The organism is Falsiruegeria mediterranea M17 (assembly GCF_900302455.1).
Classification (GTDB): Bacteria; Pseudomonadota; Alphaproteobacteria; order Rhodobacterales; family Rhodobacteraceae; genus Falsiruegeria; species Falsiruegeria mediterranea.
In genome coordinates this window covers 279836-504878 of sequence record NZ_ONZG01000003.1, presented here as the reverse complement: position 1 = coordinate 504878, position 225043 = coordinate 279836, and the positions used below count along the sequence as shown (strand labels likewise).

At 60.5% G+C, this 225043-nt stretch carries 205 protein-coding genes and 1 tRNA gene; 89 read left to right on the top strand and 117 right to left on the bottom strand.

Features of this window, described 5'->3' with window-relative positions; all coding sequences use genetic code 11:
- The 16 genes from TRM7615_RS08500 to ruvC form a co-directional block, all read right to left on the bottom strand.
- On the bottom strand, positions 1–127 hold a 127-nt coding region (locus tag TRM7615_RS08500; RefSeq protein ID WP_125133658.1), incomplete at its 3' end, for a formate--tetrahydrofolate ligase.
- A 178-nt stretch (positions 128–305) separates the two neighbouring features.
- Positions 306–881: an MOSC domain-containing protein gene (locus tag TRM7615_RS08495; protein WP_108786464.1), complete on the bottom strand. Its 576-nt coding sequence runs from the start codon at positions 879–881 to the stop codon at positions 306–308.
- 336 nt (positions 882–1217) lie between these two features.
- Positions 1218–3134 carry an ATP-dependent zinc metalloprotease FtsH gene (gene ftsH / locus TRM7615_RS08490; protein ID WP_108786463.1) on the bottom strand — a complete coding sequence of 639 codons (1917 nt, stop codon included), beginning with the start codon at positions 3132–3134 and terminating at the stop codon, positions 1218–1220.
- A gap of 75 nt (positions 3135–3209) precedes the next feature.
- A complete protein-coding gene (gene tilS / locus TRM7615_RS08485; RefSeq protein ID WP_235824046.1) occupies positions 3210–4463 on the bottom strand; it encodes a tRNA lysidine(34) synthetase TilS in 1254 nt (417 codons plus the stop codon).
- Positions 4460–5278, bottom strand: coding sequence for a tol-pal system protein YbgF (gene ybgF / locus TRM7615_RS08480; protein WP_108786462.1), 819 nt, complete (start codon positions 5276–5278; stop codon positions 4460–4462). Before ybgF ends, tilS begins: the two co-directional genes overlap by 4 nt.
- A gap of 4 nt (positions 5279–5282) precedes the next feature.
- On the bottom strand, positions 5283–5786 hold the full coding sequence (gene pal, locus TRM7615_RS08475) for a peptidoglycan-associated lipoprotein Pal (RefSeq protein WP_108786461.1): 504 nt from the start codon (positions 5784–5786) through the stop codon (positions 5283–5285).
- A gap of 108 nt (positions 5787–5894) precedes the next feature.
- Positions 5895–7214, bottom strand: a complete 1320-nt coding sequence (tolB, locus tag TRM7615_RS08470; protein ID WP_108786460.1) for a Tol-Pal system beta propeller repeat protein TolB — start codon at positions 7212–7214, stop codon at positions 5895–5897.
- Positions 7211–8299 (bottom strand): cell envelope integrity protein TolA, encoded by a 1089-nt coding sequence (gene tolA / locus TRM7615_RS08465; protein ID WP_108786459.1) that lies wholly within the window; start codon positions 8297–8299, stop codon positions 7211–7213. The genes tolB and tolA overlap by 4 nt, the downstream gene beginning before the upstream one ends.
- Before the next feature lie 9 nt (positions 8300–8308).
- Entirely contained in the window at positions 8309–8785 is a 477-nt protein-coding gene (gene tolR, locus TRM7615_RS08460) for a protein TolR (RefSeq protein ID WP_108786458.1), read from the bottom strand.
- A 3-nt stretch (positions 8786–8788) separates the two neighbouring features.
- A complete protein-coding gene (gene tolQ, locus TRM7615_RS08455; protein WP_108786457.1) occupies positions 8789–9484 on the bottom strand; it encodes a protein TolQ in 696 nt (231 codons plus the stop codon).
- A 106-nt stretch (positions 9485–9590) separates the two neighbouring features.
- Entirely contained in the window at positions 9591–9977 is a 387-nt protein-coding gene (gene ybgC, locus TRM7615_RS08450; RefSeq protein ID WP_108786456.1) for a tol-pal system-associated acyl-CoA thioesterase, read from the bottom strand.
- Complete coding sequence (locus tag TRM7615_RS08445) at positions 9974–10597, bottom strand: hypothetical protein (protein ID WP_108786455.1); 624 nt, start codon at positions 10595–10597, stop codon at positions 9974–9976. Before TRM7615_RS08445 ends, ybgC begins: the two co-directional genes overlap by 4 nt.
- Positions 10594–10902 (bottom strand): nucleoside triphosphate pyrophosphohydrolase family protein, encoded by a 309-nt coding sequence (locus tag TRM7615_RS08440; RefSeq protein ID WP_108786454.1) that lies wholly within the window; start codon positions 10900–10902, stop codon positions 10594–10596. Before TRM7615_RS08440 ends, TRM7615_RS08445 begins: the two co-directional genes overlap by 4 nt.
- A gap of 39 nt (positions 10903–10941) precedes the next feature.
- Positions 10942–11961: a Holliday junction branch migration DNA helicase RuvB gene (gene ruvB / locus TRM7615_RS08435; protein ID WP_108786453.1), complete on the bottom strand. Its 1020-nt coding sequence runs from the start codon at positions 11959–11961 to the stop codon at positions 10942–10944.
- Between the two features lie 5 nt (positions 11962–11966).
- Positions 11967–12650, bottom strand: a complete 684-nt coding sequence (gene ruvA / locus TRM7615_RS08430) for a Holliday junction branch migration protein RuvA (protein WP_108786452.1) — start codon at positions 12648–12650, stop codon at positions 11967–11969.
- Positions 12647–13144: a crossover junction endodeoxyribonuclease RuvC gene (ruvC, locus tag TRM7615_RS08425; protein WP_108786451.1), complete on the bottom strand. Its 498-nt coding sequence runs from the start codon at positions 13142–13144 to the stop codon at positions 12647–12649. Before ruvC ends, ruvA begins: the two co-directional genes overlap by 4 nt.
- A gap of 335 nt (positions 13145–13479) precedes the next feature.
- Between ruvC and TRM7615_RS08420 the strand changes: the two genes are divergently transcribed.
- Positions 13480–13695 (top strand): DUF1127 domain-containing protein, encoded by a 216-nt coding sequence (locus TRM7615_RS08420; RefSeq protein WP_108786450.1) that lies wholly within the window; start codon positions 13480–13482, stop codon positions 13693–13695.
- A 115-nt stretch (positions 13696–13810) separates the two neighbouring features.
- Here TRM7615_RS08420 and TRM7615_RS08415 read toward each other — a convergent pair whose 3' ends face one another.
- The 5 genes from TRM7615_RS08415 to TRM7615_RS08395 form a co-directional block, all read right to left on the bottom strand.
- On the bottom strand, positions 13811–14155 hold the full coding sequence (locus TRM7615_RS08415; RefSeq protein ID WP_108786449.1) for a hypothetical protein: 345 nt from the start codon (positions 14153–14155) through the stop codon (positions 13811–13813).
- A 100-nt stretch (positions 14156–14255) separates the two neighbouring features.
- The gene (locus tag TRM7615_RS08410; RefSeq protein WP_108786448.1) at positions 14256–15134 is read right to left on the bottom strand and encodes a 50S ribosomal protein L11 methyltransferase; all 879 of its coding nucleotides are present in this window, start codon (positions 15132–15134) and stop codon (positions 14256–14258) included.
- Complete coding sequence (locus TRM7615_RS08405) at positions 15134–16528, bottom strand: MATE family efflux transporter (RefSeq protein WP_235824045.1); 1395 nt, start codon at positions 16526–16528, stop codon at positions 15134–15136. The genes TRM7615_RS08410 and TRM7615_RS08405 overlap by 1 nt, the downstream gene beginning before the upstream one ends.
- Positions 16529–16534: 6 nt before the next feature.
- On the bottom strand, positions 16535–17767 hold the full coding sequence (locus TRM7615_RS08400; protein ID WP_108786447.1) for an MFS transporter: 1233 nt from the start codon (positions 17765–17767) through the stop codon (positions 16535–16537).
- A gap of 127 nt (positions 17768–17894) precedes the next feature.
- Entirely contained in the window at positions 17895–20090 is a 2196-nt protein-coding gene (locus TRM7615_RS08395) for a primosomal protein N' (RefSeq protein WP_108786446.1), read from the bottom strand.
- A gap of 92 nt (positions 20091–20182) precedes the next feature.
- On the opposite strand from TRM7615_RS08395, the gene fsa reads away from it, so the two are divergent.
- From fsa to TRM7615_RS08375, 4 genes are all read left to right on the top strand, one after another.
- Entirely contained in the window at positions 20183–20836 is a 654-nt protein-coding gene (gene fsa / locus TRM7615_RS08390) for a fructose-6-phosphate aldolase (protein WP_108786445.1), read from the top strand.
- Between the two features lie 330 nt (positions 20837–21166).
- Positions 21167–21874: a DUF484 family protein gene (locus TRM7615_RS08385; protein WP_108786444.1), complete on the top strand. Its 708-nt coding sequence runs from the start codon at positions 21167–21169 to the stop codon at positions 21872–21874.
- Positions 21871–22791 (top strand): tyrosine recombinase XerC, encoded by a 921-nt coding sequence (locus tag TRM7615_RS08380; RefSeq protein WP_108786443.1) that lies wholly within the window; start codon positions 21871–21873, stop codon positions 22789–22791. Before TRM7615_RS08385 ends, TRM7615_RS08380 begins: the two co-directional genes overlap by 4 nt.
- 94 nt (positions 22792–22885) lie before the next feature.
- Positions 22886–23581 carry a CDP-alcohol phosphatidyltransferase family protein gene (locus tag TRM7615_RS08375; RefSeq protein WP_108786442.1) on the top strand — a complete coding sequence of 232 codons (696 nt, stop codon included), beginning with the start codon at positions 22886–22888 and terminating at the stop codon, positions 23579–23581.
- A gap of 3 nt (positions 23582–23584) precedes the next feature.
- Here TRM7615_RS08375 and TRM7615_RS08370 read toward each other — a convergent pair whose 3' ends face one another.
- The 4 genes from TRM7615_RS08370 to ileS form a co-directional block, all read right to left on the bottom strand.
- Positions 23585–24046, bottom strand: a complete 462-nt coding sequence (locus tag TRM7615_RS08370) for a hypothetical protein (RefSeq protein ID WP_108786441.1) — start codon at positions 24044–24046, stop codon at positions 23585–23587.
- Positions 24047–24114: 68 nt separating this feature from the next.
- Complete coding sequence (locus TRM7615_RS08365; protein ID WP_108786499.1) at positions 24115–24570, bottom strand: methylated-DNA--[protein]-cysteine S-methyltransferase; 456 nt, start codon at positions 24568–24570, stop codon at positions 24115–24117.
- Between the two features lie 36 nt (positions 24571–24606).
- Positions 24607–25578, bottom strand: a complete 972-nt coding sequence (locus TRM7615_RS08360) for a P1 family peptidase (RefSeq protein WP_108786440.1) — start codon at positions 25576–25578, stop codon at positions 24607–24609.
- A 1-nt stretch (position 25579) separates the two neighbouring features.
- Positions 25580–28501: an isoleucine--tRNA ligase gene (gene ileS, locus TRM7615_RS08355; protein WP_108786439.1), complete on the bottom strand. Its 2922-nt coding sequence runs from the start codon at positions 28499–28501 to the stop codon at positions 25580–25582.
- A 226-nt stretch (positions 28502–28727) separates the two neighbouring features.
- Between ileS and TRM7615_RS08345 the strand changes: the two genes are divergently transcribed.
- A complete protein-coding gene (locus TRM7615_RS08345) occupies positions 28728–29294 on the top strand; it encodes a hypothetical protein (protein WP_165821391.1) in 567 nt (188 codons plus the stop codon).
- Positions 29295–29342: 48 nt separating this feature from the next.
- Here the strand turns inward: TRM7615_RS08345 and TRM7615_RS08340 are convergent, their stop codons facing one another.
- The 3 genes from TRM7615_RS08340 to TRM7615_RS08330 are packed head-to-tail and all read right to left on the bottom strand — an operon-like array spanning position 29343 to position 32205.
- Complete coding sequence (locus tag TRM7615_RS08340) at positions 29343–30335, bottom strand: YcjF family protein (RefSeq protein ID WP_108786436.1); 993 nt, start codon at positions 30333–30335, stop codon at positions 29343–29345.
- The gene (locus TRM7615_RS08335) at positions 30332–30790 is read right to left on the bottom strand and encodes a GNAT family N-acetyltransferase (RefSeq protein ID WP_306417722.1); all 459 of its coding nucleotides are present in this window, start codon (positions 30788–30790) and stop codon (positions 30332–30334) included. Before TRM7615_RS08335 ends, TRM7615_RS08340 begins: the two co-directional genes overlap by 4 nt.
- Positions 30790–32205 (bottom strand): YcjX family GTP-binding protein, encoded by a 1416-nt coding sequence (locus TRM7615_RS08330; RefSeq protein ID WP_108786434.1) that lies wholly within the window; start codon positions 32203–32205, stop codon positions 30790–30792. The genes TRM7615_RS08335 and TRM7615_RS08330 overlap by 1 nt, the downstream gene beginning before the upstream one ends.
- Positions 32206–32299: 94 nt before the next feature.
- Here TRM7615_RS08330 and truA point away from each other — a divergent pair, with 94 nt between their 5' ends.
- The gene (gene truA / locus TRM7615_RS08325; RefSeq protein WP_108786433.1) at positions 32300–33070 is read left to right on the top strand and encodes a tRNA pseudouridine(38-40) synthase TruA; all 771 of its coding nucleotides are present in this window, start codon (positions 32300–32302) and stop codon (positions 33068–33070) included.
- Here truA and TRM7615_RS08320 read toward each other — a convergent pair.
- Both TRM7615_RS08320 and TRM7615_RS08315 read right to left on the bottom strand, forming a co-directional pair.
- Complete coding sequence (locus TRM7615_RS08320) at positions 33060–33851, bottom strand: thioesterase family protein (protein WP_108786432.1); 792 nt, start codon at positions 33849–33851, stop codon at positions 33060–33062. The genes truA and TRM7615_RS08320 overlap by 11 nt on opposite strands.
- A gap of 6 nt (positions 33852–33857) precedes the next feature.
- Entirely contained in the window at positions 33858–35093 is a 1236-nt protein-coding gene (locus TRM7615_RS08315; protein ID WP_108786431.1) for an acyl-CoA dehydrogenase family protein, read from the bottom strand.
- Between the two features lie 154 nt (positions 35094–35247).
- Here TRM7615_RS08315 and TRM7615_RS08310 point away from each other — a divergent pair, with 154 nt between their 5' ends.
- A complete protein-coding gene (locus TRM7615_RS08310; protein ID WP_108786430.1) occupies positions 35248–36183 on the top strand; it encodes a 2-hydroxyacid dehydrogenase in 936 nt (311 codons plus the stop codon).
- Positions 36184–36207: 24 nt separating this feature from the next.
- Here the strand turns inward: TRM7615_RS08310 and TRM7615_RS08305 are convergent, their stop codons facing one another.
- The 3 genes from TRM7615_RS08305 to TRM7615_RS08295 form a co-directional block, all read right to left on the bottom strand.
- Positions 36208–36831, bottom strand: coding sequence for an MliC family protein (locus tag TRM7615_RS08305; protein WP_108786429.1), 624 nt, complete (start codon positions 36829–36831; stop codon positions 36208–36210).
- A 215-nt stretch (positions 36832–37046) separates the two neighbouring features.
- Entirely contained in the window at positions 37047–37406 is a 360-nt protein-coding gene (gene gcvH, locus TRM7615_RS08300; protein ID WP_108786428.1) for a glycine cleavage system protein GcvH, read from the bottom strand.
- A gap of 305 nt (positions 37407–37711) precedes the next feature.
- Complete coding sequence (locus TRM7615_RS08295) at positions 37712–38059, bottom strand: hypothetical protein (protein ID WP_108786427.1); 348 nt, start codon at positions 38057–38059, stop codon at positions 37712–37714.
- A gap of 212 nt (positions 38060–38271) precedes the next feature.
- Between TRM7615_RS08295 and TRM7615_RS08290 the strand changes: the two genes are divergently transcribed.
- Positions 38272–39102 carry a bifunctional allantoicase/(S)-ureidoglycine aminohydrolase gene (locus TRM7615_RS08290; RefSeq protein ID WP_108786426.1) on the top strand — a complete coding sequence of 277 codons (831 nt, stop codon included), beginning with the start codon at positions 38272–38274 and terminating at the stop codon, positions 39100–39102.
- 79 nt (positions 39103–39181) lie between these two features.
- Positions 39182–39529, top strand: coding sequence for a hypothetical protein (locus tag TRM7615_RS08285; RefSeq protein ID WP_108786425.1), 348 nt, complete (start codon positions 39182–39184; stop codon positions 39527–39529).
- Here the strand turns inward: TRM7615_RS08285 and bhcR are convergent.
- A complete protein-coding gene (bhcR, locus tag TRM7615_RS08280) occupies positions 39526–40353 on the bottom strand; it encodes an HTH-type transcriptional regulator BhcR (protein ID WP_108786424.1) in 828 nt (275 codons plus the stop codon). The two genes, TRM7615_RS08285 and bhcR, sit on opposite strands and share 4 nt — an antisense overlap.
- A 164-nt stretch (positions 40354–40517) precedes the next feature.
- Here bhcR and bhcA point away from each other — a divergent pair, with 164 nt between their 5' ends.
- From bhcA to TRM7615_RS08255, 5 genes are all read left to right on the top strand, one after another.
- Positions 40518–41705: an L-aspartate--glyoxylate aminotransferase BhcA gene (gene bhcA, locus TRM7615_RS08275; protein WP_108786423.1), complete on the top strand. Its 1188-nt coding sequence runs from the start codon at positions 40518–40520 to the stop codon at positions 41703–41705.
- On the top strand, positions 41705–42667 hold the full coding sequence (bhcB, locus tag TRM7615_RS08270) for a beta-hydroxyaspartate dehydratase BhcB (protein WP_108786422.1): 963 nt from the start codon (positions 41705–41707) through the stop codon (positions 42665–42667). Before bhcA ends, bhcB begins: the two co-directional genes overlap by 1 nt.
- 14 nt (positions 42668–42681) lie before the next feature.
- Positions 42682–43845, top strand: coding sequence for a 3-hydroxy-D-aspartate aldolase BhcC (gene bhcC / locus TRM7615_RS08265; protein ID WP_108786421.1), 1164 nt, complete (start codon positions 42682–42684; stop codon positions 43843–43845).
- A gap of 69 nt (positions 43846–43914) precedes the next feature.
- On the top strand, positions 43915–44880 hold the full coding sequence (bhcD, locus tag TRM7615_RS08260; RefSeq protein WP_108786420.1) for an iminosuccinate reductase BhcD: 966 nt from the start codon (positions 43915–43917) through the stop codon (positions 44878–44880).
- Positions 44881–44899: 19 nt separating this feature from the next.
- The gene (locus TRM7615_RS08255) at positions 44900–45883 is read left to right on the top strand and encodes a type I glyceraldehyde-3-phosphate dehydrogenase (protein WP_108786419.1); all 984 of its coding nucleotides are present in this window, start codon (positions 44900–44902) and stop codon (positions 45881–45883) included.
- Positions 45884–46004: 121 nt separating this feature from the next.
- Here the strand turns inward: TRM7615_RS08255 and TRM7615_RS08250 are convergent, their stop codons facing one another.
- The 3 genes from TRM7615_RS08250 to puuE form a co-directional block, all read right to left on the bottom strand.
- Positions 46005–47468, bottom strand: coding sequence for a uracil-xanthine permease family protein (locus TRM7615_RS08250; protein WP_108786418.1), 1464 nt, complete (start codon positions 47466–47468; stop codon positions 46005–46007).
- Positions 47469–47548: 80 nt separating this feature from the next.
- Positions 47549–48040: an ureidoglycolate lyase gene (locus TRM7615_RS08245; RefSeq protein ID WP_108786417.1), complete on the bottom strand. Its 492-nt coding sequence runs from the start codon at positions 48038–48040 to the stop codon at positions 47549–47551.
- Positions 48037–49452, bottom strand: coding sequence for an allantoinase PuuE (gene puuE, locus TRM7615_RS08240; protein ID WP_108786416.1), 1416 nt, complete (start codon positions 49450–49452; stop codon positions 48037–48039). The genes TRM7615_RS08245 and puuE overlap by 4 nt, the downstream gene beginning before the upstream one ends.
- Positions 49453–49676: 224 nt before the next feature.
- Here puuE and uraH point away from each other — a divergent pair, with 224 nt between their 5' ends.
- A complete protein-coding gene (gene uraH / locus TRM7615_RS08235; protein ID WP_108786415.1) occupies positions 49677–50033 on the top strand; it encodes a hydroxyisourate hydrolase in 357 nt (118 codons plus the stop codon).
- A gap of 213 nt (positions 50034–50246) precedes the next feature.
- Here the strand turns inward: uraH and TRM7615_RS08230 are convergent, their stop codons facing one another.
- Entirely contained in the window at positions 50247–51170 is a 924-nt protein-coding gene (locus TRM7615_RS08230; protein WP_108786414.1) for a LysR family transcriptional regulator, read from the bottom strand.
- 96 nt (positions 51171–51266) lie between these two features.
- Here TRM7615_RS08230 and TRM7615_RS08225 point away from each other — a divergent pair, with 96 nt between their 5' ends.
- The 4 genes from TRM7615_RS08225 to TRM7615_RS08210 all read left to right on the top strand — a co-directional run bounded on the left by TRM7615_RS08225 (position 51267) and on the right by TRM7615_RS08210 (position 60428).
- Positions 51267–52493 (top strand): urate hydroxylase PuuD, encoded by a 1227-nt coding sequence (locus TRM7615_RS08225; RefSeq protein ID WP_108786413.1) that lies wholly within the window; start codon positions 51267–51269, stop codon positions 52491–52493.
- 255 nt (positions 52494–52748) lie between these two features.
- Positions 52749–54470, top strand: coding sequence for an autotransporter assembly complex protein TamA (locus TRM7615_RS08220; protein ID WP_235824044.1), 1722 nt, complete (start codon positions 52749–52751; stop codon positions 54468–54470).
- A complete protein-coding gene (locus TRM7615_RS08215) occupies positions 54470–58564 on the top strand; it encodes a translocation/assembly module TamB domain-containing protein (RefSeq protein WP_108786411.1) in 4095 nt (1364 codons plus the stop codon). Before TRM7615_RS08220 ends, TRM7615_RS08215 begins: the two co-directional genes overlap by 1 nt.
- Before the next feature lie 73 nt (positions 58565–58637).
- Positions 58638–60428, top strand: a complete 1791-nt coding sequence (locus TRM7615_RS08210) for a gamma-glutamyltransferase family protein (RefSeq protein WP_108786410.1) — start codon at positions 58638–58640, stop codon at positions 60426–60428.
- A gap of 149 nt (positions 60429–60577) precedes the next feature.
- Here the strand turns inward: TRM7615_RS08210 and TRM7615_RS08205 are convergent, their stop codons facing one another.
- From TRM7615_RS08205 to xylF, 5 genes are all read right to left on the bottom strand, one after another.
- Positions 60578–61576, bottom strand: coding sequence for a Gfo/Idh/MocA family protein (locus tag TRM7615_RS08205; RefSeq protein WP_108786409.1), 999 nt, complete (start codon positions 61574–61576; stop codon positions 60578–60580).
- 3 nt (positions 61577–61579) lie between these two features.
- Entirely contained in the window at positions 61580–62494 is a 915-nt protein-coding gene (locus TRM7615_RS08200) for a glucokinase (protein WP_108786408.1), read from the bottom strand.
- 10 nt (positions 62495–62504) lie between these two features.
- Positions 62505–63284, bottom strand: a complete 780-nt coding sequence (locus TRM7615_RS08195; protein ID WP_108786407.1) for an ATP-binding cassette domain-containing protein — start codon at positions 63282–63284, stop codon at positions 62505–62507.
- Positions 63284–64582 (bottom strand): sugar ABC transporter permease, encoded by a 1299-nt coding sequence (locus TRM7615_RS08190; protein WP_108786406.1) that lies wholly within the window; start codon positions 64580–64582, stop codon positions 63284–63286. The genes TRM7615_RS08195 and TRM7615_RS08190 overlap by 1 nt, the downstream gene beginning before the upstream one ends.
- Before the next feature lie 72 nt (positions 64583–64654).
- Positions 64655–65683 carry a D-xylose ABC transporter substrate-binding protein gene (gene xylF / locus TRM7615_RS08185; RefSeq protein WP_108786405.1) on the bottom strand — a complete coding sequence of 343 codons (1029 nt, stop codon included), beginning with the start codon at positions 65681–65683 and terminating at the stop codon, positions 64655–64657.
- Positions 65684–65890: 207 nt separating this feature from the next.
- Here xylF and TRM7615_RS08180 point away from each other — a divergent pair, with 207 nt between their 5' ends.
- Both TRM7615_RS08180 and TRM7615_RS08175 read left to right on the top strand, forming a co-directional pair.
- Entirely contained in the window at positions 65891–67096 is a 1206-nt protein-coding gene (locus TRM7615_RS08180) for an ROK family transcriptional regulator (protein ID WP_235824043.1), read from the top strand.
- Positions 67086–68624 (top strand): CRTAC1 family protein, encoded by a 1539-nt coding sequence (locus TRM7615_RS08175; RefSeq protein WP_108786404.1) that lies wholly within the window; start codon positions 67086–67088, stop codon positions 68622–68624. Before TRM7615_RS08180 ends, TRM7615_RS08175 begins: the two co-directional genes overlap by 11 nt.
- A gap of 2 nt (positions 68625–68626) precedes the next feature.
- On the opposite strand, the gene TRM7615_RS08170 is transcribed toward TRM7615_RS08175, so the two are convergent.
- Genes TRM7615_RS08170 through xylB form a run of 4 tightly spaced genes read right to left on the bottom strand, consistent with a single transcriptional unit; the run spans position 68627 to position 73607 of the window.
- Entirely contained in the window at positions 68627–69919 is a 1293-nt protein-coding gene (locus tag TRM7615_RS08170; protein ID WP_370739789.1) for a cytochrome-c peroxidase, read from the bottom strand.
- Positions 69919–70857, bottom strand: coding sequence for an aldose epimerase family protein (locus TRM7615_RS08165; protein WP_108786402.1), 939 nt, complete (start codon positions 70855–70857; stop codon positions 69919–69921). Before TRM7615_RS08165 ends, TRM7615_RS08170 begins: the two co-directional genes overlap by 1 nt.
- Positions 70858–72162: a xylose isomerase gene (gene xylA / locus TRM7615_RS08160; protein WP_108786401.1), complete on the bottom strand. Its 1305-nt coding sequence runs from the start codon at positions 72160–72162 to the stop codon at positions 70858–70860.
- Complete coding sequence (gene xylB / locus TRM7615_RS08155) at positions 72159–73607, bottom strand: xylulokinase (RefSeq protein WP_108786400.1); 1449 nt, start codon at positions 73605–73607, stop codon at positions 72159–72161. Before xylB ends, xylA begins: the two co-directional genes overlap by 4 nt.
- 238 nt (positions 73608–73845) lie before the next feature.
- Here xylB and TRM7615_RS08150 point away from each other — a divergent pair, with 238 nt between their 5' ends.
- Genes TRM7615_RS08150 through TRM7615_RS08140 form a run of 3 tightly spaced genes read left to right on the top strand, consistent with a single transcriptional unit; the run spans position 73846 to position 78018 of the window.
- A complete protein-coding gene (locus TRM7615_RS08150; RefSeq protein WP_108786399.1) occupies positions 73846–74937 on the top strand; it encodes a glycosyltransferase family 4 protein in 1092 nt (363 codons plus the stop codon).
- Entirely contained in the window at positions 74934–75899 is a 966-nt protein-coding gene (locus tag TRM7615_RS08145) for a glycosyltransferase family 2 protein (protein ID WP_108786398.1), read from the top strand. The genes TRM7615_RS08150 and TRM7615_RS08145 overlap by 4 nt, the downstream gene beginning before the upstream one ends.
- Positions 75900–75909: 10 nt before the next feature.
- Positions 75910–78018 carry an NAD-dependent epimerase/dehydratase family protein gene (locus TRM7615_RS08140; RefSeq protein ID WP_108786397.1) on the top strand — a complete coding sequence of 703 codons (2109 nt, stop codon included), beginning with the start codon at positions 75910–75912 and terminating at the stop codon, positions 78016–78018.
- Here TRM7615_RS08140 and TRM7615_RS08135 read toward each other — a convergent pair.
- Positions 78015–78770 carry a WecB/TagA/CpsF family glycosyltransferase gene (locus TRM7615_RS08135; protein ID WP_108786396.1) on the bottom strand — a complete coding sequence of 252 codons (756 nt, stop codon included), beginning with the start codon at positions 78768–78770 and terminating at the stop codon, positions 78015–78017. The two genes, TRM7615_RS08140 and TRM7615_RS08135, sit on opposite strands and share 4 nt — an antisense overlap.
- 198 nt (positions 78771–78968) lie before the next feature.
- Here TRM7615_RS08135 and TRM7615_RS08130 point away from each other — a divergent pair, with 198 nt between their 5' ends.
- The 8 genes from TRM7615_RS08130 to TRM7615_RS08095 all read left to right on the top strand — a co-directional run bounded on the left by TRM7615_RS08130 (position 78969) and on the right by TRM7615_RS08095 (position 97843).
- Entirely contained in the window at positions 78969–80432 is a 1464-nt protein-coding gene (locus TRM7615_RS08130; RefSeq protein ID WP_108786395.1) for an O-antigen ligase family protein, read from the top strand.
- A 264-nt stretch (positions 80433–80696) separates the two neighbouring features.
- Positions 80697–87140: a type I polyketide synthase gene (locus TRM7615_RS08125; RefSeq protein ID WP_108786394.1), complete on the top strand. Its 6444-nt coding sequence runs from the start codon at positions 80697–80699 to the stop codon at positions 87138–87140.
- Between the two features lie 5 nt (positions 87141–87145).
- Positions 87146–88156: a glycosyltransferase family 2 protein gene (locus TRM7615_RS08120; protein ID WP_108786497.1), complete on the top strand. Its 1011-nt coding sequence runs from the start codon at positions 87146–87148 to the stop codon at positions 88154–88156.
- Complete coding sequence (locus TRM7615_RS08115) at positions 88153–92769, top strand: MupA/Atu3671 family FMN-dependent luciferase-like monooxygenase (RefSeq protein WP_108786393.1); 4617 nt, start codon at positions 88153–88155, stop codon at positions 92767–92769. The genes TRM7615_RS08120 and TRM7615_RS08115 overlap by 4 nt, the downstream gene beginning before the upstream one ends.
- Positions 92766–93437, top strand: coding sequence for a 4'-phosphopantetheinyl transferase family protein (locus TRM7615_RS08110; protein WP_108786392.1), 672 nt, complete (start codon positions 92766–92768; stop codon positions 93435–93437). Before TRM7615_RS08115 ends, TRM7615_RS08110 begins: the two co-directional genes overlap by 4 nt.
- Positions 93438–93498: 61 nt before the next feature.
- Positions 93499–94446, top strand: a complete 948-nt coding sequence (locus TRM7615_RS08105) for a hypothetical protein (RefSeq protein ID WP_108786391.1) — start codon at positions 93499–93501, stop codon at positions 94444–94446.
- Positions 94443–97001 (top strand): hypothetical protein, encoded by a 2559-nt coding sequence (locus TRM7615_RS08100; protein ID WP_108786390.1) that lies wholly within the window; start codon positions 94443–94445, stop codon positions 96999–97001. The genes TRM7615_RS08105 and TRM7615_RS08100 overlap by 4 nt, the downstream gene beginning before the upstream one ends.
- Positions 96974–97843, top strand: a complete 870-nt coding sequence (locus TRM7615_RS08095) for a glycosyltransferase family 2 protein (RefSeq protein ID WP_306417721.1) — start codon at positions 96974–96976, stop codon at positions 97841–97843. Before TRM7615_RS08100 ends, TRM7615_RS08095 begins: the two co-directional genes overlap by 28 nt.
- Here TRM7615_RS08095 and TRM7615_RS08090 read toward each other — a convergent pair whose 3' ends face one another.
- Positions 97844–99049 (bottom strand): glycosyltransferase, encoded by a 1206-nt coding sequence (locus tag TRM7615_RS08090; protein ID WP_108786388.1) that lies wholly within the window; start codon positions 99047–99049, stop codon positions 97844–97846. It abuts the gene before it with no gap.
- 149 nt (positions 99050–99198) lie between these two features.
- On the opposite strand from TRM7615_RS08090, the gene TRM7615_RS08085 reads away from it, so the two are divergent.
- Complete coding sequence (locus tag TRM7615_RS08085; RefSeq protein ID WP_108786387.1) at positions 99199–100557, top strand: oligosaccharide flippase family protein; 1359 nt, start codon at positions 99199–99201, stop codon at positions 100555–100557.
- A 3-nt stretch (positions 100558–100560) separates the two neighbouring features.
- Here TRM7615_RS08085 and TRM7615_RS08080 read toward each other — a convergent pair whose 3' ends face one another.
- From TRM7615_RS08080 to TRM7615_RS08060, 4 genes are all read right to left on the bottom strand, one after another.
- Complete coding sequence (locus TRM7615_RS08080; protein ID WP_108786386.1) at positions 100561–101841, bottom strand: Wzz/FepE/Etk N-terminal domain-containing protein; 1281 nt, start codon at positions 101839–101841, stop codon at positions 100561–100563.
- Positions 101842–101965: 124 nt separating this feature from the next.
- Complete coding sequence (locus tag TRM7615_RS08075; RefSeq protein WP_108786385.1) at positions 101966–102868, bottom strand: CpsD/CapB family tyrosine-protein kinase; 903 nt, start codon at positions 102866–102868, stop codon at positions 101966–101968.
- 57 nt (positions 102869–102925) lie between these two features.
- Positions 102926–103684, bottom strand: a complete 759-nt coding sequence (locus TRM7615_RS08070) for a sugar transferase (protein WP_235824042.1) — start codon at positions 103682–103684, stop codon at positions 102926–102928.
- 498 nt (positions 103685–104182) lie between these two features.
- Positions 104183–105193, bottom strand: coding sequence for an AraC family transcriptional regulator (locus tag TRM7615_RS08060; protein ID WP_165821390.1), 1011 nt, complete (start codon positions 105191–105193; stop codon positions 104183–104185).
- Positions 105194–105475: 282 nt separating this feature from the next.
- Here TRM7615_RS08060 and TRM7615_RS08055 point away from each other — a divergent pair, with 282 nt between their 5' ends.
- Both TRM7615_RS08055 and TRM7615_RS08050 read left to right on the top strand, forming a co-directional pair.
- Positions 105476–106381: a LysR family transcriptional regulator gene (locus TRM7615_RS08055; RefSeq protein ID WP_108786382.1), complete on the top strand. Its 906-nt coding sequence runs from the start codon at positions 105476–105478 to the stop codon at positions 106379–106381.
- A 62-nt stretch (positions 106382–106443) separates the two neighbouring features.
- Positions 106444–106752: an EthD family reductase gene (locus TRM7615_RS08050; protein ID WP_108786381.1), complete on the top strand. Its 309-nt coding sequence runs from the start codon at positions 106444–106446 to the stop codon at positions 106750–106752.
- Here TRM7615_RS08050 and TRM7615_RS08045 read toward each other — a convergent pair.
- Complete coding sequence (locus tag TRM7615_RS08045) at positions 106749–107984, bottom strand: GNAT family N-acetyltransferase (RefSeq protein ID WP_108786380.1); 1236 nt, start codon at positions 107982–107984, stop codon at positions 106749–106751. The two genes, TRM7615_RS08050 and TRM7615_RS08045, sit on opposite strands and share 4 nt — an antisense overlap.
- On the bottom strand, positions 107984–108991 hold the full coding sequence (locus TRM7615_RS08040) for a hypothetical protein (RefSeq protein WP_108786379.1): 1008 nt from the start codon (positions 108989–108991) through the stop codon (positions 107984–107986). Before TRM7615_RS08040 ends, TRM7615_RS08045 begins: the two co-directional genes overlap by 1 nt.
- A 421-nt stretch (positions 108992–109412) precedes the next feature.
- On the opposite strand from TRM7615_RS08040, the gene TRM7615_RS25915 reads away from it, so the two are divergent.
- Positions 109413–111464, top strand: coding sequence for a hypothetical protein (locus TRM7615_RS25915; protein WP_235824041.1), 2052 nt, complete (start codon positions 109413–109415; stop codon positions 111462–111464).
- Positions 111465–111511: 47 nt separating this feature from the next.
- Here TRM7615_RS25915 and TRM7615_RS08025 read toward each other — a convergent pair whose 3' ends face one another.
- The 4 genes from TRM7615_RS08025 to TRM7615_RS08010 form a co-directional block, all read right to left on the bottom strand.
- Complete coding sequence (locus TRM7615_RS08025) at positions 111512–112024, bottom strand: thioesterase family protein (protein ID WP_108786377.1); 513 nt, start codon at positions 112022–112024, stop codon at positions 111512–111514.
- A 74-nt stretch (positions 112025–112098) separates the two neighbouring features.
- Positions 112099–115332 carry an acetyl-CoA carboxylase family protein gene (locus tag TRM7615_RS08020; protein ID WP_108786376.1) on the bottom strand — a complete coding sequence of 1078 codons (3234 nt, stop codon included), beginning with the start codon at positions 115330–115332 and terminating at the stop codon, positions 112099–112101.
- Between the two features lie 105 nt (positions 115333–115437).
- Positions 115438–116193: an NAD(P)-binding domain-containing protein gene (locus TRM7615_RS08015; RefSeq protein ID WP_108786375.1), complete on the bottom strand. Its 756-nt coding sequence runs from the start codon at positions 116191–116193 to the stop codon at positions 115438–115440.
- Positions 116193–118238, bottom strand: coding sequence for an oxidoreductase (locus TRM7615_RS08010; RefSeq protein ID WP_108786374.1), 2046 nt, complete (start codon positions 118236–118238; stop codon positions 116193–116195). Before TRM7615_RS08010 ends, TRM7615_RS08015 begins: the two co-directional genes overlap by 1 nt.
- 102 nt (positions 118239–118340) lie before the next feature.
- On the opposite strand from TRM7615_RS08010, the gene TRM7615_RS08005 reads away from it, so the two are divergent.
- On the top strand, positions 118341–118967 hold the full coding sequence (locus tag TRM7615_RS08005; protein ID WP_108786373.1) for a TetR/AcrR family transcriptional regulator: 627 nt from the start codon (positions 118341–118343) through the stop codon (positions 118965–118967).
- A gap of 244 nt (positions 118968–119211) precedes the next feature.
- Here TRM7615_RS08005 and TRM7615_RS08000 read toward each other — a convergent pair whose 3' ends face one another.
- The 10 genes from TRM7615_RS08000 to TRM7615_RS25525 all read right to left on the bottom strand — a co-directional run bounded on the left by TRM7615_RS08000 (position 119212) and on the right by TRM7615_RS25525 (position 125706).
- Positions 119212–119805 carry a GNAT family N-acetyltransferase gene (locus tag TRM7615_RS08000; protein WP_108786372.1) on the bottom strand — a complete coding sequence of 198 codons (594 nt, stop codon included), beginning with the start codon at positions 119803–119805 and terminating at the stop codon, positions 119212–119214.
- Positions 119798–120196, bottom strand: coding sequence for a ketosteroid isomerase-related protein (locus TRM7615_RS07995; protein ID WP_108786371.1), 399 nt, complete (start codon positions 120194–120196; stop codon positions 119798–119800). Before TRM7615_RS07995 ends, TRM7615_RS08000 begins: the two co-directional genes overlap by 8 nt.
- Positions 120193–120654, bottom strand: coding sequence for an arsenate-mycothiol transferase ArsC (locus TRM7615_RS07990; protein WP_108786370.1), 462 nt, complete (start codon positions 120652–120654; stop codon positions 120193–120195). Before TRM7615_RS07990 ends, TRM7615_RS07995 begins: the two co-directional genes overlap by 4 nt.
- Before the next feature lie 2 nt (positions 120655–120656).
- Complete coding sequence (locus tag TRM7615_RS07985; protein ID WP_085794611.1) at positions 120657–121136, bottom strand: UPF0262 family protein; 480 nt, start codon at positions 121134–121136, stop codon at positions 120657–120659.
- 210 nt (positions 121137–121346) lie between these two features.
- The gene (gene hisD, locus TRM7615_RS07980) at positions 121347–122648 is read right to left on the bottom strand and encodes a histidinol dehydrogenase (RefSeq protein WP_108786369.1); all 1302 of its coding nucleotides are present in this window, start codon (positions 122646–122648) and stop codon (positions 121347–121349) included.
- 51 nt (positions 122649–122699) lie between these two features.
- A complete protein-coding gene (locus tag TRM7615_RS07975) occupies positions 122700–123206 on the bottom strand; it encodes an anthrone oxygenase family protein (protein WP_108786368.1) in 507 nt (168 codons plus the stop codon).
- Positions 123207–123293: 87 nt separating this feature from the next.
- Complete coding sequence (locus TRM7615_RS07970) at positions 123294–123803, bottom strand: GNAT family N-acetyltransferase (protein WP_108786367.1); 510 nt, start codon at positions 123801–123803, stop codon at positions 123294–123296.
- The gene (locus tag TRM7615_RS07965; RefSeq protein WP_108786366.1) at positions 123803–124279 is read right to left on the bottom strand and encodes a DUF2948 family protein; all 477 of its coding nucleotides are present in this window, start codon (positions 124277–124279) and stop codon (positions 123803–123805) included. Before TRM7615_RS07965 ends, TRM7615_RS07970 begins: the two co-directional genes overlap by 1 nt.
- Positions 124279–125544 (bottom strand): UDP-N-acetylglucosamine 1-carboxyvinyltransferase, encoded by a 1266-nt coding sequence (gene murA / locus TRM7615_RS07960; protein ID WP_108786365.1) that lies wholly within the window; start codon positions 125542–125544, stop codon positions 124279–124281. Before murA ends, TRM7615_RS07965 begins: the two co-directional genes overlap by 1 nt.
- Before the next feature lie 6 nt (positions 125545–125550).
- Entirely contained in the window at positions 125551–125706 is a 156-nt protein-coding gene (locus TRM7615_RS25525; protein ID WP_165821388.1) for a hypothetical protein, read from the bottom strand.
- An 83-nt stretch (positions 125707–125789) separates the two neighbouring features.
- Between TRM7615_RS25525 and TRM7615_RS07955 the strand changes: the two genes are divergently transcribed.
- Positions 125790–125864, top strand: a tRNA-Thr gene (locus TRM7615_RS07955).
- A 535-nt stretch (positions 125865–126399) separates the two neighbouring features.
- Here the strand turns inward: TRM7615_RS07955 and TRM7615_RS07945 are convergent.
- From TRM7615_RS07945 to TRM7615_RS07925, 5 genes are all read right to left on the bottom strand, one after another.
- On the bottom strand, positions 126400–128055 hold the full coding sequence (locus tag TRM7615_RS07945) for an amidohydrolase (RefSeq protein ID WP_108786363.1): 1656 nt from the start codon (positions 128053–128055) through the stop codon (positions 126400–126402).
- Between the two features lie 51 nt (positions 128056–128106).
- Entirely contained in the window at positions 128107–129669 is a 1563-nt protein-coding gene (locus TRM7615_RS07940) for a sulfatase family protein (protein WP_108786362.1), read from the bottom strand.
- A 17-nt stretch (positions 129670–129686) separates the two neighbouring features.
- On the bottom strand, positions 129687–132023 hold the full coding sequence (locus TRM7615_RS07935; RefSeq protein ID WP_306417720.1) for a TRAP transporter permease: 2337 nt from the start codon (positions 132021–132023) through the stop codon (positions 129687–129689).
- A 77-nt stretch (positions 132024–132100) separates the two neighbouring features.
- Complete coding sequence (locus TRM7615_RS07930; RefSeq protein WP_108786361.1) at positions 132101–133147, bottom strand: TAXI family TRAP transporter solute-binding subunit; 1047 nt, start codon at positions 133145–133147, stop codon at positions 132101–132103.
- A gap of 64 nt (positions 133148–133211) precedes the next feature.
- On the bottom strand, positions 133212–133730 hold the full coding sequence (locus TRM7615_RS07925) for a MarR family winged helix-turn-helix transcriptional regulator (RefSeq protein ID WP_108786360.1): 519 nt from the start codon (positions 133728–133730) through the stop codon (positions 133212–133214).
- A 234-nt stretch (positions 133731–133964) separates the two neighbouring features.
- On the opposite strand from TRM7615_RS07925, the gene TRM7615_RS07920 reads away from it, so the two are divergent.
- On the top strand, positions 133965–135434 hold the full coding sequence (locus TRM7615_RS07920) for a sulfatase family protein (protein ID WP_108786359.1): 1470 nt from the start codon (positions 133965–133967) through the stop codon (positions 135432–135434).
- 64 nt (positions 135435–135498) lie between these two features.
- Here the strand turns inward: TRM7615_RS07920 and TRM7615_RS07915 are convergent, their stop codons facing one another.
- Positions 135499–136404: a LysR family transcriptional regulator gene (locus TRM7615_RS07915; RefSeq protein ID WP_108786358.1), complete on the bottom strand. Its 906-nt coding sequence runs from the start codon at positions 136402–136404 to the stop codon at positions 135499–135501.
- Between the two features lie 388 nt (positions 136405–136792).
- Here TRM7615_RS07915 and TRM7615_RS07910 point away from each other — a divergent pair, with 388 nt between their 5' ends.
- Together TRM7615_RS07910 and TRM7615_RS07900 are read left to right on the top strand one after the other, a co-directional pair.
- Positions 136793–137656, top strand: coding sequence for an MBL fold metallo-hydrolase (locus TRM7615_RS07910; protein ID WP_108786357.1), 864 nt, complete (start codon positions 136793–136795; stop codon positions 137654–137656).
- Positions 137657–138064: 408 nt separating this feature from the next.
- On the top strand, positions 138065–138688 hold the full coding sequence (locus TRM7615_RS07900; RefSeq protein WP_108786355.1) for a dioxygenase family protein: 624 nt from the start codon (positions 138065–138067) through the stop codon (positions 138686–138688).
- A gap of 258 nt (positions 138689–138946) precedes the next feature.
- On the opposite strand, the gene urtE is transcribed toward TRM7615_RS07900, so the two are convergent.
- The 5 genes from urtE to urtA form a co-directional block, all read right to left on the bottom strand.
- Complete coding sequence (gene urtE / locus TRM7615_RS07895) at positions 138947–139642, bottom strand: urea ABC transporter ATP-binding subunit UrtE (RefSeq protein ID WP_108786354.1); 696 nt, start codon at positions 139640–139642, stop codon at positions 138947–138949.
- A 3-nt stretch (positions 139643–139645) separates the two neighbouring features.
- Positions 139646–140386: an urea ABC transporter ATP-binding protein UrtD gene (gene urtD, locus TRM7615_RS07890; RefSeq protein WP_108786353.1), complete on the bottom strand. Its 741-nt coding sequence runs from the start codon at positions 140384–140386 to the stop codon at positions 139646–139648.
- On the bottom strand, positions 140383–141612 hold the full coding sequence (urtC, locus tag TRM7615_RS07885) for an urea ABC transporter permease subunit UrtC (RefSeq protein ID WP_108786352.1): 1230 nt from the start codon (positions 141610–141612) through the stop codon (positions 140383–140385). Before urtC ends, urtD begins: the two co-directional genes overlap by 4 nt.
- A 3-nt stretch (positions 141613–141615) precedes the next feature.
- Positions 141616–143571, bottom strand: coding sequence for an urea ABC transporter permease subunit UrtB (gene urtB, locus TRM7615_RS07880; protein ID WP_108786351.1), 1956 nt, complete (start codon positions 143569–143571; stop codon positions 141616–141618).
- 63 nt (positions 143572–143634) lie between these two features.
- Positions 143635–144915, bottom strand: a complete 1281-nt coding sequence (gene urtA, locus TRM7615_RS07875) for an urea ABC transporter substrate-binding protein (RefSeq protein ID WP_108786350.1) — start codon at positions 144913–144915, stop codon at positions 143635–143637.
- 324 nt (positions 144916–145239) lie between these two features.
- On the opposite strand from urtA, the gene TRM7615_RS07870 reads away from it, so the two are divergent.
- The 13 genes from TRM7615_RS07870 (at position 145240) to TRM7615_RS07810 (ending at position 155479) form a co-directional block, all read left to right on the top strand.
- Positions 145240–146139: an urease accessory protein UreD gene (locus TRM7615_RS07870; RefSeq protein WP_108786493.1), complete on the top strand. Its 900-nt coding sequence runs from the start codon at positions 145240–145242 to the stop codon at positions 146137–146139.
- A 1-nt stretch (position 146140) separates the two neighbouring features.
- Positions 146141–146443 (top strand): urease subunit gamma, encoded by a 303-nt coding sequence (locus TRM7615_RS07865; RefSeq protein ID WP_108786349.1) that lies wholly within the window; start codon positions 146141–146143, stop codon positions 146441–146443.
- A 12-nt stretch (positions 146444–146455) separates the two neighbouring features.
- Entirely contained in the window at positions 146456–146635 is a 180-nt protein-coding gene (locus TRM7615_RS07860; RefSeq protein ID WP_108786348.1) for a hypothetical protein, read from the top strand.
- A complete protein-coding gene (locus TRM7615_RS07855; RefSeq protein ID WP_108786347.1) occupies positions 146632–146964 on the top strand; it encodes an urease subunit beta in 333 nt (110 codons plus the stop codon). Before TRM7615_RS07860 ends, TRM7615_RS07855 begins: the two co-directional genes overlap by 4 nt.
- Entirely contained in the window at positions 146939–148699 is a 1761-nt protein-coding gene (gene ureC, locus TRM7615_RS07850) for an urease subunit alpha (RefSeq protein WP_108786346.1), read from the top strand. The genes TRM7615_RS07855 and ureC overlap by 26 nt, the downstream gene beginning before the upstream one ends.
- A 10-nt stretch (positions 148700–148709) precedes the next feature.
- On the top strand, positions 148710–149156 hold the full coding sequence (gene ureE / locus TRM7615_RS07845; protein ID WP_108786345.1) for an urease accessory protein UreE: 447 nt from the start codon (positions 148710–148712) through the stop codon (positions 149154–149156).
- Positions 149140–149784, top strand: coding sequence for an urease accessory protein UreF (locus tag TRM7615_RS07840; RefSeq protein WP_108786344.1), 645 nt, complete (start codon positions 149140–149142; stop codon positions 149782–149784). The genes ureE and TRM7615_RS07840 overlap by 17 nt, the downstream gene beginning before the upstream one ends.
- Positions 149781–150428: an urease accessory protein UreG gene (ureG, locus tag TRM7615_RS07835; protein ID WP_108786343.1), complete on the top strand. Its 648-nt coding sequence runs from the start codon at positions 149781–149783 to the stop codon at positions 150426–150428. Before TRM7615_RS07840 ends, ureG begins: the two co-directional genes overlap by 4 nt.
- 327 nt (positions 150429–150755) lie before the next feature.
- Positions 150756–150971, top strand: a complete 216-nt coding sequence (locus TRM7615_RS07830) for a hypothetical protein (RefSeq protein ID WP_108786342.1) — start codon at positions 150756–150758, stop codon at positions 150969–150971.
- Positions 150950–151390 carry a hypothetical protein gene (locus TRM7615_RS07825; RefSeq protein ID WP_108786341.1) on the top strand — a complete coding sequence of 147 codons (441 nt, stop codon included), beginning with the start codon at positions 150950–150952 and terminating at the stop codon, positions 151388–151390. Before TRM7615_RS07830 ends, TRM7615_RS07825 begins: the two co-directional genes overlap by 22 nt.
- Positions 151391–151507: 117 nt before the next feature.
- On the top strand, positions 151508–151795 hold the full coding sequence (locus TRM7615_RS07820; RefSeq protein ID WP_108786340.1) for a hypothetical protein: 288 nt from the start codon (positions 151508–151510) through the stop codon (positions 151793–151795).
- 8 nt (positions 151796–151803) lie between these two features.
- Positions 151804–152064, top strand: coding sequence for a hypothetical protein (locus TRM7615_RS07815; RefSeq protein WP_108786339.1), 261 nt, complete (start codon positions 151804–151806; stop codon positions 152062–152064).
- Between the two features lie 82 nt (positions 152065–152146).
- Complete coding sequence (locus TRM7615_RS07810) at positions 152147–155479, top strand: calcium-binding protein (protein ID WP_108786338.1); 3333 nt, start codon at positions 152147–152149, stop codon at positions 155477–155479.
- Between the two features lie 201 nt (positions 155480–155680).
- Here the strand turns inward: TRM7615_RS07810 and TRM7615_RS07805 are convergent, their stop codons facing one another.
- The 4 genes from TRM7615_RS07805 to TRM7615_RS07790 form a co-directional block, all read right to left on the bottom strand.
- Positions 155681–156319, bottom strand: a complete 639-nt coding sequence (locus TRM7615_RS07805; protein WP_108786337.1) for an imm11 family protein — start codon at positions 156317–156319, stop codon at positions 155681–155683.
- A 270-nt stretch (positions 156320–156589) separates the two neighbouring features.
- The gene (locus tag TRM7615_RS07800) at positions 156590–157345 is read right to left on the bottom strand and encodes a formylglycine-generating enzyme family protein (protein ID WP_165821387.1); all 756 of its coding nucleotides are present in this window, start codon (positions 157343–157345) and stop codon (positions 156590–156592) included.
- Between the two features lie 16 nt (positions 157346–157361).
- The gene (gene nirK / locus TRM7615_RS07795) at positions 157362–158579 is read right to left on the bottom strand and encodes a copper-containing nitrite reductase (protein WP_108786336.1); all 1218 of its coding nucleotides are present in this window, start codon (positions 158577–158579) and stop codon (positions 157362–157364) included.
- A gap of 60 nt (positions 158580–158639) precedes the next feature.
- A complete protein-coding gene (locus tag TRM7615_RS07790; protein WP_108786335.1) occupies positions 158640–159071 on the bottom strand; it encodes a pseudoazurin in 432 nt (143 codons plus the stop codon).
- Positions 159072–159248: 177 nt separating this feature from the next.
- Here TRM7615_RS07790 and TRM7615_RS07785 point away from each other — a divergent pair, with 177 nt between their 5' ends.
- Positions 159249–159938 (top strand): Crp/Fnr family transcriptional regulator, encoded by a 690-nt coding sequence (locus TRM7615_RS07785; protein ID WP_165821393.1) that lies wholly within the window; start codon positions 159249–159251, stop codon positions 159936–159938.
- On the opposite strand, the gene TRM7615_RS07780 is transcribed toward TRM7615_RS07785, so the two are convergent.
- Entirely contained in the window at positions 159929–160138 is a 210-nt protein-coding gene (locus tag TRM7615_RS07780; protein ID WP_108786333.1) for a DUF1858 domain-containing protein, read from the bottom strand. The two genes, TRM7615_RS07785 and TRM7615_RS07780, sit on opposite strands and share 10 nt — an antisense overlap.
- A 120-nt stretch (positions 160139–160258) precedes the next feature.
- On the opposite strand from TRM7615_RS07780, the gene TRM7615_RS07775 reads away from it, so the two are divergent.
- The 6 genes from TRM7615_RS07775 to TRM7615_RS07750 are packed head-to-tail and all read left to right on the top strand — an operon-like array spanning position 160259 to position 165181.
- Positions 160259–160711, top strand: coding sequence for a c-type cytochrome (locus tag TRM7615_RS07775; RefSeq protein ID WP_108786332.1), 453 nt, complete (start codon positions 160259–160261; stop codon positions 160709–160711).
- A 20-nt stretch (positions 160712–160731) separates the two neighbouring features.
- Positions 160732–162081: a cbb3-type cytochrome c oxidase subunit I gene (locus TRM7615_RS07770; RefSeq protein WP_108786331.1), complete on the top strand. Its 1350-nt coding sequence runs from the start codon at positions 160732–160734 to the stop codon at positions 162079–162081.
- Between the two features lie 3 nt (positions 162082–162084).
- Positions 162085–162879, top strand: a complete 795-nt coding sequence (locus tag TRM7615_RS07765; RefSeq protein WP_108786330.1) for a CbbQ/NirQ/NorQ/GpvN family protein — start codon at positions 162085–162087, stop codon at positions 162877–162879.
- Between the two features lie 4 nt (positions 162880–162883).
- Positions 162884–164770: a nitric oxide reductase activation protein NorD gene (locus tag TRM7615_RS07760; protein ID WP_108786329.1), complete on the top strand. Its 1887-nt coding sequence runs from the start codon at positions 162884–162886 to the stop codon at positions 164768–164770.
- Position 164771: 1 nt separating this feature from the next.
- Positions 164772–164945: a protein NnrT gene (locus TRM7615_RS07755; protein ID WP_108786328.1), complete on the top strand. Its 174-nt coding sequence runs from the start codon at positions 164772–164774 to the stop codon at positions 164943–164945.
- Complete coding sequence (locus TRM7615_RS07750; protein WP_108786327.1) at positions 164942–165181, top strand: NnrT protein; 240 nt, start codon at positions 164942–164944, stop codon at positions 165179–165181. Before TRM7615_RS07755 ends, TRM7615_RS07750 begins: the two co-directional genes overlap by 4 nt.
- A gap of 147 nt (positions 165182–165328) precedes the next feature.
- On the opposite strand, the gene TRM7615_RS07745 is transcribed toward TRM7615_RS07750, so the two are convergent.
- The 7 genes from TRM7615_RS07745 to TRM7615_RS07715 all read right to left on the bottom strand — a co-directional run bounded on the left by TRM7615_RS07745 (position 165329) and on the right by TRM7615_RS07715 (position 171607).
- Positions 165329–165889, bottom strand: a complete 561-nt coding sequence (locus tag TRM7615_RS07745) for a hypothetical protein (RefSeq protein ID WP_108786326.1) — start codon at positions 165887–165889, stop codon at positions 165329–165331.
- Positions 165890–165973: 84 nt separating this feature from the next.
- A complete protein-coding gene (locus TRM7615_RS07740; RefSeq protein WP_108786325.1) occupies positions 165974–166219 on the bottom strand; it encodes a MoaD/ThiS family protein in 246 nt (81 codons plus the stop codon).
- Positions 166212–168452: a xanthine dehydrogenase family protein molybdopterin-binding subunit gene (locus tag TRM7615_RS07735; RefSeq protein ID WP_108786324.1), complete on the bottom strand. Its 2241-nt coding sequence runs from the start codon at positions 168450–168452 to the stop codon at positions 166212–166214. Before TRM7615_RS07735 ends, TRM7615_RS07740 begins: the two co-directional genes overlap by 8 nt.
- A complete protein-coding gene (locus tag TRM7615_RS07730) occupies positions 168452–168931 on the bottom strand; it encodes a (2Fe-2S)-binding protein (RefSeq protein WP_108786323.1) in 480 nt (159 codons plus the stop codon). Before TRM7615_RS07730 ends, TRM7615_RS07735 begins: the two co-directional genes overlap by 1 nt.
- Positions 168928–169809 (bottom strand): FAD binding domain-containing protein, encoded by an 882-nt coding sequence (locus TRM7615_RS07725; RefSeq protein WP_108786322.1) that lies wholly within the window; start codon positions 169807–169809, stop codon positions 168928–168930. Before TRM7615_RS07725 ends, TRM7615_RS07730 begins: the two co-directional genes overlap by 4 nt.
- A gap of 186 nt (positions 169810–169995) precedes the next feature.
- Positions 169996–170829 carry a tryptophan 2,3-dioxygenase gene (locus TRM7615_RS07720; protein WP_108786321.1) on the bottom strand — a complete coding sequence of 278 codons (834 nt, stop codon included), beginning with the start codon at positions 170827–170829 and terminating at the stop codon, positions 169996–169998.
- A gap of 4 nt (positions 170830–170833) precedes the next feature.
- Positions 170834–171607, bottom strand: coding sequence for a hormone-sensitive lipase (locus tag TRM7615_RS07715; protein ID WP_108786320.1), 774 nt, complete (start codon positions 171605–171607; stop codon positions 170834–170836).
- 130 nt (positions 171608–171737) lie between these two features.
- Between TRM7615_RS07715 and TRM7615_RS07710 the strand changes: the two genes are divergently transcribed.
- The 7 genes from TRM7615_RS07710 (at position 171738) to TRM7615_RS07680 (ending at position 179315) form a co-directional block, all read left to right on the top strand.
- Complete coding sequence (locus TRM7615_RS07710) at positions 171738–174032, top strand: bifunctional salicylyl-CoA 5-hydroxylase/oxidoreductase (RefSeq protein WP_108786319.1); 2295 nt, start codon at positions 171738–171740, stop codon at positions 174030–174032.
- On the top strand, positions 174029–174787 hold the full coding sequence (locus tag TRM7615_RS07705) for an SDR family NAD(P)-dependent oxidoreductase (RefSeq protein ID WP_108786318.1): 759 nt from the start codon (positions 174029–174031) through the stop codon (positions 174785–174787). Before TRM7615_RS07710 ends, TRM7615_RS07705 begins: the two co-directional genes overlap by 4 nt.
- The gene (locus TRM7615_RS07700) at positions 174784–175251 is read left to right on the top strand and encodes a MarR family winged helix-turn-helix transcriptional regulator (RefSeq protein ID WP_108786317.1); all 468 of its coding nucleotides are present in this window, start codon (positions 174784–174786) and stop codon (positions 175249–175251) included. Before TRM7615_RS07705 ends, TRM7615_RS07700 begins: the two co-directional genes overlap by 4 nt.
- On the top strand, positions 175248–176048 hold the full coding sequence (locus TRM7615_RS07695; RefSeq protein WP_108786316.1) for an enoyl-CoA hydratase family protein: 801 nt from the start codon (positions 175248–175250) through the stop codon (positions 176046–176048). Before TRM7615_RS07700 ends, TRM7615_RS07695 begins: the two co-directional genes overlap by 4 nt.
- An 83-nt stretch (positions 176049–176131) precedes the next feature.
- On the top strand, positions 176132–177280 hold the full coding sequence (locus TRM7615_RS07690; protein WP_108786315.1) for an acyl-CoA dehydrogenase family protein: 1149 nt from the start codon (positions 176132–176134) through the stop codon (positions 177278–177280).
- Between the two features lie 2 nt (positions 177281–177282).
- The gene (locus tag TRM7615_RS07685; protein ID WP_108786314.1) at positions 177283–178905 is read left to right on the top strand and encodes an AMP-binding protein; all 1623 of its coding nucleotides are present in this window, start codon (positions 177283–177285) and stop codon (positions 178903–178905) included.
- Between the two features lie 14 nt (positions 178906–178919).
- On the top strand, positions 178920–179315 hold the full coding sequence (locus TRM7615_RS07680; protein WP_108786313.1) for a RidA family protein: 396 nt from the start codon (positions 178920–178922) through the stop codon (positions 179313–179315).
- A gap of 36 nt (positions 179316–179351) precedes the next feature.
- Here the strand turns inward: TRM7615_RS07680 and queF are convergent, their stop codons facing one another.
- From queF to queC, 4 genes are read right to left on the bottom strand one after another with little or no spacing between them, the layout of a single operon-like run.
- The gene (gene queF / locus TRM7615_RS07675; protein ID WP_108786312.1) at positions 179352–179816 is read right to left on the bottom strand and encodes a preQ(1) synthase; all 465 of its coding nucleotides are present in this window, start codon (positions 179814–179816) and stop codon (positions 179352–179354) included.
- Positions 179817–179838: 22 nt separating this feature from the next.
- On the bottom strand, positions 179839–180546 hold the full coding sequence (gene queE, locus TRM7615_RS07670; RefSeq protein ID WP_108786311.1) for a 7-carboxy-7-deazaguanine synthase QueE: 708 nt from the start codon (positions 180544–180546) through the stop codon (positions 179839–179841).
- The gene (gene queD, locus TRM7615_RS07665) at positions 180543–180896 is read right to left on the bottom strand and encodes a 6-carboxytetrahydropterin synthase QueD (protein WP_108786491.1); all 354 of its coding nucleotides are present in this window, start codon (positions 180894–180896) and stop codon (positions 180543–180545) included. The genes queE and queD overlap by 4 nt, the downstream gene beginning before the upstream one ends.
- Positions 180896–181597, bottom strand: coding sequence for a 7-cyano-7-deazaguanine synthase QueC (queC, locus tag TRM7615_RS07660; RefSeq protein ID WP_108786310.1), 702 nt, complete (start codon positions 181595–181597; stop codon positions 180896–180898). The genes queD and queC overlap by 1 nt, the downstream gene beginning before the upstream one ends.
- A gap of 177 nt (positions 181598–181774) precedes the next feature.
- On the opposite strand from queC, the gene TRM7615_RS07655 reads away from it, so the two are divergent.
- Genes TRM7615_RS07655 through TRM7615_RS07635 form a run of 5 tightly spaced genes read left to right on the top strand, consistent with a single transcriptional unit; the run spans position 181775 to position 185165 of the window.
- On the top strand, positions 181775–182599 hold the full coding sequence (locus TRM7615_RS07655; RefSeq protein ID WP_108786309.1) for a TauD/TfdA dioxygenase family protein: 825 nt from the start codon (positions 181775–181777) through the stop codon (positions 182597–182599).
- Entirely contained in the window at positions 182596–182973 is a 378-nt protein-coding gene (gene pcaC, locus TRM7615_RS07650; RefSeq protein ID WP_108786308.1) for a 4-carboxymuconolactone decarboxylase, read from the top strand. Before TRM7615_RS07655 ends, pcaC begins: the two co-directional genes overlap by 4 nt.
- Complete coding sequence (gene pcaH / locus TRM7615_RS07645) at positions 182970–183698, top strand: protocatechuate 3,4-dioxygenase subunit beta (protein WP_108786307.1); 729 nt, start codon at positions 182970–182972, stop codon at positions 183696–183698. The genes pcaC and pcaH overlap by 4 nt, the downstream gene beginning before the upstream one ends.
- Positions 183698–184318: a protocatechuate 3,4-dioxygenase subunit alpha gene (gene pcaG, locus TRM7615_RS07640; RefSeq protein WP_108786306.1), complete on the top strand. Its 621-nt coding sequence runs from the start codon at positions 183698–183700 to the stop codon at positions 184316–184318. The genes pcaH and pcaG overlap by 1 nt, the downstream gene beginning before the upstream one ends.
- A gap of 16 nt (positions 184319–184334) precedes the next feature.
- Entirely contained in the window at positions 184335–185165 is an 831-nt protein-coding gene (locus tag TRM7615_RS07635; RefSeq protein WP_108786305.1) for a 3-oxoadipate:acetyl-CoA acetyltransferase, read from the top strand.
- A gap of 252 nt (positions 185166–185417) precedes the next feature.
- Here the strand turns inward: TRM7615_RS07635 and TRM7615_RS07630 are convergent, their stop codons facing one another.
- Positions 185418–186278, bottom strand: coding sequence for a LysR substrate-binding domain-containing protein (locus TRM7615_RS07630; RefSeq protein ID WP_108786304.1), 861 nt, complete (start codon positions 186276–186278; stop codon positions 185418–185420).
- A gap of 98 nt (positions 186279–186376) precedes the next feature.
- On the opposite strand from TRM7615_RS07630, the gene TRM7615_RS07625 reads away from it, so the two are divergent.
- A complete protein-coding gene (locus tag TRM7615_RS07625; protein WP_108786303.1) occupies positions 186377–187081 on the top strand; it encodes an SDR family oxidoreductase in 705 nt (234 codons plus the stop codon).
- Here TRM7615_RS07625 and TRM7615_RS07620 read toward each other — a convergent pair.
- Genes TRM7615_RS07620 through TRM7615_RS07605 form a run of 4 tightly spaced genes read right to left on the bottom strand, consistent with a single transcriptional unit; the run spans position 187078 to position 193095 of the window.
- Positions 187078–188352, bottom strand: a complete 1275-nt coding sequence (locus TRM7615_RS07620) for an NAD(P)/FAD-dependent oxidoreductase (RefSeq protein ID WP_108786302.1) — start codon at positions 188350–188352, stop codon at positions 187078–187080. The two genes, TRM7615_RS07625 and TRM7615_RS07620, sit on opposite strands and share 4 nt — an antisense overlap.
- Positions 188342–189844 carry an L-piperidine-6-carboxylate dehydrogenase gene (gene amaB, locus TRM7615_RS07615; protein WP_108786301.1) on the bottom strand — a complete coding sequence of 501 codons (1503 nt, stop codon included), beginning with the start codon at positions 189842–189844 and terminating at the stop codon, positions 188342–188344. Before amaB ends, TRM7615_RS07620 begins: the two co-directional genes overlap by 11 nt.
- A gap of 30 nt (positions 189845–189874) precedes the next feature.
- On the bottom strand, positions 189875–190909 hold the full coding sequence (locus tag TRM7615_RS07610; RefSeq protein WP_108786300.1) for an ACP S-malonyltransferase: 1035 nt from the start codon (positions 190907–190909) through the stop codon (positions 189875–189877).
- On the bottom strand, positions 190906–193095 hold the full coding sequence (locus TRM7615_RS07605; protein WP_108786299.1) for a dehydrogenase E1 component subunit alpha/beta: 2190 nt from the start codon (positions 193093–193095) through the stop codon (positions 190906–190908). Before TRM7615_RS07605 ends, TRM7615_RS07610 begins: the two co-directional genes overlap by 4 nt.
- Before the next feature lie 178 nt (positions 193096–193273).
- On the opposite strand from TRM7615_RS07605, the gene TRM7615_RS07600 reads away from it, so the two are divergent.
- Entirely contained in the window at positions 193274–194170 is an 897-nt protein-coding gene (locus TRM7615_RS07600; RefSeq protein ID WP_108786298.1) for a LysR family transcriptional regulator, read from the top strand.
- A gap of 6 nt (positions 194171–194176) precedes the next feature.
- Here the strand turns inward: TRM7615_RS07600 and TRM7615_RS07595 are convergent, their stop codons facing one another.
- From TRM7615_RS07595 to TRM7615_RS07555, 9 genes are all read right to left on the bottom strand, one after another.
- The gene (locus tag TRM7615_RS07595; protein WP_108786490.1) at positions 194177–194923 is read right to left on the bottom strand and encodes a nuclear transport factor 2 family protein; all 747 of its coding nucleotides are present in this window, start codon (positions 194921–194923) and stop codon (positions 194177–194179) included.
- Between the two features lie 19 nt (positions 194924–194942).
- Positions 194943–195551: a DJ-1/PfpI family protein gene (locus TRM7615_RS07590; RefSeq protein WP_108786489.1), complete on the bottom strand. Its 609-nt coding sequence runs from the start codon at positions 195549–195551 to the stop codon at positions 194943–194945.
- Between the two features lie 198 nt (positions 195552–195749).
- Entirely contained in the window at positions 195750–196907 is a 1158-nt protein-coding gene (locus TRM7615_RS07585) for an acyl-CoA dehydrogenase family protein (protein ID WP_108786297.1), read from the bottom strand.
- A gap of 305 nt (positions 196908–197212) precedes the next feature.
- Positions 197213–198001 carry a TIGR03084 family metal-binding protein gene (locus TRM7615_RS07580; RefSeq protein WP_108786296.1) on the bottom strand — a complete coding sequence of 263 codons (789 nt, stop codon included), beginning with the start codon at positions 197999–198001 and terminating at the stop codon, positions 197213–197215.
- Positions 198002–198013: 12 nt separating this feature from the next.
- Positions 198014–199141: an NAD(P)H-dependent flavin oxidoreductase gene (locus tag TRM7615_RS07575; RefSeq protein ID WP_108786295.1), complete on the bottom strand. Its 1128-nt coding sequence runs from the start codon at positions 199139–199141 to the stop codon at positions 198014–198016.
- Positions 199142–201118: an acetyl/propionyl/methylcrotonyl-CoA carboxylase subunit alpha gene (locus tag TRM7615_RS07570; protein ID WP_108786294.1), complete on the bottom strand. Its 1977-nt coding sequence runs from the start codon at positions 201116–201118 to the stop codon at positions 199142–199144.
- A gap of 3 nt (positions 201119–201121) precedes the next feature.
- Positions 201122–201910, bottom strand: coding sequence for an enoyl-CoA hydratase/isomerase family protein (locus tag TRM7615_RS07565; protein ID WP_108786293.1), 789 nt, complete (start codon positions 201908–201910; stop codon positions 201122–201124).
- A 2-nt stretch (positions 201911–201912) separates the two neighbouring features.
- Positions 201913–203532 (bottom strand): acyl-CoA carboxylase subunit beta, encoded by a 1620-nt coding sequence (locus tag TRM7615_RS07560; RefSeq protein ID WP_108786292.1) that lies wholly within the window; start codon positions 203530–203532, stop codon positions 201913–201915.
- A complete protein-coding gene (locus tag TRM7615_RS07555) occupies positions 203532–205313 on the bottom strand; it encodes an acyclic terpene utilization AtuA family protein (protein WP_108786291.1) in 1782 nt (593 codons plus the stop codon). The genes TRM7615_RS07560 and TRM7615_RS07555 overlap by 1 nt, the downstream gene beginning before the upstream one ends.
- Positions 205314–205428: 115 nt before the next feature.
- Between TRM7615_RS07555 and TRM7615_RS07550 the strand changes: the two genes are divergently transcribed.
- Together TRM7615_RS07550 and TRM7615_RS07545 are read left to right on the top strand one after the other, a co-directional pair.
- Positions 205429–206067, top strand: a complete 639-nt coding sequence (locus tag TRM7615_RS07550) for a TetR/AcrR family transcriptional regulator (protein ID WP_108786290.1) — start codon at positions 205429–205431, stop codon at positions 206065–206067.
- A complete protein-coding gene (locus TRM7615_RS07545; RefSeq protein ID WP_108786289.1) occupies positions 206064–207221 on the top strand; it encodes an acyl-CoA dehydrogenase family protein in 1158 nt (385 codons plus the stop codon). The genes TRM7615_RS07550 and TRM7615_RS07545 overlap by 4 nt, the downstream gene beginning before the upstream one ends.
- A gap of 22 nt (positions 207222–207243) precedes the next feature.
- Here the strand turns inward: TRM7615_RS07545 and TRM7615_RS07540 are convergent, their stop codons facing one another.
- The 5 genes from TRM7615_RS07540 to TRM7615_RS07520 form a co-directional block, all read right to left on the bottom strand.
- Complete coding sequence (locus TRM7615_RS07540; protein ID WP_108786288.1) at positions 207244–207984, bottom strand: anti-sigma factor; 741 nt, start codon at positions 207982–207984, stop codon at positions 207244–207246.
- Complete coding sequence (locus TRM7615_RS07535; protein ID WP_108786287.1) at positions 207974–208507, bottom strand: RNA polymerase sigma factor; 534 nt, start codon at positions 208505–208507, stop codon at positions 207974–207976. Before TRM7615_RS07535 ends, TRM7615_RS07540 begins: the two co-directional genes overlap by 11 nt.
- A gap of 16 nt (positions 208508–208523) precedes the next feature.
- Complete coding sequence (locus TRM7615_RS07530; RefSeq protein WP_108786286.1) at positions 208524–208898, bottom strand: c-type cytochrome; 375 nt, start codon at positions 208896–208898, stop codon at positions 208524–208526.
- A 106-nt stretch (positions 208899–209004) separates the two neighbouring features.
- On the bottom strand, positions 209005–209598 hold the full coding sequence (locus TRM7615_RS07525; RefSeq protein ID WP_108786285.1) for a polyisoprenoid-binding protein: 594 nt from the start codon (positions 209596–209598) through the stop codon (positions 209005–209007).
- Positions 209599–209717: 119 nt separating this feature from the next.
- A complete protein-coding gene (locus TRM7615_RS07520; protein WP_108786284.1) occupies positions 209718–210719 on the bottom strand; it encodes an AraC family transcriptional regulator in 1002 nt (333 codons plus the stop codon).
- A gap of 99 nt (positions 210720–210818) precedes the next feature.
- On the opposite strand from TRM7615_RS07520, the gene TRM7615_RS07515 reads away from it, so the two are divergent.
- Both TRM7615_RS07515 and TRM7615_RS07510 read left to right on the top strand, forming a co-directional pair.
- Positions 210819–212027 carry an acetyl-CoA C-acetyltransferase gene (locus tag TRM7615_RS07515; RefSeq protein WP_108786283.1) on the top strand — a complete coding sequence of 403 codons (1209 nt, stop codon included), beginning with the start codon at positions 210819–210821 and terminating at the stop codon, positions 212025–212027.
- A 15-nt stretch (positions 212028–212042) separates the two neighbouring features.
- Positions 212043–214184: a 3-hydroxyacyl-CoA dehydrogenase NAD-binding domain-containing protein gene (locus tag TRM7615_RS07510; RefSeq protein WP_108786282.1), complete on the top strand. Its 2142-nt coding sequence runs from the start codon at positions 212043–212045 to the stop codon at positions 214182–214184.
- Positions 214185–214205: 21 nt separating this feature from the next.
- On the opposite strand, the gene TRM7615_RS07505 is transcribed toward TRM7615_RS07510, so the two are convergent.
- The gene (locus TRM7615_RS07505; protein WP_108786281.1) at positions 214206–214781 is read right to left on the bottom strand and encodes a TetR/AcrR family transcriptional regulator; all 576 of its coding nucleotides are present in this window, start codon (positions 214779–214781) and stop codon (positions 214206–214208) included.
- A 302-nt stretch (positions 214782–215083) separates the two neighbouring features.
- On the opposite strand from TRM7615_RS07505, the gene TRM7615_RS07500 reads away from it, so the two are divergent.
- Positions 215084–215548: a nuclear transport factor 2 family protein gene (locus TRM7615_RS07500; RefSeq protein ID WP_108786280.1), complete on the top strand. Its 465-nt coding sequence runs from the start codon at positions 215084–215086 to the stop codon at positions 215546–215548.
- Between the two features lie 10 nt (positions 215549–215558).
- Complete coding sequence (locus tag TRM7615_RS07495; RefSeq protein WP_108786279.1) at positions 215559–216176, top strand: pyridoxamine 5'-phosphate oxidase family protein; 618 nt, start codon at positions 215559–215561, stop codon at positions 216174–216176.
- 1 nt (position 216177) lies between these two features.
- On the opposite strand, the gene TRM7615_RS07490 is transcribed toward TRM7615_RS07495, so the two are convergent.
- Entirely contained in the window at positions 216178–216819 is a 642-nt protein-coding gene (locus tag TRM7615_RS07490; protein ID WP_108786278.1) for a TetR/AcrR family transcriptional regulator, read from the bottom strand.
- Between the two features lie 80 nt (positions 216820–216899).
- On the opposite strand from TRM7615_RS07490, the gene TRM7615_RS07485 reads away from it, so the two are divergent.
- From TRM7615_RS07485 to TRM7615_RS07455, 7 genes are all read left to right on the top strand, one after another.
- Entirely contained in the window at positions 216900–218219 is a 1320-nt protein-coding gene (locus TRM7615_RS07485) for a flavin-containing monooxygenase (RefSeq protein ID WP_108786277.1), read from the top strand.
- The gene (locus TRM7615_RS07480) at positions 218216–219118 is read left to right on the top strand and encodes a bile acid:sodium symporter family protein (protein ID WP_108786276.1); all 903 of its coding nucleotides are present in this window, start codon (positions 218216–218218) and stop codon (positions 219116–219118) included. Before TRM7615_RS07485 ends, TRM7615_RS07480 begins: the two co-directional genes overlap by 4 nt.
- Complete coding sequence (locus TRM7615_RS07475) at positions 219115–220047, top strand: SDR family oxidoreductase (RefSeq protein ID WP_108786275.1); 933 nt, start codon at positions 219115–219117, stop codon at positions 220045–220047. The genes TRM7615_RS07480 and TRM7615_RS07475 overlap by 4 nt, the downstream gene beginning before the upstream one ends.
- Positions 220044–220805, top strand: a complete 762-nt coding sequence (locus tag TRM7615_RS07470) for an SDR family NAD(P)-dependent oxidoreductase (protein WP_108786274.1) — start codon at positions 220044–220046, stop codon at positions 220803–220805. The genes TRM7615_RS07475 and TRM7615_RS07470 overlap by 4 nt, the downstream gene beginning before the upstream one ends.
- Before the next feature lie 313 nt (positions 220806–221118).
- Positions 221119–223596, top strand: coding sequence for a heavy metal translocating P-type ATPase (locus tag TRM7615_RS07465; RefSeq protein WP_108786273.1), 2478 nt, complete (start codon positions 221119–221121; stop codon positions 223594–223596).
- A gap of 10 nt (positions 223597–223606) precedes the next feature.
- Complete coding sequence (gene cueR / locus TRM7615_RS07460; protein ID WP_108786272.1) at positions 223607–223996, top strand: Cu(I)-responsive transcriptional regulator; 390 nt, start codon at positions 223607–223609, stop codon at positions 223994–223996.
- Between the two features lie 96 nt (positions 223997–224092).
- Positions 224093–224965: an NAD(P)-dependent oxidoreductase gene (locus TRM7615_RS07455; protein ID WP_108786271.1), complete on the top strand. Its 873-nt coding sequence runs from the start codon at positions 224093–224095 to the stop codon at positions 224963–224965.
- Positions 224966–225043: the final 78 nt, after the last annotated feature.

Here is a 225043-nt window from a genome sequence, read left to right as displayed (position 1 = left end):
TCACCTTGGCCTTGTCGTGGCCGTAGGGCAGCAGATCATCCGAGGAAATGCCGATCTTGGCACCAATCTCCTGAATGGGTTTCTTGTTCGCCTCACGGGCGATTTCAATGTCGGATTTGTAGCTCATCAGCAAGATCCTTGAAGCATGTCGGCCAATGCCGAAGGGTCGCCCCCTCGGCGCTGTTCAACCCATACCCGCCACCATTTCGAAACAGGGTATAGATTCCGACATTTTCATGCTTCGAAACGGCGTTGGGGGCCGTTAGACGTTTCAAATCGGAAACGCGGTATCCCTTGGGATACTTTCAAGGTGCCCAAGCGCGCTGATCGGGGATGAAAAGCTGCAACCGATCCCCCAGCGCCAGCCCGCCCGGGCGTTCGACCCAGGCTGTAATGCCCCGGCGATTCTTGGCGGCCGGTTTGAACGAGGCGCCATAGCCTGGCGATGTGGCCTCGATCTCGCGCCCAGGCAGCACGCAGGGGCGGTTTTCCATGTCCACGGTCAGCGTGACACCAGACGGCCCCTGAAGGCGGCTGGATGGCGGGACAAAGGTGAAGTCGGGGATGCCCTTGATCACGACTGTTGCCCCCAACAGGCCGGGATCAAGGGCGTCTAGGCCCATATCACCCGCAATGGCGTCCAGCTCCTCCCGCGACAGGATGGTCAACTGCCGCACATTGCGGATTTCCGTGCCTTCAGCGTAGAGATTGCGCACCCTTACACAAGACGCACGGTTGACGCCTTCGTGACGTTCTGCGGGCACGCCTGCAAAGCCACAGGTCAAATGATCGATCGTCTGCGCCTTGAGCGTACGCCCGGACGGTACGTGCCCCAGCCAGACGATTTCCCCTGCATATTGCGTTTCCTTCAACACCGGCATCTCGCGCCTCCTCAGCCTGTATCGGACGTCTTGAGTGATTGGGCACACCATACGGCAATTCGGAAAGTGTGCCAGAGAAACGAGGTGCTCCCGCCCGTCGATCAGGCATCAAAGATGCCCTCCTCCCGTTGGGCCGGGCCGCGCTGCGCGCGGCGGATGGAGACTGTGGCGAACCAGATGTCCCAAACGAAACCGCGCCGAGCCTTAGGCGAGGCGCCCGGCCCAAGGCCGTTAGCGGGGCTGACGCAGTCAGGTCTGCTCGGGCGCGGGAGCACACCTGCTTCGACAAAAAAAGCCCCGGAGGCATCCTCCGGGGCTTGTCTTGGTCTCACCAGCTTATGCCGTTGGTTCCGGCTCCATCCCACCGTCGGCCGACGGTTTCTTGGGCTTGGTCTTGGGAATGGCCGTGACGCTGGGTGCGCTCCCCTCATCCGGGCTGTCACCATCGTCGTCACCAGCGCTCGGAGGCTCGCCGTTCATGACGCGCCGGATCTCTTCGCCCGTCAGGGTTTCATACTCCAACAGGCCTTGCGCCAGACGTTCCCATTCGGTGTTCTTCTCGGTCAGGATCTGATGCGCGCGCTCATAGCCTTCCTGGATGAAGCGCTTCACCTCTTCCTCGATCATCTCCTTGGTGTTGGCCGATACCGAGAAGCCTGCAGTATTGCCACTGTAACCTTCATGCGCCTCGGCATAGTCGATGTTGCCGACCTTGTCGGACATGCCCCACCGCAGCACCATCGCGCGGGCCAATTGGCTGGCTTGCTGGATGTCACCGGCTGGGCCGTTGGACACATGGTCTTCGCCATATTTGATGATCTCGGCCGCTTTACCCGCCATGGTCATCGCCAGCTTCTGCTCACACTCCGACTTGTGCCAGTTCAGGCGGTCGATTTCGGGCAGAGACACCACCATCCCCAAGGCACCACCACGTGGAATGATCGTCGCCTTGTAGACCGGATCGCATTCCGGCAGTGCCAGGCCAACCACGGCGTGGCCGGCCTCGTGATACGCGGTTTTTTCCTTTTGGTCCTGGGTCAGAACCATCGAGCGCCGTTCGGCCCCCATCATCACCTTGTCCTTGGCGTTCTCGAAATCCTCCATCGTGACGAATCGACGGCCCACACGTGCAGCCATCAGCGCCGCCTCGTTCACGAGGTTTGCCAGATCCGCACCGGAGAAGCCCGGCGTACCGCGCGCGATGATGCGCAGGTCGACATCCGGCCCCAGCGGGGTCTTGCGGGCATGCACGCCCAGGATCTTTTCGCGCCCCTTGATGTCGGGGTTGCCTACGGTGACCTGACGGTCAAAGCGGCCCGGACGCAGCAGCGCGGGGTCCAGAACGTCTTTGCGGTTTGTCGCCGCCAGAATGATCACGCCTTCGTTGGCTTCGAACCCGTCCATCTCGACCAGCAACTGGTTGAGTGTCTGTTCGCGTTCGTCGTTGCCGCCGCCATAGCCTGCGCCACGATGGCGGCCCACAGCGTCGATTTCGTCGATGAATACGATACAGGGCGCGTTCTTTTTGGCCTGTTCGAACATGTCGCGCACACGGCTTGCACCCACACCCACGAACATCTCGACAAAGTCTGAGCCCGAAATGGTGAAGAACGGCACACCCGCCTCGCCCGCAATCGCACGGGCCAGCAGCGTTTTACCAGTGCCCGGAGGGCCCACCAGCAGCGCGCCTTTGGGGATCTTGCCGCCCAGACGCGAGAATTTCTGCGGGTTGCGCAGGAACTCGACGATTTCTTCCAGCTCTTCCTTGGCCTCGTCGATGCCAGCGACATCGTCAAAGGTCACCCGGCCATGCTTTTCGGTCAGCATCTTAGCCTTTGATTTGCCAAAGCCCATGGCACCACCTTTGCCACCGCCCTGCATCCGGTTCATGAAGTAAACCCAGACACCAATGAGCAGCAGGAAGGGCAGCAGCGTGATAATGAAGGACTGAAAGCCCGACTGCTGCTGTTTCTCGGCGCGAACCGGAACGTCGTTGTCGATCAACAGCGTCGTGACCTCGGCGTCACCCGGTTTGATGGTGACATAATCCTTTCCGTCCGCCGTTCGATACCGAACCTGTTCGCCATCCAGGGTCACCTGGCTGACTCCGCCGGTTTCAACCGCGCTGACAAAATCGGAATATGTTCGCTCCTGGCTTTGCAGGGTGCCCCCGGATCCGCTGAACAAATTGAACAGTGCAAGAATCAACAGGAACAGTACAACCCAGAAGGCGATATTGCGTGCGTTGCCCAAGGCAAATCTCCCAAATCTTCGGCTTTTGGAGGGTTAGCCGATCAGACCACTAAAATAGAGAGGATTGAGGCAGGTTCAATGCGATAAAAGCGAAGCAATGAACTCTTCTGTCGATGTTGCCCCCTGAATGGACCATCCATTGGCGGCTGCAGCAAAGGGTGCGGCCAGCACTTCATCCCCGCGCCAGGCGGCAGGTGAGGCCACAAGGGCGGCGTGTGGGCGCCCGGTTTCGCGCCAATTCGGGCACTGCAATAGGCCTTTATCACCAAGGGCTGCAATGGTGATGGCGTCCTCTTTCGGGCTAGTCAAACGCCACCTGTTGTCCCACAGCTCTCCGGGGTTGACCCGCAGATCCTTGACGGCGTTGTACTCGCGACAGACCCGCATCCATTGGCGTTGTTTGACAATCCGGCACCCAGCCAGTTGCGCCGGTGTCCCCTGCCCGATCGCAGACAGCGCCATTATCGTGGGCTGCCTCCGGGGCCTGTCTGTTCCACCATTGACCCATGCCACCGCTCCCAGCAACAGGCGCCGCGCGGTTTCCTGCGGCAGGGTCACGAACCGCTCCATGTCCAGCACCACATCGCCTGCGTCTACCTGACAGGTCAAACGCGCCTCGGCCTGCGTGTGATGATCCAGCGCCGCTTGCACATGCGCCATATTTTGCGCAACCTGGGCCAAAGCAGGTGTCGACAGCCCCAAATCGGACAGAGCCTCGCTGGCCTGGCGCATTCGAATGCGCTCAAACCGGGGGCTGTGATTCGATGGATCTTCGATCCAGTCCAGCCCCTGAAGTTGCAGGTAATCTCGTAGCTCTTGCCGACTGTACCCCAACAAGGGCCGCAACAGGGCGATGCCCCCAAGCATCCGCTGCTCCGGCATCGCTGCCAGGCCATCGACACCCGAGGCGCGGCTGAGCCCCATCAGAACAGTTTCGGCCTGATCATCTGCGGTGTGTCCCAACAACAGGGCCTGAACGCCCTGCTCCGTTGCCCAGTCGACCATGAGTTCGTAGCGCGCTTTGCGAGCCTCGGCCTGCAAATTGCCATCCCCTGCCCATCCGGACCACTTCAGTGTGGTGTGCGGAATCCCCCATGCTGCTGCCCATCGGTTGACTTGTCGGGCCTCTTCCGCAGCCTCGTTACGTAAACCATGATCAACCGTCACGGCCTGAACACGGATGTCGGTTGTTGCCGCCAATTGGCTCATCACATGCAGCAAGGCGGTGGAATCCCCACCACCCGAGACGGCAACAGCCACGTGATCCAAATGACGCGCATCAAGAAAAGCTTGCAGAGTGGTCAGCAGCGCTGCGTCGTCCGGGTTCAAGAGCACCCCAGTGAGGTCATTTCCTGTTGCGCATTGCTGACGGCCGCGGCGCTTGGGAAGCGCACGCTGACCTCGGCCAACGTCACACAGGCCTGATCCACCTGCCCCAGACGCCCCAGAGCCGCACCCAGTTCATAAAGTGCATCGGAGGCAACAGGGCCGGTGGAGTTGTTGGTAAAGCTGGCCAGATAGGCGCGGGCCGCTTCGCGGGTGTCGCCCAACCCATCAAGCGCTTTGCCCCGGTTCAGATGTGCGGCAGGGGCCAGCGGGCTGCCCGGGTAAGAGGCGTCGAAATTGTTCAAGAGATCAGCAGCCTTGCGATACTCACCCGCATCCAATGCAGCCTTGGCGGCGTCAAACTCGGCCTTTTCGCCCACAGCCAGCTCAGTGTCGTCTGGCTGGCTCGGCGTCACTGGAACGACAGGTGTGCTGTCGGTATCCCCACCCAATGTGGATGTTTCACCTAGCGTGGACACATCACCGCCCTCCAGTTCGACCAGCCGGAATTCCAGATCGCCGATGCGGTTGGTGCCATCGGCCACAATACGATCGATGCGCTGGTTCATCTGCTCGGTCTGGCGCGTCAGGCGCTGCAAGCTGGCCTCGATTGTGTCGACCCGATCCAGCACAGATCCGCTGGCTTGACTAGACGTCGGCGCGCCGGTTGTCGACAACTCGCGCTTGAGGCGTTGTATCTCCACGTTCAGAACCGTCAGCTCTTGCCGGATGTCGGCCAGGGTCTGCGCGTCCTGCGCGTTGGCCATGCCCGCCGTCAGCCCGATCACGGCTGCGAAAATCAAGCCTCGAACATGCATGCGCTTACCCCGTCAATCCACCGGCCAGCACGGTCACCGCGCGCCGGTTGTTGGCGTAGCACGCCTCTTCGCTGCAAATCTCGATCGGGCGTTCCTTGCCGTAGCTGACCACCTTCAGGCGGCTGCCCGCCACGCCGCGCGAGATCAGGAACTCGCGCGCCGCGTTGGCGCGACGTGCACCAAGGGCCAGGTTGTACTCGCGCGTCCCCTGTTCGTCGGCGTGCCCTTCGATCGTGGCCGCAAAGTCGGTGTTTTCCAGCAGCCAGTTGGCCTGCGCCAAAAGCGTTGCACGGGCTGCGTCGTTCAGGGTGGACTGATCAACCTCGAACAACACGCGATCGCCGACCGCCTGCTGGAAATACGCAGGTGAACTGGGATCCGCCGCTGATCCGGTGCCAGCAGAGCCGCCCAGGTTGACAGCGTTGGTGTCGTCGAGTGCCGAATTGTTTGTACAGGCTGCCATGGCCACAAGCGCCACCGCCATCGAAATCTTGCTCAAAAGGTTCATGTCAATTGTCCCGCGTGTGTCGCTTGTTGTTGATCTTCTCGTATCACAGCCCCCACGCCAAGTGAACGCAAGGGGAACTGTGATAAAGTGCTTGTCATTTCTGCCCCGTTATTTCTGTAAAGGCGACCATGCCGGATCGCTGCCTCCGTCAGGTGTGCGCACCGGGCGCAAGTTCCGGCCCGAGATATCCACCGTATAAAGAGACGAGCGCCCGTTTTCGCCCCGTGTTTCGCGCGTGAACATGATCACCCGACCATTGGGCGACCAGCTTGGCCCCTCGTCCAGGAAAGATGCGGTCAGCAGGCGTTCCTCACTGCCATCAGTGCGCATGACGCCTATGTGGAAGCGGCCCTTGTTCTGCTTGGTGAAGGCGATCAGATCGCCGCGCGGAGACCAGACCGGGGTGCCATAGCGGCCCTGGCCAAAGCTGATGCGCTTCGCCTCTCCGCCGCTGGCTGACATCACATAAAGCTGCGGCGTGCCTGAGCGGTCGCTTTCAAAGACGATCTGTTGACCGTCGGGCGAATAGCTGGGTGCCGTCTCGATCGATGGGGTGCTAGTCAGTCGTTGTGCCTGACCCGAGGCGATATTCATGGTGTAAAGGTCAGTGTTGCCGCCTTGGCTGAGCGAATAAACCACCGTCTGGCCATCAGGTGAAAAGCGCGGCGCAAAGCTCATTGTGCCTTCGGCGCTTTCCAGAACGCGACGTTGCACCTGGCCCACGTCCAGCACATGGATGCGGGGAAAGCCGCTTTCATAACTGGTGTACAGCACCCGGTCGCCGGTGGGCGAGAACCGTGGCGCGAGCACGATAGCCGAACTGTCGGTCAGGTACTGAACGTTGTGGCCATCATAATCCATGATGGCCAGACGCTTGCGGCGCTGATTCTTGGGGCCGCTTTCGGACACATAGACGACGCGGCTGTCGAAATATCCGCCTTCACCCGTGATCCGGCTGTAAACCGCATCGGCCACCTTGTGTGCCATACGACGCCAGCCATCACGCGTGCCGGAAAACTGCATGCCCGGCTCCATTTCCTTGTCCGAAAACACGTCCCAAACGCGAAACCGCACCGTCACGCGGTTGCCCGAGACGTTGACCGCGCCGGTGACCAGGGCCTGAGCATTGATCGCTTTCCAATCCGCAAATTTGATCGGATCGTCAAAGCCCGTGACCTGGCTGATGTAAGCGCTGGCGGGGATTTCGCGGAACAGGCCAGTACCAGAAAGGTCGGCGGCCACCACTCGGGCCAGATCGTCGGCCAATTCCGAGGCCGCCCCGCTGTCGGGAACAAAGTTTGGTACTGCAAAGGGCAGCGGCTCGATCACACCCTCGGTGATTTCGATCCGCAGCGGCTGATTCTGAGCATGGGCCACTGTCACCATCAGTGAAAGGCCCAGAAAAAGGCTTACCAAAAACTTCATCATTTGATCCGCATCCTCTCGGGATTGAATGTCACTTCGATGTCACGCCACTGGCCGTACTTCTCGGCCGGCAGATCATAGCCTTTTGCGCCACATCGGATAATAGCACGTCTTGCCGCCTGATACGCCTGTTGCGCCGAGGACGCAGAGCCGCCCGAACTGTCCAACATGCGGATCGAGCCCGCATCGGGTTTGCCATCCCTTTGCATCGAAAAGGCGACAATGACCGTGGTTTGCAGCGCCTCAGACGACAACGCACCGACGTTCCAGCACCGGGACATCGCCAAGCGCAGCCCGTCCTTTTCACCACCGGTGAGCGGCGGTCCAAGCGGGATGTCCTCCTGGCTGCCCGCCAAAGCCTCGGCCAACGCATCCTGAACCCCGCTGGGAGAGGCCGGTTGCGGCGTCGATTGCTCGGCCGTCTGCGTGGGTCGCGACGGACGACGCGCAGGCGGACGTGGTGAGCGCAGCGGAGCCAGTTCATCGCTTTCCTCGGCCTCGGTCACGATCTGATCCGTGGCCTCTTCGGGGGCGGTCTGCTCCTGTTCCGGCTGCGGCTCTTCTGCGCCCTCCTCAGCCACGACAGGCGGGGTTTCTACCTCATCAGGCTGTGCATCGGGCGGGGGTAGAGCCACGGGCTGCGGGGCCACTCGCTCTACCGGGCGCGGCTTGGGACGCTTGCCCGGCGGGTTCAGGTCGATTGCAGGCTCGGGGTCCGGCTGCACCAGAACAGCTGTGTCCTCGCTGACCTGCGGGTCAGGCACTTCGACCACCGGTTCGGGGAGCGGCTCTGGTGTTGGCTCGACCACGGGTTCGGGTTGTTGTTGCTCCGGCTCGGACTCAGGCTGCGGAGCTTCGGGTACGGCGACCTCAACCTCGGGCGTCTCGGGTTGTTGCAAGGCATCGGGCTGCTGCGCCACCTCGGGCGTTTGCACTGGCGCGCTGAGGGCTGCGAATTCCTCGGACGAAATCACCGAGACGTCCTGCACGTCAAACGGCAAGGGCTCGGACCGGAAGGCTCCGCCGAGAAACGCCCATCCGACCAGGGTCACATGGGCAATTGCCGAGATCTTGGTGCCGGTCTGCAAACCGCTGCCTCACTCTCCGCCTTCATCAAACGTAGGCCCGCCCGTGTCGGTCACAAGGCCCACGTTGGTAAACCCGCCCGCGTTGAGCGCGCCCATGACCTGCATCACCAGCGCATAAGGCACCGCCCCATCCGCGCGCAGGAACACCCGGTCGCTGGAGCGTTCGGCAGCGATGGCACGCAGCTTGGGCACCAGCTCATTTCGGGGAACGCCAGTGGTCTGGATCTCCACCGCCCCCTCGGCGGTGATGGTCACGGTCAGCGGCTCTTCGCCTTCAGATGGCAACGCACCCGCAGCGGTCTTGGGCAGTTCCACTGGAACGCCCACGGTCAACAGGGGTGCGGCCACCATAAAGATGATCAGCAGCACCAACATGACGTCGACAAAGGGCGTCACGTTGATCTCGGCCATGGGGCGCGCACGACCGCGCCTGCGCCCACGCCGACGCCCGCTGGCCTCGGCTGGTTGCTGTACACCCGCCCCCATGGATCAGCTGTCCAGTTGGCGCGACAGGATGGTCGCGAACTCGTCGGCAAAGGCCTCGTACCCTGCCACGATGCGGTCGCTGTCTGCGCTGAGTTTGTTGTAAAAGATTACCGCTGGGATCGCCGCAAGCAGGCCCAGGCCCGTCGCGAGCAAAGCCTCGGCAATGCCCGGCGCCACAACAGCCAGATTGGTGTTTTGTTGCTCGGCAATCTCGATGAAAGCGTTCATGATGCCCCAGACGGTGCCGAAAAGACCAATGAACGGCGCGGTGGAACCCACAGTAGCCAGCACTGGCAGGCCTTTCTGCAGAGCTTCGGCCTCTTTGTTGATGGCCACGTCCATCGACCGGTCGATGCGCGCCTGAGCACCCGCGATCAAACCGCCATCGGTCCGATGCGAGCGGCGCCATTCGATCATGCCGGCGGCAAATATCTTCTGCGAACTGCCCTTGGGCTCTGGTCCGATCTGTTCAAAAAGACCATCCAGAGGCTCGCCTGACCAGAACGACTGATCAAACACAGCCGCCTCACGCCGGGCGGTACGATACATGATCAGCTTTTGAATGATGATAGACCACGCCCAGAATGACGCCACCATCAAGATCAGCATCACCAGTTTGACGGTGAGCGTCGCGCGCGCAAACAATCCCCAAAACGAGAAATCGATCTCCTGCGCCAGCGCCAGAGTTTCTGCTTCCATGAACCTGCTCGTTCTTTGCCTTGCGACCGGTTTTGTCGGCCTTGTTTCGGCCGACGCTACCTCAGATCGGGGTGAAATGCCAACATAACCACCCCGAGCACACGATTTATCGCATCAATGCGCGAATCTCTGCCGGAAGGCGCGTGGGGCGGCCCTCGGTCGTCATGCAGACGGCGGTGACGGAAGCGCGGAAAATTTCCGTGTCACCGCGCGTGATCAGTTGGTTCATGGTCAGACGCACACCGGTCAGATCGGCAATCACCGTCTCGACCTGCAGCTCGTCATCAAACTTGGCTGTATTCAGGTATTCGGCCTCGATCTTGCGCACGACCCAGACCAGGCCTGCGTCCTTCATCGCGTTTTGATCATTGCCTATGTTGCGCACGTAGTCAGAGCGCGCCCGTTCGATGTAACGCAAGTAATTGGCGTGATAGACGATCCCGCCCATGTCGGTGTCTTCGTAATAGACGCGAATGGGAAAGAGATGTGTCACTGCGCTGCCCCCATCCGAGCAAAGATCCGCAGGGCGTGCGATGCATCCTGCGCGGCGGCAGGCAGCACCGGCTCATAAGCCGCCCGGATCACCTCGGCGATGTCGGGGCGCAGAATGGTGGTCTCACCGGCCACAGCCAACGGTGATCGGTCGCGAAAGGCCAGATCGGACCACAACAAAATGGTCTGCACCACCTGGCTAAGCGACAGTGTTTCGGCCGAGACCTTGGACAGCTCAGCATCCATGCGAAGAAAGACAAAAGCGGCCTTGATCGCCCCGTCCTGCTCGAACCGGAACGAGCGGTACTGGTTGGCGTCCATTTCGGTCAGCCGCGCCACCAAGGGGGCCAGATCGGGCACCAGACGGTCCAGGTCCGGCACCTCGAGCAGTTCGGCCCAATCGCGGAAAAAGAACACCATGCAATTGGCGCCCAGTTCAGGGTCCGTTTCGGCCATCTTGTGCCCCGCAAGCGTCACAACCGCCTCAAACGCGCCTTTGACGGTTTCCAGCGTCTGTTCCTCGACCCCAAAAACAATTGGCACGATCGGGCGCGACCAACGGGCAAACACGAAATCGCCACCGTCACGGGTGAACAGAGCCTCGATCTCTTGCGGTGTCATGCGTCTTGCGCCTCCAGATACCGGCCCCACTTTCGCTGCAGGGCCTCAGCGGGATCTATGCCCTGCCAATCCGCAAACAGCAACACAAAGCCCAAGAGATCGGCGACCTCATCTTCCAGATTCCGGCGCGATCCCGTGCCGCGCCCCTGCCCCGAGAGTTTCAGATAGGCCGACGTCACCTCGCCCAACTCCTCGGTCATTTTGCCCAGATACCAGGTGGCGTCGCGCTCTACATCGAAACGCTCTGCATAGAGTTCTGAAATCCGGCGCGCCAAAGCGGTCAGGTCTGAAAGTCGCTCATCCATGGTTTCTTCGTGTTCCAAATACGGCCGCCGGAGGCGTCCCTAACCAAACAAATCACTCTGACTTTTGGGCATGGGCAAACCCAGATGCGCCCAGGCCTTTTGCGCCAGCATCCGCCCGCGCGGCGTGCGCTGGATCAGGCCCTGTTGCAACAGATAGGGCTCGATCACCTCTTCCAGCGCATCACGGCTTTCCGACAGGGCTGCCGACAACGTCTCGATCCCCACGGGACCGCCGCTGTAGTTTTCGGCAATCAGCTTCAAATACCGTCGGTCCGCGCCATCCAAGCCCAGTTGATCCACGCCAAGACGCGTAAGCGCGCCATCAGCCAACTCGCGGGTGATGTGCCCGTCGCCCTCGACCACGGCAAAATCCACCACCCGGCGCAGCAATCGGCCAGCGATCCGAGGGGTGCCGCGGGCGCGACGCGCAATCTCGCGCGCGCCTTCGTCATCTGCAGGCGCGCCCAGCTTGCGGGCGTTGCGGGTGACGATTTCGTGCAGTTCATCCACCGTGTAGAACTGCAGCCGCGTCGGGATGCCAAAGCGGTCGCGCAGCGGCGTCGTCAGCAGACCCATGCGCGTTGTCGCCCCCACCAGCGTGAAAGGCTGCAATTCGATCCGCACCGTGCGTGCGGCGGGTCCTTCACCGATCACCAGATCGAGCTCGAAATCCTCCATCGCGGGATACAGCACCTCTTCGACAGCCGGATTCAGACGGTGGATCTCGTCGATGAACAGCACGTCGCGGCTTTCCAGATTTGTCAGGATCGCCGCCAGATCGCCCGCCTTGGCCAAGACAGGCCCGGAGGTCATGCGAAAGTTCACGCCCAACTCGCGCGCCACGATCTGCGCCAGCGTAGTTTTGCCCAGGCCGGGGGGACCGTGGAACAGCGTATGGTCCATTGCCTCGCCGCGTTGTTTGGCGGACTGGATGAACACGCGCAGGTTGGCCCGCGCCTCGGCTTGGCCGATGAATTCACCCAAGCCTTGCGGACGCAGGGCGCGGTCGTTGTCCTCTGGCAGCGGGTCGGGGCGCAAGGCGGGGTCAGCGTCGATCATTCATCTCACCCCTTGGGTGCCAGCAGTTTCAGCGCCGCGCGGATCAGTTCCGCCTCACCCGCATCGGGGTTGGACACCGCGGCCTCAGCCACCGCCGACGCCGCATCAGAGGGGCCATATCCAAGGTTTGAGAGCGCCGACAAAGCGCCCGCCGAGGCGGCTGCCGCTCCAGAGGGGGCCGCCGGTTTCTTGCGCGGCTTGGGTTTGGGTGCTGGATCTGCTGCTTCGATCACGTCCAACTCGGGGCCGTCCATCGCCTCGGTCACCGTGCCGCCCAAGGCCATGACACCCGGCGCCTTGTCCTTGAGGTCGAGCACGACACGCTGTGCGGTTTTGGGACCGACACCTTTGGCCGCCTTGACCGAAGCCCAATCGCCAAGCGCAATGGCGCGGCTGACCCCATCCGGCCCCAGCGTGCCCAGAATGGCCAACGAGACCTTGGCGCCGATCCCTTGCACGGAACACAGCAGACGATGCCACTCTTTCTCGATCAGCGAAGTGAAGCCATAAAGCTGCATCAGATCTTCGCGCACCACCATGTCGGTATAAAGCGAGACCGCTTCACCCACGCCGGGCAACGACGCCAGCGTCCGGTCCGAGCAATACACGATATACCCCACCCCCCGCACGTCGATCAGGATGTGATCGGCGGCCCGATAATCCAGCCGCCCTGTTAGCTTGCCAATCATGCCTGTACCTCTCGCAGCCGGATATCACCCTTGCCGCCATAATGCGCGTGGCACATGGCGATGGCCAGAGCATCCGCCGCGTCGGCGCCCGCAGGCTGACAGCCGGGCAATTGCAGTTTCACCATGTAAAGGATCTGCTGCTTGTCGGCGTGACCTGCGCCAACGATCGTTTTCTTGACCTTGTTGGGGGCATATTCGCCGATTGGGATGCCCGCCTGCGCCAGGGTCAGCAATGCCACCCCGCGCGCTTGGCCCAGTTTCAGCGTGCCCGCGCCATCCTTATTCACGAATGTCTGTTCGATGGCCGCCTGATCTGGAGCGTGCCGGGCGACCACGTCGGTGAGCTGCTCATGCAACGACAAGAGCCGCTCTGCCAGATCGCCCGAACCAGAGGTGCAATGACCGTTGGCAACGTGGCTCAACCGGCTGCCGTTTGATTCGATTACGCCCCATCCCATGGTCCGCAATCCGGGGTCGATGCCCAGAATTCGCATAAATCCGCCCACGCCCTGCTCGTTTTTGTAACGTTTCTCACGGACTAGCACGAAAGGAGAACATTTTCCAAGCGCTTTGCGTTCACAGAAAAAAACGACGCCGCCTGTTCCGCACGCGACTTTCAGTCTGAAAACGACATGCTGCAATGCAGAAAGCGACACTTTTTCGACACCTGATCACCCTTTATTTCATGACTGTTTCAGCCATTTCGACCCTTGCAGAAATTGCATAGGACACATGCAATTTTGATCTCTTGTGCCGGTGATTTGCCCGCCATAAGTGCGGCTCAGAACGAACACAGTGACTACTCACACAAACCAGAAGGAACATGGATATGGCTGCACTGGACACCACCCGCACCTATGGCTCGACCGGCCTCGTTGGCCGTATCGGCGCAACATTCGCATCCGCAGTGAACGCAATCGCCCTGTGGAACGACGCCCGCGTCACCCGCAACACCCTGTCGGAACTGTCCGACCGCGAACTGGAAGACATCGGTCTGATCCGCGGCGACATCGACGGCGTTGCAGAAGGGTCGCACCGCTTCTGAGCCTCTCTTCCCCGTCTCTCCCTCGGGGATCACAAGAAACGCCGCATGACCCCTGTCATGCGGCGTTTTCTTTTGTCGGAATGGCCGACAAGTCGAACCGGCGATCAATCCTGCCCTAGCGCAGGACTGGACCGATCTTTGATGCGATGAATTCCGAAACAGGATCGACAGCCATCAAGGCAGCACCGCCCTGCTCGACAACAGTTCCCTCGCTCAACCGCGCAAGCCGATCCTCGTATCCCGCAGGGCCCAGGTTGGCCAGCAGGAAGCCCTTGAACGCAAGAAAGCCAAACACAAAGAGTGCCAATGCACGCAGGGATACGCCGGGCCGGGCCCGTCGTGGTTTCACCTCGATCAGCCCGTCAGAGCGCAGGCGGTGTGTGTACCCGCGCGACATGGCCTGATGTTTCCGCGTCAGTTTACTGACACGACGATTAAAGTGGAGATGGTCCTCAACCATGGCAGCCTCCGTCTCACCGGCCCCCACCAGCGATTGAGACAACCTACGGCCAAAATGTGTCCGAACCAAGGCCCACGTCTAAAATGCCCCTAAAACTGGTCTAAATTGCGGCATTTCTTTGAATTGTGAGCGTTGTCCACTCACCAATCTCGTCGCGATGAACCAGATTGTTTCCGTTCTGCGCATAGACCTCGACCACTTCGTCGGCCTGGTCGTTCAAAATGCCCGACAGAATCGCGTATCCGCCGGGGCGCAGGTGCGATGTCACATCCGGAGACAGGGCCACCAGCGGACCTTTGAGGATATTGGCAAAGACCAGATCATAGGGCGCATGGGCCGCCAGATCGGGGTGATCAAAGCCCGCAGCCTCCAGACATTTGACAGTACCTTCCATGCCGTTGGCCTTGAGGTTGGCTTCGGCCACATCCACCGCGACCTCGTCGATGTCGCTGGCTAGGATATCGCCGGTCCAGACCCGCGCCGCCGCCATGGCCAGAACGGCGGTGCCGCAGCCGATGTCGGCCACTTTGGCGCCTTCAAACCCGTCTGAAATCAGCCGGTCCAGCGCACGCAGGCACCCCAGCGTGGTGCCGTGGTGACCTGTGCCAAACGCCATCGCCGCCTCGATCAGCAGCGGGATGCTGCCCTCGGGCACCTTGTCGGCGTCATGGCTGCCGTAGACAAAGAAGCGGCCTGCTTCGACCGGGGCCAGTTCACGACGCACATGGGCGACCCAGTCGGTTTCGGGCAGTTCCGAGATGACGAACGGCTTGGCCTTGAACGTTGCAGCCAACAGTGCCAGCCCTGCCTCGTCCGGGGATTCCGTAAAGTAGCCACCGACTTCCCACAGGCCCGAGCCGTCCTCGACTTCGAATACACCGATGCCGGTGGGTTCGGGGGTCAGGCGTTCCATCGCCTCGCCCAGGGCTTCGGCGGGGGCTTTGCCCATCAACGTGGTAAGTGCGGTAAAGGTCGGCATCAGCGTCTCCTGAATCTGTCCGCATGCGCGTAGGGCCGTGGCGGCTCAAGGTCAAGCTCGGATACCATGGTGCGGCCGAGGGATTGCACATAGAGCCAGCCCCACCAGGCCGCCCCTGCCCCAACCAGTATGGTGACGACCGCTTGCGCATAGATGACGCCGGGCGCACCGTACCAACCTGCCAGGACCCAGGCGAAGGGCAGCGTGAGCATCCCGTCCCGGATCCATGACACCAACGTGGCCCAACCGGGCTTTGCCAGCGCGTTGAAGGCAGCCGAGGCCACATAGAGTGCGGCAGCAAAGACAAAGCCGCCCGCGCCGATATAGACAAAGCTCAGCACCACCTCGACACCGGCGCCAGTGACGGCAAATGCCTCGACGATCCACGGACCAAGCAAGGCCAGCAGAGACCAGGTGACAGCGGTGTAGATTAGACCAAAGATCAGCGCATCACGATAGGTGCGGCACAGACGGTCGTGGCGCTGCGCACCAAAGTTCTGGCCAAAAATGCCACCGATGGCCCCTGAAAGCGAAAAGATCCCACCAAAAGCCACAACGGTCAGGCGACCCACGACGGCCCAGCCGGCCATCGCCTCATCCCCGAAGCCCGCCATGACGGCGGTCAACAGGTAGTTGCCTACGGGTGTTGCCATCTGCGCTGCAATCGCTGGCAGGGCGATGGCGAAATAAGGCGCCGCAGTTTCGCGCAACCCATTCAGGCTGGGCCGCGCCAGCAAGTCATGCGTGCCGATGGCAAAGCGCAGCGCCACCACCAGCATCACAACGCGCGAGATGTTCAGCCCCACGGCCGCACCATCCAAGCCCCAGCCAAAGCCCACGATCATGATCGGGTCGATCACCATGGCAACCACGCCCGAGGTCAAAGTGACCATCATCGACCGCATTCCGTCGCCTTCGGCCCTGAGTGTGCCATTGGCAATCATCGACACGGCCATGACACCGAGGCTGGGCACCGACATTGCCAGATAGCGCGCTGCAAGCGCCGCCGTCTCTCCGGTCGCGCCAGACAGCGCGATAATGTCGTGCCGGAAGATGAAAATCATCGCGGCCACCGAGCTTTGGATCGTGAAGGCGATCATCGCTGCACTTGTGGCATTGCGGCGCGCCAGCGGTCGGTTGTCTTCACCAATGCGGCGCGAAACAAGAGCGGTGGAGGCGATCATCAGGCCGATCCCGGCCGAGACCGAGAAATACTGGATCGCAAAAGCAAAGCCGATGGCGGCCATCAACTTGGGGTCGCCCAGCTGTGAAATCCAAAAAAGGTTGGCGGCATCCACGAGAAAGACAAAGGTGATCCCCATGGCCCCCGTCATGGTCATGCGCACCACATGCCCCATGGTGGAGCCGGTCACGAACCGCCCTTTGTCAGCCATCCGCACTCATTCCGCAGGCGCCGGTTGGGGCCGAGCAAAGATTGTCTCGTGTCCGGGTTCCGGATGGCGTGGGATCAGCATCGACAAGGCCAACGATATCATCGCCATACAGGACGCCAGAACAAAGACCGCCGCCGGAGAGACTACCCACAAGAGGCCAAGCAACACTGGCAGGAAGACCGCCGCGATGTGGTTGATGGTAAAGGCCACGGCTGCCGTTGGCGCGATATCACCGGGATCGGCGATCTTCTGGAAATAGGTCTTCAGCGCCATCGCCAGACCAAACAGGATGTGATCGATCACATAGAGGAACGCCGCCAGCATGAAGCCCCAGCCAAACCAGTAGAGCCCCCCATAGGCCCCAAAGACCAGCGCCAAACCAATGTACTCAAACATCAGCGTCCGGCGCTCACCGAACTTGGCGACGGCCTTGCCCAAAAAGGGGGCCGCAAACATGTTGATCACCAGGTTGATCAGATAAAGGCCGGTCAGCTCGTGCACCTCGAACCCAAAGCGTTCGACCATCATGAAGCCGGCAAAAACCATGAAGATCTGCCGCCGCGCGCCGGACATGAACTGCAGCGCGTAATAGAGCCAGTATCGTTTCCGCAGCACCATCTTCTTGACCTGCGGCGTCGGCGCCTCGAATTGAGGATAGGCCAGCAGACAGAAGACCGCGATGGCCGCCGTCACCCCGCCCGAAAGCATGAAGACGATGTTATACGTCAGGTTGAGAGTGTCCCACATCATCACGATCAGGACAAAAACCACGGTCGTTGTGGCAGACCCGGCTGCCATCAGCCAGCCCAGCATTTGCGGTGCCCGCTCCTTGGGCAGCCATTGCAACTGTAGAGATTGGTTCACAGTCTCATAATAATGAAACCCAATCGAGCTAAGCAGGGTCAGAAACAGCAGGCCCTGCAAGCTGGGAAACCAAGCGGTAAAGGCCGTGGCGACCCCCAACATGAAAAGCGAGATCAGCCCGAGCACCTGCTCGCGCACGAAGATGATGATAGCGATGACCCCAACGGCCAGAAATCCCGGAATCTCGCGCACGGTGTGCAGCAATCCGATGTCCGCACCATCAAAATCTGCGACCTCGATGACGAAATTGTTCAGCAGCGCATACCAAGCATAAAACGCAATCGGCATGGCCATTGCGGTGACAAACAGTAGGGTAAAGGGCCGCCGCCAGAACGGAAGGGAGTGCGCCTCGGCAAGGGGGATCGGTTTCATCATGAGATTTCTCTACGCCGATTGGTGGGCGCTGGCGAGCGCAAAGCGACCAGCGCACATCTCGTCTGCGTCAGCGCGCAGATATTTTGGAGTATCAAGCGTTCTGGCTAGGCAGCGTGTCAGGCGACAATCAGAGAAAGCTCTGCGGATCGATGTCGACGCTCAGGCGCAAGTCCCCTGTCAGGCGCAGAGGTGCGATCCAGCGGGCAATGGCATCCTGAATGGGCGCGCCCTTGTCCGCCTTGACCAAGAGCCGCACCCGGTGGCGTCCGCGAATGCGCGCGATAGGGGCTGGCGCGGGCCCAAACACCTGCGCGCCAATCTGGCGAAGAGGACCGTCGTTGCGCGCCAGGGCGTTTCCCAGGTCAAAGACTGCCGCCACATCTGGCCCCGACAGCACAATCCCTGCCATACGGCCATAAGGCGGCACACCAGCGGCCTGCCGTTCCGCCGCCTCGGCTGACCAGAACCCGTTCTCGTCCCCCGACAGGATCGCGCGGATCACCGGATGCTCGGGCTGGAACGTCTGCAGCAGCGCCTGACCCGGCTTTTCGGCCCGACCCGCACGCCCCGCGACCTGCCGCATCAGTTGGAAGGTGCGCTCGGCGGCACGCAGATCCGAGCCCTGTAGGCCCAGATCAGCGTCGATCACGCCCACCAAGGTCAGGTTGGGGAAGTTGTGCCCCTTGGCCACCAGCTGCGTTCCGATGATGATGTCGGCCTCGCCCTCGGCAATCTCTTCAATCTTGGCCTTGAGTGCACGGGCCGAGCCGAACATGTCCGAACTGAGCGTTACAATCCTGGCATCTGGGAACGCCTCCAGTGCTTCTTCAGCCAGCCGTTCGATGCCTGGTCCCACTGGGGCGAGTTTGCCTTCGACCTCACACGAGGGGCATTTGTCCGGCATCGGTTTGGTCTCGCCGCACTGGTGGCACATCAGGCGCTTGAGAAAGCGATGTTCAACCATGCGTGCATCGCAGTTGTCGCAGCCAATCTGATGGCCGCAGGCCCGGCAGATTGTCACCGGCGCATAACCTCGACGATTGATGAACAAGAGCGACTGCTCGCCCTTGGCGCGCCGGTCCTCGACGGCCTGCCGCAAGGTGGGAGAGATCCAGGTGCTGGCAGGCATGCTTTCGGCCCGCATGTCGATGGTGCGCATCTCAGGCATGACCGAAGGGCCAAACCGCGAGGTCAGCTCGATCTTGTCGTATTTGCCTGCGTCCGCATTGGCCCAGCTTTCCAGCGACGGCGTGGCACTGGCCAGCACCACCCGCGCGCCGCACATGGCCGCGCGCAGCACTGCCATGTCGCGGGCGTTGTACGTGACTCCATCTTCTTGTTTGTAAGACGTGTCGTGTTCTTCATCCACGATGATCAGGCCAAGGTGGCGGAACGGCAGAAACAGCGACGAGCGCGCGCCAACCACCACCTGCGCGTCCCCCTGCCCCACCATGCGCCAGACCCGGCGACGTTCCGTCATCGTAACGCCCGAGTGCCATTCGGCTGGCCGCGCGCCAAACCGAGCCTCGATCCGGGTCAGGAATTCGGCGGTCAAAGCGATCTCGGGCAGCAGCACGAGGGCTTGTTTGCCAAGGCGCAGACATTCGGCGACGGCCTCAAGATAGACCTCTGTCTTGCCAGAACCGGTCACGCCCTTGAGCAGCGTTGTGCCGTACTTCTGGGATTGCAGTCCAGCACGCAGGGTTTCGGCGGCAGTGGCTTGGTCGTCGCTCAAGTCCTTGCTTGGCAGGTCGGGGTCCAGATGCGGATAGGGAAGATCGCGAGGACTGTCCTCCTCTCGGACCACACCTTGTTTGACCAGCCCCTTGACAACTGTCGGAGTCACCCCGGCCATATCCGCCAGTTCCCTGAGCGTGAACGACAAGCCGCCGTATTCGCGCAGCACCTCGAGCACGCGGCGGCGGGCGTCGGTCTGACGATCTGGCTCTCCTTCACCCAGGCGATAAACCTTGCGCATGGATTGCGGATCACCCAAGCCCGGCGTGCGGGTGGCCAGCCGCAGCATCATCGACATGGGCGTCAGCGTGTAATCCGCAGCACGGCCCAGAAACACCCGCATCTCGTCCCGCATGGGGGCCACGTCGAGCACCCGGATGACAGAGCGAATCCTGGACCGGTCGAAATCTCCCTGTCCCGGCCCCCAGACAACGCCCATCACCTTGCGGGGACCAAGCGGGACCTCGACAAAGGCGCCCCGAAAACAGCCGCCTTCGGGCGCCTTGTAATCCAGAAGCCGATCAAGGGGTTGCGTGGTCAGAACAGCAACCAGATCACCTTGGTCGAAATACTCTGGATCGTGCACGGATCACCTTTCGTGGGCCAGGGGTTTCAGTGGGTCCCTTCATGAGGTAAAGGCATCCGGGACAGAGGCCAACCCATCAAAGGACTGCCCCCATGAAATTCTTCGTTGATACCGCCGAGATCGACGCCATTGCCGAGCTGAACGACCTGGGCATGGTGGACGGTGTGACCACCAACCCCTCGCTGATCAAGAAATCCGGTCGCGATATTATCGAGGTCACCAAAGAAATCTGTGATCTGGTCGACGGCCCCGTATCGGCCGAGGTCACCGCAACAGACGCCGAGACGATGATCGCCGAAGGCCGCAAGCTGGTCGAGATTGCTGAAAACATCGCCGTCAAAGTGCCGCTGACCTGGGACGGTCTGAAGGCCTGTAAAACGCTGACCGACGATGGTCACATGGTCAACGTGACGCTCTGCTTCTCGGCCAACCAGGCGCTGCTGGCGGCCAAGGCGGGCGCGAGCTTCATCTCGCCGTTCATCGGTCGGCTGGATGACATCAACCTCGACGGCATGGAGATCATCGAGGACATCCGCACCATCTATGACAACTTCGGGTTTGAGACCGAAATCCTGGCGGCGTCGATCCGTTCGGTGAACCACATCCTAGACAGCGCCCGCATCGGCGCCGACGTGATCACCGCCCCGCCTGCCGTGATCAAGGCGATGGTGAACCACCCGCTGACCGACAAAGGCCTCGATGCCTTCCTGGCGGACATCAAAGCCGCCGACATCAAGATCCTCTGACTTCGGCGGGCGGGGCACTCCCGCCCTCTGTTGCTCGATCAAAGATCTAGCGCCTCCGGTTGGGCCGGGCAGCGCGCCTGCGGCGCGCTGCGGTTGCGCCAAGTCACTACTGGATCGATCAAAACTCCTACCGCGCCGCGCAAAGCGCGGCGCCGGGCCCAACGGGAGGGGCCAGATCTTGGATCTGGTGCCACCGGGCGGGAGCCCCCCTTTGCCGCTCCGGTGGTAAACCGCGCACAAGTCTCGACATTTTGACAGGCCAGTTGATTTTTCCGCACCAAACCCGCATTCACATGCTATAAACCGGCCCAACACATAAACGAGGCTAGAATGAGCAGCAGCCCGAAACTGGAAAACGCCCTGCGCGAGGTGATCATCGCCAAGCCCGATACCGTGCTTGACGACAAGGACCTGATGCATGCGCTTGTCGCCGCCAACGAGCGCGCGATGGGGGGCAATATTGTCGATCTGCGTGGCATCGCCATGGAACGGCTCGAGGCACGGTTGGACCGGCTGGAGGACACCCACCGCTCTGTCATCGCCGCAGCCTACGAAAATCTGGCGGGCACAAATCAGGTTCACCGGGCTATCCTGCGCATGATGGATCCCACCGACTTTGAAACCTTCCTCAAGGACCTGGGTGGAGAAGTTGCCGAGATCCTGCGCGTGGATGCGATCACCTTGGTGCTGGAATCTGTGCAGAACGACAACGATCCTGCGATCCATCGTTTAGGGGACGTCCTGAGCATTGCTGAACCCGGTTTCATCGAAAACTATCTGACCAACGGGCGCAACACCAGCGCGCGTCAGGTCACTCTGCGGCAGTTGCAAAGTGCCTCGACCCAGATCTACGGCCCCCGCGCCGACTGGATCCGGTCCGAGGCTTGCCTCAAACTCGACTTCGGCAATGGCCGCCTGCCCGGCATGTTGGCCATGGGGGCCGAGGACCCGCACCAGTTTACCCCGCAGCAGGGCACCGATCTGCTCTCGTTCTTTGCGGGCGTGTTTGAGCGGTCGATGCGCCACTGGCTGTCATGAGCCTCATCTCTCCGGCTTGCCGCGATGCGCTCCAGTCTTGGCTGGATGCGCAGAAATCGCTGATGGGCCGGTCCGAGAACACGATTACGGCCTATCAGGGGGACGTCACCGAGTTCCTGTCGTTCATGACGTTGCACCACGGCGAACCCCAGGGCCTCAAGCCATTGGAAAAGATCACGGTCAGCGACATGCGCTCGTGGATGGCGCATGTGCGCAGTGATGGCGTAGGGGCCCGGTCGCTGGCCCGCAAACTGTCGGCGGTCAAAAGCTTCTACAAGTGGCTTGCCGAGCGTGAAGGGTTTGAACCTACCGCCGTTTTGTCGACCCGCGCCCCCAAATTCCAGCGCAAGTTGCCCCGCCCATTGCCGCAGGAGGCAGCCAAGGCGATGATCGAAACGGTCGAGCTCCAGTCGATGTCCGATTGGGTCGCAGCGCGCGATGTCGCTGTCGTCACGCTGCTTTATGGCTGCGGCCTGCGCATTTCCGAGGCGCTGTCGCTGCAAGGCAAGGACGCCCCCCTGCCCAGGAGCTTGCGCATCTTCGGCAAGGGCAACAAGGAACGTGTGGTGCCGGTGATCGACGCCGCCCGCGACGCGGTCGAGACATATCTGCGCTTATGTCCGCACGCCAAGGACCCGGACGCACCTTTGTTTCGCGGCGTGCGGGGTGGGGCACTGTCGCCGCGCGCCATTCAAGGCGCCATGGCCAAGGCGCGGATGCAGTTGGGCCTGCCTGCAACGGCGACGCCGCACGCCATGCGCCACAGCTTTGCCACCCATCTGCTGGAAGCAGGCGGTGACCTGCGCGCAATCCAAGAGCTGTTGGGGCATGCTTCGCTGTCCACCACGCAAGCCTATACCGCCGTGGATACGAAGCATCTGATGGACATCTACAACCGCACACACCCCAAGGCGTGACACGTTTTACCGATGGTCAGGGATTCCTTCCCTTGCAGCCATTCTCAGGGACCAAACGTTTGCAGTCCGACGCGTTTTCCGCCATGAGAGACACATGACACCGCAGTTCAAAGCTCTCTCCGTCCACCTGCTGACAGCCACCGGCGCCGTCTTTGCGATGCTGGCCATGTTGGCCGCCGTTGACCTCAAATGGGACCTGATGTTCCTATGGTTGGTCGTCGCCTTCTTTGTCGATGGCATTGATGGTCCGTTGGCCCGAAAGTACAACGTCAAAACCAATGCACCCGAGTTCGATGGCGTGCTGCTTGATCTGATCATCGACTATCTCACTTATGTCTTCATCCCAGCATTTGCCCTGTTCAAATCCGGCCTCATGGATGGCTGGACGGGCTGGTTTGCGATCATCGTCATCACCTTTGCCAGTGCGATGTATTTCGCCGACACGCGAATGAAGACCAAGGACAATTCCTTTTCCGGTTTTCCCGGCTGCTGGAACATGCTGGTGCTGGTGATCTTTGCGCTGGAACCCAATTTCTGGGTCAGCCTCGGCCTGGTGACGACCCTGGCCATCGCGATGTTCCTGCCCCTCAAATTCATCCACCCGGTGCGCACCGAACGCTGGCGTCCATTAAGCCTGTCGATGGCGCTGGCGTGGACGTTCTTTGCCGGTTGGGCAGCTTGGGTCGATTTCCACCCTGAAAGCTGGGCTCATTGGGGTCTGATTGTCACCAGTTGTTATTTGCTGGTGGCTGGCATTGCGCAACAGCTGATCCCCGTACGCAACGCCTGATCCTCAAAGTACATCGTCGATGACAAAGCTGCGGCCGTTGTGCTCAAAGCTTTCACCTGCCTTGGCGCCAACCATCGCTTTGTAGATCGGGCTTTGCGGGGAAATACCCATATAGGTCACCCCGTCCACCTCGAACCGCGCAGTGGATACGGCGACGATGAAGTTGCGCCTGTTGAACGACACCAGCGATCCCGGCCCAACCGTGTCGGTCAGCGAAAAATCCATGTTCTCGATCACATCGACCTTGGCATGATGGGTCTGCACCGGCGTATCAAAGGCCGCGGCCAGATCCGCGTTTTCCCGCGCGGCCACTTGATCGTCCTTGTCGTGGGTTTCACGCTCATCCATCTGACTGTCTTGCAGGAACGCCTCGTAATGCGCGATAGCTGTGGCCAGCTCGGCCTCTTCCATCGACAGAAGTTTGTCGTGAACGGCCTGTTTCAACGCAGCGCGATCCGTGGTCATGGCGGTCTCCTTGAGATTTGTTCGGGCATAATGTGCTGTATTCCAACCCTATCTTGCCTTGATCCAAATCAGATGAGCAAGCCCGCGGCGCCCTCGTGTCTGAGCAGGGCCACCTTCATCTCGACCCCGCCCTTGCCGGAAAACCCGGTCAGACCCCTGGCACCCATCACGCGGTGGCAGGGAATGATAACCGGGATCGGGTTGCCGCCGCAGCCCTGCCCAACGGATTGCGCCGAATAGCCCAGGTCCTTGGCCAACTCGCCATAGGTGCGGGTATAGCCGAACGGGATGGCCAGCATTGCGTCACAGACATCGCGCTGCATTTGCGAGCCTTCCACCCTGAGCGGCAAATCAAAGGTTTCCAACTGGCCTGAGTCATAGGCAGCCATCTGCTTCGCCGCCTCGGTCAGAAGCGGGGTAATCTCGCCCTGATCCTCGCCATCCCAATCCAGCTTGGTAATGGCACCATCCTCCTCGACGATCCCAAGGCGTCCAAATTGTGTATCAACGGCTATCATCGGCATGGCGACAGGGTTCCAGAAGCTCAGGCCGGACACAAGTCACTTTTGTTTCAGACGCAAGGCCCGCACCGTGTTTGGGCGATCCATAAGAGCGTCATAGCCGGTTGTATCTTCGGCCATCAACAGCGCATTGAGGATCGCTTCTTCTGCCGCTTCGATCACCGCCTCGAACAGCGGCGAGCAGGCATCGTTGGACAAAACCTCGCCGCTGCTCACCGAAAACGCCAGGGCATAGTCGCCCGATCCGTTCGACAGGGCCGATCCGATGCGGGCGAGCCCCGCAAAGCTGCGGGTCGCCAAGCGGGTCAGGTTGCGAGCGCACAGCGGCGCGTCCGTCGCGATGATCAAGACGATGGAACCGTCGGCATCAGCCTCGGACGTTTCGGACAAATCGCAGCCGTCCACGCGCAGGGTTCCGCCAAAGTTGGACTGCACCAGCACGCCCAGGCGATGATCGCCCACAACACGTGATGAGTTGCCAATTCCCCCCTTCAAACCAAACGAGATTGTACCGGTCCCGGCCCCAACGCAGCCTTCCGCCACCGGCCCGCCGGTTGCCGTGTCGAGCGCCTGGCGCATTTCACCAATGGTGGGACGAGCGGCGCGGATGTCGTTCAGGCGACCATCGTTGGTTTCGCCCACAACGGCGTTGATCGAAGTGACCAGTTCGTTGCCGGGCTGCGCCAATGTGCGCTGCACCAGCGCCTCGACCCCGCGACCAACGGCCAGTGTATTGGTCAAAAGAATGGGCGTTTCCAGCTCGCCCAACTCCTGCACCTGCGTGGCACCCGCGAACTTGCCGAAGCCGTTCAAGACCGAAAGCCCGGCGCGGGGGCGTTCCGCGAACACATTGCCGGGGTGCGGCAGGATGGCGGTCGCACCGGTTCGGGTGCGCGCGCCTTCGTTCAAGGTGACGTGACCAACAGCCACCTGCCCAATGTCCGTGATCGCGTTCAGCGGACCGGGCGGAAATCGCCCGATCGTCAGCCCTAGATCACGGGCGCGCGGCATCTCAGCTCAGCGCCTCGTCACAACGACCGCAGACACCCGCGTGACTGTGGCCACCCACATCGGGCAGGATTTTCCAGCAGCGCTGACACTTGGCACCATCGGCCTTTTCGAACACCACCGATACCCCGTCGATTTCCGGCACACGGAACGCCTCCGCCGGGGATGGATCGCCGGTGATGGTCAGGCCCGAGGTGATGCACAGATCATTCGCATCGAACGTTGTCAGCAGGTCTCGGGTGTCCTTGTCTTCCACATGCACCACCGGCGCGGCCTCAAGGCTGGATCCGATCACCTTTTCCCGACGCTGGAGTTCCAGCGAGGCGGTCACGGCACGGCGGACGCGGCGTACCTTGGACATGGCCTCTTCCAACTCGGCATTGCGCCAAGCGGCCGGTGTTTCGGGGAAGTCGACCAGATGGACCGAGCTGTCATCGCCCGGGAACCGCTCCAGCCAGACCTCTTCCATGGTGAAGACCAGGACCGGCGCGAGCCATGTGGTCAAGCGGTGGAACAGGATGTCCAGAACCGTGCGGGCCGAGCGGCGGCGCAGGGTGTCGCCGTCGCAGTACAGCGCGTCCTTGCGGATGTCGAAGTAGAAGGCCGAAAGGTCCACGGTGGCAAAGTTGAACACTGCGCTGAACACGCCTTGGAAGTCGAACTTGGCATAGCCCTCGCGCACTTGCGCATCCAGCTCGGTCAAACGGCTCAGCACCCAACGTTCCAGACGCGGCATATCCTCGGGCGCAACGCGGTCGGCCTCGGTGAAATCAGCCAGCGAGCCCAGCATGTAACGCATGGTGTTGCGCAGACGGCGATAGCTGTCGGCGGTGCCTTTCAGGATTTCCGGCCCGATCCGCTGGTCAGCGGTATAGTCGGTTTGGGCCACCCACAGGCGCAGGATGTCGGCACCGTACTGCTTGATGACCGCTTCCGGAACAATCGTATTGCCGAGCGATTTGGACATCTTCATGCCCTTCTCGTCCAGCGTGAAGCCGTGCGTCACCACATTGCGATAGGGCGCGCGGCCCTTGGTACCGCAAGCCTGTAGCAGCGACGAGTGGAACCACCCGCGGTGCTGGTCGGTGCCTTCCATGTAAACGTCGGCGATACCGTCCTCGGTCCCATCTTCGCGGTCACGCAGAACAAAGGCGTGGGTCGAGCCAGAGTCGAACCACACGTCGAGCACGTCGAACACCTGATCATAGTCATCGGGGTTGGCGATGCCATCGAGCACCTTGGCCTTGAACCCATCCTCGTACCAGACATCGGCGCCGTGCTCTTTGAACTCGGCCTTGATGCGGGCGTTGAGGTCTGCATTTCGCAGCAGGTAATCGGCGTCGGTCGGCAGCGCGCCTTTTTTGGTGAAGCAGGTGAGCGGCACGCCCCAGGCGCGTTGACGCGACAGAACCCAATCAGGGCGATCCTCGATCATCGAGAACAGGCGGTTGCGGCCACGCTGCGGGGTCCATTTCACCAGTTCGTCGATCGAGCGCAGGGCGCGTTCACGGATGCTGTCGCCCATCTCGCCCATGCCATCGTCCAGCTTGCGATCCACGCTGGCAAACCACTGCGGCGTGTTGCGATAGATGATCGGTGCTTTCGACCGCCACGAGTGCGGATAGCTGTGCTTGATCTTGCCACGCGCCAGCAACCCGCCAACCTCGACCAGCTTGTCGATGACGGTCTTGTTGGCGTCACCCTCCCCGCCCTTGCGGGACAGGATGAACTTGCCACCAAAGAACGGCAGATCAGCGCGGAACGAGCCGTCGTCCATCACGTTGTAGGTGATGACCTGCTCCAACATGCCCAGATCGCGGTAGAGTTCGAATTCTTCCATCCCGTGGGACGGCGCGCAGTGCACAAAACCGGTGCCTTCGGTGTCGGTCACGAAATCAGCGGCGCGGAAGTCGCGGATATCGTCCCATTCGCCGTTGCCACCCTCGGCACCATGCAGCGGGTGCGCCAGACCGACGCCTTCCAGATCAGCCGCAGGCACATCGGCAACTCGGGTCCACTGGTCGTCGTCCAGACGAGCCCGGCGGAACACATCCGCCGCCAGATTGTCGGCCAGGATGTATTTGTCGCCAACATCGACCCAGCATTCGTCCGGCGTGCCGGTCACTTCGTACAGGCCGTAAGCGATATCCTGACCAAAAACGACCGCCTTGTTCGACGGGATGGTCCAAGGCGTCGTGGTCCAGATCACGACATGCGCGCCCGCCAGCTTGTGATCAGCAGGTTCAGCAACCTTGAACTTCACCCAGATGGTGAAGCTTTCCTTGTCGTGATACTCCACCTCGGCCTCGGCCAGGGCGGTCTTTTCGATGGGTGACCACATGACGGGCTTGGAGCCTTGGTACAAAGTCCCGTTCATCAGGAACTTCATGAACTCATCCGCGATCACCGCCTCGGCGTCAAAGGCCATGGTCAGATACGGATCGGCCCAGTTGCCGGTGATACCGAGGCGTTTGAACTCTTCGCGCTGGATGCCCACCCATTCATCGGCAAAGGCGCGGCATTCGCGGCGGAAGTCCACCACGTTCACTTCGTCCTTGTTCTTGCCCTTCTTGCGGTACTGTTCTTCGATCTTCCATTCGATCGGCAGACCGTGACAATCCCAGCCCGGCACATAGCGCGCGTCGTGGCCCATCATCTGGTGTGAGCGCACGATCATGTCCTTGATGGTCTTGTTCAGGGCGTGACCGATGTGCAGGTGACCGTTCGCATAGGGGGGGCCATCGTGCAGGATGAAGGGCGTGCGGCCCTCTTTCTCGCGCAGGCGGTCATACACGCCGATCTTTTCCCAGCGTTCCAGCCATGCGGGCTCGCGCTTGGGCAAGCCTGCGCGCATGGGGAAATCGGTTTTCGGCAGGTTCAACGTGTCTTTGTATTCAGGCGTATCGGTTGTCTTGTCGGAGCACATGTGTGGCGTCCTTTGGATGTCGTCTGGCGTTTGTGTCGAAGCGGTCGGTGCGAATTCTCAAGCACCTTTGCCCGGCGTCTCAAAGGGTCAGAGCGCCGGGGATATAATTCGAATAATGATGAGGCTCAGATGGCTCATGAGGGCCTTATAGGCCCCAGTTCCAGCGCCGTAAAGCGCCGACATGTGAAGGATCGACGCAGGCCTTGCCGATTCAGCTTGCAGGCGAGTGACGCTAAAGATAGTCAGCACCGACAACAAACTGAGAGACATAATGAATAACTTAATTTCTTTACCTGTAACGGCCGCTCTTGTGCTGAGCATTGGCGGATGCTCGGTGCCTCAAACAGGCGGCATCGGCGGCGGGGGGCCGTCCTCGGGCCTCACGATGACGGCCGAAGGCAAGACCAAAGAACCATTGGCATTTCTTCCCACCGAGATCAAATTGTCGAGCGGTGAACTCAACGACACTGAAGCAAACCGTAAATCAGCGAACTGTGCACTTGCCAGTTCGGCATTCACGGCTCAGACAAAAATTCCGGCAAAGCTGAGCCTGCCATCCTACGGCAAATCCACCCCTGAGATGACCATCACCTGCGATATTGATGGTGACACCGTCACACAGAAAGTAAAGCCTGTGAACCTGACTGTTCAAGCCTATCAGGCACAGGCAGCGGGCCATATGCTCGTTGGGTTCGGGCTTGTCGGCGCCGCCGTCAGCGGTGCCCAGTCCGCCAATCGGGACAAATCGAAAGACGTTTGGGGGTATTCCAACGTCATTCAGATCCAATACTGATGTAAAAGCTGGCAAGCGATATTACGCTTGCCAACTTCTTTGACGATATCAGGCGTCGGATTTGGCAAACAACCCACTCAGCGCGCCTTTGATGATGCCCCGCACCGACGGGCGGTGGCGGCCCGAGAAGGGTAGCGGGCGGCAGACTTCCATCGCGGCGACGCCGACGCGAGCGCTCAACGCTCCGTTGACCAGCCCCTCGCCAAAGCGGCGGGACAGCTTGCTCAGGATCGAGCCACCCAAAATGGGTTCTAACAGATCATCGCCAACAGCAACCGCCCCTGTAGCCACCAGGTGAGAGAACACCGCGCGAGTCAGGCGCCAGCTGCCAAAGAACCCGGCCTGCCCGCCATAGATCTCGGCCACACGCCGGATCATGCGCAGCGAGGCGGCCAGCGCGGTGAGCACATCTGCCAATGCCAAGGGAACCAGCGCCGTGACGGTGGCGACCTGACGCGCGGCGGCCTCGACCTCGGCCTTTGCCGCAGCATCCAGCGGCGCCAGCATCTCTTCCTCGACCAGAGCCAAAAGGCCAGAGGCATCGAATTGTTCGTCCATCCGCTCGATCACGCGGTCCCGGCCCCACCGCACATCATCCCGATCTCGATAAAAGGCCAAGAGCCGTTTCGATAGGTCCTTGGCCTGGTTCAACTCACCACTCGCGAGGGCCTCATCCGCAGCGCGGCGCAAGCCATCGACGCGGGACAGACGGCCAATGGCGGCCAATTCCTTGATGACAATCACCAAGGTGACCAGAACCAGCGCGCCCATCAGCCCGGTCACCGCCCACCCCAAAACCGGCACTCGCGCGATCAAAGAGGTCACGAAATCCCAGGCCGCGACGGAAACCACCGCGCCCAGAACCGATAAGGCCAAGGCCCAAAACCATTTGGCCAAACGCGAGGGTTTACGCGTTGCCACTTTGGCGGCCATCTGCATGGCCTGCCCTGTCGGTGCTGCGATATCCGGCACTGGCGGCGCATCCGTCACGGACGCGGCAGGTTCTTGTTCAAGGTCGATGACGACCGGGCCCTTGGTCATACGCTTGGTTCTTTCTTGTCTGCCTTGGTCCATAGGTAGGTAACATCGGGCAGGTTTTCATCATTGTCCGACCCATCGCTGCGCGCGGTTTCCACAAACCCCTCGCGCCGATAGAACCGTTGCGCACCCCGGTTGGCCTCGAAGGTTTTCAGCTCCAATCGGTCACAGACGGATTTGGCGGTGGCCAAGAGTTGCGGTCCGATCCCACGACGGCGCCCGCGACGGGACATGTAGAGCGAGCAGATTTCCTCTCCATCGCGCGCCATGAACCCTTCGACCTGCCCGTCAACCTCGGCCACGGTGACCCATCCCCGGTCGATCATCGTGCCACAGAAGCTGATGGTCTCGGCCAGCGAATGCAAATCGGGCATCCAGTCATTGTCCTGCGAAAACTGATGCAGGATTTGTCCGGTCGTGCCTGCGTCCGTGGGTCTGGCGGGGCGGAGTGTGACCATCACAACCTGTCCCCGAACAGGAACTGCGCGGCGCGATCCAGGCGGATGTGTGGCGGTCCGTCGCCGGGTTTCAGTGTCAGTGCTGCCGGTGCAAAGGCCATCGCCTGATAATCGCCATCCAACCAGCCCTCGGCCCCATCGCGCGCAGGTTTCAGCAGATGCGCCGGATCGTCGGGCAAAGCACCCGGATACAGCGCGGCTTGCTTGCCGGTCTCCAGCAGCGTGCCTCGCACACACGGCAGATCTTGCCCGTTGTGGGTGTGCATCTCTTCGGTTGTGGCCCGCAGCGCGGCCAGCGATAGCGCCGCCGTCTCGGCCCCTGCAAACTGCGCGCGATCGCGGGCATCGCGGGTCAGCGCCTCCATGATGCCGGTGAGTTGCGGGTGCTGCAGGTGGTGCAGATGATCGGCCTTGGTCGCCGCAAACAGGATCTTTTCGACCCGCTTGCCCATCAGCAGGCTGGTGAGCCAGGCATTGCGCCCAGGCCGAAAGCTCTTGAGGATATCCGCCAGGGCATGGCGCATGTCTTCGACCGCCTTTGGCCCTTTGCTGATGGCCCCGAGCGTGTCGACCAGCACAACCTGTCGGTCGATGCGCGAGAAATGATCGCGGAAGAAGGGTTTGACCACTTGCGCCTTGTACGCCTCGAACCGGCGTTCCATTTCACGGTGCAGGCTGCGGCGAACGGATGATCCCTGCACGGTCAGCGGCGCGAAGGTCAGCACCGGAGAGCCCGCCAGATCCCCCGGCAACAGGAAACGTCCCGGTGTGCAATCGTAGTACCCTGTGTCGCGCGCGGCGTTCAGGTAGGCGGCAAAGCTTTGCGCCAGGGATTGCGCCAAAGGTTCGTCATGCGCCGCCTCAGCGTCGATCCCCGCCAGCGCGCTCATGTAATCCGCAGCACAGCGCCGATCCGCGATCCGCTCCAACGTCTCGCGCGACCAATCGTCAAAGCTGCGGTCCAGCAGGGCCAGATCCAGCAGCCATTCACCGGGGTAATCCACGATGTCCAAATGCACGGTACGCGGCCCCTGCAAGCCCGACAGCAAGCCGGTGGGTCGCACCCTCAGCGACAGGCGCAGCTCAGAGATTGCGCGGGTGCTGTCCGGCCAATGGGGGGACGGGCCGGTTAGCGCGCCCAGATGGGTTTCATAGTCGAACCGTGGAACGGTGTCGTCTGGTTGGGGTTGCAGATAAGCGGCTTCGATCCGGCCCTCTTGCGCGGCGACCAGACCCGGCATCCGGCCCCGATCCAGCAGGTTGGCAACCAGCGAGGTAATGAACACCGTTTTTCCTGAGCGCGCGAGGCCGGTAACGCCCAAGCGAATGACCGGTTCAAACAGCGCCTCGGACACCGTGTCGCCGACATTTTCGACGCTGCGCACCACGCGATCCGCCAGAGATGAGATGACCAAACTTATGTCCTGCCCAAATTGCTTTGCCCCAAGATAGGGAGCCGCCCCCGCCCTGACTAGACTTGTCGCACAAGGCGCGCTACTGCCCGACGCCATGTCACGTTACGCATTGAAAGTCGAATATCAGGGCGCGCCATTTGCCGGATGGCAGCGGCAAAAGGATCAGCCGTCGGTCCAGGGCGCGATCGAGGCAGCGCTTGCACGTCTTGAACCCGGTCCCCACACGATTGCCGCCGCAGGGCGCACCGATGCGGGCGTGCACGGGCTGGGACAGGTGGCCCATTGTGATCTGAGCAAGGATTGGGATCCCTTCCGCCTGTCCGAGGCGCTGAACCACCACCTGAAGCCCGCGCCCGTCGCAATCGTGGCGGCAGCGCGCGTGGATGATGACTGGCACGCGCGGTTTTCGGCAGTGGAACGGCAGTATCTGTTCCGTATCCTGCAACGCCGTGCGCCCGCGACCCATGACAAGGGGCAGGTCTGGCGGGTCAACAACAGTCTGGATGTGGATGCCATGCGCGAAGGAGCAGCCCATCTGATCGGACTGCACGACTTCACCACGTTCCGCTCGTCCATCTGCCAGGCGGCAAGTCCGGTCAAAACGCTGGACGAGTTGCGCATCGAAAGAGTTCAAGGCTTCTCAGGTCCGGAGATACACTTTCATGTGCGCGCGCGGTCCTTCCTGCACAATCAGGTGCGCAGTTTTGTTGGGACTTTGGAACGTGTTGGTGCGGTTGGATGGTCCCCTGACGACGTTAAGACGGCTTTGGAGGCCTGCGACCGCGCCGCCTGTGGTCCGGTCTGCCCACCACAGGGCCTCTATCTGGCGCGCGTGGGCTACCCGGACGATCCGTTCACTTCTTGATCGGATGCAGCACGAGCGTTTGCAAAGCTACACCTACCGGCCCTTTGGTGTCGTATAGAGTCGCCTGAGACATCCCCACACCGTTGTCGTGCCAATGCGACACCGAGTCTGAGGCCAACCAATCGCTTTCCGGTTCCCGGTGAATTTGCAGGGTCAAATCTGTGTTCATGAAGCCAATGTGGTTTGGCACTTCATTCATGGACAGACCGTTCCCGCAATCTGCCAGCGCACATATTGACTGGATCGGCGATTGTTCCTCGCCTTCAATCAGATTAGGCACGCGGGCCCAAACGATTTTGGGGCCAGGTTCGCGGGATTGCCCTTTGGGAAAGGCCATTTCGGTGAAGTTGCCGAACATCGGCTTGTCATGAATACCCGCGATCAGGATCGGCTCGCCCTGCTCCGTATCCTCGAACCGAGGGCTTTGAACCTGCGCCGTTGGCACATCCGACAGCTCTTTGCGCACCAGATGCATGGTCGTGGCGACGGCGCAGATGGTGCTGTCCTCGGCAACAACCTCGATCCGCGTCGTGGTCAGCGTGCGCGAGTCGCGTTGGACATCGGTGTTCACACGCAGCCCCTGCAACGGCACCGGACGCAGCACATCGATCGTCAGGCGGGTGAGTATTTTGGCAGAGCCCGCCGCCGCCTCGGCTGCGCGCACGACCAGGCCCGTTACAGGCCCAGCGTGACAATGATCCGGTGACCAGGGGCCACGGGCGGGATCGTTTCCGTGAAACGCCCCGTCCGTACCGATCCTGAAATACGAGAGATCTCGCATCAGATGTCAGACTTTCTCCTGCGTGTACTGGCGCAGCTCGGTCCGCGCCACCTGACGGCGGTGCACCGCATCCGGACCATCGGCCAGACGCAGGGTCCGCACATGGGTCCAGGCAATCGCCAGCGGTGTATCCTGGCTGACGCCCTGACCACCAAACATCTGCACGGCCTCGTCGATCACCTTGAGCGCGACGCGAGGCGCCACAACCTTGATCTGGCTGATCCACGGCGCAGCGGCACGCGCATCACCCTGATCCATGTACCACGCCGCCTTGAGACACAGCAGGCGAGCCATTTCGATCTCCATCCGACATTCGGCGATGATGTCATAGTTGGCACCCAACTGGGCCAGCTTCTTGCCAAACGCCTCACGCTGCAACGAGCGTTTGCACATGCGCTCCAGGGCAATCTCGGCCTGACCGATGGCCCGCATGCAGTGGTGGATGCGGCCCGGCCCTAGGCGGCCCTGGGCAATTTCGAACCCGCGCCCTTCGCCCAGCAGGATGCTGTCGGCGGGCACGCGCACATTGGTGAATCTGATGTGCATGTGGCCATGGGGCGCATCATCGTGGCCATAGACCTCCATCGGGCGCAGGATCTCGATGCCAGGGGCATCGGCAGGCACCACGATCATCGATTGGCGTTTGTGCTTGGGCAGCTCGTCTCCGCCAGTCTTGACCATGACAATATAGACCTTGCAGCGCGGATCACCCGCACCCGAAGACCACCATTTCTCGCCATTCAAGACGTAGTCATCACCGTCCCGCACACAGGACATCGAAATGTTCGTCGCGTCCGAGCTGGCCACATCCGGTTCGGTCATCAGGTATGCCGAGCGAATCTCGCCCGCGAGCAGCGGCTTGAGCCATTGCTCTTTCATGGCATCATTGCCGTAGCGTTCGAACACTTCCATGTTGCCGGTATCTGGCGCGGAACAGTTGAATACCTCGGCCCCAAGGGGCGTTTTGCCCATCTGTTCGGCGAAGTAGGCATATTCAACAGTCGACAGGCCAAAGCCCTTGTCGCTGTCGGTCAGCCAGAAGTTCCACAGCCCCTCGGCCTTGGCCTTGGCCTTGAGCCCTTCAAGGATCTCGGTCTGGCGCGCGGTGTACTGCCAGCGGTCTTCCTTGGCGATCTCGTCATGGTATTCCTGCTCGAGCGGCATGATCTCGTCGCGGATCATCGCTGTAACCCGATCCAGCAGTGCGCGGTTTTCTTCCCGCATTGTGAAACTCATATCCATGAAATCCTCCCCTGGCGCCCTCTGGTCGACCACCCGATCGATACCTGCGCTAAACTCTAGTCTTTACGTCTGGTCAAAGTGTGGCTTAGCTGCGCCGGGTAAGTCCAGCGGTGTGACGGCACGTCATCCAAAAGTTTGTCAGGAAGGGAACGAAATGGCTTTGTTGATCGATATCGGTATCAGCGGGTGGATGACCGAAGAGGAGCTGGCCGAGCAGGTCCGCGCCGCGATGCCCGAAGCCGATGTCCGCACAAGTGCCGATGTGGGCGATCCTGCGGACGTCACCATGATGGCTGTGGTCAGCCTGAATGGCGATCGCCCGACCGAATTTCCGAACCTGCAACTGGTGCAAAAGCTGGGCGCAGGGGTGGAAACCATCGTCAAACACCCCGGCCTGCCCGATCATGTCCGCGTGACGCGCCTGAAGCCCGACGCCCCGGCGCGAGAGATCGCGGAATGGTTCCTCGCCTACATCCTGAGGGCGCAGCGCAACATGGACAAGCACGATTCGGATCAGGCAATCAGCGCCTGGGGACCGATTGAGCCCCGTTACACCCCCGACACCGCGGTTGGTGTTCTGGGCCTGGGCCATATCGGCAGCCGGTCGGCGGGCATGCTGCGGGACGTGGGCTTTCAGGTCAAAGGCTGGAGCCGTTCGTCGAAACAGATCGAAGGCGTGGATTGCCGTCACGGCTATGACGCTTTGCCCGGGCTTCTGAGCGAGTGCGACTTTGTCTGCTGCATCCTACCGTCGACGCCGGAAACGGTTGGCCTGTTTGATACCGATTTGCTGGCGGCACTGAAGCCTGGCGCACAACTGCTGAATGCGGGGCGCGGAGACCTGATTGACGAGGCCGCCCTGATGGCGGCGTTGGATGCAGGCCAGTTAGACCGCGCCATCCTGGATGTGGTCAGCGAAGAACCTCTGCCGTCAGATAATCCGCTTTGGACGCATACAAAGGTTGTGATCACGCCGCATGTGTCCGGCTGGCACTTGGGCGACGCGCTCAAGGATGTGGCCGAAAATTATCGTCGGCTGAGCGCGGGCGAGCAACTGTTGCATGAAGTTGACCGCGACCGCGGCTATTGACGTGATCGGTTGAGAGGTCGGGGCCTACCCGACCTCTTCGATACGGCATTTCAGCTCTGCCCCACCGGGGGGCATGAACAGCGCCTCGTCTCCCTTGGTGAAAAGAGAGGACGCTCCGTCCAAGAAGGCGTCACTTTCATATTTTGCACCAGAGCCGGTGGGAACAGACGGAAGGGCGACGGCCATATCCCGCCATTTCAGCACTGCCATCGGAGCGCGGGAGTTGACAAACACCACACCGATGGCCGCGTCGAACCCATCACACGCCAGAACTTTCGGGCCGTTACTGACCCCGGCTGCATCTTCGGTCCGCGCGTTGGCGTAACCGGTTCTCAAATCCATGATGCGAAACGCGTATTCGTTGGCAACGCATGTGTCCAAGCCCAGCGACGACTTCCAGCACTCGTCACGGCCCTTGATCCAGCCGCGTTGCATCGCCTTCAATTCATTCAGCCGCTCACCGGATACATCCGACGCTGCCAATCGGTAGAGGCGCGTCACTTCGACATCGAGCTCGGCCAATGCGTCCGAACTGCACACAGCGATCTCCGCATCGCTCTGTGCCTTGGCACAGTCAAAAGACGGATCAGCGGCCAAAGCCCAAGTGCCACAAAGAGCCGATAACGTGGCCAGATACCAAGATTTCATGTCGCCCCTCCCGTTTCGCGGCTTGTCGCAAATCAGCCTAGGCTAGATCTCTCGAAAATCAATCCTGTGCCCACTTAAGAACGGGTTTGCCTGCGCAAGAGCCTAGAGACTTGGCGCAACCGCAGCGCCGCGTTTAGCGCGGCGCTGCCCGGCCCAACGGGAGGTCGGCCCGTCAGGGCTGAACCGACGGGCGGGAGCCGCTCCGGAGCTCGGAATCAGCTTATGAAATCCTTGTACCCGGCTTCGTCCATGTAATCGTCCATGGGCGACAGATCGGATGGCTTCATCTTGAAGAACCACGCCTCGCCCATCGGGTCTTCGTTGACGCGTCCGGGTGCGTCAACCAGCGCCTCGTTGACCTCGACGATCTCGCCGTCTAGCGGGGCCAAGATGTCCGAGGCCGCTTTGACGCTTTCGATAACAACAATCTCATCATCCTTGGACACTTCGGTGCCTTCTTCCGGCAGTTCGATGAACACCACGTCCCCCAACTGCTCGGCCGCATGCGCAGTGATGCCAACCACGATCAAATCGCCCTCGGGCAGCAACCATTCATGTTCTTCGGTATACTTCATTTTCGTTTTCCCTGTTTGTCCCCTGGGTTCGGGGGTGTCTTGCGAGGGCCGCCTGTGGGTCAAGCGATCCCCCTTCTATCCCACAAACCCATCCGCACCGTACTTACCGCAAATCTCAGCGACAAGACCCTACTGCCCCACCTCGAAATGCTCCCGCCCGTCGTCAATGCCCCTTGCGGGACATCTCCTCCCGTTGGGCCAGGCTCATGCGGGCTTTGCCCGCATGAGCCTGGCCCCCCGCCGTCCGCAGGACGCAAGGCCGACAGGCCGCGCAGTTGGCAAGCTGGTGCTCTTAATTCGGTAACTTAAGGGGTCAACAACCAGGTGCCATTTGCATCCTGGCACCATCGCGTGCGGATCTCCCGCGACTGCGGCGCCCCTTTGGGATACACGAAATGCTGCATGAAAACGCAGTTGCCCTGCCGTGCCCGGAGCCTCACCGTCCCCTTCGAACCCGAATCCGGATTGTTCCACGACAGTTGCCGACCAACGCTGGGAATGCCGTTGACAAACAACTGATCCACCGTGGCCTGCATCACCTTATAGTCGCCCGGTGTAAGCCCGATCTCGCTGATGATCCGCGACAAGGGTTTGGCTTGTGCTGCAACGGCCAACACCGCCGACAGAAAAACGACCGAAATCAAATGCTTCATTGCTGCCTCAAATGCTCCTGATGGTTCGATCACACAGCACCAGCGCATCGAACACAGTCTTTGTCCCATCGTTACACGGCCCGCGTCGGCTTGTCCAAACCCCCAAATGCAAATCTTCAAAATATCCAGAAGAAAGCTATCCGATTAACCCGCCTTTCCAGCCAATCATCATCCCCGCATAGTGCCCTCAACTCTCAGGATACGAGGCATTCATGGCACATCCCACCTACTACGCCCCAACCGGCGGCCACCCCGGACAAGAGCAGCTTTTGACCGACCGCGCCATGTTCACCACCGCCTATGCCGTCATCCCCAAAGGCACGATGCGCGACATCGTTACCAGCTTTTTGCCCTTCTGGGACAAGACGCGCGTTTGGGTTCTGGCCCGCCCGATGAGCGGCTTTGCCGAGACCTTTTCGCATTACATCATGGAGGTTCAGCCCGGTGGCGGCAGCGAACGCCCGGAAACCGACCCAAACGCCCAAGGGGTGCTGTTCGTTGTCGAGGGAGCGGTGACGCTGACCATAGACCAAACCGATCATGTGCTCGAAGCGGGCGGCTATGCCTATCTGCCCGCAGGATGCGCCTGGCGTTTGAAGAACCACGCCGGACCGGCAGCGCGGTTTCACTGGATCCGCAAGGCATACCAAGCGGTTGACGGAATTGACTTGCCAGAGCCTTTTGTCACTCGCGAGCAGGACGTTGCCCCGAACGAGATGCCGGGAACCGAGGGGCGCTGGTCCACCACCCGCTTTGTGGAACCTGAAGACCTGCGCCACGACATGCACGTCAATATCGTCAACTTCCTGCCAGGTGGCGTGATCCCCTTTGCGGAAACCCATGTGATGGAACACGGACTCTACGTGCTCGAAGGCAAGGCCGTCTATCGGCTGAACCAGGACTGGGTCGAGGTCGAGGCCGGTGATTACATGTGGCTGCGCGCCTTCTGCCCGCAGGCCTGTTATGCGGGCGGTCCCGGTCGGTTCCGCTACCTGTTGTACAAAGACGTCAATCGCCACATGCCTCTGTCCCCGCCACGCTAATACAGGCGTCGGGGGTTCACAGGCCGCGCGAAATTTGGTCAAACAGAGTCATAGCATTCAAAATGACGGAGTTTGGTCGATGAAAATCCGCGCAACAGTTCCTGTTCTGCTCGCAGCTCTTGCTGTCGCAGGCTGCGAGGCCACCACTTTGACCAAGCCGGAATACCCCACCAAATCCGTTGGCGTCATGAGCCGCACCTGGGAAGTGGTTCAGGTCGCGGACACGCCGGTCACCTACCGGGCGACCCGCGATTGGAACAACCTCAACCCTTACGGCCCGCCCCCGCGTCGCCGCAGCGTTCAAGCGGCGACAGCCATTCAGCAGGCCACCGGGTGCCGGGTGATCTGGTCGAGCATGTATGAAAACATCTCGGGCCAGTTCTATTCACAGGTCAGCTGCCCGCCGAGCGTCGCCTCGGGCAGCTAAACCGACGCCCCCATCGCAATCGACAAACTGCGCGCAGCGGATTTGACCGCTTGCGCCAAGCCTTCGATGTCTTCATCCGTGACCCGAACGGTCGGGCCTGAGACCGATATGCCCGCGACCGGCTCGCCAAAGGCGTCGAACACGGGGGCAGCGATGCAACGCATACCGTCTGTTTTCTCATCCGCGTCAAAGGCATAGCCACGACCCTGACTGATCCGCAAATCCTCGATCAGCGCGTCAAGCTGGGTCAGCGTCTGTGCCGTGTAGGTTGTCAGCGGCTGCACCGACAAGATCGCGTCGCGCCGATCCTCAGCCATGAAGGCCAGCAGCGCCTTGCCTATGCCCGAGGCATGCATCTCCGACACCGTACCGGGCGGGAAAAAGGCCCGTATGTTGGAATGTGTCTCAACCTGGCTGACAAACAGCACCTCACCGTTGCGTTCGATGCCAAGGTTGGCGGTCTCTCCGGTCTCTTGCATCAACGCGCGCAGGATGGGCCGCGCCCGCTCCACAAGGCTGGTTCGGCGCAGGAAGGTTGCGCCGATCAGGAACGCACCTGGTCCAACGCTCCACAGCTGCGCGCGGTCGTCGAAATCCACAAGCTCGCGGTTTTGGAACGTCACCAGCACACGATAGACTGTCGCCGGAGATTGGCCGAGATCAGATGCCAGGTCGGTCAGGGTGACAGCGCCTAGCTCCCCCAATCGCTGCAGCACGACGATGGCGCGGTCCAGCGATTTGATCGTGTTCTGCTCGGTCTTGTCGTGCCATCCGCGCGGGCGTCCACGCGAGCGTTTGTCGGTCGATTCCACAGGGTCATTCATTGCGCCACCTCAAGAACGAAAATAGATTTCATATTGTGAAAAATTCAACCATCTGACAAGAAACAATTTTTCCACAATCTCTGTTTTTGAAATATTTTTTCAAAAAAATTGCTGACGCGTGTGCCCTCTTATACGCTGGTTCCCAAGCAATCAAGGAGACGGCCATGAGCCATCAAAATCCTCTGTTCATTCCAGGCCCCACCAATATCCCCGAAGTGGTGCGCAAGGCCTGCGACATGCCCAGCATCGACCACCGCTCGTCGCTGTTTGGTGACATCCTGCATCCCGCCCGCGAGGGCGTGCGTCAGGTTTTGAAAAGCAATTCGGCCGAGGTGTTTCTCTTCCCAGCCTCGGGCACCGGCGGCTGGGAGACGGCGATCTGCAATACGCTGTCTCCCGGTGACGCGGTTCTGGTCGCGCGCAACGGCATGTTCTCACACCGCTGGATCGACATGTGCCAGCGCCATGGGCTGGACGTGCAGATCGTTGAAACCCGCTGGGGAGACGGTATTGATGCGGCCCGCTATGAAGAAATCCTAACCGCCGACACCCATCACCGGATCAAGGCGGTGCTGGCGACGCATAACGAGACCGCAACCGGCGTTCGTTCGGACATCGGCGCCATCCGTCGCGCCATCAACAGCGCAGGCCACCCGGCCCTGTTCTTTGTTGATGGGGTCAGTTCCATCGGGTCGATGGACTTCCGGTTTGACGATTGGGGCGTCGATGTCGCCGTCACCGGGTCGCAAAAGGGGTTCATGCTGCCCGCTGGTCTCGCCATCGTGGGTTTCAGCGCCAAGGCATTGGCCGCGACCGAAACCGCCACCCTTCCGCGCACCTTCTTTGACGTGCGCGACATGGCCGCCGGTTACGCCAACAACGCCTACCCCTACACGCCCGCCGTCGGGCTGATGAACGGGTTGAAGCTGACCACGCAGATGCTGCTGGACGAAGGGCTGGAGAATGTCTTTGCCCGCCATCACCGCATCGCCGAAGGTGTCCGCCGTGCGATCCGTGCCTGGGGGCTGGAGCTCTGCGCCGCCTCGCCGGATGTTGCATCCGATACCGTCAGCGCGGTTCTGACACCGGGCATCAATGGCACCGATATCGTCGCTCATGCGGCCGAATCCTATGGCACCGCCTTTGGTGTAGGGCTGGGTGAGGTCGCGGGCAAGCTGTTCCGTATCGGGCACCTTGGCTCGATGACCGACGTCATGGCCCTGTCCGGAATTGCCACGGCCGAAATGTGCATGGCCGATCTGGGAATGAACATCCGCCTGGGTTCGGGTGTGGCCGCTGCGCAGGAATTCTATCGCCAGTCGCATGCCCACCCACAGCAGGATGCCGCGTGATGAAGGACCTGAACATGACCTTGCCAACTTACCGGGACGTGATCGAAGCGCATGAGCGCATCGCGCCCTACATCCATCGAACACCGGTTCTGACTTCGACCTACTTTGACGACTTGACCGGCGCGCAGCTGTTTTTCAAATGCGAGAACCTGCAAAAGGCGGGTGCCTTCAAGGTGCGCGGCGCGTCAAACGCTGTGTTTGGCCTGGACGACGAGGCCGCCAAACGTGGTGTTGCCACGCACAGCTCGGGCAATCACGCGTTGTCACTGTCTTATGCGGCCGGGCGGCGCGGCATCCCCTGCCACGTGGTCATGCCCCGCACTGCGCCCGACGCCAAAAAGGCCGCCGTGCGAGGCTATGGCGGGGTGATTACCGAATGCGAACCGTGTACCAGCAGCCGCGAAGAGGTGTTTGCCCGCGTCCACGCCGAAACCGGTGCCGACTTTGTGCACCCTTACAACGACCCGCGCGTAATCGCCGGACAAGGCACCTGCTCGCGGGAGTTGATGGAGCAGACCGACGGGCTGGACGCCGTGATTGCTCCGATCGGTGGCGGCGGCATGGTCTCGGGCACCTGCCTGTGGATGAGCCATGCGGCCCCCGAAACGGCGATCTACGCCGCCGAGCCAGAGCAGGCCGACGACGCCTATCGCAGCTTCAAGGCCGGACACATCATCGCGGACGATGCCCCCCAGACGGTGGCCGACGGCCTGAAAGTGCCTCTGAAAGAGAACACCTGGCATTTCGTCCAGAACCACGTGACCGACATCTTGACCGCCAGCGAAGATGAAATCGTGGCGGCCATGAAACTCGCCTGGCAGCGAATGAAGATAGTGCTGGAACCCTCCAGCGCCGTGCCGCTGGCCACCATCCTGAAAAACCCCGGCGTCTTTGCCGGCAAACGCGTGGGCGTGATCATCACCGGCGGCAACGTCGACATGGACCGCCTGCCTTGGACGTAATGAGGATCAAGATAATGAACGCACCCGCAAAATTCGAAGGCCTTGAAGTGGGCTATGACATCCCCGCCCTGCCCGGCATGGCCGAGGCAGACATTCAGACCCCTGCCCTTGTGCTGGACCTGGACGCCTTGGAACGCAACATCACCAAGATGGGCGATCTGGCCGCACAGATGGGCGTGCGCCACCGCGTCCACGGCAAGATGCACAAATCGGTCGATGTGGCCCTGTTGCAGGAAAAGCTGGGCAACTCCTGCGGCGTCTGTTGCCAAAAGGTGAGCGAGGCCGAGGTCTTTGCCCGCGGCGGCATCAAGGACGTGCTGGTTTCGAACCAAGTCCGCGACCCGGCCAAGATCGACCGTCTGGCGCGCCTACCCAAGCTCGGTGCACGTACTTTGGTTTGCGTCGATGATCTGGCCAATGTCGCTGACCTCAGCGAGGCCGCGACCCGTCACGGCACCGAAATCGAATGCCTTGTGGAAATCGACTGTGGTGCGGGCCGCTGCGGTGTGACGACCACTCCAGAGGTTGTCGAGATCGCCCAGGCCATCGACGCAGCATCGGGGCTGAAGTTTTCCGGCATCCAGGCCTATCAAGGCGCGATGCAGCACATGGACAGCTATGACGATCGCCGTGAAAAGATCGACATCGCCGTGGCTATGGTCCGCGACGCTGTGGACACGCTTGCCGCACTTGGACTGGACTGCGACATCGTCGGCGGTGGCGGCACGGGCAGCTACTATTTCGAGGGCGCATCGGGCGTCTACAACGAACTTCAGTGCGGCTCATACGCCTTTATGGACGCCGACTATGGCCGCATCCTCGACAAGGACGGCAAACGGATTGATGACGGCGAGTGGGAGAACGCGTTGTTCATCCTGACCTCGGTCATGAGCCACGCCAAAGCCGATCTGGCGGTCGTTGATGCGGGTCTTAAGGCGCAGTCTGTGGACAGCGGGTTGCCGGTCGTCTTTGGCCGCGATGATGTGACCTATGCCAAATGTTCGGACGAGCACGGTGTGATCTCGGACCCCAACGCGGTTTTGCAAGTCAACGACAAGCTGCGCTTGGTGCCCGGCCACTGTGACCCCACCTGCAACGTACACGATTGGTACGTGGGCGTGCGTGGCGGCAAGGTCGAGGTGGTCTGGCCGATCTCGGCGCGCGGCAAGGCGTTCTGATCTTCCCCCAAACAAAACAACACAGGGGCGTGGCTTTATCCACTGCCCCGCATACACAAGGAGCGGCCCATGTGGATCGTACCTGAGGCAGCGATTGCCGATCTCATGACCGAAGAGGCAAGCTTTGCCGCTGTCGAGTCGGTCTTTGCCGCCATGTCGCGCGGGGACGCTGTGAATTTCCCGGTCATCCGCGAGGCCATTGGCCATGCAGACGCGCTCTATGGCTTCAAGTCCGGGTTTGACCGGGCAGGCCTGAACCTGGGCCTCAAATCCGGCGGCTATTGGCCGGGCAACATGGACAAGGGGCTGACCAACCACCAGTCGTCGGTCTTTCTGTTTGACGCCGACACCGGCCAATGCCGCGCTGTGGTGGGGGGCAACCTGCTGACAGCCCTGCGCACGGCTGCGGCCAGCGCTGTTTCGATCCACCATTTGTCGCGAGCCGATGCCAAGGTCCTAGGGATGATTGGAGCTGGGCATCAGTCAGCGTTTCAAATGCGGGCCGCCGTCAAACACCGCGATTTCGAGAAGGTGATCGGCTGGAACCTGCACCCCGAGATGCTGTCGCGCCTTGCCGACACGGCAGCAGAACTTGGCCTGCCGTTTGAGGCCGTCGATCTGGATCAGTTGGGTGCCGAGGCCGATGTCATCATCTCGATCACCTCAAGCTTTGATCCGATCCTGATGGACGCCCAGGTGCGCCCGGGCACCCACATCGCCTGCATGGGCACCGACACCATTGGCAAACAAGAGGTCGAGGCGACGCTTTTGAGGCGCGCGCAGGTCTTTACCGACGAGATCGCGCAATCCGTGACATTGGGAGAGGCGCAGCACGCCATCAAAGACGGGCTGATTAGGGCCGACACGATCTCTGAATTGGGCGCTGTCATCAACGGCACCCATCCCGGTCGCACCTCCGCCGACGACATCACGCTTTTTGACGGCACCGGTGTCGGATTGCAGGACCTCGCGGTGGCTTCCGCCGCACTGGAACTTGCCATCCAGCGCGGAACAGCCATTGAGGTCGATTTCTAGCCCTGCCATATCTTCGCCCATGAAACTGGCGATCAACGGATTCGGCCGCATCGGCCGCACGATCCTGCGACAGGTGCTTGCCCTGCCGCAGGATTCCGACGTCGAGGTGGTGCAAATCAATGACATCGCCCCGCTCGAAACTTGCGCATATCTGTTCAAATACGACAGCACATTTGGCCCCTATCCCGGCGCGGTGCTGGCCGGGGACGAAGCTCTGGTGGTCGATGGCCGTGCCATCCCGATCACCCACAGCCCCGACCTGACCCGTGTCGACCTGAGCGGCGTTGACGTGCTGCTCGATTGCACCGGGATCGCGCGCACGTCTGACGTGGCGGCGCGCGGTCTGACCGCGGGCGCGGGCAAGGTGCTGATCTCGGGACCCTCTCCAGCTGCTGAAGTGACCATCGTTCTTGGCGCAAACGAGGATGAGTTGGGCAACGCCCGGATTGTCTCGAACGCGTCGTGCACGACCAACGGGCTGGCCCCGCTGGTCAAGGTGATCGACGACATCGCCGGGGTTGAGACCGCGCATATGACAACGATCCACTGCTACACCAACAGCCAACCGCTGGTGGATGCCCCGCGCGGCGATTTGGCCCGCTCGCGGGCGGCGGCGCTTTCGATGGTGCCCACAACCTCGTCCGCAACGCATCTGATCGACACTGTGCTACCCCATCTGGCTGGCAAGATCAGCGGTGCCGCAGTGCGGGTGCCAACGGCGAGCGTATCGGCGGTGGATCTCGTGGTGCAACTGTCAACGGATATGGACGAGGCAACCTTCAGGGACCACCTGCATCGGCAGGTTCTGGACTCGCCCGTCCTGGGCTGGACCGATATGCCGCTGGTGTCCTCGGACCTGCGCAACCGGCCCGAATCGCTGATCATCGCCGAACCGGAAACCCGCATGACTGGCACACGGCAAGTGCGTGTCTTCGGTTGGTATGACAACGAATGGGGGTTCTCTGCGCGGATGCTTGATGTGGCAATGCGGATGGCCAGCTAACTCTCAGTATCTCGAAACCGCGCCACGCCACACCGAGCTTCAGCTTGGTGCGGCGTGGCGCCCGGCCCAACTGGTCGGTGGGCGCATCTTTGATGCGTCCCGACCGGGCGGGAGCTCTCCTTTACTCGCCAGACAAGCTGCCTGAGCCGTGACCGGACATGCCGCCTGACACTTCTTCGGTCGCCTCATCCGCCAGTTCTTCGGGCAGGATCAGGTTCAGCACGATGGCGATCAACGCTGCTGGCAGAATGCCCGAGGCCGCCAAGATGCGCAGCGTGTCCGGCAAATATTGCAGCGCGTTCGGCGATCCCGGCGCAAGGTTCATCACCTCCAACTGCAACCCGAAGCCGATCGACAGTGCAATCGCAAAGATCACCATGTTGCGGCGGTTCCAGTTCACGTCCGACAGCATCGAAACACCAGCCGACACAACCATCCCGAACATCACGATCACGCCGCCGCCCAGAACCTCGATGGGAATGGTGCGGATCAGCGCGCCCACCTTGGGGATCAAACCGCAGACGATCAGGAAGATCGCACCGATAGTCACCACATGGCGGCTCATCACACCTGTCATGGCGATCAGGCCCACGTTCTGGCTGAACGATGTATTCGGGAACCCACCAAACAGACCCGCAATCGCCGAACCGATACCATCGGCAAAGGTCGCGCCCTGGATCTCCTTGTCGGTCGCCTCGCGCCCTGCGCCCCCTTTGGTGATGCCGCTAACGTCACCCACAGTTTCCACCGCGCTGACGAATGACATCAGGCAGAAGCCGATGACCGCCGCCAGGCTAAAATCGATCCCGTATTTGAACGGTATCGGCAAACCAAAAGCAGCAGCGCGGTTCCAGCTCTGGCCGATCCCGTCCAGGCTCACCAAACCAAAGAACATGGAATAGATGTAGCCCGCGACGATCCCGATCAGCACCGCCGACACAGACAACATCCCACGCGCAAAGAACTTCATCCCCAACGTGACAAAGATCACCACCAGCGCCACTGACCAGTTCAGCAGACTTCCGTATTCTGGGTTGTTGAACGCCTTGGCAGGCACACCACCGGCCGCGTATTCGATACCCACGCGCACCAGGTACAGACCGATCATTGTCACGACGAGGCCTGTCACCAATGGCGGCAGAGCAAATCGGATGCGGCCGATCACGGTTCCAAGCAGCGTATGAAACAGCCCACCGATCAAAACGCCGCCAAAGAGCGCTGGCAGCGCCTCGACCCCTTTGCCCGCAACCAACGGGATCATGATCGGGATGAAGGCGAAACTTGTGCCCTGCACAATGGGCAGGCGCGCACCCACCGGTCCCATGCCGATGGTCTGAAACAGCGTTGCGACGCCCGCAAAGAGCATCGACATTTGGATCAGATAGGTCATGTCAGGAAAGCCCTGCGCCCCTGCGTCCGAACCAAATCCAAAACCGGCCGCGCCCGAGATGATGATGGCGGGTGTGATGTTTGACACAAACATCGCCAGCACATGCTGAATGCCCAGGGGCACCGCCTTGTGCAATGCAGGTGTGTAATTCGGATCGCGCAGCTGTGCCGCGGTTCCTATCGAAGTGTCAGCCATGATCTCACTGTCCTCCCTTGTGGGTCTCATGGGGGTCTTGCCGCTTCTTTGTCTGGCGGCTTCTGATTTGGTGGCCGCCCTTATCCGGGCCGTGCCACCACGAATGGGGTGTCGAACCAATGCTCTTCTAGATTGGCCCCTTCCCCGATGCGGTCGACGACCGCAAACAGTCCCGGCGCAAGCAGCGGGGTCAAAACCCCGTGCCATGTGCCCCGGTGAAAATTGATCGCCTGCCCTGCTTTTGTCTCAAAGGCCAGCGGGCGCCCCGGCGTGCCGAGTTCATCCTTGGCGACGATCACCAGAAAGGGATGTTCCGTCATCGGGATGAACAGCTGGCTGCCTTCGGGGTGCCGTTCGACCAGTTCCAGCGTGTAAGGCAGCGACCGCGGGTTAGCATTGAACAGGCTCACCCCGGCGCGTCCTTCGATAAAGTCCAGCGAGGCCCGGTCGTGATAGCGCCCGCATTGTCCCTGGTTGATGATCTTGTCGGGCTCTCCCGCAACCTCGATCACCTCGCCAAAGGGTGCAAAGGCTTGGGCCGAGATCGGCTGAATGGCTATCTGCTGGCTCATGACGGCAGGATGTCCCGCAGGCGGAATTCGGCAATGCGTTCAACCTGTCGGCATGCCTCGGCAAACTCGGTGTCGCGATCATGGTCGATCCTGCGCTGGAACGCCTCAAGGATCGAGGTCTTGTTGTGATCGCGCACTGCAATGATGAAGGGAAAGCCAAACTTATCCACGTAAGTTTGATTTAGTTCAGTGAATGATGCGCGCTCGTCATCCGTCAGCGCATCAAGCCCAGCCGAGGCCTGCTCGGACGTGCTTTCCGCTGTCAGCCGTTTAGCCTGCGCCAGCTTCCCAGCCAGATCCGGGTGCGCCGTCAGCACGCCCAGACGTTCTTCGTCGCTGGCCGAGCGGAACATCCGCGCCAGCGCGTTGTGCAGCCCGCCCGCCGTGTCATGCGCCAGTCCCAATTCCAGATCATGGGCCCGTTCAGCGATCCATGCCGAGTGTTCAAAAATACCACCAAAAGCGTCGACAAACTCTGCGCGTTCCATCTGCGATGGGCGCGGGTGTTTCACCGGCGGATGTATCGCCGCCCAATGTTCGGCAATCTGCAGCCGCGTGGCGAACCAGACATCTTGGTGGCCTTGGGCATAATCCAGGAACCGTTTGAGCGCCACGACCCGTCCGGGCCGCCCGATCAGACGACAATGCAGGCCAATCGACATCATCTTGGGGGCGCCCTCTTCCCCTTCGGCATAGAGCGCATCAAAGCTGTCCTTGAGATACGCAAAGAACTGATCACCCGAATTGAACCCCTGCGGGGTGGCAAAACGCATGTCGTTACAATCAAGCGTGTAGGGGATGATCAACTGGTCCCGCCCGTCGATTTCAGCCCAATAGGGCAGATCGTCGTCATAGGTGTCCGAGATATAGTCCATACCTGCTTCCGCTGCGAGGCGCACGGTGTTCATCGAACAGCGCCCCGTGTACCAACCGCGCGGCGGCTCGCCCACCACTTCGGTATGCAGGCGAACGGCTTCGGCGATCTGCGCGCGCTCATCCTCTTCGGGCATGTCCTTGTGCTCGACCCATTTCAGGCCATGGCTGGCGATTTCCCAACCCGCCGACGTCATCGCTGCCACCTGGTCAGGTGAACGCGCCAAAGCTGACGCCACACCGTAAACGGTGACAGGCAGATCCTTCATCAACCGATGCAACCGCCAGAAGCCGGACCGCGCACCGTATTCATAGATGGATTCCATGTTCCAATGCCGCTGCCCCGGCCACTGCGCCGCCCCCACGATCTCGGACAGGAACGCCTCGGACGCCTCATCCCCGTGCAGCAGGCAGTTCTCGCCCCCCTCCTCGTAATTCAGGACGATCTGAACGGCGATCTTGGCCCCGCCCGGCCACTGAGCCTTGGGGGGCGTTGCGCCATAGCCAATCATGTTTCGAGGGTAACGAGGGGCAGACATGGGGGAATTCCGGTGTTGTTTCTGAAGCGCTCAACCCTGAATAGCGCAGAAAGCCTGGATCGTTTATCAAATGCTGATTGATAGTGTTTCAGCATTTTCATCGTCCACAGAAAGGTTTTCCCAGCTAACCTTCAAAAAAACCTGAACACACTGTCACAGGTGCGACGTTTGCATTGCCTTGGCGGCTGCGGCACACCCAACGGCAGAAGAATGGAGACGAAGCGATGAGCGGCTATCTAACAACACATGTTCTGGACACGGCAAAGGGCTGCCCTGCGGCCGGATTGAAGATCACATTGTCCCGAGTCGACGGAGACACGCGGCAGGAACTTGTCGAGATGATCACCAATGAGGATGGTCGCACGGACAGCCCAATCCTGCCAACGAGGACGTTCGAGACAGGGACCTACGAGTTGATCTTTCACGCGGGTGACTATCTGCGAGCTTCAGGCCAAGCGGCAGAAGAGCCCTTGTTCTTGGACCAAGTGCCAATTCGGTTTGGCATGTCGGACGGTGACGCGCACTATCACGTGCCGCTGCTGCTGTCGCCATTCGGGTTCTCGACCTATCGGGGCAGCTGACACCAAAAACCCAGGGGGGCTCCCGCCCGTCGTCAATTTTTCTGACGAAAAACCTCCTCCCGTTGGGCCCGGCCTCGCTGCGCTCGGCGGTCGGCGCTTGTAGCAAGCCAGACGCCCCAAACGGGACCGCGCCGAGCCGCAGGCGAGGCGCCAGGCCCAACGGAGCAAGGGCCCGTCAGGGCATGATGCGAGGGCGGGAGCGCCCCCACTTCCCTAGACCGCTTTGGCCTCTGCAGAGCGCACCGCCTTGCCGACGCGTTCAGTCATGAAGTCCATGAACAGCCGTGTCTTGGGGTCCTGGTGGCGACGATGTGTATAGAGGCATGCCATCTGCACCGGTGTCGGCGGCGTGTCCTGTCCAACCCGGACCAACCGGCCCGACACCAGGTGATCGGCCACTTCGAACACCGGTTTCATCGCGATCCCTTCGCCCGCTAAGGCCCAATCAGTCAGCACGTCCCCGTCATCGCATTCATAGCGGCCCGACACCGCGAACCGTTTTGGTCCTTCGGGTGTTTTCAACAGCCATTGGAACTCTGTTGCCCCGGGGAATCGCAGATTCAGACACTCATGCCCGTCAGACAACAGGTCCTCGCCGGACACAGGATGACCACGTCGTTCGACATACTCAGGCGCGGCACACAGCACCCTTTGGCAATCCGCAATCTTGCGAATTCGCAGATTGCTGTCTTCAGGTTGGCCCAGGAAGAACGCAAGATCCAAACCTTCGGTCGTCAGATCAACAGATCGATCCGTCAAGCGCAGGCGCACGTCAATCTCAGGATAACCTTGCAGAAACTCAGGAACCTCAGGTGCCAACAGCCTGCGCCCCACCCCCAATGGCGCGGCCACAAAGAGCGAACCGCGCGGATTGTCCGTCAGGTTCATCACTGTCGCCTCGGCCGCCTCGACGCTATCCAACACTGTCACAGCCCCGGAATAGAACGCCTTGCCATGCTCTGTCGGTGTCAGGTTGCGCGTCGTCCGCTGGAACAGCCGAACGTTCAGGTGATCCTCGAGCTGCGAGATGCGCGCCGAGGTTACCGCAGGTGAAATGCGAAGGTCGCGCCCCGCAGCTGACATGCTGCCTAGTTCATAGACCCGGACGAACGTGCGAATGTTGTCGAGATAGGACATTTTCTCAGATTTTTTGATACAGCTTGATACTATATGGGAATACCGAATAAACGCCGCTTTGCCTAGTCTGCCTGAAAAAGACCGGAGTGACCTTTCATGTATGATTTTGCTGCCTTCTGGGACTGGGCCGCCTTTGCGGTGCGCTGGTTGCACGTGATCACGGCGATGGCCTGGATCGGCTCGTCCTTCTACTTTATCGCATTGGACCTGGGCCTGCGCAAAGCACCCGACTTGCCCCCCGGCGCCCATGGTGAGGAATGGCAGGTGCACGGCGGCGGGTTTTATCACATCCGCAAATACCTGGTGGCCCCTGAACAGATGCCCGAGCATCTGACCTGGTTCAAATGGGAAAGCTATACGACCTGGTTGAGCGGCGCGGCACTGTTGATGATCGTCTATTGGGTTGGCGGTGAGCTCTATCTGATCGACGCCAACAAAGCAGATCTGGCCTTGTGGCAGGGGATCGCGATCTCGGCTGCTTCGCTGACCATTGGTTGGCTGATCTATGATTTCCTGTGCAAATCCGGTCTGGGAGAACGTCCCACCCTGTTGATGGTCCTGCTGTTTGTCCTGCTGGTGATCATGGGTTGGGGGTACAATCAGATCTTCACCGGTCGAGCGATGATGCTGCATCTGGGGGCCTTTACGGCGACCATCATGACGGCCAACGTTTTCTTCATCATCATGCCGAACCAACGCATTGTGGTGGACGACCTGAAGAATGGACGCACACCCGATCCGAAATACGGCAAGATCGCCAAGCTGCGCTCAACCCACAACAACTATCTGACGCTGCCGGTCGTGTTCCTGATGCTCAGCAACCACTATCCGCTGGCTTTTGCCACCGAGTACAACTGGATCATCGCCAGCCTGGTTTTCCTGATGGGCGTGACCATCCGGCACTATTTCAATTCGATGCACGCTGGTAACGGGAAGCCAAATTGGACCTGGATGGTGACTGCGCTGCTGTTCATTGCGATCATCTGGCTCTCGACCGCCCCGATGCACCAAACACTCGAGGAGGCCGAGGCCAAACCCTTGACCCCCTACGAGCAGAAGTTTGCAGAGGCCGACGGGTTTGAAGAGGCCCATGAGATCGTGCTCGGTCGGTGCTCGATGTGTCACGCCCGCGAGCCGTTCTGGGATGGTATCCTGTGGGCACCCAAGGGCGTTCTGCTGGAAACCGAGGCTGATATCGCGCGCAATGCGCAAGCCATCTATCTGCAGGCCGGGATCACACATGCGATGCCACCCGCAAACATCACCTACATGGAAGACGAAGATCGGATGGCGATCGTGACGTGGTTCAACAGCGTCAACTGAAAGCGGCCCGTTTCGACGCCAGCCCAATTTTGCATAAACCACAATCTATAGAGGATATGTGGCGCAATTTCCCCCTCCTCCCCCCGCATCTTGTGTGCTATTCAAAATACTGAAGGCAACGCCGTAGAACCGGCGTGCCGGTGCGAGTTCGGGCAGTCTGGAGCCACGGGGATGAGATCAAGCGGCCGTTTCGGCGCCGTGTTGCGCGGTATGACACTTGCGTGTGGGCTTTGCCTGCCATCTATGGCGTTGGCCGTGGAAACAGCACTCGTAGCGCCGGGTGCCTCGGAAGACCTGACTGAACGCCTGACTGCCAGTTCTCTGGCGTTGGGGGCCGAGCGGCACGGATTGACCGAACCGATTGAGGTGTTGTCCGCCGCGCTGTCGGATTATCGCACCCTGGTGCAGGTGCTTTACGACGAAGGGTTTTTCAGCCCCGTTGTCAGTGTCAAACTAGACGGGCGCGAAGCTGCGAAAATAGACCCTCTGCGCATCCCGAGCCAGATCAACCGGATCGACATCACCGTTCAAACCGGCCCTCAATTCAAATTCGGCAAGACCGAGATCTCGCCCATCACACCCGACACCGAGCTGCCCGAAGGTTATGCGCCGGGCCAGACGGCCACCACCGGAACCATCCGCGATGCGGCATCAGCCGGGATCGTCGGATGGCGCGACGCAGGATACGCCAAGGCCAAGGTCGGCGATCAACGCATCACTGCCCGCCACCGCGACGCGCAGCTTGATTCGGACATCGATCTGTTGCCCGGACCCAAGCTGAAGTTCGGCAAAATGCACATCTCGGGCACCTCGGACGTTCGTCACGAGGCGTTGCGGCGGATCGCAGGTTTCCCCACCGGCGAGGTGTACAGCCCGGCGGGCGTGCAAAAGGTCGGGACGCGCCTGCGCCGCACCGGCACCTTCAATTCCGTCACCTTGCGGGAACGCGATGTTCCAAACCCGGATGGCACGCTTGATTTTGATGCAGAATTCGAAGACCTGCCCAAGCGCCGCCTGACCTTCGGGGTCGAAGTCAAATCGACCGCCGGTCTGGATCTGACCGCAACCTGGATGCACCGCAACGTATTCAACAACGCCAATCGCTTCCGGTTCGAGGCCAACATTCGAAACATCGGCGGCACAGAAGATATCGACGGTCGCATCGGCTTTCGTCTGGATCAACCTGAGAAATTGGGGCCCGATGACAGTATTTTTTACATCGGCAACCTCGAACGCCGAAATCGGACCCACTACAAGGTCACAAGTGCTCATTTGGGCGTTGGTGCCCGGCGCACGTTCTCGGAACAGCTCTATGCAGAGGCCTGGTTTGGGTTCAACTACGCGTCATCCGACGACGCCTTTGGTACAGACCGCCGATTCCGCTATCTGATCCTGCCTGTGCGGTCCGAATGGGACAAGCGCGACAATCCGGTCAGCGCGACCAAAGGATTCTATCTCGACGCGCGGTTCACACCCTACGCCGGGCTGAGCGGCACCGAGAGCGGTGCGCAGTTTTTTGTGGATGGGCGCGGATATTGGGACGTGACATCGAACGGCGGCATTATCCTGGCTGGCCGGTTGCAGTTGGGGTCCATCGTGGGGTCTTCGCAAGCCGGAACGTCGCCTGAGCTTCTGTTCTACTCGGGCGGTGCCGGAACCGTACGCGGCCAACCTTATGAATCGCTAGGCACTCCGGTTGGCACCGGAATTGCAGGCGGACGCTCGTTTCTGGGTGTGTCAGCCGAGGTGCGCGGGCGCGTGACCGAAAAGATCTCGCTCGTCGGGTTTTATGACATCGGCCTGATCGACGCCAAATCCTTTGTCACTTCCGCTTCGTCCCGCCATGCGGGCGCGGGTCTGGGTGTGCGCTATGATCTGGGTGGGTTTGGCCCATTGCGGGTGGACTTGGCCTTGCCGGTTGAAGGGTCCACGGGCGACGGATTGCAGTTTTACATTGGTATCGGGCAGGCCTTCTGATGAAACGTTCCTCTAGTTACCTCCTGACCGCCAGCACATGCGTCGCCCTGACCTTAACAGCGCCGCTTTGGGCACAAGAGGATGAGGAATCGGGCGGCATGCTGGTCGATTTCCTTGAGGACACCCTGTCTGGCGAAGGTCGCCAGATTCAGGTGCGTGGCATCGAAGGCGCGCTGAGCGCCAAGGCCACCATCGAACAGATCGTGGTGTCCGACGACGATGGCCCCTGGCTGACGATCAATGACGCAGTGCTGGACTGGAACCGTTTGGCTCTGATTAGGGGGCGGTTTTCGGTCAACGAGCTGACGGCGCGTGAAATCCGCGTGGACCGCCCCCCCGCCCCAACGACGCAGGCCGAGCCCCTGCCGGATGCGGGAACACAGCCGTTTCAATTGCCGGAACTGCCGGTGGCCATTGAAATCGGCGAAATTCGCGTGGACACCTTGGGCCTGGGCGAGCCGCTGATCGGACTGGCGGCCGAGCTCAAGGTACAGGGTAACATGACCCTCGCCGACGGGACGCTGGACACAAATCTGGCCATTACCCGTCTGGACCGGCCAGGCGATGCCATTGAACTCAAGGCCGGGTTCCAGAACGAAACCAGCCAGATCGCGCTGGACTTGCAGGTGATCGAGGATGCGGGCGGCTTGATTTCGACCGCGCTGCAAATGCCCGGGCAACCGCCCCTGCTGCTGACCGTCAAGGGCGAAGGCCCGCTGACGGACTTCACCGCCGATCTGTCCCTGGCCAGCGACGATGCCGAGCGTGTAGCGGGCCAAGTGCGTTTGCGGGGCGTACCCTTTGGCGCGGACGAGACACAAAACAGCATCGCCTTCAGCGCCGATCTGGGCGGCGATGTCACGCCGTTCCTGGAAGAAGAATTCGACACCTTCTTTGGCACCGACACACAGCTGCAAGTCGAGGGCATCAGTGACCCGGACGGGCATCTGGCGATCTCGCAGCTTGACGTTTCGTCTGATGCGCTCAAGCTCAAGGGTGAGCTGGACATGGCAGCTGGCGGGATATTGAGCAAGGTGGCGCTGCAGGGCCGTATCACACCGCCAACGGGCGACCGGGTTGTGTTGCCAGTTGCTGATCCACGCATCACGCTTGAGGCGGCGCAGTTTTCCGCCCTGCTGAACCGCGAATTGGGCAACCACTGGGATCTGAGTGTAACGGCGGATACACTGGAAACCCCCGACGTTGTGGTAAAACAGGCCCGTATCACGGGCCAAGGCACGTTGGATCAGGGTGAAGCTATGGACCTGCGCGGCGATGTGCAGGCTGTGCTGAATGGGTTGGCGTTTTCCGACCCTGCGTTGAACCAGGCAGTTGGCCGGTCCATCACGCTGGATGGGTTCTTTGACCTGGTGAGCGGTGACAATTTGAACCTCAGCGATGTTGTGGTCCGTGGATCTGACTACACCGCGACGGCAAACGCCGAGATCAGCGGCCTGCAAAGCGGGTTCGAAGTGGACGGAACCGTCAATCTTAAAGCCAGTGACCTGTCGCGCTTTTCCGGCGTGGCGCAGCGCGATCTGGCAGGAACAGTCACAGCCGATCTGACAGGCAAAGGCGCGCCCTTGGGTGGCAGCTTTGACTTCCAGCTTGATGTTGAAGGAAACGGGCTGAAATCCGGAATGCCCGAGATCGACCCGATCATCGCCGGGCGTACAACCATCGCCTTGGACGCCGTGCGCGACCAGCAAGGGCTTGAGGTGCGCAACCTGACGGTCGTGGGACGGACCCTACGGGCCGAGGCTGCGGCAAAGCTCACCGGGACAGATGGGGCCTTTGCGCTGGATGGCACGGCGCAGGTTGAGGCAGAGGATCTGTCAGTCTTTTCTGCTCTGGCCGGGCGGGAATTGGCGGGCCAAGTACAAGCAAATGTCACCGGCAAAGGTGACATGGCAAGCCAGCATTTCGATGTGAAACTAAACGCCAATGCGCAAGATCTGAAGAGCGGCATGCCCGAGATCGACCCCCTGATCACCGGCCGCACCACCATTGTTCTGGACGCCAAGCGGGATGACACAGGGCTGGACGTGCGCCAGTTCTCGCTTGATGGTAAAGCCGTCAACGCCGAGGCCGTTGCCAAGCTGACCGGTACCGAAGGCGCCTATGCACTCAGCGGCAATGCCTCGGTCAACGCGCCTGACTTGTCGTTGTTCTCGGGCCTCGCCGGGCAAGACCTGACCGGAAATCTGCAAGCCAAGGCTGCCGGGTCCGGGGATCTGGCAAGCCGTCATTTTGATGTGCAACTGAACGCCACCGCGCGCGATGTCACCAGCGGAATCGAGCAGGTCGACGCGTTGATCCAAGGCCGCACCACATTGGCGCTGGATGCGGCCAATGCCGATGCGGGCCTGCACATCCGGAACTTTGATCTGAACGGCTCGGCCCTCAGCGCCCAGGCGAGCGGCAATCTGCAAGACACGAATGGCTCGATCCAGTTCAAGGCCGCTCTTGATGAGCTCAAGCGTGTCATCCCCACCCTGTCGGGCCCCTTGACCGTGAACGGGGATGTGAAACCTACCGGCAGTGGCCTGACCGGCACTGTTGAAATCGACGGCCCCGAAGCCTCAACCGTGGCGCTGAACGGGACCGTGGGAACCGACGGCTCTGCTGATCTGAACTTTGACGCCAGCTTGCAGCGTTTGGAGCGTATCGTTCCCGAGTTGGTCGGAGCGCTCACCGCCAAGGGCAACGCCAAACGCGACAATGGCGTGTGGGAGATCGACGCAGATGCCACCGGCCCCTCGGGTCTGACCAGCAAAGTCGCAGGCAGCTTTGACGAAGGGTCCGGGCAAGCGGATGTCACAGCCAAGGGCACCATCGGTCTGGGCATCGCCAACCTGTTCATATCGCCCAATTCCATCGACGGCTCCGCGCAATACGACCTGGCGCTGAAAGGCACGCCAAGCGTCGAGGCCATCACCGGCACGATCACCACCTCTGGCACAACAGTTGCTGTTCCCGCCGCCGGTCAGACCTTGACCAACATCAGCGGGCGCGTTGCCCTGGCAAACGGCAGCGCCACCATCGGGATCACCGGTGGGCTGCGGGCCGGCGGCACGTTCAACGTCAGCGGCCCTGTTGAATTGGCGCCCCCTTTCAATGGACGGATTGCGCTGCAACTCAACGAATTGATCCTGACCGACAACGTGTTCTTTGAAACCTCGGCCAATGGCCAGATCACCATGTCCGGCCCGCTTGCGGGTAACAGCGCCATTGCCGGGCAAATCGTCTTTGGCGAAACAAACATCGACCTCTCAGCCGCCTCGGGCGCCGTTGGGGCTGCCCCCATCCCCGAGATCCGTCATGTAGGGGAAACCAGTGCGACGTTCACGACCCGAAAGCGGGCCAAATTGGTGCAAACCTCAAGCGGCGGTTCAGGCCCGGTCATCTCGCTGGATGTAAGTCTTCTGGCTCCCTCCAAGGTCTACGCCCGCGGACGCGGCTTGCAGGCGGAACTGGGAGGCCGCATCCATGTGGGTGGCACCACGGCGGCCATCGCGCCATCGGGTCAGATCGAGCTGATCCGCGGCAACTTCGACATTCTGGGCCGTCGCCTGAAACTGACCAAGGGCATCGTCACCTTACAGGGCAACCTGACCCCCTATCTGGAGTTTGCCTCGACCACGACGACCTCGGACGGTTCTGCAACGCTTGAGATTTCCGGCCCGCTGGATGGCCCGGAAATCAAGGTCTATGCCGACCCTGAACGCCCCAGCGAAGAGGCGCTGGCCATGCTGCTCTTTGGCAACCGGTTCTCGGAGCTTTCTCCCATTGTGATTGCCCAGATGGCCGCCTCACTCGCGCAGCTCAGCGGCGCTGGCGGGGATTCCACCAAAGGCATCCGCGAAGCCACAGGTGCCGATACTGTCGAGGTGGGAACCGATGACAGCGGTGCAGCGCAGTTTGGTGCAGGGGCGTATCTGGCTGACGGGCTCTATACCGATTTCACCGTCAACACCAAGGGCGAGACCGAGTTGAACCTTAACCTGGATGTGACTGAGAGTTTCACGCTCAAGGGGACTGTGGACAATCAGGGCGAAACCTCGGTCGGTGTGTTCTTTGAACGCGATTACTGAGGTGTGCAGCCCCGGCGGTTGACCTCACCTCTGCATCGTGGCCTGATCCTGTCCGAGCAAATCGGAGAGCCCCATGACCTTCACCACCCGCCCCGAGATCACGGGCACCTTTGGTGTTGCAACTTCAACCCATTGGATCGCCTCGGCGGTTGGCATGGGCGTACTGGAACGGGGCGGCAATGCCTTTGACGCTGCCGCTGCGATGGGGTTTGTGCTGCACGTGGTCGAACCGCATCTGAACGGCCCGCTCGGCGACATGCCGATGCTGATCAAACCTGCCGGCGATACAGAACCCACCATGGTCTGCGGGCAGGGCGTCGCCCCGGCGGGCGCCACGATTGCCCATTTCAAGAACCAGGGGCTGGAGTTGATCCCCGGTTCTGGCCTGCTGGCCACAGTGGTGCCTGGTGCGTTCGACGCCTGGATGATCACTCTGCGCGATCACGGCTCGCTCCCCCTGCGCGACATTCTGGAACCAGCCATTCATTATGCTCGCACCGGCCATCCCCTGTTGCCACGCGTGGCCAACACGATTGCAGGGTTGGCCGATTTCTTTGCGGCCGAGTGGCCCACATCCTATGCCACTTGGGCTCCGGGCGGCGCCCTCCCTCAGGCGGGCGCGCTCTTTCGCAACCCGCAACTGGCGGACACTTGGGAACGCGTGCTGTCAGAGGCGGAAACCGTTTCGGGTCGCGAGGCGCAGATCGAGGCGGCGCGCAAAGCGTTCTATTGCGGGTTCATTGCCGAAGCGATTGACGGGTTCGTTGCTGACGCCTGCCTCATGGATGCCAGCGGCGCTCCACACAAGGGTGTTCTGAACGGGCAGGACATGGCCAACTGGCGGGCCAGTTACGAGGCGCCCTTGCAGGTGGACTACCACGGTTGGACCGTTTGGAAGGGTGGGCCCTGGACCCAAGGGCCGACGTTGTTGCAATCGCTCAAGCTGCTCGAAGGGCTGCCGCTCGATCAGATGGATCTGAACGGGGCCGAATTTGTCCATCATGTGACAGAAGCAATGAAGCTCGCCTTTGCCGACCGCGAGACATACTACGGCGATCCGGATTTCACTGAAATCCCGATGGATCTGCTGCTGTCGGATGGATACGCAGCGGACCGCCGCATGTTGATCGGGGCGATGGCTTCAACCGATCAACGCCCGGGCCGCCTGCCCGGGCACGACGCCTGGGTCGAGGCAATGCTGTCCCATGCCGCCCTGTCCCACCAGCCGGGCCACGCCATCGGCGCGGGCGAGCCGACCATGTCGCACCTGACCGAAAAGCGCGGGGATACCGTACATCTGGATGTGATCGATCGCTGGGGCAACATGGTGTCGGCCACGCCTTCGGGCGGATGGCTGCAATCCTCTCCCGTGGTGCCTGGATTGGGCATGCCGCTGAATTCGCGGGCGCAGATGTTCTGGCTGGAAGACGGGCTGCCGACCTCGCTGGCGCCTGGCCGTCGCCCTCGCACCACGTTATCGCCCTCGATGGCCCGGGCGCCTGACGGTGCTGAGCTGGCTTTTGGCACACCTGGGGGCGACCAACAGGACCAATGGCAACTGATCTACCTGCTGCGTCTGGTGCATGGGGGCTTGAACCTGCAAGAGGGCATCGATGCACCGCTGTTTCACACCGGCCATTTCCAAAGCTCGTTCTACCCGCGCGAGGTGACCCCCGGCCACTTGATGGTCGAACCCGGATTTGGGGCAGAGGTCATCGAAACTCTGCGCGCCAAAGGGCATGCAATAGAGGTGGCCGAGCCCTGGACCGTGGGTCGGTTAACGGCTGCCAGCCGAGCACCCGACGGCTTGTTGCGTGCCGCGGCGACCCCGCGATTGATGCAGGCCTACGCTGTGGGGCGCTAACGCCCTGCGCGGCCCATCGGCCTTGCGTCCTGCGGACGGCCCTTAGAGGGGGCGGGCCAGGCTCATGCGGGCAAAGCCCGCATGAGCCTGGCCCAACGGGAGGAGATGTCCCGCAAGGGGCATCGACGACGGGCGGGAGCGCTTCGAGGTTACTGGAGAACCTGTCGGTTTTCCGACCGACCCGCGGCATAGATCTGGTCTATGATCTCTTGCACTTGACGGGACAAGGACAAAGGCACCACCCCCGATCCATTGCCTGCACAGGCGTTGGCAAAGGCATCCACTTGCACCTCGTACTGACGGGCACTGGTGAACCGAAAAACCTGTTGTTGCGTGTTCGCCTGATCGTAGAGAACCACCTCGGCGGCGCCATAGTCGCCTGCGTTGAATGGCGCGCGTACGTCGATCCAGCCGGTCTCTCCCATGAACCGCATGGATTGATGCAGCGCCATTTGGGTCGAGACATGAAAGCTCAGATTGAAGCCCTCGAACCGGACAACCGCGTGGGCATAGATGTCGGTCTTGAATTCTGGCGAGTACTCGACCTGCGCCTCGACACTCAGCGGCACGGATCCGGTGCTCATCAAGGTTGTGATCACCGGATAGACGCCGATGTCAGGCAACGCGCCGCCTCCGGCCTCTAGCTGATTGCGCGTGTTGGCGGGATCGACGTTATGAAACGAAAACCCACCCGTCACCTGACGCAAGCGCCCGATGGAGCCGATCTGGATCAGCTCACGGACCTTGTGCCATTGCGGGTGGTACCAGACCATGTAGGCCTCCGAAATCAGGACATTGTTGTCCCGCCCCGCCGCCGCGATCCGGTCGATATCGGAAGCCTTTAGCGCAATCGGCTTTTCACAGAGGACGTGTTTGCCCGCCTGAGCCGCGCGAATGGCCCATTCCGTGTGATGCGACGTGGGCAGCGGGATATAGACGCCATCCACGTCCCTGTCGGCCAGCAGTGCATCGTGACTGTCGTACCACCGCGCCGCGCCAAAGCGGGTTGCCGCGACTTGCGCCCGGCCCGCGTCCCGGCTTGAGATTGCGTGCAACACGCCGGTTTCCGACCGGGCAATTGCAGGCAAAACATGCTCTCGCGCGATTTTGGCGGTCGACAGACAGCCCCATCGAAACGGCCTGGACATGATCTAACCCCTCTCGAAAAACCGTGCGGCCCCGATCAACGCTGCCAGATCGTCCGCAATCACATGCACCGGGACCTGAGCGACCTGCTCGTGAAACGGGCCATCATTCAGAAACGCCGCGACAAAGGCATCCCGCGCGTCCGAGCCAAGCACCCCTCGTGCAGCGCCGCCTGCGAAATGGATGCCGCCAAAGGGCAGGTACTGGAACACCAACTCGCGTGAGAAACAGCCGAGCAGGCGGGCAAATAGCATCACGGCCTCGCGGGCAGACTGGCAGTCTCCGGCGTCAGCCGCCGCTATGATCTGCGCCCCCGCAAGCGACCGCCCTGTCATCACCTGATAGAGCCGCGACAGCCCCCGCCCGGACAGGACCGCCTCGTTGGTGGTGAATTGCGCAGCTCCATCCCCCAATGCATCATGCAGCACCGATCCGACGCTGGATGGCAGGCTGGCGTGGCCCAACTCAGCTTCCATCACCGCACCGTCGCGCAGCAGGCACACGTTGAAGCCTGTGCCGACCCCTGCCACCACCCTTTGCGAGTTCAGCGGTTGCTCCGCACCAGACAGCAGCGTCGAGTGCTGCCCCTCTGCCAGATGTGGCAGGGCGTGGCCCAAGGCGACAAGATCGTTGATCAAGAAAACCTTGGGTGCCCCCGGCAGGGCAGCCCTCAATTGCGCACTGTCAAACGACCAATCCCGGTTCGTCAACTTTGCCCGTGTCGAGGTCACCGGCCCCGCAACCGCGATCACGGCGCCGGTCAATGAGGCCTTGGCTACGTCTGACAGATACTTCGCCACCACAGCGTCGAACGAAGGGTAAGCGTCATTCTCGTACCGGCTGATCTGCGTCACCACACCCCCATCGGACATGCCGATCCGCGTGTTCGTGCCACCGACATCTGCCACAAGAACGGTCATGACAGGCCCCTCATTCCGCCCCGCTGGAACCGGGTTGCTTGCCCAGGATGATCATTCCCAGCAGGTCGTCGTCGGTGACGTCATCGACATCCACAGTCCCCACCAGCTTTCCGTTTTTCATCACGCTGGCCCGGTCGCACAGCTCCATCACATCGTGAATGTCATGGCTGATCAGAAAAATGCCGATCCCTTCGGCCTTGAGCTGCTGGATCAGTTCGGACACCATTTGCGTTTCATGCGGTCCAAGGGCGGCTGTGGGTTCGTCCATGATCAGGATGCGAGCGTCAAAATATACGGCCCGCGCGATGGCGACCGACTGACGCTGCCCGCCGGACAAGGCCGAGACGGGTTCCGCGAACTTTTTGAAGTTCGGGTTGAGCCGCCCCATGATTTTGCGACACTCAGACTCCATCGCATCATCATCGACCAACCCGAATGAGGTGACCAATTCACGCCCCAGAAACAGGTTGCTGGCGGCATCCAGATTGTCGGCCAGAGCCAGCGTCTGATAGATCGTCTCGATCTTGTGAGCGCGGGCATCGCGGGGGTTGTTGATCTCGACCTTTTGGCCATTGATCAGAATCTCGCCACTGTCGCCTTGATACGCGCCCGACAGGATTTTGATCAGCGTGGATTTGCCCGCGCCGTTGTGACCCAAGAGGCCCACGACCTCGCCCGGATACAGGTCGACGCTGACGTGATCGACGGCATGGACACCACCGAATGAGATGCAGATGTCGCGCATTTCGACCAGCGGGGTTTGATCGCGGTTGATGTCGAATTTGGCCATCAGCTCTCTCCCGTCTTTTTGCGATAGATGATGTCGATCAGAACAGCCAGCACCAGAACCGCGCCTACGACGATGTTCTGCAGCGGCGCGTCGACGCCGACCATCGCCATACCTGATTGCAGCGACTGCATGATCAGCGCCCCCAGGATGGCGCCGTGGATGGTACCCAGACCACCGGCCAGCGCGGTGCCGCCGATAACGGCTGCCGCAATCACGCGCAGTTCGTCCAGCGTGCCGATGTCATTGGAGTGGTTGGTCAGACGGGCCGAGGCCACCACGGCGGAAATCGCGCACAAAGCTCCCATTAGGGCAAAGATCTTGACCGTCAGCCAGCGGGTGTTGATCCCCGACAGCTCTGCCGCATCAGGGTTCCCACCGGTGGCAAAGATATAGCGACCCAGGCGGGTGCGCTTGGCCAGGATGGTCATGACGATGGCGATGAAGATCAGCAAAAGAACCGAGATCGGGATACCATAGGATTGCGTGAACCCTTCGGGCATGACCTCTCCACGCGCCTCGAACATGCGCTGCAACTTGCGGGTCGGAACCTCATAAGCGTTCAGGATCGCAACAAAGCCCAGGATCGCGGCGGTGATGATGCCGGCCAGGACGCCTTCGGCCCATAGGGGTTTCACGGTGAACCCGTGTTTGATCTTGTTCCGGCGGCTGTTCCACAGGCCGTACAAGGCGCCAGCCACAGCCAACAGGCCCAGGATCCAAGAGCCAGTCGCACCCAGGGTTCCGTTGATGCCACCGAATTTCTGAAAGGTCGGGTCCAACGGGCCGATGGTCTTGCCGCTGGTCAGGTACCAGCCAACATTGCGCCAGACCAACAAACCGCCAAGGGTGACGATAAACGCAGGGATCGTCAGGTAACCGACCATCCAGCCTTGAAAGGCACCGATCAGGGTCCCGACGAGCAAGCCGACCGCGATCGAGATCCATGGGATCAGCGGATGCCCCAGCCCAAGCCCCAAAACGTTGGGCAGGAACTGCGTCTGCGTCATCGCCATGACCGCCGAGCAGGTCGCCAGCAGCGCGCCAACACTGAGATCAATGTGGCGGGTGACGATCACGAACACCATACCGGTGGCCATGATGGCAACAGACACGGTCTGGATTGTCAGGTTAAAGATGTTTCGCGGTGTCAGGAACCGCCCGCCGGTGACCAAATCAAACCCGATGCACAGCACGGCAAATGCGCCGATCATGCCCAAGAGCCGCAAATCCAGCTCGAGCGTTTGCACGATGTTTTTCTTGGGGGTTGCCGGGGACAGATCCGCATCAGAATGAGTCATGGGATGTCCTGCAGATTTTGGTGCCTCCCCCGGGGTTAGAACCGGGGCAAGGCAGTTTCTTTTGTCGTCAGCTTAGTTACAAGGCGTCGGACCAGCGGTCACGCCCTGACACAATGCTTCCTGGGTGATCCACTGAGCGTCGACAACGTCCGACAAGTTCTCTTTGGTCACCGGCAGCGGGGCCAGGAACATGGCGCTCATCTTGGTGCCACCGGGCGAGGTCCAGTCATCTGCACCGCCAATGGCGTTCATCTTGACGCCGTCGGCCAGCGAAACTGCGATGCTTGCTGCAGCCTTGCCCAGATCACGGGCGTCTTTCCAGACGGATACGGTCTGCGTGCCCTTGGCGACCCGGTTCAGCGCAGCGTGATCGCCATCCTGACCCGAAACCGGGATGCCTTCCATGCCCTGCGCGGTCAGCGCAGCAACAACGCCGCCAGCTGTCCCGTCGTTCGATGCCACGACGGCATCCACACCGTTATCTTGCGCGGTCAGGATCTGCTCCATGTTGCGCTGCGCGTTGGCGGGCAGCCAGCCATCGGTATAGGCCTCGGCCACGATGGTGATATCACCGGCGTCGATGGCGTCTTGCAGCACTTCTTGCTGACCACCACGCAAGAAATCCGCGTTCGGGTCGGTGGGCGAGCCTTTGATCATGACATAGCGGCCCTTGGGCATCGCTTCGAGCACGGCACGCGCCTGCATCCGACCCACTTCTACGTTGTCGAAGGTCAGGTAAAAGGCCCGCGGGTCTTCGATCAAGCGGTCATAGCCTACGACCGGAATGCCCTCGTCTGCCGCTGCTTGAACGGCCGGGCCGATGGCCTGCGCGTCCTGGGCCAGAATGATCAGAGCGTCCGCGCCCTGCGCGATCAAGCTTTCGACATCCGACAGTTGCTTGGCGGAAGAACTTTGAGCGTCCGCCGAAATGTATTGCGCGCCCTTGGATTCCAGTTCGGCTTTGATCGCCGCCTCATCGGTCTTCCAACGTTCTTCCTGGAAATTTGACCAGCTGACGCCAATGATGATGTCATCGGCCCAGGCCGCGGTGCTGATGATTGCGCCGGCGACGATGGCCGTCGCGGTTGCAAAGAATTTCATGTTGTCCTCCCAAACAAAGATGGCCCTGCGCAATTCTTGGTCCTCGTGCGTGGCCTGTCCCGCAATCGTGATCTATTTTAATTTGAAAATCAAATTAAATCGAATAGGCTGGGAAAAATCTTCCAAAGCTGGCACGGTTTGTTCAGGAATACCGACGGGTTTTCGCCTGAGCACCGGTTGGCGCAAGATCAAGGAGGCGGCAAACAAATGGCTGTTTTGCAAAGAGAATATGGCCGCCGTGCCCTAATGTCCGAAATCCGGAAAGCGGGACGCATTCCACGCATCGAACTGTCCGAGCGTACCGGTATCAGCCGCGCAACGGTCACCACGATCACGGCCGAGCTGCTGCAACACGGGCTGATCGAAGAGGTCGCCCGCGAAGATGGCAGCACGGATTCCCGCCGTGGCAGGCCCCGTGTCGACCTCAAGATTCGCGGTGCAGCACGGTTGGTGGCAGGGGTGAAAATCTCGCATCTAAAACTGTCTTTGGTGTTGCTGGATTTCGAAGGCCAGCAGTTGGAGTGCATTGAACGCGATCTGGATCAGAGCGTGCACGCCCCCGACGCCTTGGCCGTACAGGTCACCCAAGCCGTTCGCGAATTGGCCGAGACCGCAGGTCACACGCTGCACGATGTTTCAGGTGTGGGTATCGGCATCGCGGGTGTTGTCGACGCCGAGAACGGGTTCGTCTACTGGTCACCGTCTCTGGACGCACGCAATGTCGAGTTCAGCCAGCTGGCCAGTCAGCACCTGGGCCTACCCGCTTTCGTCGACAATGACGCCAATCTGGTGGCCTTTGCCGAATACAGCTTTGGTTTGGCACGCGGGGTGCCCGATTTTTTGGTGGTCACAATTGAAAGCGGGGTCGGCCTTGGCCTGATGATCGACGGCGAGCTTTATCGCGGCACGCGCGGATGCGGGGCCGAGTTCGGTCACACCAAGGTGCATCTGAACGGCGCGCTGTGCCGCTGCGGCCAGCGCGGCTGTCTTGAGGCTTATGTCGCCGATTACGCACTGCTGCGCGAAGCAACGCTGACATCGGATGCTGACACTTCGGCCGATCCCAGTCATCGGATCGAGGCGCTCTTGAATGCTGGGCGGAACGGTGATCCGACGGCGCGCAGCGTCGTGGACCGGGCCGGGCAGTATTTTGCCATGGGCCTTGCCAACCTGGCCAACATCTTTGACCCCGCTCTGATCATTCTGGCGGGTGAGCAGATGCAGTTCGACCATCTGTACGAGGACGCGGTGATCGAGGCGATGCGCAAATCGATCATCCGCGTCGACCGCGACCCGCCCGAGGTGGTGGTACACAAATGGGGCAACCTGATGTGGGCCAAGGGCGGGGCCGCCTATGCGCTCGATCGCGTTTCGGACCTTGCCCTGGATGAGATGAGCGACAATGCGGCCTGAAGTTCTGGTTTTGACCCTCATGGCAACACCTGTTGTGGCCGACGTTACCTTTAGGCCGATCGACGTCCCCGAACACCGCTACACCGGTGGCTGGGAGCATTTTGTCGGTGGCGGGCTGGCCAGTTTCGATTGCAACGGCGACACCCTGCCCGAGCTGTTCGCAGCTGGTGGAGAGACCCCGGCCCTCCTGTTGCGCAACACCTCTGAGCCCGGTGGTCCCGTCCGGTTCGATGCAGACACCCCCGACGTTTTGGCCCAGACAGGTGTGATCGGAGCCTACCCACTGGATATTGATGCGGATGGGCACTTGGACCTTGCCATCCTTCGGGTGGGTGAGAACGGGTTGCTCAAGGGCGGACCGGACTGCAGCTTTGCCCCCTTTGATCTGGATTTTGCCAGCAATGACCGCTGGACGACCGCCTTTGCTGCGACGTGGGAGGGCGGGCAAAACCTGCCCACGTTGGCCTTTGGCAACTATGTCGACCGCGCCAACCCCGACGGGCCCTTTCGGGCCTGTGACATCAATCTGCTCTACCGCCCAGACGGGGACAGCTACGGCGCGCCGGTTGCATTGGAGCCCGGTCATTGCCCGCTCTCGATGCTGTTCAGCGATTGGAGCGGGACCGGGCAAGCCGATCTGCGCGTCAGCAACGACCGGCACTACTATGTCGATGGCGGGGCAGAGCAGTTGTGGCAACTGGCGCCGGACTTGCGCCTTTATGACCAGGAAGACGGCTGGCAGGACCACAAGCTTTGGGGCATGGGCATTGCAGCGCGCGATCTGGACCATGACGGACGGCAAGAGGTTTTTCTGACCTCGATGGGCGACCAGCGGCTGCAACGGCTGACAGGGCCGGGCCCGAAGTTCGAGGATGTTCCCTATGATCTGGGCACGACGGCGCATCGCCCCTACAGCGGTGGCGATGGCCGTCCCTCGACTGGATGGCACGTAGCCTTTGGGGACGTTCAGAACGATGGATTGGATGATGTGTTCATCGCCAAGGGCAATGTCGAGCAGATGCCGGGCAGCGCCATGGATGATCCCAACAACCTGCTGATCCAAACCAAGGACGGGACTTTTGCCGAAGTTGGCGAAACCGCAGGTCTGGCCAGCCTGCATCGCGGACGCGGCGCTGTCATGGCCGATCTGAACGCCGACGGCATGCTGGACATCGCAGTCGTCAACCGACGCGCCCCGCTGGAAATCTGGCACAACGTGACCCCAGGCACCGGTGCTTGGGTGGCACTGTCGATTGTTCAACCCGGCCCAAACCGCAACGGCGTTGGCGGTTGGATCGAGGTAGCAACCGACCCCGTCAAAGGCCCCTGGATGTCACGCGAGATCACGCGGGGGGGCGGACACGCAGGCGGCAGCGCGGGGTTCGAGCATTTCGGGTTGGGTGCAGCGGATACCGCCTTTGTCCGCGTGACTTGGCCGGACGGGGCCGTAAGCGAGGCCGTAAAAATGACGCCAAATCAAGCTGTCATTCTCAATCGCATCGGCAACGGGTTCGAGATCTCAGACTGAGCTTACTTCTCGACGGTCAACCCACTGGGCACGGCGTCGGGCACGCCTAACCGCCCTTTGAGCGCAGTTTCGTCGGACAAGGCCCCCAGAAAGGCCAAAAGATCCGCGATCTGATCGTCTGTCAGTTGTCGTACAGGCAGAGCGTTGGCCCGCGCGATGTCATCAACCTCACGACCCTGGGTCAGCAGAACAAAATCCGTTTCGAACGGCTCCGCCGGTAGAACTGCGTGGTCCGGCGTGTAGCTTTGCAAGCTTTGGACCGGATCCAGATGATGCCGGATCAACGCGTCCAGCGTCGCATAGGCCCCCGAATGCCCATAAGGCGCGGTCTGGGTCACGTTGCGCAGGGACGGCGTGCGAAAGGCAAACGCATCCTCGGACCTGCCCGTCACTCGCATCCGGCCAACGTCGCGGTTGTGGCGCTCAAAACGGGCGGCCTTGCCCGGTCCGATCTGCGGCATGGCAATGGCGTGGAACCCGTGATCGGTCTGGAACCATCCAGAATGGCAGGACGCGCAGCCCGCCTCGCCATAAAACAGCGTCATTCCGCGTAGTTCGTCAGTACTCAGGACGTCCTTTCCACGCAGATGCCGGTCAAACGGGCTGTCATCGGCGCGCCATTCAAACGCGATGAAGGCAGCGATCATGTTTGAGATGTCGGTGAATGCGATGGGGCGCTCCCCGATCACCTGATCGAACCGGTCGCGGTACTCCGGCAGCGCCTCGACACGGTTCGACAGGATATCCCAAGCGCCACCGGGTCCGGTCAGGAACCCTTGCCGCACGGCCTGTGCCACGTCGTTTTCCGAATAGTGTCCAGCCATCTCGTCGCCCGAAAGCACCGGGAACATCGTCTGGGCGCTCAGGACCGAAGCAAACCCATGCTCCATCTCGGTCCCAAGTGGCGTGCGGATGCCCGAGGGGCGGGTCTCATCGACCTCAAGCCGCCCGTCGTGAAAGAACGATGTGAACTCGGTCGCGCCCAGATTGAACAACGCGGGCGAGTTGCGGGGGATGCGCTGTTCGGGGCGGTTTTTCGCGTCGAACACCCGGTCCGGCCCCAGACCGACGCCGCCGTCCCCGATCCCAAGCGACACCCCATCAGATGTCGCAAAACGCGGGTGGTGGCAGGTGGCGCATGACACCGTGCGACTGCCACTGAGGACTGGATCGTAGAACAACAGATGCCCCAATTCGACCTCGGCCATGTCGAGCGGTGGAAACACGGGCTCGGCCAACGGGAGGCCGTCGGCCCATGCAGAGGTTCCCAAACAGAGGGCAATCAAATAGCGGATCATGCGACCTCCTCGTGGATCGAGACGGTCAGGCGTTGTCGATAAGACTGTTCAGGGGTTGCCAGGGACAGGGGAAACCCAGGCGTGTTGATTGCGTTGGGAAAGCCCTGCGGCTCAAGGCAAAACCCCGAGAACGGCGTGTGAGTCTGCCCCGCAAGCGGCTCGGCCACGCGCCGCAGGTGCTGGGCAGTGTAGAGTTGCAAACAGGTTTGATCCGTTTTCATGCGCAGATGCAATCCGCCTCCCCTGGCCTCGACCCGAGTGCCATCCAGTACAAAGTTCATGTCCAACCCTTTGCCCTCTGAAACCGCCTCGGACAGAGGTTTGGCATCACCAAAGTCAAACGGTTTGCCCAACAGCGGCTCGACCGTCCCCAGCGGTATCATTTGCTCATCCAACGGGGTGTAGGTCTTGGCGGGGATCTGAACCGTTGCTTGCCCAAAAGCGTAATAGGAATGCTGCGCCAAGTTGACAGGCGTGGGCCGGTCGCAGCGGGCCACCATATCATAGGTCAGCCGATGCCCCTGCAACGCGATTGTTACGGTCAACTCCAGCTGCCCCGGATAGCCCCCCTCGCCATCAGGTGACGTTGTCTGCAATTGCACCGCTCGGTTTCCGTCCGCTTCCATCGTCCAATTTTGGGTGTGCAAGCCACGCGTCCCGCCATGCAGATGGTGCGGTGGCTCGTTCGTGTCCAAGGCAAACCGCTCACCATTCAACTCGAACACAGCCCCCGAGGTCCGATTTGCCACGCGTCCCACAATGGCGCCCAGGTAGTACGGGTTGTGCACGTAGGACTGCGGATCACGGTAGCCCAGAACGGCGGACACCTGCTTGCCTCGAACCGGAACCAGCCAGTCCTGCGTTATGCATCCAAGCGACAGGATGGCGACCGAGACATCGCCATCGTTCAGGACGTGCCGCCGGATCTGCGTCATTCAGACGAACCGATTGACGTAGTTTTCCAAAATTTCCTGCCGACCCGAGCGTGGCTTGGGGTTGATCTGACCACTGAGCACATTGGCAAAGATGGTGTCGAAATCACTGTTCAGCATCTCTTGCGCAACGTTGCTGTCCCAGCCCGCGTAGCGATCCCGCAGCGCCGCATCCAGGCCCCCGTCATCGATCATCGCGGCGGCTGCTTTCAGGCCCCGCGCGCAGATGTCCATGCCCCCGACGTGGGCCGCGATCAGATCCTTGGCATCCAGCGATTGCCGCCGCAACTTGGCGTCAAAATTGGTACCGCCAGTGCCCAAGCCGCCCGCCCGCAGGATGTGATAATAGGTCAGTGCAACTTCGGGGACATTGTTGGGGAACTGGTCGGTGTCCCAGCCCGATTGATAATCGTTGCGGTTCATGTCGATCGAACCCAGCATCCCCTCGGCCGCGGCGACGGCGACCTCATGCTCAAACGAATGCCCTGCCAGGATCGCATGGCCCTGTTCCAGGTTCAGCTTCACCTCATCCTCAAGCCCGTATTTGCGCAAGAACCCAATGCAAGTGGCGGCGTCGAAGTCATACTGGTGCTTTGACGGCTCCTGCGGCTTGGGTTCGACCAGGATGGTGCCCTTGAACCCGATCTTGTGCTTGTACTCGACCACCATGTTCAGGAACCGGCCCATGTGATCCAGCTCGCGCCCCAGATCAGTGTTGAGCAGCGTCTCATACCCTTCGCGCCCGCCCCAGAGCACATAGTTCTCACCGCCCATCTTGTGGGTCGCATCCATGCAGGTTTTCACCGTGGCAGCGGAATAAGCAAAGACATCCGGGTCGGGGTTGGTCGAGGCGCCCGACATCCAGCGACGGTGGCTGAACATGTTGGCCGTACCCCACAAGAGCTGTGTATTGCGGCCCTCCATCTTGGCGAGGAAATAGTCGATGATCTCTTCGAAATTGCGCAAGGATTCGGCAAAATCGGCACCCTCGGGCCGGATGTCCGCATCGTGCCAGCAGAAATAGGGCTGGCCAAGGATGTCGAACATCTCGAATGCCGCATCGGCCTTGATTTTGGCGCGGCCCATTTCGTCTTGCGGGTGCCAGGGGCGTTCAAAGGTCTGCCCGCCAAAGGGGTCGCCACCTTCCCAAGCAAAGGAATGCCAATAAGCCACGGCAAAGCGCAGGTGATCCTCCATCCGTTTGCCCAGAACCACCTCGTCCGGGTTGTAATGGCGGAACGCCAGCTCGTCGGCGGTGTCGGGGCCCTGATATGTGATCGGGGCGATATCGGCAAAGAACTGTGTCATGGCATGGCTTTCAAAGCAGGATATGAAGATCGGAAGGCGGCATAAGCCTCGTCAAAGGCGGCGCTATGGTGTGTGTTCGGGTCGATGGTCTCGGCGATGTCTGGCTTGGTCATGATCTGCAACGGGTCGTCCCCGGTCACGCCGCACATCGCCAGCCGCGCGGCCCCAAGGGCGGCCCCAAATTCGCCCTGAGCGGGCAATTGCAATGGCACTCCCAGGATGGTGGCCAAAAGCTCGACCCAATAGCGTGATCCGGTGCCGCCGCCGATCGCCAGGAGCGCGGGCAGGTCTGCCCCGGTTCCGCGCAAGGCCTCAAAGCTGTCCCGCAAACCGAAGCTGACCCCCTCCAGAACAGCTTGGGTAAGTTCCGCCCTGTCTGTCGCGATATCAAGACCCACAAAAGCCCCCCGCACGGCGCTGTCATTATGCGGCGTACGCTCGCCTGACAGATACGGCAGGAAGCGCACGTTGGAGGGTAAGCGCAGGTCTGACAGTTCTGCGGTCAGATCTGCGGGCGAGGCTCCGGTGATCCCGGCCAGCCAATTCAGACTGTCCGTCGCAGCCAGCATCACGCCCATCTGATACCACCTGCCGGGCACCGCGTGGCAGAACGTATGCACCGCACTGCCCGGATCGGGGTGAAACCCGCTCCGCGCCGCCAGTATCACCCCAGACGTACCCAGTGAGACAAAGCCGTCTCCCTCACGCAATGCGCCAACACCACAAGCAGACGCAGCATTGTCACCGCCGCCCGCCACGACTTGCACATCGGCAGACAGGCCCAGCTCTTGTGCCAGATCCGGACGAAGGGTTCCGATAACATCCGTCCCTTCGATCACATCAGGCATCTGGTCGCGGCGCATGTTACCCGCTGCAAGGAGCCTGTCCGACCATCCGCGTGCACCCACGTCCAGCCAGCTTGTCCCGGCGCTGTCGGACATGTCGGACGCCGCGCGACCGGTAAGCCAGAAACTCAGGTAGTCCTTGGGCAGCAGCACTTTGGCGACTTTTGCAAAAACATCAGGCTCATGCTCGGCCACCCACATCAGCTTGGGCGCGGTGAAACCGGGGAACACGATATTGCCGGACAAGGCGCGGACATCTGCCATAACATCCAGAGCCGCCGCCTGCACGTGGCTGCGCGTGTCGTTCCACAAGATGCAAGGCCGCAAAACCGCCCCATCGGCATCCAGCAGGGTCGCACCATGCATCTGCCCGGACAGCCCAATCCCCTGCACCTGCGCCATCTCGGCCTGAGCCTTTGCATGCAGTTCCTGCAGGGCCTCGCGGCTGGCCGTGACCCAGTCTTGCGGGTTCTGTTCGCTCCATCCGGGCTGAGTATGCGATACCTGCAAGCCGCGATCGGCACTGGCAAGAACCGCGCCCTCACCATCAACCAAAAGGGCCCGAACCCCCGACGTTCCCAGATCCAATCCGATAAACATACGCCCTCCCCGCGCTGTTCACTTACTGTCTCCATATTTAATTCAAGTGTCAAATTAAAAAACTGAAACTCGATTTGCACCCAGCCCGGCACCCTGCGCGCTGCCTCAGATTGACCATATACCGGCCCTAATTCCTGCTGCTTGTGGGGCTAATTTTCGGCCAAGATCGAAAAGCAGCCCACCACCCAAAATTTGGTGCTAAAACCGCATCAGACAGCAACGACCCCGGAGACCCATTTTGCGGATCACGTTTCTTAGCCCACGCTCGAACCTGTCGGGCGGCCTGCGCGTGATCGCAACCTATGCTCAGATGCTTCGGGATCGAGGGCATCAGGTATCCATCGTCACGCCCGCAAAGCGAAAAGTCACGACCAAGACCTGGGTCAAATCCCTGCTGCAAGGCCGGGTGCCGGAAACGGACAGTGATACGGGTGGGCACTTCCAGAACCTCACTGTCCCGGTATGCGAGGCGCATTGTGATGATTTCCTGTTCAATGACAACGATGTACCGGACGCGGACGTCATCATCGCGACCTGGTGGGAAACGGCTTTTGCCGTAGCGGCAATGCCACCGGAAAAAGGCCGGAAGTGTTACCTGATCCAGGGGCACGAGGTGTTTGATCCGCTGCCTTGGCAGATCTCCAGAGCGACGTATTTGCTGCCGCTGCAACCCCTGGTGATCGCCAGTTGGTTAGAGGATGTTCTGCGCCAGGATTACAATCGGGATGACGCAATATTGGTACCGAACGGCACCGATTTGTCCCAATTCAACGCAGAGCCCAGGGACAAATCATCAATCCCCCACGTCGGTTTCCTGTATTCCACATCACCGATCAAAGGCACCAAAACCGTGCTTGCCGCGATCGAGCATCTGCTGCGCGACTTTCCCGATCTTCACGTCGTGGCCTTCGGGACCGAGGCCGTTTCAGATGATCTGCCCTTGCCGCCGAACAGCACATACCACCGGCAACCAGAACAGGACTTCATTCGCAATATCTATTCCGACTGCGATGTTTTCCTGGGCGGCAGCACGTCCGAGGGATTCTTCCTGCCTCTGCTTGAGGCAATGGCCTGTCGCACGCCAGTTGTCAGCACCAGAGTTGGCGCGGCGCCCGACCTGATTACCGACGGACAGACGGGATATGTTGTCGATGTTGGGGATGAAACCGCCTTGGCACAGGCCGCTGCGACGATCCTAAACCTGTCCAATGACGATTGGAAAAACATGTCCCAAGCTTGCGTCGAACTTGCGCAGAACAACGGTTGGGAACAGGCCTGCGACCGGATGGAACATGTCCTTGAGACGCTTGTGAACGGAGATCCGGCATGAGTGTCGATCTGGTACTGATCGGACGCAACGAAGGCGACCGGCTGAAACGGGCGCTGGATGCGGCCGTCGGGCAAGCGGATCGTATCGTCTATGTGGATTCCGGTTCCTCGGACGACAGCGTCGCTGCGGCCCGCGCAGCCGGGGCAAGGGTGGTTGAACTGGATATGTCCACCGCCTTCAGCGCAGCCCGTGCACGAAACGCCGGGTTTGCCCGGCTTGAACAGGACGGCGCGCCCGCATTTGTTCAGTTCATCGACGGCGACTGTGCCCTTGTGCCCGGCTGGGTCGAAGCGGCTGTGGCCCATATCAAAACCGATCCCAAGCTGGCTGTGGTCACAGGCTGGCGGTCAGAGATTCATCGCAACGCCAGTGTTTACAACCAGATGTGCGACCACGAATGGCATCGCCCTGCTGGTCCAATCACCGCCTGCGGCGGCGACATGCTCGTCCGGGCCGAAGCGTTTCGGCAGGTTGGCGGCTTTTCCCCGCATGTGGTCGCCGCCGAAGATGACGAGTTTTGCTTGCGTCTGGGTGCGGCGAACTGGCGGTTGGAACGCCTGCCGCTTGAGATGACCCGCCACGATGCCGCGATAACCCGGTTCGGCCAATGGTGGCGGCGCGCCGTGCGGGCCGGGCATGGCTTTGCGCAGGTGGGCGATCTGCATGACGGGTATTTTCACACCGAAAAACGCCGCGTGATGCTTTTTGGCCTGATCCTGCCGCTTGTTGCTGTGCTGGGATCCGCGTTGTCCCTTTGGCTGCCCATTCTGGTTCTTGGCCTTTATGCGGTGTCCCACGCGCGTACGATCAAGGGGTTGCAGGCCGAAGGGCTGCCCCGTGATGAGGCACGTAAACATGCCCTCTTTCTGACCCTGTCGAAATTCCCCAATCTGTTGGGAATGGCAAAGTACCACCTGAACCGGGTTCGAAATCGAACTCCGGAAATCATCGAGTATCAGTGAGCCGCACGTCATGACCCATTCCCCCATCCGCATCGGCCTGATCGGCGCCGGATATATCGCCACCTGGCACGCTGACGCAATCAAGGCCACACCAGGCGTTGCGTTGACTGCGATCTGTGACCGGGCCGCCGACGCCGCGCATGGTCTGGCCGATGCATATGGTGTGACGGGGTTTGCCGCGGTTGAGGATCTGATCGCGGCGGGCCTGTGCGATGCGGTTCACATCCTGACGCCACCGGACAGCCATCGCGATTTGGCAGTTCAATGCCTTGAGGCCGGGCTTCACGTGCTGGTCGAAAAGCCTGTGGCGCTGTCCGCCCGGCACACCCAAGCCATCGAAGACGCCGCGCAAAAGGCGGGGAAGCGTTTTCATGCCGGGCACAACTTCTTGGGCCTGCCGTCGTACGAGCGACTCAAGACCATGGCCCTGGCTGGCAAATTGGGGCGGATCTCCTCTGCCGAAGTGCGGTGGTGTTTCCCATTGCCGCCTTTGCGGTCCGGGCCGTTTGGCCTGTGGCTGATGCGCAAGCCGGAAAACCTGTTGCTTGAGATTGGTCCGCATTTGTTTGCTATGGTGCAGGATCTGTTTGGTGCGGCAGAGGTGCATGACCTTGGCCTGTCGCATCCCATTGCCATCCCTGGAAACGGTGAACGTCCACAGACCTGGCATATGCGCGCCAGCGTTGGTGATGTCGAACTGAGCCTGATGATCTCGCTTGTGGAGACAAGTGACGACCGATCTGTGACCCTGCGCGGCTCGACCGGGCGGGCCCGGCTGGATCTGGCGGCAGATACGCTGATTGTGGACACCGAGAATACCGCCGATCTGGTGGCCAATCCGCTTTGGCGGCAACTGTCACAAAGTGGCCAGCACCTGAAAGTCGGCTGTGTGAACGCCGCCCGGCAATTGACGTCACTGAACGCAAAATCACCTTATGGGCTGAGCTTTCGGGGCATGATGCGCGGCATCTATGACCCGCTGACACGCAACGCAGCGCCTGACGCGCGGTTCTCGGGCGCCTCCGCTGTTCAAGTGATGGGCGCACTGGATCAAGCTTTGGCGCTGATGCCTTCGGAAAAACGTGAGTTGCCCGCGCCGCCGCACTCCACCCGCGCACCGAAGCCAACGGTGATGGTAATCGGCGGCACCGGGTTCATTGGCCGCGCCCTGACCCGTCGCCTGGTCGATCTGGGCAAGGATGTGCGCGTGGTCAGCCGGGGCAGCACTGGCCCCTTTGCTGATCTGCCAGATCAGGTGGAAACCGTGGGTTTGTCGCTGGCCGATACCGAAGGGCTGGCCAAGGCGATGCAGGGGATGGACACGGTCTATAACCTTGCGCGTTCCGTCGACACCTCTTGGGAGGAGTGCCTGAAACACGACGTCGCTATTGCCGAAGGGATTGGTCAGGCCGCACTGGACGCGGGGGTCAATCGACTGATCTATACCGGCACCATCGCTTCGTATGACATGTCCGATCCGAATGTGCAGATTTCCGAGGACACCGGCTTTGCCGGAGACATGAGCGACCGCAACCTTTATGCCAGGTCCAAGGCCGAATGCGAGCGCCGCCTGTTGGCGATGCATCGCTCCAAGGGTCTGCCGCTGGTTATTGCCCGCCCCGGAATCGTCGTGGGGCACGGCGGGCCTTTGCAGCATTGGGGCATCGGGCGCTGGCACGGCGCGGGCGCTGTCAAGCTCTGGGGCAACGGGCGCAACATCCTGCCGTTTGTGCTGATCGACGACACCGTCGAAGCTTTGGTGAAGCTGGCCGAGGTCAACGGGATCGAGGGCGGTGATTTCAACCTGATTGGTGCACCGATGATGACCGGGCGCGACTATTTTGACGTCATCCATGACGCGATGGGGGCCCGGCTGCGGGTGGGATATGGCAATCTGACCGCGATGTTTGCCGCCGATTACGTCAAACATCAGCTCAAGCATCATGTGCTGCGACGGCACGGGCTGACGCGCCCTTCGCTGGCGGATTGGAAATCGCGCGCGCACCTCAGCCCGTTTGATAACGCCAAGGCCCGCCGTGTGCTGGGATGGGAGCCTGAGGCGAACCGCGCCGAATTCATTCGCAAGGCTATAACCCAGGCCAATCTGTTCGGGTTCTAATCCTGATTGCGCAGCCTGCGCGCCTGGATGATCTGACCCGGCAATATGGCCAGGCAGCGCGCATAGCGTGGAATCAGGCGCACCGGGTTCGACAGTGCACGCCAGACCCACTCCAACGCCAAGGCCCGCACCGGGCGCGGTGCGCGGGTCTGATGCCCACCCAGAAAATCCAGCCCTGCCCCGATTGAGGCAAAGCCGACCTTGGGGGCCAACTTGCGCCCCCGCAGCGCCAGCGTTTCCTGTTTCGGCGCGCCAAGCGCCAGGAAACACAGCTGAACGTCTGCCTCATCCAATTGCGACAAGACCGCAGCGGCGCCATCTCCGTTTGGATCGAACCCCAACGGTGGCGCGTGACATAAGACAACCTGCAGACCGGGTGTTTCCTCCTCGAGCGCACGCTTGGCGTCATTTAGGGCCACCTCGGTGCTGCCGACAAGCGCCACCTTGACCCCACATTCTGCTGCCAATTTGGCCAACGGACGCACCATATCGGAGCCAGGCAACAGCTCGACCCTGCGCCCTGCCAGCCGCGACAACCAGACAATGGGGCGGCCATCAGCGATGATCATGTCCTGAGCCGCGTACACACGAGCAAATGACGGATCATCGCCAAGTTTCACCAGGTGATCCAAGTTGATCGTCGCCAGCGAGAACCCCTGCCCCGCCCGAAAATGGTCGCAGATTGCCGCAAACAAACTGTCGCGGTCGGGATAATTCACACGCAAAACCTGATCCGAAAAGGTGAACTGCACCTGATGCTCCTGTCGTTTGCCAACTGATTAACGAGCCTGCGCCCGATGCGCCAGTTCTGCCTGCCCGCGACCCGGTTTCACTGAAAAACCGTGCCATTGTCGCCATGACCTTGCCCCAATCCCGCGCTATGTCACGACAGTACCTGCCCAAGCTGCTATGCTGCGCGGACCAACGATTGGAAACGGTAAACATCCTGAATGCCCAATGCGTTTGCATATCTGATGCTGATGACATGGCCGCTTGTCTGCGTGGCCCTGTTTCGGCGTATGCCCGTCGAGCGCGCCATCATCTGGAGCATTCTGGGCGGTTACCTGATCCTGCCCCCGGTCGCCGAATTCGACCTGCCGCTGATCCCGTCGATGAACAAGGATTCCATTGCTGCGGTAAGTGCCACAGTGGGCTGTATTTTCATCGCTCGAAAGCGCGTGTCTTTCTGGCCCAAATCCTGGTCCATGCAGGTTTTGCTCGCCGTGTTCATGCTGGTGGTGATCCCAACCGTGCTGACCAACCGCGAACCAATGATATTCGAGGTTCTGGCCAGCAGCCAGCCGATCCGATTCATCACGGGCTATCTACCCGGAATGGGTCTGCGTGACCTGCTGTCGGTGACAATCAACCAAGTAATTGTGCTTTTGCCCTTCTTTCTGGCGATGACCTATTTGTCGTCCGAAAACGGCCTGCGCGAGATCATTCTGGCCCTTGCCGTGGCGGGTTTGGTGTATTCTGTACCTGCACTGATCGAAACAATCATCAGCCCGCTCATCAACATTTACGTCTATGGGTTCTTCCAGCATGATTTCCGCCAAATGATCCGCGAGGGCGGCTTCCGCCCGATCGTCTTCCTGCCGCACGGATTGTGGCTGGCCTTTTTCTTTGTCACGGCATTGCTATCAGTCGCCGCATTGGCTCGTGTCTCAAGGGACAAGGCACGTCTCTATTGGGGTGGGGCGACGCTCTATATGCTGCTGGTGCTGAATGCATGCAAAAGTCTGGCGTCGCTCAGCTATGGTCTGGTGCTGACGCCAGTGATGCTGTTCGTGGGTGCGCGGACCAAGATCATGCTGGCTCTTGTGCTGGCCTCTATCGCAATCACCTATCCGATGTTGCGCAACTTTGGCGTCGTGCCGTTGGACGCGATCGTGGCGCAAGCCGAAGAGATCAACCCCGCGCGTGCGCAATCGTTGGGATACCGGTTTGACAACGAAGAGCAGATGCTGGACCGGGCGCATGAAAAGCCGTGGTTTGGATGGGGCGGATGGGGTCGCAATCTGGTGCGTCACCCTGAAACAGCCGAGATCCTGACCGTTCCGGATGGAAGCTGGATCATTGTTTTTGGGACCTTTGGCTGGGTCGGCTACCTTGCGCAGATGGGCTTGCTGGCTGGCCCGATCCTGCTGCTGTTTTCCTATTCCAGGCGAACCCCGGTTTCTGAGTTTTCCCCCTATGTGGCGCCAATTACGATCATTCTGGCCGCAACCATGATGGACATGCTCTTGAATGCCACCCTGACGCCTTTTACGTGGCTTTGTGCAGGGGCGGTTCTGGGTTATGCTGAACGTCTGAGGTTCCCCACCAAAGCGCCTGAGGAGAAGCTGCTTTTTGGCGAGGGACCCGTCATCGGGAGATCGGTTATTCCCCCGGAAAAGCGCAGTCTGTTGTGACCGAGTTTTCCCCTGCTTCAAGGTCTTCATTGATCACATATTGTTCGCAATATCGCCACAATATTCACTGATCAAGGGAACTGTTCTGCTGTTATCGGGCGTCGTGCGATACACTTGAAATGCTTTGTGGCACGTTATCAGTGCGATAGGCTCTTGGCGGGAGAATAGATAAAATTGAATGCTTTCGGCCTGTAAGTGCCTGGGGTACTTTGCCCAAGGGTGAGTGGGCTGATGTGAACGAACTTGGGATCGTTTGGTCAGACTATGGTAGCGAATACAAAAAAATTTTCCGGCGACATTGCCATTGTTGGTATGTCTGTCTGCGTTCCGGGCGCGGCGTCCACGGCCGAGTTTTGGCGCAATCTGCGCGACGGTGTGGAATCCATTCAGCCCTTGAGCGAAGAGGCTTTGCTGGCCGCAGGCGAAGACCCTGCTGTGCTGGCCGATCCCAATTATGTCCCCTCTGCAGCAGTGCTCGACGGGTTTGCAGACTTTGATGCCGAGTTCTTTGGCTTCAGTCCGAAAGAGGCCGCGATCCTGGACCCCCAACACCGCAAGTTCCTTGAGGTTGCGTGGGAAGCGATGGAGAATGCAGGCCACCCGCCCGAAAGCATCCCGGGGGCCATCGGCGTTTATGCGGGCTGCGGCATGGGCAGCTATTTCTATTTCAACATCTGCTCAAATCCGGGTCTAGTGGATGAAACCGGTATGTTCCTGCTGCGCCACACCGGCAACGACAAGGATTTCCTGTCCACCCGTGTCAGTCACGTCTTCGACCTGAAAGGGCCGTCGATCAACATCCAGACCGCCTGTTCTACCTCTCTTGTGGCCATCCACTATGCCAGCAAGGCGCTGCGCGATGGCGAGGTCGATATGGCGCTTGCGGGCGGTGTCACCATCGAACTGCCGCAAGGGCGCGGATATCTCTACAAGGAAAACGAAATCCTGTCGCCGGACGGCCACTGCCACGCCTTCGACCACCGGGCGCAGGGCACCGTGTTCGGCTCAGGCTCGGGCGCGGTGGCGCTGCGGCGACTTGAGGATGCGCAAGCCGATGGCGACCACATTTGGGCGGTGATCAAGGGATCAGCCGTGAACAACGATGGCGCGGCCAAGGCGGGTTACCTCGCTCCGAGCGTTGACGGTCAGGCCGCCGCTGTGAGCGCCGCGTTGAAGGACGCGCAGGTGACGCCCGAGACCATCGATTATGTCGAATGCCACGGCACCGGTACCTATCTGGGCGATCCCATCGAAATCTCGGCCCTGACCGAGGCTTATCGCGTCCAGACCGACGACACCGGCTATTGCCGCGTTGGCTCGGTCAAGACCAACATCGGCCATCTGGACACGGCTGCCGGCATCGCCGGGCTGGTCAAGGCCACGCTTGGACTGCATCACGAACAGATCCCCCCGTCGCTGGGGTATGAAGCCCCGAACCCCGCCATCGATTTTGAGACCAGCCCGTTCAAGGTCAATGATCGGCTGGACGACTGGACTTCTCACAAGGGCCCGCGCCGCGCCGCCGTGAACGCGCTTGGCGTTGGGGGCACCAATGCCCACACGATCCTCGAGCAAGCACCCAACCGGGGTGCCTCGGACGAGAGCGACTTTCCCTTTCACATCCTTTGCCTGTCCGGCCGCTCACGGTCTGCCCTGGATGCCAATGCCAAACAGTTGGCCGAGCATCTGCGCGCCAATCCCGATGTCAATCTGGCGGATGTGGCCTATACCCTGAAAGAGGGTCGACGTGCCTTTGATAAGCGCCGTGTTCTGGTGGCTGAAACGCCTGAGCAGGCCGCCGAGATTCTGGATGCAAATGACCCCCGTCAGGTGTTCACCCATGACGCTATCTCGGGCACACCCGACACGGTGTTCATGTTCCCCGGCGGTGGCGCACAATATGCGGGCATGGCGCGTGACCTGTATGAAACCGAGCCGGTCTTTGCCGACTGGATGGACCGCGGGCTGGAGCATCTGCAAAAGCAGCTCGACTATGACATTCGCGCCATCTGGCTGCCCGAAGAGGACACAGGCGAGGCCGACGCCAAGCTGACGCAGCCGTCTGTTCAGCTGCCGCTGATCATGATCGTGGAATATGCTCTGGCACAGCTTTGGATCGACTGGGGCGTCAAACCGGCCGCACTGGTCGGTCATTCCATGGGCGAAAACACCGCCGCCTGCCTGGCCGGGGTCATGTCGTTTGAGGATTGCATCGACTTGGTTCTGCTGCGCGGGCGTTTGTTTGACACGGTGCCTGCGGGCGGGATGCTGTCGATCTCGCTGCCGCTGGCCGAGGTTGAGGCGCTGGTGGGCGATGATCTGGACATTGCCTCGGTCAACGCCCCACGCCTGACGGCCGTCAGCGGACCGCAAGAGGCGTTGGACAAATTGGCGGAAACCCTGCTCGCGCAAGACATCGATCACCAGCGGATCGCCATCGACATCGCGGCACATTCGCGGATGCTAGAGCCGATTTTGGCCGACTATCGTGCATTTTTGCAAAGCATCACACTCAACCCGCCACAGATGCAAGTGCTGTCAAACCGCACTGGACAGGTGCTGACGACCGAGCAGGCGACCGACCCCGACTATTGGGTGGGTCAACTGCGCAACACCGTGCATTTCGCCGATTGCATCGACACGCTGGCCGCCGAACCCTCGCGTCTGTTCCTTGAGGTCGGTCCGGGCAAGGCGCTGAGCTCATTGACGCAAATGGCCGATGGGGTTTTGCCGGGGCAAGTGCTCAGCTCGCTGCGTCACCCGGATCAGGACATTGCCGATGACGCCTATTTCTTGCAGGTCATTGGCCGTCTTTGGGCCTGCGGGGTCGCGGCAGACTGGGCACAGATCTGGGGCGAGGCCAAGCGCCATCGCCTGCCACTGCCCACCTATGCGTTCCAGCGCAGCCGCTATTTCATCGAACCCGGCACAAAGGCTGCGCGGGTCAGTACTCCGGCACTGAAACGCTCGGATGATCTGTCCGATTGGGGCTCGCGTCCCGCGTGGCGTCCGCGTCTGGCGGAATGCGATGTGGACGTCGAGAGTGAACTTGACGAAACCCAGCCGCTGAAGTGGTTGATTTTCGAAGATGACGAGGGTGTTGCCGCCTCAGCCATCGACCGCCTGACCGCGGCGGGTCATTCCGTGACGCGGGTGCGCGCGGGTGACACCTATGCCAAGCTGGGCGACGACCTGTACCAAGTCCCGCCCGAGCAAGGGCGACACGGCTTTGACAGCCTGTTCCATCAGCTGACCGAGGCCGACCGCCTGCCGGATCGGATCGGGCATTTCTGGCTGGTGACACGGTCCGAGACCTTCCGCCCTGGGCACAGCTTTTATGACCGCAACATGGAGCAGGGCTTCCTGAGCCTCACCTCCTTGGCACAAGCCATGACCAGCGTCGAACTGCCTGACGCTTTGCACATTGCCGTTTTCACCTCGGGCGCCGCGCAGGTGCGTGGAGAGGAACTGCCCTATCCCGAAAAAGCCACCATCGCAGGCCCGGCCGGGGTCATCCCGCATGAGATGCCCGGCGTGACTTGCGCCACGGTCGACATCGATCTGCCCGAGGTCGAGGCGGCGGGTTTCTGGTCGCGCGGACGCAAAGCCTCGCCCTTGGGGGATGATACCCTAACCAACCGCATTCTCGAAGAGCTGCTGGCGGAACCGGGCAACTCGATCGCCGCGCTGCGCGGCAATCAGCGGTTTGGACAAAGCTACAAGCGCCTGCCGCTGGATGCGCCCGAAGGCCCGGTGTTCACCGACGGCGGCACCTATTTGATTACCGGTGGCTTTGGTGGCATCGGTTTGACACTGGCCGCAGATCTGATGCGGAACAACGGGGCAAATATCGTGCTGTTGTCGCGCGAGGATCTGCCCGCGCAGGATCAATGGGCCGACTACCTGCACAGCCACAGTCCCAACGACCAAATTGCCCGCCGGATCAATGCGCTGCAAGACCTGCAAACCATCGAAACCGGGCAGGTCGTGGCTCTGGCGGCAGATGTCTGCAACATTGATCAGATGCGTGTCGCCGTGCGACAGGCCGAGGATGCATTTGGTGCTTTGAATGGTGTGATACATGCCGCAGGCCATATTGCCGACGGCCTGATCGCCACCAAGAGCGAGGCCGAAATCCAACAGGTTCTGGCCCCCAAGATCAACGGCTTGCAGGTGCTGAACACCCTGTTTCCGGACGGGATGCTCGAGCTGATGGTGCTCTTTGCCTCGTCCAGTACGGCCACCCGCCCGGCGGGTCAGGTCGACTATGTGGCCGCCAACGAATACCTCAACGCCTGGGCCCGGTCGCGGCGCAATGCAGCGACGCGGGTGATTGCGGTGAATTGGGGCGTTTGGGCCGATGTCGGCATGGCCGCCGACGCCATGTCGGCCCGCACCGGCGGCACACAGCCGACCGAGCGGGAGGCCATCGACGCGCCGTTGCTGGATGAGATGGGGTTCGACGCCGATGGCAACCGGATCTTTGTCTCGACCCTGTCACTGGATGACACTTGGGTTCTGGACGAACACCGCACCCGCGATGGCACCGCGCTGATGCCTGGCACCGGATACATCGAATTGGCAGCCCAAGCGCTCAAGGCGCATGGGATCAAGGTGCCATATGAGATCCGCGATCTATTCTTCTTCCGCCCACTTGAGGTGAAGCCGGGACAACCGCGCGAGATCGTTGTCCGGTTGGAACAAAAGGCAGACGCCGTCGGGTTCACCGTGCACAGCGCCGCCACTGACGGTTATGTCCTGAACGCACAGGCCACGCTGGCCTTTCTGGATGCCACGGCCCCTGTCCCGGTGTCCCTGCCGGACATCGCAGCCCGCTGCCCCAAAACCGAAACCGCCCCCGCCGAGGGTCGGCTGCGATCGCCGCAAGAGCGTCATCTGAACTTTGGCCCCCGCTGGCATGTGATCCGCAGCACCGCCTTTGGCGACGGTGAAGGCGTCGCGCGACTGGTGCTGCCGGATGTCTATGGCAGTGACTTGGCGCAAGGGTATCAGCTGCATCCCGGTCTGATGGATCTGGCCACCGGCTGGGCGATCTCGCTAATCGATGGCTATGACAACGACGCGCTTTGGGTGCCGGTCTCATACCGCAGCCTGCGGGTTTATGCGCCGCTGCCTGCCGATTTGCGCAGTTGGGTCCGGCTGTCGCCCGGGGCCACGCCCATCGGCGGCTTTGCCTCATTCGACGTGACCTTATTCGACACCCATGGCACGGTCTGCGCCGAGATCGAGGGCTTTCAGATGAAGCGCCTTACCGAGGCGCTGAGCCTTGAAGCCCCCGAGACGGCTGATGCGAGCTCGGCTGATCTCGGCTTGACCGCGCGCAGCATGGACACACCTCTGTCACCCGAAGAGCAGCGCCTGCACCGTCAGGTTGCCCAAGGTATTCGCGCCGACGAAGGTCCCCAAGCCCTGCGCCGCGCGATTGCGGCAGGTCGCCCGCAGGTGGTCCTCAGCTCGCTGGACCTGCCCGCGCTGATCCAGCAGGCCGACGCAGTGTCAGAGACATCGACGGACGAAAGCCAGAGCTTTGAACGCCCGGACCTGGACACCGAATACGTCGCGCCGGAAAGCGAGATCGAAAAGACGCTGGCCGGGTTCTTTGAAACCCTTCTGGGCGTCAGTCAGGTCGGTACACAGGACAGTTTCTTTGACCTTGGCGGGCATTCCCTGATCGCCGTGCGACTGTTTGCACAGATCAACCGGACCTATCAGGTCGAGTTTCCCATCTCGGTCCTGTTCGAAGCGCCAAGCGTGGCCCGGATCGCAGAACGGATCGCAGCCCGCGTGGGCGATGTTGCATCCCCGGACGGCCCCTCATCGCAAAGTGACGGACCCGACTTCAAACATTTGGTGCCACTGCATCAGGGCGCCGAGACAACCGCAAGGCCCTTCTTCCTTGTGGCCGGCATGGGCGGCAACGTCCTGAATTTGCGGCACTTGGCGCTGATGCTCGGCCGTGACCGCCCCGTCTATGGCCTGCAAGCGCGCGGCTTGATCGGGGACGAGAAACCCCATCATGATCTGGTCGAGGCCGCAACCGCATATGTCGAAGAGCTGCGGCAGGTGCAGCCCCATGGCCCCTACATGCTCAGCGGGTTTTCCGGCGGCGGCATCACAGCCTATGAGATGGCCCAGCAACTCAAGGCGGCCGGAGAAGAGGTCTCGGTTCTGGCGCTTCTGGACTCGCCGCAACCCATGCGCCCGGTCCTCAACCGCACCGACAAGGCGCTGATCAAGCTACAGGAATTCAAACGCAAAGGCCCCGCCTATTTCAGCGAATGGGCCCGCAAACGATGGGAATGGGAGGTGCGCAAGCGCAACGCCCCCCGTCCGGAAGAAAACGTCGCAACGGCCTTTAACAATGTGAAAGTTGAGCTGGCGTTTCTTGACGCGATCAAGATCTACGAAGTCGAGCCTTGGGACGGCCCATTGACCCTGTTCCGGCCCCCCCTCGACAAACACTGGAAGGTCAGCGGCAACAAATGGGTGAGCTCGGAACGCGAGTACGTCTTTGCCGACAACGATTGGGGCAAATGGGCCCCAAAAATCGAGGTGGTCGAGGTACCGGGCGATCATGATAGCATGGTCCTTGTGCCGAACGTCTCGGTTATGGCCGAAAGACTGCGAACCTATCTGGATCAGGCCGACGCAGGTGTCACCTGGCCCAAAGCAACGGCTGCCGAGTGAACAACATGGCAGATCCCACGGTCCTCACAATTATCCTGAACTATCGCACGCCCGATCTGACGCTGAAGGCCTGCGAGGCCGCGATGCGCGAAATGGAAGGGATAACCGGCGAGATCGTGGTGGTCGACAACGCCTCTGGCGACGGCTCATTCGACATCCTGCAACAGGCGGCGCTGGATAGGGGTTGGACCGAAGACAACCGCTTGCGCGTCTTGCAAAGCGGCTGGAACGGGGGGTTTGGCGCGGGCATGAACTTTGGCATGCGGGCCGGGCTGACGTCTGGCCAAGTGCCGGACTACTACTATCTGCTCAATTCGGATGCCTGGCCAGAAGCCGGTGCCATCCGCCTGCTGCGCGACTTTTTGCGCGACACCCCTACGGCGGGGCTGGTCGGCAGCCACATCAAGGGCCCCGATGGGGTCACCCATACAACCGCCTTTCGCTTTCCCTCGATCGCCGGAGAGTTCGAGGCCGCAGCGCGGACTGGTGTGATCAGTCGCCTGCTCAAAGATTCCATCGTGCCGCTGCCGCAACCCACGGCCATTTCCCGCGTCGACTGGACCGCCGGGGCTAGCCTGATGATCAAAAGCGAAGTGATCGAGGCCACCGGTGGGTTTGACGAAAAGTTTTTTCTCTATTTCGAAGAGACCGATCTATGCCGCCGCGCCATCAGCGCCGGATGGTCGACGCACTATCAGCCTGACAGCCATGTGGTTCACATCGGCTCGGTGAGCACAGGCATGAAGACCTGGAGCCGGACCCCGCAATATTGGTTCGATTCCCGGATACGCTACTTCACAAAGAACCACGGCGTTTTCTACACGATCCTGTCGACCTTGGGTCTGATCACCGCTGGCACGCTCTGGCGGCTGCGCAGGCTGGTGCAGCGCAAGCCGCAAGCTGATCCCGACCGGTTTCTGATCGACTTGATCTGGCACGCCATAGCCACCCCATTTCGCGGCCCTGCCCACCCGGTGCCCGCCGCCCCCGTTTCCATTCTGGAGGACCCCAAATGACTGGATTTTCCTGCGTTATCATCGGCAATGAATCCCTGTTGATCGGATGTGCAGATGCGCTCTTGGATCGGGGACATCAGATCAAGGCCGTGATCTCGTCTGACCCGACGATCAAGTCCTGGACCGCCAGCAAAGGCCTGCCGCAAGCGGATGAGCTGTTGTCTTTGACCGATCAGTTTCAGCCGGGCGATTTTGACTGGCTGTTGTCGATTGCAAACCTTCAAATCATTTCGGATCAGATCCTGGCCCTGCCTGCCAAAGGGGCGGTGAACTTCCACGATGGTCCCCTGCCGCGCTATGCCGGTCTGAACACGCCCGTCTGGGCGCTGCTGAACGGCGAAACCCGATATGGTGTCACCTGGCACATGATCGAAAGCGGCATCGACACGGGCGACATCCTGGCCCGGCCCGGGTTCGACATTGCTGAGGATGAAACCGCACTGTCGCTGAACTCCAAATGCTACGCCGCCGCGCTCGACAGTTTTGCGGATGTGCTGACGCAACTGGAAACCGGGCTGACCCCCACGCCGCAAGACACCACCGACCGGCGCTATTTCGCTCGGGATGACAGGCCCGAGGGTGGCGGGGCGCTGGACCTGACAAAATCCGCACCCCAGATCGCGGCCCGCGTCCGGGCGTTGCATTTCGGGGAATATTGGAACCCGCTGCTCAGCCCCCGTGTCGAGACGGGCACCCGGTCTGTTCTGGTTGGCCAAGCCATACCCACCGGCACCAACAGCGGCAAAGCGCCCGGTACGGTGTTGGAATTTGACACAGGCGGTCTGATTGTGGCCACTGGTGATGGCGATCTGCGGCTGGACCACTTGCGCAGCCCGCATGGCGCACCTTTACAACCGTCCGAGATCGCAGCTGTTGGCGACATCTTCTCCCACCTAACGCCCGAGCAATCAAAGGCACGCACAAGCGCAATCAGCGCCGCCCTTGCTGCTGAACGGCACTGGCGGCCCGCGTTGCAAAAAATGCAACCGGTGCAGATGCCTCTGGCCGGGGACACGACCAGTGGTGAATGGGATGCGGTGCGCATTGCCGTGCCTCATGGCATCGACGTCCGTTACGCGGGTGTCGCCGCGCTCCATTGGGCGCAGCAAGGGGATGGCGCCGAAATGGTCACCGTCGCCTTGACCGGTGACACGCTGCAATCGGCAGCAGCCAAGGCACCGAACTATGTGGAGCCGTGGGTCCCGCTCACATTGAGCGCTGAAAATAGCGTTTCGAACCTCGCAGAGCGGCTGGCACAGGCGACTGAGACCGCGGACGGTCTTGGCGCGTTCCCTTCGGACCTGCCAGCGCGTGACCCCGAAATTCAGAACTTCGCCCTGCCACAAATTGCTGTGTCTCTGGACGGCGCAGGTCCTGTTCCCGGAACGCTGGCCACCGTGTCGCTGTCCCAGGGCCAAGCCACCTTGCACATTGACAGAACAGCCGTCGACGCGCGCAGTGTCGAGTTGTTGGCGCAGCGGCTGGAAACCGCGATGGAGGCCGTGCGCGCAGCCACCGAAGACACGACGCTGGCTGATATCTCGATCCTTTCGGCGGCGGAACGCGCGCAGGTTCTGACAACCTGGAACAGCAGCGCCCGCGACTATGACCGAACCGAAACCCTGCACCAGGCGTTCGAGGCGCAGGTCAACCGCACCCCCGAGGCAATCGCCCTGGTGATCGAAGATCACCAGCTCTCCTACGGCCAACTCAACACCCGCGCCAACAGCGTGGCCGAGCGTCTGCGGGCGATGGGGGTTGGCCCCGGCGCGCATGTTGGCCTGTACACCGACCGCTCGCTGGACATGGTTGTAGGAGCTTTGGCGATCCTCAAGGCAGGCGGAGCATATGTGCCGCTGGACCCGGCCTATCCGGCAGACCGGATCGCGCATTACATCGCCGACAGTCAAGCCAGCGTGCTGCTGAGCCAGAGCGCTCTGGCAAGTAACCTGCCCGCTTCTGACGCTGATGTACTGTGCATCGACACCGTCGAGACAGACCCGAATGCGCAGGACGTGGATGGTGGCGCGACGGCTGATGACCTCGCCTATCTGATCTACACCTCCGGCTCCACCGGGACGCCCAAAGGTGTGATGGTCGAGCACCGCAACGTAGCCAATTTCTTTGCCGGGATGGATGATCGAATTGATCATTCGACGGGCGCAGTGTGGTTGGCGGTCACCAGCTTGAACTTTGACATCTCGGTGCTTGAGCTGTTCTGGACCTTGGCGCGCGGCTTCAAGGTGGTGCTGACCGGCAATGAAAACCGCGCCGTTGTGTCGAATGGACCGATTGCGCGCAGTGACCGGCATATTGATTTCAACCTGATGTATTGGGGAAATGACGACGGGCCAGGGCCGAAGAAATACGAGCTTCTGCTTGAGGGGGCCAAATTCGCTGACGCTCATGGGTTCAATGCGGTCTGGACGCCCGAGCGGCATTTTCACGCCTTTGGCGGCCCCTACCCCAACCCGGCCGTGACCGGGGCAGCAGTGGCAGCGGTGACCAAGAACCTGTCGGTGCGCGCAGGCAGCTGCGTCGCCCCCCTGCATCACCCGGCAAGGATTGCCGAAGATTGGGCCGTGATCGACAACCTGACCGGGGGCCGCGCGGCCATCGGTTTTGCCTCGGGCTGGCAACCGGATGATTTCATCTTGCGCCCTGAAAACACCCCTCCGCAGAACAAACCCGCGATGTTCGAAGCGATCGAGACCGTGCGCAAACTTTGGCGGGGTGAGGCCGTAGGTTTCCCCAAGGCCGACGGCTCCACCCATGAGGTCATCACTCAACCCCGTCCGGTGTCGGATGAGCTGCCCGTCTGGGTCACCACCGCAGGCAACCCCGAAACCTGGATCGAGGCCGGGCGCATCGGCGCCAATGTGCTGACCCACCTTCTGGGGCAGAGCATCGACGAGGTGGCGGAAAAGATCCACCTGTATCGAGGGGCCCTGCGCGAGGCCGGACATGACCCGGACGCGCATCGCGTGACGCTGATGCTGCACAGCTATCTGGCTGACACACGAGAAGAAGCCGCCCGCATCGCGCGCGAACCGATGAAGGATTACCTGCGCTCGGCTGCTGCTTTGATCAAGCAATACGCCTGGGCCTTTCCTGCCTTCAAGAAACCCAAAGGCGTGTCGAACCCGTTTGAGATGGATCTGGGGCAACTGACCGAGGACGAACTGGAGGCGATCCTGGATTTCGCGTTCGAGCGGTATTTCGAGGATTCCGGCCTGTTCGGCACCATCGACGATGCCGTGGTGCGTGTCGAAAGCCTCAAGCGGATCGGCGTGGATGAGGTTGCTTGCCTGATAGACTATGGCATTGACCCCACGCTGGTCATGGAGGGGCTGAAGCCATTGGCCGAAGTGCTCAAACGCGCCAATGCACCAAGCACGCTGGCCGAGGATGACTATTCCCTGGCCGCTCAGATCATTCGCCACGACGTGACTCACCTGCAATGCACCCCGTCCATGGCCCGCATCATCGCCATGAACGATGAGGCGCGCGTGGCCCTTGGCCGGGTCGAGCATCTTTTGCTGGGGGGAGAGGCGCTGCCGGGCGATCTGGTGGACGATCTGCGCCATTGCACCAAGGCGCAGATCCTCAACATGTACGGGCCGACCGAAACCACGATCTGGTCGACCTGCCGCGTGGTCCCTGCACAGGCCACCGGAATCGTCGACATCGGCGCGCCGATTGCCAACACCTCGGTCTATGTTCTGGACGCCACGAGTGCGCCCTGCCCCATCGGTGTGCCAGGTGAGCTGTTCATAGGTGGCGAAGGTGTAACGCGCGGCTATTGGCAACGCTCCGAGCTGACCGACGAGCGGTTTGTGCTGGATCCCTTTGCGGCCGAGGCCGGGCTGACCGTCACTGCCGCACCGTTGATGTATCGCACCGGCGACATGGTGCGGTGGCGCGCGGATGGGACGTTGGATTTCCTGGGCCGTGCCGATCACCAGATCAAGATCCGTGGCCAGCGGATCGAGCTGGGCGAGATCGAAAACGCACTGACCGGTTTCGCTGGCGTTCGCTCCAGCGTGGTCATCGCGCGCGAACACGGCGGCAACACGCAGCTGGTGGGCTATATCACCACGGATGCGCCGGTTTCGGACGCTGCCCTGCGCGACCATCTGGCCGAGCGTTTGCCCGAGGTGATGGTGCCCACGCACATCATGACACTGGATGCCTTGCCGCTGACGCCCAACAAGAAAATCGACCGCAAGGCGTTGCCCGATCCGGTGCCACAGCGCAGCACCACGCCCGCTGCAACCAGCGCACCCGCAAGTGGCGACGTCCAGACCCGGATCGCCGCAATCTGGTCGCGCATTCTGGGTGTGGCGGACATCCGGGCGGACGATAACTTCTTTACGCTTGGGGGGCATTCGTTGCTTGCGGTGCAGGCGCATCGTGAAATCCGCGAAACGCTGGAGCTGCCGCGCCTGTCGATCACCGACATCTTTCGCTTCCCCACCCTGTCGGGGCTCAGTACGCATGTCCAAGCCGACAAACCGACCAAGGAGACCCCGGTCGAGGATACGGCAGCCCGCGCGGACACCATGTCCAAACGTCGTGCGATGCGAGCCGGACGGCGGATGAAAACCCAATGATCCAGGCCGACCACACCACCGCCTTGATGCTGGCCGGGGCGCTTCTGGATCCAGTCATCGCCGTGTCCGCCACGGATCCGCGCGGCGATCACGCGGCCTATGACGAAGAACTGGCCGCAATCCCGGGCGCGGTGTCCAAAAGATTGCGGGAATTTTCGGCAGGCCGCGTTGCGGCGCGACAGGCAATGGCCGAACTTGGCGCGCCACCGCTGGCCGTGCCGATGGGATCTGACCGCGCCCCGATCTGGCCTGCCCCGCTTGTCGGGACGATCACCCATTGCGATACGGCCTGCCTGGCCGCCGTCGCCTGGACCGGCGAAGTGCGGATGCTGGCACTGGACATCGAGGAAGACACGCCACTGACCGATGATCTGCTGGACACGGTTTGCACCTCGGCAGAACGCCGCTGGCTGGACACGCAGCCTGACCCCGGTCAGGCCGCCAAGGCGATCTTTTCAGCCAAGGAATGTGCCTATAAGGCGCAATATCCGCTCAGCCAGACCCTCTTTGATTTTCAGACACTCGAAGTCGAGCTCGGCGACGATCACAAACAGTTTGTTGCGCGTTTCACCCGATCCGTCCCGCCCTTTGCCCAAGGGGATCAAATCCCGGGCAAAATTGCCCGTGGCGATGGGTTGATCGTGACATCCGTCGCAGTTCGCGCGTGAAACCCAAGTGTAGGCGCGCTACAGTACTTCCCGACCCCAATCGGAGCATAAGACCCCCAAGATGCGTTTGGTTCTGCTGATCCTGCTTGTCGTGATCCTTCTGGGCGCTGGCGCCTGGTGGGTCTGGTTCAAACCGCGCCTGCCCGCGCCCGAGATGGTTACTGCCACCTATGCCAAGCCGGTGCCTGCCCCTGATGGGCCGATGCAGGTCTACTTTCTGGGGCACAGCCTGGTCAATCAGGACATGCCCGCGATGCTGGCGCAGCTGGCGCCCGAAGGGCACGACTACAACAGTCAGTTGGGCTGGGGCACGCCGATGAAAGCCCACTGGGAAGAGGATGTAGAGATCCTGGGCTTTGACGAAAGCAACGCCCAACCGGGCGTCTTTCGAGCCGCCAAAGAGGCCATCGGCTCGGGCGACTATGACGCTGTGGTGCTGACCGAGATGGTCGAGCTGAGCGATGCCATCAAATACCACGACAGTGTGAAATACCTTGGCCAGTGGGCCGATCTTGCACATGCGAGCAGGCCGGACGCGCCGATTTACCTTTATGAAACATGGCATTGGCTGACCGACCCCAAAGGTTGGGAGGTTCGGTTGGAGCAGGACCTGGCAGACCTGTGGGAAAACCGCCTGCTGCTGGCGGATCTGGCGCGTCACCCCGACCGGCCCGTGCATGTGATCCCCGCCGGGCAGGTGCTGTTGAATTTCATGCGCGCCATGCGCAACGCAGGCGGTGTCGAAGGCATCGACGGTCCCGAAGATTTGTTTGGCCTTGATCCAGAGGGCAAGCTAGATCCGATCCACATGGGTGATCTGGGCAACTATCTGGTGGCGCTGACGCATTACGCAGTGCTGTATCAGAAATCGCCCGTGGGCCTGCCGCACACGCTGATGAAGGCGAATGGAACGCCTGCGCAGGTGCCCTCTGACGCAGCCGCGCGATTGATGCAACAGGTCGTCTGGGACACGGTCACCAGCTATCCCAAGACCGGGGTGCCGCAATGAGCTGGCTGTCCACCCTGATGGGCGTGTTCTTTGTCGGCCACAGCCTGTTCGGCCCCACCAACCCGCAAATGATGGCGCAGGTGCTGGATCGCGCTGCGCCGCAGGCGCAGGTGGATTATCAGATCATCAACGGCGCACCGCTGTCCTACAACTGGACCGAGGCGAACCGGGGCGAGGGGTTGAACGCACGCCGCGCATTGGCGGGCGGGGATTACAACGTGGTGATCCTGACCGAGGCGATCCCGCTGGCCAATCAGATCGAGTTCAACGACAGCGCAGGCTATGCCCGCAAGTATTTTGACCTCGCCACCGGCGCCAACCCCGAGACGCGCGTTTTCTTGCAAGAGACCTGGCACGATCTGCGCTCGGGAAGCGGAGTGGACATCGAATATGACGAGGGCGACGGCACCCCCTGGCTGCAGCGGATCGAACAGGATCTGCCAGTGTGGGAAGGGATCGTCGAAGCGGTAAACACAGACCGCGCGCCCGAAGTGCCCCCCATGCAATTGCTCCCGGCCGGACAGGCCATTGCGCGGCTTGCCGATGAAATTGCCGCAGGGTCCGTGCCTGGCATCGGGCGCATTGACGATGTGTTTTCCGACACCATCCACCCCAACGACCTGGGATTCTATTTCCTGACCATGGTGCAATACGCAGCCATCACCGGCGAAAGCCCCGAAGGTCTGCCGCGAAAGCTGCGTGACAAATGGGGCGGATCGTTCAAGGCCCCGAACCCTGCGTTGGCTCAACGGCTGCAACAGATCGCGTTTGAGGCAGTCTCGGCCTATGACGCCGTTCGTCCAAAGCCGGGGGCGGCGCAGCCGGTACAGGCGGACACCCCGCCTGCACCGGCTGCGCCGGAGGCGCCTGTGGCAACCGACACGACCACGGATCCCGTCCCCTTGCCAGAGGGGTTTCCTTCGCCGCCCGAACCCGAGGGCCGTGTGCCCCTGGCGATCGGGCTGGCGGGTGTCAACGACTGGTCTGTGCAACAACCGTTTCTGGACGTAATGAAAACCGCCCGCCCCTGGATCGGCCATCTGCCGCGCCAATTTGGCGGCGCCTCGCATGATGACCTGCAAGCCGCAGGCTATCTGGACGAGTATGGCTGGCCTGTCGAAATCCCGCCCGAGTTGGGTTCGATCGGGACGTTGATCCTGACCGATTTGCCGCCTGATGCGGTATCGACAACGGGGCGCTATGCGTTGCGCTATCAGGGCAAAGGGATCGTCGAGGTCGGCGGCCGCGCCAAGAATGTGCGCTATGGCAAGAACCGGATCGAGTTCGACTTTGAACCCGGCCCCGGCCCCGTCGACATCCGCATTCAACGCACCCATCTGGGCGGCGATTACATCCGCAACGTCTCGGTCGTGAAGCTGGATCATGAGGCCGCTTATGACGCGGGCGCGATCTTCAACCCGCTGTGGTTGGATCATCTGCAGGGGTTTCAGGTGCTGCGTTTCATGGATTGGATGGAGACGAACAATTCGACCCAATCCAACTGGGACGGTCGACCGCGCCCCAGCGACTATACCTATGCCCGCCACGGCGTTCCGCTGGAGGTGATGGTCGAATTGCTCAACCGCACCGGCGCGGATGGGTGGTTCAACATGCCCCATATGGCGGATGACGATTACATGCGGACCTTTGCCGAATATGTTCGTGACACGCTTTGGATCGATCAAAAGGCTTATGTCGAATATTCCAACGAGGTCTGGAACTGGCAGTTTCAACAGGCCAATTGGGCCGATGAGCAGGCTCTGGCGGCTTGGGACAAAAAGGACCACTGGGTCGCCTTCTATGGCGGGCGGGCGGCTGAAATGGCGCAAATCTGGGCGCAAGTGTATGGCGATCAGGCAACCGAGCGGATGGTGCGCGTGATCTCCACCCAAACAGGTTGGATCGGGTTGGAGGAGCTGATCCTCGAAGCGCCGCCTTGGGTTGCTGACGACCCCGGCCGCAAACGTCCTGCCGACTATTTCGATGCCTATGCCGTAACCGGGTATTTCGGCGGTGTTCTGGGGCTTGAGGATCGCCGGGACATGGTCGAGGGCTGGCTGGCGGAAAGCCGGGCGCAGGCGTCGGCGCAAGGCAAGTCCGAGGGCTTGAGTGGTGAGGCATTGCAGGAGTACGTCACGCAGCATCGCTTTGACGCCGCCTCGGCACTGGCCTGGGTTGAACTGCGCGACGGGCTGGTGAGCGGTCAGGCAGAGGACTCGCTGGCGCACAACCTGACCGAACGCCTGCCATACCACGTCCAAATTGCCGACACCTATGGCCTGGATCTGATTATGTACGAAGGCGGCACACATGTGGTCGGCGTCGGACCGATGGTCGACGACGATGAACTGACCGCCTTTTTCACCCATCTCAACTATTCGCCAGAGATGGGCGCGCTGTATACCGAATTGATCCGTGGCTGGCATGCACTTGGCGGAAAACTGTTCAACGCCTATGCAGATGTTTATCGCCCCAACAAATGGGGCAGCTGGGGCCACCTGCGGCACCTGAGCGATGACAACCCGCGGTGGCAAGCGTTGTCAGCGTTTCGATGACCTGGACCGTCAGCATCATCCTGCCCGCACACAACGAGGCGGATTATATCGACGCCTGCGCCCGGGCATTGTTGCAGAGCGATCCTTTGCCAGACGGATGGCGAGCGCAGGTGATCATCGTGGCCAACGGATGCTCCGACGACACCGGCGCGCGGGCCAGCGCCCATACCAGCGCCGCTGAGGCGCGCGGATGGGAATGGCGGGTCATCGAGTTGGACCAAGGCAGCAAACCCGGCGCGTTGAACGCCGGAGATACCGCCGCCGTGGGCGACGTACGCGTCTATCTGGACGCCGACGTTCTCATGTCCCCCGCGCTCTTGCCGCAGTTGATCGCTGGACTGGACAGGCCCGAACCTGCCTATGGTGGCGGGTCACCAGTGGTGTCCAGGGGACACAGCTGGATCACGCGCACCTATGGGCGGTTCTGGGTGACGCTTCCCTTTGTGGCGCAGGGCTCTCCGGGATTTGGCGTGTTTGCCATGAACCAAGCGGGGCGCGCGCGATGGGGGGACTGGTCGCAGATCATATCGGACGACACCTTTGCCCGGTTGAACTTTGCCCCGGCCGAGCGCATTCGCGTGGAGGCCGCATACCACTGGCCACTGGTCGAAGGGTTTCGAAACCTTGTTCGGGTGCGCAGACGCCAGAATGAGGGCGTCGCGCAGATTGCCAAGCTGTATCCCGAGCTGTTGTGCAACGATGACAACGCGCCGATGGGTGTGAGCGGATTGTTCCAACGCATGCTGCGACATCCGGTGGGATTTTTGGTTTACGCCACCGTCGCCCTGGCGGTCAAAACCCCGCTCTTTCGCACCACATCGGATTGGGTGCGCGGGCGCTGATCATCGCGCTGCCGCGCGAAACAGATCGCCCAGCTTACGGGCCTGATCGTCGATGTCGTGACGTTGTAGAACCCGAGCACGCGCGGTTTCACCCATGCGGTTCAGATCTTCGGTGGGTGTCTCTGCAAGCATTTCGATCGCATTGGCCAACGCTTGGTTATCGCCAGCGGGGACAATCCATCCGGTTTGTCCATCAAGCACCAACTCGGGCGTGCCAGCAATATAGGTCGCAATCACCGGGCGCGCGTTGGCCATCGCCTCCATGATCACCATGGGCAGGCCTTCGGCAAAGCTGGGCATCACCAGCGCATGGGCCGCGTCGATCTCGGCCCGCACACCGTCCTGATCCAGCCAGCCGGTGAAGCGCACCATGTCGACAAGTCCCGCCTGGGCCACGGCCTGTTCCAGATCGTTGCGCATCTCGCCGTCACCAAGCAATGCCAGCTGCATGTCCGGGTGGGTGTCTTTCAGTCGGCGCAGCGCACGCACCAAAACCATCTGTCCCTTTTGTTCCACAAATCGCCCAATGGCGACCAATCGCAACGGGCCGTCCGGCACAGGCGCAAAAGCTTCATAAGCCGCGGATTCGATCCCGCAATGGACCACATGCAGCCGGTCCCAGGTGGAAAAGTTTGCCCACCGGCAGAGTTGACTGCGACCAAACGAACTAACACCGACCGCAAATGCCGCATGATCCAGTTTGTCACCCAAAGACAGGCTGTGCGGAGCATCAAATTCTTCTGGTCCATGAACCGTGAAGGAATAGCTCGGCCCACCCAGCACATGGGACAGCATCGCCACCGCTGCGGCATTGGTTCCGAAATGGGCATGAACATGTGCGACACCATCCGCCCGGCACCGCTGCGCGACATGCGCGGCCTCGGCCAGATAGATCAAGTGCCGCAATATGCCGATTTGCGAGGCACGGCCCAAACGCCAAGCCATGGCCAGCCCCTTGGCCGTCTTGATCGGGGCGCCAAGCGTTTGCTTAAACGCATCGCCAAGCAGGCCAAGCGCGCCGCGATCAAGAACATAGCCGGTTTTCTCTGCCTCGGCCTGATCTCGGGCATCGACCAAGGTGGAATCGCTGCGGCGCATGGCCAGGCGGGTGATGTCGAAACCCTGCCGCTCCAACGCCTGGACCTCGCGCCGGATAAAGCTGTGCGAGGGTTGCGGATAGGTGTTCAGGACATAGGCGATTTTCACGAGGAGGCACCGAAGATATGGGTCATCCAAGTCGTAACCTGTTGTCTGCAATCTGAAAAGCAGGGTCAAACAATCGGTTTTTGTTGTGTACCCCAATACCTACAGGCACTATCCCCCCAATTGCAGGGACATGGGGGCTGCAGGACAAGATGAACAGGATGGTATCAGCCTTTGCCGGGTCCGGCCTGATGGCGCGTGTGCTGCGCAGCGCCTCGTGGTTGATCATCGGTTATGGCGGCAGTCAGGCATTGCGGCTGGCGGCTAACCTGATCCTGACCCGTATCCTATTTCCCGAAGCCTTTGGCCTGATGGCGCTGGTCAGCGTTGTGACTGTGGGCTTGAACCTGTTCTCGGACGTTGGGATCGGTCCGTCCATCGCACAGAACAAACGCGGGGATGACCCCGATTTTCTGGACACGGCCTGGACCATTCAAGTGATCCGGGGCGTGTTTCTGTTTGGTTTGGCCTGGGCCCTGGCCGGACCTGTGGCCGCGTTCTATGGTGAGCCGGACTTGAAACTCTACTTGCCGATTGCAGCCGTTGCGCTGCTAGTTTCGGGATTCAACCCGACGCGGATCGAAACCGCCAATCGGCATCTGCTGGTGGGGCGGCTGACGCTGTTGGATCTGGCAAGCCAAGTCATCGGAATAGGGTTCATGATCTGGTTTGCCATGGCCACCGGTTCGGTTCTAGCCCTGGTTCTGGGCGGTGTGGTGCAGGCCGTCGCCAAGCTGGTGCTCACGCACTACGGCTTGCCCGGCCCGCGCAACACGTTCCGCTGGGAAAAACCCGCCGCTTATGAAATCGTGCATTTTGGCAAGTGGATTTTCCTGAGCACCGGCCTGGCCTTTCTGATCAGCCAAGGCGACCGGGCGATCCTGGGCCGCTTCCTGACGCTTGAGGTCTTGGGGCTCTACAACATCGGCTTCTTTCTGGGCAGCTTCCCATCGATGCTGGGCCACGCGGTTTCGCCAAAGATCATGATCCCCGTGTATCGTGACCGCCCCGCACAAGAGGACCCGGCGATGCTGCGCAAGCAGAGGCTGCTGCGGGCCGCCATGACTTGCGGGATTGTTGGACTGCTGCTGGTCATGGCCGCTGCGGGCCCGTGGCTGGTCGATGTCCTTTATGATGATCGCTATCACCTGTCCGGCCCCATCGTGACCCTGATCGCTTGTGCGCTGATCCCGCAAGCAATCATCATGACCTATGACGCCGCCGCCCTATCCGCCGGAGACAGCCGGTCATTCTTTGTGCTGAGCTTGGTCAAGGCCACGTCGCAGACCCTTTGCATCATCTTTGGTGTTCTGAACTTTGGTCTGCTGGGCGCGATGGCCGGGCTGGGATTGTCGATGATCTTCACCTACCCCGCCCTTGTCTGGTTGAGCGTAAAGCACCGCGTCTGGGACCCGCTCCACGATGCCATAGCCATTGCCATTTCAAGCGCGGGCGTTGCTCTGCTGTTGTGGTATCACTGGGACCAGATCAACAACTTGTCCCAGATGTAGGGTCTAGGCGGCCCCACCGCCGGGTCTTTTGCTGGAAAAGAGCGACGTTATACGCGCCCAAATGGATCGGCGTGGCTCGCGCGTGTCCAGATACGGCACGGTCACCACCGGTGCCAGCCCCAGCTCTCGCTCCATCTGAGCAGCCGAGCGCATGACCGGATTGCGCATCTCAAGCAGATAGGCGAAGGCGAAGGCGAAAAAGACGCTTGCGGCGCCGCCCAGTATGGCCTTTCTTGTCCGGCTTTCCGTCACCGGATAATCGGGCAGCGCGGCCTCTTCGATGACGGTCAAACGCTCGGCTTGGCGCTGATCTTCGAGGCGGAAACCCAATTCAGCGTCTGTGCGGCGGGCCGCGATGTTCGACAGCTCGTCGCGCAACTGTTCAAGTTGGCGTTCATAGACACCAATCTGGCGCTGAACCTCGGGAGAGGTTTCAATCAATGCCTCAAGCTCTTGCTTGCGGTCCATCAACAGCTGACGCTGTGCTTCGAGCGTGGCGAGCTGTTCCAGATAGTCCCCTCGCAACCGTTCTGCAGTGGCGGGTCTTTGGCTCTTTTCCGCAAGCTCCATCGCACGTTCAACCTCGATCCGGTCTCGCGCAATGTCCAGAAGACCGTCGTTGATGGTCGACACTTCTTCGCGGCGGAATTCCAAGCTGCCGGGCAGCGACAGGTCATGCGTGTTGCGATATTCGGTGATTTCGTTGTCCAGCGCCGTGATCTCGTCAGCGATTGCTTGTTCCTGCGCATCAAAGAACGCCAAGGTCTTGCTGGCCTGTTCAATTCGATTCTGTTTGCTCAGTTCGATGGTACGTTGACCAAACTCATGTGCGACGGCCTGCGCCAGTTCAGGCGTTTCCATCCGGGCCGTGATTGTCAGGACAGAGATTGTGCCGTCGTCAGAAAACCCTTCGCGCGCCGCCGCAATACCTTCGATCCGAACCGAGCGGCGCAATCGATCGATGCGCGCACTGTCTTTCAGATCGGGAAGGTTCTGATACAAACCAAATTTGTCAATGATTTCAAGTACCGTACCCCGTGTCATCAGACGCTGCTGGATCAACTGCAATCGTCTGGCCGAGGACCCCTCGACCGTAGTTCGGGCCAGGTCATCGGCAATCACGGGTTGGGCGATTTGAATGACTTCGGCGGATTCATACTCGTGAGTTTGGCTGAGCGCCAACATCACCGATGCAACGCAGCCAAGCGCAATGATGGCCACGATCATCCATGCCCTGCGACGGAACATATCCATCAGTTCATCTAGCGAAAAGATCGGCCCCATGTGCCTTATCCAACCTGCAAATAGCTTTGTTTCTTGCTGCTCTGCCAACCTCGTTTTGGGTCGACACAGTTTTTTAACCACAGCAAACAGGCGAAACTATGGCGTCAGCAAGTCCTAGCTGGTGTCAGGAGGCGTAAGCTTCAAGACGCGATCCACGACCGCGGTTCAAAATCACGCCGAGCAACGGTACATGGCCACCGATGATCTTTTCACAGGCCTTGATCTGATCCGATGTGGTCTGCTCCCCATCCGAGACCATCAACACACCGTCGATCTGTCCCATGAAGGCCGCCAGATCATCATGTGCCAGAACCGGTGGCAGATCATAGAGAACAACATCCGGCTGCAGGTCTTCGATCATTGCGTCCAGCGCTTCAGCGCAAGTTTGCGACTGCAACAGCTCTGCCGCATCGGGACTGGCAGCATCCGTCAGCCCAACAGCAAGCGTATCGCTGCACCGCACAAAATGGTCCTGCAATGCCAGTTGTCCGTTCAGAAAGTCTTTTTGCCGACCCGCAGCGGCGATATCCAACGCGGATTGCACGCCGGGGCTACGCAGGTTCATATCCATCAGGACCGTGCGGCTGTCCGGAACCCGCGCCAAACTCAACGCCAGGTTGGTTGCCGTAAACGTCGCCCCACATCCAGACGTGGGCGCAACGATCGCAACTTGGCGCCACCCCTCGTGTTTGAGGGTCTGCAACAGTCGAGTGCGAAGAATATCGAATGCTCGCGCTGTCGGGGTGTCTCGAAAGAAATTGACCAAGGGTGCCCGTGATTGAAAGCGATCACGGGCACTGATGGAAACGGGCTGCAACTGATCCCAAGTGTCCGGCAGTACGGCTGGCAAAGTTTCCACACGCACGTCTTCGGACAGGACGTGGGGCTCAATCGGCTCATCCCGCAGAGCGGCCTTGCGGCGGAAGGGCCGATACGACTCCTCGGGTTCCCCGGGCGTATTCTCGACCAGGGACGGGCTGCGAACATTATCAAAATCCGACATCATCTTGGTATCATAATAACTCATGTCGCGGCTCCCAGACCACTTTTTTCCTGAACGATCACAACCATGTTGCCTCTGTAGTCAGTACCCGGTGCGCCGCGCCACGACGCCGAGGGTCTTGAACAGCAGAACAACGTCCTGCCTGAAGCTCACCGATCGGGCATAAGTCGCATCTACACGCGAGCGGAAGCTGAACACTTCTTCGTTGCGCGCCGACACCTGCCACAATCCCGTGATGCCCGGGCGCAGCGACAAATAAGGGCCACTGGGACCATAGAGCGGCAGCTGATCCGGCATCATCGGGCGTGGGCCAACCAGGCTCATGTCTCCGATCAGAACGTTCCACAGCTGTGGCAGTTCATCCAACGAGGTCTTGCGCAGGATATTCCCCACACGCGTGATCCGCGGATCGTTTTTCAGTTTCTGCGTCGTCTCCCACTCATGCCGCAGGGCGGGGTCCGTTTTCATCAGATGGTCGAACTGCACGTCCGCGTCCATGACCATGGTGCGCAGCTTCAGCATTTTGAACGAGCGACCTCCGCGCCCCAGGCGGGTCTGACGGTAGAACGGGTTGCCCCCCTCGAGCATCAAGGCGATGGCACAAATCCCAATCACCAGCATCCAAATGGGCGCCGTCAGCACAATCAGGCTAACGTCAAGAACACGTTTGCCGAATAGGGCATAGGTCGACTGACCCAACCCTTTGGCCGATGCCTCGACGCCAGCATTGATGTTTGCAGGCACAACCCCCATGGCCGCAACAGAACCGACGCCGTCATTGGGTATCGCTATTACTCGACCGGATGCTTCCAAGGCCGCTTCCTGGACATAATCCTTCATCGTTTCCCCCATGTGTGCGTCTAAAAATTTCGCTGGCTACACCACCAACGAGGGACGCTGCACCTTTACTCTCACTCTGGCTCGAAACGCAGTGGCTGCTCCGAGCGGGTTCTTGTTTCATATATGTCGCGTCCGCACCCATCGCGACTGTTTGGTCGACCAGAACACGGCCAAGTTATGCCATTGTTCTGCCACGATTGAAGGTACCACCGGCCCATCCAATTTTCAGAAAATCCGCGTAAACAGATTGTTTCCGCTCGTAACACAGCGAAAAAGCGTGATTTCTCGACTTTTCCAAGAACCAGTCCCCCAAAAACCAGACCCATTGTTCACAAATCGAAGATAGTGCCGGATGCAGAATCAAATTGCCCTGTCGCCAATCAGCGTTAAAGGGGAAAACGCTGAAATGCGGCGCAAACATGGCGTAAGCCCAATTTCGCGCCTCAACGTCACAATCGACTGACGCTCAATAGCATCACGCCCATCTCACCAGACCGACTAGGCCACCCGGTATTGCCCCGGGGTGTTCCCAGTCCAGCGCTTGAACGCATCATTGAAGCTGCTCAAACCAGAATATCCAAGAAGGTATGAAATCTCTGCCAAGGACAGATCGCTGTCCTTGAGATAATTGATCGCCAGCGCCGTGCGAAGATCTTCGAGCGTCTTGAAAAACGTCGTGTTTTGATCCGCCAAACGTCGCGACAACGTGCGCGCACTCATGCCCAAAGTACGCGCCACCGTCTCTTGTCCGACCTCACCGGATGACAACCGGTCGGCAATTGCGCGCTCGACCTCGACCACAATAGGCGGCAGGTTCCTTGATTTGTCTTGCAGAACGCGATCACACAGATCGACCAATACCTTGTAGAGTTCATTGTCCGCCGTCATCAGGGGCAGATCCAGGTCTTCTGGTTTGAAGTGATATGCGTTAGCCGTCTGTCCGAATTTGACCGGACAGCCGAAAAACCGCTCAAACACGTCGACGTTGGAATTGCGGGCGTGATGAAAGGTCACTAGCTGGGGACGAAAGTCACGGTTGGTTGCCTGCCGCATGGCAAACAGCAGCCCCGATGCACCAAACTCGACATAATGGCGCCGCCGCACATGGGTGGGCACGGCAAAATACCACCGCAACACGCCGTCGCTGTCCAGCCGATCGATGTCGATTTCGACCGCATCACTAAACACCCGACGATAGCGGGTCACGTTGCGAATGAAGTCTCTTACCGTGGGCGAGGACATGCCCACATAGCAAATCATCCCCGTTCGGCGCATCTCTCGTTTGGCGCCGCGCGCGAACCCCAAGACATCATCGCCCGTCAGCTCGCTGGCGTGTTCAAAAAATGTGGCGATCTGATCGAATGGCAGGAACGGCTTCTCCTGATTCAGCAGCTCGGGAGAAATACCGGTCGCATTGAACACTTTGTGCTCGCTGAACCCTTGGGCCAACAGATCCTTGGCCAATGTCTGAACGAACACGGCACCGTGCATGGGGGTTGGCTGTACCATGTCAGGCGTCCCCCCTTGCCCGCATGAATTCCCGCCAAACTGTCTGCAACAATTCTGCCTATACCCTTGTTGTTTCAACCGAGTTTTTTGGAACATAGCACTTGCTGGCCAGAAATCCCCAGCAAAATGACCGGCTCGCCGAATGATTTGTCCAATATCCCTAAGCATAGCTCGTCCCCAATGCTCAAATCTCCCATGACATTAGAACGCAGGCCGACACCCAGTACCTCGATAGGGGTGCTTGGGGGTCGCCTGCAAGATCGGGATTTTTGGAGGGTCTGAATGAGCCGCCTGACTGAAATGGAAGCTTTTGCCACCGTCGTCGAAGAAGGTGGCTTTACCGATGCTGCGCGCAAGATGGGGATCTCCAAGTCCGCGGTGTCGAAACACATCTCGGCCCTGGAATCCCGTTTGGGCGCCCGCCTGCTGAGCCGCACGACACGGCGCGTCAACCCGACCGAGATTGGGCTGGCCTATTACGATCGGGCCAGCCGCATCCTGAATGACGCTGGCGAGGCCGACGCCTTGGTCGCCGCATTGCATGCGCAGCCTTCGGGTTTGTTGCAGGTTTCGGCCGCCAGCGATTTCGGCATTCACGAGTTGTCGCCCCTTCTTAGCGATTTTCTCACCGAATATCCCGACATCACCGTGAACCTTGAACTGAGCGACCAGACCATGGACCTGATCGCTGAAGGGTTCGACCTGGCCATCCGCGTGGGAGAGCTGAGAGACAGCAGTCTGCGTGCCCGCAAGCTGATGGAATTTCCGATGCGCCTTGTGGCCAGCCCCGAGTATCTGAAGACACATGGAACTCCTGAAAAACCCGCCGATCTGGAAGGGCACCAGTTGCTGAGCGCATCGACCCGGCCTGGCGCCAACATCTGGCGCTTGACGGACGAAACAGGCGCCGTGCGCCAGGTGGCTGCGACCGGCGGGCTAAGTGTCAACGATGGGCAATCCCTGCTCAATGCGGCTGTCGCAGGTCTGGGGATCGCTTACTTGCCCGAGTTTCTGTTTCGCGAAGCCGTCGAGCTTGACCTGTTACGCGACGTCATGCCGACGCTGCCAGAACAGTTGCAACCGGTCTGTGCCGTCTATCCCCCTGGCCGCTTCACGCAGCCCAAGGTACGTGCCTTCATCGATTTTCTGGTGCATCAACTGGCTCAGTCCCCCAAGAACAGGCTTTGACGGAACCAAAGCATCAGGGCTTAATGGCAAAGTGCCTTCATTCCATTCAGGAGTCCCAACGGATGCCAGTTTCCTTGCAAGTCATTTATCCTGTCGCAGACGGGTCCACCTTTGATCACGACTATTATGCAAACACGCATATGTCATTGGTCGCAGAGCACATGGGCCCACATATCCAATCCACATTGGTCACAAAAGGGCTCGCCGGCGGTCCGGATGTCCCCGCAGGATATCACGCGGTCGCCACAATCGTCTTTGCCGACAAAGATGCGCTTGGTGCGGCCATGGGTGCAGCCGGTCCGGTAATGGCGGATTTGCCCAACTTTACCAATGTTCAGCCAAACATGCTGATCGGCGAGGTGATCGGCTAGCGCGCCATATCTCCGTTGTGAAGCAAGTTCAGCAACTGCCGCGTCCCAGTGGTCGCGCGATCATTCTGCCCTTCTTCAATAAAGGACAATACACGCGCCAGAGCCTCCTTGTGGCTCAGCGCATCCAGATAAGCCCCCGGCTGTCGCAGTTTTCTGGGACGGATCGACAGGTACAACGCCTGCACGTCCTTGGCCCCGTAGCCGTATTTGTAGCTTTCGTTGCCATGGCAGAAATCATAGACGCCATAACCGTTGTCGATGGCCCACCGAATGCTCTGTGAATGCAACAGCGCCCCGATGTGGTGACCCCGGGCGGTCTCGTCTCGTCCGGCCACGATGAAATGCATGCGTTTGTGATGCGGGTCCAGGACGTGACCCAAGGCACCCAGCATCCTGTCACCATCGCGCAGGACTGACAGATACAGTAGCCCAAATTTCTGCGCAGCCATCAACACCTGAAGGTAGTTCCCTGCGACCTGACGCGCTGTTTCAGCGCCTTTGACCTGCGCCCACTTGGCCTGCCAAAGCGTCAGCAATGCATCAATGTCGCGTGTATGATCCGTGGTCGCGGCAAACGTCAGCGCGCCGCTCTCCAGGAACTTTCGTTCAAATCGTTTGATCTTTTGCCTTGTGTTCCGGCTCAGGCAGTCACTCAGGTACTGATCATAGCTGCCCGGCAATTGAACCTGCGGGCACAACAGGTTGTCCGTTTCACCACGGTTGATGCGATAGGGTTTGAGACGTACACGGTGCGCATCTTGCGAAAACGCCCGAGTGAAGATCCCCACCCTGCGTTCAGACAGGACATATCGCAAAGACAACTTGATCCACGGAAGAGATTGCAAGCGGTTGGCGATTGCCGTGATCGCCATCTCTTCGTGCGCGGGATCACACAAAAACCCGGTGTACTCGCTCCACAACAGACGCCCGCCCGCCTCGATCTCGGTTTGAAACTCGGTTCGGGTCTTGCTCCAGTGGACGCGATATTTCAGCGGCAGCACTGCCACCAGGTCCTGATCGACCCAAGCCGTGATCACCCGCCAACGACCCGTCGTTCGTTCAAAGGCCTGTCGCAACCAGGCCCAGGACAGAAAAACCGTGCCCTCAGCGTCCTTCTGTTCCAGAGCTTCCCAGGCCGGACGCAAGGCGCGAAATCCGTCCAAGCTATCGACGTATTCAACCCTCAACCCGGCGGCGCTGCCTTGTTCGGAAATGGCGCGATGAACTGTCATCACGCGCTTTTCAGCGAGCGGCCTTCCTTGAGAATTTCAAGAAAGCTGTCGCGCGCGCCTTCGAAATTTCGGGTCAAGGGGGCGGTCACCTTGGCCTGAGCCGAGAAATAAGCACCAACCTGACAAATCTGGGCCGCAAATTCAGGATGCACCCCTGCGTCGTCATATTTGCGCACGCGCTGTTTGGACAGCCAGCCGCGTTTTTGGGCCTCTTTCACGATCAGCTTGAACCGCTGCACGCAATGGAACGTCTGATAGATCGACAGGTATTCCAGATAGGCGCCAATGTCGTGACCACATTCGGGATCGAAACAATCGATCATCACATCGACCATCTGATCCGGCGCAATGGGCCAGGCCTCGTCCCCGATCAGCCAGGCAAAATCCTCGGCGCCGTGACGCAGGCCCGCATATTCAAAGTCGAACCAGCGCAATTTGCCGTCCTTGCCAATGGCCGCATTGCCCGAGCGGCAATCCCATTTGACGAACTGTCGGCCCGGTTGGGCCACGGCCTCGCGCGCGGCTGTGCCATCAAAGCTATCAGAGATACCCATCGAATAGGGTTGCAGCGCGCTGATCGCGCCCACCACATTGTCGATCCAGTTTTTGTTGGTACCAAGATGCGGCATCATCTCGTGCAGGTCGGATTTGCGTGCGGCACTCTGATAGCGAAAGATCGACGCCACCGCCTGTGCAGCCAGGTCCAATTGACCGGCGCTTTCGTGTCGAACGATTTCCTGGTTGAGGCGGCGACGCCCGACATCGCTCTGAAACATGATCTCGCCCACAACACCCAGAACTTCGGGAGTGTCATCGCAGTAGGTCCGCAGCTCTTCCAGAACATGCGCCTCAAGATGGGTGCGGCGAAAGTTAGGGCGGAAGGTCGCGATCACATCCATATCGTCAAAGTGCAGGCGAAAGCTGGACCGCCCTTCACCGCCAGGCGCCGTCACCTTGAGAACCGCGCGATCAAAGTGATCTTCAGCAGTCTCCACGATACGCTTCATTCGATCGTCGTTGTCAGTCTTGGCCACAATAACACCTCACGTTCATAATCTGATCACGCACGCAACTGCGCCCGGATTGCTCGAATGGCCAAATGAATACCCTGCGACTTTGGCGATTCTGAGGAAGCAATACGTCAGGCTCCGATACCACATCCTGCCGATTCGACCGCAGAGTTGACCTAGGGTGAGCCGCGATTGGCGGTGATCGGCAATCAATTGACCGAGCCGCGCAGTCATTGTTTCGCATCTCCAGCCAATACAAAGGCATATTTGTCAGAAAGTTGACACAAAATTGCCCGAATTGCCGTCGGCCCATAACCTGACCGGTATTCGATGAAAGCCTGCTGCCAGAAGCACTGGGGGGCCAATTGCGGTTCTGGTGGCAGGGAAAATGCACACGTCCATAGGGGGAGTGATACGCATGGGATACAGTTATTGGAATTGGTACGGATACGGCGGTAGCAAGTCGTATCATAATGGCGGGGTCGAAGGTGACGACTTCTGCGACTGGTATGACTCCTATCTCAATGGAAAGTATGGGTCAGGGTACGGTGACACCAAGGGCTCCGGCTCAGGTGGCACCAAGGGTTCCGGCACCGGCGGCACCAAGGGGTCCGGCACGGGCGGCACCAAGGGTTCCGGCACGGGCGGCACCAAGGGTTCCGGCTCGGGCGGCACCAAAGGGTCCGGCACGGGCGGCACCAAAGGGTCCGGCACGGGTGGCACCAAGGGTTCCGGCACGGGTGGCACCAAGGGTTCCGGCACGGGCGGCACCAAGGGGTCCGGCACGGGCGGCACCAAGGGGTCCGGCACGGGCGGCACCAAGGGTTCCGGCACGGGCGGCACCAAGGGTTCCGGCACGGGTGGCACCAAGGGTTCCGGCACCGGCGGCACCAAGGGGTCCGGCACGGGCGGCACCAAGGGTTCCGGCACGGGCGGCACCAAGGGTTCCGGCTCGGGCGGCACCAAGGGTTCCGGCACGGGTGGCACCAAGGGTTCCGGCACGGGCGGCACCAAGGGTTCCGGCACCAAAGGGACCGATCCGGTCGAACCTGAAAAGACCAAGGTCACATTCGAGGTTGGCGAAGACCCGCAGGTGACGGTTGAAATCGCGGCTCTCGACAGTGGCGAGCTGTTCATCCGCCTGTCGCCGACCGAATACGACGGCACCGAAGGTGACATCGACGGCTTCTTCTTCAACATGACCGACGATAACGAAGTCGCGGCGCTCAACTTCTTCCCGTCTGACGGTGAACGCGGCGTGACTGGTCATCAAGCCAACGCAAACTCGGTCACCGGGCTGGCAAACGGCTTTACGGTTCCGATGCCCTTCGATGCGGCGTTCGAGTTTGGCGACACGGTGGAAAACCCCGGCGATCAGGAGTTTGGTGACGAGATCTATGACATCAACTTCACGCTCTGGTCCAACAACGGCCCGCTGACGTTGGCAGACATCGATCTGGATAGCATTGGCGTGGCAGTCGACACGAACTCGCCGGATGCTCAACTGCTGACGGAATCGGACGCGGTGAATTCCGGGGCCAGTACGTCGGACGCATATCATAACGGTGGCGTCGAAGGCGACGGCCTGGATGATTGGTATGACAAGACGCTGGGCGACAAGTATTCGGACACCAAAGGTTCCGGCTCGGGTGGCACAAAGGGCTCCGGTTCGGGTGGCACAAAGGGCTCTGGCTCGGGTGGCACCAAAGGCTCCGGCTCAGGCGGTACCAAAGGCTCCGGCTCAGGCGGTACCAAGGGTTCCGGCTCAGGCGGTACCAAGGGTTCCGGCTCCGGCGGTACCAAGGGTTCCGGCTCCGGCGGTACCAAGGGTTCCGGTTCGGGTGGCACCAAAGGCTCCGGCTCCGGCGGCACCAAGGGCTCAGGCTCCGGCGGCACCAAAGGGTCCGGCTCGGGTGGTACCAAGGGCTCCGGCTCAGGCGGCACCAAAGGCTCCGGCTCGGGTGGCACCAAGGGTTCCGGTTCGGGTGGCACCAAAGGCTCAGGCTCCGGCGGCACCAAGGGTTCCGGCTCGGGTGGCACCAAGGGCTCCGGCTCGGGTGGCACCAAAGGCTCCGGCTCGGGTGGCACCAAGGGTTCCGGTTCGGGTGGCACCAAAGGCTCAGGCTCCGGCGGCACCAAGGGTTCCGGCTCAGGTGGCACCAAGGGCTCCGGCTCGGGTGGCACCAAGGGTTCCGGCTCAGGTGGCACCAAGGGCTCCGGCTCGGGTGGCACCAAGGGCTCAGGCTCCGGCGGTACCAAGGGCTCCGACTATGGCCTGCCGAAGTACAAGGACGACGGGAAAGACGAAGATCATTCCTACGACGAGACCGTGGTTTACGGGTCGGGCGGCACCAAGGGAGCTGCCAAGTCCGAAGACTTCATGGCCCTGATGAACAAGGGGACCGAAGACATCGACGACGCCCATTCTGACGACAAATGGGACGACGATGAGGTCGACGTCATGGCGTAAGCCACGTCCACACAAACCAAAAAGGACCGGCCATCGCCGGTCCTTTTTTATTTGCGGATACCCAGTTTTGCGCCAATCTGTGGTGCGGTTGGTAACCCTCGGTGATCCTCAAGCATCTGCGCCAGCCGCTTTTGTGCCCAGTCGGGGTAGTTGGAAGAGCGCCCTGTTTCCTGACTGACGTTGATGATCATCCCCTCTTGAGTGGCACACAGAACGTCATCCTTTTCCGCGTACATCTGCCCGAAATAGTGCAGACGCTTGTGATCATGATCGACCAGGCGAAAATGAAAATAGAACTTGTCGCCTTCAAGCAATTCTCGCAGGAACTGAATATGCGATTGGATCATGTAGGGACCAGCTCCGGCGGTTCGAACATAGTCTTCGCCGATGCCCAGGTAGTCGCCAACCATCTTTTCCAGCGCCAGATCGAACGCCACGCCGTAGTAGCCCACGTTCATGTGCTTGTTATAGTCGATCCAGTCCGGTTTCACGAACATGTCCCGCACGACGATCGGCGCAGGGTAAGGCCCGTCATGGCCACTGATAGCGGTTTCGCTCATGCGCTTGCCCTTTTGTTTGCAGTCCAACAATCAAATTGCCCAGAAAGCCAAGGCTGGGCAAACACTTCCTGACGTCACACGTCGGCGGCTTGATGCGCGTTCAAACCACGCATGATCCAGGACCGGGTATCGGCCGGGTCAATCACCGCATCGATTTCATTGTACGAGGCCACGTTGATCGCGCCCCCTTCGGCATAGGCACGCGCCACCAGCTTGCCGAACAGGGCCTCGCGCGCTTCCGGGTCGGTTAGCGCCTCCAACTCCTTGCGATAGCCCAAACGCACCCCCCCTTCGAGCCCCATGGCTCCGAACTCTCCGGTCGGCCATGAGATGGTAAATACCGGGTTGGCGAAACTGCCGCCCGCCATGGCCTGGGCGCCAATGCCGTATCCCTTGCGCAGGGCGACAAAGAAAAGCGGCACGGAAAGATCGGCCCCAGCCCCGATGAAATCACAGGCAGCAGCCACCCCACCCTCACGCTCGCTGTCGGGACCAACCATGAACCCCGGCGTATCGCACAAAGACAGGAGCGGCAGACCAAAGCGGTTGCACAACCGCATGAACCGCGCCCCCTTGGTCGAGGCCTGCGCATCCAACGCGCCGCCCAGATGGTGCGGGTTGTTCAGCATGACCCCCATGGGGCGCCCTTCGATCCTGAGAAACCCGGTGATCAGCCCGACCCCGAACTGCGCGCCAAGCTCCAAAAAGCTGCCCGCGTCGGCCAAGGCCTGCACCACCTTGCGCGGATCGTAGATCCGCTTGCGGTCCTCGGGCACCAGATGGCGCAGCATCCGCTCGTCCGCCACGGTCCAATCATCGGTTGCGCCCTGGAAATACGACAGAACCTGACGTGCTGCATCGACCGCCTGGGTGTCATCTTCGGTCAGAATATCGACCAATCCGATCTCGGCCTGCATTGGTGCCGGGCCAACTTCGCGCGGGTCAAAACGACCCAATCCTCCGGCCTCGATCATGGCAGGGCCGCCCAGGCCAATCCAGCTGTTGCGGGCGGCGATGCGAATGTCGCCAGCCCCAAACAACGCCGCATTGCCCGCGAAACAAAAGCCTGAATTCACCGCTATCTTGGGCCCCCACCCGCGCAGACCTGCGTAGGCGGTAAAGGTTTTGACATCGAGCGCGCAATGCATGGTGCCCGCAAAGTCGTCATCATTGGGCCGCCCCCCGCCACCTTCGGTCAGAAAGATGCTGGCCAAGCCCAACTCCGCCGCCTTTTCCAACAGTCGGTCGGTTTTGCGATGTCCAAACACGCCTTGGGTGCCCGCCATCACGGTCGAGTCATAGGCCAAGATGGCGACCTGCCCTGCCGCATCTTCAAACTGGCCCGCGTTGACGGTGCCCAAACCGGTCACGATCCCATCGGCGGGCGAGGATTTGATCAACGCTTCAACACCCAGTTTCTTGCGTTGCGCTGCGATGACCAGCTGGCCGTATTCATGGAATTCCCCACCTGCGCACAGCCGTTCGACGTTCTCGCGCGTTGTCGCCTGTCCCCGGGTCCGGCGGCGTTCAACCGCTTTGGGTCGGGCCCTATCCAACGTCAGCGCCACGCGCTCACTAAGCTTGGTCAGGTCGCCGCGCGGGCTGTCCGGATCAATCGCAGTTTCATGCTCTTGGGCCTCGTGCGTGTCTCCATCGGGTCGAAGAATGCACAGCGTCGCGCCGACTGGGACGGTGTCGCCCTTCGTGGCTGGGAGCTCTTCGATCCGGCCCGACTGAGGGGCGACGATTGGATGCTGCATCTTCATCGCTTCGATGATCATCAGCTCTTGTCCGGCCTGAACCTTATCCCCGGGCGTGACCAGGACATCACTGACAAGGGCCTGGATCGGAGCCGCCACACTCACGCATCCCTCGGGCACGTCAATCGGTGAAACGGTCTCCTTGGGAGAGTCCTGCCGCGCATCAAACACGCGACCCGGTTGCGCGGCCGCGCCCGAGAACCCGTCCAGAAACCGGGTGGTAACGTCCCACTTCTGCACCTCGGGTGCGGCCAGGATAGAGCGAAGCTGCCCGAGGTTGGTGTCCACGCCAGAGATTTCGGTCTCGGACAGGGCGCGATCTGCGCGTTGCAGCAGACCAGGCAGATCGTCTCTGCGGTGATGGACAATGATCTTGACCAACATGGGATCAAAACCGGGATTGGTGGCATAGTTCGCATATCCATGGGTTTCGACCCGAACGCCTTGCCCACCCGGCATGTGAAACCGCTCCAGCGTGCCACTAACCGGCAGGACAGTTCCGTCCGGCTGGAGTGTCTGCGTGTTCACACGCACCTCGATTGCTGTCCCCATGGGCGCGGCGGGGGTCAAAAGGTGCTGGTCGATATCCGCCAAAACCTCACCCGCCGCCAACCGCAATTGCAGCTCGACCAGATCATACCCCGTAACCTCTTCGGTCACAGTATGCTCGACCTGTATGCGCGGATTGGTTTCGATGAACCGAAATGCGCCTGCCTGCATGTCCACCAGAAACTCGACCGTTGCCACACCACGCAGCTTGGATGCGCGCGCAAGGGTCAAGGAGGCTTGGATCATCTGCCCGCGCAGGTCGTCGGTCAGCCCCACAGCAGGTGCAAGTTCAACAACCTTCTGGTTTCGGCGTTGCAGCGTGCAATCCCGATCCCACAGGTGCGTTACGGCCTTTCCGTCCCCCAGAACCTGAACCTCGATGTGGCGTTGGTCCGCCAGGTACTCCTCGGCATAGATGTCCGCCATACCCGAGCCTGACGCCGCTTCGGCGCGGGCCTGTTCAAAGACTGATGCCAATTCGTCGGACGTCTCGACCCGGCGCATTCCGCGGCCGCCGCCGCCCTGCACGGCCTTGAGCATGATCGGGTCGCCAACCTTGTCCAGAAACGCGCGTGCCTCTTCGACAGTCGCAAACGGGCCGTCGCCCAGCGGCACGGGCACATCCAAGGATTGCGCCACCGCGCGGGCCCGCAGCTTGTCGCCCATTTCCTCAAGCGTTTCGGGATCAGGACCAACAAAGGTCAAACCAGCCTCTGCACTGGCCCGGGCAAAATCCGCGCGCTCACTCAGAAGGCCATAGCCAGGGTGCACGGCCTCACAACCTGTCTCGACAGCTGTTCGGATCAGCGCATCTACGTCCATGTAGCCCGCCGCCCCCGCGCCAGGCAGTTCGCAACTCTGATCCCCATGTTTGACATGCAGGCAGCGCGCGTCGTCGGCGGTGTGGACCGTGACCACGGACACCCCCATCTGTGCCGCGGTACGCGCGATGCGGATGGCAATCTCGCCCCGATTGGCGATCAGCAGTTTCTTGAACATCGGTACGCCCCTTCTTTCCTTGCCCCATCAAAGGCCCAGAGGGAGGGCAAATCCAGACGCTCGGTCAGGGTTGACGCAAGGTCGCAGGCCAGTACGCGGTTGAATTCAAGTGCCAAAGCGGCTGAAAAGCGTCTCCAACCCTTCGTCGATGTGCTGTTGCATCCCCCGTTCGAGCAGGAAATCCCGCAATTCGGCATTGAACCCGCCGGGCGTGCCTAGGGCTGCGAGCAGATCATCCAGCGCGCCCTCGTGCTCAAGCGGCGCTGCCAGCAGGCCGCCGCCCACCAAAAGCCGCAGGAACCGCTCTGCCTCGCCTGCTTCGCCGGTTTTGGCCGCCAGCCAGTCGCGTGTCAGGGCAAGCTGTTTGACCGCAGGAGAGAGGATGGCTTGGGCCGACAGAAACGCCTCTAGATCTGCGGCGCTATTGACCGAAATCACATGGTTGTTTGCGCCAAACAGGTCATGCATCAGTGACGATGCTGGACAGCACAAGACGGGCGAGCCCCCCTGTGCGATGGCCGGAAAGGGAATGGCAATACCTTCGACCTTTGCGGGCGCCACCAGTCCCGCCAATTCGAGTTTTGGCACTTCGGCCATCAACGAGATGACCGATTGACCGTCCCGAAACCGCAGATCCGGCAGCAAAGCGCGCGCGACATCTGGCATCAGGCCCAGGATCACCACATCACTTTGGTCCAGCACCTCTTGATTTGCCACGACAGATACGGCGGCAAATTCTTGGGACAGTGCTTGTGCGTTGGCCTGCGAACGTTCTGAAACAACGATCTGGTGACCATCGTGGACGATCCCCCGCACCACAGCCGTAGCAATAGTCCCGGTTCCTAAAATCCCGATCCGCATCAGATATCCTTCATCAAGCGCAGCGCATCATAGATGGCCGCATGGGTGTTTCTGGCCGATACCGCATCACCGATCCGAAACAGGTCAAACGCGCCATCAGGGTTGCGCACCACCGATTGCGGACGTCCCGCGATCAGCGCAGCATGATCGACCTCTCCCCCATTGCGTGATCGTGGACGCAGGTCGAAATAAAGGTCGGCGTTCGGCAGCGTGCCATAGTTCACGATGATCATATCATAGGTTTGCTGTTCGATCAGATCGCTGTAATCCGTCCCGATCGCCGCCCGCAGACGGTTTCCTTCGCGCTCGATCCCACACAGGCGGCGAGTGACGGTGAACGCCACGCCCTTGGTCTGAAGATCGCGCATGTAAGGCACCAGGTTCATCGCCATGATGTCGGGGGCAAAGATCCGGTCGGGCGTCATCACCTCGACCTCCGCCCCCGCAGCGCACGCCGCCATCGCCGCCTGCAGCGCCGGGTGATCGCCACTTTCGTCATAGATCAACACCCGTCCCGCCGGTTTCACTGCACCCGAGATCACGTCCCAACTGCTGACCGCCAGGGGCTGTTCGTCTGCCGTTTCAAAAAGGCAGGTGTTCGGCAGCCCGCCAGTGGCGATGATCACCACATCCGGGGACAGACCCAGCACATCGTCAGCCTCGGCCCAGGTGTTGAAGTGAAACTGCACATCCCGCGCCGCACATTGGGCCATGCGCCAGTCGATGATCCCGATCATCTCGCGCCGGTGCAGGGTTTGCGCCGTCAGACGCACCTGCCCGCCAGGATCTGCCGACGCCTCGAACACGGTGACGTCATGGCCGCGCTCAGCCGCCACCCGCGCAGCCTCAAGCCCGCCAGGACCCGCGCCCACGACAACCACGCGCTGCTGCACGTCAGCGGCCGAGATCACATGTGGCATTGTCAGTTCCCGCCCGGTGGCGGCGTTGTGCATGCACAACGCCTCGCCCGCTTGATAGATGCGATCCAGACAATAAGTGGCCCCGACGCAAGGGCGAATGTCATCCTCGCGCCCTTGGGCGATCTTTTGCACCACGTGGGGATCGGCCATATGCGCACGGGTCATGCCCACCATGTCCAGTAGCCCCTCGGCCACCGCATGGCGCGCAGTGGCCACATCGGGTATGCGCGAAGCGTGGAAGGTGGGCATGCCGATCTCGGCCCTGACCCGGCCTGCGAAATCCAGATGTGGTGCCGTGCGCATGCCTTGGACCGGGATCACATCGGTCATCGCCGGGTCGGTATGAATGCGTCCCCGGATCACATTAAGGAAATCCACCTGTCCGCTGTCCTGCATCACCCGAGCCATGTCCAACCCAATCTCGGGCGTTATGCCGCCCGTCGCGCTTTCATCCGCCGTGTACCGCACACCGATCAGGAAATCCGGGCCGACGCGGTCACGGATGGCCCTGATCACATCCATGCCGAACTGCATTCGACTGTTCAGGCTTTCGGCCCCGTACCTGCCCTCAAGATGGTTGGTGAGCGGCGACCAGAACTGATCGATCAGATGGCCATAAGCCTCAAGCTCGATCCCATCCATACCGCCCGCCTGCATTCGTTCGGCCGCATCAGCATAGTCGCGGATGATCCGCTCGATGTCCCACTCCTCGATCAGTTTGGGAAAGCTGCGGTGTGCCGGTTCACGGTGCGGCGTGGACGAGACCGAAGGCAGCCAATCGCCCTTGTTCCACCCGGTTCTGCGCCCCAGATGCGTCAGCTGGATCATCACCGCACAGCCGTGTTCGTGGCAAGCATCCGTTAGGTTGCGGATCCACGGGACGACCTCATCCTTGTAGGCCAAAACATTGTTGAAAACCGGCGGCGAATCCGTACTGACCGCGGCTGACCCCGCCGTCATGGTCAGAGCCACCCCGGCCTTGGCCCGTTCTTCGTGATACGCGCGATAGCGATCCTTGGGCATCCCGTCTTCGGGATAGGCCGGTTCATGCGCTGTCGTCATGATCCTGTTCTTGAGCGTCAGATGCTTGAGGCGATAGGGCTGCAGCAGCGGATCCTTGGACATGGCGGTCGCACCTTGGTTGGCTTTGTCGACATGACTGTCGATTTTAAGAACAAAAGTGTCAAGACAGTTGTGAGCCTTTGCCTGCGGTGCTAAGCGTGCATCATGAACGACCAGACCCCTCCCCGCCAACGCGGGTCAGAAACCCTGTGGCTGGATGCTGCTGCGCAACTGCTCTGCGAAGCAGGCATCGACGCCGTCAAAGTCATGCCATTGGCAAAACGTCTTGGCCTGTCCCGCACCGGCTTCTATTGGCATTTCCGCGACCGCGAGGCCTTGCTCGAGGCACTGATCCAGCGGTGGGAGGCCAAGAACACAGGCAATCTGGTGGCCCGGACCGAGGCATTTGCCGAAAATATCTGCGAGGCGATGTTCAACCTGTGCGACTGCTGGCTGGATGACGCGCTGTTTGATTCCCGCCTGGATCTGGCCATCAGAAACTGGGCTCGCACCGATGAGGCCTTGCAAGATCGCCTGAACCGTGCCGATGAACAGCGCCTGACCGCTATACAGTCCATGTTCACCTATCACGGCTATTCAGAGGCCGAAGCCGAGGTCCGTACCATGACTGTGCTCTACACCCAGATCGGCTATCTCTCGATGCAAGTGCAGGAAAGCCATTGGAAACGCATTGCGCGGGTGCCGGATTATGTCGAAGTCTTTACGGGGCAGCGCCCCAGCGAAAGCGACGTGGGGCGCTTCATGTCCAGGCATCTGACAGAGCAAGCATAAGGCTCACACAGGGCGGAACGAGGTCGGCCTGATCTTCTGAAAAGGTCTAGCATCCAAACACGCCTGTCTCCATCGCTCCACCAGTGCTCTGCGGTACCGCGCCGCGCATAGCGCGGCGCCCGGCCCAACGGAAGGAGGTGTTTCGCCATAAACATCGACGACGGGCGGGAGCGCTTCGGATCTTTTCAACCAAGCCTGCAAATACACCCGCCGGACACCGGCAAGGCGGACCCCTGTTTCCGATTTACAGCTCACGGATCCAAAACTGGAGCGGCTTTTGTGTTTCTGCCATCTCATCCAGATCCTTCCAGGAAAACTGGGCAACAGCACCGGGTACCTTTGCATACCCGCGCGCAATCCAGAACTGGTCTAGCGGCTGATAATCTTTGGGTTTGAGCGGGTGATCCGGCGGGCGTTGAACGCCACAAAACGCAACCTTCGGAAGCCCGAGCTCGCGTGCAAGTGCCTCACGTAGATCAAAAAACCGATGCCCCACACCCTGGCCCCTGTATTCGGGCAACAGCACGGATTCGGCACAATAAAAGACGTCCGCCAAATCGTGACCTGTTCCGGCAAAGGCTGCTCCGAAATCATCTGCATGATCCGTCAGCGGCGTACCCGTGGACGCGCCGATCAGCCGATCGCCATCAAAGGCGCCAACAAGGACCGCCCCATCGCTGTCGCGATACGTCTGCAAATAGTCGCGCTCGTACTCCAAATCCCCATCATACAGATAGGGAAAGGCCCGAAACACCGCGATCCGCAGAGCAGCCACATCATCCAGCGCCGCCTCGAGCGCCGCGCCGGTCAGGACACGGACATCCGTGACCTTAGCCATTCGAAACCTGCTTCACCCAATCCGCAAGGTTGTAATAGGTGGTGACACGGGTGATCTTGCCGTCCCGCAGATCAAAAAAGGATCCAGCAGGCAGGCGATAGGTCTGGCCCTTGGCTTCAGGCAGACCTGGGTCCGTTTCCAGATAGGTGCCGTTGACGATGTATTCCGCCGCCGCGCGGGTGCCGCCTTCCGCCTCGAACACAACCATATCGGTTAGCTCTTCTTTGTAGCAGCGGTTCATATGCGCGCAGAAGTCCGCAAACTTCTCGCGCCCGACGCGGATCTGCCCCTCGTTCACATGGTGGGCCACATCGTCGGACAGGCAGTCCAACATGGTGTCCACATCACCAGCGTTGAAGGCCGAAAAATAGCGTTTGACGGTATCGTTCATGTCATCTCCGTTGGTTCGCCCCAACGATCCTTGAGATGCTGAATGATCTGATCGCGGGTCTGTCGATAGCTGTTTAGCTTGTCATTCCGCGTCTCGCCGAGCCCAGTAGGGTCCATTATTGGCCAATATTCGACATCGAGGTGAAAATATCGCGTGAGTTCCAGCGCCCGGCGCTGGCTGGCCGGCGACAGAGCAATCACCAGGTCAAAGGAGCTCAGATCGTCGCCCCACTGTTCCATCATGTCGAACGAGCGCGAGCGGTGGCGGCTCAGCTCGACATCCATCTCCTGGCAGACCGCGATGGAAAAACCATCGATCTCCATATCGTTGTGAACACCTGCGGACTGAACATAGGTGTCCATTCCGTAGAATTTCTTCATGATACCTTCGGCCATCGGGGATCGCACCGCATTGTGGTCGCAGCAAAACAAAACCGACTGCGGAAGCGGCAAAACCACCTTCAGCCCCCGAAATGCAGCACGCAGATCAGCGTGAACAGGCGGCGGGCGGTGTCGGTGTCGATATCGGCCTTCCCTTCCAGCCTTTCCTGCAAGACGCGGCTGCCCTCGTTGTGAATGCCCCGCCGCGCCATGTCGATCGTTTCGATCTGGCTGGGTGGCAAGGTTTTCACCGCGTTGAAATAGCTTTCGCAGATCTGAAAGTAGTCTTTGACCACCTGGCGGAACGGCCCCAACGACAAGTGAAATTCCGCAGCCTTTTCCTCGGCTTCCGTATTCACGTCGAACACCAGACGCTTGTCGCGGATCGACAGGTTCAGGTGATATGGACCGTCCGGAATGACGCGATCGTCTCGCTTGGGCAGGGCAAAACTGTTCTCTTCCAGCAGGTCGAACATCGCCACCTTGCGCTCCTGCTCGATCTCGGGTGTCGGCGGGGGCAGGTTGCGGTCGTCCAGTTCGATTTGACTGATGCGGTTCATCTGTGCGCGGTCTCGGTCAGCGTAAGTTGCGCACGGTCCTACAGGATCGCGTCAGCAGGGGCAACGCCCGGTTACCCGTGTCCGGATTCGCCGAAATGGCTGCGACATCAAGGCCACGAAACCTGCACCAAAGCCCCTCTGTTGCCACGCGGCATCCAGCCGATCGAGGACAATCGCTGCGCGTCTAAGGCTGTCCGAGAAATACAGGTATTAGCGGTTCAGCGCATCCAGACGCACCTTGACCGAAAGCCCGTGTGCCTCAAGGCTTTCGGACTGCGCCAGGCGTTCGGCGGCCGGGCCGATGGCACGCAGGGCCTCGGGCGTCATCTTGCTGAGCGTGGTGCGTTTGAGGAAATCCATCACCGACAAGCCAGAGGAAAACCGCGCCGATCGTGCCGTGGGCAGTACGTGGTTCGGCCCGCCCACATAGTCGCCAATGGCCTCGGGGGTGAACTGGCCGAGGAAAATCGCTCCCGCATGCACCGTTTTCTGGCTCAACGCGTCCGGATCGGCCACGCACAGCTCCAGGTGTTCCGGCGCAATCCGGTTCGACAAGCTCGCGGCCTCATCCAGATCTCGCGCGGTGATGACGGCGCCAAAATCGCGCCAGCTCGGACCGGCGATGGCGCGACGCTGCAAGGAGGTGAGACGTTGCTCGACGGCTGCGCCAACGGCACGGCCAAATGCGGCGTCATCGGTGATGAGAATCGATTGCGCACTCTCATCGTGCTCCGCTTGGCTGAGCAGATCCAGCGCGATCCAATCGGGATCGTTGTCCTTGTCGGCAATCACCAGAATCTCGGACGGGCCGGCGATCATGTCGATGCCCACCTTGCCAAACACACGCCGCTTGGCGGCGGCGACAAAAGCGTTGCCGGGGCCAGTGATCTTGTCCACCGGAGCAATGCTCTCGGTCCCATAGGCAAGTGCGGCAATCGCCTGCGCGCCGCCGATGCGGTAAATCTCATCCACGCCCGACAGTCGCGCAGCCAACAGAACCAGCGGGTTGATCTGACCGTCTGGCGTTGGCACTGCAATGGCCAGCCGATCGACGCCGGCCACTTTGGCGGGAATGGCGTTCATCAGAACGGACGACGGATAGGACGCCAGCCCACCCGGCACATACAGCCCGGCCGCCGACACCGCCGACCAACGCCAGCCCAATGTGGCTCCGCTCTCATCCGTCCAGCTGTCGTCCGCTGGCATTTGCCGTTCGTGATAGGCCCGGATCCGCTTGACTGCCAGATCCAGCGCTTCGCTCTCCTCGGTCGAGACCTCAGCAATCGCTGCATCCACCTCAGCTGCTGGAATCGCCAGCGTCTCGGGCGTCAGAGTCATCCGGTCGAACCGTTCCGTCAGCTCGATCACAGCCGCGTCACCGCGGGCGCGGACATCCGCAATGATCCCGGCCACGACATCATCCACATCCGGGCTGTCTTCGCGCTTGGCGCTCAGCAACTCAGCAAAGGCCTGTTCGAAATCGGGCTGCGTGGTGTCGAGGAACTTGGGCATCGGTGTCTCCTTTGCCGGTCACATACCCGCAGCAGCCACCGGCCTCAAGAACTATAGCCGCGGCTTATGGGGCAAGGAAAAGATCGCCATGCCTACAAGCAACAAGGTCAGCCCCGAAAAGACCGTTCGGATCTGGTTCCAAACCTGCCAAACAGACGAATACTCGGACCAGATCGTTGAGGCCTCTGCCTCGGGCAGCGGAGTTTCGATCAAGGCCAGCGCCTCGTTCATGGGCACGTTAACAGACATCGTCAAAAGCATCCCACCGCCGAAATAGATCGCTGCGCCGGACAGAATAAAAAGAGCGGCGCGACGCGCCCCTGCACGCCAGGCGACCACACCGGTCAGAAGCAATACAAATGGTGTCCCAAAGAACGCAGGCGCAAAGACACCATTTCGGACGCTCGCATTCATGGCCTGCATCGCCTGGATTGCGACGTTGGGGTCCGCCTGATCCAACCCCCACATGGTTGAACACACCCAGGCGTAGAAGAACCCAAAGATGGCTCCTGCAAACAGCAGAGACAACAGGGACAGAGAAATCAAAACAATGCGCATATCGAAACCTTGAGCTTACAATCTGATGTGTCTTGAACGAAGCAATGCCTCAAGTCCGTCGCCAAAAACACAACAATTTCAAAAATTTCAGAGCACCTTGCTGAGTGGGTACTTGGCTTTCGCAAAGCCAACCTGAGGGGTGCAGTCTTCAGACCACCCAAGGCGCAGATAAAAGTCGCGCGCTGTTGCAGTGCTGTCCAACGTGGCTTTGTGATGCCCGGCCTCGCGCAGGTGCTGTTCGGCCTGCATTAGCAATGCGGTTCCAACCCCGCGCCCAACGGCTGACGGATCTACATAAAGAACCGACACCACCCCATCCGGAGAGGCTGCACCAACACCACAGATCTGCCCCTGCAGTTCGGCCACCCACAGATCGTGCGCGCCGCTCAACCACTGCCGGATCCCCTCGGGGGACTTGTTGGCGGTCCACGCAGCAATCTGGTCCGGGTCACCCTGATGGTCCGCCTCGCACAGTTCGGTGATCGACCGGATTAGAACCCGGCTCATGTCGAAGACATCGAACACCGTGGCCGTGCGCACCCGCTGACCTTGGGGCACACCGCCAAACGTCTGCGAAATACCCCGCTTGTTCTGCATCAGTCCGAATGGCTGGGCACGTGTTTCGACGGCGCCACATAGGGCCGTGTCACATCCTTGAGCGAGACGTCGAGCGCCTCGACCTGCAACCTGATCGCGCCGTCACCCGCAAGCGTCAACAACACATGGCCCGTGCCGTCCTCGCCCGCTTCGAATTCGACTGACAACAGTGACAGAACCATGTCCTTGTCGGACCGGTCGATGCCCTGACTTGCCACTTTGAGCACATTGTCGACCACCAGCACCGATTGCACCCGCTCAAAGGCGCGGCCGCGTTTGCGTGCGGCGTCCTCGTCCTCCCACCGAAAGCGGTTGATCAGGAGTGCAAAACGCCGCTCGGATGCGCGCCAGGACATCTCGGTGATTGGAAACACCGCGTCCTGGGAAAGGGTCGAGATAACCTTCAGGTCCTCGTCATCCAGTGCGCCCAGGTTCAGCGGAGCCTCGCGGCCGTCTTCGAATGTTGCGTCAACCATCAGCTTTTGATCCGTTCGATTTTTGCACCCACACCTTCGAGTTTCTGCACCACATGTTCGTACCCCCGATCAAGATGATAGACCCGACTGACCACGGTTTCACCCTCGGCCGCCAGCCCCGCGAGTATCAGTGAAACACTGGCCCGCAAATCGGTCGCCATCACCGGCGCGCCTTTTAGGCGATCCACCCCGGTCACGGTGGCCGTTCCGCCCTGCACATCGATCCGCGCACCCATGCGGGTCAACTCCGGCGCATGCATGAAACGGTTCTCGAAAATCTTCTCTTCCAGCACACTGGTGCCCTCGGCCGTGCACAACAACGCCATCATCTGCGCCTGCAAATCGGTCGGGAACCCCGGAAACGGCTCGGTTGTCACGTCTACGGCCTGAACCCGGCCATTGCGGCGGCGCACTTTCAGACCCTTTGCCGTCTCTTCGACATCAATCCCGGCGGCATCAAGCTTTTCAACAAAGGCTCCTACCAGGCTCAGACGTCCGCCCAGCAATTCAACCTCACCGCCGCAGATCGCTGGTGCCAGCATATACGTGCCCAATTCGATCCGGTCGGTCACCACCTGATGCGTGGCGCCATGCAGGCGATCGACGCCTTGGATTTCGATGGTCGACGTCCCCTCGCCCGAAATCTGCGCACCCATCTTGCGCAGGCATTCGACCAGATCGACGATCTCGGGTTCACGCGCGGCGTTCTTGAGCACCGTGGTGCCTTTGGCCAGCGTCGCGGCCATGACGATGTTTTCCGTCGCGCCGACAGATGCAAACCGCATCTCATGCACTGCGCCTGTCAAACCACGAGGAGCGCTCGCGTGAAGATACCCGTCCTTGAGTTCGATCTCGGCCCCCAGCGCTTCAAGCCCTTCGGTGTGAAGGTCCATCGGCCGCGCGCCAATAGCACATCCGCCCGGCAGCGAGACCACGGCCTGACCGAACCGTGCCAACAACGGCCCAAGCACCAAGTTCGACGCGCGCATCTTGCGCACGATTTCATAGTCCGCCGTGTGGCTGGTCAGGTCGTGACTGGACATGGCGATGACCTGCCCGTCCTGCAGCGTCGAAACCTCGGCCCCCAGCGACTGTAGAAGCGCGGTCATGGTCTTGATGTCGCTCAGACGCGGCGCATTGGTCAGCGTCAGCGGTTCTTCGCTGAGCAGCGTGGCGGGCATCAGCGTCAGACACGCGTTTTTGGCCCCTGCAATCGGGATCTGGCCGCTCAGCGCGCCATTCCCTGTCACCAGAATCGAATCCATCTGCCCTTAACCCTCGCTTTCCTCATTACCGTCGCTTTGAACCGTGCGCGCCTTGGCCTGCGCCTTGCGCCGACCCAGGTTTGCCTTGAGCGCCGCCTTGAGCCTGTCTTCGCGCGACGCTTCGGTTTTTGCCTTTTGTCGGGGTGTATCTTTGTCTGCCATAACTCTTCTCTACAGGAGCCGAAAAAAACCGTCCAGATGCCCTTGCACCCGGTTTCGTTTGAGTCTAATCAGCCCCCCACGGCGCTGCTGTAGCTCAGAGGTAGAGCACTCCCTTGGTAAGGGAGAGGTCGAGAGTTCAATTCTCTCCAGCAGCACCATGAAAAACTTCCAAAAACAACTCCTTAAGCCACGCTTCGCGGCCATTCCGGCTTCGTAAATCTGTCGAAATCCACCAGATTTATACCCAGATTCCGTGCAAATCCCTATGAAACCCATGCAGCGCTGCTAACCGGACGCACCTCGACGGCAATCCACTTGAAACCGATTCGTGCGCTGTTTCTGCAGGTACTCAGCATTGATTCAGGAGATGAAAAACCACCGCGAAAGCGCCCGTAGTAAGGCGACCTTTGCAAATTCTAACCAACATCCCCAAAGCGCCATTCCGAAGGCCACCCGGCTCGGTTGTTTTGAGCCCATATTTCTCAAGTTAACTAGGTCAAGTCCACGTCCGCTTTGGGCTGAAAGCGGACCATCTCAACTGGCCACGCCATGCAGCCGCAAAGGCCCTGCAGCCGGCACTTCGCCCCTCCCACCACACACCTGGCTCTGCATAGCTTCTGCGATGTCTTCGCTGCCCTGTACTTGCCGCCCGCTTGTAACGGCCCGATCATGAGATAGAGGGTCGCGCTCGGTTCAGTCACAGGACTCGAATACAACCCGTCCCTTCCAGTAGGTTCTTTGAGGACGGATCGCTGCAACGTCCATTGGCTGGGTGTTTAGAAGGTCTTCTTTCAAGATAATGAAATCGGCCCATTTACCCGCTTGGATAGAGCCCGTCTCGTGCTCCATACCAAGTGAACGCGCGCCGTTTGACGTAAAGATTGGAAGAGCATTCGCCAGCGAGATCGCTTGGTTCGGCGCCAATGTACCGGGAAAATTCGGGTCGACGCTGCGACGTGTCATCATGCCTGCCAAGCCGGTCCAGGGATTGGCGTCGGGCGCCGATGCGGGCCAGTCTGAGCCATAGATCACTTCGGCACCAGCGGCGAGGAGATCGGCGATGCGGTGGTTCTTTTCGACCCGGTCTGTTCCCAACAGAGCCTTTTGAACCGCTGTGCCCGGATTGGGGTACCACATCTTGGGCGAAACCTCGGCGACGGCGTTCAGGCCGTTGAAACGGCACAAGTCCGTATCCGAGACAAAGCTGGAATGTGCGATTTCATGGCGCATGTCGCTGGGGCCGTTGGCTGCTCGGGCCGCGGCGATTGCATCAAGCCCTTTGCGGATCGCGTTGTCCCCAACCGCATGCATCTTCACCGTGAAGCCCCGCCGATCCAGCTGGATCAGCATGTCGTTCAACTCGGCTGGCGGGATGAGCAAGGTCGCATCTGGATCGTGTAAGGCGGCGTCATATCCGCTTTCGGCAAGATAGGGCTCGATGAAGGACGCCGTGAACCCAGGTGCCACGCCATCAAGAAACAGCTTGGCAAAGTCCAGTCGTACATTCTCGCTGGCATACGTACGCCGCAGGCGATCCATTGCGTCATAAGGCACGAGGTTCCCGCCCAAGGGGCTGGAGTGCACGATATGCGCGGCCATGTGCATGCTTAGATCGCCGCACTGGTCCGCTGTCTGATAGGTGCGAAGCTCTTCCTCAAACGCCATCGGTTCTTTGAAGGCAGTAAACCCAAAGCTGGTGAAGTAGCGCACCGCTTCTCTCACCGCCTCGCCAAGCTGATCTGGCGAGCGCGCGACAAGGGCCCGGGCTGCGGCGGTGGCGGTTTCGGCGAGAATGCCGTTGGGCGCGCCGGTGGCAGGGTCACGTTCGATAATGCCACCCGGAATGTCCGGGGCATCTGGGCCTATGCCCGCACGTTGCAAGGCAAGAGAGTTACACCACAGCAAATGCTGACTGGCATCGTGCAGCACGATGGTGTGCTCTGTCGAAATCGCATCGAGCAGTTCGCGCGGGTTCGCCCCCATTTCCGGGCGCATCACCGGTCGCCATGGGCCACCGAACACGACCTGGCTAGGATCGTTTTCCCGACAGCGTTCTTGGACGGCATCGAGCAAATCGGTAAGACTGGCGTCGAAGCCCACGTAGATGTCAAACAACGTTCGGCAGGCCCCCCAAAGGGCGTGGGTGTGACTTTCGACCAGACCCGGCATGACAAAGCGCCCATGCAATTTGTGGATGGTTGTGCCGGAGCCGATGAGATTTTCAACGTCAGAAGAGCGACCAACTGCGGTGATTTTCCCGCCGGTGACAGCCATCGCCTCGGCCAATGGATTGGCGGGATCCATCGTCAGGATTGTGCCGCCTGTCCAGATTTCATCAGCATGTGGCAATGGCGGCGTCCTTCCTTTGGAACCGTGACGAAAGCACGGAGAACTGTATTTTCAAGCTAGGCGATCTGCCTGCGGGCTTTCATCCATTTGGGCAATCAAGTGGTGCACAAGCCGTTCGGAAAGCTGTGCCCGGACGGATTGATGATTGGGGCTGTCCCAAAGGTTTTCGGTCTCGTTTGGATCGTTGGTCAGATCGTACAACTCACCCCAGGCCTGATCCCGATAGATGGTGTAGCGCCATTCGGGCGTCACGAGTGAACGCACCCGTGCCGGCAGATCGAACCCAAGGCGATTGCCACCATCGTTGTACTCGACCAGCGCTTCGCTCCGGGGGCCTTCCGCGCCTTGGGTTGCTGGCAAAAAGCTCTGCCCTTGATTGCCGTTGAAGGGTTTCAGCCCTGCGCGATCGAGAATCGTGGCAGCAAGGTCCACAGTCGAACACAGTGCATCCGATGAAGTTTCCGAGGGCCCGTCTGGATCGGACCAGATGAAGGGCACGCGCGTGATGCTGCGGAAGGGCAAAGCGCCCTTGAGCATCATGTTGAAGTCACCCAGATAATCGCCGTGGTCCGAGTTGTAGCAGATGACAGTGTTGTCCAGTTGCCCACTCTCTTCCAATGAGTTCAGGATGTCTCCGATGGCATCATCAATAAACGCCATCATACCGGCCGACAGGGCCATGGCTTCTTTGATCTGTTGCTCACCCAGCATCATCGCGGTTTGAGGGGTGGCCTGATCACCGCCATTCTTCCACTGGTCATGCAACCAGCGCATTGGGGGTGTCGGGTTCTTGTGTGCCTGGAACGGCAGGGACACTTCGAAATCATCCGGGCTGTACATGTCCCAGTACTTGCCCGGTGGATTGAAGGGGTGATGTGGGTCGGGAAAACTGACAAAGGCGAAGAAGGGTTCGTCCTGATCCGCCCGCGCCTGGACATAGTCGATGGCCCGGTCGCGGATGTACCCGGTGGGATAGAGCTCCTCGGGGATCGGTGTTCGATACGCCTGCGGGCAGGAATAATTGTGCGGAAGTTCATTTGCGGGATCGGTCAGAGCCTCCCAATCCTTGGCATTTTCACGGAACCACTGCTGATAATGCCCACCACAACGGTCCCCATGCGAGGTGACCATATCGACGTGCTGGTAGCCGTAATATGGGGTTTTGATGTCGTAGCGGTCTTCGCCTTGATAGTGCTCCGGCTCTTCTTCGTACTGTGCCAACCGAGTGTCTTTCCACGCCTCTGGTGTGGCTGCGATGTCCTTTAGGTCTTTGCCCATGGGCGCAATCCCGGTGAAGGGCTGCAAGTGACTCTTGCCAATTGCCGCAGTGTGATAGCCCGCATCGGCGAGCACATCGACAAAGGTGCTGGCATTTTCTGGCAGGACGCACCCGTTGTAGCGAAGACCGTGCACACTGGGGTATCGGCCAGTCAGAAGCGAGGCCCGGTTTGGCATGCAGACGGGCGATGCCGTGTGAAAGTTGTCAAACCGTGTGCCGCGCGCTGCGATGGAATCGATATTGGGGGTCTTCAGAACCGGGTGGCCGTAACATCCCAACCAATCCGCGCGCTGCTGATCCGTTATGAGAAACAGGAAGTTCGGGCGTTTCTTCATTTCGTTATCTTCCTGCTTCAAGCGGTTTCGGCTCGCCGGGCACCAACGCGGTGCCAGGCGAGTGTTGCGATTGCAAAAGCGATGGCGGCAAATTGGATGGTCTCCGGTCGCATCAACACGGCCACAGCGGTCGCAAGCCGGATGAGAACCCAGACGATTGAGAGCGGCCGCGCATCATGCCCTGCAAGCGCACTTGCAACGAGGTAGAGGGCCAGGATCAAACGCGCCAACAACCACAAGAGAGCCCCGGTTTGGATGCCGTCTTCATACCCTGGCAGGCGTTCGCCTGAGGTGCTGGCCGGGTCAAGCAAGGCTTGGTCCACCAGCAACAGTTCAGGATAGAAGGCAAACACAAACGGGATTGCGAACATCACGATCCCGGATCGCACTGCGCTGAACCCGGTCGCCATCGGCTCGGCCTTGGTTATGGTCGAGGCGGCGAAGGCGGCAAGCGCCACTGGTGGCGTGATTGCCGACGCAATGGCGAAGTAGAAGATGAACATATGCGCCGTGAAGGTTGCGATCCCAAGCCCGACCAACAGTGGCCCCATCAGCAGGGCCACGTTGATATAGGCGGGAACGGCAGGCATCCCCATACCCAACAACACCGCCAGAAGCATCGTGATGATGAGGGCCACAAACTGGAAGGTCGTGGAGCCGCCTCCGCCAAGATCGAGCGACAACAGGAAACGCAGCACATCAATGGCCACGAACTTGGACAGCCCAGTGAAGTTCAGGCAGACGTCGATGACGGTCACCGCGAGCAGCATCAGGTACAGCGTTGAGATGGTGATGCCCGATTCTGCCAAAGCGTCCAGAACCTTGCGAGGTTTTGCGCGGAACTCTTTGTCGAGAAACAGCAGGACAAGAACAAAGGCCGCAGCCCACCAGCCAGTCGCGCCTGCATCGCCCGCGGCGTTCTGAAAGACCTGCAATATCCACGGCAGTGAGGTCACGACGCAGCGGTCGTTTTGGAACACAGCATCGGCCCCGAGAAGCGCAGCCATCGGCCCACAGCCCACCATGTCCTTTGGGGTCAGCAGGAAAATGAGGATCATCAGGATCGGCAGGAATATCTGCATGAGGTGAATGATGTCTTCACGGTCGATCCGCATGTCTTCGGTCAGCTCTCCAAAGGCTTCGATCCCTTGCTTGCGTGATTGGAACGAGGCGCTGAGGAACAGGCAAAGAAAGTAAGCCACCGCAGGCAGGGCTGCCGCGATGATCACATCCCGATAGGGCACGCCAGTCATGGAGGCGAGGATGAAGGCCGCAACGCCCATCACAGGCGGCATGATGGACCCGCCCGAGGAGGCTGCTGCCTCGACCCCGCCCGCAAAAACCCGGGAAAACCCGCGTTTCAGCATCATTGGGATGGTGAGCACGCCGGTCGAAAGCACATTGACCACCGGCCCGCCTGAGATCGTGCCAAACAGCGCCGAGCTGACAATGGCCGCGTGCGCCGGACCACCGCGCAGGTGGCGGGTCCAACGGAAGGCGATCTTGATCAGCGTCCGTCCACCGGCGGATTTGCCAAAGAGCGCGCCCAGAATGATGTAAGGGAACACCATGTTCATGATGACGTTCATGAACCGCCCCAGAATGCCCGATGCATTGTTGACCAGCGCGTCATGCACATTGGGCACCCCGTCAAGGAAGGTTCGAGGTTCGCCGCCGAGCTTGGTCATGAAGTATTTGTTGATGTCGTCGGGTCCGTGGAAGTACCAGACCAGAACAGTGCCGAAGGTATAGAGCGCGATCAGGATCGCAACTGCAACCAAGGGAAGTCCCCACACCTTGATGTTGTAGCCCAGGAAAATCAGCATGGCCGCGCCCATGATGGCCACCAGCCAGACCCCCGTGGTGTTGACGCATTTGGGGTCTTCAACCGTATCAGGTGCTGGCAGGCCCATGGTTTCGGCAAATTCGATCTCGGCCTGCAAGGTTTCGGCCATGATCCGTGCACGATCTCCGTTCAATGCGTCGATCAGGCAAACACTGTCGATTTCAATGAGATACGTGAGGGAAATGGCCCCGGCCGCGACGATCAATGCGATGTCCATAAAAGCGCCGAACCAAGCGTAATGTCTTCCTCGCCAAGATCGCCAAATCGAATGCGCAAGCATCACGATAAGCATCATGATGAAAAACACGATCGGATAGAACCATTCGGTCGAGAAACTGCGAACCTTAAGGTTCTCGACGCCGGTTAGACTTTGCCACATCTCGGTCCAGCCTGGGATCACGGGCGTGCTGTTGACGACCCCCATGGCCACAAAAATCAGCGCCAGGACATATACCGCCCGATTGGGAAACAGCGCGTTATTCAAGTCTTGTTTTTCTTGGTCGGCCACTTTGGTCTCAGCCTTCTGAACTAAGAGATCCAGCGCCGCCAAAACTGGCGGCGCTTATTACTTTTGGCGATTTGGGGTTATTGCGCGACGGCGCAGTCATCCACTTCATAGCCTGCCTCGCGCCAGGCGCGGGCTGCTGCGGGATGGTATTTGACCGGGTTGGCGCCACACATGCCTTGCATGGGGAAGTCAAAACCGACGGTGTTGCCATAGGGCGCTTTGGATTTCAGCCCATCAAGGGTCTCGATGTACGTCGTCACCAGCTGATGAACGAGCTCATCATCCATGTCCTTATGCACGACATTGCCGCCAATCGTGGCAAAGGCGCGGAAAGTGTCATCCTCGGAGATGAACGACCAATCCTCCCCCATGACCGCTTCGATATCCGCAACTGGGGCGGTCCAGGGCGCGCTTCCGGGCGCCTTCATGTATTTCCCCATCGCCTCGCTTTCATAGGCCGACTTGGGCATCGACCAACCGGTCATTTTACCTGCTGCGCTGGGGATGGTCAGACGAGGGCTTGGGAACAGTTCCGGAAGAACGATCGCATCCGGCTCTCCGCTGCTGATCAGCGTGGCGCCCTGGCCCCAGTTGATCTGCATGCCTTCATAGTCTTCGCCGTCTTTCAGACCCGCCACAATCTGGATCATGCTGCGCGCATTGGTCAAAGCACCGCCACGGGGCGGACCGTTATAGATTTTGCGGCCCTTCAGGTCGTCCCAGCCACCGATGCCTTTGGAATCATAAGCAAATAGAAAGAAGACCCCCAGAACAAAGGGGTTGATGGCACGAAGATTGCCCGCCAGTTCTGCGCCCTTTTCCTTGCCAAGAGAGCCGTAGGGGCCAACACCGCGGTTCATCAGGAATGGAAGAATGTAGGGCGTGCCGGCGATGTCTGTTTTGCCTTCTGCCACGTTCTGGATCGAGTTGGTCAGTGTTTGACCGTCCGCCAATTGAATGTTGGCAACACCCGAGGTGCCTGCGACCTCGGTCAAGTGAGCGAGCGAAAGATGGGTAGCGCCGCCGGGGCTTGCCGTTTCAGCTGTAAGGTTGACCTGCGCAATAGCGCCGGTCGCCATTGTCATTGATGCGACCGCAGCCGCGATCAGTTTCATTGGTTTCATAGTTTCCTCCCTGGTTCTGAAACCTATTTTTGCGTGTTCCGCGCCGCAGCGGCCAAACTTGCACCTATTCCGCGACCAAATTCTCCCTGGTATTGAAGACCTCCACCCCTTCTTGGCTGTCCTCCAAGCCACCAGTGGTCAGCGGTGCGCCGTTCAACAGGTCCAGCAACCGCTTGAGTTCCTCCAAGTCCTCAGGCGACAGCTTGTCCGTGAAATTTGCGGTGACTTGTTTGGCCTTGGGCCAAATGCGCTCGACGGTTTCGATCCCACTTGGCGTGAGCGACATCAACTTGCGGCGTTTGTTTCTCGGGTCTTCGCGGCGCGAAATCAGTCCCATTTTCTCTAGGGCTGTGGCGGCTCGACTGCCGTGCGCGGGATCAATCGACGTGTGTTTGGTCACAAACGCGACGTGGCAACTGCCAAAACGCGCGATTGAAAACAGCAACTGCCATTCGAGCACCGCAAGGTTTTCACTTTGCAGGACATCGCGCGTCAATGCCCGCCGGACCGAACTGGTGAATTTCCGGGCCCTCAGGGTAACGAAGTTGTCGATTTCCTCTGATGGAATGAGTGCTCCGTGCAATGCGTCGCTCCTGCGGAATCTCTTGACTTGTTAAGCAATATATTGGCAAATGCAATATATGGCAAGTGCAACATTATTGACCTCAAGGCCATGTGCCTGGCAATCCGACCCCCGCAGGCCTTTGGAAACACAAACACGCCAAACTCAATTGCTGCGCAGCGCACCATGAGCTTTGTCCTGAACGAGTGACCGAGCCGAACCGGCATCCGAGCCGAAGAACCCAAAGGAAAGCCGATGACGCGTCCAAACATCATCTTGTTCATGTCCGACAATCAGCCTGCGGATCTGTTGGGATGTTATGGCAACGACGAGGTCCAGACCCCTCACCTGGACCAATTAGCCGCGCGCGGGGTGCGCTTTCAGAACGCCTATTGCGTCAATGCCATGTGCTCGCCCTGCCGCGCGTCGGTTCTTACCGGACTGATGCCCAGCCAACATGGCATTCACAATTGGCTAGACGACAGGCTGATAGACCAGTGGCCAAAAAACTGGTCAGCCATTGGCGCGTACAACAACATTCCCTCGATCATCAAACAGGCCGGATACACAACCGCATTGATCGGCAAGTTTCACCTTGGGGTGCCTTTCGTACCGCAACTGGCCTTTGATCACTGGGTCACCTTTCCGCACGGCCATACAACCAGCTTCTACGACAATGACGTGATTGATCAGGAAGAGCGTTACCGCTTTGCCGGTCATACAGTCGACTTCTTCACCGACAAGACCATCGAATTCCTTGAGCACCAAGCGGGTGAGGATAACCCGTTTTTTGCCTTTGTCCCCTACAACGGCCCATATGGGCACTGGCCCGCGATCAAAGGGCGCCCCGATTTCGAGTTTGCAGACCTCTACGACAATGCCGACATGCATTCGATCCCCAGAGAAGGGCTTGCAAGTGAGGTACTGGATAGATTTGGATTGCGCGTTTCCGAAGGAGGCGTGCGGGAGCAGTTCAAGGGCCCGCTTCTCTTGCCCAACAACGTCGAGTCTCTGCGCAACTACTTTGCCCAGACCAGCCTGATCGACAGCGGCGTCGGGCGCATTTTGGAAACGCTGGAGCGTCTTGGGATGGATGAGAACACCATCGTGATCTACACGTCAGATCACGGTTTCTCGCTTGGCCATAACGGCATTTGGGGCCACGGCGCTGCGGCTTTCCCGGCCAGCGCGCACAGGCCGTCCTATCATATTCCCATGATCATGGCGGGCGGTGACATCGTCCAGGATGACGTCTGTGAAGGTTTGAGCAGTCAGATCGATCTGTTCCCCACCTTGGCGTCGTTGGTCGGTGCACCCGAAGTCGGCCCCAGCCTGCCAAGCAGCGCGCGCGATCTTGGCCCTGCATTGCGGGGTGAGATCTTGGAAGGGGCCGACGCTGTGTTTTTTGAACAAGAAGAAACAAGGGCGGTCCGGACACAAGAGTGGCTCTATGCCATGCGTTTCCAGGGCGCGCCGTCTTATCCGATGAAGGACGAGCTTTATCGACTGACGGACGATCCGAATGAGAAGCAAAACCTGATCGATCAGCCCGAATTGTCTGGCGTGATTTCTGATCTCCAATGCCAGGTCACGTCATTCTTTGACACCTATTCTGCCCCCGAATACGACCTTTGGCGCCGTGGTTCGGCAAAATCGAACGTGACGTATCAAAGGCTCTGGCAGGACGCTTGGGGAGACGATTGGCGGCCCGACTTTTCAAATTGAGTGATAAGCTATTGGGGCGATCAAATCCAAGTCGATTGAGGCAACGCCATGTTCGAGATCCAAGTTACAAAATCAGACTTTTGCGAAGCCTTGCCGCAAACATTTCCGCAAACTGTTTTGTGGCCGCTGATCGAAACTGCGTAGGCGGGTAAACGGCATAGATGCCTCCGCTGGGAAGCGTCCAGTCAGGAACAAGCTGAATCAATGTGCCGTCTTCAATCTCTTTCTTGGCAAAGAAATCCGGCAGAATGGAAATACCTGCGCCTTCGAGTACCATCGCTTTAATCGCAGGTGTTACATCTGCTCGAAGAGCGGGGCTCATTTGCACCTCGGTGCGTTCACCTGTCGCCTTTGAAAATTGCCAGATCAGTGAGTTCGGCAGAGCTCTGTGTTCGACGAACGGAAACGCCGCCAATTCATCCGGATGGTCCGGTGGTCCAAATTGCTCAGCCAATTCAGGCGAAGACAAAACGATTTGCTGAAAGTCGGCCAATTTGCGCGCAACGTTGGCGGAATCAGCAAGCCATCCCACCCGGTAAGCGATGTCAAACCGTGCCTCAACCGGGTCAAACCGCGTGTCGCTCAGCGTCAGATCGACCGTGACCGCCGGATAGGCGTTGCGAAACTCTGCTACAACTGGCGAAACGTAGGTGACCCCCATGTCCAGGGGTGCCGTGATGCGCAGATTGCCGGTCGGTTCGGCCCGCCCCTGTCGAACCATTTCAAAGGCCTCTTCCGCCTGTGCCACCGATGCGCGCGCGGCTTCGTAAAAGGATTGGCCGGTTTCAGTCAGGTTCAGGTGGCGCGAATTGCGTACAACCAGTGTGGCGCCAAGCTCTTCCTCGAGCAACTGAAGCTGCTTGCTGACCACTGCCTTGCTGATCCGCATCCGTTCGGCGGCGGCTGTGATTGTCCCCGCTTCGGCAATGGCAACAAAATACTCAAGACGGTTTAGGTTGGGCTTCTTCATTAATCGTCACTTTTTCGCTGACACTGTGTCTTGGATACACGCCTTTAGTCAACAATAGCGGCACCCTACCTGTGGTCCACCAAAACGGAGACCGCAATGACGCGCTTCATCTACATATACGATACCTTATGCGACTGGTGCTACGGCGCGGCACCGGTGATCGATGCGTTGACAGTATTCAGCATCGACCATTCGTTGGATGAGGGCCGACGCCGGCCACGCAAATCAGTTCGGCATGCGCGAGATTGCAGGCTCAATGCAGCACCCAAGGTGCCCCTCCCCTGCTGACACGAACCGACGGCGCGAAAACCCAAGTCGAAAACTCAGCCTACTACCCTCTTCCCCAAACGACCGCGGCCCTGGCCGCATAAATGCAAGGAGCATTCTCATGAAGACGATCTTCACCTCAGCCACAGCCCTGCTGCTGTCCACCGCGGCCTTTGCCGCGGATCTGAGCATCACCGCTTTCACCCCCAACGAAGGCAGCCTGTTCCCGGTATCCTCAAACCTGATCGAAGGCCCGAGTGAGGTTATCCTGGTCGACGCCCAGTTCGAAAAGGACGATGCGCAGCAACTGGTCGACATGATCAAGGCAACCGGCAAATCCCTAACAACCGTCTTTATCAGCCACAAGGACCCCGATTTCTATTTCGGCCTGGACACCATCCGTGCCGCTTACCCTGAAGTCAAAATTGTCGCCACCCCCGAGACGGTCAAGGGCATCGAAAAGACCATCCAGCTCAAGTACGACTTCTGGGGCCCGATCCTGAAAGAGAACGCGCCAACCGATCTGATTGTTCCCGACGTTCTGCAAGGTGACAGGCTGACAGTGGATGGTGAAACCGTGCAGGTGGTTGGCCTTGATGGTCACGACCCGGTTCACACCTTCCTGTGGGTGCCATCGGAAAAGACCGTTTTGGGCGGCGTTGTTCTGTATGAAAACGTGCACGTCTGGATGGCCGACACCCAAACACCGGAAAGCCGCGACAGCTGGCGTGCGACGCTGGATCAGCTGCTGGCGTTGAACCCCGAGCGGATCATTCCCGGCCACGTGATGGGCGAAAGCGCCGAGGACGCCAGCATCGTTGACTTCACCAAGGAATACGTCGCCGCGTTCGAAGCCGCCGCAGAAAAGGCAAACAGCTCGGAAGAGCTGATCGCAGCAATGCAAGCCGCCTATCCAAGCTTTGAAAACGTGGGCGATCTGAAACTCGGTGCGCAAGTCATCGAAGGCGAACGGTCCTGGCCCTGAGCGCCACGCCGGCGCCGGAACCCGCCCGGCGCGTAACATCAGAGGGTGGGGACGATGCCCCGCCCTCCAGCCCCATATCCCATTCTTCCCGTCAGGCCGTGAGGCATGTCATGAATTTCAAGTTCGTCCCTTGGAAGCCAGGCAAACCCCCCGTTGGAAAGTGTCCAAAGCAGCCCTGACGGTGATGTATCTGAAGACAACGACCCCCATCTTCAGGCGCACCCGCCACCCGATGCGAATGGGACCAAATCTGCTGGTTATCTCTTTGCAGGGACTTACCATGATACACTCAATGCAACAGGCCAGGAATTCTCGGCGCGGGTTGCGCATCTGTGGCACGCCCAGAGCGGCAAGATCGTTAAGTTTGAACAGGTCGTCGCTGCGATGGAATAACTGAGGAACGGGAAGATGCCCCATGAAAATTCGCGCCGAACTCTTCTGGCCGGAGCCACGACCGCCATTGGCAGCCTGCTCTTGCCTCGGCCCATACTGGCAAACGAGCTGACACCGCGGGCGGCAGAGGGGCCGTTTTATCCGACCAAGTCCATGCGTATGCCGGATACCGACAACGACCTGGTAAAGATTGCAGGGCTGGTGCGCGAGGCGGGTGGGGAAATCATCACGCTCAAGGGCCAGATCACCGATCGCAAGGGCGCTCCCATGGCTGGTGCGCGCATCGAGATCTGGCAATGCGACGTGAACGGAAAGTATCTGCATCCCGGCGATGATCGGTCGGTGCCTTACGACCAGGGGTTCCAGGGATTTGGTCACGACATCACCGATGACGCAGGCAACTATGCGTTCCGGACGATCAAACCAACCAGATACCCTGGGCGCACGCCGCATATCCACGTGAAAATTCTGGATGGACGTCGCGAGGTTCTGACCACTCAATTCTATGTCGATGGAGAACCCGGCAATGCAAGAGACGGGCTTTACCGCCGGATGTCCAAAGCAAACGCCAAGGCCGTGTCCATGGCATTCACCAAGGGGCCGAACGGTCCGGAAACGATCGTCAACGTTGTTGTCTGACAGACTGCGTCAGATCGCGAAAAAGAACAGCCCGTGAAATTCACTTTGATCGCAGAGGCCATAGCGCCAGAGGCTACACGCGATCATCTTGCCCTGCACACAGACCCAATATATTCCAGACAAGCTGGTTTAACGCGAGTTGCAGGCCAAACCTGGATCCGTGCCGGATGCATGAAATCTTAAAGCCACAAGGCCATCAATTGATCATTCAAACCATCTAGAGTGAACGATTTCCCGAAAACCACTTTGCAATCCGGTTCAGACCGATACCCCTTTCAGGACAGCCTGTTTCGAAAGACTTGCTTTGGGACCCGCCAGCATCACCTCGCCCCTGCGCAACACAACGAAACTGTCGGCCAAGTCGTAGGCAAACTCGAAATACTGCTCGACAAGAACGATTGCCATGTTGCCTTGGTCGCGCAACAGTCGGATCACCTCACCGATCTGTTGGATGATGTTGGGCTGAATGCCTTCGGTCGGTTCGTCCAACAGCAACAACCTTGGCTTGGTTATCAAGGCCCGAGCAATCGCAAGTTGCTGCTGCTGACCGCCTGACAGGTCGCCGCACCGGCGGTTCTGCATTTCCTCCAAAACTGGGAAAAGTTCAAATATCTCATCGGGGATGAAATGCTCGGACGGCGGCAAGCACACGAACCCGGTTTCCAGGTTTTCGCGCACTGTCAGCAATGGAAATATCTCACGCCCCTGCGGTACGTACGCAACCCCCTTGTGTGCCAGCCTGTGTGCCGGCAATACGCCCAGGGTTTCGCCACCCAACTCCACATCCCCACCCGAGCGTGGATGGGTACCCGAGATCGCCTTGATGAGGCTGGTCTTGCCGACGCCATTGGTGCCCATGACACAGGTTACCTCTCCCTGGGCGGCCTCCATCGAGATACCTTTCAGGATTTTCGAATGCCCGTAGTGCAGGGTCAAATCGGTCAATTTCAGCATGTTTCAGCGCCCCAGATAGACATCGATGACCTCTTGATTGGAGGTGACATGGTCAAGACTGCCTTCGGCCAGAACCGAGCCTTCATGCAGGACGGTGACCTTGCAGTTCAGACGGCGCACAAACTCCATATCATGCTCCACAACGACAACGGCACGGGTCTTGGCCGCTTCCAGCAACAGGTCGGTGGTGTGTTCGCGTTCCTGCGGCGTCATCCCCGCCGCTGGTTCGTCCACCAGCAATAACCGCGGCTCTTGCGCCAAGAGCATCCCGATCTCGAGCCATTGCTTCTGCCCGTGGCTCAGTTCACCGGATTTGCGGGTCAACTCGTCGATCAGACCAATTTCCTTTGCCAGTTCGGCCACCTTATCCAGGTCCTCTGGCTTCGCCCGATAGGACAGAACCGACAGCCAACCGCGCGGTTTCTTCAAGGCCATCAGCAGGTTTTCCTGCACCGTCTGATCTTCGAACACCGTAGGTTTCTGGAACTTACGCCCAATACCCGCTTGGGCGATCTTGGCCTCGCTCATCTTCAGCAGAGAGACCGATTTCTCTCCCCAGATCACCCTGCCCTCGTCGGGTTTGGTCTTGCCGGTCACGATATCCATGAACGTCGTCTTGCCCGCCCCGTTCGGCCCGATCACTGCGCGCAACTCGGCCTCGCCGATCTGGAACGACAGGTTGTTGATGGCGCGGAAGCCGTCAAAGGTGACGGACACACCGGAAACCTCGAGAAGTGTGCTCATTTGCTGGCCTCCTGTTCGCGCAGGGCGCTGTCATCGGGTCCGAGGTCGGCGCCATGGCGATTGGGCGCGCGTGCTTGGGTCCACAGGTCGACCAACCCGCCCATGCCTTTTGGCGCAAACAGCGTGACGGCGACAAATGACAGCCCCAGAAGCACCAGCCACCAGTCGACCCATTTGATGGTGTAAAAGCCCAGCGGAATATCTGGTGCCTGGCCGCCAGTGAACCATGTACTCAAAAGGCTTACGAACGCCGCACCAATCACAGCGCCGTAAAGTCGGCCGCGCCCCCCGATGGCAACCCAGACCGCAAGGTAGATCGAGGCGATCGGCGCGATCTCGGCCGGGTTTATGATCCCCGCCTGGGGGTAATACAGCGCACCGGCGATGGCCGCGATGCACGCGGTCAACGTGAAGATCATCAATTTGTAAGTCTCAACCGAATACCCAAGAAAGCGCACCCGCGCCTCGTTGTCACGAATACCGCGAATGACCGAACCGAACTTGCCCGACACCACCCAGGCGGCGAGCAGATAGCCAAGGCCAAGCGCCAGGGCGGACGCCCAGAGGAACCAAAGCGACACGACATCCTGCGACGCCTCGACCCCGGGCAGGTTTTGCAGACCCGAGAGGCCGTTGTTGCCGCGCAGACCGCTGTCGTTCTGGAAGAGGTAGAGCGCCAGAGCCAGCGTCATCGCCTGCGTCAAGATCGACAGATACACGCCCGTGACGCGGCTGCGAAACGCCAGCCAACCAAAGACCAGTGCGAGCAGCCCCGGCACCAGCACCACCAACAACAGTTGCAGGAACAGGCTGTCGGCAAAGGCCCAGATCAACGGAAATTCGCTCGCCCCGACGACACCAAAGATCTGGTTGCCAATGGCATCCACGACCTCGGAACTGGTGGGGGGAATTTCGGCCTGCGAGAGCGACTCGACCACGATCAGCCGGGTGCGTTCGTACATCAGCCACATGCCGATCATGTAGCCGCCCAATCCGAAGAAGGCAAAATGGCCCAACGACAGGATTCCGGTAAAGCCCCAGATCAGATCCATCGCCACTGCGATCAGGCAAAGGCACAGGGTCTTGCCAAGCGTCTTGATGAAACTGGTCGAGATCATGCCAAGACCAAGGCCCTCTGACAGCACAGTGACGATCAGCGTGAACAGCGCCAGGCAGGCAAGGAAGATCAGAACAGACGGGTTCTTGGCGATAAAGGAACGTTGCATGGATCAATCCCCCGCCGCGCGACCTTTGAGGGCGATGATGCCCCTGGGCCGGAACTGAATAAAAATGATGATGAAGACGATCATGTAGGTCTGCGCCGCCAACGTGTTCGACGGGTTCAGCCACTCGATCCCCTTTTGCAAGAAACCGATCATCGTCGCCCCTGCGAGCGTGCCCCAGATGTTGCCCACACCACCGACCACCACGGTCATGAAGCTTTGCACGATGTAGTCGCTACCCAGTTCCGAAGTCACTTTTGCAAACAATCCAATCGCCACCCCGGCGATCCCCGCAATGCCTGAGCCAAGCCCAAACGTCAGCATGTTCACGCGACCCGGGTTGATGCCCATCGAGGCCGCCATGGCTGGGTTCTGCGTGACTGCACGGGTTTCCAGCCCCAGCCGTGTCCGCTTCATGATGAACAAAAAGACGCCCAGGAAGATCAGCGCCAAGATGAAAATGGCGATGCGGATGTAGCTGATCGACACCACGTCATTCAGCACCCACGCCCCGTCCAGCCAGCCCGGCGCAGTCAGCGGACGCGCTTGCGTGCCAAAGATGTTCTTTGCCAGCTGTTGCAGGGCAATGGAGATACCGAAGGTGGCGAGCAGTGTTTCCAACGGACGGGCATAAAGCCAACGGATCACCAACCGCTCCATCGCCACGCCGGCGGCAAAGGTCACGGCAAAGGCCAGCGGGATCGCCACAATGATCGACACTGTGTGGTCCGGGATGATCTGTTGCACGACATAGCCGGTGTAGGCACCCATCATGATGAACTCACCATGGGCCATGTTGATGACCCCCATCACACCAAATGTGATGGCAAGCCCGATGGCCGCAAGGAAGTAGATTGAGGCCAGCGACAGGGCGTCAAGCGTCAGGTCCAGCGTCTGGTTCACGCCCACTTTCAAAGCGATATTGTCGAGCGCATCCTGCGCGGCCGTGGTCACCTCGACGATCGGTTCAGCGTAGGTTTCAAAGAAGGCATGCGCAGCCAAAGCAGCCTGAATGTCCGCCGGGTTCACCAAAGGCGACACCGTGCCCGCCTCGGCCAATGCCGCATAGGCCCGTACGCGAGCATCATCCTTGTCCAGTTGCGCAACCGGAACGCCACCCACGGTGCCGCCCTCGATGTTCTCTGCCAGCGCGAGGCGCACCTCATCCGGTGTCACTCGTGCAGGCGCAAACCCCTTGGTCACCAGAAGGTCATAGGCCTCGGCCTCAGAAAACCCTTCCTCGCCGGGTGTCAGGTTCGCGGCGACATTCACCCCCTCGGGCACCGCCCCTGGTGTCACATCGCGTGTGGTCGCGACCAAGGGGTTCAGCGTGGCCCGCACGTCGACACCCAGATCGCCAGACATTTCTTCTATGGCAGCAATCCGGGCGGCCGGGTCGGCGTCGTAGCCGATCGTCAATAACCGCTCGAGGCGCTGTTTCTGCGCTTTCAACCCTGCATCCGGTTCTTGTTCAATCGAGGCGCGCAAAGGGGTCAACAAAGCAGCCTCGGGATCACGCTGGATCGAGGTCAGCGCCGCCTGCCGTTTGGCCCTATCTTCGTCCAGTAGCTGAAACTGGACCAACGCCGTGCCGATCAATGCACGAACGCCGCTGTTGGGTTTCAGCTGCTTCAACTCTTTCTTGGGGAAGGTCCCAACCACTTCGCCCGTATCGAAATCAATCAATCGATAGTTCTTGCTGTCGGCCTTTTCGCCAACAAAGAAACGACCATCCGATTTGCGCATCCACATGGACTTTGCCGCCCAGGTCTCAAGCATTGTCTGCGCCTGAGGCAAACTGCTGTTTGCAATGGCATCAATGGCCGGGCCAATGGTCTTGCGAGAGCTTTTGGCAATCACCTCCCTGTGCTCTTGCAAGAGGGGCTGTATCGCACCCTCCTCGGCGCTTGCTGTCACGCATGATAAGAGGAGTGCGAGACTCGCAAGGAATAGTCGTAACATGTGGGGATTATCCGCGTCTTGGAGCGGAAGAGGCCGGATACCCGGCCCCTTCGCCCATTGGTCTTAGTAGTTCGACAGCGTCTGAACGCAGGACTTGGTTTCGGTGTTGTACATACCGCAACCCAACTCTTTCCAATCCGAGATCAGAACCGCCGATTCCGGCAGATAATCGGTCCATGCGTCGCCCGGTACCTCAGTGGTCTGGCTGATGATGTCAAACTGACCATCATCCTGGATCTCACCGATCAGGACCGGCTTGGCCAGATGGTGGTTTGGCAGCATCACAGCTGTACCGCCAGTCAGGTTCGGGAATTCCTGGCCGTACATCTCAGCGCGCACCGCGTCGACCTCAGTCGAGCCTGCTTCGGTCGCTGCGTTCACCCACATGTTGAAGCCGATGAAATGTGCTTCCATCGGGTCGTTGGTGACGCGCTCTTCGCCCATGGTGGCTTTCCAGGTTTCCACAAACTCGGCGTTCACGTCGCTCTCAGCCGACTGGAAGTAGTTCCACGCCGCCAGGTGACCGACAAGGTTCGAGGTGTCGAGACCCGCAAGCTCTTCTTCACCCACCGAAAAGGCCACGACCGGGATATCGTCTGCCGAAACGCCCGCCGCAGCAAGCTCTTTATAGAAGCCGATGTTGGCGTCCCCGTTGATGGTGGAAATCACACCAACTTTTTTGCCATCTGCGCCCAGCGCCACCACATCGGCCACGATCTTGGACCAGTCCGAGTGGCCAAAGGGCGTATAGTTCACAAAGATATCGCTATCCGCGATACCTTTACCCTTCAGGTAGCTTTCCAGAATGTTGTTGGTGGTCCTGGGGTAGACATAGTCTGTGCCGAGCAGAGCGAATTTCTCGACCCCCAGTTCCTCCAGGAAATAATCGGTGGCAGGGATGGCCTGCTGGTTGGGCGCAGCACCGGTGTAGAAGACGTTCTTCGAACTCTCTTCACCCTCATACTGCACCGGATAGAACAGCAACCCGTTCAGCTCTTCGATCACCGGCAGGACCGACTTGCGGCTGACCGAGGTCCAATTGCCAAAGATCACATCAACCTCGTGCACGCTCAGCAGTTCGCGGGCCTTTTCGGCAAACAGCGGCCAATCCGATGCCGGGTCGACCACCACGGCTTCCAGCTGTTTGCCCAGAAGGCCACCCTTTGCGTTTTGCTGGTCGATCAGCATCAGCATGGTGTCTTTCAGAGTGGTTTCCGAAATTGCCATGGTGCCCGACAGCGAGTGCAGCACGCCAACCTTGATGGTATCCTCAGCGGCCAAGGCTGCAGAGGCAAAGGTGGCAAACACTGCCGATCCGGCAAGCGTGGATTTGAGAAAGTTCATACGATCCTCCAGGCGAGGCTTTTCGCGTCTGGGCTTGCACAGATGTGCCCGATCCCTTTAGCTGTCCCCGCAACTTGATGTTGCATATCGTGTGGCGGCCGCTTCGAGGTCCAATTCGTATGGTCGCCACACACCCGCGATTGTCAGACATCGTGTCCCCAGCAGGTGCCCAATCGATTCTGCATCGCAGCAAAACAAGCAAACTTGCCAACCGTGAATCTCTGGCCAACCCCGGTGAATGCCTGTTTTTTGACCAGTTGCCACCACGTCCGCACAACAATTCATCAAATAGACCGGGTCACTGTCCTCGGTATGCCGTTTGCAATGGTGCTTTGTTCTCGTGCCCGCAAAACCGATGGCATAGCAACACGATCCGAGGACGGCCCGATCACCCTACAGGCAGACATAAACCCACACGGCGTTTCAAATCAGCCTCGTGCGCGCGGCACAGTGCACCTCAGCACCAAACGCGCAGCCGTGGGCACCGTGCTGGACAGGTTCCGGCAGACGGGTTCGCTCAAGTGTCTGTTCCCTGGGCGGCGCGGATCCACGATGGATGCGGTATTGTTGAACACGGCCGGCGGCGTGACCGGCGGCGACCAGTTTGATTTTTCTGCGCAGGCGGCCCCCGGCACCACACTTACCCTGACGACCCAAGCTTGCGAACGCGCATACAAGGCGCAGCCGGGTGAGATCGGCAAGATCACCAACCGCCTGCGGGTCGATGCGGGTGCGCGGATCAACTGGCTGCCTCAGGAAACCATTCTGTTCAATGGCAGCACCCTGCACCGCCAGCTGAAGGTCGATCTGTCCAAGGGCGCATCGCTGTTGATGGTGGAGCCTCTGGTCTTTGGTCGCCCCGCCATGGGAGAAGACGTGACAGACCTTCGCTTTCGTGACCGGATCGAGATCCGCCGCGACGGGGTGCCCTTGTTCATCGACGCCATGGCCTTGACCGGCAACGCGCGCGATCACCTCGCCAAGCCATTCATTGCAGATGGCGCGGGGGCCATGGCGTTGGTGCTGCTGATTGCAAACAACGCCGAAGCCCATCTGTCGGATCTGCAGGAGACCCTACCCGCCACCGGCGGCGTCAGCCTGCAGCAAAAAGATGTGCTGGTGATGCGGCTTCTGGCCGAAGACAGCTTTGCCTTGCGACACACCCTATTGCCCGCTCTTCAACGCCTGAACGGTGCCCCGCTCCCCCGATGCTGGAAGATATGACATGAACCTGACCCCAAGAGAAAAAGACAAGCTGCTGCTGGCCATGGCCGCCGAAGTCGCCCGCAAGCGACTGGCCCGTGGCGTGAAACTGAACCACCCCGAGGCCATCGCCCTGATCACCGACACGGTTGTCGAAGGCGCCCGCGACGGCCGCTCGGTTGCCGACATGATGGAGGCAGGTGCGCAAGTGATCACCGCTGACCAATGCATGGAGGGTATCGCGTCAATGATCCACGAAGTGCAGGTCGAAGCCACTTTTCCCGACGGCACCAAGCTCGTCACCGTTCACAACCCCATCCGCTGAAGGAGGCCCAAGATGAAGTATGTTCTGACACCCATAGCAGCCCTGACCGCAATGCCTGCCCTTGCCCATTCCGGCGCGCATCTGCATCCCCACGGTTCCGAATCCTGGTTGGCCGTCGTATTGGCAGCCGTGGTTGTGATCGGCACCATAGTCCTGGTCCGGGCACGCGCAGGCAAAGGCCCGCGCCGATGATCCCCGGCGAGCTGCTCCCGGCCGAGGGCACGTTGACACTGAATGCCGGGCGCAGCGCGCGCGCCGTTATGGTCGCAAACACCGGCGACCGGCCGGTGCAGGTCGGCAGCCATTACCACTTTGCCGAGGCCAACAGCGCGCTCGACTTCGACCGCTACACCGCGCTTGGCATGCGTCTGGACATCCCGGCGGGCACAGCGGTGCGGTTCGAGCCAGGCCAGCGGCGCGAGGTGATGCTGGTCCCTTTCATGGGGCGCCGCCACATTTACGGTTTCAACCAACACATTATGGGAGCGCTGAAAGATGCCGGGCAAGATATCTCGGAGTGATTATGCCGCCATGTTCGGTCCCACCAAAGGGGACCGACTTCGGCTCGCCGACACCGACCTGATCATCGAAGTCGAAGACGATCTGATCGTCGATCGCGCAACTGCGGCTCAGTTCAGTGAAACGGGCCTGCGCGACGATGTTTATGGCGAAGAGGTCAAATTTGGCGGCGGCAAGGTCATTCGCGACGGCATGGGGCAGTCGCAAGTCACCCGCGCAGATGGCGCCGTGGACACGGTCATCACCAATGCCCTGATCGTCGATTACACCGGCATCTACAAAGCCGACGTTGGATTGAAAAACGGCCGTATCCACAAAATCGGCAAGGCCGGGAACCCCGACACACAGCCCGGCGTGGACATTATCGTTGGCCCCGGTACCGAAGCCATCGCAGGTGAAGGGCGCATCCTGACCGCTGGTGGGTTCGACAGCCACATCCACTTCATCTGCCCGCAACAGATCGAGGACGCGCTGCATTCCGGCCTCACCACGATGCTGGGCGGTGGCACCGGGCCAGCCCATGGGACACTGGCCACCACCTGCACCCCCGGTGCCTGGCATCTGTCCCGCATGTTGCAGGCCGCCGACGCGTTCCCCATGAACCTTGCATTTGCGGGCAAAGGCAACGCATCCCTTCCTGCCGCGCTCGAAGAGCAAGTGCTTGCCGGGGCCTGCGCGCTGAAACTGCACGAGGATTGGGGGACCACGCCTGCCGCCATCGACTGTTGTCTCTCTGTGGCCGACGCGATGGACGTGCAGGTGATGATCCACACCGATACGTTGAACGAGTCCGGGTTCGTCGAAAACACCGTCGCCGCAATGAAGGGCCGCACCATCCACGCCTTTCACACCGAAGGCGCTGGCGGTGGTCACGCCCCGGACATCATCAAGATCTGCGGCGAAGAGCATGTGTTGCCGTCGTCGACCAACCCGACCCGCCCCTTCACCGTCAACACTCTGGAAGAGCATCTCGACATGCTCATGGTCTGTCACCATCTGGACAAGTCGATCCCCGAAGACGTCGCCTTTGCCGAGAGCCGCATCCGCCGCGAGACCATCGCCGCTGAAGACATCCTGCACGATATGGGCGCCTTTTCGATCATCGCGTCAGACAGCCAGGCCATGGGCCGTGTCGGCGAGGTGCTGATCCGCACATGGCAGACCGCCGACAAAATGAAGAAGCAACGCGGGCCTCTGCCGGAAGAGACAGGCGACAACGACAATTTCCGCGTCCGCCGCTATATCGCCAAGTACACCATCAACCCCGCGATCGCCCATGGGCTGAGCCACGAGATTGGCAGCATCGAAGAGGGCAAACGCGCTGATCTGGTGTTGTGGGACCCCGCCTTTTTCGGCGTCAAACCCGAGATGGTTCTTTTGGGAGGCACCATCGTCATGGCGCAAATGGGCGATCCCAATGCCTCGATCCCGACGCCACAGCCGGTCTATTCCCGGCCCATGTTCGGCGCCTATGGACGCTCGGTGGAAAACTCTGCCGTGACGTTTGTCAGTGCCGCCGCGCAAGACGCCGGGATCGGTAGCTCTCTGGGCCTCGCCAAGCAGACGCTGGCGGTTCAGAACACGCGCAACATCGGCAAGTCCCACCTCAAGCTCAACACCGCGACCCCCGAGGTCGAGGTGAACCCCGAAACCTACGAAGTGCGCGCTGACGGTGAGTTGCTGACTTGCCAACCGGCAGAGGTTCTGCCCATGGCGCAACGCTACTTCCTGTTCTGAGGCAACGACAATGACCCAAACCATCGCCCGGGCCTATCACGCCCATGCTCACAAGGACCTTACTGCGCAAGTCGCTTTGGACTACGAAGGCCGCTTCCTGCGCCGCAAGGTCCTGACCATGGATGACGGACAGTCAGTGCTGGTCGACCTGCCCAAAACAACCTCGCTAGACCACGGCGGTGTTCTGGTGCTGGAAGATGGCCGCGAGGTCGGCATCGTCGCGGCACCCGAGGACCTGCTGGAGGTCACTGGCCCTGATCTGCCCCGCATTGCCTGGCACATCGGCAACCGCCACACGCCCTGCCAGATCGAAGACGGCCGCCTGCTGATCCAGCGCGATCATGTGATCCGCGACATGCTGGGCAAGATCGGCGCCACGGTGCGCGAAGTCGTTGAACCCTTCACACCCGAAGGCGGAGCTTATGGACACGGACGCACCCATGGCCACAGCCACTGAGATTCTTACGCTGACGCAGTGGTTTTCTCCCGCCTACCCGGTGGGGGCCTTCGCTTATTCCCATGGCCTGGAGTGGGCCATCGACGTGGGCGATGTGACAACGGCTGAGCAGACCAGCGCATGGATCAAAGAGGTGCTGCGCCATGGTGCGGGGTGGAACGATGCCTTGTTCCTCGCAGCGGCCTATCACGCGGATGCGGAGGATCTCGCGGACATCGATGCAACTGCTCGCGCCTTTGCCGCCTCTTCAGAACGGCTGAAAGAAACCCGACTTCAGGGCGAGGCCTTTTGCGAGGTGACCACCAAGGTCTGGGCAACCGATCTCGAACATCTGACTTACCCCGTCGCGGTGGGTCGTGCGGCCCGACTTGAGGGGCTGCCACTGGAATTGACCACAAAATTCTACCTGATGGCCTTTGTCTCCAATCTTGCAGCCGTCGCCATGCGACTAGTGCCGCTGGGTCAAACCGACGGCCAACGACTGATCCGAGACCTCACCCCGCTCTGCACCCAGATTACCGAAGAGGCCAACTGCGCCTCACTCGACGACCTCGCCAGCACCAGCTTCCTTGGCGACATCGCCGCGATGAAGCATGAAACCCAGTATTCAAGGATTTTCCGAACATGAGCACGATGAATGGCCCCCTACGCGTGGGGATCGGCGGCCCTGTGGGCGCAGGCAAGACCACCCTCACCGCTGCCCTCAGCGAAGCTCTGCGTGAAACGCATTCGATTGGTGTCATCACCAATGACATCTACACGCAAGAAGACGCCGAAGCGCTGATGCGCATGCAAATCCTGCCGCAGGACCGTATCATTGGCGTGGAAACCGGCGGCTGCCCGCACACCGCGATCCGCGAGGACGCCTCGATCAACCTGGCAGCCGTAGCCGAGATGGTGGAACGCCACCCCGAGGTCGAAATCGTCCTGATCGAAAGCGGCGGCGACAACCTGTCCGCAACCTTCAGCCCGGAACTGGCTGACGTCACGCTCTATGTTATCGATGTAGCAGCCGGTGAAGAGATCCCCCGCAAGGGCGGGCCTGCCATCACCAAGTCCGACATCCTCATCATAAACAAGACTGACCTCGCACCGCATGTCGGTGCCTCATTGGAGGTCATGGATGGCGACGCCCGCCGCATGAGGCAAGACCGACCCTATGTGTTTGCGTCCTTGAAGCACAGAAAGGGTGTTGCCGGGATCGTCAAAATGCTGTCCTCAATCGGAGGGTTTGAAGTACCGGAGCCAACGCAGCAAATCACCTGTTCTTGAAACAGGGGCTGAAAAATGAACTCCACTGGGTAAATGTCAGACGCTCTTTGCAAAGACCTTGAAAGTCGGATCTGGGCTGTTTGCGACTATTGCGATCGTACCCGGCGAAGTGCAAGGGCGCAGGAAATGCAGGGCAACCCGCCATGACAAACGTCCAAAAGCGTTTTTTCCTGACAGCAACGCACCGCACGGTCGAGCTTCGTACGTCTGGGGCTATTGCATGGCCATCTGCGCGTTTGTTTTGTTGAAAGCGCTTTGTCGAACCTCGTCGATTAAACTGGCGGCCCAAGTGCTGCGCTAGGAACCGCCAACCTTGCGGGTCGCATTTTGGACGAAGCGACGATTGTCGTCACAACCATCGCCGACGAACTTGATTCCACGTTGGCAAACGCCTCTGTCACTGACTTTGGCGAACTTGGTGACATCTCATTGCGCGAAGCGAATGCAATATCCCAAGCGGGCGACACGATCCAGTTTGATGGCACAGATTTTACAGGCGGCGCGGCCGGCTTTTCTGCGAGTTGGAGATTGGCAAGCTTGTAGAAATTGACGGGTCGACCGCAACCGATGTTGTGATCAGCGGCGATGCAAACAGCGATGGCATTACGCTGGCGGGGACCTTTATCACGGATGTGGCGGCTGCTGACGCTGGCGACTTGATGGATGACAACGCTCGGGTGTTCAATATTACCACCAACGGCGCAACCTTTGTTCAGCTGACCATCACTGGCGGCAATGCAATCGGCCTGGGCGGCGGGCGTGTACGCGTCGCGAATGGTACAAACGTTACGTTTGGGGGGGTTACTGTTGCCGGAAACAGCGCAAGCTTCAAAGGCAGGGGAGATTTAAACCAAGGCGTCGTCACGTTCAGCAACTCAACGATATTTGGAAACAAGTCCGGAAGCTATGGTGCCGACCAATACTACGATTTCCGGCAACACGCCGGATGGCGAACGCGGTGACATCCGCAACAACGGTTCTGGCGCTATAACCAACTCTACAATTTCGGGCAATTTCGCCGAAGTGTCGGGTGCAGCATAAGCCAAAACGGTGCAGCAATCGCGCTGACCAATTCCATTGTGGTGGGAAACACCGTCACTGGTCTGCTCTCGGGAAGTACACTCATCCTCTCTGCTGTTGATGACGTCGGTGACTATGCGATTGGTGGATCAAATACCTTGGATGCCGGGGTGTTCGAGTTGTTTCTGCCAACCTTATACAACGATGTTTTGGCCCAGAACCCCGGCCAGGACACCATTGATGCGTTGTGCGGCGATGATGGGATCAACGGCAACGGCCGCGACAACTTGATCCTCGCGGGGGCCGGCTATGACGCGATCTCGGGGGACCCGGTGAAGACACCCTGAACGGAGGGTTGGACGATGACACGTTGAACGGCGGCGCGGGTTTGGACTTTGTGATCTTTGACGGCAACCGGGCGGATTATACGATCACCCGGAGCTCGACGACGGATGTGAGGGTGACCGGCACGGATGGCACCGACAGCCTGATCTCGGTCGAGTATTTCCAGTTCGACGACGAGACTGCGAATATCTGGCAATTCGCGATCGCCTCAGGCGGAAATCAGAACAAGACCCCAGGCTCGCGGTGTACAATCTGGAGATTATTACCTTGATGCTTTGCGCCCTGAAGGCGTATTCAAGGGTGCAATTCCCAATTGGGGTTCCAAATTTCTTTATGATCCAGGTAAATGTTTTATGTCTAATCCCAGCACGGATACAATTCCCAACATAATTAACGGCGCAAACCCCCTGGTACCAGTGGGGAGCGCTGTCACCGGCTATGCGCAGCGCGGGTCACGTGACACGGATGTGTACCGCCTGGAGCTGGAAGCCGGTCAAGCCTATGTTTTGAATGGAAAACAATTCGTGTCCTGGAGCGGAGGCTATTTTTCTGTTCTGCGTCCCAATGGGGATGCGGAAAATGTGCCTTTGATCTATTCCAACACAAGCGGCCCCAGCTTTTTCAGCTCAGATGTGGATTTCTATCTCAAATATGATGTTGATACGACGCTGTATTTCTCTGCAAGCACGCCTTTTCTCTCCACACGAAAATACGAATTTTCACTGAATGAGGCCACTGTTGCCCCCAGTACCGCGCAGGACGACGCGCTGACATGGAACAATGGCTATGACATCTATGACGGTGGCGACGGCATTGACACGCTGTCATTTGCGCATTTTGCAAACCCGGTTGAGATCGGGTTGTATTATGGCATCGTGAAGGGGGTTGATATTACCGAACCCTCATCCGCTGTTTCGATCCAGAATATCGAACGTATCGAGGGAACCGCTGGAAACGATCGCCTGATCGGGGATTATTTCAGGCCAGGGTACGGTGGTCAGTATAGCGTTGAGCACAAGGCAAACGCAGAGGATATCACCTGGCTGGGTCTGGACGGCGATGACAAGCTTGGGTCGACCACCGGGGTGACGGTATTCGATGGTGGTGCTGGCAATGACACGGCTGACTATTCAGGTGCCGGACGAGGGGGTGAGCAAGCTGGACGGATAAACGTGTCCCTGCTGCGTGGCACCGGCCAATCCGGAGATGCCGAAGGCGACCAGTTGATCTCGATCGAAAACCTGATCGGCGGCTCGGGAAATGATACGCTGACTGGCGATCAGGGGGCTAACCTGCTGAATGGCGGCGACGGGATTGATCGCCTCATGGGACTTGGCGGCGATGACACGTTGGATGGCGGAGGGCGACCGCCTTATCCGAATAGAGATATCAACGATCTGGACCGGGCTGTTTTCGGCTTTGATCGAGATGAATACACGATCACTGTCACTGAGAATGCCGACAATGAACTGTCGGCCATCGTGGATCATGTGGGTGGTGATGGATCGGACGGCCGGGATGTGGTGCACAATATCGCCTGGCTTGAATTTGCGGATCAATCCTATCTGATCGGCAGCTTTGTGGACACGGTGCCCGATGCGCCCAATTCCGGAAACCCGGTCATGACCCTGGGAGTTGCTGCAACCATGCAGGTCGATCATCCCCTGGACAAGGACACCTATGCAATCGACCTGGAGGTGGGGCAAGTCTATCAGTTTGCTCTGGAGTCCGGTGACCCGTTTGAGCTGAAAGGATATACACTTTTTGCCCCCGATGGCAGCGAAGTGGATTTGATTGGGGTGGAATCAAGCCGTTTCAACGCGCCCAAGTATCAGTCTGTTCAGTTCGAAGTCTCGGAAACCGGGCGCTATCACTTGCAACACGATAATGGAGGCACCTCGGAGGCACTTAACCAAAGTTTCCGTGGAACCTACGGCTTTGGCCGCCCCGATGCCTTCGGTGTGCTTGTCACCCAAACATCGCCCGCACCGTCCGGAACCAATGGCGATGATATCATTCTGGCCTCGCAAAGCGGCACCTACGTAAACGGGGGCACCGGGCAGGACCGGTTTGTGGCCGATATGCCCGACGATATTGCCCAGGTTTCGTATGTTCAATGGAACGGTTATCTCTCTGCAACAGCAGGACAGTCGCCCACGTTTTTCCTGAGCAGTACTCACGGCCGTGATGCGGATGGGCGCTCGACCCAGACGGCCCACAACATCACAGTCAAACAGGTGGAAACCTTTGTTGGCACCGAACACAAGGATCTTTTCCAAGTGTATTCGGATCAGGGGTATCGCCACACCGACCGCATTGCCTTTGAGGGACGCGGTGGAGATGACACCTTCTACAGCACCATTGGTCAGAACCATTTCGATGGGGGCGACGGCATAGACGTTGTTGATTACAGCCGCGTGCGCACAATTCTGGGAGAGGCACCACAGGGGCTGCGCGTTGATCTTGCCGCCGGCACCGGACAGGGCGGCGCTACGGACGGGGACACATTTGCCTCGATCGAGCGCGTGACCGGTACGATCAACAACGATGTCCTGATTGCGGGCTCTGACACCACGGAGTTGAACGGCTACTCCGGCAACGATTGGCTGTTGGCTGGATCCAGCGGGCATCGATTGAACGGGTCAGGCGGGTCGGACACCGCGTCCTTTGTCAATTTGCAGGACACGCCGGGGCGCGCGGCCACTGAGTTCCGGCTTCGCATCGACCTTGAAGAAGGCAAGGCGCACAGTCATGATCCAAGCCAGGTCTACGATCTGATCTCGATCGAGCGGACCACCGGCACGATCTATGCGGACCTGCTTCGTGGGGATAGACAAGACAACGAACTGCGCGGCCTGGGCGATTACGACTGGTTCATCGCCACCGAGGGCAACGACACGCTGGATGGCGGCAATGGCCGCGATATGGTGACCTTCATCGAAGCGGAGAACTCCGGCGCGGCAACAGTCACCGACGTGTTCTCGGCCACTGGTGCACCACCAAGCGGGGCGCAGGCCAATGGGGTGCTGGTCGATCTGTCGAACCCGGCCAACAACACCGGACTGGCCGCGGGCCTGACCATGACCAGCATCGAGCGGGTCACCGGCTCGTCCTATCAGGACGTGTTTTACGGCGACAACGGCTCGAACGATTTTCGCGGGCTTGGCGGCTATGACTGGTTTGTCGGTTCGGCCGGCGGGCGCGAGCGCTATTTCGGCGGTGCTGGCGTCGACACGGTGACCTATTTCCAGTCCACCTCGGGCGTCGCGGCGTCCTTGCGCAATGGCGCCCCGGTGAACGGCCAGGAGACGGGCTATGGCAGCCGCGGCGACGCGGTGCGGGATCTTTATTTCGAGATCGAGAACCTGGTGGGCAGCAACTTTGACGACCATCTGACCGGCAACAACGGGCGCAATTACCTGTCAGGCCTGGACGGGGATGACTTCCTGTTCGGCTATGGCGGCGGCGACTATTTCAAGGGCGGCGCGGGCAACGATACGATCAACGGTGGCGGCGGATCGGACTTTGCGATCTTTGACGGCAACCGCGGCGATTACACGATCACGCGCAGCTCGACGACGGATGTGACGGTGACCGGCGCGGACGGCACCGACAGCCTGATCTCGGTCGAGTATTTCCAGTTCGACGACGAGACCGCGAATATCTGGCAATTCTCGATCGCTTAAGGGTTCCGCGTCGTGCAATCATGGCCGGGCTGGGCGACCAGGGCTGATGTGCTCCCACAATCGAACGAGAACGGGATGCAGCTTTCTTGTGGCTTTAGGTGTTTGGCCAGTGAAAAGCATAGGTCCTGTCCCGTTATCGGCCCTGCCCCACTGCGCCTTAAAGTGTTGATGCCAATTGAAAGCAATGGCCGTTCACTGTGCTCAATGCGTGATGACTGTGCATTCCTTGAAATTGAACCCGCGGACCTCGGCTGATTTTAATGCCCGCACCAGCTCTTCGGACATAAACGTGGCAAGCGTGATGTCGTCGCGCCACAAATGACGTCCATGGGCTGCGTCTGCGAGTACCACACAGGCTTCTTTGGTGAGCGCGCGCAACCTAATGACCTCGCGACCGGTGTTTTTTTGCGTAATTTGTGCAATCTGCGACCGCCCCATATCGACAGTGCGTGCCGTGGCGTGGACATTGATGAAATAACAGGGCCGTTCGATCCGCTGCTGACTTCCAAAAGACCACATGCGCGGAATCTGGACGATGTCGTGCAGGTCCGGCTCAAACTGGCGGATGATGTCGGCGACTCTTTGGCTGATGACAGCGTTTTTCTCGTCGAATGCCTGAAAAATATCGCCTACTTCGTCAATCGTTCCTCCGGCGACCACCCAATAGCGATCTATGAACTCGAATGTTGGATGTTCCAGCGGTTTGGCGGTGAAACTATCAAGATCCATGTATTTGCTGGGATTCGCTGGCCCGGTATCCTCTTTTGGGTTTTGGTTTTCGCTCCACCGGAGACCCGCATTTACGTCTTCCCAAGCCGTATTTGGCCGATAAATCATCATTTGCTCTGTCCTCTGCCCGCAAATGTTCAAACATCGCTAAGAAACGTCTCTGCAATCCCATCGGCCCACGCGAACGATGAGACGACATAAACCACTACGAGGGTTTTGCCCGTTGTCCAGCCCGCCAATCTGATTCATGTCTGCGGGCATTCCCGCTCAGCGAAACAGCTCTGTCACGGGAAAGGTTCTCATCGGGTTTGGGCCGTGACAAACGGCTTTTCTGTGCCGGATTCGCACCCAAGATATCCTACCTGAAGGTACGCCGGGCCCCTAGCCTGCTATGGCCTTATCCGACACCAGGCGCATCCCCAGATGCGCCGGTGGGGCGCCAACGGCACAGCCGCCTCTTGCAGGGTCCCGAACCAGAAAGGGAACTGCCGCAACATGTTCGCCACCGACGAAGAAAGCCGGGCAACGGTCGGGGTCAATGCCTTCGTTACTGCCTGCATAGCACTCTTGCGTCCATTCCCAGACGCTGCCGTCCAGATCAGCGATCCCCTCGGGGGACATGGAAAAACTTCCCTGTGATTTGAGGCCCCTGGGCGCAAGATCCTGGGTCAGGTAGCTTGACGCCCATGTCAGCGACGGGTCGGTAAAGATCGGATCAGGTTCCTCGGGCAACACGGTGTCTGCCATGTGTTCCCATTCGGCAATCGTGGGCAACCGAAAGCCGTGCCCTGTGGCTGCATTGAACCATCGCAGGTATTCGTTCACATCCAGATAATTCAGTCCCGTGGCCGGCGTCGACTTGGGATCAAGGCCAGAACGGGTGCGCAGCTCCAGCATACATCCGCCATCGGTGTGGCACCGGTTCCATTCCGCAACCGTCACCTCGTACCGTTGGACATGAAGCACCTTGCCATCGGGCAAGGCAACCGGATCGTTGGCCATGTCCGGCATGGGTTGGGTCGGTGCCGAGGGAAGACCAGAAACAACCCAGCCTGCAAAAAGGGCCACCGCCACACCAGCACCCATCCAGCCAAAAAGGCGCTTTTGGGTGTTTTTTAGTGTGGCGGTGGCGTTCATGATCGTCAGTCCTGTGTCAGGTTGCAAAGGGACGCGGAGCGACGACCTGTTCCATCAGATTGTTGTCCCACTCACCTTCGACGATGAAGTGTGCGGTGGCCCCCAAAAGGGCAGCTTCGATCAGGTTGTGGTTCACATAGGCGTACACACCGGGCTGTTCGAAGGTGTACATCGCTGCAACGGCACAGCCGCCACGAACGAACCAGGTTTCGACCCCGGTCTGGGGTGTGTCGGTGAACGAGGTTTCCCAGACATAGTTGCCGTGACCACCGATCAGGTGCGGACGGGTGTCGCGGTTGGCCTGGTTGTGGATCATCAGAACCGTTTCACCGACCTTGAACTTCATCGCGTTCTCACCGGTCAGGGCGCCAACCGCGCCGTTGAACACCGAGTGTGTCGGGGTCAGCGTGCGCATCGCCTCGAGGCTGTCAGCATAGTCGTCACCGGCCGCTTCATAGGTCTTGTACTCGCCGTTTTCGTCCATCGGCAGATAGTAGTCCTGCTCGCCGATATAGGCGATCTTGTCGTACTTCAGCGGGTTGCCATCGGCGTCCTTCAGGCCATCGCGCGGCAGCACCATGACAGCGCCGTTCATTCCGTGGGTGACGTGATAAGGGATCATCGCACCACCGGGTGCGCAGTGATAGGTGAAGCAGCCGGGCTTTGTCGCTTTCCAGCGCAGCACGGTTTCCTCGCCCGGATAGACGTGGGTCAGGCCACCGCCGCCCAGCGCACCGGTCGAGGCGTGGAAGTCGATGTTGTGCTCCATCACGCTGTCTTCGGGATTGCGCAGGGTCAGCTCGATCATGTCGCCCTCGTGGCAGATGATCAGCGGACCGGGGACCGAGCCGTTGTAGGTCAGCGCCCAGACAGAGGCACCGGTGTCTTCATCCACCACCATCAGACGCTCGGTGGTGTCCATGGTGATCTCGATGATCTTTGGCCCGCCTGTGGCGATCTGCTCGTGTTCGGGGGCAAAGGGCGGCGCCACCAGTTCCTGTTTGACGCGGGTGTAACCGGACAGGTCCGCAGGTTTCGCGGTGCTGTCAGCTGTCTGCTCGGCGGCGGCCTTGTGCAGGTTCTTTGACGCGGCATCTGCCTTGAGCGGCATGGGGCTGCGACGGGCGGCCATGGCGGTGGCACCGGTCATCGCGGCCGCACCGGCCAGAACCGAGCCGCGCAGCACATTGCGGCGGCTTGTTTTCATGAGGCCTGGGTTGATGAACTTGGTCATTTTATCCTCCTTGGGGTCGGATGTGGGCAGCGGGTCCTAATCCCGCTGCCAAAACAGGGATCAGAAGTTTGCCAGTTGGGCTTCGAAACGTTGCTTGGCTTTCTTTGGCACGCGGCCTTCCAGGAAATCCTCGGGCGGCTGGACGTCGCCAACGGCGATCGTCATCACCATGCCCATGGCGTAGTGCGGCTTGCAGATCACACCATAGACACCTTCAGTTTCCAGAGTGATCTCAATCTCTTGGTTGATCTTGCCTTTAAAGCCTTCGGCCCCTTCCGGGATCAGGCCCTTGCCGGTCTCGGCGTTATGGCCCTTGTCACTTGCCAGGAACTTGATGGTGTCCCCCGGCGCGGCCTGAATGAACGCCGGCTCAAAGACCATACGTTCACCGTCGGTGCCCTTGTTGAGCATCTTGACCTCAAAGGTTTCCGCAAAGGCAGCGCCAGCCATCAACGTGGCCAAGGCGGCTCCGGTTGCAATTGCGCGGATCATCGGTCTGTCCTTCCATTTTTGATCTCTTGAGCCAGACTCTATTGGGTTCCGCGCGATGAAATTTGCGCTGGCGCAAGGTTTGCGTGGTTTTTGGGAATGGCAGTGCCAAGCGAACTGGCTTTGTTGCGGCGATTGTGCCAATTCGGAAAGGCCATGACTGAAAACGCCAAGAAGATCCTGCCGCGGCTCGATGAAAGCCTGCTGACGCACCTGCCGCCTTTTTCGAAACTCGAACGGCGTCAGATCCGTGTCATTCTGGATCAGGCCAGTTCACGGCGCTACGACGAAGGCGCACACATTTTTGAAGAGGGTGAGACCGCCGAGCGGTTTTTCATGCTGCTTGATGGCTATGTCCGTGTGGTGCGCGTTACCCAGACGGGCGAACAGGTCACGGCGCTGCACATTCCATCCGGGCAGCTGTTGGGCATTGCCAAGGCCATAGGGCGGGAAAGCTATCCCGCGACAGCCGTTACCGCGACCGAGTCCATCGTGCTCAGCTGGCCGATGCGGCTGTGGGACACCTTTGTTACGGAATACGACGGCTTTGCAACCGAGACCTACAAGACCGTGGGCCACCGTGTTGGCGAGCTGAATACGCGCATCGTTGAACTGGCCACCCAGCAGGTCGAACAGCGTGTGGCCAATGCCCTGTTGCGCCTGATCAACCAAACCGGACGCAAGGTCGACGACGGGATCGAGATCGACTTTCCGATCACTCGTCAGGACCTGTCTGAACTGACCGCCACCACTTTACACACAGTCAGCCGCCTGCTCAGCGCGTGGGAAAAGCAGGGGATTGTCGAAAGCAAACGCAAGCGGATCAAGGTGACCGACCCCCATGCGCTGGTAGAGCTTTCTCAACCCTGACCGTCGACGGCACACTGCAACTCGGACCGGAACTCCTCTTCGTCCAGATCGTACTCTGTGCAGGCATCCGCAACCGTATGGAACGGGTTGACCAGACATCCGACGCATAACATCCCGTGCCTCAGAAAGACCTCGATGGTCTGGGGCCAGATCGTCATAACATCCGACAACATCAATTCCGGGTCATCCAGGTGGGGCATGCGCGTGTCCTTTCCCCTCTCACGCTAGAGGTTGAACCGCGACAAACGTTGCGCTGGCGCAAATTTGGACCTCAACACCCGGGCTATCCCTAGGCATCCCGAGGTGAAGGAGGCCAACGCATGGCTGAAATCTTAACAAAATCGCGGGCGCGCAACATCTTCTACGGGGGTTCGATATTCTTTGTCGTGATCTTCGTGGGGATGACCGTCCACAGCCACCGATACGTGGTGAACAAATCAACTGCAGGTATGGAACTGAGCGAAGAGGTCATTCTGGGCAAACACGTCTGGGAGCGCCATTCCTGCATCAACTGTCACAGCCTGCACGGCGAAGGCGCCTATTTCGCGCCCGAGTTGGGCAACGTCATGACCCGGTGGGACGTGATGGATTCGCCAGAAGACGCCTATGAGACGCTGGACGGCTGGATGAAATCACAACCCACCGGCATCGAAGGCCGTCGCCAGATGCCGTTCTTTGAGCTGACCGAAGAAGAAACACGCGGCCTGGCCGAGTTCCTTCGTTGGGCCGATCAAACCGACACGCAGGGCTGGCCGCCCAACGACGCGGGTTAACAGGCGCAAGGAGAAAATCCATGAAATATCAATCTCAAAAAGTGGCGTACTACTACTTTCTGGCGGCCATTGCCCTGTTTGGCATTCAGGTGCTTGGCGGGTTGTTGGCGGGCTGGATCTATGTTTCGCCCAATTTCCTGTCTGAACTCTTGCCGTTCAACATCATCCGAATGATCCACACCAACGCGCTGATCGTCTGGCTGCTCTTGGGCTTCTTTGGCGCCGCCTATTTCCTGATCCCCGAGGAATCCGAGCGCGAGATCTATTCGGTCAAGCTGGCCTATGTTCAGCTGATCATTCTGCTGGTCGGCACACTTGGCGCAGTTGGGTCCTACCTTGTGGGCATCCACGGTGGGCGAGAGTTCCTGGAACAACCTCTGTGGGTCAAATTCGGCATTCTGGTGGCTGCACTGATCTTCTTGTTCAACGTCTCGATGACGGTTCTGTCGGGCAAGAAAACCGCGATCACCAACGTGCTGCTCATGGGGCTGTGGCTCTTGTCGCTTTTGTGGGTCTTTGCCTTCATCAACCCCGACAACCTCTCCTTGGACAAGATGTACTGGTGGTTTGTTGTCCACCTCTGGGTCGAGGCGACCTGGGAGCTGGTGATGGCCGCGATCCTGGCCTTCCTGCTGCTGAAATTGACCGGTGTGGACCGCGAAGTGGTCGAGAAATGGCTTTACGTCATCGTCGCCACCGCTCTCTTTTCCGGCATCCTTGGCACCGGGCACCACTTCTACTGGATCGGTTTGCCGGGCTACTGGCAATGGATCGGGTCCATCTTCTCGACGTTTGAGGTGATCCCGTTCTTCCTGATGATGAGCTTTGCCTTTGTCATGGTTTGGAAAGGCCGCAAGAACCACCCCAACAAGGCCGCGCTGCTGTGGTCGCTGGGGGCATCGACGGTTGCGTTCTTTGGCGCCGGTGTCTGGGGTTTCCTGCACACGCTGCACGGGGTGAACTTTTACAGCCACGGCACGCAAATCACTGCAGCCCACGGTCACCTGGCATTCTACGGAGCTTATGTGGCGCTGAACCTGGCGATGTTTACTTACGCAATGCCGATGCTGCGCGGACGGATGCCGTACAACCAGGTGCTCAACATGGCTTCGTTCTGGCTGATGACTGGCGGGATGGCGTTCATGACCTTTGTCCTGACCTTTGCGGGCACCATCCAGACTCACATGCAGCGGGTTGTTGGTGACTACTACATGGACGTGCAGGACAGCCTGTCGGTGTTCTATCTGATGCGGTTCGGCGCAGGTGCTGCCGTGGTGATCGGGGCGCTGCTCTTCATCTACGCGATGCTTGTTGTTCGCAAAGACGAAGTCATTGCCCCCGGCGCAGCAAGCTCGGTTCCAGGAGAGTAAGGTATGAACATGCAATCTCCCCCCTCCCTGCCGTTTTACCATCCCGTCGCACGAGAGTGCGAGCTGTTCGAGGCGGCCTATGACAACGGTTTGCCCCTTCTTTTGAAGGGGCCGACCGGCTGCGGCAAAACCCGTTTTGTGGAACATATGGCCGCAAAACTGGGCAAGCCGCTTTATACCGTGGCCTGCCATGACGACCTGTCGGCGGCGGATCTGATCGGGCGCTATTTGCTCAAGGGCGGCGAAACCGTCTGGGTCGATGGCCCGCTCACCCGCGCGGTACGCGAAGGTGGCATCTGTTACCTCGATGAGGTGGTCGAGGCCCGCAAAGACGTGACCGTGGTCCTGCACCCGCTGACCGACACCCGGCGCACGCTGATGATCGACCGCACGGGTGAAGAGCTGGTGGCGCCTGCTGGTTTCATGCTGGTGGCGTCTTACAACCCCGGCTACCAAAACGTGCTCAAACGGCTGAAACCCTCGACCCGCCAGCGGTTCCTGTCGATCTCTTTCGACTTCCCGCGTGAAGAGACCGAGATCGCAATTGTCGCGCAGGAAAGCCGTCTGGAACCGGGTCGCGTCGCGCCCTTGGTTCGGCTGGGCGGGCATATCCGCGAGCTGTCGGGCATGGACCTGGAAGAGGGCGTGTCCACCCGTCTGCTGATCTATGCCGCCACCCTGATGGCAGGTGGAATGGGTGTAACCCAAGCGATCGAGGCCGCCATTGTCGAGCCGCTGACGGACGAGCCGGACATGCAGCAGGCGCTGCGCGATCTGGTCGCCACCATTTACGGATAGACCGATGCGACTTTTGGATCTGATGGAGCCCGAAGAGGCGGTCGGCAACCTGTGGCACGACATGGCCAGCGGCATCGCCTTGGGCGAAAGCCACCCAGAGGCAGCGGTCATGCTTGCTTCGGTGCGCTCCAGCCTTTCCGTGCTGTTTCGCGCCTTGGGCGGCGCCAAGGGGGTGGAACTGACCGAGGCTCCTGCCACTCTGGTGCGCCATCGTCGCCCCATGCGTCGCGCTCTGGGGGCCGAGCGGGACCGGGAATGGGTCGCCAGCTATGATGGCGAGCGTCTGTCGCTGCCGCCTGCCATCGCCGCTTTCCCCGAGGCACGTCTGAACCGGGCTGCGTATTTCTGGCTGACGGCACAGGCTGCAGTTAGTCAGCTTTCTGAAATGGACCTTCCTGAGGATGGTCCCGCTCTGGATGCGGCGCAAATTCAGTCAAATGCCACAGCGGCCGACCGTGCGTTCAAACGTTGTCCAGGATTGCGGGATCCCCATGCTGAAATGGTGCGTCACTGCGCCGATACCCGGCCACAAGTGATCCGATCGGGGCTGGAAGCTACCGTCGAAAAAGCAGTTTGCGATCAACTTTGCGGTGCCTCGGCAAACCTGCAATCCGATCAGAATCCACGCGGCTACAAACCCTTTGCCCCGGTTCCCATCTGGCTGCGGTACGCCAAGCCGGGGTCCGGAGCTGCGGCCACGGACGAGCAGGCCGATCCCGTCGCTCCGCCCCCGAACGCGGCCCACACCCACCGCAAGCTGGGTGAGCGCAAGGATCAGGACCAACAGAACCGCAAGGACAGCTTTATCATCCACCGCTTTGAATCGATCCTGTCCTGGGTCGAGTCGATGAATATCAACCGCAGCGTCGATGATGACGACGACGAGAACGCACAGAAAGCAGCCGACGATCAGGACCAGATCACCCTGTCCAAACACGACCGCAAGGCCGCAACCCGGCTGCGGCTGCATCTGGATCTGTCGCCCGCCGACGCCGATCACGAAGCACTGGCAGGCGAATTCACATACCCCGAGTGGAACCACCGGTCCCGCAGCTACATGGACGGGCATTGCCGCGTGCTCGAGGCCCCGGCGCAGCCGGATGACAGGCACCCGTTCCATCCCAACGAACGCCGCGTCCGCGAGGTGCGACGTCAATTCGAGGCGCTGCGCCCCCGCCGCATATTGCAACCGCGACAGGTGGACGGGTCAGAGCTGGATCTCGACGCCCTGCTGACAGCACGGGCCGATCTGGTCGCCACGGGGCGTGGTTCGGATCGTATCTGGCAGGCTTTGCGGCAAACGGATCGCGATTTGTCGGTGGCCTTTCTGATCGACAATTCCCGCTCGACCGAGGCTGCCATCGGCGACACATCCGTGATCGAAGTGGCCCGCGAAGCCATGGCTGCCCTTGCTGCCGGGATTGATGCTGCCGGGGACCGGCTGGGCATCTGGGGCTTTTCCTCGCTCCGACGTGATCGGGTGTTCCTGACCAAGTGCAAAGCCTTTGACGCGCCACTGAACGCCGACACCACCGCCAACATCGGTGCACTACGCCCCGGGCACTATACACGACTGGGTGCCGCCATTCGCCACGTCAGCGCACAGCTGGCCAATGAGCCCTCGGCCCACAAGCTGCTGATCGTCCTGACCGACGGCAAGCCCAACGATCTGGACCACTACGAAGGCCAGCACGGCATCGAAGACAGCCACATGGCCGTGCGCGAGGCACGCCGCAATGGGTTGAGCCTGCACGGCGTCATCATTGATGAGGATGGCCAGGACTGGTTTGCCCGCATCTTTGGCCGTGGCGGTTTTACCCTATTGCCCAACCCCGAGCGGCTGACCCGCGCCTTGCCCGAAATCTACCGCACCCTGACAAAGGAGACCTGACATGCGGAAACTCTCGCTACTGCTGTTCGTTTTGGCCTCGCCCGCATGGGCCGCCAGCTTTGACCGCCCGATTCCGCAGGCCCAATCGGCAACCGCTGAATTCTGGTTTGCTGCTGGCAGCATCGCTCTGCTTTTGGCCTTGGCGGCCGTGCATTGGCTGGTGTCCAGACGATGAACCAACGCGACCGGTCCGTGGTGCGTATCACCTTGCTCCTTTATCCATTGGGGGCAGGTGCTATGGCAGTGAACGTGTTCTTTGCGTCGTTGATCTTCAGCTGGATCGGCCTGCCTGTGCTGTCAACGGGCTGGTCCATTGGGGTTGGATGCCTCATTGGCGCGCCTGCGACCTGGTTTTTTGCCCGTCATATCAGGCATCTGATGGATGTCGCAGACGACAGAACGACCAAGTAAACTCGTTCCCATCCCGGCACACCCCATGGATGCCCCGGATGACCGCTTCGACAACTGCGTCGGCCATGACCTGGTTGCGGGGTTAGTGCAGCTTTTGGTTCCCACCTGCACTGCCGCCACCACCTCAGGCGTCAAAGGATTGCAAAATCAATAGCGACCAGGCCGCAGCAAGCTGAACACCCGAGACGGCAACGACCTTACCACGCGAGTCACATGCCATGTTCCATTGAATGTCAGGTTTCCGTTGTGCCGAAACAGCGGGCAGTTTCGCAGCGGCACAGACAGAATGACAAACAACGGATCCCGCTCGACCCGGGGCGGTCGGACCAGTTGCCCCTCGCCCTGACCAAACCCCGAAAACTCATGGGCAGAATAGATCACGCTGGACGAGACCGCCTGCCCCGGTTCCAGCCACAGGTATGGGCTACGAAAACGCTCGACCCCGGTCACCCCTGCGTCCGACCGGGCCATCGGCAAGTTGTCGGTTGCACTGAACTGTTCGACAAACACCTGCGGCGTCCCGCCTTGGGCAGGCAAGCAAACCGGGCGTTCCTGCCTATTTTGCAAGTCATAGCGGACAAGAACACGACCGTCGTGCAAGACGGACAGGCTGTCGACCGTCAGCGCGTGATCCTGTTGGGCCTGCGCAGATGTACCCGACACCAGCAAGGCAACCACCAGCAATAGAAAATGTCGTGGAATGGGCATGGGGGCCTGGGATCGGTTCGGTCATGACGTGCAGGTCGTTGCTCTAGCCGCCTTGGGAACAAACCACAAGTCGCGCCCGTTGCATCACCCGCCCTTGAGCCGCTGCATCAGATAGACCTCGCTGTCGGCGCTGACCGGCTCGGTCAATCCGCTGGCGATGATGCGCCCATCCACGGCCACCGAGACACCCGCATCGATCGGGCCCTTCAGTTGTGGATAGGCTTTGACGAGGCCCGACAGGACCTCGCCGACGGTGGAGGCCTCGACCTCCACCACCTGTTTGCCGCCGGTCAGACTGCGCAGACCGGACCAGAGGTTGACCTCAACCATCCGCTTTGAGCGCCGCCAGAATGCGGGGCGGCGACATCGGCAGCTCGTGCATCCGAACGCCAGCCGCACGCGACACCGCGTTGGCAATGGCCGCCAAGGGAGGCACGATGCCGGTCTCGCCTACACCGCGCACACCGTAGGGGTGGCCGGGGTTGGGAACCTCGACGATCACTGTGTCGATCATCGGCAGGTCCGAAGCGACGGGAATGCGATAGTCAAGGAACACGGCGTTCTGCAGACGCCCATCTTCGCCATAGATGTATTCCTCGTTCAGCGCCCAACCGATGCCTTGTGCGGCACCGCCTTGGAATTGACCCTCGACATAGGCCGGGTGAACCGCTTTGCCGGCGTCCTGAATAACCGTGTAGCGCGGGATCGAGGTCTTGCCGGTTTCCGGGTCCACCTGTGCGTCCACGATATGCACGCCAAACGACACGCCAGCCCCTTCGGGCGTGGCTTCGAAATGGCCCGAGATCGGACCGCCTGTGGCGCCCATGTCGGCCGTGATGTCAGCCATCGCTAACGGCTCAAAGTCGCCCGCGTTTGGCCCTGACGGCACCGCACAGCCGTCTTCCCACTTCACGGCATCCTCGGGGATGCCCCACTTGGCCGCAGCGCGTTTACACATCTCGGCAATCGCCGCCTGCGCCGCCTTGATGGTGGCAAGACCAGACGCATAGGTCACGCGCGAGCCGTGGCTGACGTCGTTGTAGCCCAATGTCGCGGTGTCAGCGATAGTCACGCGGATGTTCTCGTACGGAATACCCAGCGTTTCCGACGCCATCAGCGCCATGGACGCGCGGCTGCCGCCGATGTCGGGCGTGCCGACCGAGACCTGAACGGTGCCATCTTCGCTCAGCGCCAGCGATACCGAGGTTTCGCCGCCGTGGTTAAACCAGAAGCCGCAGGAAATCCCACGTCCCTGTCCCTGCTCCAGCGGGGCCGAGTAATGCGGATGATCGCGTGCTGCTTCCAGACATTCGACCAGGCCGATGTCGTCAAAGCGCGGGCCATAGCTGGCTTTGGTGCCTTTTTTCGAGGCGTTCTTCAGACGCACCTCGACCGGGTCCAAATCCAGTTCCTGACACAGCAGGTCGATGACCGATTCCACCGCAAAGGCCGCCATGGGCGAACCCGGCGCACGGTATGCGGCCTGTTTCGGACGGTTGGCGATGACGTCGTACCCCACCTGTCGGACGTTCTCCAACGCGTAAGGCGCAAAGGCGCACATGGCGGTGAATTCCATCGGCGCACCAGGGAAGGCGCCGCCCTGCAGGCGGAACACCCCTTCGGCGGCGGTGATGGTGCCGTCCTTTTTCATGCCGATCTTGACGTCCATCGAGGTCGATGAGGTCGGACCGGTGGCGCGCAGCACCTCGGACCGGCTCATCACCAATTTCACCGGACGATTGGCTTTGCGCGACAGGGCCAGTGCAACCGGCTCGATGAACACAGTGGTTTTGCCGCCAAAGCCGCCGCCGATTTCCGATGCGGTTACGCGCAACTGCGAGGTTTCGATACCCAAGAGGGCGGCACAGTGTTTTTGGGCATACCAGTGCCCTTGCGTGGTGCACCACAACTCTCCCTTGCCGTCCGCGCCAAGCGAGGCCAGACAGGCATGGGGTTCGATATAGCCTTGGTGGGTGGCTTCGGTCTTGAAACTGTCCTCGATCACCAGATCAGCCTCAGCAAAGCCTGCCGCAACATCACCGTGACCGCTCTCGTGATAGCGCACGACGTTCGGGTGCATCCCCTCGGGAACCGAGCCATCGGCGGTGCCGTCGCGGATCACCGGAGCATCGGCGGCCATCGCCTTGTCCACATCAGTGACGTGCGGCAGCACTTCGTACTCGACCTCGATCAGCTTGGCCGCGTCGCGCGCGTCCAGGGCCGAGGTTGCAGCCACAGCCGCCACCGCGTGGCCGTCATAAAGCGCGGTATCGCCCGCCATGACGTTTTCCTGCACGTTCCAGAACTCGCCGGTCAGGCCAGTGGCGAAATCGGCGCGGGTCACCACAGCTTTGACGCCCTTCATGGCCTCAGCCTTGGACGTGTCGATTTTCACGATCCGGGCATGGGCATGGGGCGAACGCACGATGGCACCAAACAGCATCCCCGGGGCCACGGCGTCGGCGCCAAACTTGGCGCGACCAGTGACTTTATCCAGCCCATCGGGGCGGTCGGGGCGTGTGCCCACAAAAGTGAAGTCGGATTTACGATCGTCCAGAGCCATTACGACGCCTCCCGCATTTCAGTGGCCGCGTCCATAACGGCGCGAATGATCTTGTCATAGCCGGTGCACCGGCACAGGTTGCCGGCCAGCCAATAGCGAACTTCGGTCTCGGTCGGGTTCGGGTTCTTTTCCAACAGCGACTTGGCCGCCACCAAGATACCTGGCGTGCAGATACCGCATTGCAAAGCAGCGTGTTCGATGAACTTGCGCTGCAACGGGTGCAGCGTGTCACCCTCGGCGATGCCTTCGACCGTGGCGATCTCTTTGCCCTCGGCTTCGGCCCCCAGCACCAGGCAGGAACAAACCAGACGACCATCGATGGTGACCGAACAGGCCCCACAGTCGCCGGTGCCACAGCCCTCTTTTGCGCCAGTCAGGTTCAACCTGTCGCGCAGCACGTCGAGGAGCGTTTCGCGCGGATCGCACAGGAACTCGGTCTCGTCGCCGTTCACTGTTGTTGTGACGTGGATCTTGCTCATGCGTGATCTCCTTTCACGGTCTCGCCCTTGGCACGGGCATAGGCGATTTTCGCCGCGCGTTTGGCCAGAACACCGGCCACATCTGTGCGGAACTCGACGGTGCCGCGTTTGTCGGTGATCGGGTTGCACGCGGCCGAAGCCGCTGCTGCCAGCGCGTCCAACGCCGCATCATCCAGCGTCGAGCCGATGATTGCATCGGCGCACTCTTGCACCAACAAAACGGTCGGTGCCACAGCGCCCAAAGATACGCGTGCTTCGGTCACGGTGTCGCCGTCCAATCGCAACGAAACAGCCACGCCGACAACCGCGATGTCCATTTCGGTGCGCGGGATAAAACGCAGATAAGCGTCGCCTGCGTTGTCGCCGCGTGCCGGGATGTTTACGGCCGACACCAGCTCGCCCTTGGCAAGTGACGTGCGCCCGGGGCCAGTGGGGATGTCCCCAACCGCAACCTCGCGGCTGCCATCCGCACCGGTGACGGTGACCGTCACACCAGCAGCGACCATCGCCGGAACGCTGTCTGCCGCGGGTGACCCGTTGCACAGGTTGCCGGTCAATGTGGCGCGGCCCTGTACCTGGGTCGAGCCCACAAGGTCCATCGCCTCGACCACACCGGGCCAGTCCCGCGACAGGCTGGCATGCTCGGTCATCTCGGCGCCGGTGACGGCCACGCCAAGCGTCCAGCTGCCGTCATCGTTCTGGGTGATGTCGCTGACGCCATCAATCTTCTTGATGTCGATAAGTGTGTCTGGGGTGACGATATCCGCGCGCAGCTGCACCAGGACATCCGTCCCGCCCGCAAGAAACCGCGTCACGCCATCTGCGTTTTCAGCCAGAGCCGAGGCTTCGGCAAAACTGGCAGGGCTGTGATAGTTCATATTTACCTCGCACCTGTTGGTCAGGAATTGACTGGGTGGTTTGAGGCGACGTTAGAACAGCAACTCAGGTAGGTCCATGGCCAGTAGCGACACTTTGATCAAACTCTGAATGTCGCTTTTGGCCATGCTCTATTGGGGTTTGAATAAAAACCCCGTTTTAAGCTCGGAAAAATGAAAGGCTGGGCCTTACAAATCCCCGCGCAGGTGCCAAAGTTCAGGAAACAACTCGACCTCAAGCATGCGGCGCAGGTACTGCACTCCGCTGGTGCCGCCTGTGCCCCGCTTGAACCCGATCACCCGTTCAACAGTTGTGACGTGGTTGAAGCGCCAGCGGCGGAAGTAATCTTCGAGATCGACCAGTTTTTCGGCCAGTTCGTAAAGGTCCCAATAGGTTTTTGGGTCCTCATAGACCATCGTCCAGGCGCGTTGCACTTCGGGGTCGGATACATGCGGTGCATCCAGGCGGAACGCCTGCGGGTCAAAGACAATCCCGGTTTTGGCAGACAGGGCATCCAACGCCACGTGATAGAGCGATTTGCGCGCCAATTCATCCGCCAGCATCAGGTGCGATTCCGGCCGGTGTTCGTGCACTTTCATCATCGCCGGATTGCGATTGCCCAAGGAGAATTCGATCAGCCGGTATTGATGCGACTGAAAACCTGACGAATTGCCCAGCGCCTCGCGGAACGTGGTGTAATCACTTGGCGTCATGGTGCGCAGCACGTCCCAGGCCGAGTTCAGCTGATCAAAGATGCGCGCCACCCGTGTCAGCATCTTGAATGCGGGCCGGAAGTCATCGCCCTTCAGCAATTCACGCGCCGCAGCGATTTCGTGCAGTACCAACCGCATCCACAGCTCGGACGTCTGGTGCTGGATGATGAACAGCAGCTCGTCATGGGCGTCGGAATGCAACTCATGCGTGGCCAGAAGCTGATCCATATGCAGATAATCGCCATAGCTCATGTCCTTGGCATAGGACATTTTTGCGCCGTCCTGGCTGGGGTCATAGGCCTGTGTCATGGCATCAATCCTTGAGCAATTCAGTAAGAAGGGGGGAACCCGGACGGCCAATGGCCTCGACCACCGAGAAATGGTGCTGATCCGGTTCAAAAACGTTCGGAACCTGCCAGTGTTCTGACAGGACGCGGGTCTGGCGCACAAGCTCCGGGCGCTCAAGCGCGCCGACCCAGGCGGTCACATCCAAACCAGCGCGCTTGGGCAACAAGGCCGGGCTCTGCGCTTCGGCCTCGGATGCATCAAGATGCAGGGTGTTGTTCATCTTGGTCCACAGCAGGGGGCGCAAGTCATGGATTCCGCTGACCGAAATCACCCGGTCCAGCCGGTCTGGCCCAGGGCCATCCGCGCACGCCATACGCGACACCAGATGCCCGCCCGCCGAATGGCCGATCAGGCGCACCGGACCGTCAACCATGCCTGCGGCCTCCGAGGTGGCCGTCGCGATTTCGGCCACCATCTGCGACAGTCGAGCTTGCGGAGCCAAAGTGTAACTGGGGATCGCCAAAGCCCATCCGTGCGATAGGGGACCGGCGGCGAAATGGGACCAATAGCTCTTGTCCAGCATCTGCCAGTAACCGCCATGAACAAAGACGATCAGGCCTTTCGGCGTGCCCTCAGGCCGAAACAGATCAAACCGATTGCGGGCGCCATCACCATAGGGCAGATCAATCTCGCCTCTTGTTTCGCGATAAGTTTCTGCCTGTGCCGCCCAGGTTGCAGCCAGCTTGTCAGAGCCCGCAACATAGCCGGAATTGTCAAAGGCATCATCCCAGTCGATCATGTGATCCTCCCTGTCTTGGAAACAGCCTATTCTCGTGAGTCACTTATTTCAAGCTTAAAGGTTTATGCTTGAAATAATTCGCAGTCGGGGTATCGTAACCCCCAACAAAACCGTTTGCGGGAGGGAATCGATGCGCGTTGCATGTATTGGGGGCGGGCCTGCCGGGCTCTACTTTGCGATCTCGATGAAGCTGCGCGATCCCGCCCACGAGGTGACAGTGATCGAACGCAACAAGGGTGACGACACCTTTGGCTGGGGCGTGGTGCTCAGCGATGACGCGCTGGGGAACCTGACCACCAACGACCCCAAAAGCGCCGAGGCGATCCGAGCCAACTTTGCCTATTGGGATGACATCGCCGTGGTGCATGACGGCGTGCGCACGGTGTCGGGCGGCCACGGCTTTGCCGGGATCGGTCGCAAGAAGATGTTGCTTTTGCTGCAAGAGCGCGCCCGTGAGCTGGGTGTTGATCTGCAGTATGAGACCGAGGCCCGCCCAATTGCCGAATACCAGGCCGACTATGATCTGGTGGTGGCTTGTGACGGACTGAACTCGCGCGTGCGCAGCGACATGGCCGAGCATTTCAAGCCCGACGTCGACACCCGCGAATGCAAGTTCATCTGGCTGGGCACGCACCAGAAATTCGACGACGCCTTTACGTTCATCTTTGAAAAGACCGAGCACGGATGGGTCTGGGTCCACGCCTATCAGTTCGACGATGAAACCGCGACAGTGATCGTCGAATGCAGCCAAGAGACATGGGACGCTTTCGGGTTCGAGCACATGTCGAAAGAGGAAAGCGTCGCCACCTGCGAACGCATTTTTGCCGATCACCTGGATGGTCATCGCCTCATGTCGAATGCCAACCACCTGCGCGGTTCGGCGGTCTGGATCAACTTCCCCCGCGTGCTGTGCGAGAAGTGGCACCACGAGAACGTGGTGCTGATGGGGGACGCGGCAGCAACAGCGCATTTCTCGATCGGCTCAGGCTCGCGTCTGGCCTTTGACAGCGCCATTTCGCTGGCCACATTCCTACATTCGGAACCAACCCTCGAGCAGGCCTTTGTCCGCTATCAGGACGAACGCCGCCTCGATGTGCTGCGCCTGCAGTCGGCGGCGCGCAACTCACTGGAATGGTTCGAGCAGGTCGAACGTTATCTCGACATGGACCCGGTGCAGTTCAACTATTCGCTGCTGACCCGTTCACAGCGCATTAGCCACGAGAACCTGCGCCTCCGCGATGCAGAATGGCTTAAGTCTGCCGAAGGCTGGTTTCAAACCCGCGCAGGAGGTGAAGCTGAACCGGTCCGCGCGCCGATGTTTGCCCCTTACCGTTTGCGCGACATGGAGCTGCAAAATCGCATCGTCGTCTCACCCATGGCGCAATACAAGGCCGCGGATGGCGCCCCGACCGACTGGCATCTGGTGCACTATGGCGAACGCGCCAAGGGTGGCGCGGGACTGGTCTATACCGAAATGACCTGTGTCTCGGCCGAGGGGCGGATCACACCGGGTTGCCCTGGCCTCTATACGCCGGAGCATGAGGCCGCTTGGGCGCGTCTCACCAGTTACGTACACGACCACACCCCGGCCAAGATCTGCTGTCAGATCGGCCATTCGGGGCGCAAGGGATCAACCCAGCTGGGGTGGGAAAAGATGGACGCGCCTTTGAACAGTGGAAACTGGGAGATCATGTCGGCGTCAGCCCTGCCCTGGTCCGATGACAACGCCTCCCCCCGCGAAATGACGCGCGAAGATATGGACCGCGTGCGGAATGAATTTGTCGCAGCGGCGGAAATGGCAAATCGCGCCGGGTTCGACATGATCGAACTGCACGCGGCGCACGGCTATCTGATCTCGTCATTTATCTCGCCGGTATCGAACATCCGTATCGATGACTACGGCGGATCGCTGGACAACCGCATGCGCTATCCGCTTGAAGTGTTCACCGCCATGCGCGCTGCCTGGCCCGAGTCGAAACCGATGTCGGTGCGCATATCCGCCAACGACTGGGTGGGTGAGGCTGGCGTGACGCCGGAAGACGCGGTCGAAATCGCACGCCTGTTCCGTGCGGCAGGTGCCGACATCATCGACGTTTCGGCCGGTCAGACCACCACCGAGGCGCAGCCCGTCTATGGCCGCATGTTCCAGACACCTTTCTCTGATCGCATCCGCAACGAGGCCGGAATTGCAACCATGGCCGTTGGCAACATCTATGAGGCGGATCATGCGAATTCGATCCTGATGGCGGGGCGGGCCGACCTGATCTGCGTCGGTCGTCCGCATCTGGCCGATCCGTATTGGACCCTGCACGAGGCCGCGCGCATCGGCGACCGCCATGCCGATTGGCCCCTGCCCTATCTCGCCGGTCGCGATCAGGCCTGGCGCCTGGCAGACCGCGAAGCCGAGGCGGAGATCCGCGCGTGAGTGTCGAGGACAAACATGTCGTCGTAACCGGCGGCGGTACCGGCGTTGGTGCCGAAATCGCGCAAGCGATGGCCCATGCCGGAGCCCAGGTCACCATTTTGGGCCGCCGCGAGGGGCCACTGCGCGAGGTTGCAAAGCAACACAAGTTCATCGGCTGGATCACTTGCGACGTGACAGACGCAGAGGCCATGCGCGCGGCCTTCACCCAAGCGCGCGGATTAAATGGGCCGGTTGCGGTGGCCATCGCCAACGCGGGCGCGGCTGACAGCGTGTCCTTTGCCAAGATGAAAACCGAGCAGTTGACGGCGATGCTTCAGGTCAACTTGACCGGCGTCTTCAACACCTGGCAAGCCGCTCTTCCGGACATGAAAGCGAACGGCTGGGGCCGCATGATCGCCGTCGCCTCCACTGCAGGGCTCAAGGGTTACCCTTATGTCTCGGGCTATGTCGCGGCCAAACATGGCGTTGTTGGGCTGACGCGCGCGTTGGCGCTGGAACTGGCTCAGGCGGGGATAACCGTCAACGCCATCTGCCCCGGTTTTATCGAGACCCCCTTGCTGGATCGCTCGATCCAGAACATCGTGGACAAGACCGGGATGAGTGCCGAGCAAGCCGCCAAAACGCTCTACAAATCGAACCCGCAGCAGCGGTTCATTCAAACGGATGAGGTTGCGGGTACCGCGCTCTGGCTTTGCTCTGACGCCGCACGCTCGGTCAACGGCCACACCCTGAACCTTAGCGGAGGTGAAGTATGACATCCCCCGATCCCGAAATGACCCCCGAACCCGACAGCAAGGCCCGCCTGCGGTTGTGGCTGAAACTGCTCAAGGTGACCCGCTCGGTCGAGGCTGATCTGCGTGAAGCCTTGCGGACCGAATTCGCCTCGACCCTACCCCGTTTCGACGTGATGTCAGCTTTGAGCCGCCACGCCGAAGGGCTGAAGATGAGTGAGCTTTCGGGGCTGCTCAAGGTGTCGAACGGCAATGTCACCGGCATCGTCGAGCGGTTGGTCGAAGACGGGATCGCGCTGCGCGAGGCCGTCCCGGGTGACCGCCGCGCCAGCCGCGTGCGCCTGACCCGCAAGGGGGCTGAAGAGTTCGCGCGACAGGCATCGGAACACGAACATTGGGTGAATGAGCTGTTGGGCGCGCTGGAGGCTGAGGAAGCCACTGCCATGATCCTTCAGCTTGACCGGATTATCAGGGAGGAGGCGCAATGAACGCCGATACGACGCATTTCAATTGCTCCATCACGGACGGCATCGCCACGATTTCACTGGACCGGCCCGACCGCAAGAACCCGCTGACCTTTGACAGCTATGCCGAGTTGCGCGACTGGTTCCGCGACTTGCACTACGATGACGACGTCAAGGCGGTGGTCTTTGCCTCGAACGGCGGCAACTTCAGCTCGGGCGGGGATGTGCATGACATCATCGGGCCGCTGACAAAGATGAACATGAAGGAACTGCTGCGCTTCACCCGAATGACCGGCGATCTGGTCAAGGCGATGGTGAACTGCGGCAAGCCGATCATTGCCGCCATCGACGGGATCTGCGTGGGCGCCGGCGCAATCATCGCCATGGCGTCCGACCTGCGGATCGCCACGCCCGAGGCAAAGGTGGCGTTTCTGTTCACCCGTGTTGGCCTTGCTGGTTGTGACATGGGCGCCTGTGCCATCCTGCCCCGGATCATCGGTCAGGGACGAACGGCTGACCTGCTGTACACCGGTCGGTCGATGTCGGCGGATGAGGGCGCGGCCTGGGGCTTTCACAACAAAGTGGTTCCAGCCGAGGAGCTGGATGGTGCCGCTTTGAAACTGGCCGAACAGATCGCGGCCGGCCCAAACTTTGGTCACATGATCACCAAGACGATGCTGGCGCAGGAATGGTCCATGTCGATCGAACAAGCCATCGAGGCCGAGGCGCAGGCGCAGGCGATCTGCATGCAGACCGGGGATTTCGAGCGCGCCTATCGGGCATTCGTAGCGAAAGAACGCCCTGTGTTTGAAGGGGATTGAACCGATGAGATTGCGTGTTTGGCTGACTGCGGGACCGCCTCCGGCGACCGTACTTGCAACGAGAAGAAGCAGGGGACCACGTCATGGCTGATCGGAGCTTTTTGCAGTGGCCGTTTTTTGAGGAGCGTCATCGGGAATTGGCTGAGGCTCTGGATGCTTGGTGTGCAGAGCATCTGAAGGTGGACCATTCCAACATCGACGCGGCCTGTCGCAAACTGGTTGCTGACTTGGGCGCCGCGGGATGGTTGCAGCCGACAGCGGGCGACGTGCTGGACGTGCGCACGCTCGCGTTGATCCGCGAGACACTGGCGCGCCATGATGGACTGGCGGATTTTTCCTTTGCGATGCAGGGCCTTGGCACCGGGGCGATCTCGCTCTTTGGCACCCCTGAGCAGCGAGACGAATGGTTGCCGCTCACCCGCGCAGGCAAGGCGATTTCCGCTTTTGCACTGACCGAGCCGCAGTCCGGGTCGGATGTGGCGAACTCTACCATGACCGCGACGCTGGATGGGGATGGCTATGTCCTGAACGGCGAGAAGACCTGGATTTCGAACGGGGGGATTGCGGATGTCTACACACTCTTTGCCCGCACCGGAGAAGGACCAGGCGCCAAAGGGCTGAGCGCCTTTGTGGTGCCTGCCGGCTTGCCGGGGTTCGAGGTGGTGGAACGGCTGCAGGTGATCGCACCGCATCCATTGGCCACACTGCGATTCAATGATGTCCGCGTGCCGAAATCGGCCCTGCTGGGCGCGCCGGGACAGGGGTTCAAGGTGGCGATGGCCACTTTGGACGTGTTCCGAACCACCGTGGCCGCCGCCGCGCTTGGCTTTGCCCGGCGCGCGTTGGACGAGGCTTTGGCGCGGGTCAACGACCGCCAGGTGCAAGGCGCGCCGTTGTTCGAGTTGCAGATGGTACAAGGCCACATCGCCGATATGGCGATGGACGTGGATGCAGCCGCCTTGCTGGTCTATCGCGCCGCCTGGACCAAGGATTCAGGGGCTGCCCGCGTCAGCCGCGAGGCGGCGATGGCCAAGCTCTATTCCACCGATCAGGCGCAGCAGGTCATCGACAAGGCGGTGCAGCTGCACGGGGGCGATGGCGTCAAACACGGGCAGAAGGTTGAGGAGCTGTACCGTGATATTCGTGCCTTGCGCATCTACGAGGGCGCATCGGACGTCCAACGCGTGGTGATCGCGCGCCAAACGATGGGAGCGTTTCTGGGAGGGAACTGATCATGCTGGGACCAACAGCCCATAGCGATACATTTGCACGGGACAATCTACCCGCGCCCGACATGTGGCCCGAGTTTCACCTGGGCGGGTTCGATTATCCCGACCACATGAACATTGGCGTCGAACTGACCGATGCCATGGTGGACAAGGGCTTTGGCGATCACACCGCTCTGATCGGCAACGGACGGCGGCGTACCTACAAGGAACTTTCCGACTGGACCAACCGGCTGGCCCATGTGCTGGTCGAGGATCTGGGCGTGAAACCCGGCAACCGGGTGCTGATCCGATCAGCCAACAACCCCGCCATGGTCGCTTGCTGGCTGGCCGCTACCAAGGCGGGCGCGGTGGTGGTCAACACCATGCCCATGCTGCGCGCTGGAGAGTTGGCAGCGATTGTCGACAAAGCCGAGATTTCCTATGCGCTTTGCGACACACGGCTGATGGAAGATCTGGTGACCTGCGCCAAGGGTTCGCAGTTCCTGAAATCGGTGGTCGGTTTTGACGGCACTTCAAACCACGACGCCGAGTTGGACCGGCTGGCGCTGGAGAAATCGGTGCGCTTTGATGCCGTGGACACCGGGCGCGACGACGTCGCGCTTCTGGGCTTTACCTCTGGCACCACGGGCGATCCAAAGGCCACGATGCATTTCCACCGCGACCTGATGATCATTGCCGACGGCTACGCCAAAGAGGTTTTGGGCGTGACCGAGGATGACGTTTTCATCGGCTCTCCCCCGCTGGCGTTCACCTTTGGCCTGGGCGGTCTCGCGGTCTTTCCCCTGCGTTTCGGGGCGGCGGCGACGCTGCTCGAACAGGCAAGCCCACCCAACATGGTCGAGATCATCGAACAGTACAAAGCCACCGTCTGTTTCACCGCCCCGACCGCCTATCGCTTTATGCTGCAAGCGATGGAGGACGGCGCCGACCTTTCGTCCTTACGCGCCGCAGTCTCGGCCGGGGAAACCCTCCCTGCCCCTGTCTACGACGCCTGGATCGAGAAGACCGGCAAGCCGATGCTCGACGGGATCGGCGCGACAGAGATGCTGCATATCTTTATCTCGAACCGCTTTGACGACCACCGACCTGCCTGCACCGGTAAGCCTGTTAAGGGCTACGAGGTGCGGATCCTGGATGACGACGGTAACGCCCTGCCTGCTGGTGAAGTCGGCAAACTGGCCGTGCGCGGCCCGACCGGCTGCCGCTATCTGGCGGACGATCGACAGGCAGTTTACGTGCAAGACGGCTGGAACGTCACCGGCGACAGCTTTGTGATGGATGACGATGGCTATCTGCACTTTGCCGCCCGCAGCGACGACATGATCGTTTCATCCGGCTACAACATCGCTGGACCCGAGGTTGAGGCCGCGCTGCTGTCTCATCCGGCGGTCAGTGAATGCGGCGTGATCGCCGCTCCGGATGAAGCGCGCGGCCACGTCGTTGAGGCGCATATCGTGCTGACCGAGGGCGAAACGGGTGACGCGCTGATGGTCAAGACACTGCAGGATCACGTCAAAGCCACCATCGCCCCCTACAAATACCCGCGCAGTGTGAAGTTCATCGACGCCCTGCCCAAAACACAAACCGGCAAGATCCAACGCTTTCGCCTGCGCTCGGACCTGCACTAGACGGAGGGGCACCAATGGCCCATCAAATCATCCAACCCGAAGGCTGGGCCCCGGCCAAAGGCTATGCCAACGGCGTTCTGTCCAAGCACGGGCACCTGTATGTCGGGGGGCAGATCGGCTGGAACGCGGATCAGGTCTTTGAAACGCATGACTTCATCGGTCAGATGGAGCAGACCCTGCGCAACATCATGGACGTGGTCGAGGCCGCAGGCGGGCGCGCCGAGCACATCACGCGCTTGACCTGGTATGTGACCGACAAAAAGGAATACCTTGCCCGTCAGGGCGAAATCGGCGCGGTCTATCGCAAGGTCATGGGGCGGCATTTTCCAGCCATGGCGATGGTCGTGGTGGCTGGGCTGGTCGAGGATGACGCACTGCTCGAGATCGAGGCAACAGCCGTAATTGATTAAGAAACGCAGGGCGCATCACATGCGCCCTGCACGTTCTTACCCACGTCCGCGGTACGGCGGCACGCCTTGGTCCGGGATCCAGACGCTTTCGGGCATCGGCCCGGTCTGCCAGAACACGTCGATGGGAATACCCCCACGCGGATACCAATACCCCCCGATCCGCAGCCACTGCGGCGACAGGAACTCGGCCAGACGCCGCCCGATGGACACGGTGCAGTCCTCGTGGAAGGCGCCGTGATTGCGGAACGATCCCAGAAACAGCTTGATGGATTTGCTTTCCACCAGCCATTCGCCGGGCACATAGTCGATCACCAGATGGGCAAAGTCCGGCTGGCCTGTCATCGGGCAGAGCGAGGTGAACTCGGGCGCAGTGAACCGCACGTTGTACGCCACCTCCGCCTGCGGGTTCTTCACCCGTTCCAGTTCTGCCTCGTCTGGATTGGTCGGCATCACGGTTGCGCCACCAAGTTGCTTCAAATCGCTGTAAATGCTGTCAGTCATCAGCTCTCTCCAATTGTTGCGGTCAGACGCCGCGCTTGTTGCCCCAAACCAGCACGTGCAATTGCGGCAGCACGCGTGGGGTGAACCAACCGTCACCGGTGACTTTTTCGATCAACCACAGCAGCCGGTCGGTTGTAACCTGCAGGTCAACGGGCTGGCTGGGGTCAACCTCGGGATTGCCGGGCTGCAGATAGAGCGGCAGATCCGGGTGGTTTGCGGCCACCTGCTGTGCCCAAGTGTAATCCGCATCGTCAAAGATCACGATCTTCAACACAATACTGCGACACCCTTTGGCCGCGGTCAGGCAGCTTTCAAACGCCGCCCAATCCGGAGTTTCACCGCTGGATGGGGGTTTGGGGCTCAGGACCAGAGTGTCCAGATCAGCAAACCACGGCTTGGCGATCGACCCTTGAGTTTCGCAGGCTAAGCGATACCCCTCTGCCTTGCCCATGGCGATCACACCGGAGAAGTCCTGAATCGCCGGGTTGCCGCCGGAAATCGACACCGTCAGCGGACGCCCCCCGGACAGGTCACGCACCTGATCCCAAACGGCCCTGTCGGACAGAGGCGCCCATTCATGGCGATAAGCACTGTCGACCGCATGCATTGAATCGCACCAGCAGCACCGGTAGTCGCAGCCACCAGCGCGGATGAACACCGTGGGTTCCCCGATCAGGGCGCCCTCGCCCTGGATCGTTGGTCCAAAAATCTCGGCTATGCGCAGGGTCATGGGCGATACTCGGCCCATGTTTTTGGTGTCTCGGACACTTTCACCGCCGCCGTTTCCGGCCAACGCGCCTTGCACCATTCATAGAAATGGCGCGCCATGTTTTCGGCAGTGGTGGGCACGTCCAACACATCGTTCAGGTGTCGATGATCAAACGTATCATCGATATAGGACTTAAGCGGCCCCAACTCGTGATAGTCGCGCACAAACCCGTCGGCGTTCAGATCAGCCGCGGCCAATTCAACCACCACGATATAATTGTGCCCATGCATCCGGTGGCATTGGTGATCTGCAGGCAAATGGGTCAGCTGATGGGACGCGGAGAAATGGAACTCTTTGGTGATACGAAACATCATACCCCTTCCTTGTCCGCAATTGCCGTACGCCAGAAACCCGGGTCTTCGTAGACGGTTGGGTCTGAGACACCTGCCAAATCAAAGGCTTCACGCCGTTCGACACAAGTGCCACAGCGACCACAATGATGTTCGCCGCCCTTGTAGCACGACCAGGTGTCCGCGAATGGAGTCCCCACACGCGCCCCTTCGGTCACGATGTCCGCCTTGGAGCGATGCACAAACGGCGTCGACAGGGCCACATCGGCATATCCGTCCAAAGCGGCGCGCTGCATGGCATCGAAAGCCTCGGTAAAGGCCGGGCGACAGTCAGGATAGATGAAGTGATCACCCCCATGCACAGCCGTTGCCACGGCCTCGTCCCCGTTGGCGGCGGCAATCCCATAGGCAATGGTCAGCATGATCGCATTGCGGTTCGGGACCACGGTGACCTTCATTGTGTCCTCGGCATAGTGCCCGTCTGGCACGTCGATATCGTCCGTCAGCGCCGATCCCGTCAGCGCCGCCCCGATGGTGCGCATATCGATGATGTGATGCGGCACGCCCAACCGAGTGGCACAGGCTGCGGCATAGTCCAGCTCCTTGCGATGGCGCTGGCCATAGTCGAACGACACAAGCCGTGAGAGATTGCCTTCGGCGGCAATCGAATGCGCAAGCGAAACGGAATCCAGCCCGCCCGAGCAGATGACAATGGTTTTCAATTTTTCAGTCCTTGTTTTGATAGCCGGGTAGGCTGCGACCGGCGGCGGGGTGCATAGCGAAGAGAGAGACGATTGGCAACCATGGTTCGTTTTGACCCGCAAAGTACCGCGAACCTCAACCGACCGACTCGACCCGCGCGCGGAATTCGGGAACAGTCGACTTAGGGAGGAATCGAAATGACCGAAGTTTCCGTTCGGCCGATCGCGGGCCATGTGGGGGCCGAGATTGAGGGCCTGTCGCTCAACACTCTGGATGATGCCGGGTTTGCCACGGTTTGCGATGCGCTGTTTGCCCATGGCGTCGTGTTCTTTCGCGATCAGGATCTGTCGCACGAGGGGCACATCGCTCTGGCCGAAAGGTTCGGCACCATTGACGTGAACCGGTTTTTCACGCCTGTCGCCACTCATCCGCAAATCGCCGAGGTGCGAACCGAACCGCATCACGCCCAGGTCATCGGCGGCACCTGGCACACCGATCATTCCTATGACGCGGCACCCGCCATGTGTTCCATTCTGGTGGCGCGCGAGCTGCCGCCGTTCGGAGGGGACACGCTGTTTGCCTCGCAAACCGCCGCCTATGAGCACCTGTCCGACGGGCTGAAGCTCACGCTTGAGGGGTTGAACGCCTGGCATTCGGATGCGTCTTTCAGCGAGGGCATTCAAGACGAGCGCCTGTCAGACGAGGGCGTCAGCCAGCCCGTGTTGCATCCGGCCGTGATCCGCCACCCGCAGACCGGACAAAAGGCTCTTTACGTGAACGGCGATTTCACCACCCATTTCGAAGGGTGGAGCCGTGCGGAATCGCAACCCCTTCTCGACTACCTCTACGACTATTGCACCCAACCCGCCTTTGCCTGTCGGTTCCGATGGGAACCCGGAAGCGTGGCGATCTGGGACAACCGTTTGGTGCAACATTATGCCGTCGCCGACTATCAAGGATCGCGCCGTCTGATGCACCGCGTCACGGTTCAGGGGCAGGTTCTGGGTGGGGTCCCCGCATGAGCCACCGCGACACGGGGATGGAGGTGCGCCGAAAGGTCTTGGGCGACGCGCATGTGGACCGGGCCGAGGCCGCCAAGACCGATCTGGACGCACCCTTTCAGGATCTGATCACCGAAGGAGCCTGGGGCACAGTCTGGGCGAGCGACGGGATCTCCCTGCGCGAGCGGTCCATGCTGACTCTGGCTCTGCTGGCGGCGACAGGCAACTTTGACGAAATCCCCATGCACATCCGCGCCACTGCCCGCACCGGCGCCAGCAAGCAAGACGTGATCGAAGCGTTCCAGCATGTCGCCATCTACGCTGGCGTCCCCCGTGCCAACCACGCCCTGAAACTTGCCAAAGCCACCTATGCCGAGATGGAAGCCGAGACATGAAGAAACCCGCCGAATTCTATCAACGCGACCGCCGCTGGCATCCGCCCGCCTATGCGCGCGACTACAAGACATCCGTGGCCCGGTCGCCGCAATATGCTGCCATCAGCCTTGAAAACACCCTCAGCGAGATCACGGGCCCCGTATTTGGCCACGGCGATATCGATCCCATCGACAACGATCTGCTGTCGAATTTTGCCGAAGCAGGCCAAAGCCCCATCGGCGAACGGATCATCGTGCACGGGCGGGTCCTAGACGAAAACGCGCGGCCTGTGCCCAATACACTGGTCGAGATCTGGCAGGCCAATGCCAGCGGCAGGTACCGGCACAAGAAAGACACCTACCTGGGCGCGCTTGATCCGAACTTCGGCGGCTGCGGTCGGACGCTGACGGATGAGAATGGATATTATTTTTTCCGCACGGTGAAACCTGGTGCGTACCCTTGGCGCAACTGGGTCAACGACTGGCGGCCCGCGCATATCCACTTCTCGATCTTCGGCACGGGCTTTGCGCAACGGCTGATCACGCAGCTCTACTTCGAAGGCGATCCGCTGATCGCCAAATGCCCCATCGTGAACACCATCCCCGATCCGGCAGCGATCGAGCAGTTGATTGCTGTGTTGGACATGAACGCAACAATCCCGCTCGACACGATCGCCTACAAGTTCGACATCGTGCTACGCGGGCGACGATCGACCCTGTTCGAAAACCGGTTGGAGGGGAACTGATGAAACAGCGTCTGGAGTACCTCAAGGAAACGCCCTCGCAAACAGCCGGACCATATGTGCACATTGGCTTGGCACCCGGCGATGCGGGGTTTCAGATCTACAACCAGGAACTTGGCCGCGACATCGCTGGCCCCAATGCCAAGGGCGAGCGCATCCGGGTGGAGGGGCTGGTGATCGACGGCACTGGCTCGCCCATCAAGGACGTGTTGCTTGAGGTCTGGCAAGCCAACGCCCATGGCGTCCACGCCCATCCCGAACACCCCGGCGACGTCGAAGAGGATTTTCGCGGCTGGGGCCGCGTGATCACTGATTTCGAGACCGGCGAATGGGGCTTTGACACGATCAAACCCGGTGCGACACCGGGTCGAAACGGGGCCACCCAGGCACCCCACATCAACCTCTGGATCGTGGCGCGCGGCATCAACCTGGGCCTCAACACGCGACTCTATTTCGACGACGAGGAAAGCGCCAACGCCGCCGACCCGGTGATCAACACCATCGAATGGCAGCGCCGACGCCAAACGCTGATCGCCACGCGGTCGGTGCGCGATGGCATCCCGGTTTACCGCTTTGACATTCGCATCCAGGGCGAGGATGAGACCGTATTCTTTGACATCTGACAACAGAGGCGTCCCAATGACCAAACCCTGCATCCTGTGTTGCGCCATCACCGGCTCGGTACCCACCAAGGCCGACAATCCGGCTGTGCCCACGACTGTCAGCGAACAGGTCGAAAGCAGCCATGCCGCGGTTGAGGCCGGCGCCTCGATCATCCATGCCCACGTTCGAAACGACGATGAAACACCGACCTCCGACCCCGATCGCTTTGCGCTGTTGAAAGAGGGCCTGGAGAAACACTGTCCCGGCGTGATCATTCAGTTTTCGACCGGCGGCCGGTCTGGCGCGGGCAAGGACCGCGGTGGCATGCTGCCCCTGCGACCCGATATGGCATCGCTTTCAGTAGGGTCGAACAATTTTCCCACGCGGGTGTATGAGAACGCGCCGGACCTGATCGACTGGCTGTCGTCCGAGATGATCAAATACGAAATCACACCCGAGATCGAAGCCTTTGACCTGAGCCACATCCTGCATGCCATCAAGATGAGCGAAGAAGGTCGGCTTTATGGCAAGCTCTACGTGCAATTCGTGATGGGCGTGAAGAACGCCATGTTTGCCGACCGCGAGGTGTTCGATTTCTACGTCAAGATGATGCAGGAGCGTGCACCGGGTGCTGAATGGTGTGCCGCCGGGATCGGGCCCAATCAGATCGTCGTTAACGAGTGGGCGATTGCCGCAGGCGGCCATACGCGCGCAGGGCTGGAAGACAACGTGCGCTTGGACCGCCAGACGCTGGCCCCATCCAACGCTGCATTGATTTCTCGCGCGGCCGAACTCTGCGAGAAATACGAGCGCCCTGTGGCAACCCCTGCCGAGGCACGCGAAATCCTGGGTTTGCGCACAATTTGACAGCGATACACGCCGCAATCGGGGGTGCTCCCGCGCCCGGGCTATTCCGACTGCGTCGGCACCGCCAACGGCCTTGGGCCCAGCGCCGGGCGAAGCCCGGCGCGGTTCCGCCTAAGGCCTACGTTTCCGTCCAAAACAGCAAGCTATGGTCGCAGCCAGACGCACCCACCGAGCGCAGCGAGGCCCGGCCCAACGGGAGGAGGTTTTTCGTCAGAAAAATTGACGACGGGCGGGAGCGCTCCCCTTTATTAATCACCCGCTTGCAGCTTCGGCCAACAACCACGCTCGCATCAGCCTGACCGGGTCGGGAACGCGGGGGTGGCGTGGAGCGACGACATAGAAACCAGGATCTGCATTCAATCCAACCTCGAACACCTGCCGCAACCCTCCGCGTTCGATCTCATCCGCCACCAGGGGCGCATTCGCCAGAGCGACCCCCTGCCCTGCCACCGCCGCATCAATGGCCAGGCTCGTCTGGTTGAAGCTGATCGCCCTGGGTCCCGGGCTGACCCCCAATTGTTCCAGATAGAGCGGCCAAAGCCCGTGGCTGTCATGCAGCAGCACATGCCGCCGCAAATCTCGAGGCTCCCCAATATCCTTCAACCTCGGACTACAGACCGCAATGAACGAGGACGCAAAAAGCGGCTCGGCCACTAGCCCCAGACCAAAGGGCGGTGTCCCCTGCCGGACCGCGATATCGATCCCGTCGCTCTGAAAATTGGCCAGACCGGGACGCGCATCCACCCGTACATCCAGATCGGGATGCGCATCGGTCAATCGCCCCAGGCGCGGCACCAGCCATCTTGACGCAAACGATGGTGTCACACTGATTGTCAGTGTCCGCGACTGCATCCCGACACCTTCGGTCGCTTCCTCCAACAGCGCAAAGGCACGACTGACCGGCGCCAGATAGGCGCGCCCTGTCCGCGTCAACTCCAGGCCCCGGGCGACCCTATCGAATAACTGCACCCCAAGGCGCGCCTCCAACCCGCGAACCTGCTGTGCCACGGCACCTTGGGTCACCCCCAACTCCTCGGCTGCCAGTCGAAAATTCAGATGTCGGCCCGCAGCAGCAAAGGCCCGCAGCGCGTTGAGGGGAGGCAGTCTAGACATGACATATCCAGTAGATTTTCTACATCATAGAGACAAGTAATCTCATTGGTCAAATTCCATGTCCATGCCCATCCTAGGTACAAACAAGGAGATTTAGCATGACAGAGAAAGTTGCATTGGTCACCGCAGGTGGCAGCGGCATGGGCGCCGACAGCGCGCGGCGCTTGGCGGCGGATGGGTTCAAGGTAGGGATATTGTCGTCTTCGGGCAAGGGAGAGGCCCTGGCCGCCGAATTGGGCGGCGTCGGCGTCACCGGATCAAATCAATCCAACGACGATCTGCAGATATTGGTTGATGCAGCGATGGCCCATTGGGGCCGTGTCGACGTTCTGGTGAATTCCGCAGGTCACGGCCCCCGCGCGGCGGTTCTGGAACTGACCGACGAAGACTGGCACACAGGCATGGACGTCTATTTCATGAACGCCGTTCGCCCCACCCGCCTAGTGACCCCGATCATGCAAGCCCAGGGTGGCGGGGCGATCATCAACATTTCGACCTTTGCGGCCTTTGAACCCGATCCGGTGTTTCCAACCTCGGGCGTGTTTCGTGCAGGGCTCGCAGCCTTTACCAAGCTCTATGCCGACAAGTACGCGCCCGAAAACATTCGCATGAACAACGTGCTGCCCGGCTTTATCGACAGCCTGCCGGAAAAAGAGGAGTTCCGCGCCCGCATCCCGATGGGCCGTTACGGGCGCAGCTATGACGAGATCGCCTCGGTCGTTGCCATGCTGGCCTCCGACGGTGGTGGATACATCACCGGGCAGAACATCCGGGTGGACGGCGGCATCACGCGCTCGGTCTAAAAGCGTGCTTTGAACAAATGCGTCAACGTGGCGCCCGTCTCAAAGAATATCTGACGGGCGCTGGTCATCCATTCATGATAAGCGTCAATCGCCGGGATCGGCAGCCGCATGTCATCGCCTGTGATCAGCGCCTCGGCCATACCCTTGCCAAAGACCGTTCCTGGCCCGATCCCACGCCCCGAATAGCCATGCACGGCATAGGCTCTGGGGCCGATCGCGGTGATCTTGGGGATATGATCCGAGGTCATGGCGATGCGCCCGTGCCAGCCTTGACCAAGCGGCACCTCCCGCAATTCAGGATAAAGCTCGATCAGTTTGCGCCTGACCCATGCGCGGTGAATGTCGCTGGCCGCATGCCCCAGATTCCCCATCGCCCCGATCACCAGCCGCCCGGCTTCGTCCATGCGAAACGACGTCATGATAAGGCCCGTGTCCCAGCACCCTTCGCCGCCGGGCAGAATGGTGGCGCGTAGCGCTTCGGGCAAAGGATCAGTGGCGCACTGAAAATAATGTACGGGGACATATTCAGGCGCGCTTGAGGCCAGGTCACGGTGATACGCATTGGTCGCGTGGATCAGCGCCTTTGCCCGCACGGTGCCCCCTGCCGTTTCCACGTGCCAAACATCTCCGTCATGCTGAATGCGAAGTGCCGGGCTGTTTTGATACACTTGCGCCCATGCTTGCACGGCAGCCCGCGCAAGACCGCGCGCGTAGCTCAAGGGCTGGATCGTGCCTGCGCGGGGATCAAACAACCCCCCATAAAAAGCGTCAGAGCCTGTGCGTGCCGCCGTCTCTTCTGCATCCAACAAATCAACTGGCGCACCCGAGGACTGGAGCTGCGTGTGGCGCACCTGCAGATCCTTGAACCCAGCAGGTGAATGGGCGCAATGCAAGGTGCCGTTCTGTACCGCCTCGCACGCAATGCCGTGACGCGCGATCAGGTCGAACACCAAACGCGGCGCGTCAGCCAACAGGCTCACCAGACGGTCACCAGGCCCGTCCCCCATATGTTTGCGAATCTCGGCAGGCGGCAGCCAAAGCCCCGCATTGGCGAGACCGACATTCCGGCCCGAGCCACCATGACCGATCTCCTCCGCTTCCAGCAGACAGACCGAGGCACCCATCTGCGCCGCATGCAACGCCGCCGAGCACCCGGTATAGCCACCGCCGATCACCACAAGATCGACGGTCACGTCACTTGACAGAACAGGGGCCTCGACCTGTTCGGCGCAGGTCTGGTGCCATAGATTTTGGGCGTTTTCAAATGTCAAACTTGATCCCTTGCGCCAGAGGAAGCTCGCGTGAGTAGTTCACCGTGTTGGTCTGACGACGCATATACCCTTTCCAGGCATCCGATCCACTCTCGCGACCGCCACCGGTCTCCTTTTCACCACCAAAGGCACCGCCGATCTCAGCGCCCGAGGGGCCGATGTTGACGTTGGCGATGCCGCAGTCGCTGCCAACGGCAGAGAGGAAGGTTTCTGTCTCGCGTACATCCGTCGAAAAGATACAGCTCGACAGGCCCTGAGGAACGGCGTTTTGCATCGCAACCGCCTGATCCAGATCGTCGTATTGTACAACATATAGGATCGGCGCGAACGTCTCGTGATGCATGATCGCTGATTGCTCGGGCATCTCGACAATTGCCGGTGCCACATAGGCCGCAGCACCGTGGTTGTCGGTCAACACCTGCTTGCCACCGTGTACCGTGCCCCCCTCGGCCTTCGCCTGCTCCAGCGCGCGATCCATCGCCATCATCGCATCTGCGTCGATCAACGGTCCGACCAATGCGCCCTCGTCCAGCGGATCACCGATTGGCAAAGACGCATAAGCCGCCTTCAGGCGCGGGATCAGCTGATCGTAGACATCCGCATGCACGATCAGTCGGCGCAGGGTGGTGCAGCGCTGCCCGGCCGTTCCCACGGCGGAAAACACAATCGCGCGCAGGGCCATTTCCAAATCCGCCGAAGGCGCCACGATCATCGCGTTGTTGCCGCCCGGCTCCAGGATCGACCGCCCAAGACGCGCCGCCACATCGCCGGCCACGGCCCGCCCCATAGGAACCGAGCCGGTGGCCGAGACGATGGCGACATCCTTGGATGCGGTCAGCGTCTGGCCCAGGTCACGTTCGCCGATCAGGGTCTGGATCAGCCCTTTGGGGGCATCCTCGCCAAACTCGGCCATCACCTTGTCGCAGATCTTTTGCACCGCCAGTGCCGTCAGCGGCGTCTTCTCGGACGGTTTCCAGATCACCGGATCGCCGCAGACCAGCGCAAGCGCGGCGTTCCAGCACCAGGGCGCCACGGGAAAGTTGAAGGCGGTGATCACACCGCAAACCCCCATCGGGTGCCAAGTCTCGCGCATGGAATGCCCCGGACGCTCGGACGCGATGGTCAGACCGTAAAGCTGCCGGGACAGGCCAACGGCAAAATCGCAGATGTCGATCATCTCCTGCACTTCGCCCAGACCCTCTTGATAGATCTTGCCGCATTCCAACGTCACGAGACGGCCAAGCGTCTCTTTCTGCGCGCGCAGCTCGTTGCCCAGCAGGCGCACCAGCTCACCCCGGCGGGGTGCGGGCACGCTGCGCCAGGCTTGGAACGCATCATTGGCCGCCGCGATCTGCGCCTGCGCCTCAGCAACGCTGTGCATCTTGAGCTGTGCGATCTCGCTGCCGTCGATTGGCGTAGTGACGGACAGGGTTCCGCCGGTCAGTTGGAGTTCGGTCAATCCGGCAGCAGTCAAAATATCGGTGTGGGTCATGTCTTATCTCTCCTCTAAGACAATCGGGTATCAGGGGGTCACAAGGGCGCGCTGATCATCGCGGCCCATTGAAATCAGGAATGGGTCTTCGGCTTGCAGCGCCTGGAACTGCGCCTTGTCGGACATGCCGCGCCAGTTGCCTAAGGTCAGCGATTGCGCAACTGCACCGCCCAGGGTCGCGCCGGGGCCCGTCACGATGAACAGATCCGGCGCGAACTCGCGCGCGGCGGTCTGGATCGCGTGGGTAAAATCATAACTCTCGGTCACCTGATGGCCCAGAGTGTAGTCCCAAAGCGCCTGCGGGTCGCAAGCTCCCGGCCACCAAATCTTGCCGCGCCCATCGATCAATGGAAGGTCAGGTTGGGTGAATAAGCTGACGGGAAGACGGGCACGCCCCTCAGCCGCGACAGGCGTTTGCAGAGCAGTGTGGAACGCCGCGTGGTTGGCCAGCCGCATCGGGAACCGCTCTTGCACGGTAGGCTGGCTTGCCTCAAACGCCTTCAGCCCGGCCTCGTTTCCGGCAAGCACCAGCATCCCGCCCAAATCGATGGACAACGCCAGATCGCAATCTGGCGCGGCGTTGATCCGGGCCACGTCGGCCAGCAACTCGGCCTTGCGCGCGGGGTCGTTTTCCCAAGTTTCGCCGATATACGGATATACCAATTGCCCGCCAATCAGTTGCTCTTGCATCAGCGTGCCCATGGTGTTCACAACGCGGAACCCATCCTGCGGCGACAGCGCCCCGGCCGCAGCCAGAGCAATATACCAGCCCATCGAATTTCCAGTGACAGCCACCACGTCGATATCTTCGGCCAGGGCCTGCGCGTCTGCCAGCGAGGCGGCATAGATCAAGGGTGAGGCAACATCTCCGCGCGAATAGGTGCTGACCATAAACCGGCTGGCGCTGTCCAGTTCGGTCACAGATTTCTGACCGGCTTCGGCGCGGATGGCGTCAAAGCCGCGAAACATCTCCATCCGGGTGCCGTGGTGGCGGTGCAGATAACCAAGTTCGGGCTTGTTGTAGGTTCCGCGTCCGGGGCAGATCACGACGGCTGTGCGGGTCATTTTCTTGCTCCTGTCAGGGCGAACGCGGCGGCAACGATCCCATCTTTCGACGGCAAGGGTGCAGCGTAGGCCGGACCGGTGGCGATGAAACTGTCCTCGGCCGCGACGCGGGCAATGGGGTGATCGCTCTGTTCGGTGAACAGCGTCATCAGCGCCTCGGATTGGCTTCCGGTGCGGCGGCATTCATCGACGATCAACACATTTTTGCAGTCTTTTGTGGCTGCGAGCAGCGCCTCTTGTGGCAGGGGCGCAAGCCAGCGCATGTCGATGATGCGGGTGCTCACACCCGCCGCCTGCAATTCGGGCAGCGCTTGCTTGGACAGATAATGCCCGTTGCCATAGGTCACGATGGCCAAGTCGGTGCCGTCACCATGCACCCCAACCTCTCCCAACCCGATCCGCTGATCGGGAGACGGATAGCGGGTCATCCAGCCGCCATCTTGCGCTTCGTGCAGGTCGCGCATCGGGTAGAGTGCGATGGGTTCTAGGAAGACGATCACCCGCTGCTCCTCGCGCGCCAGCCGCACGCATTCGCGCATCATCTGCGCCGCTTCTGCGCCGGTCGAGGGGCAGGCAATGATCACGCCGGGAATGTCGCGCAGCACGGCCAACGAGTTGTCATTGTGGAAATGCCCGCCGAAACCTTTTTGATACCCCAGCCCCGCGATCCGCAGGATCATCGGGTTGGTGAATTGGCCGTTCGAGAAGAACGGCAAAGTCGCCGCCTCGCCGCGCAGCTGATCCTCGGCGTTGTGCAGATAGGCGAGGAACTGGATTTCCGGCATTGGCAGGAACCCGTTGTGTGCCATGCCAATCGCCAGCCCAAGAATGGATTGCTCATCCAGCAGTGTGTCAATCATCCGATCCGAACCGAACCGATGCTGCAGCTTTTGCGTGACGCCATAGACCCCGCCTTTGCGGCCCACATCCTCGCCCATCATGACGATCTCGCCATGTTCCAGCATAAGATCGGTCAGCGCCCAGTTGATCAGGCGGCTCATGGGCTGCGGGTCATCCATCGCCCGCATGTCCGAGCCAAAGGCGGCGGCACGTTCATCGGCACTTGGACCGTTGCTGGGCTTGCACTCGCGTTTCGGCGGGATCAGGCTGGCCATCACCGCCTTTGCGTCCTGCAAATGCGGACGTTTGGCGGCTTCCGCGGCAACCCGGTCCGTGCGGGCACAGGTGTCGGAATAAACCTTCAACGCTTGATCTGGCGTCATTGCTCCGGACTGATCAAGCAAACGAACGGTATGCAGCAGCGGATCATTGGCCTCATCAGCCTCGACCTCGGATTTGCTGAGATAGGTGGTCGGGACATCGGCCCCAGCATGGCCATACAAGCGCACGGCCATCAAATGCAGAAAGGCCGGTTTGCGGCGGGTGCGGACGTATTCAGCTGCCTCTTGCGTCACGGCATAGGTTTCAAAGATGTCCAGACCGTTGGCCCGGAAATACTTGATGCCGGGACGGTGTTCCATCGACATTTCGATCCAACCTTTGGGCGTCTTGGTCGAAATGCCGATCCCGTTGTCCTCGCACACCATCAAGAGTGGCAAGGGCACTGACTGGATCGAGGTCCAGCCAGCCGTGTTGATCGCCCCCTGCGCGGTCGAGTGGTTGGCGGAGGCATCACCGAATGTGCAAATCGCAATGCCATCCTCGGGCAACTCGCGATGCTCGGGCGCGTGACGGCGCGCGGAGCCCAGCGAATAGGCCGCCCCAACCGCCTTGGGCAGGTGGCTGGCGATGGTCGAGGTCTGCGGCGGGATCATCAGAGCCTTGGACCCCAGCACCTTGTGCCGCCCCCCGGATGTGGGGTCTTCGGACGAGCAGGCAAAACTCAACAACATGTCCCAGGCGATCTGCTGACCCGGCACCTGATCCGCGCGCGCGATCTGAAACGCCGCATCACGATAGTGCAGGAATGCGATGTCATCGGGGCGCAGCGCATGGGCCACCGCCGCCATCCCCTCGTGCCCGGACGAGCCGATGGTATAGAACCCCTGCCCCGCCTTCTGCATCGCCCGGCTGGTGCGATCCAATGCCCGGCTGAGCACCTGTGCATGGTAGAGCGACACCGCGTCCGTCTTGTTCAACCCCTCACACGGCGGCGCACCTGTGGGCAAGTCGCCCGAGGCCACCCGAGACAGGAAGTTTTCGTGAACGATCTGGGCGCGATCCATGTGTTGGCCTTCTCTTGCAAGGTGCGGGGCAATGCTCCGACCTCAGGGTACACGCTTGGTGGGCGCGTGCGAAATGCTCATGCGGCGTCCCGCATGATTGGGTGTACCGGTCCTATATCGCTCTGGACCAGGGAAAGCGCGAGTGATAATAAATCCAAAAGGCATGAGGAAAACTCATATGATCGCACCCCGGCGCTTTCTCCCCTCGATCAATTCCCTTCTGGCGTTGGAGGCCGTCGACAGGCTGGGCAGCGCATCTGCTGCGGCGGGCGAGCTGTCTTTGACGCAAAGCGCTGTCAGCCGGCAATTGAAGACGTTGGAAGAGCAATTGGGCGTCGCCCTGATCGAGCGGTCGCAGATGCGTTTGCAACTGACCCCGGCGGCGCAAGAGTATGTGGAAACCGTAAGAACCCTTTTGCAGCAACTGGCGCAGGCCTCGCTCAAACTCAAGGCCAACCCGCAAGGCGGGTCGCTGCAGTTGGCCATCCTGCCCGCCTTTGGCATGCATTGGTTGGCGCCGCGGTTGCAGGATTTTGCCCGCAAGAACCCGGGCGTGACCATGAACCTGAACACCCGCCTGCGGCCGTTTGATTTCAGCACCGAAGGGTTCGATGCCGCCATCCACTTTGGCGCTCAGGACTGGGCCGGGGTGAACTATCTGGAACTCATGCGCGAAGAGGTGATCCCCGTCTGCGCGCCCGGTTTGATGGAACAGTCCGACGGAACACCCGAATGGCTCCTATCGGCCTCGCTCTTGCACCTCGACACGCGACCAGACGCTTGGGAGCAATGGTTCGCGGCCCAAGGGGTCGAGGCGTTTGGCGTGCACGGCATGTTGTTTGATCAGTTTTCGACGATGATACAGGCCGCGGTTCACGGGCTTGGCGTCGCCTTGCTGCCCAGCTTCTTGGTGGCGCAGGACGTGTTGGATGGGCGATTGGTCTGTGCCTGGGATGGCCCTGCGGTCAGCCTTGGACGCTACTATCTGGTCTGGCCGCAAGGAACGACAGACTCGGCACCTTTGCAGGCCTTTCGCGATTGGTTGCAAGATCAGCTGGCAGCACCGAGCATTTAGGACGCATCAAAACTTGCCGTTGTCGTTCTTCCACTCGGACGCGGGGGCCACCTTTTCAACCGTGTCCCAATGCTCGACGATGCGCCCCTCTGACAGACGAAACAGGTCATAAAGGGCACTGTGTTGCCCGTTTCGGCTCCCCTCACACACAGTGAGGACAAAATCCCCCTCGGCGAGAATCCGATGCATGTGGTGATAGCCCACTGCCGACTTGTCAGAAATGTGCTGTACCAGACCGGTCAAGTCATCCGTCAGATGCGGGTTGTGCTCGGTAAAGGCGCCTTGGGTGATCCAGTCATCCAGACGCGCCACATGCCCCGCGATCAAAACCGTTTGGACAAAGTCGCGGACGGTCGAACGGTTGTCTTCTGTCTGCTCCAAATCCCGGGCTTCGGTCGACCCACCCACCATGTCATGGCCCGATAGGTTCGGCCCCAGCCGGGGCTGGATGTTGTCCCAGTGTTCAACCGCTTGCCCTTGATCGAACCGAAACACTTCGAAGCCGATGTTGCGGCGCGAAAAGTCGTATTCGGTATGAGCAAAGACAAAATCACCGTCTTCAAAGGCGCGTACGATGTTGACCTTGGGGTTTGTCTGGGACAGCCGCTTGAACAGGGCGGCCAGTCCTTCGCTGCCTTCGTGTGTCTGGGGGTTGTGTTGGATGTATTTTGCCTCGTTTACGACAGAGATCGGCTCGGGGTCGCCTGTTTCGATGCTCTTGAGCAATGCGCGTATGCGATCCTTGTTGGGCATCTTCTTGCCTCCCTTTGGGTCAAACCAAACCATGCACTTCGGCGAATGGATCATGGTCGCGATCCTCTTGCCAAGTGTATTCGCACCATTTGGCGACCTCCAGCGCGCGGTCGCGTCCGTGCATTCGTTGGATCGCTCCAAGCGCCATGTCCATCCCGGCCGAAACACCCGAGGACGTGAGGATGTTCCCATCCTCAACCCACCGCGCCCTGGGCACCCAATCAACCCCCGGCCCTTGAGACGCAACCCAGGAAAAGGCCGCCTTGTTGGTCGTGGCCCTGCGGTTGTCCAGAATGCCTGCGCGCGCCAGCAAGGCGCTGCCGGTGCAAACGCTCAGGGTGAACTCGGCGTGCTGCGACGCCTTGTCAATCCACGCGACAAGGCTTGCGTTTTCGACCTCGCGCCGCGTGCCTGCGCCACCAGGTACAAACAGGATGTCGTGGTTCATGCCATCAGCGGTTGTCGCAGTTGCATACGCTGAGAGACCCTGATTGCTTGCGACCGGGCCTCTGTTTTCGGCGATCAATTCCAGAGCATACTCTTCCGGCAGCAGTCCGAACATCTCCATAGGGCCAAAGACGTCGAGCAATTCGAACCCTGGGAAAATGAGAGCTGCGATTTTGCGCATGAGACCGCCCATGATCTGTGTGGATGGGAAGGCTGATGTTACAGGGAAGCTGGTAGCTTGCAACCTGCGCGGCCTGACGGCCTTGCGTCCTGCGGACGGCGGGGACCGGGCAGGCTCGGGCTTTGCCCGAGCCTGCCCGGTCCAACGGGAGGAGATGTTTCGTCAAAAACGTCGACGACCGACGGGAGTTCCCTCGTCTCAGACGTCCAAAGAACGAGCGATGAGCTCTTTCATCACCTCATTGGTGCCGCCGTAGATCATCTGAACGCGTGCGTCGGCATAGAGGCGAGCGATGGGGTATTCCATCATGAAACCGTAGCCGCCAAAGAGTTGCAGGCATTCGTGCATCACTTCGTTCTGCACTTCGGACCCCCAGTATTTCACCATCGACGCTGTGGTCGCATCCAGCTTGCCCTGTTCCAGGCGGGCAATGCAGTCGTTGACAAAGCTGCGCAGCAGTTCGGCTTTAGTCTTGCATTCCGCAAGCTTGAAGCGCGTGTTCTGGAAATCCATCACGCGCTGCCCAAACGCCTTGCGTTCCTGAGTGTATTTCACCGTCTCGGCAATGGCGAAGTCGATGGCGCCCAGGGCCATGATCCCGATGGTCAGGCGTTCCCAAGGCAACTGTTTCATCAATTGGTAAAAGCCCTGACCTTCTTCTGGACCGATCAGGTTGGTCATCGGCACCTTGACGTCCTCAAAGAAGAGCTCGGCGGTGTCGTTGGCCTTCATCCCCAATTTCTTGAGGTTTCGACCACGGCGGAACCCATCGGTGCCCTTCGTCTCGACGCCGATCAAGGATACGCCTTTTGCGCCTTGTGTCTTGTCCGTCTTGGCCACCACAATGATCAGATCAGCCGTCTGGCCGTTGGTGATAAAGATCTTGGAGCCGTTGATCTTGTAATGGTTGCCATCCTTCTCGGCGGTCGTGCGCACCGACTGCAAATCGGACCCCGTGCCCGGTTCAGTCATGGCAATCGCGCCAACCATTTCGCCCGAAACCAGCTTGGGCAACCATTTCTGTTTCTGTTCTTCGCTGCCGTAGCCCGCGATGTAATGCATGACGATGGACTGGATGCCAAAGCCCCAGCCACTGTCCCCACGGGCGGCCTGTTCATACATCAGGACCGAGTCAAACCCCATGCCGCCGCCAACACCACCGTATTCTTCGGCGATGGTGCCGCCCATCAGACCCGCTTCGCCTACCTTGTTCCAAAACGCGCGATCGACCACGCCATTGCCATTCCAGGTCTCGATGTTCGGAACCAGCTCGTCATCCAGGAACCGGCCGGACATCTCGGCAAACATCTTGTGTTCTTCGGTGACCCATTCGGCCGTCGGGGTAAAGAGCGTCATCCTGCGCGTCCTCCTAAATCTCAAGTTGCCAACAGGTTACCTGCCTGGCTGCCTCAAACCAATCTGGGTGACGTCGCGTCCTGGAGCTTCTACGCAACGTCCTTTTCTGTCGAGACGCTGTTCGTAGGTGCTTCACGGCGGAACCCATCACTCCACTCCCTGCGCGGCCTATCGGCCTTGCGTCCTGCGGACGGCGGGGGCCAGGCTCAGATGGGCAAAGCCCATCTGAGCCTGGCCCAACGGGAGGAGATGTTTCGCGAGAAACACCGACGACGGGCGGGGGTTCCCCTTGCTTTGCCAGTGCTTTACGTCGTGCGGTGACGAGCACCCTTGGCCGGAGGCGCCTCAGCGCCCCCTGCAAAACACTGGGCGATAGACATCCATTCGGTGGCCACCGGTCCTTCGACCTGCAAATCAGTGTCAGCAACATTACGGGTCTGGGCCGAAACCTGTGCAAATTCCACCGCGGATCCGCTGATCTTGTTGTCACCCGGCTCGCCGAATTCCCAGACCGCACCGGACGGGGCCGTCAGCTCCAGCCTAGGCATGACCGACGGCACGTCCCGGCCGTTGACCTTGTACGCCCAGCCAAAGGTGTTCACGCCCAAAACAACGATGTTCTTGACCCGGTCCTGCTCTTCCCGCCGCAGACCCAGAACATCAAACACCTCTTGGCCATGGGCCCAAGTTTCCATCTGGCGCGCCGTGATCGAAGACCGCACCGACATATCCGGACCCGCCCATTTGACGCGCTGTTTGGGGTCCAGATCAACCCAACGGGCGCCGATATCGCGGTAAAGGTCCTGCCACGCAGCACGCAGCTCGTCCCCACGCAGGGTGATCATGCCATTTTCTGTTGCCCTGAACCCGTTTTTGCCGATCCCGGCAAAGGTCTCAGCCAACCGCGCCTGAAACGCCGCCTCGTCCATCAAGGACAAATCCGCCATCTGATTCCAGAAATGCAGATGCACCAACACGTCATTCAGGGTCCACCCTTTGAACTGGGTTGCGGTCTCCCACTGATCGCCCGAGACACCGTCAAATGCAGCATTCAGCGCCTCGCTCTCGGCCAGAAAATCCGTTGCCTGTTCCATTTGTTCCTCCCCCTATTCCGCCAATGTTGCCATCAAGCGTTCCACCGCTGTCAGGTAGTCCTCTTTGAAATCCTGTACCACCGCCGCGGTCGACGTCGCCTGGTTCATCAGCCCCACGCCCTGACCGACCCAATAGGTCGACAGCTCTGCCGCGCCGTCGTGCCCGGATTGCGCCAGCTTTTCGACCTTGCGCAACGCAGGCTCGGACACAAGTGACTGCAGCGGCATCGGCAGCGGCGTCGGCCCCTTCGCCTCCCACGCGTCGGTCCAGGCGGATTTCAACTGTCGCGATCCTTTGCCCGTGCGCGAGCGGGACCGCACCGTGTCAGACGAGGTTGCGGCAAGCATCTTGTCCTTGATCTGCTGCGGCGGCTCGCCTTCGGCCGTGGTTAACCAGACCGACCCGCACCAAGCCCCGGCTGCCCCCATCGCCATGGCCGCCGCCATCTGTGCGCCCGTAACGATGCCGCCGGCGGCCAGAACCGGCGTGCCTTTGGCGACCGAAACGACCTCGGGTACCAGGACCATGGTCGAGATCTCTCCGCAATGACCGCCCGCTTCGCCGCCTGCTGCCACAAGGATGTCCACCCCTGCCGCCACCTGCAACTCGGCATGTTTCCTGGCCCCCACCAGGGCGGCCACAGGAACGCCTGCCTCGCGGGCGCGGTCGATCATGATCTGCGGCGGCGTTCCCAAGGCGTTGGCGATCAGCTTGATCGGAAAGGAAAACGCCACATCAAGCATCTCCTGCGCGCCTGCGCTGTTCATGTTATGCGAGAAATGCAGCAAATCCTTGCGCGCACCATCCAGATCGTCTGCTGCAACACCGTATTGGCTCAGTACCTGATTGGCGAAGTCCACATGTTCCGCAGGCACGGCACCCAACAGGGCCTCATCTGATGGCTCGGAACCCTGCTTCTGGATCGAGGTCGGAACAATCAGGTCGACGCCATAGGGTTTGCCATCACAATGGGCGTCGATCCATTCCAGTTCGGTCCGCAATTGCTCGGGCGTGTACATGACGGCGCCAAAGACGCCCATGCCCCCAGCACGGCTGACAGCCGCCACAACATCGCGGCAATGGCTGAAAGCAAACAGGGGAAATTCGATGCCAAGCTGGCGACACAGATCTGAATTCATTTACTCACTCTCCTCAATCTCGATCATCACGTCGCCCGCAGTCAGCTGCTGCCCCGCCTTGACGTGAACGGCGGCCACCGTGCCATCGACGGCAGCGGTGATCTGATGTTGCATCTTCATCGCTTCCAAAACCGCAAGGCGGTCACCCTTTGTGACCATCACCCCAGGCTCGGCCTGCACCTCGACCACCAGGCCCGGCATCGGCGCCACGACGCGCCCCCCGGCGGCAGCGGTATCGTCCTGCGCACCAGGGCGCGGACGGCGGAAGACAAGGCGCTCGGCCTCAACGGCAATCTGCACTGCGTCTCGGGTGACATGGGCCACCAAATCGACGGTCTGATCATTGATCCGCGCGCGGATTTGACCATTTCTGCAGTCGGCAAAGGACACGTCAAACTGATCGTCGCCAACCCAGACCATCCAGCCATCCGGCTTGGCCAGAGCGCGTGGTGTCAGTTCCTCTTCTCCGAAGGTCAGCGGCACATGCAAAGGCAACAGCGCGGCACTGGACCAGCCCAACTGGTCGTCCGAGACATAGCCTGCCGCTTGCTTGGTGCGCTGCCGATCTGCATCCAGCAGCAAGGCCAGCGCCAAGACCACATTTGCCGGGCTGGCTTGTGTCGCCGGGAAACCATCGGGATAGGCCTGATCCAGGAAGGCCGTTGTCGCCTCACCCTTGGCAAAGGCGCCTTGTCCCAGGACATCCGCCAAGAATGCCGAGTTGGTGACGGTGCCCAACAGCACCGAGTCCTTCACGGCTTTGATCAACCGCGCCCTAGCCGCTTCGCGGGTGGGGCCATGGGCGATCAGCTTGGCCAGCATTGGGTCATAGAAGGGCGACACCTCTTGCCCCGTGACGACACCGGCATCGACACGCACGCCGGGACCGCTGGCAGGTTGCCAGAGGTCGATGGGGCCGGTTGCGGGCAGGTAGTCATTGGCGGGGTCTTCGGCGTAAAGACGCACCTCGATGGCGTGGCCGGTCAGGGTTACATCGTCTTGGGTCAACGGCAGGGGTTCGCCCTGCGCCACGGCGATTTGCATCGCCACCAGATCAAGGCCTGTGACCAGTTCTGTCACGGGATGTTCCACCTGCAATCGGGTGTTCATCTCAAGGAAATAGAATGCGCCGTAGCCATCCAGCAGAAACTCCACCGTACCGGCCCCGCGATAGTCCACTGCGCGGGCGGCATCCACTGCCGCTGCCCCCATACGGCCGCGCAGTTCGGGCGTCATGACCGGGCACGGGGCTTCTTCGACCACCTTTTGGTGGCGGCGCTGCACGGAACAATCACGCTCGCCCAGATGGATCACATTGCCGTGGGTGTCGGCAAAGACCTGAATTTCCACGTGGCGTGGACGGGTGATTGCCTTTTCCAGGATCAACTCGCCCGAGCCAAAAGCGTTTTCCGCCTCAGACCGCGCCAGCGTGATCGCCTCGGCCAGATCTGCGCTGTCGTGCACCAGCCGCATGCCGCGTCCACCGCCACCGGCAGCGGCTTTGACCATGATCGGGAACCCGATTTTTCCTGCCGCCCCAATCAGAACCGCATCAGACTGATCCTCGCCCTCATAGCCCGGTACACACGGCACCCCGGCGACGATCATCAGACGCTTGGCTTCGGCCTTGTTGCCCATCGACAGGATCGCTTTGGGCTCGGGCCCAATGAAGGTCAGCCCGGCACCTTCGACCGCCTGCGCGAACTCGGAGTTTTCGGACAAGAAGCCATAACCGGGGTGGATCGCACCTGCACCGGTCTGCTGCGCGGCTTCCAGGATTTTGTCACCAACCAGATAGCTGTCGCCCACTGGCCCCTCGCCGATCCAGACGGCCTCGTCTGCAATGGCCACATGGGGGGCCTTGGCGTCTGCGGTTGTGTAGACCGCCACCGCGCGCAAGCCGAGGGATTGCGCCGAGCGGATCACGCGGGCGGCAATCTCGCCCCGGTTCGCCACAAGGAGTGTGTCAAATGCCATGGGTTATCCCCCTGCCCAATTTGGTTTGCGTTTGTCGAAGAATGCGGAAATACCTTCGCGCGCCTCGTCCGAGAGCATGCGGTCTGCGAACGTATCCGCCGCCATCTGACGCTGTTCATCGCGGGTCTGAAACGGCAGCGCCGCCAACTGCCGTTTGATCGTCGCCAATGCCTGCGGCGCGGCGGCCAACACCTTTTTGTGTTGTGCGGTCAGGGCGGCGTCCATGTCATCTGTGACCTGATCCACCAGACCAACCGCCTGCGCTGCATCGGTGTCCAACATCGCGCCGGTCAGCATCATCCGGCGGGCCGCTGGCATACCCAATCGCGCGACCACAAAAGGAGCGATCTGGGCAGGGGTCAGGCCGATCCGCGTCTCGGACAGGCTGAATTTCGTGCCCTGGGCCGCGATCACCATGTCGCCGATGCAGGCCAGACCAAAACCGCCCGCCATCACCGCGCCCTCAACCGCCATCACGGTGAACTGCGGCAAGGCGGCCACCGCGTCGAACAGATCGGCGGCGCGCAGGCTGAGCGCGACGACATCGTCTTTTGTTGCGCCGCCCTGAAACACCGTCTTGAAGGATTTCAGATCGCCACCGGCGCAAAAGATGCCACCGCTCCCCCGGAAGGTGACGCCACGAAAAGGGGCCGTTTGCAGCGCGGAACACAGCTCAATCAGCGCCTCGACACGGTCGTTGGTCAGCGGGTTGCGCTTTTCGGGTTCGTTGAACCAGACAGTCAGCCACGGGCCGTCCTGTTCCAATTCCAGATGTTGAGAAGTTGGCAACATGATCAGAACCTGTGTACGCCGTACGAGGTCGGTTTGACCTTGCGCGCGCGCCCCTCAAGGCAGGTTTCCAAACAGAAGCCCAACACCCGCCGTGTGTCGCGCGGGTCGATCACCCCATGGTCGATACAGCGACCCGAGGTGTAGAAGGCACCTTCCTGGCTGGTGAAATGCTGTGTGATCATCGCCGTCTGCATTTTGAGTTTATCCTCGTCCGGCTCGATGCCTTTGCGCTTCATCCCTGCGCGCGCGACCATCTCCATCGTGCCAGCGGCCTGCTCGCCACCCATCACACCGGTGGCCGCATTGGGCCAGGCAAAGAGGAAATCGGGGTCATAGGCATAGCCACACATCCCATAGTTCCCGGCCCCGAAGCTGGCCCCGATGTAGAGCGTGATCTTGGGCACATCGACTGAGGTGACGGCCTGGATCATCTTGGCGCCATGCTTGATCATGCCGCCCTGCTCGGATTGGGTACCGACCATGAAGCCGGTGATGTTATTTAGGAAAATCAGCGGCGTATCGCTTTGCCCACACAATTGGATGAATTGGCTGGCCTTGTTGGCTCCTGCCGGATCAAGGGGGCCATTGTTGCCAAGGATACCCACGGAAATGCCGTTGATCGCCGCCTGCAAACAGACCGTTGCCGCGCCATAACCGGGTTTGAAATCCTCAAACTCCGACCCGTCCACAATCCGCGCCACGACCTCTCGCACGTCATAGGGGATGCGGTAATCGGTGGGCACCACGCCTGCGATCTCATCCGCGTCGTATTTTGGGGGCTGGACGTTTTTGGCGCGACGCTCGGGTAGGGATTTGTTCCAATCCAGCCGCGCCATCACATCGCGGGCCATAGCCACCCCGTGCGCGTCATCCTCGGCCAGATATTCCACCAGACCGGATGTGGTCGCGTGCATCTCGGAGCCACCCAAATCCCGGTCGTTCGCCTTTTCACCGGTCGCTGCATGGGTCAGCGCAGCCCCGGCCAAAGCGGCCATGCCGTTCTTTTTAACCCCAACCACATAATCGGCCAACCCGGGCATATAGGCCCCACCCGCCGTCGACGGGCCATGCAGCACCGCCACATTCGGCAGACCCGCCGCCGAGTGCCGCGCCAGATTGCGGAACAGCTTGCCGCCATTGGCCCAGAACTCGACCTTGTACTCCATCAGGTTGGCCCCGGCGCTTTCCACCAAGTGCACAAACGGCAGGTTCTGTTTCAGCGCCATGTCCTGCGCGCTCAGGAAGGCAGCACCCGACATCTCAACCATCGAACCTGCTTTGATACCCGCATCATCGACAATGATCATGCAGCGCACGCCCGAGATGAAACCGATCCCGATGATCAGCGAAGCACCCGGCACCGATTTCTCGGGGTTCTTGTTGTCCACACAATAGCCCGCCAAACCGTGGATTTGCAGGAACGGCATGCCCGGATCAAGCAGATGCGCCAGACGGTCGCGTGGGGTGATCTGGCCGCGCGCCTCCATCCGATCGCGGCGCTGTTCCGACAGGGCCACGGGTCGCGCTTCAAGCGCGCGCATCTCATCGACAAGCGCCAGCATGTCGGCACGGTTCTTGGCATAGCTTTCCGAGTCACGAACGACCTGGCTGACAAAACCCATCAGATGCCTCCTTCATTTGAATTGACGATCAGGCCCGCCGGGATTTGCACCGGCGTAGCGAGCAGGATTTGGGCATAGCTCTTGCCCTGCGCGTCGTTGCGCAGCGAGGCGACGCCGCCGCCCCCCAGCACATCGTGCAACAGAATGTTCATCGAATGCGTGCTCGGCAGATGGTAGCGGTCGATGCCACCTTGCAGATAGTCCGTAAAGCGCTCCGCAATCACATCCGTGCTGAGCGCCGCCCAGATGTAGGGCAGATAAGCGGGATGCCGGGCAATGACGCCGATATTGGCCTTGTTCCCCTTGTCGCCGGACCGGGCCCAGGCAAGGTCTTCGAGCCTGCGTTCGGTCATCTTTGGGCTGGTATCGGGCGCTTGTGGCGCAGCAACTTTTGCATCGGGCAAGTGGGACAGCGGCAGATTGGGCGTCTCGAAGGCGACCGCTTCGCCATCGAGCGAAATGCGGTACCTCAGCTCAGCCGCGGGAACCAGAAACGAGAACAAGGCAACAACCGGTGACGGACGCGGCCGCCCGCCTGCGGTAAAGATGTGCAGCCCCGGAGGTGTCGCCAATGCCGCCCCGGTCAGCTCTTTCAGAAACAGCCCAACGGCGCGCGCATCATCGTGATGCACCGCAGCCTTGAACGAAATCTCTTCATAATCGCCCTCACCGGGCTTGCCGCCAAATGCCTCAAACGAGACCTCGCGGTAGTCCGGCGCTTTCATCTTGGACAGCACCGCGCGGGCACGGTCCAGCCCCGCCTGCGCAAAGGCCTGCGCCTTGGCGCGCGCGTCGCGACCGTTGACAAGAAAGGTCAATCCAGCGCGAAACCCATCCGCCCAGGTGGCCGAAACCTTGAGTTGCCCGGTGGGTGCCCGCCCCTTGGTGCCGGTCACACGAACCCGGTCCGGGCCCGCTTGTTCCATTTCGACCTGGGTAAAATCACAGGCAACATCCGGCAACAGATAGGCGCTTGGGTCGCCGATTTCATACAGCATCTGCTCGGCACAAGTCGCCGGCGTGACGCACCCGGTGGTGCCCTCGGGCTTGGTCAGGATCATCGAACCGTCGGCGTTCAATTCGGCCACGGGATAACCGATCTTGGCGATGTCGCCGGACAGCTCCCAATCGGTGAAGTTGCCACCCGTCACCTGCGGCCCACATTCCAGAAGATGCCCGGCAAGCGATCCCGCTGCCAACAGATCATGATCCCCAGCCTGCCAGCCAAAATGATGCATACACGCGGCCAGTGTCAGCGCACTGTCCACACACCGCCCGGTGATAACGATATCCGCCCCCGCCTGCAACGCGGCCACGATTGGGGCGGCACCGATGTAGGCGTTCATCGAAGCAATCTTGTCCGCCGGCGGCATCGGCGAACCGGAAAACATCTCGACCTCACCTGCAAACTCAGCAGCGCGCGGCAACAGGTCGTCGCCTTCGACCACCGCCACGCGCAGGCTCAGCCCCGCCTCGGCGATCTTGGTCCGCAAAGCCTGAGCACAGGCCACCGGGTTCACCCCGCCCGCGTTGGACAGAACCTTGACCCCCTTCTCGGCAATCACCGACAAGTTCCGCCCCATCGCATCCGTCACAAAGTCGCCAGCATAGCCTTTGTCCGCGTCCTTCATCCGGGCACGGGCCATGATCGACATGGTCACCTCGGCCAGGAAGTCATAGACCAGAACATCCAGATCGGGCACGCGCAACAATTGCGCCGTCGCATGCTGGGCCTCTCCCCAGAACCCGCTGGCTCCGCCAATTTTCAGTGGCTTTGTCACGTTACGTCCCTCCCTTCAGGCAGCGAAATCCAGTTTACAGACCGCCTGTTCTGTTTTTATGGTCCTGCTCAACCCCACCGGTCAACGGTGATCTGACAAACCGACGCCACGGAACATGACTGACACAACACCACCCAAAATCTCGCTGCAGGACCAGCGCTCGCAAGCGATGCGGACCAAGATCTGCCGTGCTGCCATCGATTGCCTGGATCGGCTGGGCTATGCTGAAACCACATTTGCCAAGATACAAGCCAAGGCCAGCGTGTCACGCGGGGCGATCACGCATCACTTTCCCACCAAACAGGCGCTGGTGGCGGCCACGGCAATGCAACTGCTGAGCAACGCCCAAGGTCCGGTGGAGCGGGGCGATTCATTGGATGTCCTGCCGGTCTATGACCTGATCATGACATCCTGGACCCGGATCGTGAATTCGTCCGGCGGTCGTGCGATTGTCGAAATCCTGGTGGCCTGCCGCACCGATGCCGAACTGTACCAACTGCTCGAAGACGGCCTGCTGGATTGGGACCAATCCAACCTTGCCCTGATCGCGCAATCCTACACCAGCGCCAACGGTGAGCGCGAAGACACAGAACTGCTGTGGAGCATCGCGCGAAACTTTCTGCGTGGGCTTTTGCTGCACGAAAAATTTGTCTCGTCGCCCGAGTATCTGACCCGGATGATGGACCGCTTTGCCCGCATGATGGAGAGCCAGCTTTCCGTTCGCCCCACCCCCGACCAGGAGACACAGCAATGACCCTGCCCTCGCCCTTCATGACACCCGAACGCGAGGCCCTGCGACGGGACTTTGCCCGCTTTGTCGATGCCGAGATCAAGCCCAACATCGAAAAATGGGAAGCAGATCGCGCGGTCCCGGCCGAGTTGCACACCGCCATCGGCGACTTTGGCGTTTATGGTTTTGGGATCGACGAGGCATACGGTGGACTTGGGTTCGACGACGCCTTTATGCGCCATGATTTCAACGAGTTGCTCTTTGGTTGCGGCGCCTCGGGTGTTGCGGCTGCTGTCGGTGGGCGGCTGATTTCCATCGCGCCGATTGCCAAATTCGCACCCGAAGAGGTCAAGAAAAAGCTGCTGCCGGAAATTCTAAGCGGGCGGATGATGTCATCTTTGGGCATCACTGAACCGGGGGGCGGGTCGGATGTGGCGAACTTGTCGACCAAGGCCGAGCGCAAGGACGACAAGTGGATTCTGAACGGGGAGAAGACCTATATCACCGGCGGTATGGACGCCGAATGGTTCGTTATCGGTGCGCGCACCGGCGGTCCGGGGCTGGCGGGTATTTCGTTGTTTCTGGTGCCACATGACGCACCCGGTTTCAGCCGCACGCCCTTGGGCGGCAAGATGGGCTGGCATTGCTCGCAACAAGCGACACTGCATATGGACGATTGCGAACTGCCTGAAAGCGCCCTGCTTGGGCCGGAGAACAAAGGCTTCATCGCAATCATGAACAACTTCAACTTCGAGCGTCTTTCGCTGGCCTCGGGCTCTCTGGGCATGATGAAAATCTGCTACGAAAGCGCCTTGGATTGGGCGCGCGAGCGCAAGACATTCGGCCAACGCCTGATCGAACATCAGGTCATCGCCCATAAGTTCGCCGAAATGTCCGCCAAGATCGACATGAACGAGGCCTATATCGAGCGCATCTGCTGGTCGATCAACCAGGGCTTGATGCCGATTGCCGAGCTGGCCAAAGCCAAGGTGCAGGCCACCAAGTCGCTGGAGTTTGTGGCGTCTGAGGCGATGCAGGTCTTTGGCGGGGCCAGCTACATGACAGGCAACCCGGTCGAGCGGGTTTGGCGCGAGATCAAGGTCATGGCCATCGGCGGCGGCTCTGAGGAGATCATGCGTGATCTGGCAGTACGGCAGATGGGATTGGCTGGGCAATAGCGCCGACACAAAACGGAGGCCGCTAAATCTCGGCCTCCGAAAACACCTCGGCATAGCGCTCGATCTGGGCATCATTTTGTCCGCCGATCAGCAGGTATTCATAGCCATCGCGGCCCCAAGCGGCAGCGCTCATCCCTTCCATCCTCGACAGCTCGGGTTGCGCGCCGCGTCCCTTGTTCGAACGAATGATGCACAGGGCCAGCGGATCGCCATCGTCGGTCAGGAACGTGAGCTGGATCAACGGCTTGCCGTTGAAATTCAGCACCTGCGCGCGCTTATACTCGGCCCCCGGCAACGTATCGAGCTCTGCCGGTGTCAGCATCTTGCCAATAGCTGTGGCCACCCGGTCCAACTCGGCCTGCTGGGCGGCCTCATCCTGTTGAATGTGCGCCAGTGTTTGCGTGGAATAAAGCGCCTGGTAAGCCGCCACATATTCCAGCCAACCGGGCTGCGTCGCGCGGTTCAGATAAACCCCGGCCCCCAACCCAACCGCCAAGGCAAGGCTGGCCACCAGCGCCAAGGACGCCGAGCTGTGACCGCGGGACACAGCCGGTTCCGGCAAGACAGGCGCGGGCCGGTCCTGCGTCAGCAATGCAGCGAACCCATCAGTGATGGCCTGTTTGTCGATTTCCAACGCATCAAGCCGCTGCCGCAGCGCTACATCCTCTTGCAACGCGGCACGGATTTCGGCCACCGGCGCGTGCGCGTCTTCGCCGTCCAGGTAGGCGACAAGCTCTTCGTCGGTGAAGGTTCTATCTGCCATGGCGCGTGCCTTTTTGGTGTTCGAACATATGGCTGATCGTGGCCCTTGCACTGGCCAGACGGCTCATGACGGTGCCGATGGGGATATCCAATATCTCGGCCGCCTCTCGGTAAGCATAGCCCTCGACATAGACCAGGACCACTGTGGCACGTTGTGCCTCGGGCAGGCGGAGGATGGCCACCATGACCTCGCGGTTCAACACCGCCGCCTCGGGCCCAGGTTTGAGGTCCATCAGATCGGCATCCTCGATCGCCACCAATCCACCGCCAGCACGCACCGCATTTTTGCGCAGTTCGCTGACCCACAGATTGTGAGCGATGCGGAACATCCACTTGGCCAGATCCGTGTCCGCCTGAAAACGGTCCGCTTGTTCGATCGCCCGCAGACAGGTGGCCTGCGCCAAATCATCTGCCCCTTCGGGTTTGCCGGTCAAGGTCAGGCTGTAACGCCAAAGGCGAGGAAAGATGGCCGCGACTCCATTACGCACAATGTCATGCGATGTCTGCCGCCGCCAAAACTTCATGCCTCACCCTGCTCCGCTACTCTTCGCTTTCTGCCACCAGATAAGCGATCAGATCGTCGATCTGCTGTTCCTTTTTCAGCCCCGCAAAGGACATCTTGTTGCCCGGCACCAGCTCCTTGGGCTTGGTCAGAAACGCCTTGAGCGTTTCGGCATCCCAGGTCAGCCCCGCCTCGAGCAGTGCGGGCGAATACTTGAACCCTTCGACCTGGCCCGCCGGTGCATCCACGATCCCATACAGCGTTGGACCCACCTTGTTCTTGCCCTCTTTGACCGTGTGGCAGGCCTTGCATTTCTTGAACACCTTCTTGCCCGCCTTGGCATCGCCTTCGGCCCAGGCACCCGTGTTCAGGACGCTCAGAACCAGCGCCGCCCCAATGATCAATCGTTTCATGCCCTCGCCCCTTGTCTGGCTCGTTTGCTGGAGTGCGGCACGGCGACACGCATAACGCGTGTCACCGCTCGCACACAAAACACACACTCGTTACTCACCCAAAACGTTACTTTTCAAACACCATGCGCACAGTGACCGGGGTTACCCGGGTGATGCCCGGCAGCTTGGCCAATTGCATCAGCGTGTCGATGCCTGCGTCGAAGCCCAGATCCGCCGTCGACAACATGATCATGTTGGCCGTTGTCACCAGAACGCGATCTTCCGTCAGGCGTGCAACCAGCAACTCGGCCTCGATTTCCGCCTCCAGACCGCCCAGTGACAACACCCCCTCGAAATCGGTCAGAGTGGTTTCGCCTACAGCCAAGTCGTTGAACTCGTCCATGTCCACTTCGCCCGCCAGCGTGGCCTTGGCATCAGCGGCCTGGAACACATGCTCGATCATCCGTTCATTGCGGATGTCAATATAGGTCTCAACCGAACCAAGGTTTATCGAAACCGCCAACTCCCCCGCCTCGCTGACGGTGCCGCTGACGTCTTCGAAATGGTGTACCTCGCCCACGGTGTCCTTCTTGATCGAGCCGAACCCCACGCCGGACTGATCCGGGACCGAGGCCCAATTGGCATGACCACCCGCATAAGCAAAAGTGGCCAGGGTTGTCATCAGGGTCGCCACAGTGGCAAGGCAGGTCAGGTGTTTCACGGGACGTTTCCTCCGAATGTGTCCGGCGCAGGTCGCGCTCTGATTGGAAAACGCTCCGGGACCCAACTTTATTCAGAAGAAAAATCAGAAATCTTTCAAATCATTGAAATCTAAAGAAACTACCCAACTGGGTCAGATGACCGATAGGCCTTTGGCGTCACCCCGGTCCAGGATCGAAAGGCCCGGACAAAGGCGCTGGCTTCACTGAATCCGGTCTTGTTGGCAATGTCCTCGACTGAGGCTTCGGTGGTGGTGAGCAGACGCACCGCCATGTCCCGCCGAACCTGTTTGCGAATATCGGAATAATCCGCCCCATCGCGCTTGAGCCTGCGCCGCAACGTGTAGCTGGGGATGTTCAAGGCGCGCGAGACCTCTTCCATATCCGCCAACCGCCCTTCGGCAGCCAATATGCCGTCTACAGTCACCGATACCTCAAGCGCCAAACCAGCTGTCCCGGTCATTGGCAAAAAGGCGTCAAGCGGCGTGCGCCGCGCATAGGCGATCGCCTGCACCTCGGTGCGGATCAGCGGCAATTTCATCAAGCTTGCAGGCACGGCCAACCCGCTGCTGCTTTGGTTGAATTGAACCGGCGCACGCAGAAACATCGCCCGATAGGCGGCGACATGGTCAGGCGGAGCATAGTCAAACCAGGCACGATTGATGGCGCCCTTGTTGCCTGCCAGCCAAACAAGCATGCGATGAACCAGCACCAGGATCATCTCGACCGCCAAGGCGTTCAACACCAAACGACCCGGAATGCGCCGCATCTCAAGTATGGCGTCAGCACGCTCTACGCGAAACTCATAGAGAAAGGAATTGTCCATCAGATCCATGAACTGGATGGCCCGCGCATAGGCATCACCCAACGTTGCGGCGTGGCTCAGATGCGCCGCCATCATGGCTGTCACGCCAATCCGCTGTGGCCGTTCCTGCAACCCGCCCAACTCGTCGTCCAGGGACAGGGTCACCGTGCGCACAAGACGCACGAAATCGGGCGGCGTCAGCGGAGCCACCCGGGTGCCAAGCCCGGCGCGCGATAGGATTGCGGCAGGCTCCAAGCCCCGACGCCGGGCCCCGTCGAGCATGTTCGATGCAAAAGCGGCTGGAATGCGATTGGCCATAGCCTGTTAGATAATGTCAATTTTTCTGCACATCCAGATCATTGCCGCCTTAGGCGGCGCCTGTCACGCTACGTTCCAAACCCAGATAGGAGATCACAGATGGCAACTGCTGCCTACATCTACGACGCCCTGCGCACACCCCGCTCGCGTGGCAAATCCAGCGGCACCCTGCACGAGGTCAAGCCCGTGCAATTGGCCGCAGGCCTGTTGCGTGAAATGCAAAGCCGCCACGATTTGGACACCAGCCAAGTGGGCGATGTTATCCTGGGCTGTGTAACGCCCATCAGCGATCAAGGCTCATGTGTGGCCAAAGCCGCAGTCCAGACTGCACAGTGGGACGAGGCCGTGCCAGGCGTCCAGCTAGACCGGTTCTGCGCGTCCGGTTTGGAAGCGGTGAACATGGCCGCGGCGAAGGTCGGCTCAGACCAAGAGGACTTGGTGGTCGCCGGTGGCATCGAATCCATGAGCCGCGTGCCCATGGGGTCAAACGGGGGCGCTATGTTCGGGGATCCTGACATCATCCACGATCAACTGGGCGTGCCGCAGGGTATTGGCGCGGACCTGATTGCCACCATCGACGGCTACAGCCGCGAGGATGTGGACGCCTATGCCATGGAAAGCCAGCGTCGCGCGGCCCATGCCCGCGACAGTGGCTGGTTCGACAAATCCGTGGTTCCGGTCAAGGACGAAGGCGGGCTGACCATTCTGGAACGCGATGACTTCATCAAACCCGGCACCGACATGCAAAAGCTGGGCGCGCTGAACCCATCCTTTGCCGGTATGGGCAGCTACGGCTTCGACGACATGGCCCTGTCGAAATATCCCCAAGTCAGCCGCATCAACCATGTACACACACCCGGCAACAGCTCTGGCATTGTTGACGGCTCGGCTGCGGTGCTGATCGGTTCGGAACAGGCGGGCAAAGACCTCGGCCTTGAACCGCGCGGGCGTGTTGTCTCAGCCACGGTCATCTCGACCGACCCCGTGATCATGCTGGCAGGTCCCGGACCAGCGGCTCAAAAGTGCCTCGACCGTGCAGGCCTGACTGTGGACGATATCGACCTCTGGGAGATCAACGAGGCCTTCGCCTCGGTCGCCATGCGCTACATGAAGGATCTGGGCATCGACCACGAAATCACCAACGTCAACGGCGGCTCCATCGCCATGGGCCACCCACTGGGGGCCACGGGTGGCATGCTGGTTTCAACCATGCTGGACGAGCTTGAGCGCCGCGGCGCCAAACGCGCCATGATCTCGCTCTGTGTCGGTGGTGGCATGGGCATCTCGACCCTGATCGAGCGCGTGTAAGGAAGGATCGGACATATGGCATTTGCATACGACAAGGACGCGGACGGCATCGTTACCATCACCATGGACATGGACGGCCCCGTCAACGCGATGAACGATCAGTTCTGGCCGCTCTTCAAAGGCGCGATGGACCAGATCGAGGCCGAGGATGACCTGAAAGGTGTGATCTGGACCTCAGCCAAGGACACTTTCTTTGCCGGCGGCGATCTGAACATGCTCAAGGGCATCACCCCCGACACCGTGGGCGAGCTATTTGAACAGGTCGAGGCAACCAAGGCTGTCATGCGCCGAATGGAGAAACTCCCTGTTCCCATGGTTGCCGCCATCAACGGTGCGGCCCTGGGGGGTGGGTACGAGATCTGTCTGGCCTGCAACCATCGCATCGCAGCCGACAACCCCAAAACCAAGATCGGCCTGCCCGAGGTTACCCTGGGTCTGCTGCCCGGAGGCGGCGGCGTTGTGCGCCTGACCTACCTGCTGGGGCTTGAGGGCGCGATGCCCTTCCTGCTTGAAGGGCGACAGCTGAACCCGCAAAAGGCGCTCAAGGCGGGTCTCATTCATGAGGTTGTGGCACCCGATCAGCTATTGGCCAGCGCAAAGGCGCACATCCTGTCGGTGCAAGGCGACGAAACCGCCGTCACCCAGCCCTGGGACACCAAGGGTTACAAGATCCCCGGCGGTCCTTCGACCTCGCCCAAAAACGCGCCGCGCATTGCCGGTGCCACGGCAATGCTGTTCAAGAAAACCCGCGGCCTGATGCCAGCGCCCGTGCGCATCCTCGACATCATGACCGAGGCGGCAGGCAAGATCGATTTCGACACCGCGCAGCGGTATGAAAGCCGCCGCTTTGCCTCGCTGACACCGCTGGCGCCCACCAAGAACATGATCGAGACGCTGTTTTTTGGCATGAACAAGGTCAACGGCGGCGCTTCACGCCCTAAGGACATCCCACGCACAAAGATCGAACGCCTGGGCATTCTGGGCGCAGGCATGATGGGTCAGGGTATTACCTATTCGGCGGCCATGGCGGGCATTCCGGTCGTACTCAAGGATATGAGCATGGAAGCCGCCGAGCGTGGCAAAGCCTATACCGAAAAGCTGCTGAACAAGCGCGTCGACAAGGGCCGGATGACCGCAGAGCAGCGCGACGCGGTGCTGGCGCTGATCACCCCGACGGACAAGACCGAAGACGTGAAGGGCTGCGACCTGATCATCGAAGCGGTGTTCGAAAAGATCGACGTCAAGAATGCTGTTCTGGCCGAGCATGAAGAGCTGTTGGCTGAGGGCGGTTTCTGGGGGTCCAACACCTCGACCCTGCCAATCACCCGTCTGGCTAGCGAGTCGAGAAAACCCGAGAATTTCGTCGGCCTGCATTTCTTCTCTCCCGTCGACAAGATGCCCCTGCTGGAAATCATCGCCGGTGATCAGACCTCGGACGAGACGCTGGCGCGTGCGTTCGACTTTGCACGCCAGATCAAAAAGACGCCGATCATCGTGGGCGATAAAACCGGCTTCTATACGTCACGCACCATCGGCACCAAGATCCTTGAGGCGGTGCAACTGGTGGCCGAAGGGCAGGATCCGGTCCGCGTCGACAACCTGTCGCGGCTGATCGGTATGCCAACAGGGATGCTGTCGCTGCTGGATGAAGTACAGTTGAAACTGATCAACGACATCTACAACACGCAAGTTGACATGGGCCTGCAGGACCCCGCTGATGAACCGACGCCCGAGGCCCGCAACATGGTGTCCGAGCTGGTCAGCCAGCACGACCGCCAGGGCCGCGCCACTGGCAAAGGGTTCTACGACTACACCTCTGACGGCAAGGTCATCTGGCCCGGGCTTGTAGCCTGGCGCAAGGAAGGCACGGACCTGCCCGATCAGGACATCCAGGATCGCATCCTGTTCCGCGCGGTGCTGGAAACCTTACGCTGTCTGGAAGAGGGCGTCTTGCGCTCGGTCGCGGACGGCAACGTGGGTTCGATCCTGGGCATTGGCGCACCGGTCCACACCGGCGGTTACATCCAGTTCGTAAACACCTACGGCCTGGACCGCTTCGTTGCACGCTGCGAAGAACTGGCCGCAAAATTCGGCGACCGCTTCGACCCGCCTGCGCTGCTCAAACAGCATGCCTCTGAGCAGAAGCTGTTTGCCTAAATCGCTTTGCCGGGCCGTCGTTCAGGCGGCCTGGTGCCCCAAAGCCTGATCCAACAAGACTTGGGCTGCCGCCTTTGCATCGCGTGCAGGCGCGCCGCTGTTGATCAGAACCGAGGACACGATCGCCCCCTCTTTCAAGAGCAACATCTGACTGCCCAGACAGTCCGGGTCTTTGGCCCCCGCCGCCTTGGCCAGCCCGGTCAGATGCTCCAGCAAGATCTGCTTGTGGCGCGCGGCCTGCTGATGGATCGGGTGATCCGCCTCCTGAAACTCGGAACAGGCCTTGATGAACATGCAGCCGCGATAGTTGTCCTCTTCAAACCACTCGGCCAGCGCATCAAAGCCCGCGATCAGCTGCCCTTCAGGCGTGTCCGCCATCTCGGCCACGCGGTTCAGAAACCACTCTCGAAAATTCCGGTCGCGCAGTTCCAGTGCCGCCAGGATCAAGTCGTCCTTTGTGCGGAAATGCTTGTACATCGACGTCTTGGAGACCCCGGTTTCCACCACCAGCTTGTCCATGCCCGTGGCATGAAACCCATCACGGTAAAACACCTCCAAAGCCTTGGAGACCAACTCGTCTTTCTTGTTCGGGCGCATGGCTCGTCCTTGACATGAACTGATCTGTACATAGTCCGCCGGTCGCCCTGCTGCAACGATGGGGGCCGCAGATGACGATTTTCACACCCTTTCGTGTCCCCCAAGGGGCGTCAGATCACAAAACCGTACCGGCCTTGCAATAAAGTTTACCGATCTGTACATATTAAGACAAGAGTTACCGATCTGTACACCCAAAGGAGGTCCAACATGCCCTGCCCCAAGAAAGCAAAGCTCCACCCGTTCAACCCTGCCCTGCTGGCCGTTGTGCTGCTGGTGGCAACCCTCACCTAAAGGTTCACCCCATGACCCGCCCCCCTCTCCCCCCGTTTGACCGCGAAACCGCGATCCAAAAGGTGCGCCTGGCCGAAGATGGCTGGAACAGCCGCAACCCCGATCTGGTCACGCCCGCCTATACCGACGACAGCCGCTGGCGAAATAGACATGAATTCGCGATGGGGCACGCGCAAATCCACGCCTTCCTGACGCGGAAGTGGAAAAAAGAGCTGGAGTATCGTCTGATCAAAGAGCTTTGGGCCTTTGACGCCAATCGGATTGCGGTACGCTATGCGTATGAATGGCGCGACGCGGATGGCAATTGGAGCCGCTCGTACGGCAACGAGAACTGGGAGTTTGCCGCCGACGGGCGCATGGCGCATCGGCATGCCTCGATCAACGATCTGCCGATTCGTGCCGAAGACCGCCTGTTTCACTGGCCTCTTGGCCGCCGCCCCGACGATCACCCAGGCCTGAGCGATCTGGGCCTCTAGGAGACACCAAATGCCCCGCGCCTTTAATCAGTTGATGTTCACCCCTGCCGTGCTGGCCCATCAAGAACGCCTGGGGTCGGCTAAGGCCTATGCGAAGTTCCTGACGGATGGTCCGCAAAGCGGCCATCTGATCGGCCCGGCCGAAAAGGCGTTCATCGAGGCGCGCGATGGATTCTATCAATCCACCGTGTCCGAAACCGGTTGGCCCTATGTGCAGTATCGCGGCGGACCCGTGGGGTTCCTCAAAGTGCTGGGGGAAAGCACACTTGGCTATGCGGATCTGAGCGGCAACCGCCAATACATCTCGCGTGGGAACCTGGATGGCAACGACCGAGTGGCGATGATACTGATGGATTACGCCAACCAGCGCCGGTTGAAAATTCTGGGCCGGGTGAGCTTTACCGAAGGCGAACAAGCGGCCGCGAGCCTGTTTATCGAAGGGTCCGAAACCCAACCTGAACGCGCCGCAATCATCAAGGTCGAGGCGCTGGATTGGAACTGCCCGGCCCACATCATGCCCCGCTATACCGAAGCCGAGTTGCGCCCGCATTTGAACCAGCTTGGGTTGGAGATTGCGCAATTGAAGGCGGAGAATGAGCGGTTGAAGGCAGAGTTGGCGGGCAAGTAGACTAGACCCGTTCCACCATCACCTCGATCCCCGCCGCGCAGTAGTCAATCAACTGATCCACCCGTGCCTCTGCCGCACCGGGGCTGAGCGCCTCGATCCGCCAGCCGGTGTTCAGAAACGCCAGCATCGCTGAGACTGAATAGACCTGACCGGCGGCAATCGACTGCCGGTCTGCTTGCGGATAGAGCCGCGCGATCTCATCAATGAACTGCCCGGCCGTCGGGTCAAAACACTCTGCCGCAATCGCACGCCATCGCGGATCAACCGAGACATGGGCGACCAACCGGCCATAGGCCATCCACTGCGGCCCGCCCGTCCGGGCCAGCGCCACATACGGACGGATGAAACAGTCCAGAACCACACGCAGCGTCAGATCACCCTGCGCCCGCGCGGCATCCAGTGCTTCGAGCCTAATCCGCGACAGCTCATCCGCGCGGCGCGCCACAGTCTGGTGAAACAGCTCTTCTTTGCCGCCGCCGTGGTGATGCACCAGCCCCACCTGAACACCCGCCTCGGCCGCGATGTCCCGGATCGAGGCGCCATCGAATCCCCGCGCCGCAAACACCTGCTCTGCCGCATCCAGAATCCGTGCTTTGGTTTGCAGCGACCGCGCCGAGGGCGCCCTTTTGCGTTGTTTTTCCATGCAAATCCCCTGGTTGCAGAAACATATTGCCTTATTTTGAACGATCGTTCAAGTTAAGCTTCAGATTTTGAGGAGGTCCCATGTCGGAAACGCGCGCTGCTTACGCCCTGATCGGGGCGGGCCCGATGGGGCTTGCCATGGCCAAGGTGCTCAAGGAACAAGGCATCCCCTTTCGCGGGTTCGAGCTGCATTCGGACGTCGGTGGCCTGTGGGACATCGATGGGCCCAAATCGACCATGTACGAGACGGCGCATCTGATCTCGTCCAAGACCATGACAGAGTTCACGGATTTCCCGATGGACGAGGGCGTGGCCGAGTACCCTTCGCACCGCGATTTGCGTAACTATTTCCGCGACTTCGCCGATCATTTCGGCCTGCGAGACCACTATACTTTCAACGCCGAGGTGTTGGAAACTGAGCCACTGGGGGGACCGAGTGACGGGTGGCGCGTCACCTGGCGGGACGTCGATGGCGATCATACGGCCGAGTTTGCGGGCGTCATGATCGCCAACGGCACCCTTTCGGAACCCAACATACCGGAGTTCCCGGGGCAGTTTGACGGCGAGCTGATCCACTCCTCGGCCTATCGACACCCCAGCCAGTTCGATGGCAAGCGTGTTCTGATTGTCGGGGCCGGCAACTCGGGCTGTGATATCGCTGTGGATGCGATCCACCATGCAAACCTGTGTGACCTGTCGATGCGACGCGGGTATTACTTCGTACCCAAATACGTGTTCGGCAAACCCGCTGACACCATGGGCGGGCTGATCAAGCTACCCATGTGGCTGAAACGGCGTATCGACGGCATGATCCTGAAATGGTTTGTGGGCGATCCACAGAAATACGGTTTTCCCAAACCCGACTATCAGCTCTACGAAAGCCACCCGGTGGTAAACTCGCTGGTGCTTTACCACGCAGGCCACGGTGATCTGCGTATTCGCGCCGATATCGAGCGGATGGCAGGCAAGACGGTGCACTTCCGCGATGGCACCTCGGACGACTATGACATGATCCTGGCCGCCACCGGGTACAAGCTGCACTATCCCTTCATCGACCGTGACCTGCTGAATTGGCAGGGGGATGCGCCCCATCTGTACCTGAACGCAATGCACCCCGAGCGGGACGACCTGTTTGTCTTGGGCATGGTCGAAGCCAGCGGATTGGGCTGGCAGGGCCGCCACGAACAGGCCGAAATGATCGTGCGCTACATCAAGGGGCTGCAAGCAGGCTGCCCGGTGGCCGCATCGCTGAAATCCGAGAAATCAAATGGCTTCGAACGCGCCACGGGCGGCATGAACTATCTGCAACTCGCGCGAATGGCCTATTACGTGGACAAAGCCACCTATCGCAACGCTGTCACTGGCTGGATCGCCAAGCTGAGCAAAGGGGCGCAGGCATGACCGGTATCGATGACGTCACACTGAACTTCTCGCCCGGATCGCTGACCCTGCTGAACGCGATCCTGGCGGTGGTCATGTTTTCGATCGCCATCGACCTGAAGCCAAACGATTTCAGCCGACTGCGACGGTCCCCCAAACCGCTGTTGGTGGGGCTGTTCTCGCAGTTCGTCGTGCTGCCGGTGCTGACCTTTGGCCTGGTGGTGCTGACCGATCCGCGCCCGTCAATTGCCTTGGGATTGATCCTGGTGGCGGCCTGTCCCGGGGGTAACATTTCGAATTTCATCACCCATCGGGCGGGCGGCAACGCGGCGCTTTCGGTTTCGATGACCGCCTTTGCCACCGTCGGTGCGATCCTGCTGACCCCCATCAACATCGCGCTGTGGGGCGGGCTGTATGAGCCAACGCGCGCAATCCTGCAGGAAACGCAAATCGACCCGGTTCAGATCGCCATCACAGTGGGGTTGATGCTGATCCTGCCGCTGGTTTTGGGTGTTCAACTGAACCTGCACCGCCCCTCACTGACAGCTCGGCTGCGCAGACCGCTGCAGTATCTGTCCATGGGGATTTTCATCGCTTTCATCGTTCTAGCTCTGGCGGCCAACTGGGGATTTTTTCTGGCCTTCGCCGGGGCAGTGGCAGGGCTTGTCATCGTGCACAACGCCCTGGCTTTGGGGGGCGGGTACGCTGTGGCCACTCTGGCGCGCCTGTCCCCTTTTAATCGCCGCGCCGTGACCATTGAAACTGGAATCCAGAACTCGGGCCTTGGCCTGGTCCTGATCTTTGCCTTTTTCAACGGGCTTGGCGGCATGGCTGTCGTCGCCGCGTTCTGGGGCATCTGGCACGCGATCACGGGGTTGGGTCTGGCGGCCCTCATGTCCCGGACCGAGGCGGACAAATGACCCGCATCCTTGTGACTGGTGCCGCCGGAATGGTTGGCCGTGCTCTGTTGTCCGAAGTCCGAGATCATCAGCTCTTTGCCACCGACCTGGCCCCGCCGGATCCGCTCCCGGAGGGCATCAGCTTTGCCCGGATGGATGTAACGGGGAGCGACCCCGAGCGGGTGATCGCCAAGGTGCAGCCGGATGTTGTGGTGCATCTCGCCTCGATCGTGACGCCGCCCAAGGGTACAGGGCGCGACTTCGCCTACAACGTCGATGTGACCGGCACCCGCAACGTGCTGGACGCCTGTATCAAGCATGGCGTGCGGCGGTTGGTGGTGACGTCTTCGGGCGCGGCCTATGGCTATCACGCCGATAATCCGGTGCCCTTGCAGGAAAGCGATCCGGTGCGCGGCAACCCCGAGTTTCCCTATTCCGATCACAAGCGCCAGGTCGAAGAGATGCTGGCCGAGGCACGCAAAACCGCACCGCAGTTGGAGCAGGTCATCCTGCGCGTAGGCACAGTTCTGGGTGCGGGAACGGAAAATCAGATCACCGCGCTTTTTCATAAAAACCGCCTGTTGGCGATCCGGGGCAGCGAGAGCCCCTTTGTGTTCATCTGGACGCGCGATCTGGTCCGCATCATCGCGCGCGCCGCGACCGATGGGCCAACCGGTATCTACAACGTGGCAGGTGACGGCGCGATGGGTGTCACCGACCTGGCGCGCGCCTTGGGCAAACCGGTGCTGCGTTTGCCTGCATGGATACTCAAGGCCGCGCTGGCCGTGGCGCGGCCCCTAGGTCTGTCGCAATATGGACCCGAGCAGGTCCGGTTCCTGCAGTACCGCCCTGTTCTGGCCAATGACGCGCTGAAGGCGGACTTTGGCTATACCCCCGAAATGACCAGCGCCGAAGTGTTCGAGTTCTGGAGAAAGCAGGCCATCACATGAAAACAGCAGTGATTTCAGGGGGCGCAGGTGGTTTGGGACGCGCGTTGTCTGCGGCTTTGCAGGCCAATGGGTGGCAAGTCGTCCTTATTGATCTCGAGATCTCCGGGCTGGAGGCGTGCGAGACGCAGTTGCCGATGCAATGCGATTTGACCAATCCTGAGCAACTTGATGACACCATGGCCCAGATCACCGAGCGGTTTCCGCAGGTCGACCTCGCCATCTACAACGCGGGCATCACCCAGATTGGAGCTTTTGACGCCACGGATGACGTCAGCCATCGCAAAGTGTTCGAGATCAACTATTTCGCCGCTGTTGCCATGGCGCGCCACCTGCTGGCGCCGGTCCGCGCAGCCAAGGGCACGCATCTGGCGATCTCTTCCGTGGCCGGGTTCTCGCCCCTCTATCACCGAACCGCCTATGCCGCGTCAAAACATGCACTCGAAGGGTTCTTCAAATCGCTGAGATCCGAGGAAAAGAAACACGGCGTGCACACCCTGATCGCCGCGCCTTCGTTTGTGGCGACCAACATCGGCAACGATCAGCGCCAAGATGACGGCACCGCGCGACCCGGATCAGCCACCGATGGCATGGATTACATGACGCCTGAGGACGCAGCAGCCGAAATCCTGGCCGGATTGCGCAAGTCCCGCCCGATGATCCCTGTCGGACGCATCGCCCGTGCTGCGTGGTGGGTCAACAGACTGTCCCCGCGCCTGTTTCAGCGACTGATGGAACGACAGATCGACGGTCGACACTGATTGGACGGGGGCGCTCCCGCACCCGAGCGATCCTGGCTGCGCCAGCACCGCTAACGGCTTTGGGCCGGGCGCCTCGCCTTTGGCTCGGCGCGGTCCCGCTCGGGGCACTTGTTTTGCCCAAAGCGTCAAGCGCCGCGCGCAGCGCGGCGCGGCCCAACGGGAGGAGGGCATCTTTGATGCCTGATCGACAGGCGGGAGCCCCCCGGACACGCCGTGGCTGCCCGCAAAACTACAGATCGAAAGGCACCCCTTGACCTTCCCCTAACTGGAACCCTTATCTGAGGCACGACTCAAGAAATGTTTGGCCTCGAATATGTCGCATCACACCACCACAACACTCCAGATCACCGGCATGGGCTGCGCGTCATGTGTGGGCAAGGTCGAGTCTGCTTTGAACGCTCTACCCGGCGTCGATCAGGCGCAAGTGAACTTTGCCTCTGAAACGGCGCATGTCAGCCATGACGCGCCACTTGTCGACATCGCTGCGGCCCTGTCGAACAAAGGCTATCCTGTCGCGACCCAAGACACCCAACTGATCATCGAAGGGCTCAATTGTGCCTCCTGTGTCGGTCGGGTCGAGCGCGCCCTCTTGGCAGCACCCGGTGTAATCTTGGCCAATGTCAACCTGGCCACGGAAACCGCAAGCGTAACCTTCGCAACCGGCACGACCGACCCAAGCACTCTGGCAGCAACCGTCACCCAAGCTGGTTATGCAGCCACACCACCAAGCGAAACGCCCGAGGCCATGGACCGCAAGGCCGAGGAAATCCAAACGCTTGCCCGCCAAACCCTCTTTGCGGCCCTTTTGGCGCTGCCTGTCTTTGTGCTGGAAATGGGTGGGCACATGATCCCTGCCTTTCACCACTGGGTCCACGCCACCATTGGGCAGCAGACCAGCCAGCTGATCCAGTTTGCCTTGACCAGCGTCATTCTGATCGGTCCGGGCCGCATGTTCTATGCCAAAGGCCTGCCTGCCCTCTTCCGTGGCACTCCGGACATGAACGCCCTCGTCGCGATCGGGACGCTTGCGGCCTATGGGTTCTCGGTTCTTTCAACATTTGCACCAGACCTGCTGCCCGCAGGCACCGCCAACGTCTATTTTGAGGCGGCGGCGGTGATCGTGGTCCTGATCCTCTTTGGTCGCCTGCTCGAGGCGCGCGCCAAGGGGCGTACAGGCGCAGCCATTCGCAAGCTCATCGGCCTGCAGCCCAAAACCGCGCGGGTCGAGGTCGATGGAATCGTCACCGAGCGCCCCATTGCCGAAATCGGGGCCGGAGACCTTTTGCACGTCCGCCCCGGCGAGCGCATCGCCGTGGATGGAGCGGTTCTGGACGGTCAGACCTATGTCGACGAAAGCATGATCACAGGCGAGCCTGTTCCGGTTCTCAAATCCGCTGGGGATACAGTCGTTGGTGGCACGTTGAATGGCACCGGGGCTTTGCGTGTCACCGCGACCAAGGTTGGCGCAGACACGGTATTGGCCCAGATCATCGCCATGGTGGAACAGGCACAAGGCGCCAAACTGCCGATCCAGGGAATGGTTGACCGCATCACCGCATGGTTTGTGCCTGCCGTTCTGGCGACCGCTGCGCTGACCGTGGTGGTATGGCTGATCTTTGGCCCCGACCCGGCGCTGTCGATGGCGCTGGTGGCCGGGGTGTCCGTACTGATCATCGCCTGCCCCTGCGCCATGGGTCTGGCCACACCGACCTCGATCATGGTGGGCACTGGGCGCGCCGCTGAAATGGGGGTGCTGTTCCGCAAGGGCGACGCGCTGCAAGCCTTGCAGGACACCCGCGTCGTGGCCTTTGACAAGACCGGCACGTTGACGATGGGACGCCCCGAGCTGACTGATCTGATCGCGGCCGAAGGATTTGATCGTGACGAGGTTCTACGCCTCGCCGCCGCTGCCGAGGCGTCGTCGGAACACCCAATCGCGCGCGCCATCACACAAGCCGCTCCTGGCCCGCTGCCCGATGTGACCGCATTTGAATCGCTCACAGGACTTGGCCTGAGGGCTCAGGTCGAAGGTCGCTCGGTCGTGATTGGTGCAGATCGCCTGATGACGCGGCAGAACATCGACGTCTCAGCGCTTGAGCCCCAGGCGCAAAAGCTGGCGGCAAAGGGTAAAACGCCGCTTTATGTGGCCATCGACGGCACGGCGGCCGCCGCATTGGCCGTGGCTGATCCGATCAAAACGCAAAGCCACGACGCCATTGCGGCTCTGCACGACCAAGGGCTGACCGTTGCCATGATCACCGGCGACAATGCAGCAACCGCTCAGGCCATCGCCGCCGAGCTGCAGATCGATCATGTGGTGGCCGAGGTTATGCCCGGCGGCAAGGTCGACGCTCTCACCGATCTGCGCGCCCGCTTTGGTGCGGTGGCTTTTGTTGGCGACGGGATCAATGACGCGCCCGCGTTGGCCTCAGCCGATGTGGGCATCGCCATCGGAACCGGCACGGATGTGGCGATCGAGGCCGCGGATGTGGTGCTGATGTCGGGCGAGGTTACGGGCGTGACCAACGCCTATGAAATCTCGCGCCACACCTTGCGCAACATCCGCCAGAACCTGGGCTGGGCTTTTGGGTACAACACGCTGCTGATCCCAGTCGCGGCCGGGGTGCTCTATCCGTTTGGTGGGCCACTGCTGTCACCCATGCTTGCAGCAGGTGCCATGGCCCTGTCGAGCGTCTTTGTCCTGACCAACGCGCTGCGGCTGCGCTTTGTGGCACGCTCTGTGCCTGCGACCCAAACCGCAGCCACACTCAAGCCCGCACCAGCAGAATGAGAGGTCATCCATGAACATCGGAGACGTCGCCGCACAAACCGGCCTGCCCCCCAAGACCATCCGCTACTATGAGGACATCGGCCTCGTTGTTCCCGGACGCAGCGACAACGGCTATCGCCAGTTTCGTGACCAGGACCTGCATAAGCTGGCCTTTCTGGGCCGCGCCCGCGCCCTTGGCTTCACCATCGAGGATTGCCGAACCCTGTTGGCGCTGTACGAGGATGAAACCCGCGCCAGTTCTGATGTCAAACGGGTGGCAAGATCGCATCTAGCCAAGATCGAGGCAAAGATCGCCGACCTGCAGGCCATGCGCGATACGCTGACCCATCTGGTGGACTGCTGCGCGGGCGATGATCGCCCCGATTGCCCGATCTTGCAGGACCTGGGCGGCACCAGTTGAACAAACGGGGGTTGCCCTGCGCCGCCAGCTTTGATTTGTCTCTGCGCGAGAGCGACCCTTGGGGAGAGGGACCGCACAGCCGAGAGGATCAAAACTATGGCAAACATCGCATTCCTGGGCCTGGGGGTCATGGGCTATCCCATGGCGGGCCACCTGCAAGCCGCCGGACATTCCGTCACCGTCTACAACCGCACCACCGCCAAGGCCGAAGCCTGGGTCGCCGAACATGGTGGCGCATTAGGGGTCACCCCGGCTGAGGCCGTGAAGGACGCCGATCTGGTCATGGCCTGCGTGGGCAACGACGATGACCTGCGCATGGTCTGCACCGGTGCAGACGGCGCATTTGCGGCCATGAAAGCGGGTGCGATCTTTGTCGATCACACCACAGTTTCGGCCAAGGTCACAAGCGAATTGGGTGATATCGCCTCTGCGGCTGGCCTGTCCTTTGTCGACGCCCCGATCTCGGGCGGTCAGGCCGGGGCCGAAAACGGCGTGCTGTCGATCATGTGTGGCGGTGACCAAACAGCATACGACACCGCCCGGCCCGTGATGGAGGTCTATTCCAAGATCTGCCGCCGCATTGGCGAGGCGGGCGCCGGTCAGCGCTGCAAGATGGCCAATCAGATCGCCATCGCCGGTCTTGTTCAGGGCCTGTCCGAGGCGCTGCATTTTGCCGAGAAAGCGGGGCTGGACGGTCGCGCGGTGGTCGAGGTGATCAGCCAGGGTGCCGCAGGCAGCTGGCAGATGGTGAACCGGCATGAGACGATGCTTGACGATCATTTCGACTATGGCTTTGCCGTCGACTGGATGCGCAAGGATCTGGGTATCTGCCTCGATGAGGCCGAGGTGAACGGCGCCTCGCTGCCGGTCACGGCACTGGTCGATCAGTTCTACAAGGACGTGCAGAAGATGGGCGGTGGTCGCTGGGATACCTCGTCTCTGTTCAAGCGTCTGAAGGCGTTGGACTGAAACAGGGTCGGGGCGCTGCCCCCGTCGCTACGCGACTCCCCCGGAGTATTTTTAAAAGGGTGAAGTGGCCCAAGGAAG

What these genes read in the sequence shown, in the direction of transcription:
- murA (WP_108786365.1), bottom strand. Translation starts at nt 125,544, where the DNA reads ATGGATTCGATTCTGGTGACAGGGAATGGCGCGCTGAGCGGCCAGATC.
- ureC (WP_108786346.1), top strand. Translation starts at nt 146,939, where the DNA reads ATGCCGGGCAAGATATCTCGGAGTGATTATGCCGCCATGTTCGGTCCC.
- TRM7615_RS07775 (WP_108786332.1), top strand. Translation starts at nt 160,259, where the DNA reads ATGGCTGAAATCTTAACAAAATCGCGGGCGCGCAACATCTTCTACGGG.
- TRM7615_RS08365 (WP_108786499.1), bottom strand. Translation starts at nt 24,570, where the DNA reads ATGCCGATGATAGCCGTTGATACACAATTTGGACGCCTTGGGATCGTC.
- TRM7615_RS08085 (WP_108786387.1), top strand. Translation starts at nt 99,199, where the DNA reads ATGAACAGGATGGTATCAGCCTTTGCCGGGTCCGGCCTGATGGCGCGT.
- TRM7615_RS08075 (WP_108786385.1), bottom strand. Translation starts at nt 102,868, where the DNA reads ATGAGTTATTATGATACCAAGATGATGTCGGATTTTGATAATGTTCGC.
- TRM7615_RS08020 (WP_108786376.1), bottom strand. Translation starts at nt 115,332, where the DNA reads ATGTTCAAGAAACTGCTGATCGCCAATCGGGGCGAGATTGCCATCCGC.
- TRM7615_RS08180 (WP_235824043.1), top strand. Translation starts at nt 65,891, where the DNA reads ATGGCTGTTTTGCAAAGAGAATATGGCCGCCGTGCCCTAATGTCCGAA.
- TRM7615_RS07725 (WP_108786322.1), bottom strand. Translation starts at nt 169,809, where the DNA reads ATGAACTATCACAGCCCTGCCAGTTTTGCCGAAGCCTCGGCTCTGGCT.
- TRM7615_RS07685 (WP_108786314.1), top strand. Translation starts at nt 177,283, where the DNA reads ATGCTGGGACCAACAGCCCATAGCGATACATTTGCACGGGACAATCTA.
- TRM7615_RS07455 (WP_108786271.1), top strand. Translation starts at nt 224,093, where the DNA reads ATGGCAAACATCGCATTCCTGGGCCTGGGGGTCATGGGCTATCCCATG.
- TRM7615_RS07655 (WP_108786309.1), top strand. Translation starts at nt 181,775, where the DNA reads ATGACCGAAGTTTCCGTTCGGCCGATCGCGGGCCATGTGGGGGCCGAG.
- bhcA (WP_108786423.1), top strand. Translation starts at nt 40,518, where the DNA reads ATGAGCCATCAAAATCCTCTGTTCATTCCAGGCCCCACCAATATCCCC.
- TRM7615_RS07545 (WP_108786289.1), top strand. Translation starts at nt 206,064, where the DNA reads ATGACCCTGCCCTCGCCCTTCATGACACCCGAACGCGAGGCCCTGCGA.
- TRM7615_RS08320 (WP_108786432.1), bottom strand. Translation starts at nt 33,851, where the DNA reads ATGCGAGATCTCTCGTATTTCAGGATCGGTACGGACGGGGCGTTTCAC.
- TRM7615_RS07700 (WP_108786317.1), top strand. Translation starts at nt 174,784, where the DNA reads ATGACATCCCCCGATCCCGAAATGACCCCCGAACCCGACAGCAAGGCC.
- TRM7615_RS07870 (WP_108786493.1), top strand. Translation starts at nt 145,240, where the DNA reads ATGGTGCTTTGTTCTCGTGCCCGCAAAACCGATGGCATAGCAACACGA.
- bhcD (WP_108786420.1), top strand. Translation starts at nt 43,915, where the DNA reads ATGTGGATCGTACCTGAGGCAGCGATTGCCGATCTCATGACCGAAGAG.
- TRM7615_RS08210 (WP_108786410.1), top strand. Translation starts at nt 58,638, where the DNA reads ATGACCTTCACCACCCGCCCCGAGATCACGGGCACCTTTGGTGTTGCA.
- TRM7615_RS07985 (WP_085794611.1), bottom strand. Translation starts at nt 121,136, where the DNA reads ATGAACCGCATCAGTCAAATCGAACTGGACGACCGCAACCTGCCCCCG.
- TRM7615_RS07690 (WP_108786315.1), top strand. Translation starts at nt 176,132, where the DNA reads ATGGCTGATCGGAGCTTTTTGCAGTGGCCGTTTTTTGAGGAGCGTCAT.
- TRM7615_RS07510 (WP_108786282.1), top strand. Translation starts at nt 212,043, where the DNA reads ATGGCATTTGCATACGACAAGGACGCGGACGGCATCGTTACCATCACC.
- ureG (WP_108786343.1), top strand. Translation starts at nt 149,781, where the DNA reads ATGAGCACGATGAATGGCCCCCTACGCGTGGGGATCGGCGGCCCTGTG.
- TRM7615_RS07605 (WP_108786299.1), bottom strand. Translation starts at nt 193,095, where the DNA reads ATGGATCGCGCCCAGATCGTTCACGAAAACTTCCTGTCTCGGGTGGCC.
- TRM7615_RS08290 (WP_108786426.1), top strand. Translation starts at nt 38,272, where the DNA reads ATGGCACATCCCACCTACTACGCCCCAACCGGCGGCCACCCCGGACAA.
- TRM7615_RS08245 (WP_108786417.1), bottom strand. Translation starts at nt 48,040, where the DNA reads ATGAGCCAGCAGATAGCCATTCAGCCGATCTCGGCCCAAGCCTTTGCA.
- TRM7615_RS07860 (WP_108786348.1), top strand. Translation starts at nt 146,456, where the DNA reads ATGAAGTATGTTCTGACACCCATAGCAGCCCTGACCGCAATGCCTGCC.
- pcaG (WP_108786306.1), top strand. Translation starts at nt 183,698, where the DNA reads ATGAAACAGCGTCTGGAGTACCTCAAGGAAACGCCCTCGCAAACAGCC.
- TRM7615_RS07585 (WP_108786297.1), bottom strand. Translation starts at nt 196,907, where the DNA reads ATGACGCTCTTTACCCCGACGGCCGAATGGGTCACCGAAGAACACAAG.
- ruvC (WP_108786451.1), bottom strand. Translation starts at nt 13,144, where the DNA reads ATGCGAATTCTGGGCATCGACCCCGGATTGCGGACCATGGGATGGGGC.
- TRM7615_RS07840 (WP_108786344.1), top strand. Translation starts at nt 149,140, where the DNA reads ATGGCCACAGCCACTGAGATTCTTACGCTGACGCAGTGGTTTTCTCCC.
- xylB (WP_108786400.1), bottom strand. Translation starts at nt 73,607, where the DNA reads ATGTTTATCGGATTGGATCTGGGAACGTCGGGGGTTCGGGCCCTTTTG.
- TRM7615_RS08130 (WP_108786395.1), top strand. Translation starts at nt 78,969, where the DNA reads ATGCCCAATGCGTTTGCATATCTGATGCTGATGACATGGCCGCTTGTC.
- xylF (WP_108786405.1), bottom strand. Translation starts at nt 65,683, where the DNA reads ATGAAATTCTTTGCAACCGCGACGGCCATCGTCGCCGGCGCAATCATC.
- TRM7615_RS07680 (WP_108786313.1), top strand. Translation starts at nt 178,920, where the DNA reads ATGGCCCATCAAATCATCCAACCCGAAGGCTGGGCCCCGGCCAAAGGC.
- TRM7615_RS08070 (WP_235824042.1), bottom strand. Translation starts at nt 103,684, where the DNA reads ATGAAGGATTATGTCCAGGAAGCGGCCTTGGAAGCATCCGGTCGAGTA.
- TRM7615_RS07575 (WP_108786295.1), bottom strand. Translation starts at nt 199,141, where the DNA reads ATGAATTCAGATCTGTGTCGCCAGCTTGGCATCGAATTTCCCCTGTTT.
- TRM7615_RS08055 (WP_108786382.1), top strand. Translation starts at nt 105,476, where the DNA reads ATGAGCCGCCTGACTGAAATGGAAGCTTTTGCCACCGTCGTCGAAGAA.
- TRM7615_RS08140 (WP_108786397.1), top strand. Translation starts at nt 75,910, where the DNA reads ATGACCCATTCCCCCATCCGCATCGGCCTGATCGGCGCCGGATATATC.
- TRM7615_RS08225 (WP_108786413.1), top strand. Translation starts at nt 51,267, where the DNA reads ATGTATGATTTTGCTGCCTTCTGGGACTGGGCCGCCTTTGCGGTGCGC.
- TRM7615_RS07715 (WP_108786320.1), bottom strand. Translation starts at nt 171,607, where the DNA reads ATGATCGACTGGGATGATGCCTTTGACAATTCCGGCTATGTTGCGGGC.
- TRM7615_RS07970 (WP_108786367.1), bottom strand. Translation starts at nt 123,803, where the DNA reads ATGCAGAACAAGCGGGGTATTTCGCAGACGTTTGGCGGTGTGCCCCAA.
- TRM7615_RS07480 (WP_108786276.1), top strand. Translation starts at nt 218,216, where the DNA reads ATGACCGGTATCGATGACGTCACACTGAACTTCTCGCCCGGATCGCTG.
- TRM7615_RS07610 (WP_108786300.1), bottom strand. Translation starts at nt 190,909, where the DNA reads ATGACCCGCACAGCCGTCGTGATCTGCCCCGGACGCGGAACCTACAAC.
- TRM7615_RS08105 (WP_108786391.1), top strand. Translation starts at nt 93,499, where the DNA reads ATGCGTTTGGTTCTGCTGATCCTGCTTGTCGTGATCCTTCTGGGCGCT.
- TRM7615_RS08440 (WP_108786454.1), bottom strand. Translation starts at nt 10,902, where the DNA reads ATGGATGAGCGACTTTCAGACCTGACCGCTTTGGCGCGCCGGATTTCA.
- urtE (WP_108786354.1), bottom strand. Translation starts at nt 139,642, where the DNA reads ATGCTGAAATTGACCGATTTGACCCTGCACTACGGGCATTCGAAAATC.
- urtC (WP_108786352.1), bottom strand. Translation starts at nt 141,612, where the DNA reads ATGCAACGTTCCTTTATCGCCAAGAACCCGTCTGTTCTGATCTTCCTT.
- TRM7615_RS08000 (WP_108786372.1), bottom strand. Translation starts at nt 119,805, where the DNA reads ATGGCTAAGGTCACGGATGTCCGTGTCCTGACCGGCGCGGCGCTCGAG.
- uraH (WP_108786415.1), top strand. Translation starts at nt 49,677, where the DNA reads ATGAGCGGCTATCTAACAACACATGTTCTGGACACGGCAAAGGGCTGC.
- TRM7615_RS08315 (WP_108786431.1), bottom strand. Translation starts at nt 35,093, where the DNA reads ATGGATATGAGTTTCACAATGCGGGAAGAAAACCGCGCACTGCTGGAT.
- TRM7615_RS08295 (WP_108786427.1), bottom strand. Translation starts at nt 38,059, where the DNA reads ATGAAGCATTTGATTTCGGTCGTTTTTCTGTCGGCGGTGTTGGCCGTT.
- queD (WP_108786491.1), bottom strand. Translation starts at nt 180,896, where the DNA reads ATGTTTCGTATCACCAAAGAGTTCCATTTCTCCGCGTCCCATCAGCTG.
- TRM7615_RS08100 (WP_108786390.1), top strand. Translation starts at nt 94,443, where the DNA reads ATGAGCTGGCTGTCCACCCTGATGGGCGTGTTCTTTGTCGGCCACAGC.
- TRM7615_RS07535 (WP_108786287.1), bottom strand. Translation starts at nt 208,507, where the DNA reads ATGAAGTTTTGGCGGCGGCAGACATCGCATGACATTGTGCGTAATGGA.
- urtD (WP_108786353.1), bottom strand. Translation starts at nt 140,386, where the DNA reads ATGAGCACACTTCTCGAGGTTTCCGGTGTGTCCGTCACCTTTGACGGC.
- truA (WP_108786433.1), top strand. Translation starts at nt 32,300, where the DNA reads ATGTCACGTTACGCATTGAAAGTCGAATATCAGGGCGCGCCATTTGCC.
- TRM7615_RS08495 (WP_108786464.1), bottom strand. Translation starts at nt 881, where the DNA reads ATGCCGGTGTTGAAGGAAACGCAATATGCAGGGGAAATCGTCTGGCTG.
- TRM7615_RS08445 (WP_108786455.1), bottom strand. Translation starts at nt 10,597, where the DNA reads ATGACACCGCAAGAGATCGAGGCTCTGTTCACCCGTGACGGTGGCGAT.
- pcaH (WP_108786307.1), top strand. Translation starts at nt 182,970, where the DNA reads ATGAAGAAACCCGCCGAATTCTATCAACGCGACCGCCGCTGGCATCCG.
- TRM7615_RS08010 (WP_108786374.1), bottom strand. Translation starts at nt 118,238, where the DNA reads ATGTCCAAGGATCCGCTGCTGCAGCCCTATCGCCTCAAGCATCTGACG.
- TRM7615_RS07760 (WP_108786329.1), top strand. Translation starts at nt 162,884, where the DNA reads ATGCGACTTTTGGATCTGATGGAGCCCGAAGAGGCGGTCGGCAACCTG.
- TRM7615_RS07930 (WP_108786361.1), bottom strand. Translation starts at nt 133,147, where the DNA reads ATGAAACCAATGAAACTGATCGCGGCTGCGGTCGCATCAATGACAATG.
- TRM7615_RS07635 (WP_108786305.1), top strand. Translation starts at nt 184,335, where the DNA reads ATGACCAAACCCTGCATCCTGTGTTGCGCCATCACCGGCTCGGTACCC.
- TRM7615_RS08380 (WP_108786443.1), top strand. Translation starts at nt 21,871, where the DNA reads ATGAGCCTCATCTCTCCGGCTTGCCGCGATGCGCTCCAGTCTTGGCTG.
- TRM7615_RS07855 (WP_108786347.1), top strand. Translation starts at nt 146,632, where the DNA reads ATGATCCCCGGCGAGCTGCTCCCGGCCGAGGGCACGTTGACACTGAAT.
- tolB (WP_108786460.1), bottom strand. Translation starts at nt 7,214, where the DNA reads ATGATGAAGTTTTTGGTAAGCCTTTTTCTGGGCCTTTCACTGATGGTG.
- queF (WP_108786312.1), bottom strand. Translation starts at nt 179,816, where the DNA reads ATGACTGACAGCATTTACAGCGATTTGAAGCAACTTGGTGGCGCAACC.
- TRM7615_RS08060 (WP_165821390.1), bottom strand. Translation starts at nt 105,193, where the DNA reads ATGGTACAGCCAACCCCCATGCACGGTGCCGTGTTCGTTCAGACATTG.
- TRM7615_RS08400 (WP_108786447.1), bottom strand. Translation starts at nt 17,767, where the DNA reads ATGATGAAACCGATCCCCCTTGCCGAGGCGCACTCCCTTCCGTTCTGG.
- TRM7615_RS08125 (WP_108786394.1), top strand. Translation starts at nt 80,697, where the DNA reads ATGGTAGCGAATACAAAAAAATTTTCCGGCGACATTGCCATTGTTGGT.
- TRM7615_RS07755 (WP_108786328.1), top strand. Translation starts at nt 164,772, where the DNA reads ATGCGGAAACTCTCGCTACTGCTGTTCGTTTTGGCCTCGCCCGCATGG.
- TRM7615_RS25525 (WP_165821388.1), bottom strand. Translation starts at nt 125,706, where the DNA reads ATGGCAGACAAAGATACACCCCGACAAAAGGCAAAAACCGAAGCGTCG.
- tolR (WP_108786458.1), bottom strand. Translation starts at nt 8,785, where the DNA reads ATGGGGGCGGGTGTACAGCAACCAGCCGAGGCCAGCGGGCGTCGGCGT.
- ruvA (WP_108786452.1), bottom strand. Translation starts at nt 12,650, where the DNA reads ATGATTGGCAAGCTAACAGGGCGGCTGGATTATCGGGCCGCCGATCAC.
- nirK (WP_108786336.1), bottom strand. Translation starts at nt 158,579, where the DNA reads ATGACCAAGTTCATCAACCCAGGCCTCATGAAAACAAGCCGCCGCAAT.
- TRM7615_RS08310 (WP_108786430.1), top strand. Translation starts at nt 35,248, where the DNA reads ATGGCTTTGTTGATCGATATCGGTATCAGCGGGTGGATGACCGAAGAG.
- bhcB (WP_108786422.1), top strand. Translation starts at nt 41,705, where the DNA reads ATGAAGGACCTGAACATGACCTTGCCAACTTACCGGGACGTGATCGAA.
- TRM7615_RS08420 (WP_108786450.1), top strand. Translation starts at nt 13,480, where the DNA reads ATGGCTGCACTGGACACCACCCGCACCTATGGCTCGACCGGCCTCGTT.
- TRM7615_RS07910 (WP_108786357.1), top strand. Translation starts at nt 136,793, where the DNA reads ATGAAGACGATCTTCACCTCAGCCACAGCCCTGCTGCTGTCCACCGCG.
- TRM7615_RS08015 (WP_108786375.1), bottom strand. Translation starts at nt 116,193, where the DNA reads ATGCGGATCGGGATTTTAGGAACCGGGACTATTGCTACGGCTGTGGTG.
- urtA (WP_108786350.1), bottom strand. Translation starts at nt 144,915, where the DNA reads ATGAACTTTCTCAAATCCACGCTTGCCGGATCGGCAGTGTTTGCCACC.
- TRM7615_RS08215 (WP_108786411.1), top strand. Translation starts at nt 54,470, where the DNA reads ATGAAACGTTCCTCTAGTTACCTCCTGACCGCCAGCACATGCGTCGCC.
- TRM7615_RS08230 (WP_108786414.1), bottom strand. Translation starts at nt 51,170, where the DNA reads ATGTCCTATCTCGACAACATTCGCACGTTCGTCCGGGTCTATGAACTA.
- TRM7615_RS07565 (WP_108786293.1), bottom strand. Translation starts at nt 201,910, where the DNA reads ATGTTGCCAACTTCTCAACATCTGGAATTGGAACAGGACGGCCCGTGG.
- TRM7615_RS07560 (WP_108786292.1), bottom strand. Translation starts at nt 203,532, where the DNA reads ATGGGTTTTGTCAGCCAGGTCGTTCGTGACTCGGAAAGCTATGCCAAG.
- ybgF (WP_108786462.1), bottom strand. Translation starts at nt 5,278, where the DNA reads ATGCATGTTCGAGGCTTGATTTTCGCAGCCGTGATCGGGCTGACGGCG.
- TRM7615_RS08040 (WP_108786379.1), bottom strand. Translation starts at nt 108,991, where the DNA reads ATGAAGCGTATCGTGGAGACTGCTGAAGATCACTTTGATCGCGCGGTT.
- TRM7615_RS07530 (WP_108786286.1), bottom strand. Translation starts at nt 208,898, where the DNA reads ATGAAACGATTGATCATTGGGGCGGCGCTGGTTCTGAGCGTCCTGAAC.
- TRM7615_RS07915 (WP_108786358.1), bottom strand. Translation starts at nt 136,404, where the DNA reads ATGAAGAAGCCCAACCTAAACCGTCTTGAGTATTTTGTTGCCATTGCC.
- TRM7615_RS07540 (WP_108786288.1), bottom strand. Translation starts at nt 207,984, where the DNA reads ATGGCAGATAGAACCTTCACCGACGAAGAGCTTGTCGCCTACCTGGAC.
- TRM7615_RS07630 (WP_108786304.1), bottom strand. Translation starts at nt 186,278, where the DNA reads ATGTCTAGACTGCCTCCCCTCAACGCGCTGCGGGCCTTTGCTGCTGCG.
- TRM7615_RS07770 (WP_108786331.1), top strand. Translation starts at nt 160,732, where the DNA reads ATGAAATATCAATCTCAAAAAGTGGCGTACTACTACTTTCTGGCGGCC.
- ruvB (WP_108786453.1), bottom strand. Translation starts at nt 11,961, where the DNA reads ATGATCGACGCTGACCCCGCCTTGCGCCCCGACCCGCTGCCAGAGGAC.
- TRM7615_RS07740 (WP_108786325.1), bottom strand. Translation starts at nt 166,219, where the DNA reads ATGGTTGAGGTCAACCTCTGGTCCGGTCTGCGCAGTCTGACCGGCGGC.
- TRM7615_RS07975 (WP_108786368.1), bottom strand. Translation starts at nt 123,206, where the DNA reads ATGCGCATTGTTTTGATTTCTCTGTCCCTGTTGTCTCTGCTGTTTGCA.
- TRM7615_RS07720 (WP_108786321.1), bottom strand. Translation starts at nt 170,829, where the DNA reads ATGACACAGGCCTATGACCCCAGCCAGGACGGCGCAAAAATGTCCTAT.
- TRM7615_RS07495 (WP_108786279.1), top strand. Translation starts at nt 215,559, where the DNA reads ATGCCCCGCGCCTTTAATCAGTTGATGTTCACCCCTGCCGTGCTGGCC.
- TRM7615_RS08360 (WP_108786440.1), bottom strand. Translation starts at nt 25,578, where the DNA reads ATGCCGCGCGCCCGTGATCTAGGGCTGACGATCGGGCGATTTCCGCCC.
- TRM7615_RS07505 (WP_108786281.1), bottom strand. Translation starts at nt 214,781, where the DNA reads ATGCGCCCGAACAAGAAAGACGAGTTGGTCTCCAAGGCTTTGGAGGTG.
- TRM7615_RS08165 (WP_108786402.1), bottom strand. Translation starts at nt 70,857, where the DNA reads ATGACGCAGATCCGGCGGCACGTCCTGAACGATGGCGATGTCTCGGTC.
- bhcC (WP_108786421.1), top strand. Translation starts at nt 42,682, where the DNA reads ATGAACGCACCCGCAAAATTCGAAGGCCTTGAAGTGGGCTATGACATC.
- TRM7615_RS07595 (WP_108786490.1), bottom strand. Translation starts at nt 194,923, where the DNA reads ATGCCCAACAAGGATCGCATACGCGCATTGCTCAAGAGCATCGAAACA.
- pcaC (WP_108786308.1), top strand. Translation starts at nt 182,596, where the DNA reads ATGAGCCACCGCGACACGGGGATGGAGGTGCGCCGAAAGGTCTTGGGC.
- TRM7615_RS07470 (WP_108786274.1), top strand. Translation starts at nt 220,044, where the DNA reads ATGAAAACAGCAGTGATTTCAGGGGGCGCAGGTGGTTTGGGACGCGCG.
- TRM7615_RS07940 (WP_108786362.1), bottom strand. Translation starts at nt 129,669, where the DNA reads ATGAAGAAACGCCCGAACTTCCTGTTTCTCATAACGGATCAGCAGCGC.
- TRM7615_RS07730 (WP_108786323.1), bottom strand. Translation starts at nt 168,931, where the DNA reads ATGAGCAAGATCCACGTCACAACAACAGTGAACGGCGACGAGACCGAG.
- xylA (WP_108786401.1), bottom strand. Translation starts at nt 72,162, where the DNA reads ATGACACAGTTCTTTGCCGATATCGCCCCGATCACATATCAGGGCCCC.
- TRM7615_RS08285 (WP_108786425.1), top strand. Translation starts at nt 39,182, where the DNA reads ATGAAAATCCGCGCAACAGTTCCTGTTCTGCTCGCAGCTCTTGCTGTC.
- TRM7615_RS08385 (WP_108786444.1), top strand. Translation starts at nt 21,167, where the DNA reads ATGAGCAGCAGCCCGAAACTGGAAAACGCCCTGCGCGAGGTGATCATC.
- TRM7615_RS07805 (WP_108786337.1), bottom strand. Translation starts at nt 156,319, where the DNA reads ATGATGATTTATCGGCCAAATACGGCTTGGGAAGACGTAAATGCGGGT.
- TRM7615_RS07800 (WP_165821387.1), bottom strand. Translation starts at nt 157,345, where the DNA reads ATGAACGCCACCGCCACACTAAAAAACACCCAAAAGCGCCTTTTTGGC.
- TRM7615_RS08080 (WP_108786386.1), bottom strand. Translation starts at nt 101,841, where the DNA reads ATGGGGCCGATCTTTTCGCTAGATGAACTGATGGATATGTTCCGTCGC.
- TRM7615_RS07500 (WP_108786280.1), top strand. Translation starts at nt 215,084, where the DNA reads ATGACCCGCCCCCCTCTCCCCCCGTTTGACCGCGAAACCGCGATCCAA.
- TRM7615_RS07490 (WP_108786278.1), bottom strand. Translation starts at nt 216,819, where the DNA reads ATGGAAAAACAACGCAAAAGGGCGCCCTCGGCGCGGTCGCTGCAAACC.
- TRM7615_RS07475 (WP_108786275.1), top strand. Translation starts at nt 219,115, where the DNA reads ATGACCCGCATCCTTGTGACTGGTGCCGCCGGAATGGTTGGCCGTGCT.
- TRM7615_RS08190 (WP_108786406.1), bottom strand. Translation starts at nt 64,582, where the DNA reads ATGACTCATTCTGATGCGGATCTGTCCCCGGCAACCCCCAAGAAAAAC.
- TRM7615_RS07570 (WP_108786294.1), bottom strand. Translation starts at nt 201,118, where the DNA reads ATGGCATTTGACACACTCCTTGTGGCGAACCGGGGCGAGATTGCCGCC.
- TRM7615_RS07695 (WP_108786316.1), top strand. Translation starts at nt 175,248, where the DNA reads ATGAACGCCGATACGACGCATTTCAATTGCTCCATCACGGACGGCATC.
- TRM7615_RS07625 (WP_108786303.1), top strand. Translation starts at nt 186,377, where the DNA reads ATGACAGAGAAAGTTGCATTGGTCACCGCAGGTGGCAGCGGCATGGGC.
- TRM7615_RS07765 (WP_108786330.1), top strand. Translation starts at nt 162,085, where the DNA reads ATGAACATGCAATCTCCCCCCTCCCTGCCGTTTTACCATCCCGTCGCA.
- TRM7615_RS07735 (WP_108786324.1), bottom strand. Translation starts at nt 168,452, where the DNA reads ATGGCTCTGGACGATCGTAAATCCGACTTCACTTTTGTGGGCACACGC.
- TRM7615_RS07515 (WP_108786283.1), top strand. Translation starts at nt 210,819, where the DNA reads ATGGCAACTGCTGCCTACATCTACGACGCCCTGCGCACACCCCGCTCG.
- TRM7615_RS08205 (WP_108786409.1), bottom strand. Translation starts at nt 61,576, where the DNA reads ATGTCCAGGCCGTTTCGATGGGGCTGTCTGTCGACCGCCAAAATCGCG.
- amaB (WP_108786301.1), bottom strand. Translation starts at nt 189,844, where the DNA reads ATGACCCACACCGATATTTTGACTGCTGCCGGATTGACCGAACTCCAA.
- tolQ (WP_108786457.1), bottom strand. Translation starts at nt 9,484, where the DNA reads ATGGAAGCAGAAACTCTGGCGCTGGCGCAGGAGATCGATTTCTCGTTT.
- TRM7615_RS08025 (WP_108786377.1), bottom strand. Translation starts at nt 112,024, where the DNA reads ATGAGCGAAACCGCTATCAGTGGCCATGACGGGCCTTACCCTGCGCCG.
- urtB (WP_108786351.1), bottom strand. Translation starts at nt 143,571, where the DNA reads ATGTTACGACTATTCCTTGCGAGTCTCGCACTCCTCTTATCATGCGTG.
- TRM7615_RS08410 (WP_108786448.1), bottom strand. Translation starts at nt 15,134, where the DNA reads ATGCCGACCTTTACCGCACTTACCACGTTGATGGGCAAAGCCCCCGCC.
- TRM7615_RS08305 (WP_108786429.1), bottom strand. Translation starts at nt 36,831, where the DNA reads ATGAAATCTTGGTATCTGGCCACGTTATCGGCTCTTTGTGGCACTTGG.
- TRM7615_RS08340 (WP_108786436.1), bottom strand. Translation starts at nt 30,335, where the DNA reads ATGACCAAGGGCCCGGTCGTCATCGACCTTGAACAAGAACCTGCCGCG.
- TRM7615_RS08115 (WP_108786393.1), top strand. Translation starts at nt 88,153, where the DNA reads ATGACTGGATTTTCCTGCGTTATCATCGGCAATGAATCCCTGTTGATC.
- TRM7615_RS07710 (WP_108786319.1), top strand. Translation starts at nt 171,738, where the DNA reads ATGCGCGTTGCATGTATTGGGGGCGGGCCTGCCGGGCTCTACTTTGCG.
- ureE (WP_108786345.1), top strand. Translation starts at nt 148,710, where the DNA reads ATGACCCAAACCATCGCCCGGGCCTATCACGCCCATGCTCACAAGGAC.
- TRM7615_RS08335 (WP_306417722.1), bottom strand. Translation starts at nt 30,790, where the DNA reads ATGGTCACACTCCGCCCCGCCAGACCCACGGACGCAGGCACGACCGGA.
- TRM7615_RS07485 (WP_108786277.1), top strand. Translation starts at nt 216,900, where the DNA reads ATGTCGGAAACGCGCGCTGCTTACGCCCTGATCGGGGCGGGCCCGATG.
- TRM7615_RS08050 (WP_108786381.1), top strand. Translation starts at nt 106,444, where the DNA reads ATGCCAGTTTCCTTGCAAGTCATTTATCCTGTCGCAGACGGGTCCACC.
- fsa (WP_108786445.1), top strand. Translation starts at nt 20,183, where the DNA reads ATGAAATTCTTCGTTGATACCGCCGAGATCGACGCCATTGCCGAGCTG.
- TRM7615_RS08405 (WP_235824045.1), bottom strand. Translation starts at nt 16,528, where the DNA reads ATGGCTGACAAAGGGCGGTTCGTGACCGGCTCCACCATGGGGCATGTG.
- ileS (WP_108786439.1), bottom strand. Translation starts at nt 28,501, where the DNA reads ATGTGCTCCGACAAGACAACCGATACGCCTGAATACAAAGACACGTTG.
- TRM7615_RS07995 (WP_108786371.1), bottom strand. Translation starts at nt 120,196, where the DNA reads ATGAACGATACCGTCAAACGCTATTTTTCGGCCTTCAACGCTGGTGAT.
- TRM7615_RS25915 (WP_235824041.1), top strand. Translation starts at nt 109,413, where the DNA reads ATGGGATACAGTTATTGGAATTGGTACGGATACGGCGGTAGCAAGTCG.
- queE (WP_108786311.1), bottom strand. Translation starts at nt 180,546, where the DNA reads ATGACCCTGCGCATAGCCGAGATTTTTGGACCAACGATCCAGGGCGAG.
- TRM7615_RS07865 (WP_108786349.1), top strand. Translation starts at nt 146,141, where the DNA reads ATGAACCTGACCCCAAGAGAAAAAGACAAGCTGCTGCTGGCCATGGCC.
- TRM7615_RS08145 (WP_108786398.1), top strand. Translation starts at nt 74,934, where the DNA reads ATGAGTGTCGATCTGGTACTGATCGGACGCAACGAAGGCGACCGGCTG.
- TRM7615_RS08415 (WP_108786449.1), bottom strand. Translation starts at nt 14,155, where the DNA reads ATGGTTGAGGACCATCTCCACTTTAATCGTCGTGTCAGTAAACTGACG.
- TRM7615_RS07790 (WP_108786335.1), bottom strand. Translation starts at nt 159,071, where the DNA reads ATGATCCGCGCAATTGCAACCGGAGCCGCCTTGGCCACGTTGATGGCT.
- TRM7615_RS07810 (WP_108786338.1), top strand. Translation starts at nt 152,147, where the DNA reads ATGTCTAATCCCAGCACGGATACAATTCCCAACATAATTAACGGCGCA.
- gcvH (WP_108786428.1), bottom strand. Translation starts at nt 37,406, where the DNA reads ATGAAGTATACCGAAGAACATGAATGGTTGCTGCCCGAGGGCGATTTG.
- TRM7615_RS07920 (WP_108786359.1), top strand. Translation starts at nt 133,965, where the DNA reads ATGACGCGTCCAAACATCATCTTGTTCATGTCCGACAATCAGCCTGCG.
- TRM7615_RS07745 (WP_108786326.1), bottom strand. Translation starts at nt 165,889, where the DNA reads ATGCCCATTCCACGACATTTTCTATTGCTGGTGGTTGCCTTGCTGGTG.
- TRM7615_RS07550 (WP_108786290.1), top strand. Translation starts at nt 205,429, where the DNA reads ATGACTGACACAACACCACCCAAAATCTCGCTGCAGGACCAGCGCTCG.
- TRM7615_RS07900 (WP_108786355.1), top strand. Translation starts at nt 138,065, where the DNA reads ATGCCCCATGAAAATTCGCGCCGAACTCTTCTGGCCGGAGCCACGACC.
- TRM7615_RS08255 (WP_108786419.1), top strand. Translation starts at nt 44,900, where the DNA reads ATGAAACTGGCGATCAACGGATTCGGCCGCATCGGCCGCACGATCCTG.
- TRM7615_RS07780 (WP_108786333.1), bottom strand. Translation starts at nt 160,138, where the DNA reads ATGCCCCACCTGGATGACCCGGAATTGATGTTGTCGGATGTTATGACG.
- TRM7615_RS08375 (WP_108786442.1), top strand. Translation starts at nt 22,886, where the DNA reads ATGACACCGCAGTTCAAAGCTCTCTCCGTCCACCTGCTGACAGCCACC.
- TRM7615_RS08110 (WP_108786392.1), top strand. Translation starts at nt 92,766, where the DNA reads ATGATCCAGGCCGACCACACCACCGCCTTGATGCTGGCCGGGGCGCTT.
- puuE (WP_108786416.1), bottom strand. Translation starts at nt 49,452, where the DNA reads ATGTCTGCCCCTCGTTACCCTCGAAACATGATTGGCTATGGCGCAACG.
- cueR (WP_108786272.1), top strand. Translation starts at nt 223,607, where the DNA reads ATGAACATCGGAGACGTCGCCGCACAAACCGGCCTGCCCCCCAAGACC.
- TRM7615_RS07465 (WP_108786273.1), top strand. Translation starts at nt 221,119, where the DNA reads ATGTCGCATCACACCACCACAACACTCCAGATCACCGGCATGGGCTGC.
- TRM7615_RS08370 (WP_108786441.1), bottom strand. Translation starts at nt 24,046, where the DNA reads ATGACCACGGATCGCGCTGCGTTGAAACAGGCCGTTCACGACAAACTT.
- TRM7615_RS07520 (WP_108786284.1), bottom strand. Translation starts at nt 210,719, where the DNA reads ATGGCCAATCGCATTCCAGCCGCTTTTGCATCGAACATGCTCGACGGG.
- TRM7615_RS08200 (WP_108786408.1), bottom strand. Translation starts at nt 62,494, where the DNA reads ATGACCGTTCTTGTGGCAGATGTCGGTGGCACGAACACGCGGATCGGC.
- pal (WP_108786461.1), bottom strand. Translation starts at nt 5,786, where the DNA reads ATGAACCTTTTGAGCAAGATTTCGATGGCGGTGGCGCTTGTGGCCATG.
- TRM7615_RS07750 (WP_108786327.1), top strand. Translation starts at nt 164,942, where the DNA reads ATGAACCAACGCGACCGGTCCGTGGTGCGTATCACCTTGCTCCTTTAT.
- TRM7615_RS08175 (WP_108786404.1), top strand. Translation starts at nt 67,086, where the DNA reads ATGCGGCCTGAAGTTCTGGTTTTGACCCTCATGGCAACACCTGTTGTG.
- TRM7615_RS08120 (WP_108786497.1), top strand. Translation starts at nt 87,146, where the DNA reads ATGGCAGATCCCACGGTCCTCACAATTATCCTGAACTATCGCACGCCC.
- TRM7615_RS07600 (WP_108786298.1), top strand. Translation starts at nt 193,274, where the DNA reads ATGATCGCACCCCGGCGCTTTCTCCCCTCGATCAATTCCCTTCTGGCG.
- TRM7615_RS08250 (WP_108786418.1), bottom strand. Translation starts at nt 47,468, where the DNA reads ATGGCTGACACTTCGATAGGAACCGCGGCACAGCTGCGCGATCCGAAT.
- TRM7615_RS07965 (WP_108786366.1), bottom strand. Translation starts at nt 124,279, where the DNA reads ATGGTTGACGCAACATTCGAAGACGGCCGCGAGGCTCCGCTGAACCTG.
- TRM7615_RS08195 (WP_108786407.1), bottom strand. Translation starts at nt 63,284, where the DNA reads ATGGCCAAATTCGACATCAACCGCGATCAAACCCCGCTGGTCGAAATG.
- TRM7615_RS08045 (WP_108786380.1), bottom strand. Translation starts at nt 107,984, where the DNA reads ATGACAGTTCATCGCGCCATTTCCGAACAAGGCAGCGCCGCCGGGTTG.
- TRM7615_RS07590 (WP_108786489.1), bottom strand. Translation starts at nt 195,551, where the DNA reads ATGCGCAAAATCGCAGCTCTCATTTTCCCAGGGTTCGAATTGCTCGAC.
- bhcR (WP_108786424.1), bottom strand. Translation starts at nt 40,353, where the DNA reads ATGAATGACCCTGTGGAATCGACCGACAAACGCTCGCGTGGACGCCCG.
- hisD (WP_108786369.1), bottom strand. Translation starts at nt 122,648, where the DNA reads ATGCCCAAGTTCCTCGACACCACGCAGCCCGATTTCGAACAGGCCTTT.
- TRM7615_RS08005 (WP_108786373.1), top strand. Translation starts at nt 118,341, where the DNA reads ATGAACGACCAGACCCCTCCCCGCCAACGCGGGTCAGAAACCCTGTGG.
- TRM7615_RS07580 (WP_108786296.1), bottom strand. Translation starts at nt 198,001, where the DNA reads ATGGAACAGGCAACGGATTTTCTGGCCGAGAGCGAGGCGCTGAATGCT.